The sequence below is a fragment of the Reichenbachiella carrageenanivorans genome (genome assembly GCF_025639805.1).
In the GTDB taxonomy this organism is placed as follows: domain Bacteria; phylum Bacteroidota; class Bacteroidia; order Cytophagales; family Cyclobacteriaceae; genus Reichenbachiella; species Reichenbachiella carrageenanivorans.
Map to the genome: position 1 here is coordinate 4,461,346 of NZ_CP106735.1, position 230,686 is coordinate 4,692,031.

The following is a 230,686-nucleotide window of genomic DNA, read 5'->3' on the forward strand; positions in this document are numbered from 1 at the left end:
CGTTGATAGCAGTATAGGTACTGCTCTGATCCAAGTTGTAATCTGGAGACTGCAAGTACGACGAATAGGCTGCCATATAAGCGGCTTCTATCGCCCAGTCACTTCTTGAGTAGATCGTAGCAAATTCATTGAAATAGCTTCCACTAAGAATATATTGTCCTTGATGAAAGTAAGAATAAGCTCTATAGAAACTGGCTTTTTCGGCATCTAGTGTCCCCTTGATAATCGGAAGTACCTGATCGAACAAAACGCCAGCTTTGTAATACTCCTCTTCTTCGTAGTAGCGAAGAGCGGCTTCATACTTCATTTGCCAATCTGTACTTTTTTGCAGTCTTTTAAATTCACTACAAGAAACAGCCAAAACTGCTACTAAAACCAGTACAAAATTCCCTAAAACCCTCGTTTTTCGCATAAGCCTGCAAATATAGCTTCTTTAGTTTAAATACAATAAAATATCGAGATGAGATTCATCCAGTCTACGGACGGTCTAACGCTCCTTAAGCAAATGATCTTGAGCGGAATTTAGTTGCTTCATGGCTTCATTTTTATTGCCTTCTTGTAGGATTTTCTTACCTACATCTATTTGATCTTTATTCTCTTCCAGCATTTTTTTCATCTTATCTTTCAATACAGATTTTTTAGTCACCTTATCTCCTGGCTTATAGTATGTAGCTACCTCATAGAGCTCTGGTCGTTCATCATCTCGCCAGTCAAATTCCTCCAAAAACATTTGCTCTTCATCCAATTCATGAGGGGGGATAAATTTAGCTTCTGGTTGGGTATAAAAGGAGATATTGTTTAGCAAATTATCTTTGAAACGCAGCGTCATTTTGCTACAAAAGATCTTATTCATACCAATCATGACGCTATCTCCTTTCAACACAAAGTAATGACTCTCTCCATTGCCATTGATGTCCATCTCTTGTAGATCCCCATATTCGTTGAAATTGCCAATCATCTTACGGCCTTTGATTTGATTGTGTTGCCCTAGTGTATCTATAGAAATGAGAAAGGCTTTTCGTCGCAGCGTCATGGTTTTAAGAATATCATCTTTGAATAGCAAATCGATACTATCAGATTCCATTTGGCTATTTTTATTCCATATCACAGGGTCGTTATACATATGTATGGTAGAGTCAGAAGTAAAGTAGGCCACCGAATCACACTTCCCTTGCATGTTTAGCTTGTACATCAAGATATTGTGAAAAGCCAATATTCGCTCTTTGTCCTTGTCTACATTCTCTATGGATACCAAGGTATCCGAAACCATAAAAAAAGTATCCTGACGCATGATACGCTTCATCAATGGACGGCCATACACGGTACTCACTCCAGCATTTTTATCGTATACGGCCTTATCTCCAAAGATCAGAATATCATCTTTTTTGGATGTCATCACTACATTTCCTTTGGCTGTATAAAATTTCTTCTTCTCATCGAGAAAAATCTCATCCCCTGTCACCACGTAGTTTTTGGTTTCAATCGTACCTTCATCGAAGGTCGTTTGGTCATACGCCGTCTTGAACCTGCCCCCATCTGCATCTACAGTAGTTCCGTCCTTCCGCTCTATATAGGTAGGTCCCTTGGTTACTGCTATTTTTGAAATTGATGAATATTCTAAGGTATCGGCCTTGAGGTTGAAATCTGGCGAAACAAGTAACACTTTCTTGTAAAAGAAGGCTTGACTGCTCTTAGAATGATAGACCCCATATGTACTGGTCAGTGTATTTTGTTCATCCACCAGCTTACCATGCTCTTTAAACTCCCCCACTTCGGTAAGTAAATTGTAATCCAAAATATCTGTATAAAGCACCTTACGACCTTTTCGATAGACTACGTCTTCTCTAAGCAAAGCCATGCCTTCGTTTCCTTTATAAATCAACTTTTTGGATGTGATGGTTACAGAATCGTCCACGATCCGCACTCGCCCAAATGCCTCCATCTCGTTGGTCTTGGAATAAAAATAAGCGGAATCACAATAGACAGTAGTCGATTTTTGAGTGAATACCACATTGTGCAGTAGCTTTTTATAACGCACATTGCCTTGGCGTGAATTGGTGAGCCGATCGGCCTTGTATTTGATTTTGTCGCCTTTTTGAGCCATTGCACCCGACGATAATGTCACAGCACAAATCAACCAAAACAGAAAAGTATTTCGCATAGTGTAAAAATATGAGGCAAAGCTACATGGAATCCTTGAGATAAGTAAACAACTAAAACAGAGATCAAATGAGTCACGTTCGTTCGTATCCCTAACGAAAAAAAACTAAGTTTGGTCAAAATTTCTTCAGATTGAATACACTTCAAAAATCTTTCGAAAAGTTCATTAATAAAGAACAACTCTTCGCCCCTTCGGATCGGCTACTGGTAGCATTGAGTGGCGGCGTAGACTCCATCGTTCTTGTGCATTTGCTTCACACTGCTGGATATCAACTAGCAATAGCACATTGCAACTTCCAACTGCGAGGCCAAGCCTCTAACGAGGATGCCGATTTTGTAACCGGTTTTGCTAATGAATACGGCCTAGTGCTACACTTGAAGGCTTTCGACACCCAAGCATTTGCCGCCGAAAAAAAACTTTCCACGCAAGTGGCAGCGAGAGCATTGCGCTACGAGTGGTTCGATAAACTGATGCAAGAGCATGGCTACACACACCTCCTCACCGCGCACCATGCCAATGACCAAGTAGAGACTATGCTCTACAACCTCTCCAAGGGCACGGGCATCGCTGGACTGAGAGGCATCCCGCTCAAGCATGATTCGCTGCGCCGCCCTTTGCTAGGTACCGAAAGAAAAGATATAGAAGCGTATGCCAAATCACACCAGCTCACTTGGCGAGAAGATGCCTCCAACCTTGAGCGCAAATACAGTCGCAACAGATTGAGGCTGCATGTGATTCCAGAATTAAAACAAATCAACCCTGGCTTAGAGCAAACCATGCTACAAAACAGTCGAAGGTTTGAAGCCCTGGAAAAACTACTCCAACATACCGTACAATCAATCAACTCACAATATCTCTCAGAAGCAAACGACTGCCATACGCTTGCGCTAAACTGGTATGAAGAGACGCAAGGGGGCATAGCAATACTGATCGAAATTCTTAAACCTTTTGGTTTCAATGCAAATCAATGCTTTTCTATAAGTGAATCCATCGCAACTCGATCTATAGGCAAACAATACCTCTCAGCAAAATACACACTCGCCTTGGATCGTAATGGTCTACTCATTGCCCCACAAGAGGATACCTTGTTTAACGAAAGCGTAACTATTGAAAACCCAAAAGTCTCTACTCCATATGCGAATTTCACATTGACTACAGTCGAAGTGAGTAACAATTGGCCAAAAGATAAAAATACAGCTTGCCTAGATGCAGACCTCGTTCAGTTTCCTTTAAAAATCAGAAATTGGAAACAAGGCGACAGCTTTTATCCGCTAGGCATGAAGGGCAAAAAAAAGCTAAGCGATTTTATGATTGATGAGAAAATTCCCGTAAACTTGAAATTGCGTGTGGCACTATTCGAATCGGGAAACGACATCATCTGGGTGGCCGGACACCGGATCGACGAACGCTACAAAATCACATCAAAAACCAAACGCATATTGATCATCAAAATGACCAGCCATGTTTAATCCATTCAAGAAAAAATACAGCGAAGAAGAACTTGATCTTATTGCGTTTTTGGCACAAACTAGACATTTCGAAAAGCTCACCGAAGAAGAGTTGGCGCTCTTTCTGCCCAGCATGTACTTGCGTACGTACCAGCAAGACGAAGTAGTGTTTTTCTCTGGCGACCCCAGCCATGCTTTGTATATAGTAAAACGAGGATCGGTATCACTATCAGTAGATGTAAACAACAAATTCGAGCAATTAGCTGAAGCCCACAGGGGCAATATATTTGGTGACAACAGCCTACTAGATGATGCAAAAAGAATATACACGACCGTAGTCACTTCTGAAAAGGCGCAACTGTATGTTATCCCCCAAATCAACTTGATGGAAATCCTCCAAGATCACCCTGACGTACGCGCCAAAGTCATGACTGTTTTTGCTGAATTGTACAACGAATACACGACCCAGCTATTCAAAGTGTACAAATCCCACTTTGGCTTTTTCGAACTAAGTAAGGTCTATCAAGGCAAGATCTAAATACGCCTATAAGAACAGCAACCTTACGATAGTGCTTTCCTACCAAGAAATCACTCGATTATGGCAATTAAGCATGAAATTTGGCTATTTTTGCGCCAGAAATAGATCCCTAATTTAGAAATATAAAAACACAAACAAGATGAAAGTAACCGTAGTAGGTGCCGGAAACGTAGGCGCCAGCGTAGCTGAGTACGTAGCCATGAAAGAATTGGCTGATGAAGTGGTAATCCTTGATATCAAGGAAGGTTTTGCAGAAGGCAAAGCAATGGATCTCAACCAATGCGCAACCCTTAATGGGTTCAACGCTAATGTCATTGGTACTACGGGAGACTACAGCAAAACTGCAGGATCTAAAGTAGTAGTGATCACTTCTGGTATTCCAAGAAAACCAGGCATGACTAGAGAAGAACTGATCGGCACCAATGCTGGTATTGTGAAGTCTGTGACTGAAAACTTGATCAAGCATTCTCCTGATGCTATCCTAGTGGTAATCTCTAACCCTATGGACACGATGACTTACCTATCTGCTAAAAGCAGCGGATTGCCAAAAAACAGAGTCATCGGTATGGGTGGCACTTTGGACAGTGCAAGATTCAGATACAGACTAGCAGAGGCACTAGCGTGCAACCCTAACGATGTACAAGGTGTAGTAATCGGTGGACACGGCGACACCACTATGATTCCTTTGACAAGGTTAGCTACTTACAACTCTACGCCTGTATCTAACTATCTATCTGAAGAAAAATTAGAAGAAGTAGCTAAAGCGACTATGGTAGGTGGTGCTACTTTGACTGGCTTGCTTGGTACTTCTGCATGGTATGCACCTGGTGCGGCTGGTGCAGCTGTGGTAGAAGCCATCGTAAGAGACCAGAAAAAATTGATGTCTGCTTCTGTATACCTAGAAGGTGAATACGGACAGAAAGACATCTGTGTAGGTGTACCAGTAATCGTCGGCAAAGACGGATGGGAAGAAGTGGTAGACTTCAAACTAAACGACGATGAAAAGGCTAAATTCGAAGCCAGCGCTGCTGCTGTTCGCAAAATGAACGACGCACTTGAGTTGTAAGACTTAAAGTTAAAATACCGGCTCATAGCCGAATTCCCAAAAAGCTCCCCTCTGATTCTCAGACGGGAGCTTTTTTTTGTAAAACAAAGTTTCTCCAAGACAAACAAACGTGGTACTTTTGTCGTTTTAAAACAAAAATATATCTAACTAAAACTGCGCTCCTAAGGTTTTAGTATGATGAAATTGATTCACCAGCTTATAGCAGGTTCTTTTATTGGTATTTCATTCTGTTTAGCTCTGTACATTATATGGGTAGAAGAGTTTCAGTATTATCTACCCATTCCCCCATCAAAATCATTTTCGGCAACCGAAAAAATTGATTTCCATTTTTTAGAAAGCGCCCCACAGAAACCTATTTTTCTTCACTTCTTTAATCGGGATTGTCGATCGGCAAGAATTAATCTCGAACACATCCCGAGGTTTATGAAAAACTATCAAGAGGATTTTGATTTTTATATCATTGATCAAGATTCAAATCATACAATAGACCTACCTCATTACATCAAAACAATAAAAGATCCTCAAGGTGAGTTATTCAACTATTTCAGAGTAATGTCTACCCCCCACGCCATGCTAATAGAAACTGATGGCACTGTATTCTTCAGTGGAAATTATAACAACAAAAACGGCCTATGTGGACCCACCGACATTCAATGGTCGGCACCTGCCATCGCCTTAAAATTCTTATACAACCAATCTGACCCGCCTATTTTTCCAGCCTACCAACTATTACCTACAGGATGTGAATTAAGCAAATTATAATTATGTCAGAGCAAGTAAGTTTATTAAAGTATAAAAAGCACATGGCCGAAGTCCTTCGGCAATCAGACCATACCATCTCGTATATGGTCATTGGGCTGTGGCTATTCGGTGTGCTTATTTCTTTTCATTATAATACCTGGACACTGGGACTCGGAATGGGTACACTGTTGTTCTCTATGAACCTAGTAGCCGTACGATTTTTCGGTACTAGACTCTTCTCTCGGATGATCGGCGCTTCTGTGATGGCACTGTACATGATTCAGTATCTAATACAATTGCACGGGTTATACGAAATGCACTTTTGGTTTTTCATTATGCCTATATTCTTGATCATATACCAAGACTGGCGAGTGTACATTCCTTTTGCAGCAATCATTGTAATTCACCATGTATCAATTTACATTCTAATTAATCAAGGGCATCCAGAATATCTTCGCTATTTCATTAACATGAGCGAGCTCACCGACATGACATTTGCTTATCACATGGGGCTAGCAGTAGTAGGTGTGATCACAGCAGCTTGGGTAGCCTATCGACTCAACCAACAAACGAAGAATAGATATTTGGGAGCCGCACAATTGGAGGCACAATTGGACGAAATGAATGCACTGGCTCTAAATGTAGAAGAGGTTGCTTCGAGAATTACCAACAAAAGCTCTCAGGACAAAAAACATCAATCTATTAATATGGCTCTGGTTTCATTGGGCGAAGAATTCACCAATATCATTGACAATATTATCGTAGAAACCAACCAAGTAGTAAATAGCGCCAGCCGGGACGGAAATTTGAAAGCCCGAATGCTGACTAAAGACAAGCATGGCGTATGGAAAGATTTATCTAGCTCTATCAATAGCCTTTTGGAGTCTATAGCTGTACCTGTCTATCGAATCAATGATGTAGCGCAAAACATGTCTCGTGGCATACTGACCGACAGGCTCTCTACCGATTCGAAAGGAGACATACAAGATATGTTCGAAAACCTGAATAGTGCACTTGGAAGCTTGAGAGAACTTACACTCAAAGTAGATAATGGAATTAAAAGAATAGAACTCGCTACTGAAGAAATGCTAACCTCTGGTCATGAAATGGACATCAGTACCAATGAAATTGCTAACGCAATAGCAAAAATGAGTGCAGGTGCTCAAAATCAATTAAAAGATATTGAAAAGACCTCCAACATAATAGAGCAAGTAGTAGACGCTGCTAAGACAATGGACTCTTTTGTAGAAGAAATAAATGGCTCAGCTAAAAAAGGGGTTCAAAATAGTGAAGAAGGTAAAAATGTGGTCGAAACAGTGGTAAGCGACATTGAGAACATTGCTAATTATTCTGACAAAACCATGGAATCTATCCAGGTGCTTTCTACAAGATCAAATGAAATATCAGGGATCTTAAACGTAATATCTGAAATAGCCACACAAACCAACCTACTGGCATTGAATGCTGCCATTGAAGCGGCAAAAGCGGGTGAGGACGGAAAGGGTTTTGCCGTAGTAGCTGAAAACATCAGAAACTTAGCAGAAGGCGCCAAGCGATCTACTGGAGAAATCAGCCTATTAGTAAAAGCAGTACAAGAAGACACTGACATGGCAGCTAACCTAATGAAACACATGAATGAAAACATTAAAAGTGGTGTCAATTCCACTAAAAAAACCCATAAAATACTTCATGTGATTTCAGAATCTTCTAAACAAACACTAGAGCTCTCTAATAAAGTAAAGGACATCACTGATTCGCAAACCAAACGCATATCAGACGTATTTAATGCAATAGAATCAGTTGTTTTAATATCGGAGCAATTTGCCACTGGCTCTGAAGAGGTGGCCAGTTCAGCCAATGAATTATCAAATGGAATGAAAGACTTCAACAACAATTCCCAAGTACTAAACACCATGGGCAAAGAATTGAAAACATCCATGAAGCAGTTTACTTTGAACTAACTACCATAGCTGGTTTGTCGGTTCGGTTTTCAAAGTTTATTTCGTTCATACTGGTGACCTACTTTGCTTTCCCTACCCATCCACCACACATACAAACACCTACCTACTTATAAAAAAATCCCGACTGGCACATAACCAGTCGGGATTTTTTACACCTTGTTTCTTCTTGAGTGGCTTAGTTACCGAATAGGTATCTAAAGCCTAATTGCATTCTCCAAATAGAAGCACTGTTGTTGACTGTCCAGGCTTCATCTCTGTCTGAGTAGTTATAGACAGGTCTACCAGTGGCCGCATCAAATCCCTCCAACTGTAGCAAGTTGTACGTGTTGAAGTTTACAGCATATTGTCTTCCCCAATCGCTCTTCAGTAAGTTGGCTACGTTTTCGATATCTAATGAAATCTGTAGTCTATTGACTTTGTTTCCTGATTTGAGTTTAAACTCTTGCATTATTCTCATATCAATCACACCAGTCCAAGGAGTTCTAGCACCGTTTCTTTCAGCTATCTCACCTCTATGCTCGCTTAAGTAAGCATCTCTTTCGATAAACGCATCTAACTGATTCCACATAGCTGCTTGATCTGCCGCACTAGCAGGCACTCCGTTTTCTCCGAAAATAATCTCACTTTGATCAGCAGGAATATAAGCCTGATCATTACCGTAAGAACCATCATTGTTCAAATCACCATTAACCATATATGAGAATGGAGATCCAGATTGTGAACTAATGAATACACCTACTGACGTAGAAGCATAATCTGAGTAATCGAACAAGTAGTTGAAATTAGCTACTATTCTATGTCTCAAATCCCATACAGCATAACTCACGATCGCTTCATTAGGGCTACCTGGCGTTGGGTTAAATTCCCACCCTGAGTTGGCAGTCGTGTTTGTACCTCCGTTCACGTCCTTAGACACTCCGTAGTTATAAGCAATCATGGCAGACAGGTTTTTGGTTGTCTTGCTCAACTGGCCTGTAAAGCTGTATTGGTACCCTTTGTTTGTATTGGTCAAAAGGAACACATCACTGAAATTTGGACTCACAGATTCACTAGGAAATGTAGGTCTATTGTCTTCTACTGGAATGGTTCCGTCTGCATCTTTAACCTGTAGGTTTTGATACTGAATACCATTGATCACCTTTGAGTAGATCGCTTCAAATGTACCTGTCATCCCAAATGGAAGCTTGGCATCAACCGCTAAATTAGCCCTTAAATTTTGAGGCATTTTAAACTCCGAATCCAAAGCATCGATTTGCGACGTAGGAGCGTTGGCTTGTCTTGCCTCTATCTCAGCTCTTACAGCTGGATCATCTACACCTACATTCAGTACATCCGCTATATAATATTCGTATGTACGGTTTCCATCAGGGTAAAGTGGCACATTAGCAGAACTAGCTCTTACATCCGCCAAAGAGGTAGTAGCTCCTGAGTTTGAATAGGCATTTGATATCCAAACAAATGGCACTCTACCAGTGAAGATACCCACTCCCCCACGAAGCTGCACTGATTCATCTCCTTTGAGGTCATAATTGAACCCTACTCTAGGAGACCATAGCAATTGTCCACTTGGCATATCTTGTGTATCAATTCCAAACTCTTGCTCAAACTGAGGATTGGCATTAGGCTCATCTAAGAAGAATGGAACATCTAACCTTAATCCACCTGTCAACTTAAGTTTATCAGTAGCTTCCCATTCATCCTGAATGTAGAATCCACTCTGCAAGAATCTAAGATCTACTGGCTGAAATCTATCATTGTAATAATCTAACGAGTACCTTACTCTAAATCGACCATTAGTCCCTAGTTGATCATTCAAGAAATTATCTAACCCATCATACTCATAGTGCCCTGGGTATCGGTTTACAAACGAATTGTAGATCTTGAAAAACTCATTATGAGTACCCAGAGTGATCACATGTCTGTTTTTGAAAATAGTAAAGTTGTTGGTAAACTGACCAATACCCTGACGAAGTTCATTGCCTACTGAGCTTCTCTGTGTACCTGCGATGATTGTTGTTCCATCATCTGTATCGATTTCCACTTGAGGAAACATATCACCATAGTCATCTAAGTTTCTTTTCCTGTTAAGACTAGTATATCCCACGATCATGTTGTTAGACATGTTATCTCCAATTCGACTTCTAAGCTCAATAATTGAAGAGTTGCTTTCCACATCATTCAAATAACCATTATTTGAAAATTGCAGAAAGTTTTGATTTCTACTGATATTCTCATCCGTCGCCTTTAAATAACTATGTCTAAAAGTAATTTGATGATTGTCATTGATATTCCAATCGATTTTTCCAAAAAGCTTAGTGTTTTTAGTTTGAGGAGCGAGTGCCCCATAGGTACCTGCGTCATAACCGTAATTAGTCATCAGATAATCCTTCACTGATTGTGCTGTTTCTGTACTGATGTTAGCCACATTAGAAGGTACTGTACTGTAGCTATCGAGTGTAGATTGACTCACCAATCCAATTTGGTTAGGTGTTTCGGCTACTTGATGCTCTGCACTTGCAAAGAAGAACAGTTTGTCTTTAATGATCGGCCCACCTACTCTAGCTCCATACTGTCTATTAAAAAATGGTGATTGTCTCTCAGGTTCATCGCTCAAGGTTTTTCCAGCTATTTTCTCACTACGCGTGTAGTAATAAACCGAACCATCAACTTCATTGGTACCGCTTCTTGTGACAGCATTGATACCTCCTCCAGTAAATGAACCTTTAGTCACATCATAAGGAGCTACCAATATTGAAATTTCTTCGATTGCATCTAAACTGATAGGCTCAGAACCTGAACTGCTACCAGGCATACCGTCCGCATTGAGACCAAAAGCATCATTATTAATGGCTCCATCTACTGTTACGTTGTTGTATCTACTGTTGCTTCCTGCTATAGACACACCACCATTGCCTACACCTGATGCCGCCTGTGGCGATAGCCTTACGAAATCTTCGATCGAACGGTTCACTGATGGGTTAGTGTTCAAAGTTTCTGTACTAACGTTGGTTGCTGCTCCAGTCCTACCAGAGTTGATCACATCGTCAGTAGCAGCAGTAATCACTACTTCTTCCAATTCATCTGTTTGACTTGAAATAGTAAAATCAATATTTCGCTTTTCACCTAGTGCAAGATTTATTCCCTCTACTGTCTGGGTTTCAAACCCGATATAAGTAACTGTAACCTTATAAGGGCCACCTACACGAATACTTGAGAAATAATAATAACCATCCATATTGGTAACAGAACCGTACTTAGTACCAGTCGGTTGGTGTATGGCGATTACAGTAGCTCCTATTAAGGCTTCTGAATTTTCGTCTACCACTTTTCCGTTCATTCCAGAGGTGGTTACTCCTTGTGCTATTGCTGTCAGACCGCCAAGAAGCAATCCGATAGTCATGAGTATGCTAGAAAGTGTAATTTTCTGCTTCATAATGAGTATAATTAGTTAATAATGGGTTTGAATGAGTCTTGTATTACTCTTTTAAAAATAGTTTAATTAATCAAGCAATTGGATTAATAGCAAAACTATATTGGAAATCCGACTAGATCAAATTGCTTTCTCACTGCAATTTTAAATAATGCACACTCCTTCCTCTTTCTGATTTTATTATCAAATCATTACCTTTCAATTAATGATAATCCTACCTACTTTTGTGTATAACTTGTTAACAACACACATTGGATAAGGTCATCAACCAGACATCATTTCTTCAAAGTTTCGATAAGGATAAAAATATCCTCCTCAAAACGGCTCAGGATCAAATTTTCACAGATCTAGCTCAGCGTCTAGTTAGTATCACTATTCAAAAGTACAGCATCCACTTCAACCCACTTGGACTAGTAGACGATACCTACCAACAAATCTTAGATTACCAATTTGAGAACATTGAAGAACTGGAAGGTATATATGAAAACTTGTGTGTTGCCTACCGATACAAATATGGTGACAATCAGCTTGAGATCATCTGGGATGGCAAGTCTCACGAAGAGAAATACAAGGAAGAATGGGGTGAAACCTTCGACCGATGGGCACATGATCTCACTGAAAATCCTAGTGTCATAAAAGGTATTCTCCAACTCACTATCTTCAACGAAAGCAAGAGGAACCTTACGTTTGTAAGAAACGCGGTAAAAGGTCTAATCAATGAATATTTTGAAATCAAAATCCTCAAACGCAACGGTGTGAAGCGAGTAATTCTCAAAGAAAAAATGCTAAGAAAGGCCTCTTAATACAGAACCATAAATAGCCCCCCTTTTCTAAAAGGCACTTCTTCTACTTCTACCTTCGATACTTTGGCCAAGGGAGATCCTTGCCAGCACCATGCGATCAATTGATCTATATCGGGTTTCTCTCCAAACACTTCTATCATCACCTCTCCTGTTGGCAAGTTTTTTACCCAACCTTCGAGTCCTAACTTGCTAGCTTCATCTGCCGTAGATGCCCGGTAGAATACGCCTTGTACCTTGCCCGACACGAGTATCGATCGCCCAATCAATTCTTTATTCATAGGCTTTCATGATTTGTACGCCTGCAGAAGTACCTATTCGATCTGCACCCGCATTCACCAGTGCTTCCAACTGCTCACGCGACTTGATCCCTCCTGAAGCTTTGATTCCTACATGGGGAGCTACATTTGCTTTCATGATTTCGATGTCGTCTATACTAGCTCCGCGTGAAGCAAACCCTGTAGAAGTCTTGATATAATCGGCGCCAGCATCGGAAACGATCTTCGACACCTGTGCTATTTCTTCCTTAGTAAGCAAAGCGGTTTCTACGATTATTTTTAAGATCTTTTGCTGCTGATGTGCCAACTGAGCAGCTTTAGCCATTTCTATTTTCGACCAATTCATTCCTGACTTGAAAGCAGACACATTCATCACCAGATCCAATTCGTCGGCGCCATCTGCGATAGCCATTTCTATCTCATGTAATTTAGAGGCTGTTTGCTGGTAACCAAGGGGAAAGCCTATCACAGTCACTAGCTGGATGGTTGAATTTTCTAACTCACGACTGACTTTCTTTACCCAAAACGGAGGAATACAAACACCAATAAACTGATAGCGTTTTGCTTCTGATATCAACTGATCCACCTCTCGATCAGTCAGATCTATTTTCAGCAAGGTATGTTCTATATAGGTATTAGGATGCTCAATCACTAATGAAAGATAAACAAGCTAGTGAACGATCCCACACTCCTCACAAAATTTGCGTTTTTTGAGTGGACGTTTTTTAGGTTTCTTTTTATGACCGAAATAGCTCGGATCAGAATACTGAGGTTTCTTCATTCCCTTTTCTCTTTTCCTATATTTTTTCTTATTGGCCTTCATCAATGCCTCATACTCCTTGATTCCTTGATCGTTTTTCTTATTATACGATTTTTTAGAGGCCTTTTTCTTAGATTGAAAAATCTGAGACTGGCTAGACGCAGGGTTCGCCTCAGACTCACGAGAAGTCTGTGCTAAAGATTCGTTGGATAGTAGGATGAAAAATATTCCGAAACAGAATAAAAATAGAAATCGCATAGACACTTTGTAATTTCACAAAATAACGAAAACAAAATCTATTATTGCACAACTCTCCTTTTGTTTTTTGGTTTAAATAACCAATCACTTTCTTAAAATATAGCACATGAAAATAAGATACTTCCTCCTAACAATTACTTTAGGTTTTTCTATTTTGGCGCACGCCCAAACCATGGACTTTGAATCCTACAACCCTCCCTCCACACTTGTGGTTACCGAACATCAGGTCACCAAAGCTAAATACCCCTTTATAGACGTACACAACCATCAATTTGGCATGAATACACAAGATCTCAGACCGCTCCTTCATGACATGGACGACCTCAATATGGCCGTAATGGTAAACTTGAGCGGACGTGGGCGAGGCAGTGACGAACATTTCGAGGGTGTAATGCAAAACGTAAAGAAAAATGCACCCAACCGGTTTATCATTTTCACCAATCTATCCTTCGACAACATAGATGATAAAAATTGGACCATAAACACCGTAGACCAACTCTCGCGCGACGTAAAAGCAGGTGCTAATGGACTGAAAATATACAAAAGCCTCGGCCTCCGCCATACAGATCAAGACGGCAAGCGCATAGCAGTAGATGACCCAAGACTAGACCCTATATGGGCCAAATGTGGCGAATTGGGTATTCCTGTTCTGATACATTCCGCAGATCCAAAACCATTCTGGGATGATCACGACGAAAACAACGAACGCTGGCTAGAACTAAAAACCAAACCTGGGCGCAAACGAGGCCCTAATGATCCCGCTCCCTGGGAGCAGATCATCGCCGAACAACATCATGTATTTGAGAAACACCCAAACACCAAATTTATCAATGCGCACTTGGGCTGGTATGCCAATGATTTGACCACTCTAGGCCAGCTCATGGACAAATACCCTAACATGTATTCCGAGATTGGTGCCGTGATAGCCGAACTCGGCCGGCAACCCAGAGCAGCCAACGCCTTTCTGACCAAGTATCAAGACCGAGTTATGTTTGGCAAAGATGCCTATAACAAAGAGCAATACTACACTTACTTTCGTGTATTAGAGACCGCAGATGAATACTTCCCTTACTACAAGAAATATCATGCCTATTGGAAGATGTATGGCTTAGACTTGAGTGATGAAGTACTGAAGAAATTGTATTACAAAAATGCAGTTCAAGTGATTCCAAATATCGACAGTTCATTATTTCCCGAGTAATATTATCTTGCAAGCCATTAGCTAATCCAATACACTAATAAATTTATAATGAAACCTACTTTACTCATACTGGCTGCTGGACGCGGGAGCCGATTTGGCGGAGCCAAACAAGTAGCCCCCATGGGTCCTCATGGTGAAACAATCATGGAATACAGCATCTACGACGCACTCAACAATGGCTTTAACCAAGTCGTACTCGTGATCAACAAAGACGTGGAACAAGACACCTTCGAACTAGTCGATAAAATGACCACTGTGAAAAATAAAATCTCCTATGCTTACCAAGATCTATACACTGAAATGATCCCTGCCGATATTCAGGCCGCAAGATTAAAACCCTGGGGAACAGCACACGCCATCATGAGTGCCTGTGACCAAATAGACGGGAGTTTTGCTATGATCAATGCGGATGACTACTACGGCAAGGATGCTTTCAGCACTATGGCCAGCTATCTCCAATCTCATACCGCCCCCAACAACTACAGCATGATCGGCTATGATTTGGCTAACACCCTATCTGCCAATGGCACCGTATCTCGTGGCATCTCCATCAGTGATACCAATGGCTTTTTAGCCTCCATCGTAGAAACACACGGTATCCATGCACAAGGCGACAAAATCATAGCTGATGGAAATCAAGAAATCACCGAAGGATTAGCATCTATGAACTTCTGGGGCTTCCAAAACAACCTGTTTAGCGAACTAAAAACTCAGTTCAAAGATTTTCTCAACACAGCAAAAGACCTCACTAAAGACGAATATCAAATCCCTACCGTGATCGACCAAATGATCAAAAAAGGAATGATCGAAGTCTCCGTTTTGCACTCTGGCGCAAAGTGGTTTGGCGTCACATATAAAGAAGATGCAAGCTACGCTGCTAAAGCCATCCAAGGCTATGTGGCTTCTGGCAAATATCCTAGTCCACTTTGGGTATGATTTCTCGTTAGTATTTATTAGATTTTGGGTTTAAAATTTTTCCTCAAATGAAACTGAAAAAAGGAGATCAAATTCCAGATATCACTTTGAGCGACCAAGATGGTGCTCGCATAAACTTGAGAAGGTTCGTTGATCAAGCATTGATAATTTTCTTCTACCCAAAAGACAATACACCAGTCTGTACAGCCGAAGCTTGTCTTTTCGAAGCTCACTACAAAGAGCTGAAAGAGGCAGGAGCTGAAGTCATCGGTATCAGCAGTGATCCCGTCTCTTCTCACAAGAAGTTTGCGACACGCTACCACTTGGACTACCGACTACTGAGTGATGTCGATGGGGAGGCCGAAAAACTATTTGGCATAAAACGCAAACTATTTGGGCTTATCAAAGAGCGAGTAACTTTTGTCTTTAATAAAGAAGGCAAATTAGTTCACATCATTCAGTCTCAATACAATGGCAAGCGACACGTAAAAGAAGCCATAGCTGCACTCAATACAGACTAAACTGACTTATCACTCTGCCCAATACAGCAATTAAAACAAGAGTTTTTAAAACTTTAAAAAATAATTGACAGATGTCTGGCATTCGGTGAAAATCGTTCTAATTTTGCGTTGGCAAATCGATACGACCAGCTCCTATCGAACTCCCCCAGGTCCGGAAGGAAGCAAGGGTAGATAGTTGTAGCGGTGCGATATAGGTTTGCCATTTTTATTCCCCTCTTCCCTTTTTAGTCACTCATTTACGTTACTTCATCCATTAGCTCAGCTTCCACCTAAACAGCAATTGTTTCTCCTTCCCTTTGACAGGATCACTCGGTCATTTGCAAAAGGGAGGTCTATCGGCACGCAATATGACTCATTAGACTAGGGCTACCAGTTCATTGAGCTCAACGAAATAAACAGTATCGTAAAGAGCAATGAAAACACACTGCAAGAATTCATTCGTCTACTCGGAGTGCGTAGAGCCTGTCAGTATTATTCGCAAAATTCTCCTACGAATGAAAGGACGAACTACCTAGTTGGTGAATAAGGTTGATCAAAAGCATCTACCACGACCAAAAGAACCCAAAAAAAGGGTCCACATTGCTGCAGACCCTTCATCGCCATAGCTGATATGCGATCCTGTTAGTCGTTTACGGCCACTACCAGATATTTGGAAATTCTCCAAAATTCATCTGGATTGGTTATTTTCAAAAATTTGGCTTTATCCCCTTCCTTCACTATCTCGTAAGAATCCGACGGATGCTCAGTCACTAGATCTACCTCTTCTGAGTCTACTAATAGGTTTTGGGTGGTTCGGATATCGATTTCGCTAAACTTCTCCTTGGGCACATCTTTTTCGAGAGCAGACGTTTTACCAAACCACAGGACACCGCCTTCTTTCACGATCAAACCTTCTTCTTCTAGCGCCTTCTTTGTACCAATGGCATAGTAAGCCTCATTCAATTTTTTCTCCTGCTCATCGATTTTCGCTACTTGTACATTGATTTTCTCCTCTTGTACTACGCTTTTGTATTCGAGCATTTTCAAATCAGTAGACAGATCTGCGATCATTACATTTTTGCTGGCCAAATCTTCTCGCAATCCATCTACAGAAGCTTTTCTTTCTTTTAATTCATCAGAAAGTTCTGCTATTCTGCTTTTAAACGTGTTCATATTCACGTTGGCAGTTTCTAGCTTAGACATCAATCGAGACACTTTCCCATTGGTCTCAATGATCAAACTATCGATCAAATCCATGTCCTCTACTAACTGTCTTTTGTTGGACTTGGTCAAATCACCAGAAGAAATTTTATTAACCAAGTTCTCTCTGTCTTTGATTTGTCCCACTTGCGATTCTAAGCTATACATGATATCAATGATTTCATTATAAGCAGAATCTCTGGTATAAAGCTCCTGCTCTAGCTGTATAGACTTCAAGCTGAGCTGTTCTTTTTCATCCTCTATAGTAAAATAAAGAGCGGTCAAACTCACCACCACGGCCAAGGTAGCCGCAATGAACAATGTCAATTTTGCTGATTTACTTTTCATAATACTTATTGTTTTAAGGTTCTTATTTTAAAGTTTAATTAATTATCTCAATCCCTTTGATCAGGACTTATCAGTCTGAATAAGACTGGTCATTTTCTTTGATAAACAGCTATATTTTCCATCATAGCTCAATCATGATATCTAAAAGCATAATTCACTCTGCAACTACCTATCTAGAATGTAACTTTGATACCTAGACCTGGGTCGAGTGCCAAAAAGGCGTCTCCATCGGTAGCTACTTCGAAGAAGGGTTTAAAATCGAAGCTTAGTGCGATAGGCACTTCTCGTATCTTATATTCAATACCAAAAATACCGTCGACACCTAAGCCAAAGGCCGACGATTCTCTCCGGTAGATTCCTTCGCTCTGCACTACATCTGACTGGCTAGCCACATGCCCGCCAATACCATAGTACCACCGAAGCCCTTGCACATCGAATGCAGATTCGTATCGCTCCACGAGTACCGTAGCCGAAAATGCATTAGGATAAAACCCTACTATACCCTCTATGGCTAATGCTGGTTTGGTAAAATGTTTGACTGATATTCCTGACGTGCCCAGTCCTCTGACACCTACCGCCGTTTGGTAGGTAGTGCCAGACTTGAGTCGTTGCGCTTGTGAAATACCCACATGTAGCATACACCCAATAGTCAAAATGATCGCAATGAATTTCATAGTCAATTGTCTTTGACCTTTCATTACCAATCGGCATACCATCTAATTAAGATGCTTATTACCAGCCTGTTACATATATAACTTCATGTGAAATTTTCTCATATCGAGAAAACGTGTGCAATTTTAAGAGATCGGGTGCTCTTTAAGGAGCCTGTAGATGGTAGACTGGCCAATATCCAACCGATCAGCAACCTGCTTGATATCATCGTTGTATCTTTTGAGATAGAGTCTGATGATTTTGAGTTGATAGTCTTTCATGGTCAGCTCTTCTGACAACACCTCAGGCATCAGGTCTCGTTGGGAAAAAGTAATATCCTCTGGCGTTATCTCTTGCTCATCAGCCATCACTACTGCCAACTCTATGATAGATTTTAGCTCACGGATATTGCCTGGGTATGAATAGCTCAGCAGCTTGTGCATGGCATCTTTTGTTAGTTTTTTAGCTGGTTGATCATTTTCGTGAGCGAATGCTTCTGTAAAATACTTAGCCAGCAACACTACATCTTTGTCTCTACTACGCAAAGGTGGCAACTCCAGTGGCAAGCCCAACAACCTATAATATAAATCCTCCCGAAAACGCCCAGCTTTCATCTCTTCTAGCAGGTCTCTATGCGTAGCGACTATGATACGGCAGTCTACTTTTACTACGCCAGTGCCTCCTACTCTCGTAATTTCCTTTTCTTGCAAAGCCCGAAGCAGCTTGGCCTGCAAAGCCACATCCATTTCACCTATCTCATCGAGAAAGAGCGTACCGCCATGCGCCTGCTCAAATTTGCCCAAGTGCTTTTCGGTAGCACCTGTAAAAGCACCCTTTTCATGCCCAAACAATTCGCTTTCAGCCAATTCCTTTGGAATGGCACTCATGTTTACGGGTACAAACGGCTTCTTCTTCAACTTGCTATTGTAGTGAATCGCCTTGGCGACTACTTCCTTGCCCGTGCCCGTTTCGCCAGAGATCATCACACTGATATTGGTGGTAGTCGCTTTTTCGATGAGCCTAAAAACTTTCTTAATCCCATCACTTTGACCAATGATAGTAGATGGATAATCGTACTTCTTTTCCACCTCTTCTTGGAGCGTTTCTACTTTTTGAGTGAGCTTTCTGTGCTTGCCCAACTGATTCAAAACATGTACCAGTCTATCCCGTATATCGTCGGTTTTGGTGAGGTAATCATACGCACCCTTTTTCAACAAATCTACCGCTGTCTCTATATCCTGCTGCTCCGAAATGACTACCACTTCAATAGCAGGGTCATAAGATTTGATCTTATCAAACAAATCAGAGCCTAAATAGTCTGGCAAACGAAAATCTAAGGTAATCAGATCAGGCTGCTGCGATAAGTCGGCCAGCATAGAAGCACCATCCTTATAAGTATGAACCGTGTGATCTGGATTGAGGCTAAGTGTATGTGACAACAGTTTGCTATACCACTCATCGTCTTCTACCACAAAAATTTTAAATGCTTCCTTTTTCATTTAGATTCTCTTTGTTCCAAATATACCTGTAGAGCAGCAGTAAGTGCCAATACTTGCTGTTTGATTTCTTCTATTTGATCCTCTCCGATTGCCATTCCCTTTCGGGTAATGATTTCATTTTCTTTTAATAGAACTACCAGCTCATCTGCTTTAAAATGTCTGACAGGCGCAACAATCCGATGCAACACATCTGCCACCTCCATCCACTTCCCACTTTCTTTGGCTATAGCCAAAGCACTTAAGTTCTCTTGCGCACTAGCAATGAATAATCCCACCATCTCAATCACAAATGCATCATCTCCCATTTTGCTCAAGCCTTCGAGACTATACACTGGCGGAGACATCTCCGCAGGCTTTTCAATATCAGCAGTCAGTTCCGCAATCAATGACAGCAACTCTTCCGCATCAAAAGGTTTATGAATGACGTGACAAATCCCTGCTTCTTTGGCTTTTTTCAACTCCTTTTCGGATACGGTAGCCGTCAGGCCTATGATAGGTATTTGTGCATTCAAACCATCACCTGCTCTTACTTTTTTTGCCAATTCGATACCATCCAAATTGGGCATTCTAAAATCTAAAAGCAAAAGGTCAAAAGGTTTTTCCCTCAATAGTTGATCTGCTACCACACCATCGGACGCTTCACTCACCTTTGCTCCTAGTTCGCCTAAAGTCTCCTGCAAAAGTCGGCGATTGAATGGTTCATCATCTGCAAGGAGTAGGTGCAAACCAGGTCTGCGCATGTGCATCTGATGATCCTCCTGAACGGGCCATTCACTAGCCTCCTCATACGGTAGCTCCACCCTAAAAGTAGACCCTTCCCCAAGTGTACTTTCCAATCGGAGCAACCCCTGATGCATAGCTACCAGCCTCTGGGTTATAGACAATCCCAATCCAGCCCCCTTTTCCTGATCGGATCCATTGGCCTGTTCGTATGCTTCGAAGATCCTCTTTTGCTTATCAGGGGCGATTCCTATACCCGTATCTTTTACCGACAGGTTTAATTTAACCTTCCCTTCATCCAACACTTGACTAACGAACACCTCTACCTTGCCCCGCTCCGTAAACTTGATGCTATTGTAAATCAAATTCAATAAAATTTGTTTCAAACGATAGGGATCCCCCCACACGCCCGATAGTTTCTCTTCATATTTACCTTGTAGCCAAAGCCCCTTCTCCTCTGCTTTTGGTCGAAGCAGTAGGATCGTCTGGCTCACTACCTCAACGGGATCAAAAGCGATGCGCTGCAAGACTATTTTGCCTGATTGCAACTTAGCCATGTCCAGCACATCGTCCAGCAAATGCACCAAATGATCTGACGACTGTGCTATAATCTGAAGTTTTTCTCGTTGTTCTTCCTGCAATGGAGACTTCAAGAGCAAGCGAGAAAATCCCATAATGGCATTCATGGGTGTCCTGATTTCATGGCTCATATTAGCCAAAAAGGCTTCCTTTTCACGAGCCAAGCGAAGTGCGTTTTTTCGCGAAGACGACAATACTCGCTGATAATTTTTGGTGCGTGATACATAGATGATCAGTACCAGCAAGGTGAGTAACAAACTAGCCGGTGCTATAATGCTAAAAATAGTAATGTATCTATTGGTATACTTGGCGCGGTTTTGCGCTCTGGCGGCCACATGCCTGATACGGTCGATCTGCATAGCGTTCATCTCAGCTATCAATTCATTGATTTTCAGATCGATGGTCTGATGGTCTCGGTGCAAAGTAAATTCACGTATCTTCTGGTCGTATATCTTTTTCTCTGCTCTCCTCACTATCGAATCCAACAGCTCATTGGTCTGATCTGGCTTTTCGGGAGCAGGTGATATTTCGGGCTCTTTTTTCCCAAACACTTTTTCTAAAAAAGAACGTTTTCGCTGAATAACAGTATCGACAGGTGGACTCGATGACTGACTTAGATTCAGTCGCTCTTGTACTCCTGCAAAGGTTTCTTGAAGACCTTGATGATCCAGTTTGGAAACTTGCGTCAATATGGTGACTTTATCGAGAATTAAGCTTTCGAGTGAATCTGTATAAACCACAAAGCTCGTATCTGCATTTCTTTGTTTCAATTGCGAAAGAGAAGTTAAAGCCTTGCCTACTCGCTCATCGAATTCGCGGATATAAACAGAATCTTCACTCAATACATAGGCACGAATGGCATTCTCCAAATCTTCAAGCGCCAGCTTCATGTCACTGAGTAGAATCAAATCTACATTAGGCTTCACCTCATCCTCTAGCGTGCCAATGATTTGATTTAGACTTTTGTAAGTGAAATAGCCCACAATAGCCACTCCTACTGTGAGTACCAAAAGTGCTCCGCTCAATAAGTATGGAAATAAAGTTTTTTTCAATGCAAGAAGCTGTAGATGACCAATTTGCCCATAGATACGAAAAAAGGGCTAAAAAGCCCTTTTTATATTCTAATTTTTTATCGCAAAAATCCTATTCAACCACCTCTACCACACATCTAAATCCTGTATGATTGAAACCTGAGTCTTTGGTAGAGCTCATTCGACGAGACACGCGATAGCCGCTACAATAATCGTCGTTGCACAGAAAAGAACCACCCCTGATCACATGCTTGGGCGAATATGGATCTCTTGGGTCATTATATTTCCCAGACCCTGAAGGATCCATCACTGTTCCTTGTTGCGCATCATTCTGGTAGGCGTTTACATCATATTTATCTACACACCATTCCCACACATTACCTGCCATATCGTAGAGCCCAAAACCATTAGGGCTAAATGACTTTACGGGAGCTGTCCCCTCAAATCCGTCGAGGACATAGTTTTGATAAGGGAACTTTCCTTGCCAAAAATTAGCCTTATCTATCGCTGTCTCTACAGACTCATTGCCCCAAGGATACTTGGCTTTGGTATCACCACCCATCGATGCCCACTCCCACTCTGCCTCTGTAGGCAATCGCTTACCCGCCCAAGTGGCGTATGCCTGCGCGTCGTCCCATGCAATGTGTACCACAGGGTGATCCATACGATCCTTTATATTGCTGCCTGGTCCTTCTGGCTGTCGCCAATTAGCACCCACCATCCACTCCCACCACTGAGAGTAATCCTCTAGTGACACAGGACTGTCGGTTTGCTTAAACACCATCGAGCCCGCTCTCAGCACTGAATCGGCTGGCTTGGGTGTATTAGGCGGTAGCTGTTTGAGCATTTCATCCCAATCAATGTCACGTTCTGCAATAGTGATATAGTTTGTTGCTTTTACAAAAGCTTCAAATTGGGCGTTGGTTACTTCTGTTTCATCCATATAAAAAGAAGAAACGGATACCTCATGGCGAGGAAATTCGTCTTCACTCGCTTGATCTGACTTGCCTCCCATAGTAAAATACCCAGCAGGTATCAACACCATTCCTGAGCGATCTGCATTCTTTTTCACAATCTCTTGTTGCTCTTCTGTCGGTGGAGTTTGGGTCGTTTCTTTTGCTTTATTGGTGCAGGCGGCTATTGTGACTAGTGCCCATAGTATATATATAGTTTGTCTCATGCGTAATCTTAATGAAGGAATGATGTGTCTTTTCACTGACGCAAACATAACAAGTTGCGTTTAGATCTCAGGGCACTTTTTTATCTAAAGGAAGATAATTCGTATTTATGAAAGGCTGCTCATATTGGTCTTCAAACCAATATGAGAAAACAAGCTTTTGCTTTTCATTTGATTTTGTGATGATAAAATAAGTGTAGACCACCATTCCTTTCAAAAAAGGACAAAAAATTAGCCAGATCAACGTTTTGATCTGGCTAAAGAATAATGAAGCAAATTTGTTAGTTAGGCAACCTTCTTTACTTAAAAGGGATAATAAAAAGGTTAGGTTGGTTACTCCTTCATCAATAAACGAGTTGCCTTGTCTATTAATACCTCAAAAGTACGACGAGCTATTTTGGATTGAAATAGGTACAGATACTGCAATTCAAAGTAGGTACTACTACCTAGTAGAAATATTCCGATAGAATTTGCTAAATTTCGCGCCGCTTAGTATGAGCATCCTATGATTAACAAAAGAAATTCCTTCTTAGCCCTCGCTCTCGCAGTGATACTCCTTGGTCTTCTGGCAAATCAGCTGCCCAATCTCCGATTCGATTACGAGTTAGAAAATTTCTTTCCTACACAAGACCCCGATCTCATCTATTATCAAGAGTTTACAGAGACATTTGGGCACGACAATGATTACTTACTCATAGGCTTTGAAGCCCAGCCTTCACTTTTTGACATTGATTTTCTTGGTCATATAGATGAAGGACTAAAGGCAGTAGGCAACTTGGCGGCCTCTCAACGAGTAATCTCTCCTACCTCTTTGAGGTTTGGTATTAAAACCCCTATGGGGCAAATACCTATTCCTTTATTACATCTTGAAGACCGTTCAAAACTCCTAAATGACAGCGTAAAACTCTACAAACATCCGCTGTTTCGGGAGATGTTTATAGCCAAATCTGGCAAAAGCATGAAAGCCATTGTCCTACATAAACGATTTGCTAGTAAAGAAAAAGCAGATGAATATGTAGATGAGATCAGAGGTGTTTTTGAAAAGCAAAACCTACCCGTAAGAATAGCAGGAAAGGCCGTAGCTCAAACGGCGTTCGTCAATGCCGTAAAAGATGACTTTTCCAAATTCATAATCATAGCATTGGTTTTGATTTTTCTCATGCTCCTATTCTTCATGAGAAACCTCCTTCTTATCACGATGTCCTTGCTAATTGCAGGTTTGTCTGTGGTAGCCACTATTGGGTTTATGGCACTGACTGGCAAAGATATAGACGTACTCTCATCACTCATCCCTACTATATTACTCGTCGTGTCTATGTCGGATATTATACATTTATATGCACACATACAGCAAGAATACAACGAGTCCAAAAACCTAAAAGCATCCATCAACCAAGCGGTCCGAAAAGTGGGAATTGCTACACTTCTTACCTCTTTCACTACAGCTATCGGCTTTCTTACACTCGTTACTATCCAAGTAAAACCAATCATTGACCTGGGGTTATATGCTGCAGCAGGGATCGCTTTTGCATTCATCATCACCTACTTGCTTTTTCCTACACTGGCATGCCTGACCCAGCCCACTATCTCCCAGCCATCTTCAGGCTTTATGCAAAACTGCCTAAAGAGCATCTACAAAATGGTGTCGACACGAGGCAAAAGTATTGGACTGGCTGCTATGCTTGTTTTAGTTGTGAGCCTGATTGGGCTCAAGCAAGTGGAGGTAGATGCATACTTAGTGAACGACCTTCCGAAACATGACCCCGTTAAAACTGATTTCATTTTTTTTGACGAAGAATTTTCTGGTTCCAAGCCATTCACTTTGAGCCTCTGGATCAAGGACGACACGAAACCCATCTATAGTCAGGAGGTAATTACCCAAATGGAGAAAATCGAGCACCTGATACGAAAACATACAGGCGCTGGCGACTTGATCTCTCCAGTATCCTTTGTGAAGTTTGCCAACCAAAGCCTACATCAGGCTGCTCCAGAGTCGTATCAACTACCAGAGTCTTCCAGAGATTGGCAAAAAGTCTTTCAACAGATAAGAAAGACCCACCCAGAAAGAAAATCCACCAAAGTGAGCACCGAAGCGCTGGCACAAATCACTGGGTATTTTCAGGACTTAGGCTCGAAAGACGCCACCATCAAATACGAAAAACTCATCCACGCATTAGACGAGCAAGTAGATCACCAGATCTTGGGCTATCGCCTTACAGGCACGACTTTGCTTATTGACAAAAGTCATGAATTGCTTTCGATGAATCTGATCAAAGGACTGTTGTTGGCGATGCTTATCGTAGGACTCATCGCTGGAGTCATGTTTCGATCTTGGCGCATGGTGCTCATCACCCTCCTACCCAATCTATTTCCTATTCTGGTCGTGGCCGCAATTATGGGTTATTTTTCCATTCCTCTCAACTTGAGTACTTCGGTCATTTTTGCTATTTCTTTTGGCATCGTGGTAGACGATACGCTACACTTTTTGAGCCAATTCAAACAAGAATACCAACCTGGCATACAGATAGAACAAGCTATCGAAAGATCCATATTAGCCACTGGCCGACCGATCCTAATTACAACTATATTACTCACTTCGGGGTTCATCGTTTTTTGCTTCTCTAATTTCAGTGCCACCTTTTTTATGGGGCTGTTTGTGAGCATCTCGTTTGTAACGGCTCTACTGACAGACCTATACCTTCTACCTGTATTGCTGATCTGGTTTTTACCTAAAAAAACCAAAGACCTATGAAGATTAAATGGCTTGGGTTAGTTTTGATATTGGCCTGTAGTGCACAGCAAGACAAATCGAAAACAAAAATCAACGGTTTGTGTCTAGTAGCTCCTCCTTACGAAATAAGTGCTACTGACTATACACCTATCCTACAAGTACATGCCAACTGGGTAGCTGTAATCCCTTATGCCTTTTGTAGCCCCGATCAGCCAAAAGTCCAATTCAACTCCCCTAGACAATGGATTGGAGAAACGACTGCTGGTATCACACAGGCCATCTCACTGGCTCACGACGCTGGGCTACAAGTCATGCTCAAACCTCACCTGTGGGTGAAAGGCCAAGGCTGGGCTGGCGATCTAGACTTTGAGACAGAAGAACAAGTAGCCATTTGGATGGAAAGCTATACAGCCTATTTGCTCCACTTTGTGCAAGTGGCTACCGACCAACAGGTCGAAATGATATCCATAGGTACAGAAATTCGACAGTTAGCAAACAAGTATCCTAACTACTGGAAAGATCTTATCGTCCAAGTCAGATCCATTTATCCTGGTGTGATCACTTACTCGGCCAATTGGGACAATTATCAGCATATCAAATTTTGGAAAGATTTAGATTACATCGGGATAGATGCTTATTTCCCGTCTTCCAAATCCAAAACACCAACCACATCAGAATGGATCGAAGCCAATCAAAACACCAAAGAGCAGCTAAAACAATTAGCAAAATCGTATGACAAGCAAGTGCTATTTACAGAGTTTGGTTTCGAAAGTATAGACTACTGTGCTCGTGGACATTGGGAACCTAACAAAAAGGATAAAGAAATAAACGAACAAGGACAAGCCAATGCTTATGAAGGACTACTTCATAGCTACTGGACAGAAGATTGGTTGGCAGGTGGTTTTGCATGGAAATGGCACTACAAACATGCCGAAGCTGGTGGAGCTAATCATTCAGCATTTACACCTCAAAACAAAATGGCAGAAAAAATACTCAGAAACGAGTATTTCAAACACTCCCGCCACTAACTAAATTGCCTGCGATATAACAGGATGTTTACTGTAGATTTTTCTCATTTGCTTATTGTTTTATATGCAAATTGTACAATATTGCATCTGTTATTTATCGACTTGGAGCTTTCTCAATAACTCCATATTAATCTTTAAACTTAAAATATAAATTATGAAAACTAAATTACTCGCACTAGCCCTAGTAAGTCTATTTGCAATCAATGGTGCTATGGCACAAGAACAAGGTGAAATCAGAGCAGGATTAGGCCTTGTACTAGGTACAAAAGCAGGAGTAAGTGACACTGGCGAATCAAAAATCGGATTTGGTCTATCTCCATCTGTAGAATATCTAATCACAGACGTAATTAGTGGTAATGCATCATACGATTTTTACTTCAAATCTTCTGTTGGTGGTGTTGATTACAAACTAAGCTATTTAAATATCGAAGGTAAATACTACTTCATGACTGATGATCTGCAGGTTTATGGACTAGCAGGAATCGGAGTTGGTTTTGCGAAAGCAGAAGCTAATGGAGTTTCTGCATCTACCTCAGAAACTGGTCTAAACATTGGTGGAGGTGTGTGCTTGCCACTTACTGACGTATTAGGATTCAACGGTGAGTTGAAATACCAAACTGCAGGTGACGGCCAATTGGCTATCAAAGCAGGTGTATTCTACACTTTCGGTAACTAAGACGTACCAAAAAAACATAAAAAAGTCCCGCTTCGATATGGAGCGGGACTTTTTTATGCCTTAGGTTTTAAGGTCTGTATCAATAGACTAATCAAAAGGACTCCCGTACACCCTATCACATTGAACCAGAGATAGCCAATATCTGTGGAGAGAAACAAACCAATCACTAATAGCTGAGAAACTATCGCTGCCCAAAACACGGCCGTGCCTTGCACAAATTTCACAAAGAAAGCCACGAGAAATATCCCTAGGATATTGCCATAAAATAACGATCCGAGAATGTTGACCATCTCGATCAGGTTTTCTGACTGATGCGCCATAAAGGCAAAACCAATCGCCAGTATCCCCCATCCCGCCGTCATCAGTTTGGACACTAGCATATATCTGTTTTCGGAGGCATCTGGATTGATCAGGTTTTTATAAAAATCGATCACCGTAGTAGACGCCAATGCATTCAGCTCACCAGAAGTGGAAGACATGGCTGCTGAAAAAATCACAGCAATCAGTAGCCCAATGATGCCTTGAGGTAAATAGTTAAGAATAAAAGTAAGGAATACGTAATCCGAATCTTTGATCTTCATGGCCGCATCGGTAGAAGCGATCAGCTCTTTCATTTCCGTTCGTGAGTCATTTACCCGTTCGGCTGTCTGTTGAAGTTTTTGCTTGGCTTGTACCTGCGCTTCGATAGACCCACCAGTCAATGCTTCTGCATAATTTAGTGCTGATTCCTTTCGCTGTTGCACCCAAAAGTCATGATCTGTAGTGATCCGATCAATATTTTCAATTCCTACTTGTTGCTCTACAGAGGTTATGTTTTGAGCATTGAAATGAACTGGCGGCTGATAGAATATATAAAACACATACAATAAAGCACCAGTAAGCAGGATGAAAAATTGCATAGGAATTTTCAATATGGCATTAAACATCAACCCCATGCGGCTCTCCACGGTATTCTTACCCCCAAGATAGCGCTGTACTTGCGACTGATCTGTCCCAAAATACGACAGTGCCAAAAACAATCCTCCTAAAATACCCGACCATACTGTGTACCTTTTTTCAAAATCAAAAGAGAAATCAACGGCATTGAGCTTGTCCAAACTGCCAGCAATGTGCAGTGCCTCGGGAAAAGTAACAAAGTCCGATAGGTAATGCACAATATAGCCAAACGCAATAGCCATTCCGATAAGGATCACCGTCATCTGATGTTTTTGAGTGAGACTCACTGCCTTGGTACCGCCACTCACCGTGTAGATGATCACCAGCACGCCCACCAGCAAGATGGTCCAAGTGAGGCTCCATCCTAGTATAGTAGACAGGATAATGGCTGGTGCATATATCGTAATACCAGCAGCCAAACCACGCTGTACCAAAAACAAAAAAGCACCAAGCAAACGAGTTTTTTTGTCAAATCGTTTTTCGAGATATTCGTAGGCCGTATATACCTTTAGTTTGTAATAGATAGGGATAAACACAAAAGCCACTATAATCAATGCTATAGGCAATCCAAAATAGTTCTGAACAAAAGCCATCCCACTCTCATAGCCTTGGCCTGGTGTAGAAATAAAAGTGATGGCACTCGCTTGTGTGGCCATCACAGACAACCCAATCGTGCCCCATTTCATACTGTTGCCACCACGCAGATAGTTGTCAATCGTGTTTGTACCGTAGGTTTTGTATACGCCATAGCCCACAATGAGCCCCAAAGTACCAAATAACACCAATAGATCTAATATGCTCATCGGAAGGAAACGCTAAACCAATACAACAAAAGAATAACTGCGGCCAGATTGGCCAATACAAACCAGTACATGGCTTTCCAAGTTTTAAAAAAAGGTGGTTTATCCAATGAATCCAAATTTGAAATTTTTTAAAGGTAAATCAATCTTATTTGCCAATTGAGATCATATTGGTAAAGATACGATAGGCTCCTGGTACGCCTGCAGGCAATTCTCTAAACCAAGAATATCCACTATAGATATAGTACCCTTTTCCATATTTAGCCACTAGCAATCCTCCATTTCTAGGATCTTCTCCTGGGTCGTTGGACGAAAGTATGGCCTCATATTGCTCATCCCATTCGTTAGGGAAATAAAGCCCGCGCTCCTGCACCCAGTCTTCAAAATCAGCCTCCGTTATTGTGTTTGGTGTATTCATCACTGGGTGATCGGGTTTCAATATTCTAACCTCAGCTTCTTCTACCGTTACTCTATCTCTCGACAACTGCAGTGGATAAGGCCCTAGGTCTTTAGTCACCAACTGGTGTGCGGTGTTGTACTGCACGATCATAGTACCGCCGTTTTTTACATATTCCATCAATTCTTCTTGATAAAACTTCAAACGATCGTTGGTATTGTAGGCTCTGATCCCTAGGATTACTGCATCATACATCTGTAGCTTTTCAGCCGTGATGTCTCCATTAGACAGCTCTGTTACCTCATAGCCTATTTGCGCCAAGCTAGCTGGGATTTCATCTCCTGAACCCACGATATAACCCACGTTTGTTCCTCTTTTTTCTAGCTCCACCTTCACTACTTTAGCTGACGACACAGGAAACAAAGCTTGCTTTGGGATGTGGTCATATTCGATTCTCACCAAGCTATTGTTGTATGTTTTGTCCTCGATTTTGGCGACAGCCTGTATCTCCCCACTGTGAGCAACAGGAGGAGGAAATAGCTCAAAGCTAAATACTGCCTCGGCACCTTTGTCAGACAAATCAAAGGAGTAACTCTCAGGTTTGACCTTCCAACCTTCTGGCAAATTCAGCGACAAATCTCCTTGAATCTCTGCCTGTCCGGCCAATACTTTCACCTCTATAGATTTCGAATCGCCATTACCAAATACATATACCTTCTCGGAAATATTGAGAAAAACAGGCGGTGTCACTTCCAAAGGTCTATATGTCTCACCTGCCACAGGATCATTTTCTTTGTAAATCACTGGCAACTCATATTCGATAGCCGTACCGTTGATTTCGATCGTAGCCCTCCACGAAAGTGCAGGAGCATTCTCTGGCGTACCGATCAACTTTGGGTCTATCACTTCATACATGCCCAAAGTCCCTGGAGCTTTGAGCCAATACGGGTCAGAATAGCTGGTTTGAGTATCTAGCACGTAGTTCATATCCGAGTTGAATGGACGATTGTTGAATAGCTTTTGATTGACATGAAAAGCTGATCTATCTCCTAGCCTTATCGACACCAATTTCATATCCACATCAGAACGATTGATAGCCTCCATGCTAAGGGTTAGCGAATCGCCTGGCGTATAAGAATACTGATCTGCCTTCACTTCCATATACAATCCCGTACACGCTTTGATCAGTGCTTTAACTTCTTCTTGTTTTACTTTTTTCCAATAGGGGTCTTTCACTTTGTCCAATGCGTTGTATGCCAAAACCAAGTCATTCACAATAATCCACGGCTGAGCAGGATCATAGTACATGAGTGCATTGTCTACATGATAGCCTACTTTGCCTCCACCCTTCACTCGGTTCCAACTAGTATCAAATCCGGCAAACATATCCGTGGCTCGCTCCCCTGCCGTATGCTCAAAGTATTCGATCTGTGTCCCTCTGGTACCAGTAGACCCAAAACCCTGGCTCTTGTGCATGCTTCTACTCAGGGAGGCGATTTCAGGATAAGACTTGCCTAGCAGTGGGTTGTAGGTACCCAAGTCTAAGGTAATCATGGCAGCGGTGTCCATTTCTATCCCTGCACGTTGGTAAAAAAACGGATGGGTATTGAAAAGTATTCTTTTGGGTTGCCACACGCCATATTCAGCAGCCGACGTTGGGAAATATTTTTTATCGGCCGCCATTTCGAAGGCCTCCTTGGCCAAAATAGCTGAAGCGGTATGATGACCATGCCCCCCCATACCATTACCTGGAAAGCGAGTGATCACCACATCAGGCTTGTGTTTTCTAAAGACTCTTACAAAGTCTGCCAGCACTTCCTCTCTATTCCATATTTCAAATGTCTCTTCCGCATTTTTAGAATAGCCAAAGTCATTGGCTCGGCTAAAATACTGCTGTCCGCCATCCGTACGGCGAGCAGCCAGCAGCTCTTGTGTTCGGATCAGGCCGAGCAATTCTCGAATTTCCGAACCAATCAAATTTTGTCCGCCGTCGCCTCTAGTTGCAGACAGGTAGGCGGTATTGAATTTTTTCTCATTCGCCATATAGGCGATTACTTTGGTGTTTTCATCATCAGGATGGGCGGCCACATACAGCACGGAACCAAGTACATTGAGCTTTTCGAGCATCAATTGAATATCTGCGGCATTTGGTTTTTTAGGTTGCTGGGCTTGTATGGGTAATGAAATGGATAAAGTAAAAAGGAATGATAACAATCGCAGTAGTCGCATATTTAAATTTTAATTTTCAAACAATATTAATCGGCTCGTCATTAAGAAAAAAACAATAATGGCTAAACGGTAATATTCCTTTGGAGTTATGCTTTATCCTAAATGAAAAAAGGTCTACCCAATTGGGTAGACCTCATACCTGTTTTTCAATCTCTTGGTTTTGAGATTAATCTTTTTTCGGCGGTCTTATTCTCTTTCCCCGAGGTTCTACTTTGACTTCTCTCGACTCGCCATCTTGCGTGATCGTAACCCATTGATCACAAGTTCCATCACCAAAGTCAATCGTTTTTTCGATCTTAGATTCAATATTCACTGTGAGTATACCAGACACATGCGGCAAAAAACCACCTTCTCTACACTCCATTTTAGATACCAAAGGTGTCGTTTCTTCGATCATGGTTTCATACGTTATTCCCAGCCTGTTGGTACCACTAGCCGTGCCAAATCGAGCCACTTGGGTTTTCAATCCGTCCTCATCGAAAGTGGCAATCACTGTCCGTGATGAAGACCTAGTAAGGATAAATCCATCAGGCATGGTTATTTTTCCATTGGTCAGAGTTGCTTCATATTTCTTTTCGGTACCCGTACCCGACAGATAAATCAGTACACGCACACCTTCTACTTGAATTGTATCTACTGAAAACCCTTCAAAAGTCACCGTTCGTTTAAATCCTGCCTCATTTCTTTCTCCCTCATGGGCAATAAGTATTTTACCTTTGCGTACTCGCCCATCAATACCTACACAACCCTCTTCTCCAAAGTCAACAGTTCTAATTGAGGTTGCTTCATCATTCGTTACGGTCACGCAGTCATTGAATTTCTTCCATCTTTCTCCCAAAGATCTCCCTTCCTTTTCATCAAAATAAGTAGTAGCAAAATCTGCAGCATCATCTATCTCTTCCACAAGGTCGGAAGTATTAATTTCCAAATTCACATCTGCGATAGCCAAGTCCTCCCCTACTAATTCATCCGTAGATTCGTCAATATCCGTCGTACAAGCATGCAAGATCAATGCAGAAGTAGTTAGTAAAATCCCAAATAGTCTTTTCATAGTTTTAGTATTTACTGATTGTTTTTATTAATGTTTTCTTGGGTCTTTGACGCTTCCATTAGGTCAAAGTTTAATCTCCAATGAAAAAGTTTTTAACCAGTTTATATTACTTTGGTAAAATCAGTGATCTCTACACCTGCTATAACGACAAGCCTAGCCTCATCCCTACCCTAAGTGTAGCACAAATTAAATTGCGAAAATCTCAACAAATTCTCAATTATTTATAATAATCCCAATAATTCAATTCAAGAGTTACGAATCTACATTGTCTTATACTCATTCGGTGATATTTTGAATCAAATGCATATCTTTGCCAGCCTTAATAATCACATTTATTAATCATCTGAAGTTTCGAGAATGACTACGACTTCAGAGCACTAAAAACACACTAAGAAATGAAATTCAAATCAGGGGTTCTCACTGGAGACGAAGTAAGCGAATTATTGAAGTATGCGAATGAGAATCAATTCGCGCTACCAGCAGCAAACGTAATAGGTAGCAGCTCTATCAATGCAGTGCTAGAAACTGCAAAAGAATTGAACTCACCAGTTATGGTGCAGTTTTCTAATGGAGGTGCGGCATTCAATGCTGGCAAAGGCCTGTCTAACGATGGACAAAAAGCAGCTATAGCTGGTGCTGTAGCTGGTGCACACCATGTACACATGATGGCTGAGGTTTACGGTGTAACCGTAATCTTAAACACAGACCACTGTGCTAAGAAATTGTTGCCATGGATCGACGGTATGTTGGACGCTGGTGAGGAGTTTTTCGCGAGAACGGGCAAATCGCTATTCTCTTCTCACATGATCGACCTATCTGAAGAACCTATCGAAGAAAACATTGAGACATGTAAGAAATACCTAGAGCGTATGTCTAAAATGGGCATGACACTCGAAATCGAATTGGGTATCACTGGAGGAGAAGAAGATGGTGTAGACAACTCTGACGTAGATGAGTCTAGACTATATACACAGCCTGAAGAAGTAGCATATGCTTACGAAGAGTTGGGTAAAATCAGTGACAAATTTACTATTGCTGCTGCATTTGGTAATGTACACGGCGTGTACAAGCCAGGCAATGTGAAGTTGACACCGAAAATCTTGAAAAACTCTCAGGACTACATCCAAGAAAAATACGGCACAGGTCACAACCCTGTAAACTTCGTATTCCACGGTGGATCTGGGTCTACAAGAGAGGAAATCAGAGAAGCCATTTCTTACGGAGCTATCAAAATGAACATCGATACAGACTTGCAGTGGGCATACTGGGACGGTGTGAAAAATTACTACCAAAAGAACGAAGGCTATCTACAAGGTCAGATCGGCAACCCAGAAGGTGACGACAGTCCTAACAAGAAATTCTACGATCCAAGAGTATGGACTAGAGAGGCTGAAAAATCGTTCGTGGCTCGTTTGAAAGATGCTTTCGAAGATTTGAACAACATCAATAGAAACGCTTAAGTCAAACTTAGACTTTGCAATAGATCTAAAAAGAACCGTCTGTTAGGCGGTTCTTTTTTTGTTTCATCTAAATCTTATTTCTTAAATCAATTCATTTTGAACCCTGCACATTTAATCACATTTTTGTTGGCACGTTAAACAAACATTTCAAACCCAAATGCAATCGAAATGAAGAATATTTCAGTCATCGGATCAGGCACCATGGGCAATGGTATCGCCCATGTATTTGCCCAAACAGGATATACGGTCAACCTCATAGACCTCTCCCAAGAAGCGCTTGACAAAGCCATGAGTACCATCAGTAAAAACCTCGACAGACTGATCAACAAAGAAAAAATAACCGAAGCCGACAAAACCTCCACACTCGACCGCATCACCACACACACAGATCTTGCCACGGGCGTAAAAGAAGCAGACCTAGTAGTAGAAGCAGCCACCGAAAACATGGTCATCAAGCTGGATCTATTCAAGCAAATAGATACGCTCACCAAGCCTAATTGTATATTGGCATCGAATACCTCGTCGATTTCCATCACCAAAATAGGGTCTGCTACAAACAGAAAAGACAAAGTAATAGGCATGCACTTTATGAACCCAGTGCCTGTCATGAAACTAGTAGAAGTAATCAGAGGCTATAGCACCAGTGATACAACTACGGCTATCATCATGGAGCTTTCAAAAAAACTATCCAAAGTCCCTGTAGAGGTCAACGACTACCCTGGCTTCGTAGCCAACAGAATACTGATGCCAATGATCAACGAGGCTATCTACACCCTCTACGAAGGCGTGGCTGGTGTCGAAGAAATAGACACCGTAATGAAACTCGGCATGGCACACCCAATGGGACCTTTGCAATTGGCCGATTTTATCGGTTTAGATATCTGCCTGTCTATCATGCGTGTACTACACGATGGCTTTGGCAACCCAAAGTATGCACCCTGCCCCCTATTGGTCAATATGGTAGAAGCTGGCGTACTCGGTTCCAAATCTGGCGAAGGATTTTATCAATATACACCAGGATCTAAAGATCTGGTAGTTTCCACTCAATTTCAAAAATAAGTAATGGCGAAGGCAAGGAAAGCAAAATCTTCAAAGAGCAATAGTAAAGGATCAGGATCGGGTGTCAATGGGTCGGCCATTGTCCTTATTATTGGCATTATTGTAATGGTAGGTCTCTACTGGATCAATCAAAACCCAGATTGGAGTGGGGAGCTCAAGAAAATCACAAATGGGATTGAGCTAGAGCAAAAAAAGGATTCAGAAAAAAAGACCGCCCCCTTGCCCACCAGCCAGCCCAAAAAACCTGATCCCAAACAAAAAACAACAGCGTCTGCAAAACCCGCTCAGAAAAAGTTTGAGGAAAATAAAATCGACGCACTGAATGGTGCAAAAGAAACTGTACAGACCAATGAAAATTTACCTGTTTACAGCAAAGACGATAACTACTACTACTCCTCTAGTTTCGACTTCACCTGGCCTGCATACACGCAAGAAGACGCCATTATAGAACATGCGCATTACACCCTAAGGTACAATGAAAAAACCGAGCAGGCCGATTGGGTAGCCTACACTTTGAAAAAGGTAAATCTGGACAACTCCAAATTTAGCCGTACCGACAATTTCCGAGAAGACCCAGATGTGAAGACTAAATCTGCAGCACTGGCTGATTATAAGGGTTCTGGCTACGACAGAGGTCACCTAGCTCCCGCAGCTGATTTTGGCTGGACCAAAGAAGGCATGAGCGAATCTTTCTACATGAGCAATATGAGTCCACAAGAGCCTAGTTTCAACCGTGGAATATGGAAAAAGCTAGAAGAGCGAGTCAGAGACTGGGCTAAAAGCAACGAGGAAATCTATGTAGTAACTGGGCCAATTTATTTCGGGAAAGGAGAAAAAATAGGTAAAAACAAAGTAGTGGTACCCGATCAATACTACAAAGTAGTATTAGAACTCAATGGCAAAGAAGTAAAAGGTATAGGATTTATCCTCGACAACGAAAAATCTTCAAAAGACCTCAGTGTCTATGCCATGAGCATAGACGAAGTGGAAAAAGCCACTGGACTCGACTTCTTTCCATCTATTCCCGATCAGCTAGAAAATCAAATCGAGCAAACGTACAATTATACACTATGGAAATAAAAAGAAGTATTACTTACAATACTTCTTTTCTGCAGCGCTGGCTTCTTTTACTCCCAAGTCTTTGGCTGACTTGAAATCCGCACAAGCACTTTTGTTTCGGCTGCTTTGCATTTTGATAGCTCCACGATATAGATAGGCTTCGCCGAGCTCTCTGTCCAGGTTGATGGCATTGTTATACGCTGTTAGTGCTTCTGCAAACATGCCTAGCTGGTGTCTGGATCTGCCCAACCAAAAATGAGCCTGTGCCAGATTGACATTTTCTTTCACTGCTAACTCTGCGTAATATTTAGCTTTCTCGAATTTTTGATCTCTATAGTAGTACTTGGCCAAGCTCAAAAGTGCCGAAGTATTTTTCTTATCTATTTCTAATACCGCTTCAAAATCTTCAAACGCTTTCTGAAACTTACCTAACTCCTCGTAAGACCTACCTCTATTATAGATAGATTTTACATGAGTAGGATGCAATCCGATATACTCATCATATGCTTTGATCGCCTCTGAGTACTTGCCTTCATTATACAGTTCATCCCCCTTAGATCGTTCTTCATTCTCACACGCAAATAGCACCACTGCGAGTACTAAGATCATCAATTGTTTCATTTTATGATTTTTTCTGCAAACTTATAGTGAATACTTAAAAAAGGAGAAGATATCGAATCAATTTGACGAAAGAATTGAAGCCTTTATAGACACAACTTGCATAGGATCTTTGGGGTCATTCGAGTAGATCGTAATTGATTTATTTTGATTACCCTTTCTACCTGTGGCATCAAAAGTTCCTTTCAGCGTCACAGACTTCCCAGGTTTTATTTCGGTTTTAGGCAAGTCAGCCACAAAGCAAGCACAGTTAGATTTTACTTTTCTGATTTCCAAAGCAGACTGGCCATGGTTAGTCAATACAAATTCGGCTATCGTTTTCGATCCCTCGCTTACTCTACCCAAGTCTTGCAATCTGTCCGTAATGGCCATCTTAGGGGCTTTCGCCAATTCAGCATCTGACAATGGGGCAAAATACTCACTGATCGTAGCAATCACGTTAATCTTTTTCGCAGCAGCATTAGCCTCGTTGGTATAAAACTGTATACCATGATTGTTATATCCTAGGTTGTCTTTATACACAGGGTTATAATCTATCACGACCTTTCCCACTTGCTTGGGTGCCAATACCTGCGGTTCAAATGTCAATTTGATGAAATCAGGTGCGTCATACGACTCTAAAATGACTAACGAATCCTTACTATCGTTATAGATATCAAAAGACTTTTCCACAGGTTTCTCCGTAGTAATTCTCCCCATATTGACTGACCTATTCTTAAACCTGGCATTTCCCACCTTTACCGTCATTTGCTCTTCTAGCGACTTCACTTTCGGAATTACTTTGCCTTGAATAAAGGCATTGACTACCGCAGGGTCTCCATTGGTAGTTATAGTCAATGATTTCCTGAAATTGCCTGGGCGGTTTCTTGGGTTATACTGAGCTTTCACAAATCCTCTTTCACCTGGCATTACTGGTTCTTTAGACCAGCCTGGCGTGGTACATCCACAAGAAGCGCGTACATTACTAATCACCAAGGGTGCAGTCCCTTTATTTTCGAATTCAAATTCATGAATAGCCAGTCCATCTTCTTCTTGGATTTCTCCAAAATCATATTCTCTTTCGAGAAATTCCAACCTACCTTTTTCTTGTGCAAGAAGCAGGTTGACACTAAAAAGAAAGAGAGAAAAAAACGTGTATTTTATAATGTAGGACATGGTATTTTATGAATTATTCATTGCAAATAAACAATAATGTCTTAACGTAGCAAAGGGAAATAATTTTATTAATTTGCGCAAAAATTAACTATGGCAAGAGTATTAACAGGAATTCAAAGTTCGGGCAGACCACACCTTGGCAACCTACTAGGTGCCATCATACCTGCCATCGAACTAGCAAAAAGTGAGAATCAAGAATCGTTACTTTTCATTGCAGATCTACACTCTTTTACTACCATCAAAGACCCTGCAACAAGAAAAGAAAATGTAATGTCTATCGCCGCTTCTTGGCTGGCTTGCGGACTAGACACCTCCAAGTCCATTTTCTATAGGCAATCTAAAATCCCCGAAGTATGCGAGCTCACTTGGTACCTCAATTGTATCACCCCTTACCCAATGCTCGCCAATGCACATTCATTTAAGGACAAATCTGACCGCCTATCAGACGTAAATGCAGGCCTATTCGACTACCCTGTGCTCATGGCAGCAGACATCCTCATGTATGATGCCGAACTAGTGCCCGTAGGCAAAGACCAACGGCAACATATAGAAATGACTCGCGACATTGCCAAGGCATTCAATCATCAATTTGGCGAAATTTTCGTCTTGCCTGAAGCTCGAATAGGAGCCGAAATCATGACCATACCTGGCACGGATGGACAGAAGATGAGCAAATCATATGGCAATATCATTGACCTTTTTCAACCTGAGAAAAAACTCAAGAAAAACGTCATGTCTATCATCACAGACAGCACACCGATGGAAGAGCCTAAAAATCCCGACGTATGCAACGTGTATAACATCTTCAAAACCATAGCCTCAGAAGAGCAAAAAGCAGAAATGAGACGTAACTATGAAGGCGGAAACTATGGCTATGGACATGCAAAAACAGCCTTATTCGAGCTCTTACTCGAAAGATTCGCTGAAGAAAGAAAATTGTTCGATCATTACATGGCCAATGAATCGGCGATAGAACAACACCTACAAGAAGGAGAAGAAAAAGCAAGAGCCATTGCGCATGACGTATTGGCCAGAGTAAAAAACACCATAGGATTCTAAAACATCATGGAAGAGAATATCAAAAAAACCATCGATACTTGGCTAAACAGTAGTATCGACGAAGCCGACAAAACAGCACTCAAAGCACTAGTAGATAGTGGCAATGAAACCGAACTCACTGATTGCTTTTACAAGGAATTAGAATTCGGAACTGGGGGTCTCCGAGGCGTCATGGGATTGGGTAGCAATCGCATGAACAAGTACACCGTAGGCAGCGCCACCCAAGGCCTGGCCAATTACATCAATGCGCAATTCCCAAACGAAGAAGCATCCATCGCCATCGCACACGATAGCCGCAATAACAGTGATGTATTTGCTCAAATCGTAGCCGACATCTGCTCAGCCAATGGCATCAAGGTATATTTATTCGAAGCACTACGCCCCACTCCCGAACTTTCGTTTGCGATCCGCTCTCTGGGTTGCAAAAGCGGAATCGTAGTCACCGCGTCTCACAACCCAAAAGAATACAACGGCTACAAAGTATACTGGGAAGATGGCGCGCAAATCATCGCTCCTCACGACACTAAAATAATCGAAGAAGTAAGAAAGATCACAAGTTTTGATCAAATCAATTTCGACGCTAACCCAGCACTTATTGAAAAAACTGGGAAGGATATAGATGAAAAGTACTTGACGGAAATGCTCAAACTGAGCCTTTCTCCAGAAGCAATCAAAAACCAATCGGATCTTTCAATTGTCTTCTCTCCTATCCACGGCACAGGTATCACACTCGTACCACAGGCACTAGAGCGCTTTGGCTTCACCAATGTTACTATTATCGAGGAACAAGCCACCCCTGATGGTAACTTCCCAACTGTGGTATACCCTAACCCAGAAGAAAAAGAAGCATTGACTTTGGCTCTAGCCAAAGCCAAAGAAATTGATGCAGAGCTTGTGCTAGCCACCGATCCGGATGCTGACCGAGTGGGCATCGCTATTCGAACCGAAACTGGCGATTTCGAACTACTCAACGGCAACCAAACTGGTGCACTATTGATCTACTACCTATGCCTCAAATGGAAAGCTAACAACAAGCTAGACGGAAAGCAGTACGTAGTCAAAACAGTAGTAACCACCGAACTAATCAAAGACATTGCAACTCATTTTGGTGTAGAGTGCTTTGATACATTGACGGGATTCAAACACATCGCAGGGCTCATCAAAGACTTGGAAGGCAAAAAGACCTTTATTGGTGGTGGAGAAGAAAGCTACGGCTACCTGATAGGTGACTTTGTAAGAGACAAAGATGCCATTGCCTCATGTGCAATGATCGCTGAAATGGCAGCTTGGGCCAAAGACAATGGCAAATCATTAGGAGACTTACTTGAGGAAGTATACTCACAATTTGGCATGTACCTAGAGGATTTAGTTTCATTGACCAAAAAAGGCAAATCAGGCGCTGAAGAAATTCAGGAAATGATGCACCAATTCCGAACCAATACACCATCTACTTTGGCTGGTTCGGAAATCGAATGGCTTATTGACTACCAAAATTCTACCTCCACAAATTTATTAACAAGCCAAAAAGAGAAAATCGATTTTCCTTCATCAAATGTCTTGCAATTTATCACCAAAGACGGATCCAAAATATCCATGCGCCCATCTGGCACAGAACCAAAGATTAAATTCTATATGAGCGTAAGATCTGATTCAGATTCAGACAGAAGTTTTGAAGATGAGAAATTGGTGCTTCGTGCCAAAACAGACAAAATTAAAGAAGAGCTTGGTTTGCTATAAGCAACCAGCTCATTTCCTGATATTTATGACAAATAAGAATATTACTTAGAAGTAATATCTATGAAAAAAAATGTTTTGAATATATTGCAATGAAATAGTGTGATAAAATTAGAAAAGTAGCTGAGTAAAAGAAAGAACAAGACACCTTCTTTATTCATCGAAAAGTTGATTAAAATATTCTGAATATATTTATATTTCAATTCTAATGTATTTCACCACCTAAACATAAAATTATTCAAATATGGTATTGCCCTTTTTGCTCATCATTGTCGGTTTCGTTATGCTTATTAAAGGCGCCGATTTTTTAGTGAACGGAGCTTCATCTCTTGCCAAGAGATATAACGTATCGGACATTGCTATCGGTCTTACAGTAGTAGCCATGGGCACTTCTGCTCCCGAGTTGGTAGTCAACATCATATCAGGGGCATCTGGAGAAAATGATGATATCGTATTTGGAAATATTATTGGGTCTAATATCTTCAACTTATTTTTAATCTTGGGTATTGCTGCGGTGATCTACCCTCTAACTGTGCAGAAAAATGCACTCTGGAAAGAAGTCCCCTATTCATTACTAGCGACCATCGTTCTTTTCGTATTGATCAATGATCAAATGTTCTTTGGAGCAGAAGAAAACACAATGAGCTCTACGGATGGCATCATCCTTTTAGTCATGTTTATTGGCTTCTTAGCCTATGTTTTTCAAAACATGAAGCGCACTGGCGACATGGGGGGAGATATAGATGAAATTGAAATGTATGGTAGTCTCAAAACTACCATGATGATTATTTTTGGCATAGCAGGTTTAGCTATTGGAGGACAGGTTATTGTGGACAATGCCATTACCATAGCAGAATACTTCAATATTAGCCAAAAAGTCATTGGACTGACTATATTAGCAGCAGGCACATCACTACCAGAATTAGCCACTACAGCAGTAGCTGCTTTCCATAAAAAATCTGATCTCGCAGTAGGAAATATAGTAGGTTCAAATATTTTCAACCTACTCTTAGTACTTGGAGCTACAGCCACGCTCAGTGCCCCTATTTCATACGACATGGACCTTAACTTAGACCTCTATATCGTAATGATTGGCACCTTCATGCTGTTTATATTCATGTTTACACTACAGAAATACAAATTGGATAGGGCCGAAGGAGCTATTTATTTAATTGGCTTTGTAGCTTACTCCGTGTTCATCTACATGAATCGTCTGTAAGCAGACGAACAACAACCTTTCTTTCTTGGTTAACACTTGTTAACACCTTTTAACAAGCCATTAACGGCTCGATGTTTGTATTAGGCATATTTTGCAACTGCATTTCTGCAAAAGCAACCTTTTTTAATTGGCACGCATTGAATAACCAAGGATACATTTCTAATCAAGATCAAATTTTGGAAGACAGTCAATTGACAGACTTGTGTAAAGCCAAGGATGAGTGGGCTCAAAAAGCGCTGTATGACAAATACGCGAATAAAATGATGCGCACCTGTCTAAGATATTTGAATGATGAAATGGAAGCAGAAGATGCCATGATCGATGGTTTCATGAAGGTATTTACAAAAATAGACTCCTTCGACTATCGTGGTAAAGGCAGCTTAGAAGGCTGGATAAAGAGAATAATGGTCAATGAGTCTCTGATGTTGCTCCGAAAAAGAAAAATGGATCAGGTAGAACTAGATAAGATCTACGATCTGTCTTGCGACAAAGCAACAGTAGATTCTCAACTCATGGAAGAGACCATTGTCAACCTTATTCAAAAACTACCAAAAGGTTATCGGACAGTATTCAATATGTATGTTATAGAAGGTTACTCCCACAAAGAAATTGGAGAGAAACTCAACATCAGTGAAAACACATCGAAGTCACAACTCAGTAAAGCCAGAGCTTCACTATCCAAATCGCTAAAACAAATAGGTGCGCTATGAAAGTCAACGAAAATCAAATAAACGGGTCTGAATCTAAAGCAAAAGCTACAGATGAGCTAAGCAAAAAGGCAGTTGAAAAAATAGATGGCATTCCCGTCAAGCATTTTGACTTGAATGAAACATGGCTGAAGTTGTCTAACCGTCTCGGGCACGTAGACAAGCGATTTGTAACTTGGGGATTGGCTATGGCAGCTTCTTTCTCTCTACTGGTAGCAGCCAATACCGAAATTTTTAATTGGGGAAAACTAGACACCAAACCCAAAGAAACAATTACTCACAGCCCCTCTGTAACTAAAGAAAAGGTAGTGCTCCCCCAAAAACTACCAGCTTCAACAGCTGTGTTAGAGAAAATCACACCTCTTCCTGTAAAGGAAAAGCGAAATAAACCAGTTATAAAACCTCCAACCACAGACACGCAACAATCCATAGTTAAGCTCGATAGAAATGCTCAAAAGCATATCGAAATGCCCCGACTATCTAATCCATTCGTGTCAGTTTTTGCAAAGGTTAATTTGCAAACAGAAGGAATCACCCCTGAACTGGGCATAGATTTTAAACTCATGGAAAACTATACTGCTAAACGAAGAGAAATTTACAAGCTCGGAGCATCTTCTCAACTCAATTTCAGAACAAATGAAGCTGGTGACAGAAAAATGCATCCTCACACGTTTGTAAACCTAGAGTATAGCACATTAAACAAGCATACCAATAAAGGCTGGACTACACGCGCTGGATATTTACTAAACCCTGATGGCTATCTTTATCAAGACACAACAATCAAAGTATCCTTATTTAGAAATATCGGCAAACACCTAAAAATAGGACCCGAGGTAATATTTACGGATAATTTAAAGCAAGCCTATCCTAGCCTTTCGTTGGTCTTAGGCTAAGGTCAAGCAAACTGAAATTTCATATATTTGATATTCTCCCCCTGATCATAGAATAGCTTTTCGTATTTGGTCTTTACGCCAAAATGCTCATCCATATACTCAGAGTTATAAAGATCATGTGTGTAAATCAAGTTTTTCACCTTCAACATACCTTCATTGATCAACTCCAATGTATAATCAAACAAAAAAGTATTATCCGTCTTAAACTTGAGCCAGCCATTCTCTTTCAGTAATTTCCGGTAGACATCCATATGCCTTGGAGCAGTCAAACGTTTTTTTTCATCTTTGTCTTTCGGACGTGGATCTGGAAAAGTCACCCATATTTCATCTATTTCGTGAGCTCCAAAATGCTTGTCGAGCAATTCGATTTGTGTACGCAAGAAAGCCACATTTTCTAAGCCATTAGCTATCGCATACGAACTACCTACCCATATACGTGACCCTTTGATATCTACCCCTACAAAGTTGGTATCTAGCATCTTCTCCCCTAGCCCTACGGTATATTCGCCTCTTCCACAGCCCAACTCTACGACAAGATCATTATCATTTTTAAAATGTTCTTCTCTCCATTTCCCAATCAAATGGCCGAAATTGGACTTACCATCTTGCACGACATTGTACCGTTCGGCATTGTCTTTAAATCGCTCTAATTTTTTTCTACTCACTTATAAATCATTTAATTCCGCTACTACAAAGGTGCTACCTCCAATAAAAACCAAATCCTTAGGATTTGCATTCGCTAAAGCAGCATGGTAGGCCTCATCTACAGAACCATATACTTGGCCTTTCAATCCATAATTGACTGCCTGCTCAGCCAACACCTCAGCACTCATAGCCCGAGGCACATGAGCAGCACAAAAATAATACTCACATTCTTTAATGAGCAATGGAAATATCTTATCCAACGATTTATCTGCAACAGCACCCCAAACAATATGTAATTTCTCATAATCAATAGTGGCAACCTGTTCCATCAACCAAACCACAGCCTCTTCATTATGACCTACATCACAGATAACCCGAGGTACTGAACGAAGGGTCTGCCATCTGCCTTTTAGTCCTGTCTGAGCCACTACATGATTCACCCCTGAGGCAAAGGCCGATTCATCAACTTGAATCCCACGGCTTCTAAGCTGATCTATCGCTCTAGACACCGTCCCCAGATTCAACCGTAACACGGGCAAAGATAAGTCTGACGGCATATCAGGCACTTGACCTACTACAGGTTCATCTAAAACGGATTGTTTTTGTACTACAACTAATTTGATCTCATGCAGTGCCTCTGGGGGCAAATGCCCAACAACTACAGGCACACCATCTTTGATAATTCCTGCTTTCTCCCTAGCGATCTCTTCGATAGTATGTCCCAACATGTCCTGATGATCTAGGCTTATCGATGTGATCACCGACAATTCAGGCGTAATAATATTGGTAGAATCTAGTCGCCCACCAAGCCCTGTTTCCACCACTGCGAAATCTACTTCTCGCTCAGCAAAATAAGCATATGCCATCACTACCGTAATCTCAAAAAAAGACGGAGCTATTTTTTCAATGGCTGATTGATGCTTATTTACAAATTCAGAAATAAACGACTCGGTAATTTCCTCTCCGTTCACACGTATACGCTCTCTGAACGAACGCAAATGCGGTGAAGTATAAAGTCCTACCTTATAACCTGCAGATTGCAATACAGAAGCAATTAAATGGGAGGTAGAGCCTTTACCATTAGTACCTGCTACATGTATACTCTTGAATCGTTGATGTGGATTATTTAATACCTCTGCCAAACGGAGTGTATTGGTCAAATCCTTTTTAAAAGCCACCTTCCCCACTCGCTGATACATTGGCAGCTGAGTGTATAAGAAGTCGAGGACTTCTTGATAGTTCATAATTTTAATTGGATTGGATAATAAATGTAATCTTTCCAGTAGAGGTCGCGGCAGCGGCACGGCCGTCCGACACTTTACTAAAGGTAAGCTCCATAACCGCATCTCGATAGACTTTTTCCACTACTGGCGACACTGTTTTTTCTAGGGTCTTAATGCCAATAATTTCTCCTTCTTCATCAATAATGATTTGAAAAACAATCATGCCATTTTCAGAAGATTTGTCATTAGGCTGTGGTTTAAAATCCCAATCCCAGCCAGCCAAATCTAAACTTGAACCTTTGTTGCCTGACCCTGAACCATTATCTACTTTTTTAAAAATGGCACGATCATCGATTTTGGGCTTTTCTACTTTCTTCTTTTCTTCTACTTTTTCCTCTGTTTTTTTAGGTGCTTCTACTGTTTTGGCATCAGACCCTGTATCTGTTTTTTCTACTTTCTGAGTTTTAGTTTCTTCCTTCTTGATAGTTTTCTCTACTACATCTGGACTGTTCAAGTCTTCTGTTTCTGTAGCAGTTTCAGCCACATCACTTTCCACTGTTTCGATATCCTCTCCATCTGCCTCTTCTGCTGCGGTTTGTTCAGACTGTTCTTGGGTTTCAACTTGTTCCTCCACCTCTTCTGAAACTTCTTCTACTTCATCTATTACCTCTTCAGATACAGCTTCCTCACTCTGATTTTCGCTCACTATACTTGCACCAAGATTGAACTCAATACCATATTCTGGTATCGGAGGATCGGGCTCAGTCCATGCCAACATCACAAAAAAGAGCACAAAAAGCACTGCATGTAGCCCTACAGACACATACATACTGATCGCTCTATTTTTTCTCTCCTGCTTATCCAAAATTAATCTGGTTTTGTAGCCAAAGATATTTTCGACCCTAGCTTGGTGGCGACACTAGCCACATTTACTAAATGCTCTACTGGCACTGACTTATCGCAATGCAGCACAACTACTCCTTCTTTGTCTTTAAGCTCGGTCTTCAACGCACGTTCCAAACCACTCAACTCCACTTTTTGATCATTTACGAAATATTGTAAATCAGGTGTAATCGTGACACTGATCTTTTGCATTACAATGGTAGAACTTTTGCTTGTTGGTAAATTCACAGGCAGGCCCGAAGGTGTAATAAAAGATGAAGTCAGCATGAAAAATATCAACAAGAGAAATATCACATCTGTCATTGATGACATTGAAAATGAAGACTCTATTTTGTGTTTAGAACCAAGTTTCATTTTTTCTGGGGTTCTTGTAGTAAATCAATGAAATCAATTGAAGTGTACTCCATACCATGGATCAACTTACCTACTTTGGTCACCAAATAATTGTATGCCAAATAAGTCAAAATACCTACAAACAAACCTGCAGCTGTCGTAATCATAGCTTCATATATTCCACTAGAGAGCAATTTAGGACTCACTGCACCTTCTTCTTGAGCAATCGAAATAAAGGCTTGAATCATCCCTGTTACTGTACCTAAGAAACCAATCATAGGCGCTGCTCCTGAAATAGTAGCTAACAAACTCAGGTTCTTTTCCAATTTATAAATTTCTATTTTCCCTACATTTTCTATAGATGCTTCTATACTTTTCAGCGGGCTGCCTATTCTAGAGATACCCTTCTCTACCATTCGAGCGATTGGTGTAGCTGTAGATTGACACAAGGTTTTAGCTTCTGAAATACCTCCATTCAATACCATGCTTTTGATATCCGACATAAAAGCATCTGGCGTTTTAGATGCGTCTTTTATTGTAAGAAGTCTTTCTACAAAAACATATATACCCAAAATAGAGAGCAATAATATGGGTACCATCATATACCCTCCTTTCAATAACAAATCCAACACGGAAACTTGTTCGACCACTTGTTCTACTACTTCATCTACTGGAATTTCCTGAGCTAGAGAAGCTAAAATTGTATTTAGTATTAGCATAATTTCATTTAAACAAAAAAAAGGCCAAGATGACCTTTTTATATTTTAATACAGTTTTAAAATCAACGCGTATGGTTAAATCAATATTGTAATGCCCAGACGTCATCTCCATATTGACCTTTGAAGTCTCCTAATTGACTGGCTGCATCGCCATAGCTGGCAAAATCAGCCACCGATACTCTGTATCGTTTAGACTTACCATATGGATGAATTATCTTCACTCCATTCCCCTCGTTACTCAATTCTGTTGCATAGTCCATGGCCAAATCTTGATCTACAAAGCTTGCAATCACGACATATGACCTTGAAGTACGAGCCGTTACCTGAACGATCTCTCCAGGGTTAGCAGTAGCTGCGGTAGGCGCAGGAGTATTCACTACTGGCTTTTCTTCTTTAACCACTGGCTCTTCTTCGACTTTAACTTCTTCAACAGGCTTAGCCACTGGTTTCTTTACCGTTTTCTTCGGCACTTCTTTTTTAGCTACTTTTTTTGGACCATCCTCTAATGAGAAATAGTAAAAAGCTCCTCCAATAATAGAGATAATTAAAACACCAATGACGATTACTTTAGTAAACCCTCCTGAACTCTCTTCATATGAGTAAGGTTTGTATGTAGGAGGTAATGAAGGAGTATCCGTTTCTTCAAAGTCAGACTTCTCATCATCGAACGACATACCGTCTGTATCGAAAATAGAATCATCTTCTTCGGAGGAAGAATCAGCCGCAAAAAGAGAATCCCCTTCTCCACTAGAATCTCCTAAAGAGGTATCATCTTGATCGTCTTCGTCCAAAATACCTAAAGCAGCTAACTGATCAGGACTATCAATATTAGCCAACAAATCATCGGTATCGTTTAGATCATCGGAAGAAAGATCTAATCCCATATCTTCAATAGACGAAACATCATCACTACCTGCATCTACGTCTTCTCCGATAAGGTCGTCATAGTTGATGTCCGCACTAAAATCAGGAGAGAGTGGGTCTTCATCGTCATCTCCCAAGCGATCTGAGATTAATTGAGCACTGTCCAACACATCCTCTACTTCTTCTATACCTTCATCAAGCACAGAACCTTCGGGAGGATCAAGATCCCCTGGTTGTAGACCGTCAGCACTCTCAGATGATTCAGGAACATCAATATCATCCAGAACACTCATGTCAATGCCTTCTGGCTCTGGTAGTGTTCCTTCATTATCGGACTCATCGTCATCCGAATCATCCAAATTAAAATCTAATTCTTGCAATTCATCAAACTCCAAATCTGGTAAACCAAAATCCTCGTCTGACTGATTTGATTTGTTTTCTTCTTCCGAACCTTCGTTGAGTTTATCGTCGGCCATATCTAAGCAATTACCTTATTATTAATATAAACTTATTAAATCACACCTTAAATGTATAGAATTATTTTGAAATAACAACTTTATGGTGTCCTTTGTATTTTCCTATAAAATTATCACTAATTCAATCAAAATATTACTTTAATCCAATATATCTGGCATGAGTACTTTTATAAAATCATTTTCTATGGCAAGGTTACTACATCGTTTTCCATTTCACACATTATCAAATGGAAACATTGAGTTCCAAATGCCAATTGTACTTATCCTATTTAGCTTAGCTACACTTTCGTGCCAGTCCAAAACCACTTCTTTCGACTCTTTCAACTCGCCGCAATGGAAAGCTGAAACAACAAACTGTAAAGGTTATAGGGGTACTGTAATTGAAAACATGGAAACTGAATTCGACAAATTCATAGGCCTGAGTGAACGCGAACTCATCGAAATACTGGGTGCCCCAACGAAAACACATCTATACACCCGTGGTCAAAAATTCTTTAGTTATCAAATCAATTGCCTAGACAGCACCAATTCTAAATCACTTAGAATCAGATTCAGTGCGTTAGACTATGTCAATGAGGTATTGATTTTAGAATAAAGTAAGTTTCCCATTCAAATTATTTATTGCTTTGACAAATCATAGCGTCTACAGAAAGGCTAAATACATCATATACAAAAGAACTGTCGTCAGGCCCACTGACTTAATTTGGTCCTTTATTGGCGGATTCATCGGCATTGGACTGATTGGCTATATACAAAGTTTATCTTTCAATCAATTAGAAAACACTTTCCTAGTAGGGTCATTTGGTGCTTCTGCTGTACTGCTATATGGCGCTACCAATAGCCCTCTTTCTCAACCAAGAAACCTAGTCGGGGGTCACTTAGTAAGCGCTACAGTAGGTGTCTCTATAGCCTATTGCATCTCGTCTCCTGAACTACACTGGTTGGCTTGTGCTCTAGCTGTAGGGTTAGCCATAGTGGGTATGCTCATTACTAAAACTGTACACCCTCCTGGCGGAGCTACTGCATTAATTGCCAATATAGGAAGTGAGAAAATCAAGAGTTTGGGTTATATGTACGTTCTTAACCCTATTTTAACAGGCACAATCATCCTATTGGTAGTCGCCTTGATATTCAATAACCTACCCAAAAACAGGAGCTATCCATACAAATGGAAAAAGAAATCAGGTCATTTACCCACTTGAATAGTAGCTACAGCCGAAGCGCCAAAGTAACCTAATACAAGCTCATTGTCATTATTAGGATTTGACATATTTCCTTTGATAATCCCTGGCTGTATACGAGGAGTCAAGGCAGAGCTACTGGTTTGTTCTTTTATATTGATATAATATTCGAATGCCCCTTTAGACAAAGACATATGCTGAATTTGAGCTTGATCTGCTGCTGTAAAAAGCACATTGCTAGCATCATATTTAAATTTATTACCATTGGTAAACTGATCATCAAAGAGAACCAATTCTTCTGGTTTATTCCTAAGCTCATTATTCACATAAACTTTCCAGCGGTAGTAATTTTCTAATATCACATCGTCTTCTACAAAAGCCGAAACGAAGAAGTTTTCATCCTCTGGCTTTACATTAAAATCCGCTGGATCTGCCACAAAATCAACAAATACATCCTGTACTGGACTGAGTGGAGGCAGTTCTTCTTTTGCAGATTGATAGATCGATTGACCGTGATGTATCGTAAGTTGATAAATCCCCCCTGGCTGACCGACAAACACTGACGGGTCTGACTGATAACGTCCAGAGGTAGCTATCTCTACAAAATCATATTGCGTACCCGATTGATCTGTCACATACACTTTTGCCTCAGACACAGGCAAATAACCTGACTGGTCAGAATACCCATTACTCCATGAGAGTTTGATTTCGTAAGGCACGGCTTCGTCAGTAATCCAGCCAAAAACGACCACATTAGATTGTCCTGCTTCCAGTTCTAAATTGATCTGATCAACACAAGCACAAAGGGCTAAGCCAATACAAGACAGTACAATATGATATAGATGACTTTTCAAAATTTGAAATTATATGTAACAGAAGGAATCATCGTTCCTAACACTGACAATTTCTCAACTACAGACACTCCTTGTTGCTTTTCGCTTTCTCGAAAATAGTAGGCTTGAGCATTGCGACGTGCATATACATTATAAATAGAAAACACCCAGCTGCTTTCGGCTCTGCGTTTCTTCCCATTTTTTCTAAACTCTTTTAGATTAAGTGTAGCTGCGATGTCTAACCGGTGATAATCAGACAACCGATCTAGATTTCGATTGGGAAAATGAGGAACTAGCAGCCCATCTATCTGATACTTGGAAGAAGGAAATGAATACGGCCTACCCGTGTAATACACAAAACTTGAAGACAAGGAAAGGTAGGGTGTCAGTTGGTAGATTCCTGTAATGGCGATGTCGTGTGTCCGATCATAGTTGGTGGGAAAATATGCTCCGCCGTTTATTTTTTCTTCTTCTAAATCTCCATTGACCTGACGTTCTGATTTAGAAAGTGTATATCCTAACCAGCCAGTAAGCTTCCCAAATTTTTTCCTTAAGAATACTTCCATTCCATAGGCCCGCTCATTTCCATTCAATATTTCCGTTTCTATAGACTCATTGAAAAGCAAATTCGCTCCATTTTTATAATCTACCACGTTTTGGATTTTTCTATAATAAACCTCTAGAGACAAATCCATATCGAACTTTTTCACATATTGATATAGACCAATCGTGGTCTGGAGCATCGTAGTCGGCAACAAATACTCTCCACTAATCTGCCACAAATCTGATGAAGCAGGCGACTGTGTATTGGACAGCAAGTGCATATACTGTACTGATCCAAAGTGTCCAACTTTCAACGACATGTTGGGGTTGAGCTGGTACTTCATTGACAAGCGAGGCAAAACCGTCTGATAAAAGGTCTTTGCATTATCCTCTCCAGCAGATACGGTGTCGATTCGAGTATTTAATGACTTCACCTGATTAGGCTGGTAAGTATACATATCCGAACGCCCAGAATTCACAAAATTAGAATACCTCGCTCCTAATGAAACCGAAAGGTCTCCGAAATGCCTTTCATTAGACAAGTATATCGACGACTCTATCCCTAATTCATTATCCAATCGAACTGCATTTTCTGCAGAACCCGGCCCTGGTATTCGCTCTCCAGGATTCAGAAAATGAGTTACTATTTCTCCCCCATATTCAAATATATTTTTGGGACTATAGTACGATGTCATATCGAATTTGGCTGCTATATCTGTAATGCTGGACGAACCCACATAATCCGCCGCTTCGCGTTCTTCTTCCACACGATATTCGTACTGACTAAAATAGGATGTAAGATTCATGAAATGTTTGGACTTATGAATCTTATTCCATCTAACAGACATGACTCTATTGCCCCATTTCTGAATGGCATCAATCCCAAATTGATTAGCATCTGCACCAAAGTACCCTGAGAAATAAATCTTATTCTTGCTATTCAAATCAAATTTGACCTTAGTATTAATATCCTGAAAACTCACTCTGGTATTGGCCAACGTTGGGCTTTTTGTATTTCTCAAAATCAAATCCCAAAACGTACTCCGAGCAGACAACAAATAGTTAGCATTGCCTTTCATGATAGGGCCTTCGATCATCAGTCTACTGGTGATCAACCCCAAACCTCCTGACAAGTGAAACTCACTATCATTCCCTTCCTTTTGACGAATGTGCATAACGGATGAAGTTCTCCCTCCATATTTTGCAGGCAAGTCTCCTTTCAGAATTTCCACATCCTTAACTGCATCAGGGTTAAAAACTGAAACCAGTCCAAAGAAATGGTTAGAATTGTAAATCACGGCTTCATCCAGCATGATTAGATTGGCATCTGCAGCACTACCCCTTACATTTACACCAGACACGCCCTCTCCTACATTGGAGATCCCGGGAAGCAGCATAGAGCTTTGAAAAACATCTACCTCGGCAATGTAAGGAATCTGACTAGCCATGTCCATATCGAGCTTATTAGAGCTAAGTAAGATGTTTTGAGCTTTCACGTCAAACAGCTCCTGTTCCTCTACTACCACATTATCCAACTCTACAGAGTTTTCAACCAATTGAAAATTAAATTGAAAATCCTTATTGAGCTCGATAGCGTAGTTGACTGTATGGTACCCTATAAATGACACCAACAGATCATATTTACCTTTCGGCAAGGAGAATGCGTAAAACCCATAACCGTTAGTAGCCAGTCCTGTCTCTATGTTTTTAATATACACCGTAGCACCAATGAGGGCTTCACCTGAGGCGGCATCCTCCACCAAACCACTGATCGCATACTTATACTCTCTTTCTGGGCGATCGTAATAACGAATCATAAGCTGCCCTTCGTAATTGATATAATCTAGGTTTTCGTTATGACAAATCCTCGACAAGATCTCTTTGACCGTTGTCTCCTTGATTTTCCCAAATTCAATTTCCTTCTTGAGTGGTATGATATTGTCGTGATATGCCACATTGACCCCTTGCTGAGGCAACAGGTTTTCCAGTATATCTTGTGTCTTGTATTTTTTTTTATAGAGAATCACTGTCCGCTCTAGGACATTCTCTTGTGCGCGCATTTCTGATGTAAAAATCAGAAGGGCAAACAAAGGCAAGAAATATTTTCTAACAACGACGAGATCCAATCTATCCTATACGATAAGTGCAATTTGAACCAAATTTAGACATTGCATTTTAAGGTATGAATAGAATCTACAAAAAAACCACGCCAATGGCGTGGTTCGTCCTTTGTAATTCAAGTATTTTATTAACAGCCTGGGCCTGTTAGCCTAATGGCCTTGCCTTTTTTCTCATGCTTTATATTCGCAATGATATCCAGCGTGTTTAAAATTTGATCCAGATTCTTATCTTCAAAAGAAGAAGTGATCAAACAATTTCGTATTGCGTCATCTACTTTAATTTTCACATCAAAATGTTCACTTAGCACATCTACCACCTGCGACAGAGGGGAGCTCTTGAATACAAAATCCTGCGTCATCCATGCAGATGCATTTACATCAAACCCTTCATTTTTAATGATTGTATTACTTTTATACGTAGCTTGATTACCCTTCTCTAATACAACCTTGATTTCATTATTGTCTGTAAGTGCAAATGACACCAAGCCACTCGTTACGTTTACGTTAGCATAATTGGCTTTTGAAATCAAATCGAAAGAGGTACCCAATACCTCCACTGTAGTTTTTTCTCCTAAGATTCTGAAAGGTCTTGCCGCATCCTTGGCTACATCAAAATAGGCTTGACCATCCAAACTCACCATACGTTCATTATCAGCCATCATTTTAGAATAGGTCAATTTCGAATGCTCGTTCAACCAAACTACTGTTCCATCAGTCAGTTCTATTTTCCTCACTTCTTTGTCTCCCGTCATAGCCACTAGTTCGTCGCTATTTTGGTACTTCAATACCAGAAAGCCCAAACCTGCCACTAATGCGATCATAGCAGCCATTCGGTACATGAAAGTGAAGCTGGAAGTTTTGCTTTGCTCTATCGCTAGTGCCACTTTGGCCCAAGCCTTATCTACATTAGGCTGAAAACCCGTAGAGTCATATGCGGCAGAGAGATATATTTTCTCAATCTCCGCAAAAGTTTTTTCATTCGCTGGTGACAGAGCTACCCATTGCTCCACCAGAAGTCGCTCTTTTGCATCGAGCTCATCTTTTAAATAGGCGAGTATTTTAAATTCCAAATTTTGCATTTTAGTCGTCGTTCAATGATATGTCAAGCAAACCATTTCACCCCCCTATAAGTAACCTGAAAAATCCATCAAAAGAAGCAACATTATTTTGTCCCAAATCGGATTGAGCTGCTCTCTCAGTTTTTTGAGCGCTAGTCCCACCTGGTTTTCAACCGTTTTCACAGAAATATCGAGCTCTTCTGCTATCTCTTTATAGGTCATTCCTGCATTTCTACTCAGGTTGAAAATAATCCGGCATTTATTGGGCAATGTTTCTATGGCTGAATGGACATATTCCTTGAGTTCTTCCATGACCAGTTCCTGCTCACGGTTATCCTCTTCCATAAAGCCTATCCCATCCAAATCTACTTTCTTCTGCTCTTTGGGTAATTGTAGTTTCAAATAGTTGAACGACCGGTTTCTAATAGCGGTAAATAAATACGATTTGATAGAGGTTGTGATGGTCAGACTGGCTCTTCGCTCCCATATATTGATAAATACTTCTTGCACCACCTCTTCTGCCACTTGTTCATCACGCACATACTTCATGCAAAATTTGCATAAATCACTGTAGTAGGTTTTGAAAATTTGCTCAAAGGCGCCTCTATCATGATTGGATAGGCGCAGAATTAATTCGTCTTCGTCGGATATATGCACTTATATTGTTTAGGTATTTGCGGCAAATGTACTGCAATTACGAAATCCAACAAGGAGTAGTTGGCTATTGCATAGCCAACAATATATAATCTCTAAAAATAAAGGAAGCTGGAATAGAAAAATCAATGATTTCGTCGCTGCCAGTAATAGCCACTACTAGGTCTAAGTGCGGAACTACATACAATCGTTGATCCCCATTGCCAGTAGCAAAAAAGACATCATTTTCATCAAGCATATAGAGGAAATTATTTCGACTAGCATACTGCCACCACATCCACCCATATTGGTTGATAAAATCCACACTCACTTGAGGTACTACTGATGAGATAGCGTACTCTCGATTTATCAGCTGTTGCCCAAACCAATTTCCTTGATGCAAGTACAAATATCCTATCTTAGCTAGATCCAAAGTAGTCATGGAAATACCCCACGCTGGATTGATGTTACCTCCTTCTATAGCTAATTCTGAGTGAGTCACTCCCATCTGGCTAAGCACCTCCTTCTCCCAAAACACCTGATATCCTGCCTCATACTGACTATCAATAGCCGAGGCTATTAGTATAGCCATTGCGCTATTGTAGGTAAACCTACGACCAGGCAAGACATCCACAGGCTTAGACAGTAGATATTCTACCCAATCTTCACTTATGAGAATTTGTGTAATGTCACTTTGATTTCTATCGAATGTACTTCCTATCTCATTCCAACTGAGTCCAGCTTTCATGGTCATGAGGTTTTCAAACGTGATATTCTTTTTCAATGGAGAATCCTCGAAAAGCTGAACGTATTCAGGGAAGTACTTATATATAGAATCTTGTACAGAATCGATCAACCCCATGTCAATTGCACGCCCTAAAGCAAGATTGACCAAACTACTACTCAGTCCACCCAAGGGAAATAAGGTTCTTCTGTCATAACCGAAATAATAATTTTCGAATACCAAATGTCCATCTTTGATCACCACTACCGAGGTGATTCCTTCAAGGGTATTGCCTTTCAATACAGAATCCATTTGCAATAACAATTCGGACTCCATTTCCATGTGTTCAGGATGGGCTATTGGCCAAACATTCTGATTTGGCGGTATTACGTCATTGTAGTAGCAACTGGTACTGACTAGTGCAATCACAATCGATAGCGTGAGGTTTCGTGTCATTTAAAAAGTCCCACTTTTAAGCCTATACCACAATACAAACCCTTGAAGTCTAAATTGGACAAGCCGTCAATATCAAGATCATTCATCCATCGATATCCTACAAAAGCATTAAACGCCAGAAAATCGACTAGCATATAATCCATTCCGCCTTGCAAATGCAGCATTTGAAACTTATCTGCCATGAAAGCGGTATTTCGCTCTACCTGTAGCCATCTCACTTCGCCAAAGCCCAATTTGGATTCCACATTGAATTCATACTTTTTCTCTAAATGCGTCCGATACCCCAGCAGCACTCCAGCCTGCTTGTAATTCATCTGAAACTTGTTGGGGAAAATGAGTAGCTGTCTGTAGCCATCATCAGTATACTTGCTCCCAAAAAAACCTACCTCCATATGATGCATCAAAATGACTGCTGCCTGCACACCATAACTGTTGGTGTAGCCAGGGGCAACAGGAGCTCGCTCGAAAACACCTGCGACGTAGCCTTTCACTTTTCTAGGCGGCCTTTTCTTGGCGACCTGCAATGAATCTGTCTGCGCATAAATGAGGCTAGCACAACTAAAAATGAAAAACAAAACCAAGACAAAAGCTTTCATGGAGTGAATGTATAGTTCCACAACAACCCAAACAAGGCTATCGCTTACTGAAATATAATTTAAAATATGCGGAAGTAGACCGCAATTCACCTGAGATCGCGATGGGCATTGCAAATTTCTACTTTTCGACATATCATTGAGCAACCAATCTTAAGCAACTCTATGCATATCGGACATATATTAGAAGTCTGCGCCACAATGGTGCTAACCGCCTACTTCCCTATTCTCACTTATTCATTCTTCAAATTCAGGCTAGTTAAGAAAAAAGAAGAGCTCATGTTGCTCATAGAAAGGTTACACCTTATGGGCAATATCAACAGAGACAATTTACAACAGCGAATCACCAAAGAATTTGAACCAGGCGACTATTTCCTACCGCTCTCTTTTCTAACCATGCTCACATTTATTGGCATGTATCTCCTCTTTCTGGCCTGGTCTATATATCCAGACAGCAACTACACCAGTGTTCTTTTTTCTGGTGCTGAGTTTTGGAAAGGACAACCACTAGAAACTGAACGTAGAACCGTGGCAGTGATAGCCTTTGCCATTATGGGAGGCTATGTGAGCGCCTCTCAATATACTTACAGACGATTTTCGACCGTAGACCTTACTCCTGGGAGCTTTTTCTCTGTCAGTCTACGAATCGTATTTGCCACTTTGATCTCATTAATGATCATGTTTACTTTTTCAGAAGTAAAGTTTTTAGACAGCAACCTTATTTTGGTTATAGCATTTCTTACGGGCATATTCCCAGACACTGGATTTCGAGTACTTATGGAAAGGGTCTCCATATTTTCATCCAAAATGGATGATCAGCACATCAATTACCCTTTAGGGAAAATAGAAGGTATTAGTGAAATGCACAAAATCAGACTCAATGAAATAGGGATAGACAATGTGCAGAATCTGGCTCATTACAACTTCTTTATGCTTATCATTAAAACACCATTTGCGGTACGTACGCTGCTCGACTGGGTATCTCAAGCCAAATTACTCGTGGAGTTTCAAGGTCAATTCGACGCCTTGCAGCAAGTAGGCATTCGTAGCGTACTTGACTACCTAGACGCTCTAAAAGACAAACAGGAAAGATACGAAATGATAGCCTCTATCACTGGCATTCAATTACTTGCACTAAAGGTGAATTACGAAAACATTCAAAATGACCAATCAGTTGTCTTACTCAATCATTTCAGAAATTATTTAGAGAATTTTAACTTAAAGCAAGAAGCCTCCAGTACACAGTACTAATAGGATAAAACAAAAAAGACTACTCATGGAGTAGTCTTTTATAGTGAGGTCCCGAGCGGATTCGAACCGCTGTACGAGCTTTTGCAGAGCTCTGCCTAGCCACTCGGCCACAGGACCATTTTTTTTTCGGGACACAAAAATAGAATTAATTAAATCCCTTGCAAACAATTTAGGCTTCAATTACTTAAAAAGTTTACTTTCTTATGTAACGAGTAGAATAAAAAAAGGTACACCGAAGCGTACCTTTTTTTATTTCAGTATATATCTGATTAAGATTCAGCTTCTTCTGAAGCATCAGCTTTGTCATCTGCTTTAGGAGCAACTTCTTTCTTAGGAGCGGCTTTCTTTGCAGGAGCAGGCTTAGCGTTATCTTCCATTTGCTCTTTTAGAGCAGATAGAGCCGCTATATCACCCAATGTAGATTTCTCAGAATCAGCATTTACTTTTTCAACTCCTTTGCTCTTAGCTGGTGCTTTCTTCTTAGGAGCAGCTTTCTCAACTACTTCGTCAGAATAAGTCGCTACGTGAGACAAAGTAATCTTCTTGTCATCTTTAGAGAAGTCTACTACTACGAAGTCTAAGCTATCACCTACCTCAGTCTTAGATCCATCTTCTTTCTTGATGTTCTTTGTTCCAGCAAACCCTTCCAAACCGTAAGGCAATTCCAAAATAGCACCTTTCTCAATGATGTTAGTTACCGTACACTTGTGAGAAGTACCTCTTGCAAATACTGTTTCGAAAGTATCCCAAGGGTTTTCTTCCAATTGCTTGTGACCCAGTGCCAATCTTCTGTTGTCTACGTCAAGCTCAAGCACTCTTACTTCTAGTTCCTCGTTTACAGAGATAAATTCAGAAGGGTGTTTTACTTTCTTAGTCCAAGACAGATCAGATACGTGAACCAAACCGTCGATTCCTTCTTCTAGCTCGATGAACAAACCAAAGTTGGTCAAGTTTCTCACGATACCTTTGTGATCAGTACCTACAGCGTATTTAGTCAATACATCTTGCTTAGTCCAAGGATCCTCAGTCAATTGCTTGATGCCCAAAGACATTTTTCTATCGTCTCTGTCGATAGTCAATACTACAGCTTCTAGCTCATCACCAATTTTGATAAAGTCCTGAGGGTTTCTCAAGTGTTGTGACCAAGACATTTCAGATACATGGATCAAACCTTCAACACCAGGCTGGATTTCTAGGAATGCACCATAATCAGCTACATTCACAATCTTACCTTTTACTTTAGTTCCGATCTCTACTGTTTTGTCTAGTGAATCCCAAGGGTGCTCAGACAACTGCTTCATACCCAATGAAATTCTCTTCTTGTCATCGTCAAAATCAAGAACAACAACATTTACTTTTTCATCCAAGTTTAACACTTCTTCTGGATGATTCACTCTACCCCATGAGATATCGGTAATATGAAGCAGACCATCTACACCACCCAAATCGATGAATACACCGAAGTTGGTCATGTTCTTGATTACTCCTTCTAGTACCTGACCTTTTTCTAGGTTTTCTAGGATACGAGCTTTTTGTTTTTCGAGATCTTTCTCAATCAATATTTTGTGAGAAACAACCACGTTATCGTTAGTGTAGTTGATTTTCACAACTTTCACTTCCATTTTCTTATCTACGAAGATATCAAAGTCTCTGATAGGCTTCACGTCGATTTGAGATCCTGGCAAGAACGCCTCGATTCCATAAATATCTACGATCAAACCACCTTTGGTTCTTCTCTTCACCATACCGTCGATGACCAAATCTTCGTCGGCAGATTTTTGGATTTTTTCCCAAGCACCAACAATCTTTGCTTTCTTTCTTGAAAGCACCAACTGACCGTTGTTGTCTTCTTGCTCCTCGATGTACACCTCTACAGTATCACCAGGTTTCAAGTCAGGAGTATCTCTGAATTCAGAAGCAGAAACCAATCCATCAGATTTGAATCCAATGTTCAAGATTACGTCTCTTGGAGTCATGCTTACTACAATACCTTCTACTACCTGCTTTTCTTCGATAGTATTGAGTGTACCTTCGTAAAGAGCTTCTAGCTCAGCTTTTTTAGCTTTGCTGTAACCTTCGCCGTATCCTTTTGTCTGAACTGCGTCCCAGTCAAAGTCCTCGTCTTCTTCTACCACAGCAGCAACCTTCTTAGGTGCTTCAGCTTTAGGAGCTTCTTCTTTTACTTCAGCAGCAGGTGTAGCAGCAGTCTCCTCAACTACAGTTTCTTTTACCGCTTCGTTTTTTAATTCTTCTTTATTTTCCATTATAATGCGAATCCATTAATTACAGCGTCATTCCGGATTCAAGGAGGTGCGCCATTTTGTTTGTGATTTTCCTGAGCAAACAGGACCCATTCACTCGAATGGAGCGCAAAGATAGGTATTATTCGATTTAATTTTAATATTTAATAGCAAAATACAAGTGCTTTCAATAAATGAGCTATCAAATTGACGCCATACCCTCCTATATTTAGGTCATTTATTTTAATTTACATTAAACCCAAATTCAATGAAAATAATCGAATGCCCAAGAGATGCCATGCAAGGCTTGCATGGATTTGTACCTACAGATTTAAAGATCAAGTACATCAATGAGTTGCTGAAGGTAGGGTTTGATACTATAGACTTTGGGAGCTTTGTTTCTCCCAAGGCCATCCCACAACTAAAAGACACCGCAGAGGTGCTGACTGGGCTGAATCTAGAACATACGAAATCCAAACTACTCGCCATTGTAGCCAATGTACGTGGTGCTCAAGAGGCTTGCAAGCATGAACCGATAAACTATCTAGGATTTCCCCTTTCTCTTTCGGAAACGTTTCAACAACGAAATACTAATAAGAGCATTGCAGAAGCATTCGAGCAACTAAAAATAATACAAGACCTCTGCCAAACGAACGACAAAACATTAGTCACTTACCTATCCATGGGATTTGGCAATCCATATGGCGATCCATACGAAATACCATATGTATCTGAATTCATTTTCAAATTAAAAGCTATGGACATTCAAATCATTTCCCTGGCCGATACCATTGGGGTTTCTAATCCAAATAACATTACCAAGTTATTTGGCAGTATTACTCAAGAATTTGAAAAAATAGAATTTGGTGTACACCTACATTCTGATCTCGATACGGCTGTAGAAAAAATAGATGCCGCTTACAAAGCAGGGTGCCGAAGGTTTGATGGTGCCGTCAATGGATTTGGCGGCTGCCCAATGGCCGAAGACAAACTAGTTGGCAATATTGCCACAGAGACGATTCTCTCCTACTTCGAGCATCACAGCATTGAGATACCTTTTGACCACAAGGTCTTTCAGCACGTATTAAATATAGCACCTGAGGTTTTTCTAGGAAGATAGGCTATTCAGACTCTGACATAGCGTTTGCCAGGCAAGGATTTGACCAGTCCATCAAATTCCAAGGTAAGTAAATGACTCACGGCTTCCTGCACGTTGATTTGCGTTTTCCAACTCAACTCATCCAATTGTAGCCCTGCTTTAAATTCAGTCAGTACCGATATTATTTTCTGCTCAGGTTCACTATACGCACTAAGGTCAATCGCCTGTTTGCTTGGCTTGGCCGATCCTTTTTCCCAACCCAGTAAATATTCCAAATCTTTGATTCCAGTATATATAGTTGCTTTTTGAGATCTAATAAGTGCATTGCAGCCTTCTGAATATTTATGTTCTAAGGTACCAGGTACGGCAAACACCTCTCTATTATACGAATAGGCAATATTGGCTGTAATCAACGCCCCACCTTTATTGGCTGCCTCCACCACGATTAGTGCTTCGGACATCCCCGCGATAATTCTATTTCGTGAAGGGAAGTTATGCGCTTCTGGCTTAGTGCCAGGAGGATACTCACTGACCCACCCTCCCATTTCCAACATATCCTGAGCGGTTCGTTTGTGCACTGATGGATATATGGAGTCTAACCCTCCTGCTAGCACAGCTACAGTAGGAAGGTGGTTTTTCAATGCTGCTCTATGTGCAGCAATATCTACCCCATAAGCCAATCCACTGACCACAACTGCCTCGTGCCCCACTAATCCTTCCACTATCTGCTCCGTCATATGCTTGCCATATTCTGTGGCATTACGTGTACCTACTACACCTACTATTTTTCGATTCAAAAAAGAGGATTCTCCCTTGGTGTAGATCAAAAGTGGGGCATCATTCACCAGCTTGAGTCGCTCTGGATAGTCGGCATGAAAATAAGGCAATACAGCTACACCTATTTTTTCACAATTACGAATAGCTGCTTCAGCCTGATCGAGATAAGTAGAAGCTGTCAACGCTTTTACTGTCTTTTCTCCGATATTTGGAATTTTGAGTAAAGCTCCCTTTTTCTCTTTGAAAATAGCGGATGCAGCTCCACAGTAGCTGATCAGTTGTTTAGCCAAGACATCACCTATGCCTGGCGTCATTTTCAACGCCAATACATAGCTGTTTTGTTCTTCATTCATAGAATGAAAATGATTTAAAAACCCAACAAAAAATTAGCTAATTAATTTCCCTGTATGCTGTCTCGTAGTTCTGTAAGAAAACCTCGAATACCCTTGAGCGATTGTATCATATCAATGCGTTCCATAGCTGCATTCACATCGTTCTTGATAAAATCTCTGGCACCGTGAAGGGTGTACCCCTTCTCTTTTACCAAATGATAAATCATCTTTATTTTCTTAATATCTTCTGGAGTGAATTGGCGATTTCCCTTACGATTTTTCTTAGGACTAATGATATCAAACTCCGTCTCCCAAAAGCGTATGAGTGAAGTAGCTACACCTAAATCATCAGCTACTTCGCCAATGGTGTAATATCTTTTCGTTATTTCCTTTTCCTTGTACGGCACAATTCTAGCGGTTAAGATAGGTAATAAAACCTGAATCGTCAATCAATAAATTACTTTCGGGGAAATCTTTTTTAGTCAATTCCCTGATCACGGCAATCGCTCTTTTTCTAGTATCAATCTTAGGTCCTCCAGCCCCTGGTTGATAGATTGGAATCAGCTGTCCTTTGATAAATTCACCTTCCGAATTAGTGTCAATTTTCACAATAGGTGCGATGCCATTTACTCCTCTAAGATTAAACCTACCATAGGTGCAAAAATTGCCCATACTATAGGTAATAAATCGATTTTTGTACACTTCTACTGCCCTAGACACGTGTGGCCCATGACCAAAAATCACATCAGCTCCATGATCAATCATCAAGTGAGCAAAGGCATACACATTTCCCCTATTCTCTCCATAAAACATCTCTGTTTTTCTGGTCACATGCTCATGCTTTGAGCCTTCGGCTCCTGCATGAAATGACACAATCACCACATCTACCAAGGAGTCTAATTGCTGTACTAGCTCGATGGCTCGCGCTTCATTGTGAATACTCACTGTGCCTATATTGGGAGAAAATGCCACCATCCCATAGCGCATACCATCTACAGTAAATATAGTGGTGGGCACACTTAGCAAACCTGCGTAATTGATCTGCAACGAGTCCAGTGCCTTCATGGTGCTGGCTCTGCCTGGCTCACCAAAATCTCCAGCGTGATTGTTGGCCAAACTCACTACATCAAAACCAGCATCCATCAAATTCACTAAATACGATTCTGGCGTACGAAACAGATAGCAGACCTTCGGATTCTTACAGGTTTTCTGATCGCCTCCTTTGTCTAGGATTACACCCTCTAAGTTACCAAATGTCACATCGGCTTGTCTCAAGGTATCGGATACTTCTTTCCACAAGTCTTTGCCGTCATTCCCTGGCAAGTATCTTTCTTCTGGAAAATTAGTCCCCATCATGATGTCGCCCACACCTATCAAGGTCAATGTGTCCTTGATCACCCTACTGAGCTCTATCTCTACTTCTTCTGTAAGCGAATAAAGTGTGTCCTGATCTGCAGTGATCCAATACGATGGCACCAGAGCAACAGAATCCAATTCAGTCTCTTCTTCTGCGGAAGGCAGCGTAGACACTATTTGCTGTGGCTTACAGGCCATCACCAAAAGCACCAAACATAAAATAGGAACTGAAGATTTGAACATGGCTCAAAATTAGATTCGAACCATCACAACTGTACCAATCTAAACTCGGAAGTTTTCCACAATAGACCCACAGATATAAAAAAAAAGGATTGCAACAATAGTCACAAGCCCTTCGCTACTCTATAATACAGACTACTTCTACTCCACCACCAGCTTGTGTACCCATAGTTGCACATCGTTTTGAACTCGTACCAGATATATTCCTTTCGCAGAGATTTGCGACAAGTCTTGTTGGTATGTTTCATTTACAAATTTGGCCGCTGGGTTATAATACAATAGCTCACCACTTAGACTTAATACTTGGATCTCAGCTACAGGTGTATTTGAGATCGTGATAGACAATTGACTACCCTGCCCCAGTGGATTAGGGTATATGGCAAAGTCTAGCCCACCACCAACCGAGAGTACATCATCAGCAGTCACTGCGACTTTACATTCGGCAGTTTTAGCACCATCAGTCGTGGCAACGGTAATTGTCGCCACCCCCTCAGACATGGCCATGAGTATTCCTGTCAGCTCATCTACATTAGCAATGGCAGGCATCGAACTGGTCCATTTCACACTTTTATCCCCCGCCCCCATAGGAGAAACCGTGCTTGTTAGCGTGAGACTTTCACCCACTTCAAGACTGTTTTTACAATTATCAATAGAGACACCAGTCACACTAATTATTACATTGCTCGTCGAGGCTAGACTTACATTTGAGTAGTATGAGTCCCCAGCATCGTTATAAGCCTTCACTCTATATTTATAATCAGTATCTAAAGACAACCCCATATCCTGATGAGTAGTCACATTCTCACCCACCGTTTTGATTGGCTGATAAGCCGCCTCTCCTTGTGCTCTTTCTATCACAAAGCCGTCCTCATTATCGGAATTGTCAGTCCATAACAGATCTATTTGAGTTGATGATTTGGCTGTCACTTCTAAAGTAGTAGGTTCTTTTGGCGCACCTTGCGCTGGAGTATCTTCACATTTTTCTCTTACAGATACGGCGTCTATCCATACATTGCCAGTACCAGCACCCAAAAAGAAATCTACCCGAGCATCAGGTGTTGAAACATTAGGCACATACTCCATACGAAAATCTTGCATCTCTGTGGTCAGTACCACCGTCTGATCAAGAAACCCTGACCATGGCGGCTTACCTATAAAACTTCTAGCCGTAATATTTCTCCCAACTGACGCCTTCGCTTTAAATTCCAATACATAGGTCACGTTCTTCTCAAGAGTAGTCGTAAACTGCGAATAGAATTGTATTTCGTTGGTTCCTGCCCCACCGCTAGTGATTTTAATAAAAGCAGCATTTGTCCCTGACATACCCGCATCATCTACGATCTTGAATGTAGACGCGGCATCTGTACCGTTATACAAAAGCCATTCTGGGTTGGGTGAATTTTCTGGGTCTTCTGGAATGGCTAAATCAAATTCTCCATTTCTCACGATGGTCGAACTATTGCACGGCTCAGCCTCTAGTGTGGTCTCGCTCTCTTCAGAGGTATATCCCGAGACACCTCCAACATTGTACGCTAGTACTCTATAGGTATATTCGGTCTGTGGATTCAGACCCTCATTGGCATAAGTGGTAACATTTTCGCCTACCGAAGCGATCTCTGCAAACTGCTCTCCGCCTGATTTTCTTTCAATTTTGAATAGTGTTTCATTGTCAGAATTGTCCGACCAAGACAAGTTTATTCTATCACTAGACACAGCCACCGCCGCAAGTCCAGTAGGTGCATCTGGTGCTGGCGGTGGATCCAAAGTAGTCGCTGATTTCTCAGCCGTATATCCCGAATTCCCTCCTTTATTCACCGCATAGATCCTGTAGGTATAGGCGGTCAATGGGACCAGCCCCGCATCAGCGTAACTCACCGCATTAGCATTAGTTGTAGCTACTACTTCAAAATCTCCAGCTCCTGATTTTCGCTCTATTCTGAAACCTGATTCGTTATCAGAATTATCTGTCCAGACAAGATTTACATGATCGTACGACACACTAGTTGCCCCAAATCCGGTGGGCGCGCTTGGCGCTGGCGGTAAAGTCTCCTCCTCTACAGGTCTGCGCCACGAACCAGCACCTGCTGTAGACACATAAAATTGCCTCACCCCATCTGCATCATCGGCAATACGCCCTGAGGTGAAACCACCAAAATGCTGATCGTCTGTCCAGTCCGTCCAGGCGACAGTAGGTACAGCGCTGTTGGTGATGGTGCCTTTGTACACCCCGTAGGTTTTTTGCTGCCTGTGATCGTAGTAGCAGATGATGATTTTATCATCATACCCTACGATTCCGCCCTTGCTGGTAAATCTATAATCCCCTTTCACCTCATCGTACCAACTCGGTGTGTTGATTGCCTTTACATCCGTTTGATCCACGACCTTGGTCCAGTTGTCGCCATTGTCTGTAGACAAGGCTCCTATGAAATTACCTCCATCGTTGCCAGGCTCAGAAGAGGCACCAAAGTAAAACAGATAAACCTGACCATTGTACTCCCAAGTAGTCACTTCAGCATCCCAGCCACTGCCATTGTACACTTTTTGCCACTCCCAATCTCCTATGCCCGGCCCCGTTTTCTCACCTCTATAGACTCCTTGCTGACCATTGGCGCCATTAAAGAAAACCATATCTGGATCTGTGGGGTGAGGGGCTATTTTTTTAACATTTGTAGCTCCACCACTCGCATTATATATTTTAGTCACATCCTGCGCAATGCCCGCATCCAGTGAAGCTCCTAAGTCGTCGAGTATATACATGCCCTGATCTCTGACGAACATAAACACACGATCTGGCTTAGCTGGCGACACCTCTATATCCCTTAGTTCGCTAGGAATACTCGAAGTAGGCAACCCTCCTTTTCCGGATGCTCCTCCAGCCAAGTAAACCCATTCATCCGTAGGACTATGATTAACTAATTTTTTGGCAAACAAAGTACCTACAGCCGAACCGATGGCGCCACCATATCCTGGAGACATTTGCGCAATGGCTACTGGCACACCATCCGCCGTGCTACCTATGGTCACTGCCTGAGCATCTGACAAATTCTGGCCAGCGATAGCTTGTCCAGTCGATCTATGCCAAACGTTGGACCAAGAAACACCCCCATCCCAGCTTTCCATTACACCATTGTCTCCTTCACCTTGGATTACATAGTTTTCGTGCACTGCGATATCGTAGGAATAGGTACTCTCTGTACCTCTACTGCTATAGCAAGGCCACATAGAAGCACCCCACCCTGGAGCCATAATTTCATAATTAGGTTCACTGTATTTGTTGTTCCAGACAAAACCAGTTCCATTATAGGAATTGTCCGCTTCAGTATCGTATACTCCTTCAAAGATGGTTTGATTCGTGGTAGACCAAAGGGCTCTATTGGGCCAAGTCGTAGGTGTGTAATGTACAAACCTAGGGTTTGGCGACGCAATGTCCCAACCTGTATCATACCCATCAGTCCCGTTCCATACGATATCCCATGAATGGCTATTAAGCGTATTTTCTGTCCAGTTGAAAGTCGCTTCATGCAGACCTGATCTACTTCTTCTTAAACTTACAATGACTTTGTGCGTATCTCCCGTAGACCTTGGATCTACTTCTGGGTACCAAAAATCAAGCGCACCTATCCCCGAATTGGCTTTGATCCAAGATCCTGATGAAATGGATGAAGTAAGCGTGGCATATAAATAGCCATTGGTATAGGCAGCGTATAGTTTTTCACCATCAGGACTCAGCGCGACCCCTTGGTTAGTTCCTGCGCCTGATGGACTGGCGATAGCAGACCAAGTTGCACCACCATCAGTACTTTTAAACAGCCCCTGACCAGTCCCCATATATACAAGGTCTTCCGTGTTTTTATCATACAATATGGTGAACACATTCCGATCATTGGTAGTTGTATTGTTGAATATGACTTCAGACCAGTTATTCCCACCATCCGTAGATCGGAATACAGTACCTTTCCCTGCAGTCCCCATGCCAAATTGATTGGCAAAATCATAATCATCTCGCCAGCCTATACCTGCAAGTATATTATTTTCATCGTTTGGATCTTCGGCGATGGCTCCAATTGATTTCTTTTTGGTGATCTCTACGAGTGCAGAGGTTTCACCCCCATCATCAGACACCGACAGCCCATAGACTGTACCTATATAAAGTCTTGTGGAGCCTACTTTAGGTGAAAACGCCACTGAGTACACACGGTTTTGTGGTAAACTACCCTTTATATGCCAAGAGTCGCCATTGTCCACACTTTCATAAATACCTTCCATGTCTGAGGCCAAGATCAAATGATCTGGTGTATTTGGATCTGGAACTACATCCTGCACTTGACCTCCAGCACCAGGATTGATAGATACCCACTGAGCAGTCCCTACCCAAGCGATACATAAAAAGTAAATTATCAATAAGATTTTTTTCATAATTAATTTATTTGTCATAACAAGAGCCTACATATACAAGTGCTCCACTTACTTTATGAAAGTTATCTATTGACGGCATGTGTGTACTGTTGATTTGCAAATACACAGTGAATCAACTCCTCATGATAAATTGAAAAGTTTAAAAACATTTTCAAAAACCCTACATTCATGATCACAAAAAAACCTGACCGATTGGTCAGGTTTTAGAATTTTCTTTGGAAATAAAACTGGCTACTTAATAAGATCCCAATGCTTGGTTTTCTATAGAAGCTAATCGTAAAATTTCCTCATACTCTGAAGAATTCAGATCTTGATAGAAATAGTGAACTGGATTTATTTTTTTACCATCTTTATGTACTTCGTAATGCAAATGTGGAGCAGTAGATTTTCCCGAATTTCCTACATATCCAATACACTCACCTCTTTTTACTTTTTGTCCTTTTTTCACACTGTACATTTCCATGTGAGCATACTTAGTGACATAACCGTAGCCATGATCCACTTCTACTTGTCGACCATATCCCCCCAGACTAGAACGAACCATCTTAACTGTACCATCGCCTGTAGCATAAATCGGTGTCCCTTTAGGTGCTGAAAAATCCACTCCAGTATGCAACTTCTTCGTTTTTAAAATCGGGTCAATTCTAATCCCAAACCCTGAAGACAATCGCTTCAACTCCTCATTCGATACTGGCTGAATAGCTGGCATAGCTGCAAAAAATTTCTCCTTGTTGGTAGCCATATCCAACAGCTCATCGTAAGACTTTGTCTGGATATACATCTGCTTTTTGAGCTTATCCAACTTTTCATGTACATCTACAACCAAGTCCGCTCTTTCCAGTCCTTTGTTGGTAAGTTCTCTATAACGATTCACGCCTCCTACTCCAGCATCTCTAATAGATGACGGAATGGGCTCTGCTTCGAAAATCACTCGATATACATTATCATCGCGTTCTTGCAAAGAGGTCAGCATGCTAGCAGCCTCTGTCATTTCTTCTTGCAAGAGCTCATAATAGTATTTCAATTCTTCGTTTTCTTTCTCCAATCGCGCCTCTACAGGAGATTGGAAATACAAGTTATAGGTATAAAATATACCTATCGCAAGAATTAAAGATAAAGACAGAAATCCAAGAGAATTAAGTACGATGTCCCATGAGGATACTTTAACGCGTTCGTACTTGCAAGATTCAGTATCGTAATAGTATTTTATTCTAGCCATATGTAATCAGAATATCCTAACTTTGTGCTTCGTTTTTCGGGTGGTAGCTAATATTTCTATTTTTACGGCTTGTTAGCATTACTGCAATGCCCGCAATTTAATACATTTTTTTAAATAACAAATAAATTCAATTACAAGTAATTGAATATCAATAGATTAGATGGAATCGAAAGAAATAAGAAAACGGTTTTTAGCGTTCTTTGAGAAAAAGCAACACGAAATAGTAGCTTCTGCACCAATGGTCATACAAAATGACCCCACGCTGATGTTTACCAATGCAGGGATGAACCAATTCAAAGATTTCTTTTTGGGCAACGCTGAACCTTCCTCTAATCGAATTGCTGACACTCAAAAATGCTTGAGAGTATCTGGCAAACACAATGACTTGGAAGAAGTAGGCATGGACACCTACCACCACACCATGTTTGAAATGCTGGGCAACTGGTCATTTGGCGATTACTTCAAAAAAGAAGCTATCCAATGGGCTTGGGAATTATTGACTGTTGAGTTCGAACTTCCTGCGGATAGAATGTATGCTTCTGTATTTGGTGGTGACGAAGCCGATGGCCTTGAGATGGATCAAGAAGCTTATGATTTTTGGGCTGCTATTATTCCTGAAGACAGAATCATCAACGGATCGAAGAAAGACAACTTCTGGGAAATGGGAGATACTGGACCTTGTGGCCCATGCTCAGAAATACACATTGATTTAAGATCTGATGAAGAAGTAGCCCAAACCCCTGGCAAGGACTTGGTCAATATGGATCACCCACAGGTAGTAGAAGTATGGAACTTGGTTTTCATGCAATTCAACAGGCTCTCTAATGGCTCCTTGCAAAACCTGCCTGCACAGCACGTGGACACAGGTATGGGCTTCGAGCGATTGGCCATGGCAGTACAAGGCAAGCAATCCAACTATGACACGGACGTTTTCACTCCTCTTATCAATTTCCTTGCAGACGCTGCAAATGTAAAATATGGCGAAGATGAAAAAGCAGATATCGCCCTTCGCGTAATCGCCGACCACGTTCGTGCCATTTCGTTTGCCATTGCTGATGGTCAGCTACCTTCTAATAATAAAGCAGGGTATGTCATTCGAAGAATATTGCGTAGAGCAGTACGGTACGGCTATACCTTTCTGGATTTCAAAGCGCCATTTATTCACACACTCGTCCCGCTATTGGCAGAGCAATTCGATGGTGTATTCCCTGAGTTGATTGCTCAGAAGGACTTTATCACTAAAGTAATCATGGAAGAAGAATCCTCCTTCCTCAGAACACTGGACAAAGGTCTATCCAAGCTAGAGGTGATTACCGCCGAAGTAAAAAAAGGCACTAAAATCATAGATGGCAAGACGGTATTCGAATTATACGACACCTATGGATTCCCTTTTGATTTGACTTCGCTCATCGCTCGTGAAAATAATTTAAGCGTAGACGAAGAGGGTTTTAAAAAGGAAATGGAAATTCAGAAAAACCGCTCCAAAAAAGCAGCTGAAACTTCAGCTGGCGATTGGGTAGAACTCAAGCCTATCGAAGAAGTTCAATTCTTAGGATACGAATCATTGGCCTCTAAAGCTCAAATAGTAAAGTACCAAGCCATTGAAGAAAAAGGGAAGAAATTATTCAAAATCGTATTGGATCAAACCCCTTTCTATGCTGAAAGCGGTGGACAGGTAGGAGACACTGGTTATATAGCTGATGGAGATAAAAAAATCAGTATCCTAGATACGAAGAAAGAAAACAATTTGATCATTCACTTTACCAACGAACTGCCAGCAAATCTAGAGGCCGAATTCGACGCAGTAGTGAATGGGAAAAGAAGAAAACTAACAGAAAACAACCACAGTGCTACTCACCTACTCCATGCAGCACTGCGACAAGTACTCGGTACGCATGTACAGCAGAAAGGCTCACTGGTCAATGAAAAATCGCTTCGGTTCGACTTTTCTCACTTCTCAAAAATGACTGATGAAGAGATTGCTCAGGTAGAGAAAATCGTGAATCAAAAAATCAGAGAAAACATTGCGCTCGACGAAAAGAGAAATGTACCAATCGCCGACGCACAAGCACTTGGCGCTATGGCACTCTTCGGGGAGAAATACGGGGATTTTGTTCGAGTAATTACTTTTGACAAAGATTACTCTGTAGAATTATGTGGGGGCACTCACGTACCTGCTACAGGTACGATAGGACTTTTGAAGATTGTGTCTGAAGGGTCTGTAGCTGCTGGTGTACGGCGAATCGAGGCCATCACCGCAGACAAAGCCGAAGAATATTACAACAAACAAAATGAGTTGATCACTCAAGTAAACGAGCTGCTCAACAATCCTAAAGACCCTTTGAAAGCGATAGAAGCCTTGGTGAAAGAAAAACAAGAACTAGCTAAAGTGATTGAATCTATCAACCAAGAAAAGGCTGGCGCACAAAAAGCAATATTACAAAAAGCCATTCAATCAGTCAATGGATACAATGTATTGATCTCTGAAGCACAATTACCCGACACTGACGGTTTGAAAAAGCTGTCATTCGAGCTCAAAAACGAAGTAGATAACCTAATAATGATAGTGGCAGCTGACATCGCTGGGAAACCACAAATTTCCATAATGATTGCTGAAGGTTTGGTGAAATCGCTAGATCTTCATGCAGGCCAATTAATTAAAGAATTAGCCAAAGAAATCAAAGGAGGCGGAGGCGGCCAACCATTCTACGCAACTGCTGGAGGACAAGATCTCAGCGGATTGCCGAATGTGATCACTAAAGCCAAAGCAATAATAGACGGAATCACAAATCATTAATTTAGGTTTTGAAAAACATTTTAGATAAATACGATCTGGTTGTAGGACTAGAAATTCACGTACAGTTAAATACTGAAAGCAAACTCTTTGCGGCCGACAAAAACAGCTTTGGCGATACGCCCAATAGCAATGTCAGCCCGATCACGCTGGCACATCCAGGCACCTTACCCAAACCTAATCGATCTGCCATTAGCCACGCCATCAAAATGGGGCTAGCATGCAACTGTGAGATCGCTTCCTACACCACCTTTGATAGAAAAAACTACTTCTACCCTGATCTACCGAAAGGCTATCAGACTACCCAAGATCAGCACCCCATCTGTGTAGGCGGCTATCTGGATGTGAAAAGTGGAGACGACATCAAGCGTATTCCATTCAACAGGATTCACATTGAAGAAGATGCAGGCAAATCATCACATGATGCCGAGCACGAAGGTTCTCTCCTAGACTACAACCGTGCGGGGACTCCACTCATAGAGATGGTAACCGAACCGGAAATAAGCAGCGCTGAGGAAGCAGGTAACCTACTCACCGAAATCAGGAAAATCGTACGATACATTAATGTAGGAGATGGCAACATGGAGCAAGGGTCTCTCCGCTGCGATGCCAATATCTCACTAAAACTAAAAGGCTCTAGCGAACTAGGCAAGCGTGTAGAGATCAAAAACATGAACTCTATCCGCAACGTACAGCGAGCTATTGCTCATGAAGTAGAGCGCCAAGCTGCCTTACTCGACGCAGGGAAAACCGTTCTACAAGAGACACGTGGATTCAACGACGATACTGGGAAAACCACTGGACAGCGAACCAAAGAGGAGGCCAACGACTACAGGTACTTCCCCTGCCCTGACCTTTTGCCCATTCATGTGTCCAAAGAATGGGTCGAAGAAATCAGAGCCACTCTACCCAAATTACCGCATGAAGTATTAGCTGATTTGCAGGAAAATTATGAGTTTAATGCCTACGATGCTGAAATTATTGCAGACAACAAGGAGCTGGCGGACTATTTCTATGAAACCAGTAAGCTTTGTAAGCACTATAAGCGAATTGCGAACTGGCTAATTGGACCTATCAAGAGCTACCTCAATGATTCAAACATTGAGATACAGGATTCTGTAATTCAGCCAAAACTCTTAGCAGAAATCATCGAATTGGTAGCGGCTGATAAAGTGAGCTTTTCTATGGCTTCTACCCGCGTATTGCCAGCTTTGATCAAAGACCCTAATCAGTCTGCTCTCGATGCCGCCAAACAATTACAATTGCTTCAAAGCGATGACCAAGACGAACTGATCAAAACCATCGAAGCGGTGATCGCCAGTATGCCCGACAAGGCTGAAGCCTATCGAAAAGGCAAGAAAGGGTTGCTCGGCATGTTTATGGGCGAGGTGATGAAAAAATCGGGAGGTAAAGCCAATCCGAAAGTCGCCAACAAACTGATTGCCGAAATTTTAGAAAAATAAACTTCAAAGCCATTTTCCCGTTGGGAAAGGCTATTGAGAAAAATAAAATTATGAAGATGACAAAGCACTTAGGTTTATTATTCACATGCGCGCTTTTAGTAGGAGCTTGCGCCAAAAAAGAAGGTGTGACCATATCAGGTACTTATGAAAACCCAGAGGAAAATCAATGGGTTAAAATCGAATTGATCATGGACAACCAATTGACCGTCATTGACTCCTTTCAATTAGCACCTAGTGGCGTATATAGCCGAACGATAAAAGTAACCGAACCTAGCTTCTACCGTCTCAACTTCTACAATCGGCATGTTACCAACATGATATTGGACAAATCTGACATCCAACTGGTAAAAGATAAAAACGACCCTCGAAATGGATATAAGGTTTCGGGATCTATAGATATGGATTACATCTATCAACTCTCTACCTTAAAACAAGACTTTGAAAAACAATCTCAAGCATTGAATGGTGAGTTTATGGAGGCTCGAAACAATGGCAACATGGCTGCGCTAGAAGACATTAGAAGCCGTTTCATGAAAATGAAAACAGCCAACGATAAACAAATCAAGTCAGCAATCATGAAGATGGATGGATCTATCGCAGGTATTTTGGCTACCTCATTTATAGACGAAGAAGCTGAATTTGCCTTCATGGATAGCTTGGCTCAAAAGTACAAAAAAGAACTCCCCAACTCTAGCTATACCAAACAGCTAGTAGACAAAGTGGAAGCCTATAGAAAGCTCGCCATAGGCTCTCCTGCTCCAGAGATCTCACTTCCTAATCCAGAAGGAAAGATTGTAACGCTCAGTTCATTCAAAGGCAAGTATGTAATGATCGATTTTTGGGCTGCATGGTGCAGACCATGCCGAATGGAAAACCCGAATGTTGTACGTATGTATCAAGCCTATAACGACAAAGGGTTTGAAATTTTGGGTGTTTCTTTAGACCGAAAAAAAGAATCATGGGTAGAGGCCATTGCCCAAGATCAGCTCACATGGGCACAAGTATCAGACTTGAAATACTTCGAATCAGAAGCAGCTCAGATATATCAAATCAATTCTATCCCTGCCACTTATTTGATCGGACCCGATGGAAAAATTGTAGCCAAAAACCTAAGAGGGCCAGAATTAGAAGCCAAGCTAAAAGAGATATTTGGATAAACCTAAATGAGCAGTTGCCCGGCAATGGCTCGGGCAATCTTATTTAAAGACCTGCTGCAGTACACCCCAAAGCTTTAAACGAAGATCTTTCGAAACTGAAATATTATTGAGGGCATCAGCTACAATAAGCTGTGCATCTCCCAACTTCACACTAACATACTGCTGTGTGCTCACTGATACTGGTAATTGGTGATTGGGGGTGAAGGCGATCACATAAGCATAGCCCGACACACTAGGTGCATGCTTTGCCACATTCAAAAAATCCACTTTTTCGGTGGAAAGACCGATCGCGCCTAATATTTTCTCTAAATACGCCATGTCCACAGCAGGCAATGTCTCTGCGATCGGATTATCAAATAGAATAATCACCTCGTGCTTTGGCTTAGTTGGCTTAGCTGGTATGATTATCTTGGCCGCCACAGGTGCTTCTATGGCCTTTTCAGCCTCTACCACTACAGGAGCCTCTTTAGCCTCAACAACTGGAGGTTCCTCATTCTGGCCATCGATGACGTAGATATCCTCGTTGATCAGAAATTTCAAAAAATCATTTGACTCACTCATTGATAAAAATTGATTTGAGTTCTGTTGCGTCTTCTGGTTTCATTTTTTTGGCTAAGACCAAACGCAACTGCCGGCGCCTTAAAGCCCCTGCATAAAGCTCTTTTTCTTCTTCGGTCTCAGGTACGATATCAGGCACATCTATGGGGCTGCCACTTTGATCTACCGCCACAAAGGTATAAAAAGCCTGATTACTACTTATTTTCTTCCCGCCAGGGATATCTTCGGCCGACACATCGATAAACACTTCCATAGATGAATTAAACGAACGCGTCACCTTAGCCGTCAGTGTGATCACATTGCCAAGAGCTATAGGCGCTGAGAAAGACACATTGTCTACTGATGCCGTCACCACGATGCGGTTGGAGTGGCGCTGTGCAGCTATCGCCGAGGCTATATCCATCCAGTGCAACAGCTTTCCTCCCATCAGGTTGTTCAGCGTATTGGTGTCATTGGGCAACACCAGTTCGGTCATAATGGCCAGCGACTCTGAAGGCGTTTTTTGTTTCTTTCTACTCATATTTTTCACTTTCTCCAGCCATCGTCCCCAAGCAAGGGCACAAAACTGAAATTACTATATTCTTCCTTGGTAATATTACCATTAGGCTGTTTGGTCAAACGCAGCATTTTCTGCTGGTCTCTATTTCCTACTGGAATCACCAAATGCCCCCCTACTTTCAATTGATCTATCAATGCCTTAGGAACAGTGGGTGCTCCTGCTGTCACGATGATTCCATCGTAAGGCGCAAACTTATCATATCCTAGTGAACCATCTCCAATAATAAAACGAGGACTGTATCCCATGTATTTAAGCATCTGCTGCGCTAAAAGAGATAATTTTTCTTTGTACTCGATGGTCACCAGATCTACCCCATTCTCTACCAAAACACACGCTTGATAACCTGAACCTGTTCCAATCTCCAAAATCTTTTTACCCGGTTTGACTTCCAATAGGTCGGTCTGAAATGCTACGGTATAGGGCTGAGAAATCGTTTGCCCTTCTGCAATAGGAAAGGCTTTATCCTGATAAGCATGACTTTCGAAAATTTCATCAAAAAACCAATGTCTTGGAATTTTACCAATGGCATCCAGCACCCGTTCGTTAGTGATTCCCTTTTCTCGCAACTTCCTTACGAGCGACCTTCTCATTCCTTTGTGTTTGTAACTATCCGTCAATTCCATGGGTAGCCAAAATTAGAAGATAAATTAATTATTGATCATTTCAAGCCATCTATATTTTAGCTAATCTTACATTAAATTCTAACACCACAGTCAGAACGCATGTTTACAGGAATAATAGAAAGTATTGGCACTATAAAAGCCATAGAAAAATCAGGCACTAATCTAGATTTCACCATTCAAAGCCCCATTAGCCATGAGCTAAAAATAGATCAAAGTGTGGCACATAATGGCGTATGCCTCACCGTGACCAAACTAGAAAACGACTGGCACCAAGTGACTGCCGTAGAGGAAACACTCCTCAAGACCAATTTGAACAATTTGAAAGAAGGCAGTATCCTCAACCTAGAACGGTGTATGATTGCCAACGGGCGTTTCGATGGGCATATCGTGCAAGGACATGTAGATCAGACTGGTACTTGTGTAAATAAAGAAACTAAAGATGGAAGCTGGATTTTTGATTTTGAATATGATCCAATTTCTGGAAATGTAACGGTCGAAAAAGGCTCCATTTGCATCAATGGCATTAGCCTCACCTGCTTCAACTCTGGTGATGGTAAGTTTTCAGTGACTATTATCCCATATACGATGGAGCATACTAGTTTTAAAACCTTGGAAGTGGGAGACACGATCAATCTTGAATTTGATATTATTGGGAAATATGTTTCTAAACTTTTAAATAAAAAGTAAATTAACAGATTAATCGTAACTAATCAGACTTAGACTATGGCGTTGAAATGCATGGTGGTGGATGACGATGAGCTGGCCAGGCTCATGATAAGAAAATACGTTGAGAAGACTGACTTTCTGGAAATGACACATGAGATGTCGAGCGGAATAGAGGCCTCCAATATTCTACTTCAAAAGGACAATCCTGATGTTGATATCATATTCCTAGATATAGAAATGCCAGAAATGTCTGGCATAGAACTCATGGAATCGTTGACTGCAGACTATCAAGTGATCATGATTACCTCAGCAGAAAAGTATGCTGTTCGGGCGTTTGAAAAGAACGTAACGGATTATTTAGTAAAACCCTTTAGCTACGGACGATTTTTAAAAGCAGCCGTAAAGGCCAATGAAACTTTAGAAAACATTCGCAAAAAAGCGGAAAGTTTTCATGAGTTATATGTGAAATCTGACTCTAGAATTTACAAAATCATATTAGACAATATCCTGTTTATTGAAGCCATGGCAGACTATGTGATCTTCAATACAATCAAAGGTAAGCACATCGTACACCACACCATGAAGGGTATAGAAAAGAAGCTCCCTGCCAGCACCTTCGGGCGCGTGCATCGCTCTTATATCATCAATTACGACAAGATTCACTACTTCGAAGACATGAACGTAGTGATCAATGAAAAGTACATTCCTGTAGGAGTCTCTTATAGAGAGAAAGTCTTTGAGCGACTAAATATGCTCTAAGAGTTTCTTTAGAAAATCACATAAAAAAAGCCCCGCTTGAAATATTCAAGCGGGGCTTTTTTGTGAGTAGAGATGACACCACTATTAGTGGGTCACCATCAGTTTCTTAAATTCATAATCAGATTTCTCTCCCCTGATAGACATATAGTACAACCCGCTTGGAAATCTAGTTGTTTCCAAACTAAAGCCCTCTTTGCCAGCTCTAATCTCACCTTGGTCAAATACTCTTCCTGATTGATCAAATACCGTCCATCTCATATCTTCTTGGATCAAATGATCGAAGAGAATAAACACTTCATGATCTGTTGGATTTGGATACATACTAAAATCCTTGGGTGTGAGTAGTTCCTCTGCATCAGTAATAATCGACGAGTTCTTAGTACCTACAAAGGTATGCGTATTGTCAACCTTCACCGACTGATAGATTTCTTTGGTCTGACTGTTTTGGATAAAAATGATAGCGGACAACTCTGCGTCATCACTGATATTAGCCAAATCCCATGAAACTGGCAACTCGCTCACTTCTCCAAAAACCAATGACTCGCCTTTGGATAGTTCCTCTGTCAGTTTCACATACTTACCCGACCCTGATGGAAGCAACTTTCTCATCACATTACCAAATCCTGCTACACCACCAACAGATCTAACAACAGTATCTTCCATAATCACTGCATAAGCTCTAAACTCCGTGCCTGCTGCAAAGTCTTGATTAGCCTTAAATGCTATCGTTCCTTTCACTTGTGTAGCTGTAGCTGAAGGATCAGCAGTCAATACAATTTCAAAACCTGGATCCCTTAATGCCCTCAAGTTCAAATCATTCTCTGTCCAAGTCAGATCCCCAGACTTAGCTGATACACTTGTTCCTCCCAGCTGACCATCCAAAATGGAAGTCACCTGATCTACATTATAGTATATTGATCTAGCACTCGGCCCTGAAGGGTTTACCGAATTAAAAGGATCCAATACACCAAAATCTGAGTGATAAGCAAGTACAACTTCATCTCGACTTGCTACACCGCTAGAAGGGAGTATACTTTGTATAGCACTCTTAAGGCTAGCAGTAGCAGCATTCAGTGCCGCTCCATCTGCTTCATCTGACACACTTACAAATTGTTCGATCATTACGTTTTTGGATCTATCAAGGATTGCAAAATCATCCAAAGCAAACCCGAAGTATCCATCTTTGGCTTGTTCTGTACCCGAGATAGCAAACCTAAATCTAACATGATCTCGTTCAGCAACAGGAATATTATCCAATCTATGTCTTGCGCTTACCCATTCAGGGTTAGACACGGAACCTGACCAGCCCATGGCAGTCAATGCTCCATATGAAGAAGATTGCTGTCCTGGATCAGACTGTACGTTGTCAAAATTATACCATTCTAATCCTGTTGTGATTCCATTATCTGTACTATAAGACCCTAACGGCACCCAAGATTCTCCTTCATCTAGGGAGTATTGGAAAACTACCCCATCTTGATTCACAGCAAAATCATAAATCATATTGAATTGAACCATTGGTTTACTCAATCCACTAAGATCAAATGCAGGTGTATACAACCATGAATCTTCACCTGAGAGGTAATGATAATTGAGAGAATCGTAAGTTGGGTTGGTACTGATATCATCAAATCGAGTGGTAGACCAAGCCCCTAAAGCAGATGATGCCAAATCACCTGTACTCTGTCCATCTGTTAGACCAAGCCCTTCTAGATCCAAACCTCCCCATACCCAACTATGATCTCTCACAGTAAGTGTACCTACTTCTGCAAATTCCACAATTGATAGTGCATCATCTTTCAATCTTTCGACATACCATCCATCAGTATCTGGATTAAAATCCCCTACATCGAATGATTCTTCATATTTAGCCTCAGGCAATGAAGCTACATCAATCAATGGAATAATATTTACCTCATGAAACAACGTATCGTAACATATATTGGTAGACTCTAAAGTCAAAGCGACATCGTATCTACCTGCTGTAGGAAATGTGTGGGTAAACGGATCGAACACATCTAAACCATCTTCTTTCAGTCCACTTTGTGCTACAGGTGTAAGTGGCGTATAAACTGCCCCACTATCATAAGAAACAGCATATCGAGATATCTGTGCAAGGCTCAACAATGTTTCTCTGAAAATAAATTCAGTTGATTCACCTGCTGTCACTCCTTTCCATTTAAAAGAAATACTAGGATCAATCAATATACTTACCTTTTTCTGAGTGTACAGTTCATCAACTTCTGACTCACAACCTAATTCAGTACGGGCTGTGAGAATAGCAGCAAAGGTACCTGTCTCCTCTCCTTGAAGGTCAAAAGTTTCATCTACATCCTCACCAAAATCAGTAGTTGATCCATATGGATCTGACAGGTTGGGTACTCCTGCAGCATTCGCATAATAGTACCTCCAGCTTAATGCCAAATTGTTGCCTGTAGCTACCGCATCATCACTTAAAACATATGGAGAAGTAGCTGGAAATCTCAACTCGGCATGGAACTGTACATCTGGGTCAATACACCCTCCATCTACTTCAAACTGAACTTCTGGAAGCACATCCACCGTAACTGTTTTTATTATAGAATTAACACAACCTCCTGTAGTAGTAGTGAATTCATATTCAATATCAAAAGCATGATTTAGTAATGTATTATCTGCCAATTCGATAGCCTCCCCTAATTCTCCTGGAAAGATAGTCGTAGAAGCACCTGATCCGATAGGCCCTGCACTAATTGCTCCTACAATACTGTAAGAACCCGTCCCCCCTATTCCACCAGCAACTACGCCATTTATTAAGAAATCATCTTCGCTTTCACAAATTTGTATTGCTCCATCAGCAGATAATGTATGATCATTAGCATCTACTAAAGTACTATTGGTAATATCTACATATGGCAATCCATGCACAGTGATCGTCTTTGTAATCTCACTAGAACAAGCGATAGGCGCATAAGTGTCTACTGGTGTATAAGTATGTGTATAAGTGTAAGTAATATCATGAGTGGTGGCTGTTCCATATACACCTTGCCCAGCGGCAAGAGCTGCTGCATTAGGATCAAACTGCCCCAAATCAGCACTTTCGGTAAGCCCTCCTGTACTAATCAGCCATGAATCATTTCCTCCAGTGTAGTTCACACCTCCCTCCTTACCTTGAAGTTGTACCACTCCATTGTCATTACAATACTGTGCAGTAAAATCACTTACAGTTCCAAAATCCACAAAGTCAACTACAGGAACTTCGTTCACTATAATATCTATTGGATAGGATGGGCTTTCGCAAAGACCATCGGTAACCTGAGTGATATAGATTCTAGTTGAATCAGCAACATTAATATCAGCATCTGACCTGTTGGCTATTTCACTAAAATTGAATACATCACTGAATACCATTGCAGGGGTTGTTGAATTGGATGATTGCAAAAATGGAGTCAACGTCAGTCCGTTAGGGTTGGTTGAATACCATCTAAATTGAGTGATACTATCTGTACTCGTTGTATAAGTATCTAACTGAATCGTTTCTAACGATACATCTTGACTTCTACAATAACTGAATACACCCTTTCCATTGGCGTTAACGCCATCATTAACTTCATTTATTGTAATTGCACTTGGCTGCGGATAAACAGTAATTTCTACTGGTGTCCAGCCTGCAGTAGGACAACCTACAAAACCAGATTCCTCATTAGTCCCTGTATACCCACGAACATGGAAGAGCTGCACATCTTTGCCTGTACCTCCCCAGCCAGCACTTGGATAAACCAATTCTGCTTTAGTTGCACGGCTACCATCAGGTACTGCTGTAGGTATAACCACGCCAGGAGTACCGACATTATCCTCTGCCCATTCATAGATGATATCTTGCAAATTAGGAGTCTCAATTTGTGGTAACTCTGCACCAACACAGAACTTATAAGTATCATCATTGCCAATACCCGCAAAGTCCGAAATAATAGGGTCTGCAGGTATACTATGCAACACAAACGAAACCTCTGTGGTATCGCTATAGGTACCTGCAAATTGTGCAGCAGGATCTAAGAACGTACTGTCATTTTGAACATGCACAATATAGAAGGTAATATCAGTATCCAATGCACCTGCATAACCAAACATGGCAGGTGTAATCGTATTAACAGTCACGTCCGATCTAGTATCTTGAGCTTCATTCAACAAGAAGAAATAAGACCGTGTATCACTGATATTATTAGTCAATACTACATTATCTAGTGTTTCTCCTTCACAATACTCATAGATATACCTATTGCCACTGAGTTTTGTAGTTGCAGTCAAAGCACTGGCATCAATGATCGGTGCTGCAGCAGAATTATACACCTTCATGTTGACTATTCTCACATTGGATTGACAACCTGCAAAACCAGAGCTATTGATGTCTACATCCTGCGTACGTGTGAAGTAGAAATTCTTGTTGATTCCACCATTTGGCGTAGAGGTATTGAATAAAGTAAGTGAATCCAATATAGATCCATTCGTTCCTTCGCTAATAAACTCTCCAGATTTATCGGCATTGTTGTACCACCTTACTACTTCCGAACCTGCCTGCTCTGCAGTCAAATCAGGAATGGTGTCTCCTTCATTAAATTCGAGGGCATAATTATCAGGGAACCCATGACCATAATCGAGTCCTCCAATACCACTCAAATCCGTAAGTAATAAAGGAGCTGTAGGTTTCGCCAAAATTTCAAAAACAGCCGTATCTAATACCGCACAGCCTGGAGAACCTATCACTGGATCATCTGATACCTTAGAGGATGCGATCAACCTATAATTCCCTAAACCATGCGCGTTGAAAATTTCTGAAATTTCTAATAGATTGTCTGCTTCGACTCCATTATCATAAGGATTGGCTCCTTGTAGATTCCAATTGACTCCGTCAAATTTCTCAATATAATAGTTGTCTACGGTTCGACCTGCAACACCATTCACTGAAGCTGCTATAGTTATGTCGCTACCATCTGCGCAGGCATATTCTGGCACGTTGGTGATTTCAAATGTAGGCAAAGGATAAACAGTAAATACCTGCGTACCTAATACGGTGAAATTACTTGGCCCTGCCTCAGCCACTTGCCTCTGAAGTGTCACTTTCACAGCCCCATTAGTCTCCTTATCTATATCTGTGATTCCAAACACAGCATTCGCGTCAAAATCCCAACCTGTATTATTCCCCAATCCTGGCGTACCATCAATCACATCTGCAGTGATGTCTGTCACGATGCCATTTACATAAGCAGTAGCCAAAACTTGATACACTTGCTGTGTACCACTCATTCCTCCTGTTTCCATCACTAATGCTATATCACTTGCATCTTCACAATGATCAGGAGTAGGACTATTACTAAAAATAGCTACCGCTTGGTTCACTACAATATCAAATGAAGTAGTATCTGAACACCCTGTAGTATTGTCTTTCAAGATATATCTAATAGGGAAAGTACCATCTCCTGCCAAACTCGGATTGAATTCGATAGTTGCTGGATCACCTGAATAATCTCCATTACTCAGAGCGGTACCTGCAAATAATGGCGTAAAACCTGTTACATTTCCATGACCTTGGAATTCCTTGCCATCAGTATCGTTATCTGTAAAAGCCAATCCATTGACTGCCGTCATGGAAACATCTATTCGTGGGTCAATTCTTACATTCACAGCCCCTTGTACTAATGACTCACATTGATTATTATCTATTACATCTAGGGTATATGGGTAGTTTTCTACTCCAAATCCAACATCGTCTGTATTTTGTGGCGCATTAAATTTCGGATTAGGTGATGATACAGGAACATTAGTACCTGCCCAAATAAATGTATAACCTGTCAAACCAGCATTACCTGGTTTACCCAATTCAATTTGTTCAAAGCTACATACGTTGCCTAAGCCTCCAATTTCTTCATCTAAATTACTACCTGCTAGCACTTGAGCATCTGGTGCAGGAAGGATAGTCACCGTGACTGGAGTCAACTGGCTCTCACATCCTGTGGCATTGATCGTTTGAGACACATATACTGTCTGTGTACCTGCCACACCACTTGCAAATCCTAATTCTGCAAAAGTAGGTGCATTAATGTCTGTGAAAGTCAACATCTCACCTGTATAGTCTCCATTGGCATACCAGTGTGTGGTATGACTAGCTGCTGGTGTGATGGCTACATCAAAATCCACTTCTTTATTTCCCGAAGCAGCTGTACCATTATCCCCTTCACAAATCGTCACGTTGGTCTGTAAAACACCTGGCAGCTCAACTTTATCGCTTTGCATATTGATATGCACCTGTCCGTGATAGACCTCGTTACCAAACTGAACTGCTGTACCACCAGACCTGTACATAGGCATATTTGTAGCAAATTCTGAAGTACCTGTAATGCCTATTGATAAGCCTGCAATTTCAATTTGATCTATAGCAGTAACCCCATCTACAGTATAAGTCAATCGCAACGTTTGGTCACTATTGATATAAGCATGAGATATTGCTGAGATATCACCTGCAACTGTACCTCCAAAGGTTGGAGTTACCGTATTGTCAAAGTAGAACCCATTGGTCAAACTGACTTCGTAAGTTACATCCGTACCTATTCCAAAATCATCAACATTACTCTCATCAATCAATATACTTGAACCTAGTACAACTGGGTCTTGCCCCACACAAGCGGTAATAGTACCTGTCACGGCAGTAACTTCCACTCCACTTTGTGTAGTAAATTGCCAGTCACCCGCCACAGCACCCTCGAAGAAAAGATTAGACCCATCTCTAAATGCATCTGATGAAATCAACACTGTATGTAGATCATCTGTATCTAAATCTTGAGGAATATCAATCGTAATCACATTGGTACCAGATCCAGATACTAAAGATCCATTGTTGACATTGATTACTTGAGTCCTACTCCCATCAAAGTTCTGTACAGTTACTGTACCTGCTCCTGTAGTAACTGGTTCATCAAAAGTCAATACCAAATCTGTATCAATGGCATAAGTAGTAGGTGTCACTTTTTGAGTAATTCCGTCAATCGTAGCATTGGCACCACTAGTAGCACCAATGATTGAATTGCTGACGATAAAATTAGCCACTTGATAAGTATAAGAAACGGTAAGTACAGCACCTGAATTGGCTATCACAGTACCTATAGCACCATTGGATGTTACTGCTTCTCCTATAACAAAACTTCCAGTCAAACCTGAATAGGCAATATCATATTCTGCTACTGCTGGCGACAAATCCACTAAGTTTGGATTGTTTTCAGGAGAATTTGGTTCCGCTGTGGTTTTGAAATTCCAAGTTGTACTATTCACAATACCTGCAAATAGATTTCCATCCGCATCTACAAACGCGTTAGGATCAATCAATAAATGATAAGCAGTATTACCCGAAAGGGCTACTGTATAAGTTACTCTAGATCCATTTAATCCAGGCACCATGTTATTTATCGTGCCTGAGTTAGCTGGGATCGTAGTCACCACTTCGTTGGTAGCAGTTACTACAATCTGAATACTTTCAATACCTGCTGACGCGGTCACCCTTTCAGTAAAATCAATTTGCAATGAATTAGTAGTATAGTCAACTAACAAATCATCATCTGCAGGTGTTTTAGAGAAAATAGTCGGTGCGATGGCATCTCCTGTAGTGATGATGTTCCAGGTTGTATTATCCCCATACAATGCGTTACCCAATGGGGCTCCATCTTCATCAAGGAAAGCATTAGCTTCAAGAGTGAAATAATACTCTACTCCTCCTGTCAGTTCTTTTCCTACTAAATCAGAAATATCATAAGTAAAAGTCGTGTTTCCTGAGACTACAACTGGGGTTGCACTATTTACTGCTATCGCATGTGCCAAGTGATCATTGTCTAAATAATAAATATTGATATACTTCCCTGCTTGTGGCGAAACCAGTTCGTCAAACACTAAGAATATTTCATCATTTGACCCTGTTACATCGATCGGTGAAACCGGAGTAGCTGCATCGTCTGCTGGCAATATAAGTCCTGTCAAAAGTGATGGGTTAATCAAATCATCATTGGTTGTGAATTTCCATCTTCCAGAAACGGGAGACTGTGCGTATCCTTCAAAAGCATTATCAACCGCAGTCGTAACATCAGTAATCGCACCATTATCTACTGTAATGTAATATCCCGTACCTCCAGAAGGCAAATCCAACTCAAAGCTGAGACTGCTTGCAGATATATAATTAAAATCATCAACGACAACATTGAACGTTCCATTACCATTGCTTTTTACGATTAGATAACCGTCCATAGCTTCTGTCATGACTTCGCTAAATGTAGCATATGTAGTACTGCTTGTATTAACTGCCGTGCCCAACTGAGTAGTCAAAGCCACACCATCTGTAGAGTACCATACTTCAAACTCACAAGCGCCAACTCCTGCAGAACGATAGGATAACTCAACACCCGTGATGTCTTTTATAAATGGCGTCACCAAGTTATTATTATTGGCAGAGCCAATACTAATGGCATTTCCTACTCCACCTACAGCCAAAGTGGATCCAGCTAGTGCTGCACTATTAGCCGTCCAAGAGCCTGTTACGAAATCTAACCCGCCATCATTAATATCAAAATCTTCTGGCACATGGTTTACAGAATTGACCTGTGTAGTCACATCTAAAGTAGCAATCGGTGCTACATCTGCATCCGTATAGTACAATTTAACTGCGCCAGCACCCCATTGTACAGGTTCGTCAAACGACATAACAAATGTTCTGGCATCCTGCGCATCCACTGCAGTGTTAAGTGGCACATTCAATACAACGACCTCAGGTACTTTGGTATCCAATAAGGTAGTAAACTCCCATACACCCGCTCCTCCTATGGGACTAAGCGTAGGGTTGCCCGAGTTATCCTCAATGGCTCCTGCAGGGATTTCCACATAATAAGTGGTGTTATAATCAAATGTTACATTATTGATTTCAATGGTTTTTCCTAGATAATCTATAGAGAAGTCTGTAGCATCCAGCACCAAGAACTCTTCGTTATTAGTAACATCATAGATCGTAATACTTTGTCCGTCTACTCCATTGACAGGCTCTGTCATTTTGAAGCTAATATTTGGAGTCAAAGTAAGAGTGGTAGATCCATCATTAGGCAAGAAATAATCAGTAGCTGCCAAGTCCAATTCTGGAAAGGTAGCAACCGCTTCCGCCCCTGTGGTGAAATTCCACTGATTAGCAGTAAGTATTCCTGCAAAGTCATTGCCTGAAAAATCTTCCAGTGCTCCTGCTGATATACGGACATTATATCCTGTCAAACCTGACAAAGCATTGGTACGATTGAGTCTCAATAAATTTCCAGACAGCGTCAAAGTACCTGCTGGGTAAGTCATATCTGTGTGATCAGGGTCAAGGTCTGTAGTCACGTCCCATTGCTCTACGATCTCACCCGAAGCAGATAAATACAAAGTAACCGTACCAGATGGCCCAAATACTACAGGCTCATTGAAGCGAATACCAATATTCACATCTGTACTCACATCACTTGAATTATCTGCAGGCTGTCTTTCAGCAATTCCAGGAGGGGTTAATTCATTTTGCGTGGTAAATGCATAAGTAGCACTTCCTGTAAAACCGTTTGTTGGATTACCCAATAAGTCTTCTACAGCTCCAGGCTGAATTTCAAGATAATACTCCACTTGTCCTGACAAGTCTCCTACTGCTGAAATGTCAATTTCTAATTGATCCCCGTTATAGGTAAGTTTAGGACTGTTTGCTCCAAATGATAAGATCTGGATATCTGGGTTCGTCACTGCATTCAGTCTGATATTGCCACTACCTGCTTGAATAGGCTCGTCAAATTTAATAATGAGTGTACCTACCCCTAGCAATACATCCGTTTCGCCATTGTATGGAGATGAATTTCCTACTGTCAAATCAGGCACTGGTCCTATCACATCTGTAGTGGTCACAGTAGTAAAAGAGATTACTTCATTACCTACATCTGTAAAATCATCACCATCTGCATCGAAGGCTTCTCCATTATCTACAGCTGTCAAAGCCGTTTCTGGAATAGTTACAGTAATTGTTTCATTAGAATCAAAACTTCCTTGTGGATTGATCACAATCGTATTGGTACCATACCCTGATACAACTAGGTTGCTACCTCCGTCTTCGCCTGATGTAGCATCAATGGTTATATTGGTAGAACCATCTCCTACTAGTGTAATGCTTCCCGTTCCGTAAGTCACCTCTTCATCAAAAACAATAGTAATATTAGAATTTCTTGACACTGAACCTACTCCTGTAGCGGGTGTAGTAGTAGCTACTACTGGCTTACCATCTTTGGTCGTAAAACTCCAAGTACCTGCTCCTGAAATTCCTGCAAACTTATTTCCACCTGCATCTTGGAAGGCAGTATTGTCTATCGTTACAAAATAGGTTTTGTTTTTATCCAAAAGACTAGCCAAAGATACTGTGACGGTATTTTTATCCACCCCTACTTTGAGGACGTTGCTGACACTGATAGTTTCAATGGTAGTGGATATATCATTGAGATCATAAATCTTGATATTGCCTACACTAGCTGTTATATTTTCTGAAAACACCATTTTGAGTTCATCTACTGCCAAAGCAGCCGATTCCCCATTAGATGGACTTAGGTTGTTTACAAAATCAGAGTCTTTGATAATCGGCTTACGTGTGTCTATGACTGTAGCTGTCTGTGTGACAAATTGAGCAGAGAGTACTCCTGGCTCTGTCTCTGTGACCGTCACATCATAAGCGCCAGGGGCTCTCATAATAATATTTGTGGTGTAATACCCACCAACCAAAGAAGCTGTGATATCCCCTGATTCTATAGTACCTACATCTGTACTGATAGTCAAATTAGATGCAGCTGCATAATCTGTATCAATATTGCCAAATTGATCTGCTGCACCTACAGTAACTTCAATACCATCTTCGCGCTGTGAAATATAAGCTGTAGGGTCGCCAATTGCCACTAATTGCGTGACCGCTCCCGCTTGTAGATTGACCAACGGACTGGTTATGGTATTAACAACAAAACCACTATTACCTGGTACTGCATTGAAACTAGTTTCAGAAATTACAAATTCTAAATCTTCGTTGTCGATCACAAGGCTATCAGCAAGCATATCTGTACGAAGATAGATTGACAACGTAAAAGTCTTTGTATCCCCTTCGTCTACTCTACCCAATGCATTGTTGCCCGTTCCTATCGAACTAAACACAAGACTATTCGCAGAAACTGTGCCTGCCAAAGCTGAGGCAGGGCCTGAAGCATTGTCGTCATCCAATTCTGCATAGGCAATGATTTCATCCCAATTGGAAATGCCGCTACCGTTAGCAATGGTCAACCCATCAAACTTGGTATCCAACCCATCGTCTCCTGCATCAGTAATAACAAAATCCCAAACACCTAGCAAAGTGGTATTTACATCATTATGGTTATCTGCATCTACTACGATACCTGTCAATACACCATTAGATATGGTAGTGGTAGTCCCAGGGTTTACTACAGCTAAAGAGGCTGTAGTATAGGAGCCATCCGCATCGCTCATTAAATCACTAGTCAACAATGCGCCATCATCTACTACGGCCAAATCTAAAGTACCATGGGTTGCATTATATTCTAAATCTGCAAAAGTGAACGTACCATTAATTAAAGTTCTACTTAATCCTCCTGCAGAAGATAAAGTACCAGTTGCCACTGAGTTTTCAGAAATAGTGACATCAGATACGTCATCAGTATCTATGTTGCCATATGCATCCTGAGCCTCTACTGTGAGGCTAAATGCTGCGTCTATTCCTACCGTAGATGCAGGTCCATTTGTAAACTCTAGTCGATCGGCCACTACATCAAGTGCTTGTTCTCCACCTGATACATCAATAAAAGTAGCACCCGGAGTGATCGTTGCAAATCCAGAGCCTGTGTTCACTGCAGATGCAGAAGTAAGAGACACACCCACATTCAAGGATTGGTCGGTATACGGTGCTATATCATTGAACACTGCATACACTCTAAATGTAATCGAGGTCGCATTATTTACAGCAGTAATGTTTTCAGCGGACAACCCTGTAAACACGGCTTCATTATTGCCAGCGCCAGACAAAGTAACTTCGGCGTACTCTGTATCACCAGCAGCGTTATACAAGGCCACAGAGGCTATTTCCATACTGGTAAGATTTTCTATTTGTAAAGTGATGTCTTCTAAGGTAGTGCCAAGAGCATCTCCATCGTCTGAGCCTCCACCATCTCTGATGGTAAATTCACCAATAAGTGCTCCTATACCCAATCCTTCTGGATCATCTACATCAGTACCCACGTTGTCACTATAGTTTACCGCAGCAGGTGCTGTATAATTAGTCACAATATCAGAGGATTGCGCTGCAGTAAATGCAATAGTCATAGATTTAGCATCAGATAAATCTATGTCCTCAAAAGTAGCAATACCTCCTGCTATAGTAGTAGCCGCTATCTCGGTGGCGCTGACCCAAATTATATCATCATCTGATAATAAAAGCACATAATTACTTGCCGCTGCTGCAGGCCAGTTATTCGTCGCCGTCAGGTCTACTTTAATGTCCACATCCGTGATGTCTCCGACACGTTCTTGCACTTGGTATATTCTAGCCATACGTGCTATTTGACCAGAAGGCCCATTAGTAATTACACTATTGGCATAGGTCATATCAGCCCCATTGTGTCCCATTATAAGAAAAGACTGATCTGCAAGCGAAGCAAGGTTTGCAGTATTGCTTGCGGCAATTTCTTCCGCACCGATTTCAAAGAGTTTCCCTTCTCCTACATTGTAATTTTGTTTGACATTAAGGTTTGATGCATCGTCTCGGCCAATTGCGATGATGCCGTTGTCATACCCCAAACCAGATTGCCAGATTTGTGTACCTGCAGCAGACACATAGTCTCCATTGGTATAGGTAATACCATATTTCAAAGCAAGGTAGGATTCTACTTTTTGTAATTCTGTACTATTCAGTACTCGGTTATATATAATTACCTCAGCAACTTCTCCAGTCAGTAAGTTTGAAGACAAATAAGCACCTATCTGTGACGGACCTCCGTCTGTATAACTATTAGTAGACCCTGTATTAGAAGCTTCTAATGTACCATTGATGTATAACCAAGAGTCATCATCATCTCCTAGATTATCCCCTTGATATATACCAGACATCACAAGGGCATTTCCAGCTTCATCGGTTCCAGAAGAAAGAACATTATCAAAATGCCAGAAACTAGGTTCACCTGTAGCTTCATAGTATAATGCATGATTACTGCTAATCCCTGAACTCAAAACATTACTAATAGCGCCGCTAGCAGTCAATCTTGAAACTACAATTTTAGTGTAACTTCCTCCTCCTAGAATAGAACTATTATCTGACTCTAAATATTCAGTTCCTGTAAATACAAGACCTGTTTGATACCCAATAGCAGTAGATGAAACAGTTGGATCTACAACAGAAGTAAAATCCTGGCCTGTACCACTATAATCTGGCCATCCGCTACCATCTGTATAGGCATCCTCACCTCTCAGCCAAGCGACTATACCATCGCTAATACCCGCTGGACCGTTCAAACTAGTTCCTTCAACAATAAATGTAAAAGTGGGATTGTCTGGATCATTGGTATCAAAGGAAATCAATTCCGTTTGAGTACCAGCAGCAGATGGAGTAAAATCAACTGTCACGGTCGTAGAGGCTCCAGGTGCCAACGAAGCACTTCCTATGGTTACATTGTTTATTTCCACACCACCAGTACTCGGGTTACTCAATGTTAGATTTTGTAGTTCCCCACTGGTATTAAATACGTTCAGCGTCAAGGTAGTCGTTTGACCTATCGCTCCTGACATTGATATGACATTCGCTACATCGGTAGATGAATAAACTGCAGTAGCGTCTGCTGCATTCTCTACATGAATCTGTGGAGAAATAGCCCCTGAGTACACCCAGTTGGAGGTGTTGCCAAAGTTATCTGTAATGTCATTTGGCACACCCATGTCAAAACCATTGGCTGTACCATTATGATTTCCAGTTTTGTCTGCTACATTATCTATACCTGTATTGTCTGCTAAAGGTGTAGCAGCTGCATTATCAAAAGAATAATAAGCCACCAAACCTGATTCTGTACCTATCAAGGCGGTATTATCTTCATAATGAGAGAGAATAGTCCCTGCATCTAATTCTTCATTCCAAATTCGGACTTCATCCATTTGGCCATGAAACGGTTGCAACCCAGCATCCATACCCAATTCTAGCGCACTTGCGGTATTACTCATTGCAGTATATACACTTGCGTCAGGCGTTGATGCCATATTAGCACCATCAAGATAAATCACAATGTTATTGGCATCAGATGATCCGTCATAAGTAAATGCGACATGATACCACTGATTTGTATTTAATGCGACGACACCTGTTTGTGCTTCTAGGTATCCTCCCGAGCCCTCGTCAAAGAATAATACTTCAAGTTCATTTAAAGAGGTAAGTGCCAATCTATACTCACGATTCACTCCAGCACCTCTTTTATTTACAATAGATTGATAGACATCTAAACTCTTGAAATTAACCCACGCTTCAACTGAAAAAGCTTTATCAACCGAACCATCTCCAAAGCTGAGTACATCATTATCTGAAACACTCACATAATCATCCACACCATCAAAATCGAGTGCCAAATCTTGCACTGAAGCACCTGATACACCGAATACAAATGGTTGAGCAGTCGCTTCAGCAGTATTAGCTATGGTGATAGTGGTGCCTTCCGTTGCAGGTGACACACTCGGATTGTAAACAATATCAAACTGTTCAAATCCTAAACTTGCTGGAAAAGTGGGTTGGTTTTCAATATCGAAGATAGCATTCCCGGTGATCCCAGATACCGTTAGGTTATTGATCCCGAGATTTCCCATATAGAATGTTTGGCGAGCCGTTCTGGTTTCTGCCACATTACCAAACAAGGTACCAAAATCACTATCAGCCACGTCGTTATGTTCAATCACATCGACTGCTCCATCTACAAATACACTTAATTCACTTTGCGCTGCATCTAGGGCGGAAGAGGACACCCAATCCGTACCGTCCAGATCAAAGGCTGCGTCTAACGTTCCATCTAGCCCATTACCCGTAATATCTTTTAATATATTAGTTGTTCCTGCATTGTCAAAATCATAGGAAAGCACTAAACCTTCAGCTTCTCTGATGGTAATACCTGCTTCTGCTGCTATTGCCATCTCAGATTTTGCATAATCCCATAAGCGCAACTGATCCATTTGACCGTTGAAGTTATTATTCCATGAAGCTACACCGAGTCCGAGATTTAATTCATTATCTGACGCAGGTTGAAAATCTCCAACAGCAACTGCAGTACCATCTTCAACGCCATTTACATATAATCTAATATTCTGAGAAACTTCTCCTGTAACGGCCACATGATACCACTGACCCGGACTAATTACTGTGTTTCCTGTCAATGTTTTACCAGCTCCATCCCATATATAATGTTCAAATACACCGCCTGTGGTAATCGCCAATACTTGAGTAAATGCACCTCCTTCATTACCATTTTCCGTTGAATAAAATATAGTCCTATCAGAAGCTAGATCTGATACATTGATCCAAGCCTCCATAGTGTATGCTGTGACTCCAGAATTGTCATAAGGGATCTCGACATGATCACCAGTCCCATCAAAATCGAGTGCGTTTTCTACTACACCAGTAATGGCAGTATTTATTTCAAAAGAAGCATCATTGTTTGCTATGATAAATTTCTGTGTCAGGTTTGTACCTGCCAATGCCTCAAAAGTCATATCATTTCCAGCAGAGAGAACTGTTGGTAAAGTTTCTGATGTATTAACTACAGTCCAATCGCCATCGGGGGTAATAGCTGTAATCGAAAGATCGGCAAGACCTGTATTTCTAATTGTAAAGGTTTTTGCAAAACCAGCGGCTCCTATATACCCATAGTCTGTATCATTCGCTATTACTGCTTGATTAGAAGTAAGTGTTGTGGAAAGAGGGGATTCCACAGTGATTTCTGGTGTAGCACTTAAACTTACTGTAGAAGCTACCCAGTTGGATGTATTTCCTCCACCAACTGAACCATCAACGGCGAATGCATTGAGTGTTCCGTTCAAGCCATTTGAAGTGATGTCTGATAAAGTAACAGTTCCAGTATTATCTCCTCCAGGGTTAGGTCCTTCATTAAAATCGTAAGATGCGATCAGATCAGCATCTGAACCCAAACTAAAGTTTGTCATGTTGGCGGCAATTTCCGTTTGATCTCTTTGCACACTCCAAATCCGAAGTTCATCCATCGAACCATTCCAATATCTATCGGCAACTGGCCCAGATACTCCATCAAGAGCTGTCCCTAAAACCATGTCGTTTAGGTTAGTTGGCCATGCCATCACATTCGAAACATTAAAACTTTCTACACCATTTACATAGCCAATAACATTGTTACTTGAGACATCCCATGTAATAGCAATATGGTACCAAGTCGCTATTGACATAACACCGCTAAACAATTGCTCCACTTGTCCTGCATCATCATCGGCTACAAACTGCAGACCAGGGCCTGTGGTATTAGCTTCTAATCTAAACCCAGCTCCATTTATATCAGTATCTAAAACTCCTTTATTCGTCGTCAAGTCTGAAGCATTCAGCCACAACTCTATGGTTCCTTTGGGAGGCAAAGCACCTAAGCTACCTATGCTTACATAATCATCCGTACCTCCAAAATTCAATGCATTGTTCTCTACACCATTACCCGTCACACCAAAGGTATAAGCTGTGTTGTAATCGTTATTGATATTCACCTGATCGGTATATGGGTTGGCGTTGGATGGTGGTGTGAAGGTGACTGAAAAATTGGCTGACTCTCCTGGCTGCAGCGTGGTCGGAGCTAACGGACTGAGGGTATAATTAGCTCCACCAGTCATAAATGATCCAGCCGTAATTCCTAAAGGCCCTACTCCATCATTTCTGATTTCATAGATTTTGATTTTGCTATCTGAGCCAAAGGCTACATTGCCAAAATCACGACCATCGAGTGTGCTCGCGGGCACTGCCGTAGCATGATCAATGTCTTCGTCCTGATTGTTTCCTCCAGCGATGATCATCACTGGCATGGCATTATCAAATGCATCAGAGATCACCCAACTGGCCGTAGGGTCTGTAGGGAAGTTTTGAAGTGCGCCATCATTAGATCCTCTTGAATCCTTGGCGACATCAGTGTTTCCCGTTTCATTCAGTTTATAGTAGGCAAATAAACCTGATTCGGCCAAGGGATCAAGAATTTCTTTAGCTGCAAATTGTCTAATTTGATCATCCGCCTTTTTTTCAGTCCATAGTCTTACTTCATCAATCTCTCCATCAAAAAAACCAGAACTAGCACCTGCATCCCCTTGGGCTCCTATTTTTAGAACTACAGTGTTCGTGGCGAAAGCCGTACTTTCTGCAGTTTCATTTTGAAGCGCTCCATTCACATACATGCTCACTCCTGAGCCTGCGTCATTTACAATGGCTACATGATACCAAGAGCCATCGGCTACCATTGTCACAGAAGAGATGATTTTTTCTCCTGCATTATACCATATTACTTTACCTGATTTTGTAGTTAGTAGGGGTTGGTTTCCTGTACTATGTTTAGATATAATACCGCCATATGTGCCTGGTAAGGAGTTGGGTTTAATCCAAGCTTCCCAAGTAAAGTCTACTGCATTATTAAAATCAAAAGTATTCCCAATCTCTATATCATTGGCTACACCATCAAAAATTAAAGCATTTCCATCGTCACTATAAGTTAATGAAACCTGCCCTGTAGCAGGGAAATCATATTGTAGATTCCACCCTTCAGGAATATTGGTAGTGGTATAACCGCTTACAATTGTATTGGCATCGATGAAAATAATCTGATCATTATCCGCTGGTGTGTAGCTAGGGTCTATAGTGACTTGCAGTGTACCAGCAGACAAGTCGGCATCTCCTACTATTATGATTTGATCATATCCAGTACCTGATGCACAAGTCGCATCTGTACCAAATATTTCGATAATGTCTGTACCAGAAGATACATAGGCACCACCAATATTGGTACACTCAGGAGAGAACCCTGGAGAGAAGGTGCCATTGTTGGTGAAATCACCAGAGCAGGCAAACTGACCGCCAAGAAATCCGTCGTTTGTAAATATGGTTGGATTAATCAGGGTGGTGTTATTGAAATAGAGCGTACCATTATTGGTGAATGTAGCTCCTCCTGTCAACTGCAATTCATTACCTCCCAAGTCGATGGTGGCTGCACCAGTGCTAGTGACCATGAATTGATTACCATTCAATACCAAGTCTTCTGACAGCGTAAACTGGCTCTCACCATCTACTGTAATGTTGTCAGTAATACCTGTTCCAGGTGAGCCTATATTGAAAGTGTTGGATACTGTCAGCCCATTGTCTGAATTTGTATATTCCTCTTCTATACCAAAATTATCATCTGAATCTGGCAAGTCGAGCCCAAAAGTACCTACACTAGCGGTAGCGGCCACATCTGCGGTGACATACCAATATACATCTGTATCTGTATAGATACTGGCAAAATAAACACCTATAGAGCCATCAGGAATGTTTTCATCTCCAGAAAAGAGTGGGTTTGAACCTAAGAGACTCGCCGATCCAAAATCATCACTTCCTACCGATTCATAAAAATGAAAATTAGTAAAGTCTGACGGAGAAAAGGTGCCATTAGGAGTGAAGAACATACCAATCATGGTCGCCGAACCGTTGGATAAGTTGGCTTTAACCTTATAGATTAGGTTATTGGTCGATCCAGGAATCAAACCTTGAGTGGATACACTTTCCGTCTCTACGGCTAGGTGTACAGGTGCTGGTGCGGTAGTAACCGTCAATGGTTGTACACTAGAAATATTTCCAGAAAGATCTTCCGCTACAAAATACACATCGTATGTTGTACTGGCAACCAAAGAAGATATATCTATTGTATAAAAACCGTTTATTCCTGAATAAAAATTAGAATAGATGGCTGGATTATCATCACCATCCGTACCCGCTTGTATTTGTGTACCATTAGGAATGGTAGCACCTGAAGGCAGCATTACATAATTAACACTTGCTTCTTCATCTGTATATATATCAAAATTAAGATAATCATGTTTGGTCTCTAGCAAACTTACTGTCAAGGTAGGAGACGTCACGTCTACAGCTATAGTAGTTACTGTTTTTACGGTAGGTGAGGCCAATAAATTTCCTGTCAGGTCTTCTCCTACAAAATACAAATCATAAGAAAGTCCAGTAGCTAACCCACTCACCATAGTTCCACTTCCTGAGCCATTGTCTACAAGATGCCCTGCGGCCAATTGCCCTGTACCGCTACTACCAGTGCCTGCTCTTACTTCTGCAGAAGATGGTACTGCAGCACCACTGGCTAGCACTACGTAGTAAGTAGTCCCGTTCTCGGTAAGATCTGAAAAAACATCAAACCCATCTGCCACAATGTTATCGACGAGTGGGAATGTGGTCTCATAGCCAGGTTCGGTCACATCCAAAGCTTGCGCTTCGAGCAAAGAAGCACCTGTACCAAAAGTTGGTGCTCCATTCAACGTTCCTCCAAATCCATTGCCACTATCATCTGTAGCATCGCTCGCATTAAAGGTATAGTAGGCTAATAGTCCAGGATGATTAGGTTGTAGTTCTTTGTCGTAGAATGCAGCAATTTGTTGTGGCGTTTTTAGCTGATTCCATACTCTTACTTCATCAATTTCTCCATCAAAATATTGATTCAAACTTGTATTCTCTCCTATTTGCAAATCATTCGAACCAGGCGATTGACCACCATAGGTAAATGCCGCACCTGCAGCTACTCCGTCTACATACAATTGTGAACCGTTTGGCACATCATGATCAAATGAAAGAGCCACGTGATGCCAAGCTCCATCTGCTACGCTTACACCTGAGCTAAGGTATGATCCTGACCAGGTTTTTAAAACTCCATTATCCACCCACATGCCATACAAGTTGTCTTTGCCCATGATGGCATTATCTCCTGTAGCCGCATCTGAAGTTCGGATCCAAGCTTCTATGGTACCGCTTGTAATCTCAAGACTTGCATTGTCGAGGACGTTCACATATTGACTTGTACCATTCAGCGTGATGGCATTATTGGTTGTTACTGATATGGGTTGTGGCACTTCTGATGCTACGAAATTAGACGTAGCACCACCTGCAAGCCCAAAGCTATTCAAAGTGCCATTGTTATTCCCGGTTTCATCATAAAGAGTGGTCAATCCAGTATTGGTCCCATTGGCTTCTCCCTGATCGAATTTGTAGTAGGCTCTTAATGACGGGTCGCCAATCGGCGCACCTACTTCGGCATCTAATGCGATCTCGCCTTGAGATCTGACTGTAGAAAAAACGGCCATTTCATCAATTACTCCACCAAAATCTTGTTGAGTAATGTTATGATTTCCAACAATTAAAATATCACCAGCACTCCAAAGTGTACCAATGTTAGCCGAGGCAGCTTCCTCTACACCATTTACATACAAACGCATGGGTGTCCCATTGGACGCAGTAATCGCCACGTGATACCAAGTACCTGGAGTAATAACTGTTGAGCCTGTGATGGTCATAGCAGCAGATTGAGCTACATAATGATAGAATTGACCTGAGGGATTTATACCCAATTTATTGGAATGATCAGATCTCGCACTTGATTTAGAATATTCTATTACGGTTTGTTCGGCACCTATACTGGCTGGCTTTATCCAAGCTTGCATGGTATAAGTAGCACCAAAAGTCATCGGTATTTCTATATATTCATTAACCCCACTAAAATCTAAGCCATTGTTTTGTGCAGGCAATAAGGATGGGGCAGTAAGTGAAAACCCATCAGAAGCATTATCAATTCCATTATGGTCTCCTCCTGCCAAATCGATTAAATCACCACTCATAGGCAAATAGACCTCCAAGCCTGGTTCTGTACCGAAAAGCTCTCTATCTTTATAATTTGTAATTTGGGAAGCTGTTCTCGCTACATTCCAAATTCTAAAATCATCATACAAAGCATTTGCATTAGTAGCTAAATCAGCTCTATCTCCAATTTGTATCGTACCTATATTTCCTAAGCTAGCAGACCCAATACTAACATTTGCTTCAAATACTCCATCAATATATAATGTAGCTTGGCTACCATTATAGGAAACCGCAACATGGTACCACTGACCTGACACTAGGTTAGTAGTTGAGTTTCCACTCGCGACAACACTATTATTACCCATTAACACTGAAATAGGGCCTGTTCCGCTTGTGGTTAAGGCATACACATCTATTGGTGCGGGTAGATTAGTACTAGTTTTCGCAAAAATAGAATGCCCTTGATCAAGTGACAAGTCATTAAAATAGACCCATGATTCAATCGTAAATTCAGATAGATTCAAATCATATGTAACGTCTACACTGTTTGAAATACTTGATAAGTCAAGTGATTGGTTTTGAGCATCCAACTTTCCTGACCCAAACAGAAAAACAATAAGACATAAGAATAGCGTACGCAGTCCGCGTGAAGGTAAATTCTTAAACATAGCTTGAGATGTTAACATTACAAAAATCCAATTTCCAATCAGTAAATTACGGGTGTAATTTTTTCTATACGGGTTTGAACTTTTCGAATAACACCTTTTCATCATTGCACTTTCCCAATTTGCAATAGTATTAATGAAATAATTCACGCCCATTTTACCCAAATTCAAAATCAATATAGTTACTTACCAAATGTTATTCAAAGAAATTATTTAAGCCTCTGAATAGTTATATTTTTAGTTTCTTAGAAACTCACCTTTACGATTCGTCTTCATCAGTGACATCATGGTGGCACTTCCTCCAAAATGTACTGTAGCACCAATCACCATACTACCATCCTCTTTCAAAAGTATCGCATTGCCTACATCATTCTGTACGCTGCCATATTCTTGCACCTTAGATTCATAAACTTCACCTATTCCGTCGGTAGGCAGCAGCAAGATTTCATCCTCTCTAGGATCGTTGTTTTCGTCTGTAAATGAGAGTACTTTTCCTACCACGAAGAATTCACCATTCGTTTTTTGAACCAAATCATAGCCTTGTGTATTCCACAAATCGCCCGAACTGTTTTTAGGATAAGAAAGTGTCCTCAACTGTGCACTTCCTAAATTGGAATCTACTCGTAGTATAAAAGCATATTGAGAAGAGCCTGATCCCGTAGTACCTACAACGGCAATACCAGGGTTAGTAAAAATAATATTGGCAGGTTCATCATTATCAGCTGTACCATAGTCCATCTGATTATCTTCATTTCCACTGACTACGTCAAACTCAGAAATCAAAACATCTACTCCCCCATTGCCAACTCCCGAAGATGTGGTCACAGCAGCCATATAGTAATATCTCCCATTGGCATTCAATAGGCTTTTTCCAATTTCATCATTACCAAACCCCGTTTTTCGCTCCCAATCCTTATTTTGAAAATCGCTAGACAATCGCATGAGTAGTATACTTTTGTCATCCAAAGTAGGATCATTTGAACCAGAAGATACAGTAGCCAGCACCAACAATTCTTCTTCTCCCTCTACTCCCAAAATATCTACTCCATTGGTAGGATAATAAGTGGTAACGCCTGATAAGACTTCGCTATAGCGATAAACTAATGTATCTATAACCGAGTAACCTGTAGGTGATATAGATAGACTAGCTAAAAACAAATGATCTACGGGTACTTTGTCAAGATTATCATCTGCTCGATCGAATGAAGAAGTACCTGCAATGTATAATCGAGGGTCAGCGGCATTACTCTCATCGAGATACATCTTAGATGGTATATCAACGCTACCCACCGTATCATGATTGATCACTCCTTCCCACAAGCGATTGCCAGCAGAGTCAGTTCTTACTAAATAATAGTCGGCATTGTCTACATCTGTCCTAGAGCCTAAAAGCAGGAACCCATCGGAGAGTGGTAACATATCGATCACCTGCTCTTCGGATTCAGATCCGTAGTATTTAATGAATACCTCTGAAGGATCCAAGCTATGTGAATCCTCACTCATACAGCCTAACAGCCATACCCCAGATATTACACAAAGAATAGGTAAGTAAAATTTTCTATTCATCTAATTTTCGTTTCTTTTTCCCTGAAAGCTTCTCCAGCTTCTTATTCGAATACTTTTTAGGCTTATAAATAGACCAGATATACCCCACAGACAAACTCAGATTATTCAAAATCTTATCATCGTCGACGTGAGCCATATCAAAAAGCAACTTCTCGTTGTTATATCGATATTTGGTTCGAACTGTATTAGACCCTCCCATATTGTAGCGAGCTTCTATCAATACAAAATTTGTTTTGGTTTTGAGTTTCATCCCCATCCCTCCAAAGTATGACCAGTTCAGTTTTTTTCTCATATCATCCTCCAACAAAGACAAACTAGTCAGTTGTCTTGTGGCGGTTCCTGATCGACTACCGCTAATCTTGCTCACTAACAAATAATCTACAGACAAACCCGCAGTCACATAAGGCATTATATTCTTAATAGGATATCCATACCTCAAAATCAACGGTGCTTTAAGTTGATTTTGGGTTTCAGTGAGCGTGACCTTAAAATCAGTCGAAGTAGGATATTCTTCGCCTAATGAGGTGATGCTATTGTAGCTGATTTCATAGCTATTGAGTCCCCACCCGATTCCACTTATTATTTCCAAATTATCGATCAAAGTATACTCAAAGGTCAATTCTGCTTGCAGTCCCACTCCTGGCTTAAACTCCTTGGAGACTTCGTTTATGTTGGAGTACGAACCATACTCTCCGATCGACTTTACATAGGTCTGATTGGCACCAGCTTTAATCCCTATTCTGAAAATAGGGTCTGATCGATACTTATCAAACAAGTATTTGAGTTCTATAGGGTCATCTGGGCTCAATGGGTGCTCTGGATCTGCAATGAGTAAATTGATCACTGCATCTTCTGCCTCTGGTCCATTATCATTAAATAAATGCACCAAGGCTAATAATCGATAAGCTCGAATTTTTTCCTCTTTAGAGAACCCATTTTTACCGAAACATTTGCCTCTACTACTATTTAATAAATCTGGAATTTCGCTCAGATTTCCCGCATCAAACATATCTTCTGCTTGATTCAATTTTTGGGTACAATTCAACTGACGATCTTGAGCAAGCACTTCTGTACCACTCCAACACATCAAAATTCCAAAAATGAAAACTGTCGATTTTAATCTATTCATCATTGATTATCCTCTCGTTTTGGTTTGCCTTCACAGGTCTCTTTATAATCGATGTCCTCTCCTACATATGCATTCCAAGAGTTTACACTCAAATTATGCTCTATTTTAGGATTACCGCAGATTTCCAGTGCCATCTCGTCTGGATGTGTAGGCCAATAGCGGATCACACCATCGCCAGCACCTGTCATCAGCGTTTGACCATCAGGAGAAAATGCTGCTGACCACACCCATTTTTTACTTCCCCTACCTGTACCATGATCATCCAAGACGATCGGTAGGTCATTCAAGAATTCCATTACCCAAATACGAGCTGTTCCATCAAAACTTGTGGAAGCCAATAAAGTATTGTCTTTACTAAATTCTAGGTCAGTCACCTTAGCATCATGTCCAGTAAGCCTTCTGATTTGCTTACTTTCTTGCAGATCCCATAGGATCACATCCCCTTCATCATCACCAATAGCTAGGATTTTACCATCTCGGTTGAATGAGATTGCATGAACGGCAGAGCCTCCTTTGATATATAATGACTTTTCTTCGTAGTTGTTTTCCAAATCCCATAGATACACGCTACCTGATTCGCTACCTCCTGCTAAGAATCTACCATCAGGGCTTAACGCCAATGCTTTGACACGAGAAGCTACTCTGGCTATTTCTGTACTGGTTTTATAGTCGTTCTTGCGAATGACTTTGTCTCCAGAAGAAGAGATAAACCCTTCGTCTCCTTTTAAGAATACCAAATCAAACACTGTCCCCGAATGACCAGTCAATTCTTTAGGCTCTTGTCCACTATTTTTAAGGTCATACAATAGGATTCTGTCATCGTCACTACCTACTGCCAACCATCTTTCTTCTGGACTCAAGTCAACCACTCTATTCACAAAGTTGTTGTCTATCAACACTTTGCTCTTTTTACGGTCATTAGTCATGTCCCAAGAAAGCAATTTACCATCACTACCAGCAGAGAACATACTCTTACCATCAGCGGCAAAACGAACTGAACGTACGGCATTGCCTGTAATATGGCCTTTGTACTGATTGAAAATGTCTGTGGAGTCTGTAAATAATAGATCTCTATAAGCATAATACACCCCAGAATACACATCCGCATTGTATTCTTTCACGCCATATTCTTTATCAAACTTCCAAGCTTGACGTGCGATCAAAGCTTTTTGCTCTACATCGTCGTCAATCCCTTTAGACTTGATCGCCATCGAATTGGCAATAGCCTGATATCTCAGTTTCAAAGCTGCCGCTTCTGCCAACCTTGCTTGCTCGGCACTTTCTACTGCCTCAGCTTGTGCTATACGCGCTTGTTCGGCCGCTTCTTCGGCCTTCTTCTGATTGGCTTGCGCTTCGGCTTGTGCCAATAGTGCTCGCTGCCTCTGTACATCGGCTCGTTGCTTTTCTATCTCGGCTTGTTGCAGGGCTTTTTCTGCATCTGCCCGGGCTTCGTTTGCTTTGCGCTCTTCTATTCTCGCTTTTGCAGCAGCTTCTACCGCTTTTTGCTCTTCTTCTTTTGCTTTAGCTGCATTTTCCTCAGCCTGTCTCAAGTTGATCTCTGCCTCGATCGTTTTCTTATCTGCTTCATCCGCTTTGATCTGGGATAAAACCACAAAGAATATACTTACCAACATGGCAAAGGCCAAGACAATCGCAACGATCCTAGAACGCTGTAGTGCACGTTTTTGGAGTAATTCTTTGTTTCGTTGTTCGGTTTCGTAGGCTTTCTTACTTGTTTCGAGAAATACTAATGTACGTTCAAATGCAGGGTCATATCGCTGCCCCCATACAAGCGTGGGCTTATTCTCTTCTTGCCAGTTCAGTGCAAGCTGCAGATCTGGCATCTTCCATAAGCCAGCACGTCCTAACTGAAATCTCTCGGCAGATTCTGCTAATTTCAAATACATTTCTGCTGAACGTGATTCTTCATCGAGCCAAGACTTGAGCCTTGTCCAGATTCTCATCAAACTTTCGTGAGAAATATCTACTACCGTTTCCGAATCAATTTTCACCCCATGTGGTGGCATGAGCAAAGTTCTTCCTGGCTCTCTAAATTTATCTACGACACGCGTTACTTCTTCTTCATTTACACCTGAGATAGCTGCTATAGTCGCCAGTTTAGTTGGGCGTCTAATTCCAGAGGTTTCTGTACCTCTTTCTGTCAATGCCTTAAACATTGACTCACAAATTTGCTGTTCTCTTTTCGATAGTGAATCAAAAGCTTCGTTTGCATGCTGGGAAAGTGCTTCTCGGAGTGTACCTATTGCATTGTAATGCTTAAGGTCCATCGGTTCGCCTTCTCTTCTATATTCTTTCCAAAACTGCCAAGTACGCATCAATGCGTGCTGTAGAATAGGTAATTGATCGGGATTGTCTCCTACATCATTGAGCAGCTGCTGTGTGAGACGTGGAGCAATTTTACCTCCTCCTACTGCTACAGGTCCTTCTATTGCCAATCGCTTCTGATCACGCGTCATTTGAGGAATCAAATAGTGACTATCGTTGATCATCTGTGTCAGGTCTGGGAAAGCTGCACAATCACCAATAAAGTCAGAACGCATGGTAAGCGCTACATAAATTGGTGCATCATATTGATGAACAGCTTCTAGTAAGAGATTGACAAATGCAGAAGATTCATCCAGATCTGATGATAGGGTTTCTAATTTTTTATATCTAAAAAGCTCTTCAAACTGATCCACAAGAATCAACACATTCTCTTGGTCAGAAGATTTGAGCTGCTTTACCGCTTCGATCAAACCGAGCGAACTACTTCGAAGTACTGTAGAGGTGATCGTTTTACGAATGAGCTGTTCTTCGTCGTCTAACTCATTATAGATTTGGTCTTTACTCAGTAATGCTTCCGCTAAATTATCTATCGGTCCACCTCCTGGTCGAGTCACCACAATCCGCCAGTTAGAACCAGCTTGCGTCATGAATCCTCCATAGAGTGTGGGAATCAAACCACAATACATCAGAGAAGACTTACCACTACCTGATGCCCCCAGTATACCCACAAACTTATTTTCAGCGAGCTTCATGAGTACTTCGTCACTTTGGCCTTCGCGGCCAAAGAATAGATGACTTTCCTCTATTCCAAAAGGCCTTAGCCCCGGAAATGGATCAACAAACTGAGATATATCAGCTTGTTGCTCTTGTCCGATATGTAATTCTTTTTCGCTCATTAGTCTTGTAGTTTAGCTAAAAAGGGTTCGATTTTCTTCTGTTCGAATTGGCCATCGCCAAGCACCATGGTACCCGAATGATTGACCAGATTACTCACCTTATCTTTATCTTCAGTAAAGATTGCTGTTGCTTTCATCGGCTTGGTTCTCCCAAAGCCTGGCGCCTTTAGCAAATCTTGCATTTTGGTTCGTATCCACTCTGGAGATGATTTCCCAAAATAGATCAATGAGGCATCACATCTTCTCAGGTTTTCTTGGTGGAGATATCTCAAATCCATCAAATCACCTTCAAACATGGAGGTAACTACCCCAAAACCTCTCTCTTTCAAACAATCCATGACTGGCTTCACCGATTCGGCATCTAATTGATCGCATATCAGATAAACCAGATTACCGTCTTCTGGTAATTGATTGTCTTCTTCTACTTTTTTGGCCTTAAATCGACCGCCTGTCACTAATTCTTCTCTAATAATAGACTTTAACTCCTGCAGTGGAATCTGTAGCACTTCTGCTTCGTCGAGCGTAGCTGCATCACTCTTCAAGTCTTCAATAAATATTTTCTGTCGCTCACTTACATTTTTCAGATCTGGTGAAAGCCAGATCAAACGGCTAAACTTCTCGCTTCCGTCATTCTTCAAATTATAATCATGGATGTCTCTGGTATGCTTTGAAGCAATTTGGTTTTGAATATCCACCACAGACAAATCTGAACCTGTAGGTTTATAGCCATAATCCTCTCCTATCAGGTGTATAGATAAACAGCAGCGCTCTAAGTCTTGACGAATGATGGGTTCTAGTGCATGGACATCTTTTGGCAAAGACTGATCTGGTAACACACGATAACCGTGACGAATCAATTCTCGTTTTACTGTATCTCTTTGAATGATCATATCTACACCAGAATTGGCCAAGTAGATCGTCTTATCTTTTCCTACTTCTTTTTGATCTTTCTTTTTGGTTCCTATTTCCACCAATTTGGTCTGAATCTGATAAATATCATAAGACATATCTACCATTTTCATCCAATAACTTCTCTCTGCTTCGTTCCCGAAAAATCTTTTAAACTCTTGTGGTTCGCCAGAAAGCGGGTCTATATGGAAGAAATCATACGAAAGGATATCCGAATACTCTGGTAAAAATTCATCTACATCAATAGGAAACTTAATGACTTTGAATAATCTAGAGAGCCCAGCTAATGACAGGCTCTGGCTTTCTTTGGCGCTCGTGGCAAACAAATTCACCCCATTAGTAAGTGTCGGGTTATTCAAAAATTCTTTTGAAAGAATCGCCACCAAAACGCCACTAGAAGCATATAGATCTACATGGCTATCGTTTTCAGAAACCATACGAATATTTGGCTTCTCTCCCGACACCTGCTCCAATAGCGTAGACAGAAACTTATAAAAGTTAGTCACCCAACCTTTGCTAGATCCTCCTCCAATTGGCTGATCATCTGCAGTATGATAGGCAAGCAATATTTCCTGTTCGATATTCATTCGCTCAATTATTTAGTAGCTGGTTTAATGGAATATAGATTCAACCTCTTCCTCAATTTCCGCTTCATTGATGATGGTTAATATTCCATCTACCATTTCAATGTTTTTAGAGACTGCATCATAGAGTTCTCCTTTTTCAATAGTAAGTAACAAACACTCCGTATCAGTGACCAATGAATATGTACACACATCAGATGACAACAAGAGTTTATGGCCTACTATGTTTCTTTCTTCTAATTTTTTAACATCCCCATTTTCGAATGTCATGGTCAGCTGACCGCTGATGACGATATATATTGGTGCATCTCCCGAATCCCCTTGCTCCATGATCGTCACGTTTGGTTCAACCATGATTTCATCAAACCTCTTCGCAAGATCAAGCAAGATCACTCCTGGTATATCCATGAAAGATGGGATTTGTTTCAACAAAACAGCTCTTTCTATAACCAACAGTTTCTGGTGGTATTTTTCGTCTTTATTCTTGAAAACTGCTGGTACAATAGCCTTGTCTAGCTTTTTCTTAGTTGTACTCTTTAGCCTTTTGGTGTGATACTGATATTGATCTGAATCAAGTTTGTACAACACGGCAGCTGCGGTCTGAACCATTGTCTCGTCTGGGTTGAACAAATTAGCAATCAAGTCATTTGTCACTTTTTGACCTCTTATCAATGTCAGCTTATACATCGCCAAACATTTCGTCCATTTATTGATGTTGTTGTAATCTCTATTTACAATCTGCAGTAAAAGATCTGAATAGTCTTCAAAACTCTCTGGAGGATAAAAATCATGCAGTTTATCCAACTTAGCCTTTGGCTCATCATCATCTAATACTGCCGTTAGTTTCGGTCTTAGAATCTCATCCACAAAAATTCCAAGCATTTCTATACCAAAAGACACACTATCTGTAGTCCCTACTTCAATGTTGTCTCGAACGAGTTTGATACTTTGAGCGTCATATATCATCGACATGAGCATAAACAAATGCTCGTGATTTTTCTTATTCTCTTCCTCGAAGGCTTGCACGATCAAACGGTCAAAAAAGTCATCTCTAGGTATTTCTAACAGCGCTTTTATATTCCAAGTCAAATCACTAATCGTACTTTCAATAGCCAGTTTGATTCTAGCTGCATGAAAATCCTTTGCTTCAAACCCGATATAACTCAAAGAAAGTAATAGTTCTGAGATGATGTTTTTGTCAGGGAAATCGATTTTTTTCCAAAGCATCTCAGTGGCTTGTCGCCCTCCCACTTTACCAAAAATCTGCATGATACGGATCATTGTGTCCACCTCTTGTCCCGTCTTATAAAAAGCAGAATCAATAGCATGAAACATGGTTTCTCCAGACGAAATCAAGGCTGAGTCTGCCGTATTACTATAAGTAGGCAAGTGTAAGTTTTCGATTAGAATAGACCAAAATTCAGGTCGTTTCAATTTACCTGCACTCACCATGGCAGCTTGTCTTACCTGTGGGTTAATGTCGCGAAGCAGCTCCACCAAAAAAGGAACAAACTTATCATCTTCTAATTTTGCTAAAACGCGAGCAGCATAGACTCTATCCTCAGTATCTGTAGAACGAACCAGTTTCTTGATCCCTACTTCTGTGAGTTCATAATCCACCATTTCTTTCAAAGCCTTAATGGTCTCTATTCCAATGCGTTTTACATCATCATCTTCTTCTTTCCTTATTTCTCTGGCAAGAATTTCTAAGGTATTGAAGCTCTTTAAATACCCCAATCTTTGATAGGCATAAATTCTGATATGCTTGTGCTCTGATCGTATAAAATCCAACAAGGAAAAATCGAGCATGATAGGCTCCATTCGTTCCAATAGTTTCAAAGCATTTAGCACCAATACTGGATTTCTTTTTCTCAGTTCATTTTTGATCACATTCACTGTATTGTGATCGTTTCTGGTGCCAGACCCCTTCAGTTTGTTTTTCTGATCTTCTAGTGTTTTTTTGAGCTGAATCTTATATTCATTAAATAATTTACCTGCGTAAAACATAATCAACGCTGCCAATACCACTATAAAATAGGCATAGTGAATCAGCTTAAAAAAGGTCAATGTACCTAATGCAATCTGCAAGGCTCCTGCTACCAATACGGCTATTTCGTTTACTACACCTTCGATTCTAGATTGAATATCAAAACGTATTTTAACATCGAATGGAAGGAAAAATAGTTTAAAAGCAGGATTTTCAAGAGCGTCTTTCAACGAAGAGGTAAATACCTTACCTACAACAAGAAAAATAAAGAAGAATAAGAAATCATCCGTCTTAATGTCATACACAAATAAATGCCCCGAAAAAATCGCACCCAAAGTAAATAGAGCCAACACCAATGGCATGACCATAAGAGATACTCTCAAGCCATACTTACCAATAATGATATCATTAATGAAACTCTGAATAAAGAAACTAAGTACCATCACCGTACCGTTCGTAAACGACAAGAAAGTTCTTAGCTCTTTCTCATCTGGATACATAATCTCAGTCGCTGATAGATAAACGAAGTTGGCAAATACAGCAGAGGCCATCGAAAACACCATAAATACGCAAAGCATTCTCAAATACTTATCCTTGAACAAGTCTAAGTAAGTGATTTTCCGAACCCTAGCATCTGAGGGTCTTATTTTAGTAGCAGAGTCGAGGTTGAAATTTTTTACGATGATAAGTGCAAACACCATGATACCAAAAGCTGCTATCGTAGATAACAGTAGTAAATCATGTGTTTCATTGATAATATTGATAGCTGACAGCAGTGGAATGGAGAAAAAAGCAATCATCGTAGCCACTAGCTGCCCTGTATCGATTCCTCCAATAATTCTTTTGGCTTGCTTCAAATCCCATATCCGACCAAATACTCCCCAAAAAGAAAGCACTGTAATTGAAATCACAGGTCCCATCATCACAAATAAAATGAAGGGCAAATAATGAAACCCTAAATGCTCTGTTTGATAATCTGTATACCAAAACGCTCCTCGAATACCTGCAATGAATAAAAAGACAAGAAAGGTTATCGTTAGGAGTAAGGTGGAGAAATTAATTTTCTTTTGAAACTGAACATACGCACCCGCACTGATAATTCCCATTACCCCAGAAAGGAAAATAGCTCTAGCCAAGTAATGTTCTCCCACGGTAGATACAAACAAAGTCTCTGCTCCGACCGTATAAGTAGCAATAAGTACTCCCATGAAGAATCCCTGCCCTAATAGTAGGAGCATTGGCTTTTCTTCCCCAGGCTCGCCTCCAAGAAACGCTAGAAATGATTGTAGCAAAGTTCCGAGTTCGTTTAAGTTTATTTAATTTTTTAAATTAATTTGAATACTAGCTTAATCCAAAGAAAATTAGACTTTTCCAAGAATTGACTACTACCAAACTTTATTTTTTTAAGTTTTAACAAGGTACTCATTCGCCTCTGTAAAAACCCTTCCTTGATCCCGAGCTACTAATTAAAAATCAAACATAATTAAAATAAACCGTACTATGCAAGGAGTTTTAAGTGTATGCCGTAAAAGAAATCTCCTATTCAATAGGTATTTTTACCTATCCTACGATACATTCAATTTTTCCCTTCTATTATCCTATTTTTAATTTGCATTTTCCGTCGGAAAGCTCTCTTGTTACTTTCATTTTTTTGGCATTTAGAAATCGCTTAATTTCGCATGTATATAGTTAACCCCAAAACTGATTAAACATGCATCAATACGGATTGATACCTACGACCAATGGTATCGAAACTTCTGGCATTAAAAATGCCAAAAACGTTTATTGGAATCTTACCCCAGCAGAGCTCGTAGAAGAAGCCATCAAAAACAGCGAAGGACGTATCACAGATACAGGTGCTTTGATGTGCGACACTGGCAAGTTCACTGGTAGGTCACCCAAAGATCGCTTCATTGTAAAAGACGCCAAAACCGAAAATACGGTATGGTGGGGCAATGTAAACATCCCTTTCTCAGAAGAGCAATTTGACAAACTGCATCAAAAAATGCTCGCTTTTCTTGAAAACAAGGATCTTTACATTAGAGACGCTTATGCGGGAGCTGATAAGACGTATAGACTCAACTTGAGGGTGATCAATACACTCGCTTGGCAAAACCTATTTTGCAACAATATGTTCCTCAGGCCAGAGCAGTATAAGTTGAAAGAGTTTGACCCAAATTTCACTATTATCTGTGCGCCAGAATTTGAAGCTGATCCCGAAGTGGATGGCACCAGACAAAGCAACTTTGCCATCATCAATCTGACCAAACGGGTCATCTTGATCGGCGGAACTGCCTACGCAGGAGAAATGAAAAAAGGCATATTCTCTGTATTGAACTACATTCTCCCTCAAGAAGAAGGTGTCCTATCGATGCATTGCTCTGCCAACATTGGTAAAAAAAATCACGATACAGCCATTTTCTTTGGGCTATCTGGCACAGGCAAAACAACTTTATCGGCCGATCCAAACAGAGGCTTGATCGGTGACGACGAACATGGCTGGACAGCAGACAACGTATTCAACTTTGAAGGCGGATGTTATGCAAAGGTCATTGACCTAACCAGAGAAAAAGAACCAGAAATATACGACGCCATCAAATTTGGCGCTATCGTAGAAAACACAAGGTTTCAAGAAGGCACAACAACCGTAGACTATGCTAATGTATCGGTCACAGAAAACACAAGAACTGCCTACCCGATCAATCACATTTCTAATGCTGTGGTGCCTTCTATCGGAGGCACCCCAAAAAACATTTTCTTCCTTACATGTGATGCATTTGGGGTGATTCCTCCAATTTCTAAAATGACCAAGGGGCAGGCAATGTATCATTTCATATCAGGTTACACCGCCAAAGTAGCTGGTACAGAAGCAGGAATTACAGAACCCCAGACTGTATTCAGTGCTTGTTTCGGCTCACCGTTTCTTCCTCTTCACCCGACTAAGTATGCGGAAATGCTAGGCGAAAAAATGGAAAAATCCGAAGTAAATGTATGGCTAATTAATACTGGATGGACTGGTGGACCTTATGGCGTAGGCTCTAGAATGAAACTAAAGTACACTCGTGCTATGATTACGGCCGCTCTCAATGGTACATTGGACAATGTAGGCTTTAGAACACATTCTATATTTGGCATACAAATTCCATTGACGTGTCCAGAAGTACCTTCTGAGGTATTGAGTCCAAGAGAAACTTGGAAAAATGATCAAGGGTATTACAAAAAAGCAAATGAACTAGCCAGACAGTTTGTAGAAAACTTCAAGAAGTATAGTGACTTTGCAAACGAGGAGATCATGGCTGGTCAGCCAATACCCAATCCGAAATATGATTGACCCTGAAAGTAAAAATTAAGTATTCTAAGCCCTCCCACATTTTGGTTGGGCTTTTTTTTTGCACCCTTATTAGATCAGCATGCCTACGATAGTCGCAGACATCAATGACGCTAAAGTACCCCCCAACAATGCCCGTAAACCTAACTGAGACAGTAAAACTCTCTGAGTAGGTGCCAGTCCTCCTATGCCTCCTATTTGAATTCCTATAGAAGCAAAATTGGCAAAACCACAAAGCATATAAGTGGACATAATAATAGAGCGAGAACTTGCAAATGCACCCTCACCCTTAAGTCTAGCGAGACTTTCGTATCCTACAAATTCACTAGCGATCAACTTCTCACCTAGTAGACTTCCTACGAGAGTCACATCTTCTGCTGCCACACCTATGAGCCACATGACTGGCGCAAACGTATATCCCAATATAAATTCAAAACTCAATACCGTATAATGACCATGAGTAAAAGAGGCTATTACTTCATTAAGCCCTACTAGTGCACCTATTTTACCCAAACCAAAATTAATCATGGCCAAAAAAGCAAAAAACACCAAAAGCATCGCTCCTATATTCAAGGCCAGTTTGAGTCCTTCGGTCGTGCCATTAGACAAGGCATCGAGCAAATTGCTCCCTACATTCAAGTCTGTGACTTCTACTTTTTGCTCTATATCTTCTGTTTGTGGAATCAATACTTTGGAAATCACTACCGCGCCTGGCGCAGCCATGATAGACGCAGCCAACAGATGTTTTGCAAAAATCAATCGCTGCACAGGATCGTCGCCTCCTAAAAAACCAATATAAGCTGCCAAAACTCCACCAGCTACAGTTGCCATTCCACCTGTCATCACAAGCAACATTTCAGACTTATTCATTTTGTCGAGATAGGCTTTGATCATCAAAGGCGCTTCCGTCTGCCCCAAAAATATATTGCCTGCTACGCTCAAACTCTCCGCCCCACTCAGCTTCATCGCTTTGGTCATCAGCCAAGCCAAGGCGTAAACGACCTTCTGAATAATCCCTAAATAAAATAGTACACTGGTGATGGCCGAAAAGAAAATAACGGTAGGCAAAATCTGAAGCGCAAATATGAATCCATAGGTATCGATGTCCATAAAGCCTCGGAAAAGAAATTCACTCCCTACTTTTGTAAAATCAAGGATTTTGGTAAAAATACGGCCTACCACTTCGAAAAGTGCTCGTACAAATGGTACATGCAGGATAGACAAAGCAAGTGTCAGCTGAATAAAAAGACCTATACCTACCACTTTCCATGAGATGGCTTTTCGATCTGAACTGAACACCCAAGCTATAAAAACAAGCACCGCCATGCCCAGCAGTCCACGGGCAACTGTCCAGACGCTAGCAGATGAACCTTGATCTCCGTCGGATGAGAGCAAATTAGACTTTGCGGCTTTTGAAGTAGTCTCTGCAGAACTTAACGCTGCGTCCGAAGCAGCACTTATCTCCACTGAATCTACGACTATTGAGACAGGTTCTGGAGTCGTTTCCGATTGCGCTTGTACACTTCCAAACAAGCAAAATAACAAACAAAGTAATCTAAGGGTTCTCTTCATCTTGGGCACAAAAAAATTCCAGCCGAGCATGACTGGAATTGCAATATAATAATTTATAAGGCTTATTTAATATTAATTCTAATGAAGCACAATACACCCTTTGCCTGACAAATGATATTCGTTTTCAGCTACTTTCGACAACTGCATATCAAATGTCCTACTCAAGATTTCCAATACTGCTTCAACTGGTTGCTGATCAAATTTTGCAGACATCAAACAATTGTAAATATTTTCATCAGACACTGTGATTTTCACCTGATACACATCACTGATTGTGGTGATTACCGATTTTAAATTCACCTTTCTAAACTCCATCAATTTGGTTTTCCATGCTAAATAATTAAGGTCCTCTAGGTTTGACTTTTCGAATACAGGAGCCTCTGCTCTCAATCTTCCTACTTCACCTGCGACCAACTCTACAGCATTCCGTTCCCCTCTTTCTCGCTTGCTCACAGCCACCCTTCCGGTCTTTACTACCACTTCAGTACTGGCATTAACACCTGCAGTATTCACTAAAAACGAAGTACCCAACACTTCGATCTTAGACTGATCTGTCTCTACAATAAATGGCCTTGATTCATCTCTCTTAATATCAAAAAAAGCCTTACCCGAAAGGGTCACCTGTCTAGTCTTATCATCAAAAGCAGACGCGTAAGTCAAAGTAGCATGACTACTCAATGTTACGACCGAACCGTCTGGCAATGCTATAATTTCCAGGTTTTCTTTGGCTACAACCGTTTCCTGATCAGGCTGCCCTCCTACCAAAGCGATAGCCCCAAAGGCTACTCCAATAGCAAACACTGCAATAGCTGCATATTTTAAATAGACCAAAAACGACTTGTGCTGAGCCCTATTTACAGTTTCCTCTTTGGCGTCGATTTTACTCATTACAGCACGCAGTGCTGATCCTGTATTTTCTTTTGGGACTTGTGCCAACTTCCAAGCTCGATGACACTCCAAAAACTCCGAAGCATTCTCATCACTTTCTCTCCTCCACGTTTCAATTTTTCGCACCTCTTCTGGTGAAAGGTTGCCAGAAAAATATTTCACTAACTGCTCTTCCATATTTACGGTTTATATCGCCTAGTTAACAAGTCATAAAAAAACAACCCTTATCGCAAGCATCAACAAATTTATACATCAAGGTTCATATTCAAAAGGCATGTATTCTGCCACACGCTCCCACGACCAGTATCCATATGTTGTAACGGCCAATGGCTCGTTAAAAAAGCCTTTCGAGTTGATAGTGACCACTGGTAAGTTTAATTTAATAAATGACATTTGGCCGACATTTCGCCCTGTGGCAGCCACCGTGTTATTGAATGTAGCCACATTCGTATTGGCCAGCTGTAGCTGATCAAACACATACGCTGCACTCTCATATTCTTTGGTATAGATCACCAAAAGGTATTTGCTAAACTTCAAGGTATTGTCAAAAGCAAACTGATCTCTTCCGGCATGAAGCTTAGCTGGCAATTCGAAATAAGAGTTATTGATCGTGCTGGGCAGCTCGTCTACTTCGTCGATTACAAAGCCCTCTTTTTTCAACTTATCATTGGTCAATGAACGCAAGAAATGCGTCATCGAACCTTGATAACTCTTCTCTCTGTTTTTGATGATGCGCTTTCGTTCGACATTGCTACTGACGGGGAGCTCTTCGAAGTTAGAAATACCCAAAAGCCGTGTCACAGTCGGTGTATGTTCAAAAAACTCCAAGATATAATTGATCCGGTAGCCCAGAGCTAAATTTTCTATAATTAGTGGCAACTCGGCCGTGGCTTTAAGCACCCCCGATTCTCGATCATAATCGATGTCTAATACTTCCGCATTGAGAATCGAACACTTGTCTGCATTCTGGGTATTTCCAAAAAACTCTTTTTCAAACACTTTCAGTCCTCTATCCCAGTTTTTCTGTGCTTCGCTATCAGCGATAATCTCTACATTCTCCAACTGGGTCGTCTTTGCTTCCAGTTTGACTGGAATATGAACATACTGCTGGTCTCCTTGTACCGTTACTGTGGCGTGTGCCAAATTGTAAACGATATGTGAAAAAACAATTTCGTATGGACCTGGCGTCAGCCCTTTAAGTTCAAAATTACCATTGATGTCCGTAGCGCTACCCTTGAGCGTACCTGCCACATAGACATTGATACCAGGTATGGGCGCATTGCTCTCTGCGTCTCGTACATTGCCTCGTATGTTTACTTTCTCGAAAAAATATTGCGTAATGGCTGGCTGAGCACTTTTAAACAGGATGATTTGCCCATTAATAATGGTATATTCTACCCCTGTACCGAGCAACAATTGATGTAGAACTTGCTCCAAATTAGAATCATCATAGGCAATTGTAAACCGCTGACGCTCATCGATAATGTCAGAACTGTATGAAAAAAAGACGTTGGTTTTGTAGCTAATGTAGTTGAGTGCACTATCGATAGTGACTTCTCGAAGATCGATCTGAAGTTTTTTGGCTAGTACCTTCTTTTGTGCCAATGCTGGCTGCGACCACATACAAATACCAACCACCAATAGCAGTACACAGCTGTACATATTTGCCACGCGTTTGATCATTATTTATGGGTCCTATCGTCTGAATTCCTTCAGGCTTTCGCGAAGTACACGCAAGGCCTTGCCCATCTGCACCTCTATGGTTTTGATGGATAACCCCATGTGGTCGGCGATCTCCTGATACTTTAATCCCTCAAATCTACTTAGTTTAAATATTTTTCCGCACTGAGGAGGCAAATCATCGATGGCTTTGTAGATTTCGGCTTGCAGGTTTTTCTCCCCCTCTTTTTCATACTCGTCATCTTCGACATGTGCCATTTGCTCGATGACAAATTGCCTATAGGAGTCTCGTACTTTAAGGTGTTTGAGGTAATTGAGGCAAGTATTATGAACGGATCTATAGAGATAGGATTTGAGCGAGGAATCTTGTGCAATAGTGTCACATTTTTCCCAAAATTTCACAAACACATCTTGGACGATTTCTTCGGCTTCTTCGTATTCATCTACAAATCTATAAGCGTAATTACAAAGCGCTTTGTAGTATTCGTTGAAAACAATTTCAAAGGCCGATTTGTCCTTATTAATAATCCTCTGGACGAGTAAGTTGACCTGATTATCTAACATTCTGATTTTTTCCCAAACCCGATAAGTCCGTATGTATGTTGTATTTTCAAACATAATACATTCTATACTGATATAAAATTATCAAGATTGGTAATGGTTTTTTTTTGATCTTTGACGCAATTAACAATAGTCTTTACTACTGCCTCATGATGAAAATAGTTTTTCAAGGGTCTGAATACCAACTGGACACGCTCGATGATCTTCGACAACGCTATCCTGAAGCATCCAAATTGCTTGATTTTATTCAAGATTGGCAGCAGGGCAAACCTTCCTATGAGTTCCAAACATCTGGATCTACCAGTTCCCCTAAAGTCATTGATGTAAATCGCGAACAAATAGTTGCAAGTGCGCGTGCTACCGGACAATTTTTAGAATTAAAAAAATCTGATCAGGTCTTATGCTGTCTAGATCCTCAGTTTGTCGCCTCACTCATGATGGCAGCTCGATGCCTCATTTGGAATATGGATTTGGCTTTAGAAAAGCCAAGCGCCAACCCCATGACCGCTATAAAAAATCAAATTGATTTTGCTTCATTTGTCCCTTTTCAGGTCTATCAAATGATTGCTGATAACAACCTGCACCAGTTAGAAAACATTCGGAACGTTCTGATTGGAGGTGCTCCATTGACTCCAGCCGCCTTTGGTACACTTGCCCAGCTCAACACCAACATATATGCTACCTACGGCATGACTGAAACAGTGAGCCACATTGCACTAATGCCTGTCAAAGGGAAATACTCACAGGCTTATTATCACCTTTTACCAAACATAGTGATCGGACAAGACGACGAGCAATGCCTGAAAGTCTCTGGCGCGGTCACTAATCATAATACACTCCAAACTAATGATATTGTTGAAATAACTGGTCGTACTTTTAGGTGGCTTGGACGAAGAGATCATGTGATCAACTCTGGGGGAATTAAAATCCATCCAGAACAGCTTGAAAGAAAAATTGCCAACCTACTCTCAAGTGATTTTTTTATTAGTTGGCAAGCCAATGAAAAATTAGGAAATGAATGTATTCTAATTACTAAAGGGGCACCCATGGCTATTGAGAAATTGGAAGAAATACAAAAGGTCGTCACTGAAGCTTTCTCTAAGCATCACGCACCCAAACGAGCAGTGAATGTTGACACTTTCGAACATACTGCTTCTGGAAAAATAAAAAGAGAAGAAACTCGGATAAAAGCGTTGAAACTAGGCCAACTTGGATAGCATCGCGCGCAACCCATCTAGGGTTAGGTTGACATCCATCTCATCGAAAAGATCGTGCAACGGCTCAAAAATAAAAGACAACCCTCCCGTAGCGATCACTTTGGGTTGTCCTCCCATTTCTGCTTTGACTTGAGCTACCATATGCCGTACTAGCCCTACATAGCCTTGCATTATCCCTGCCTGCATAGCTTCTACGGTATTATTACCCAAAGCCTTGGCTGGAATTTTCAAAGGAATTTCGGGAAGTTTAGCGGTATTTGACGACAATGATTTCATCGCTGTTTGCACTCCTGGTGCAATGGCTACACCTACTATTTCTCCCTGATTATTAACACTGGTAAAAGTAAGAGCCGTGCCAAAATCTACCACAATGGCACTTTGTTGACACATCGTAAAAACTCCTACGGCATTCGCTGCCAGATCAGCACCAAGCTCGTATGGGTTGATACGTCCAAGCGACAACTTTTGGAGTAACTCACCGTCTACCAAGACCATTTGCCCTTCCTTGAACTGATCAAATACTTCTAGTATAACTGGCGTAAGGTCTGGCACCACACTACCAAGAATCACTTTTTCTATCTCAAACAATTCTATACCTTCCTCCAATAGAAATACCCGCAACCGCTTCTCATATTCAGAAGCATCCATCTCCAAGTTGCTAGGCATCCGAAGGATATGCCTCCACTCCTCCTTTTCATAAAATCCGATAACCACATCGGTATTGCCTATATCTATCGCTATGATCATGCTTTAGTTTTTACCACCACTTTGCCTGTAGACTTTCCACTCTGAAAGAGCTTGATGGCGTCGTGTATTTGATCAAAATCAAACACTTGACCAACCATAGGTTTACCCAAATCAAGCTGACTCATTTCTTGAAGGATGTCATCCATCACATCCACTTTTTCATACAGCCAGATCAGATTGAACCCCATCACCGAGCGATTTTCTTGGATCATCTGTTGTGGATCTATTTTAGGTCTGGTTAGAAACTTCCAAAGCAGCTTGATATAATTAGGCTTAGTGCCTGGAGAAGCAAACTGAGACGCGCCAACTACAACCATTCTCCCCTGAGGAGCGAGTAAATTATAACCAGCCTTGAAAATCTCACCTCCAATGGTCTCTACAATCAAATTCAGCTCTCGGCCATCGAGTACCTTTTCTAAATCTTGTCCAAAATTCTTACTTCTCACAATTTTGCCGTCGAAGCCTTCTGCTTCTAGCACATTCATTTTTTTGTTGCTCCCGATCGTTCCTATAGTGAAAGCATCATAGCACTTGGCAATGCGATTGGCCATGATCCCTACACCGCCAGCACCACTATGAATGAGTACGTTATGTTGTTTTTGTAATCCGCCTAAAAATACCAAAGCGTAATACGCCGTCATACCTTGCACAAGGTAGGAGGCACCTTCTTCAAACGACCAATCGTCAGCCAGTGGCACGATATGACGATCATCGATATTGAGGTGGCTAGCATAGCCGCCAAATCGGGTAACTCCCATGATTCGGTCCCCAACTTTAAAATTGGCAATGTCTTTACCTATTTTGGAAATAACACCTGAAAACTCCAATCCAGGCACAAAACTCCCCTTGGGAGTAGCACTATATAGGCCATGAATAGCAAAGACATCTGCAAAGTTGAGCCCGATGGCATGTACCTCCACTTGCACCTCATGTCCTTGTGGATCATCCAAGGGTTCAGTTACTAATTTCAGATTCGAAGTAGAACCCACTTTATCAATTCGGTACGCCTGTCTTTGCATTTCCATAAGTCTTAATTTGAAGCATCAAAGATTGGAAAATTATATGAAGCTAAAATATTTGAATGACATTAATTTCTAAAAAGTAGAAATTCAAACTTGATACCAGTCCACGCTTTAATTGCCCGAAGCCACCTGTAGCAAGACACCACACAGGTATGCAGCATACGTACCCAGCGTATACCCCAAAACAGCCAAAAGTACGCCCACAGGCGCTAGCGACGGATGAAATGCCGCTGCCACTACGGGCGCAGAAGCGGCTCCACCTACATTGGCCTGACTGCCTACCGCCACAAAAAAGAACGGGGCCTTAATCAACTTGGCTACTACCAAGAGTAGCACCACATGAACCATCATCCAAATAATACCCACTAAGAACAAGCCTGGTGATTCGAAAATAGCCATCACATCCATATGCATCCCAATAGTAGCAATAATGATATAGATAAAAGCACTCCCTACACGCGTAGATCCTACACCTTCCAGGTCTTTGTATTTGGTAAATGAAAGGCTCAAGCCAATGGCTGTAGCAATCACCACAATCCAGAAAAACCCACTGGTCAGGCTATACTTTTCTAACCCGGGATAGTTGGTAGCTAAAAACGGGGCTATAATATCACTGAGCAAATGAGCAAAACCCGTAGCGCCTGCACCAATGGCTAAAATCATCATTAGATCAGAAAGTGTGGGCATTTTAGCGATACTGGCACTATAGGTTTCTATACGATTTTTGACTTCATCGATCGCAGACGAATCCGCTTTAAAAATAGCATCTACCTTCTTGGACTGCCCTGCGCCAATGAGCAAAATAGCCATCCATACATTGGCCACCAAGATGTCTACGGTAACCATCTTAGAGAAAATCACATCCCCTACTTCGAAGACCTCTTTCATGGCAGCCTGATTAGCACTACCACCGATCCAACTGCCCGCTACCGTAGTCATGCCTCGCCAGACCTCATCACTAGTGGCTCCGATCACATCTGGTGCGACCCAACCGATAACTAATAGCGCAATAGGGCCACCAATCACAATCCCTACCGTACCAGTCAAAAACATAATGATAGCCTTAGACCCCAGTTTTCTTATTTCCTTAAAATCAGTACTAAGTGTAAGCAATACCAATGCTGCTGGTAGCATATATCTAGAAGCGACAAAGTACAATTTAGAGCTATTGCCATCGATAATACCCAGCGAATTGAACACCGAAGGGAGAAAATAACACACCAATACCGATGGAAAAATGGCGTAAAATTTCTTCCAAAAAGGATGGGTTGAGGCATTGGTTTTGAATACCAATCCAAGCAATACCATTAAGAGTCCAAAGACTACCGCATCATTAGTAATTAGCGCTGTAGATTCATTCATTTTTGATTATTTATGTTGTTAATAATTGTTGCAAACTCACTAAGGATCATCGCCGTAGCTCCCCATACGATCTTGTCCTTTATGTCAAAGTAGGGCACGTCCACTTTGACCCCACTATAAAAAGTCATTTGCTTTTGTTTTCGTTTGGATGGATCGTTCAGTACCTCTAGGTCTGTAACGACCAATTCCTCCACTTCCTTTTCTTCTAATATAAATTGAGGTGTTTGGGAGATGACTCCTACCACAGGAAGAATATTGAAATTGCTCGGCGGCACGTACAGTTCAGAAAGCTGACCTAGCACTTTTACGTCTTCCATAGACACACCAATCTCCTCCTGCATTTCGCGAAGTGCCGTATGAATAAGGTCTCGATCAGACTCCTCGTACTTGCCTCCAGGCAGAGCTACTTGCCCGCTATGCACACCTGGGTATTGGGGGCGTAGAATCAGCGGAAACTGGATTCTTCCGTCGATAGGATAGAGCAGAATCATCACCGCACTCTGTCGGGCTTTTTTGGCACTTTCTCTATCAAATCGCTGAGAAATGTCTGGCAATGGCGCCATCTCTTTTTGAGCCTCCACACCAGCTGGATCTGCCCGAAGGGCTAATTGAAGCGCTTGAGTGAAATTTTTCCAGTAGTTATTATCAGTCAATTTTCAGGTATTTATCCAATTCAAAAAACAAATGAGGACTGACAAACATATCAAGATAATTATTAACTTAGTTCCACATCATTAAAAACCTTATGAGTGATCTACCCTCCTACGTCAGCGGCGTATTCTTAGCCACTGTAGCTGCTACTTTTGGGTTCCTCTATTACGGAATCAAACTAGCCCAAAGAAAAAAAAGTAACACCCACGCCATTGCGGTATCTACTTTTATGATGGTCTGGTTGTTTCTTATTGCTGCGCTTTCGCTCAATGATTTTTTCTTAGCTTTTGAAGCGATGCCCCCTAGGTTTGTGTTTGTTTTACTTCCACCAATGATTAGCATTTTTCTGATTCTTGCGATCAAGCGGTCACGAGATTTTGTACGTCGTATGCCTATTACCACACTTACTTACCTGCACATTGTACGAGTACCCGTGGAGATTGTGCTCTGGTGGCTCGCCATCCACCAGTGGGTTCCCAAATTACTCACTTTCGAAGGCATCAATTACGACATCCTTTCGGGTGTATCTGCGCCATTTGCAGCCATATTTATGGTAAGCCTCCGTAGCAAAAGTCGTATAGGTGCCATCCTGTGGAACTGCATTACCTTGGCACTACTCGTCAATATCGTAGGGCATGCTCTACTAGCAGCTCCCTCACCCTTTCAGCAATTTGCTTTTGATCAGCCCAATGTGGCTGTGTTTCACTTCCCATTTATTTGGCTACCTGGTTTTATCGTACCTGCAGTATTGTTTGCCCATTTGGTCAGTTTGATGAAGTTATTTGATACAGAAACCGAATTGGTTTAAATCAACCCAACACTTCTTTTATATTTTCTGCATCAAAAATCAACTCATATAGCGGCAGAGACTGAATTTTCTGCTTATTTTGATGTCTCATTATGGCATTAAACAAGGAATACGTTAAACTCATCTTTGGAATTAAGCTGCGGCAATTGCGGCAAAATCATGAATTATCCCTTCAGCAACTTTCGAAGCTCTCGGGTATTTCTATTTCTTATCTTAATGAAATAGAAAAAGGGAAAAAATACCCCAAATCCGAAAAATTAATTGCTCTGGCGGATGCGCTCAAAGTAAAACCCACCGAACTCAAATCTGAGATACTCAACAAGCAACTAGCACCTGTGTCGCAATTGCTGCATTCTGGCATATTGTCCGAGCTCCCACTAGAATTATTTGGATTAGAATTATCAAAATTGCTGGATCTCCTAACTAATGCACCTTCGAAACTCAACGCCTTCATAGGTACACTGCTAGAGGTGAGTAGAAACTACGACGTGCGTGTAGAAACTTTCTACTTTTCAGTGCTTCGCTCTTATCAAGAAATTCATGAAAATTTCTTTCCTAGTATAGAAGAGGCTGCAGAGCGATTTTCCAACGAAATACGCCTACTCGCTGGCAAGTACATCCCTGAATCTGAGTTTGAAAACTATCTAACCGAGCAGTATAACTACAAACTGGTAAACAATGACTTTACTGAGCATGCTTCATTGCAAGATCTGAGAAGTGTGATGGTACAGGAAACTCGCAGGAAAAAATTAGTCCTGCATAGTGAACTCAGTCCACGCCAGCGTGCTTTTTATCTAGCTAAAGAAGTGGGGTACAATTACCTCAAATTCAAACAAAGGAATACGGCGACCCCTTGGGTAAAAATCGACAACTTCGATCAGGTGCTCAACGATTTTAAAGCCTCATATTTTGCTTCTGCCGTATTGATCAATCAGAAAAATTTCCTGAAAGATTTACAAGATTTTTTCTCCAATGATCAATGGAATCAAAACATCTTGATCGATACCATGCGCCACTACAATACCACTCCGGAGATGATCCTACAGCGCATGACCAATTTGCTCCCAGAACATTTCGGGTTTCACGAACTGTTCTTTTTCAAATTCAACCACCAAGTAGGGACGGATCATTATCACTTGAGTAAGGAGATGCACCTCTCTAGAATGAACCAACCACGAGGCACTACTCTACAGGAACATTTTTGCCGAAGATGGAAATTTATCACTATGCTAAATGAATTGGAGGAAATTCATAAAACCAAGCCTGGGGAAATCATAGGTGGTGCTCAAATCGCCCGATATATCGATACTAACGAGGAGTTTTTACTATTGTCTCTAGCGAAGCCCTTTTCTCCAACCAAGGGAGTAAACAACAGTCTAGCACTAGGTATCAAACTAAATGACAAAGTAAGAAATACCATTAAGTTTCTCAGCGACACCGCTATCAAAACCCAACTGGTTAATGACACTTGCGAACGATGCATGGCACAAAATTGCAAAGTGCGTGCTTCCCCTCCATATATCTATGAGCGACTAAAAAAGGAAGAAGAACGGAAAAAGATACTAAAAACCTTCAACCCCAAATAACTTAAGTTCTAGACAACTTGCCCTTCTTCTCAGGCACAGAATCTGGGGCATCTAGCACCCCAAACAAACCTACCTCAGTCGGCTGTAGTTTAAACTTCCCTACTTCTTCGTTGAGGACACTGGCTACCGAAGAGAGCTGGCCAGATTTAGATCTGAAAACTTCCATCCCCGACCGAAGTTCTGTAGCCGAAGCCGCCATTTCTTCGGTACCTGCAGCACTTTGTTCGGCAATGACTACAATGCTTTCTGTGATTTTGGCGATCTCTTTGATTTCGTACTTGCGATTACTAGTAGCTGTCAATATTTCCTCCGACAACTTCAAGGTATCGTGCGAGGACTCTGCCATTTGTTCGAATACCGCTCTGACTTTGAATGACGTACTTTCACCCGCTGACACGCTCACATTCATTTCATCTATGGCATGAGAAGCAGCTAAGGTGCCATTTTGAACATCTTTGATTAGTTTTTCTATCTCGCGCACAGACGACCGGGATCGGTCAGCCAGCTTTCTAATTTCTTCCGCCACTACGGCAAATCCCCGTCCTGCATCTCCAGCCTGAGCGGCCTCTATACTAGCGTTGAGTGCGAGCAAGTTGGTTTGTGTCGCTATCTCGTTGATCAAGCCTAGTACGCTGGAAATCTCTTGCGACCTCTCCTTCAGTACTTTTACCGTTTCGGAAGTTCTACTCGTGAGTTGGATAATCGTGGTCATATTTTCTTCAACATGCTTAACCATTTCCACGCCCTTATTGCTATTATCCACTCCGTGTCGTGCCGACAGATGAATGCGCTCAGATCGATGTCCCATATCGTCTATCGAATTCAGAATACTGTTTACCAAAGAAGAGGATTCATCCACTTTCACTACTTGGTTTTGTGCCCCTTGGCTCATTTGACTAGTAGCCGTCGCAATTTCGTTCATACTCAGGTTCATTTCTCCTGAGCTTTTATTCATCTCCGAAGTAGAATCGTCCATAATCTCGGCATTGAGTGATATTTTTGCCAAAAAGTTATTCAGATTATCCAAAGCTTGGTTCATGTTTTCTGCCAGCACCTTGATTTCACCCCTTGCTTCTTGCTCATACCGTAGCGTAAGATCTCCTTGAGACATCGCATTCACTATGCGGTCAACGGCTCGGAGTGGCGTAGAAAAAGTCTCTAAAAGTTGATTGATCGATTCGCTGAGTGCTCGCCAAAACCCTTCCTTATTAGTCAGATTAATGCGTCCGTTTAGCTCTCCTCGCTCACTGGCCGAAGCCACCACAGCATTGATTTGACTAACTACAGCTGATAGATTGTGGCTCATGTGCATGAGACTTTTTCCTAAAATATCTGTATCACCTAAAAGCTCCAGTTGTGCATCGAAGCGGCCTTCTCCTATCGCTTTAGCAAACTCAGTTTTGGATTTCAATCCTGCAGTCAGCACATTCAATGCCTCATGTGCCTGTCCAAGCTCATCTCTAGTATTCACTTTTTGTTTTTTAGGAAATTCGCCTTTGGCTAGGGTAAGGGTGTTCGTTTTTATCAAATTGATGTTACGGGTGATTTTATTGATGTGATAAGTAAGTACAACAGTGCCAGTGGCTACTATCAATACAAACAACACGACGAGTGCCCATGAGCTTTTGGTGATTTCTGCAGCTATCTGTTTGTTGTTGGATGCCACTATCTCGTCTACATAAGGAGAAAACTGATGGATAGCCTCTCGTAATTTGCCATGCAGACCATCATTTGCATCCAATCCGATAACCTTTTGAATGGCCACCACCCTCCTAAAGCCCGCTTCATAAGCTTCCAAATTGCGTAGAATTTCTTGTTTTTTTTGAGCATTGCCACCAAGAGTCAAAAGATGGTCTCTAAATTCCGACACTCCCGCTTCAAACTTGTCGAGGTATTTCATATCCTTTCTCAAGAAAAAATCCTTCTCGTGCCTACGCAACATGAGCATATAGTACTTGTCGTACTCAAAATCAGAGTCCTCTACATCATGTATCGCTTGACGCAATTGGCCTTCCAGTCCATGGTCTTTAAAACCTTTCTCACGAATCATATTGGCTAATGAATTGAACGCAAAGACGTAATTGTGCAATAGCAATTGCATACTGTCTATTCTCACTTCTGCTATTCTATGGTTGGCTTTTAGACTATCGGTACGCTGCTGTAGAGCATCTACTATTTCATTAAGCGCTGATAAATACTTGCTTTTGCCTTGGGTGATAAAAGCTATGTTTTTATAATCTCTAGCAAGAAAGTCTTTCTCATGCTTTCTAATTTCTAATACCTCTAACTGGATGGTTTGAAGTAATCCCTTAGCCTCATGCAGCGATTTGATATTTTGAAATGTAACATAAGTCCATATACCAAAAATCAACGTCAACGCATAGGGTATTAGGAATTTACCAGAGAGTCCTCTAAATAGATCCATAGCTTTTTCTCATACAGAATGTTAATACCTCTAAATTAGACCTTGGATACTATCAACATGTTATTCCAATGTTATGTTTTCTTTGTATCGAAACGAGCGGATATAACTACTTCTAAATTCTCGTATCAAGTCCTCTACTATTGACAAGAAGAGGGCATAAAATCGCAACCCTCTCTTTCTGCAATTTGTGCCTCACATACAAAATACTGTAGATCAGACACATACTTCCGCAGATCATCCCACATCCGTAGGAATACTGATTATTATACATTAACATACACGGTAAAATTCACCAAATCACAAACAAAAAAATCAATCCTTTTATCCCTATGAAAAATACCAAAACATTTTTGTTAGCTGTATTAGGTCTCAGCCTTGCAGTACCACTAGCAGCTCAAGATATGAAGTTATCGAAAGGTACACTAACCACTCCGCTACCCTATTTTGATGACTACGAACAAGGGTATGTTGTCCTGAGAGACGGCAACAAAATCGAAGGTACTGTCTCTATCAAACAGTATGAGAAACAAAACAAAATGGACGTGACAGATGCTTCGGGCACTAAGTATAAGTTCAATGTCCGATCACTAAAGGAATGGGGGCTTAGCATCAATATTCCAGAAAACAAATCTCCATTGTCTTACTACGATTGGAAAAACGACAAACGAAAACAAAATTCAGAGCCTGAAAGAGGTTTTGTTCAATTAAACAGTGGAGAGACGCTAGAAGGCAAAATTCTAATAGAAGGAGAATCGTCTGACAGTCCATTGGCAGGCAATAATTTTTTCGCCATCGAAAGCTTGACCTTTGTAGACGAATCTGGCATTGAAAAAGAATACCTACGCAAAGACATCAAAGCCTTTGGTAGAATTTTGCCTTGGGACCTTGCTCCTAAACACCTCATTATGTCTGGCAGTGCCGAAATAATGGGTAAAACCAAAACAAAGAAAACTCCTGGATTTGTCATCACCAACGAAGGCGAAAGAATCGAAGGCGACATCCAACTGGTCGTAAAAAATTCTATGAAAGTAGACTCTAAAATCAAAAGCGACTTGATAGATGAAATATACATAGATGTAGATGGATCTACTCAAAAGCTAGGCCTAGACGACATCTATGCCTATGGGCTCACCGATCTCACCATCAATAAGATCACCAACAATCAAGACATCAAATACACAATCGAGGAGATGAATTTTCATCCGGGCACATTGAAAACCAAAGATGGAAACACAAAAAAAGGATACCTAGCGTACTTCCCTACCCCAGGCAACTACTATGGCGTTTACTTTGCAGAAAACTTAAATGCGCAAGTAGACATAGTACCATTCAGTGAAATCGCTGATGCCACACAGGAAATCAGCTTGATAGAAGCATTTTCAGGATATGGCATGGATATGCCTACATCAAAAAACACCAACACAAACGGATACATCGTAGACCTCTCTGGACGCAAATACAACGGCACCATAAGCCTAGTCAACGACAATGACTGGTGGGCTAAATCTATCAACTTCGTGGATGAAGACAATAACAAAATCAGCTACGGAGGCAACGAAGCTCAGCCTATCACATATTTTGTATTAGATGGCACCATGTACGTACAAAACAAAGACGTATTTGTAAAAACAGAAGGAACGCAATCTCCTTTGACCTTGCTAAACAACCCCTATGTAGACAATTCCAACAAACTGGGCAATATGGCCATGGGTATGGTAGCCGATCAAGTAGCCAGCAATATAGGAGACGCTGTAGCTTCTCAGACGGTAGCTTTCCAAATGTCAACTGGTATTGACTTGAGTAAACTTGATGACAACGGCAACAACGGTCTGAGCACGGCCTACAATATAGGTAATGCAGCTACCAGTGGATTAAGCTTCCTAGCCAATCAGGCCATCAACGGGACAGGAAAGGAGCCCAAACTCGCTAAAAAAGGGAAAGACTACAATGTGTTCAACTCCGTCACTGGTGAACTCTCACATGCAGACGGTACCAACTGGGAATATCTTTTAGAAGGCTGTTTGGTCTATCTAAAAGCAGGAAAAAACGAACAAAAAGAGATCAAAGATTATGATGATGTAAAAATGCAATCGTACCTCAATACGTGCTACAAGTAATTCAAAATAATTTAAGTACTTTGAGAGGACTGCCAGACAACTGACAGTCCTTTTTTTAAATACCAGCCATGAGATCTATTCTATTCATTCTATGCTACGTCGCCTCTTTGCAATGCGTGCATGCACAAACCATGACCTACAACAAAGGTGAGGCTACGCAACAGAAATATGCCATCACGTTCGCAGATCAAACACAGATCCTATACGATGGAATGGATATCAAAAAAATCCACCAAGATTTCTTCTTGTCTGGCGATCGGGCATATTATACTGGCCATTATCTAAATGCCAGTGGTAGATATATGTTTGAATTGAAAAGGTATTTAGACGAGTCAGACATGAAATTTTCTGATACCTTCAAAATGTCGCCATATGGAATGGCCAACTTGGTACTTGCAGATCAGCTCGACAATGATGACCTCAGGCGTTTTACAGCACTTGTCAATGCCTCTGCCCTACTCTACCAAACCAGAGGCAAGTTTGTAAAAGCCGAAGAACTCATGATGCTAGGCCTACAACTACGTGGCGATAGACTGGGACGTACCAGCCCAGAATTTATCAACAGTCTGCACAACCTAGCGGTTTTAAAGAAAAATCTCGGTGACTACGCTGAGTCCGAACGCATATTTGACTATCTCCTACCCACCATAAAAACGCTCTATACCGAACAATCTCAACGATATGTGGTAGCGCTGAACAATCAGTCTATGCTCTTCGCAGAGCTGGGTCGTACCCAGAAAGCTATCGAAGGATTAGACCTAGCCATTTCTAAATCTGAAGGCTCTCTCTATGAGAATTTTATAGATGCAGAGCGAATCAAAACCAACCGTGCTATACTCGCTCAAGAACAAGGAGATTTCAAACTTGCAGATCAAATGTACCTCGAAGCCATGTCTGGCATGCAGCAAAAAGGGTTTGAAAATCATCCCGATTACAACAACCTACTCATCTACTATGGTGCCTTGCGAGTCAATAGAAATGATTCGAATGTCCTTCCTTTTTTAACAGAAACTATTGATGGCATTCAAAAAAAATACGGAAGCAAACATCCGTTATTGGCCAAAGCAATTTTGAACCAGGCCAACTACTACCTAAACCAAGAAAACTTTGCTGCTGCCAAAGCAGCCTACACAGAAGCTTTAACTATTCTCCAAGCCGCTTTCGGAGACCACCACAGAGAAGTACTCGATACACTCAACAAAATTGGCCTTTGCGACTGGCAGTTGGGACTCACCGCATCGGCAAAAGCCAATATGAATCAATCCATCCAAGGCTACCTCCAGCAGTTAGATCAATTGTTTGTCACGATGAGTGAATCCGAAAAAACACAATTTTGGCAGTCGCTCAAACCCAACATAGACAACTATATGGCTTTTGCCATAGACATTGCCAACGAATACCCCGCAGTGTTGGTTTCTGCCTACGAACTGCAAATTCACACCAAAGGTATATTGATCAATTCGACTACGAGGACTCGTCAGCACATCCTCGCTAGCGGCAATACGGAACTGATAGACCTTTTCAAAGCATACAAGCAAACCAAAGACCTACTCGCCATCTATTATTCCTCGACCAAGGAAGACATTGCAGAAGACGACATAGACCTCACCGCACTTGAAGCAAAAGCCAACGAACTAGAAAAATCGCTCACGAAAATGTCAAATGAATTTGGTCAGACGCGTATAGCACCTACTACTTTCGCTGCAGCTAAGGCCATGCTAAAGCCTGATGAAGCTGCCATAGAAATCGTTCGTATCCCGATCAAATATGGAGCAAACAAGGGGCAGGTTCATTATACTGCTTTGGTCATTCATCCTCAACTGGATCAACCCAAATTGGCAAGTTTGAATAATGGGCTTGAACTAGAAACTAAATACCTGAAATCCTACAAAAACCTCATCCGGCTAAAAGTAGAAGACGACCAATCCTACCTTAATTACTGGGCACCCATCGAGGAACTATTGACTGGCATGTCTAAAGTATATGTGTCTGTTGACGGCATTTATAATAGCATCAATATCAACAGCTTGCTTGACGAAAATGGGATGTACCTAATAGACAAAAGAGAATATGCCATGGTACCCAATACAAAACATATCGAAGAAATCAGAAATGAAAATCTTGTGATAGACCCCAACAAAATGGCCGTATTAATCGGCTATCCAGACTATGGCAATGACGAGATATTTGCACCACTGCCTGGTACCCAAGAAGAACTAAACGCCATCAACCAAACCCTCAATCAAGAAGGTGTGAAAACCCGATTGTATATGCAAGATGAAGCAACAAAATATAATATTACCCAAATCAACAACCCAGAGATATTACATATTGCTACACACGGTTTTTTCTTACCAGACATCTCTGAAGAAAAAGGAATGGTAATGGGCGTACAAGTATCCAAAGCACAAAACAATCCATTGCTACGGTCGGGGCTACTCTTTACTGGGGCAGCAAACATATACAACGAAGAACTAAGTCTAAACAACAAAGACAATGGTATCCTGAATGCCTACGAAGTGATGAACATGGATCTAAACCAGACAGAATTGGTGATCATGTCTGCGTGTGAAACTGGCACAGGAGAAATCATCAATGGAGAAGGAGTCTATGGACTGTCTCGTTCGTTTCAGGTAGCCGGATCCAACAAAATTATCATGAGTCTATGGAAAGTAAACGACGAAGCCACCCAAAAACTGATGACTTCATTCTATAGTTACTGGATGTCTTTAGGCAACTCGCAAGCAGCCTTTAGAAAAGCGCAACAAAAAGTAAAGGAAGAATTCTCTGACCCTTATTTCTGGGGTGCGTTTATTATGATGAATTAAGCGCTAAATAGACTTAAAAAGCCTTGCAGCAGGCAAATCAAGCCACTTGACCTAGTTTGTTCAAAAACCTAAAATGACTCTTGATGGCACAAAAGAAAGTACGATGTTCGTTGTACACAAGATTGAAGTCTAATGCTGTCTTTTTCACAATATCAGATATGGCATCATAATGAACATGACAAATATTGGGAAAAAGATGATGTTCTACTTGAAAATTGAGACCTCCAATTAGCCATGAAAACAGCTTACCTTTCTTTGCGAAATTAGCCGTAGTATTCAGTTGGTGAATGGCCCAGCAATTATCCACAGTACCTTCTTCGTCGGCCATAAAAAAATCTGTATTATCCAATACATGAGCCGATTGAAAAATCAGTGCCAAAATAAGTCCGCAAATCAAATGCATTGCAATAAAGCCTATCAACACCTGCCACCATACGATATTCAAAACGATCATTGGCAGCGCCAATGTAACACCCAAATAAAGTACTTTGTTAATAGAAATTTGTAACACCGCTTTCCCTAGCGTCAGCCCTTGCCCTTTCAATAATTTCTTTTTATTAAACCTTGATATTTGCTCAAAATCCTTGCTAAATGTTTTGTACAATGAAAGCAAACCATACAAAAAAGGAGCATAATAGGCTTGATATTTATTGATCTTCTTACGCTTTTGATTTGGGGAAAAACGTAAAATTTGATTATTAAGATCTTCATCAAATTCATGTACATTAGTAGACGAATGATGCAAAACATTGTGCTGAATTTTCCATGTCACATGATAAGAACCTATTACATTCAAAAGATAACCCATCAGATTGTTCACCACTTTTCGCTTTGAATAAGCGCCATGATTGGCATCATGCATAACTGCCAGCCCAATCCCACACATACCCAATCCCATCCAACACCAGAGTATAAACATGACTCCAAAAGACTGAACAACTCCCGAAATCAGAAGAACAAATGGAATAAAATACATGGCTAGCATAAATGCAGACTTCAGCTGCATATTAGTATTACCAAACTTTGAAATATTATTATCTGTGAAATGTTTATTCACACGGTTGTGTAGCTCATTAACAAAATCAGTGCTATGCCTCCGATTGAATCTTACCACTGGTGATGTCTTCATTCTTCTCTTCTTTGCTTCTTAAATAAGCATGGAAGATACGCTATGTAGAATGAAGTCTACCACTATACTCAGCATTCTACAGATTCAACATGAAATAGTACCAATAGAAACCCTAGTATTGCAAGTTTTTTTTTGAATAGCTCTATACCAAGGTAGGAAATTTAAAATAAAGGAAAACCAAATAACTATTACCAATAGTACAAAGTACCCCCCTCAGCATCATCACATAAACATACATTTTGTCAGGCTCTTCCCTCAATCACCCTTCATTCTGTCAGCTATTGAAGCTCAATTTTCATTTTGTCTAAAAAAATAATATTTTAAAATACACAAAAAGACAATCCTCCTACCCTACAGAAACTTGTATTTTCAAGCCATTGCTTTTCAATCACTTAGCTACTAAAAAACTTGCCCTTTATTCAACTAACTCACTACAATCAGCCTACTCCACATTCACTTCAAAAAACACCATACAGTTATGCAACTGTACTTTTAATGGAGAAAATACAGATTAAAACATCATATAAAGACACTTCTAAAGCACTCTCCATTCAACATCTTTTTTCTCAAAAAAAGAAACATAAAAATGAATAAAACAGTCCATACAAAATAAACAAAATGACAGATATCCTCCCTGACATTGGATTAAAACAAGAATTTATATTTTTTAATATCTGCAAAAAATGACAATAAGGTACGTTTTTTGCATTGGCGAGCAAAATGAATTGGACAAAACCCAGATATTAAGAAAAATCGGGTTATATTCCATAAGGAAACTATTAACCAACAATTAACGTTGGCTAATTACGTAAACTAGAATATTAAGCGATGGAGCAAAAGCAAAAAGGAAGACCGGCAACTAAACCAGTAGCGCTAAAAGAAGGGTATTATATTGAATTGAGAACTAAAGGTTCTAGCTCAGCAATTAAACTTCGCAGAAATAGCATGGCGGAAATAGAATTTGCTACCAAACAATACGAAAAAAGTAAAATCGTAAACTATCTAGGCCAAGTAAAAGATGGCAAATGGATAGATGGTAAAAACAAAGGAAAAAAGACTTCTAACTAATTCCTCTTACTAGAGATATTTAGTCACATCCACGACTTTCATACCAGCTGCTACAGCTGCTTGCATGCCAGGTTTCCCATCTTCAAAAACCACGCAGTCCTCAGGCTGAATACCAATCATTTCAGCGCATTTAATAAATGTCTCTGGGTGAGGTTTAAAATGGGTCACCTCTGTAGCAGTTACCACATGTGATATATAGTCTCCCAATCGAAATCTTTCGAACATTTCAGTGACTACTTTCCGGTTGCTACCTGTACCTACCGCCATAGGTAATACGCCATGGTAAGCCTTGACAATATCAAAAACAGGGAGGATCAATTGTATTCTTTCTAAATTACTTTCCACAAAAGTACGCTTCGTCTCCAAAGCTTGATCTACATCGAAATTTTTAATTTCAAAATCTTCAGCGATCATCAGCAACGTATCACGAGTAGGAATACCCCCACGACTGTGAAACACATCCTCTGGATAATGTACTCCATACGCAGCCAAGGCATGATTATAACCATCATAGTGTAATGGCATAGAATCCAAAATAGTACCATCAAGATCAAAAATAAGACCCTTTACTCCTTCTGGTATTGGTATAGCAATTGTCCGCATGTATGTATTTTTGCGGCAAACCTAGTGGGATATCCAGCAATTATCAATCCTTTTGTCATTAGATTATTATTAAGTTATAAGCCATTATCACTCATGATCGACCTGAGAATAACATCTACCCTGAAAGAAGAGCTTGTATGGCAAGCACAACTCAAAGAATGGTGTGCCGCGCACCAAGTCACAGTAGATACTACATTAGCCGAACCTGAAATATATGAGGGCAAAAAAAAGGCCATAGGCATAGCCGCCATCGAGGCCTTCTTAAAGGAATATAAGACTTTTATGGACGATTGGTATGACTGCAGATGTAATAAATGGCAAGAGGAATAAGCCTAACAGCATTGAAAAACACCTCTCCTCTCTATCTCTAGATTTTAATCAAAGCTCTTTATAATCTTAGCTTCCCGTAGTAAGTTAGTAATACATGCTTCCAAAAGACTGGGTAATAAAAAAACTAGCAATATGAAAAAACTAAAATGGATATTATTGGCATTTATTTTTTGCGGACTTTTTGCTGCCATACTCACTTATTACCCCAAGCTCGTGATCATGTCGGGCTATACTGCCAAGATGGCCTGCTCTTGTACGTTTGTAGCTGGGCTAGATGAAGAAACCATCTACAACAAGGAACTGAATTTCAAACCCTTAAAATGGATGAAATTCAAAATTGACAGAGAAAAACAAACAGCCACTGCTTCCGTTTTTGGTTTAAATTCTAAAACCGCGATCTACAGGAAGGGACTCGGCTGTGCCCTCGTCACTGACATCAAACCTAAAGAAGCCTACCAAGCCAATTTCGAAATACATCACAGCAAACACGACAGTCTATCAAACTGGTTTGCTGCTCGAACCGTGGCTACGAGCCCATCCCTGAAAGAAGCCATAGCGGCAGCTTTTGAAGAAAAAGACCCTGACGCACCTACAAAAAACACAAGAGCTGTAGTCGTACTACACAAAGGGCAGTTAATTGGCGAAAAATATGCATCCGAAATCACCCCCAACACACCTCTCCTCGGCTGGTCGATGACCAAAAGCCTAACTTCTACCCTTGTAGGAATGATGGCCGACCGAAACTATCTTGATATCTCTACTACTACGGAAATCCCAGAATGGGCTAATGATAACAGGAAAGAGATCACCTGGAAACAGCTATTACAAATGAACAGTGGGCTCCGTTGGAAAGAAGACTATGCAGACTTAAGTGATGCTGTCACCATGTTATTCAACAGTGATGCCATTGGGAAATATGCAAAAAGTGTCCCACTAGCCTCTACCCCTGGCACTACTTGGATATACTCTTCTGGCACAAGCAATATACTAGCCAGCGAGATCAGCCGCTTTTTCAACTCCCAAGAGGACTATATCAAATTTCCTTATGACAGCCTGTTTGATCGATTGGGCATGTATAGCATGGTGATAGAAGCAGACGCAACAGGCGAGTTTGTAGGCTCTTCATACGCTTGGGCCACAGCTAGAGACTGGGCAAAAATGGGGCAACTCTACCTACAAAACGGAAGATGGCAAGGAGAACGTATCCTATCAGAAGATTGGATTTCGTTTGTACAAGAGCCAGCCAAAGGATCTGAACAACTCTATGGTGGGCACTTCTGGGTCAATAGTGGCGGGCACTTTCCCAACGTTCCGCTAGACGGATATAGCATGAATGGCTTTCACAGTCAGCGCATCATGATCATCCCTTCCAAACAGTTAGTAATCGTTCGTTTGGGCATCACTTACAAGCGCGAAGATTTTGATTTTAATGATTGGTACGGACAAATCATCAAAGCAGTAGAACAGGATTATCAATCCTCACAAACGAGTGCATCGTATGCCTCAGAACGATAAGCCTCGGAAAAGAGTTTTTCACCAAAAGTGTCATAATAAACTACCACATACATATCGGCCTCAGGCACGGCTGTTTCTGTAAAATACAACTGCATAGAGTCATTACCGATGTTCATTACGTCATGAAAAACTGGAGGAATAATGACACCCATATCACTATGATACACACCATAGCCGTCTTCTTTCCTGATGAGTAGTATTTTCTCTTTGGAATTGTTTAATATAAACTCATAATAAAGCACATCCGTCAGCACTACAGTACCGTCATTCATATTAATCAACTGCCAAATGCCATCCTGAAGTCCCAAAAATGTAGTGTCCGACCAATACTCGATTTGCTCATAGGCAGGCGTAACTTGCAGGGTATTGTATCTATCCAAAAGCCCATAAACTCCTCCTTCATTAACTATAAATAGCTCATGATTGTACGGCTTTATCTTCTCTTGGTAATCCATCCTGAGCAATATCCGATCTCGAAAATTATATGCTCCAAATTTGCCATTGAATAATACAGGAGCCACCTCATCTTCTGCGGCACTGATGGCATCGTACCTTACTCTCATAATCAATCGGCCATCCAAGCCTACCGCACCATATTCTCCATTTTTCTTTATAAAAAAAGCACTATCCGAGATATAGCCCAACTCATCACAAGTCAATCGAAACTGTTCTACGCCATCTTTGTACAAGACATTTTCCCCATCCTTTTTGATTACCAAAAAATGTGTGTCAGTTTGTACTTTTGGGCCGATTGATTTGAGATACTGGTCTTCTACTATGTCTACTACTTTTTTGTTTGGAAATATGGCCATCCCGCTTTTCCCTCTAAACACAATAGCAATATCCTCTCCCAATAGCTTCAAAGAATCTACGCCTATGATTGGCTCATCATAAATATTTTTGTTGTACACAAACCATTTTCCATTTCTGGTTAATCCCAACCATTCTGTATTCTGAAGTACACCTTGATAGACATTGGACGAGAGCTGACCCAATTCAGGGTCGAAAGTGGTATAGCCATCCGCTAATTCTATGACCCAGGTTTCATTTTTAGTATTTATCCGCTTAGTAACTGGAGGAGTTATGACTTCCAACTGAGTATTAATCAATACTTCTGTCTCCTCCTCAAAGCCTATCACATAGTGATCATTGATCCATTCTACCTCCTCAAAGGGGAGATCCAAAACAAAGCTTTTGTCCTTTGCAGACTGTATATTTTCTAAATTTGACACACCAAACAAACCACCCTTTTCAAAAATCCAAAATTGACCTTTGGTATAAATAGAATCATATTTTGGCTTGACATAAGATCTACCCGTAGTGGTCATGAGACCTATTTTACCCTTTTCTTCATAAGCAAGCAAACTACCATTCAATAGCTTCAAATTCTCATATTCAGCTTCTAGCAGTCTAAAACCAGACTTATGAACTACGCCAAACTTACCGTCTTCTTCTACTGCCAAAAGCCCATTACCCAAAGGCAAAACGGAACCTGAAAAACCTTCATATATAACTGCCCCTTTCTTATTGATCAATTGGCGCACCCCTTCCGACTCCACCACCAACAGATCCTCCTGCACATTACCACATCGGTAGCTTTCATCAATATTTTGATAAGATTTATTTAAAAAAGGTTTTCCCGTCAGGGTTAGAAATTCATACTTTCCATGCCGCTGAGTTACTACAAGAGGCTGTGCATTGAACCAAGCCAATTGGCTTAGCGAATCTGTATATTGTCTACTTACTTTTATTTCACCAGTCAAGGAAGAAAAATCAAACCCATCCAAGTAATACAACACATTTAGTGCTTTTCTGGTAAGTGCGTCATTTTTATACTTCCGTAAAAAATCAACCAATCGATCAGAATTCAACTCTCCTATGTAATCTTCAAATATTTTGTACTCTATTGCATGACGGTAAGGTGTATTAGGTTCGTCCGATAAAAATTTTTCTAGCTCTGCTACTTTTCCATACTTCGCTTTGTCTTCGTATACCAATCTATCATATTGGATTTTGGCTTTTTCTACCTCGATTGCATCTGGATATTTTTCAATAAAATCCTGATAAGATTGCCATGTATGCTCTGCCTCTACTGCCAGGTACACCAGATGATTTCGTGTAGCAACAGCCTGATCATATTCAGCTGCGTCTTGATACCTACTAATGAAATGGTTGTAAGCACCTACTTCATGTACAGTTGTTGCATGAGCAAAGGCCATGCTATCGATCGTGATTTTCCGATTTCTCAAGTCATTCTCTGACAAATCAGCATCGTCGAGTTCATCGAGGTGATCTTCGTTTTGAAGTTTAATATGCTTGCAGGCAGATTGAATAAAAAAATGAGCCGTATCCAAATGATATTTAGCATATGAATCGGTAGAATAAAGTAAAGCCCATACATATTCCGTCGCAGGATTGAGACTGTCTTGAGCCATAGATTTGATTAAAACATCTTCGACTTTCTCATAATCACCCTTTGCATAGGCACGCAAAGCCTGTTTGGTTTTCTCCGCTTTGAGTGGAAAAACCAATAAAATCCCAAGGAATAGTGAAGTAAAGAAAAGGTGGGCTTTTTTCATACTGTCGCTAAATTAATAAATTCGCCATCATTACCTCAACAACGCCAAATTCAGCAAATGACTACACAGCAGCTCAATAAATTTTTAGGCAATATAGATTTGTATCTACTGGATCAAGTATTAAAAAATAAAATTTCGCAAGACGCAAAAGTGCTTGACGCTGGTTGTGGCGAAGGACGAAACCTGATATACTTTCTCAACAATCAATTTGAGGTATATGGTATCGATCAAAATGAAGACGCAATCCGTATGCTGCAATTCATCGTTGGGTCAGGCTATCCTCTGTGTCCAAAAGATCATTTCCAAATAGGTGAGCTGTCTGCACTCCCCTTTCAGACAAATCAATTTGATTATGTGATTTGCTCTGCTGTCTTGCATTTCGCTCAATCCACCCATCACTTTTGGCAAATGTTTACCGAGTTGGATCGGGTACTCACTCCAAACGGAACTCTATTCATAAGAATGACTTCCGACATCGGATTAAACGGACATGAAACTCTCGAAGACGGCAGGTACCATTTACCAGATGGTAGTCAAAGATTTTTACTCACCGAAGAGATGATTCAAACTATCTTAAATGACTATGGCTATAGCAAATCAGAAGCTATTAAAACTGTAATTGTAGCTAACCAAAGGTGTATGACCACCTTGGTTTTAAAAAAGAACTAGAAAGAGAATTTCAACAATTATCACATAATGCCGCGCTCTGTCCGTTATCTTTTCATCGATTACATTAAATTTACTGCATTGCATAGGCGTATATGTTCAAAAAAATAATTCTACTCTTTGTATGCGTGCTTTTCTCTACTTGGGGATTCGCACAAAGCTTTCTAGGCTGGCAGCTGCACGATCGATATTTTTCGATCTATGCAGGCACAGGCTGGACTGGCTATATGGGGGATCTCACCAATGGCAACCCCATGACCGACGGACTTTCTCACTTTAATGTAGGCGTAGAAGCTCGGCTACTCACACGCATAGCCGCTCGAGTACAATTTGCTCAATATAAATTAGAAGGCTCTGACAAAAACGCTACTGACAGCTCATACAACAGGCAACGAAACCTATCTTTTCATTCCAAAAACTATGAATGGCAAGTAGAAGGTGTGTACTACTTCTTGAAATACCGTGGCAAATATCACAAAAGGAGAACCTACGAGCCTTACATTGCGGCTGGTATCGGCCAGACCTTTTACAATCCAAAGGCAGATCATACAGACATCAATGAGGTGACCAACACCTATGATTTGCGCTCAATGAATACTGAAACTGAAACCTATGGCTCATCTGCTTGGATCATCCCTGTAAACTTCGGTGTAAAAGCTGCCCTCAACGAATTCCTAAACCTATCACTAGATCTTGGCTACCGATTTGCTTTTACTGGACATTTGGATGACGTATATGGCCACTACGCAGGCCCATACCCTGATGGCTCTATCGAGGCTTCATTGAGCAACCGGAAAGATGAAGTCCCTGAAATAAACCAAGAAGCCTACGACGCGCTCGTGCCAGGTGCTCAACGTGGCAATGGTAAGAATGACGGCTACTTTCTAGTCAATATTAATTTAGAACTATACCTCCCACAAGATCTCTTCAAAAGCAAAAATGGCCGTAGAAGAAAAGAAAAGATCCTTGGTAAACCCTCTGCATACGATTAAAGTAAAATAGGGTTTTAATAAAGGAAAAAATACCTTTATTCTGAATAAGAATAACTATCTTCGAGTGTGGGAGAAAATAAAAAAACATATGACACACCAAAAGATCTGCCTCTAATAGTATCTGAGCCAGAGATTTTGTATGCCGTAAGACAACAAAACATCAACTCCACACACATCACCTTACTAAAAGACTTATCTGGTCTAAAAGACGACTTACTCTCCGCCACCCTCAACATGAACACCAAGACCTTTAGGTCTTATAAGTTAGCGCCTGCACCCATCAAACCACATGTACAAGAGCATGTATTGGCTTTACTATCGTTATTCAAGCATGGGATTGCCATATTTGGTACCAGTGCAAAGTTTAATCAATGGCTCAGCAAAGTGAACTTCTACTTCGACAATGATGCCCCGATCAATTTCCTTAATACTATCAGTGGCATTCTTCACGTAGATTACAGGTTGAGTGCCATCGAATACGGCGACAATGTATGATTGTCTACCGAATTTGTCATGAGAAATTTGCCAATCAACTGAATAGCTCGGGTCGACCCAACCGGTGGAACACACATGCTCAGCATGTCATATACACCTCAGGTAGTATTTCACTTTGTGCTTTGGAACTGCTAGCTCACACGAGTGGCATCCGTCCAGCTGGCACTTTTCGAATCATGCATATCGCTGTAGATGACAAAGCTGAAATGATGGAAATCTCTGAACAGATTCTACCTACAGATTGGCAAGGGTTGGCTACCTATCCCATCACTCAGCAGCTAGGCAGTACTTGGTATCAGTCTAAAAAATCATTGATTTTGAAGATCCCTTCTGCTATTATACCGCAAGAGTCTAACTACATACTTAATACTGATCACCCAGATTTTCTTTCTCATGTCAGGATCGACAAAGTCACAGATTTCATATGGGATCATAGGTTTCCAGAAAATTAAAGCCCTAATATAGCTCGCAATCGGTGGATCACACGAGCTTGCTGCTCATCTGTCAGTCCACATCCAGAAGGCAGGCACAGGCCACAGCGATACAGTGCTGAAGACACAGCTCCTCCTATTACTTTTTCATTTTCGAATACTGGTTGCCTATGCATCGGCTTCCAAAGTGGCCTTACTTCAATATTCCATTCATTCATCTGAGAAACAATGACAGATATATCTATCATTAGATCGGGATTAAACAAAACACACGTCAGCCATCGATCTGACTCCGCTCCGACTTGTCCCTCTTGAAAACCAAAACCTAAGGGTGCCAATGCCTGCTGATACGTATCAAAAATCCGCTGCTTACGAGCTACCCGATCTGCCAAAGTGCTGATTTGTGCTACGCCTAAGGCAGCGAGCACATTACTCATGCGGTAATTGTAACCGATCGCTTCGTGATGATATTCTAAAACAGGAGACTTAGCCTGAGTAGCCAAATACAAAGCCTGTTCAGCTTCTTCTTTGTGATTAGTCACAAATGCACCTCCGCCAGAAGTCGTAATCAGCTTATTACCATTGAACGAGTATACGCCTCGCTCTACGAGTGCGCCTAGTGTTTTCCCATCCACTTTCCCTGCCAAGCATTCTGCCAAATCGTGCAAAATGGGCACTTGATATTGCTTACCTAATGTTTCTATGCGTTTCACATCAGCAGGCATACCATACAAATGAGTAGGCAGTATAGCTTTCACATTTGTTGGCTGTAAATCCAAATATTGCTCTACCTGATCCACATTTATATTCCAAGTGGTGTAATCTGAATCTATATAAACAGGCATAGCTCCACAGTAGCGAATAGGAGAAACACCTCCTACGAAAGTCATCGTACTCGCTAAAACTGCATCGCCAGACTCTACACCTAACACTTTCATTCCTAAGTGAATAGCTGCTGTACCTGATGATGTAGCTACTGCATATTTGAATCCCGTAGCTTTGCATATTTCTGCTTCGAATCGTTCAAGACCTGGCCCTACTGGGGCTAGCCAATTGCTATCCAACACTTGGCGAAAAGCCTCCAATTCATGACCCGACTGATAAGGTGGCGAGAGATATATGCGTTCGTTTATCAAGGCTAATGGGTCTGGTTTTGATATCCTGCAAATTTGGTGTCTGGCAGGTCTTTCTTCCGCCCTTTCGCCAGTAGGCCAAGCGTTTTACAGAAGATTTTGAAATCTAGCCAAAAACTCAAATGCTCTACATAATAGGCATCCAGATCTAACTTTCGCTCCCATTCCAATTCGTTTCCGCCATGCACTTGCGCCCACCCTGTGAGGCCTGGCAAGACCCAATGTCGTTTTTTATGAAAATCAGAATATAAGGGCAAATATTCTATAAGATATGGTCTGGGGCCAATCAAACTCATTTCTCCTTTAAGCACGTTCCACAATTGAGGCCACTCATCCAATGATAATTTTCTCATCCATCTACCTAGCGGAGTAATCCTCAAATGATCCGCTTCATGGCCCTCTTTCATCGTTTGGAATTTCAATAATCGAAAAGGTACTTCGAGCAAACCAGGTCGCTCTTGCGAAAACAGAACAGCCCCCGTATCCCAAAAAGCAAGTAAACTGAGCATTAAGAGCATGGGCAATAAAATCACCAACAGCACTAAAGCCAATATCTTATCCAGAATCAACTTGACAGACTTATAGCAGGGTATCATTGTGCCAAATTATAAAGAAAAACTTTCCGTCGAATGAGGTCATATCTCAAGCAAATATATTACGTTTATCCTTCAATTATGTCAAAGTATCTAATCCTCCCGCTCGCACTATTTATTTCGCTTCATTCGCATGGGCAAGACAGAATCCAACTGGCCAAGCTCAAATATGACGGTGGTGGCGATTGGTATGCAAACAAAACAGCACTGCCTAACTTGGCTTCGTTTTGCAACAGATACCTGAGCATGGATCTCAACAAAGCAGATGAAGTAGTAGAAGTAGGCAGCCCTGACATTTTTCTCTACCCATACGTCTATCTCACAGGACATGGCAATGTAGTATTTAACTCGCGTCAAGCCGAAAATCTAAGAAAATACCTATTAGCTGGTGGTTTTCTGCACATAGACGACAACTACGGCATGGATCAATTTATTCGTTTGGAAATGAAAAAAGTATTTCCTGAGCTCGAGTTTGTAGAGTTACCCTTCGATCATCCGATCTATCATCAAAAATTCAAATTCAAAAATGGTTTACCTAAAATCCATGAGCATGATGGCAAACCCGCTCAAGGATTAGGCCTTATTTATGAAGGGAGATTGATCTGCTTTTATTCGTATGAATCAGATCTAGGCAATGGCTGGGAGGACCAATCGATCTATAATGATCCCGAAAGTAAAAGACAAGAAGCGCTAAGAATGGGTGCTAATATTTTATCGTATGCCTTCATGAATTTTTAATCCACTCGAATATTAAACACATCCAATAAGCCAATCAAACCTTCTTTCGAGAATCTGGCTTTGGCTACTTTGTTTGTATGAGGATTGATAGAGAAATGGTGAGCCGTCCTGAAATCAGCCTTCTCTAGGTTCGTTCTATCAAACTGCGCCTTGGTCAGGTTACATTCCAGAAATTTGGCTTCTGTCAAATCTGTTTCTACAAAATCTACTTCTTCTAAACTGCAATTTTTGAAGGTTGTCCCTTTCAATTTCAATTGATAGAATGAGGTGAGATTCATCAAGCATTGATCAAAATGCATCTCAAGCAAAAACTTATTGCAAGAAGTAAAATCTACGCCCATCAGTTTACAGCCTGAAAATTTTACGTTTTTAAATGCTGTATCTCCAATTTTCACCCCAGAGAAATCACAATCAACAAACACACAATCCATAAAGATTCGATGTGACACATTCACTCCCGTAAACAGGCAGTTTTTAAAGCTACAACTTTCAAATTCTCCATTTGGAAAACCTTTTTCAGTGTAATCTATATTTTCAAATGTCTGGTCGTAATAGCTCTCCATCATGGCTTGCAATATTGCCATGAAATTTCAGTACGAACAAATTAGTTTACTTATTAAACATGATCGAAAAGTCAGATTGATCTTACTTCCTATACCTTTGGTTTTTACCTAACTTTCATATTATGAACACAAGAAAGGTATCTATCGTCCCTCCTGAGGAATTTGCCAAGCTCAAAATCACCAATCCCAAAGAAATAGCTGTAGGCATTCCTGCCGTCATTTCTACCTTCCAACACATCAGTGAAGAAATGGGCGTCATCGATGGACTCAAAGTATTACAAAAAATGAATCAAACGAGTGGCTTCGACTGCCCAGGTTGCGCATGGCCAGACCCAGATCATCATCGCTCCAAGCTTGGCGAATATTGTGAAAACGGTGCCAAAGCCATTGCAGAAGAAGCGACTAAAAAGCGAGTAGATACTGCTTTCTTTGAGCAGCACAGCGTAGAAGAATTGAGCCAGTGGTCTGACTATCTCATAGGAAAAGCAGGCAGAATCACCGAGCCTTTTTATCTAGCCAAAGACAGCTCGTACTATGTGCCTATCACATGGAAAGAGGCATTCGACAAGATTGGAGACAAACTACAGTCATTGTCCAGCCCGGACGAAGCCACCTTCTACACCTCTGGCCGTACGAGCAATGAGGCCGCTTTCATGTATCAGCTTTTTGTAAGAGAATATGGTACCAACAACCTCCCCGACTGCTCCAATATGTGCCACGAATCTAGCGGCACAGGCCTAAGCAAGACCCTGGGCATCGGCAAAGGATCTGTGACACTGGAGGATATTTACGAATCTGAACTCGTGATAGTAATTGGGCAAAACCCTGGCACCAATCACCCTCGAATGCTCGCCGCACTAGAAAAGTGCAAGAAGAACGGCGGAACGATCGTGAGTATCAACCCAATCAAAGAAGCGGGTACCAATGTATTTGTAGACCCTCAAAACCCACTCAAAGTACTCACAGGTGGCACAGCACTCGAAGACCTCTACCTACAGGTGAGGATAAATGGAGATGTGGCCATACTCAAAGCCGCAATGATCCTCATGCTCAAGGCCGAAGAAGACCGTCCTGGCTCAGTATTCGATCATGCATTCATTGAAAAAAACTGTGAGGATTATCCTGCGCTGTTGCGTCACTTGCGTGAATCCGACTTTGGTACATGTGTACGTGCCAGCGGAGTATCCGAAGAAGAAATTCGAAAATTCGCAGATCTTTTAATTTCCAAAAAGAAAATCATCTTCTGCTGGGCAATGGGTATCACTCAGCACGAAAATGGAGTACACAATGTGCAGGAGATCGTAAACATACTCCTACTCAAGGGAAGTATCGGCAAGCCTGGCGCAGGCACTTGTCCAGTACGCGGCCATAGCAATGTGCAAGGCGATCGCACCATGGGTATTTGGGAAAAACCACCCAGTAGCCTATTGGATGCCCTCGATAAAAGGTTTCAATTTAAAAGCCCAAGAGCACACGGGCACGATGTGGTAGATACGATTAAAGCCATGAACAAAGGCGAAATCAAAGTATTCGTAAGCATGGGAGGCAATTTCATTTCGGCTACGCCTGACAGTGAATTTACGGGGGAGGCTATGAAAAAATGCGACCTAACGGTACAAGTCTCCACCAAGCTCAACCGCTCCCATTTGATAACCGGCGAAGAAGCCATTATACTCCCTTGTTTATCTCGGTCGGAGACAGACAAGCAAAACGACAACGTGCAATTTGTAACTACCGAAAACTCCATGGGCGTAGTGCAAAAAAGCCAGGGCAGTTTTGAACCTGCTTCAGCTGACCTGAAAAGTGAGCCTGCCATCATCGCTGAGTTGGCGAAAGTCACCTTGCCCGATTCCAAAACCAATTGGGATGAAATGATATCCGATTATGATGTGATTAGAAACCATATCGAAGCCGTGATTCCGGGATTCGGTGCTTACAACGAGCGGGTGAGAGCGAAAGGAGGCTTCTATTTGCCAAATGGTGCCAGAGATGGCGAGTTCAACACGGCTTCTCAGCAAGCTTTATTCACAGTCAACCCCTTGCCAAAAAATGAAATTGATCCCAATCATTTCATTTTGATGACCATCCGATCTCACGACCAATTCAACACCACCATCTATGGCATGCACGACCGGTACAGAGGCATACACAACGAGCGGCGCGTGGTATTAATGCACCCAGACGACATGAAAGCCCATGGCCTGGTAAAAGAACAAGTGATTCATCTGACGGGGCACTATGGCGACGAAACCCGAGAGGCTAGACATTTCAAAATAGTACCGTACCCGATAGCCAAAGGGTGTTTGGGTGCTTACTTTCCTGAGACCAACGTACTGGTGCCAATCCATCATGTAGCCAAAGAGAGCAATACTCCTGCTTCGAAGTTTGTGGAAGTGTCGGTAAACAAGGCTTAAATCTACTTTATGCAGGTTAAATAATAATTCATACCCCGTGTACTTTCCTCTTTTGAGAAAGCGTAAGATTTGTTGGGTTTCCATGCACTGAGCAAAAATATTTTTCTGACTTTTGCGTTCGATAAACCAGCGTATGAGTAGCAAGAAAAGAAAGCCCAGCCAGAAAAAAAAGCAATCCAAAACGAGCCCAATCACTCATTTGATTCAGTGGTCACTGCGTTTCGCAGTATTGGGACTTGTCCTGTTTATCGGCTTTTTCAGTGCCGTACATTTGGGCGTATTTGGCCCTATGCCTACCAATGAGGATTTAGAAAATTTAATCAACTCGCAAGCCTCCGAAGTCTATGGCAGTGATGGTGAATTGATCGGACGATATTTTCTTGAAAACCGGTCAGAAGTTAAATTGGCCGACATTTCTCCAGACATCGGGCATGCTCTTGTGGCCACCGAAGATTCCCGATTTTATGAGCATCAAGGTGTAGACCATCAAGGTCTGCTGCGTGTATTAATCAAATCTGTCATCCTTGGCCAAAACGCTGGTGGAGGCAGCACCATCAGCCAGCAGTTGGCTAAAAATGTATTTGGGAGAAAAAACCATGGCTGGCTTACTATGCCCGCTGTAAAAGCAAGAGAGGCCACCATTGCCAACAGGTTCAATGAAGTCTATACCAAAGATGAAATTCTTGAATTGTATCTGAATACCGTTTCGTTTGGTGAAGACACCTACGGGATCAAAACCGCCTGCGAACGATTCTTTTCAGTATCGCCAGCGGAGATCAAAACCGAGCAAGCTGCCGTACTCATCGGCATGCTCAAATCCCCTACGGCATACAATCCCAGGCTCAATCCAGAGCGATCTCTGACCCGTCGCAATGTAGTGTTGAACCAAATGGAAAAAGCGGGCTATCTATCCTCTGATCAGGCCAAAGAACTCAAAGCATTGCCATTGGAACTAGACTACCATCGCAACATCAGCGAGGCCTCCTCTGCTCAGCATCTCACCCAACACCTACGAAAACAAATAGACACTTGGCTAGCCGACCACCCAAATGAAGACGGCGAACCCTACAACCTAGAAACCGATGGGCTAAAAATCTACACAACGATAGACACTCGCATGCAGCAGTACGCACAAGAAGCCGTCGTTGCCCATTTAGATCAATTGCAAAAAGCTTTTGATTCAGACTTGAAACGCCAAGGCAAATGGGCAGCAGAAATAGATGCGACCTTGCAGGCAGGCTTTTTAGTCTCTGATCCCAAAAATGGTCATGTACTGGCTTGGGTAGGTGGTCGAGACTACAAACAATCACAATATGATCACATCTTGTCCGAGCGTCAAGTGGGTTCTGTTTTCAAACCAGTAGTCTACGCCAAAGCATTGGAAGATGGGTATGAACCTTGTGATTTCATTTCAAACAGACAAGTACAATATACCCAATACGACGGCTGGACACCACAAAACACCAACAATGTATACGATGGTAGTTTTTCACTCTTGGGTGGCCTGACCAATTCTATCAATACCATCAGCGTGAAACTTTTAATGGAATCTGGCATTGAGGATGTCATCGCTTTCGCTAAAAACTTGGGTGCTACAAGCAAACTACCCGAAGTACCATCGATCGCACTAGGAGTAGCCAATATGTCGGTTCAGGAGATATCGAAAATGTATATCCCTTTTGCCAATGACGGCTGGCAACATGAACAAATAATCATCAGCAGAATAGAAGATGCCAACGGCCAAGTGCTTTTCACTCATCTAGCGGAAACACCCAAACAAGTAATCTCCTCAAAGGCGGCTCATGATATCACCAATATGATGCGATCCGTAGCAGACAAAGGCACTGCTCAAAGGCTACGAAGCTGGTATCACATCCAAGAACCCATCGCCGCCAAAACTGGCACAACACAGAACCATGCCGATGGCTGGTTTGTAGGCTATACGCCCAATTGGCTAGGAGTGGTATGGGTAGGAGCAGACGATCCTAGCTTGCATTTCAGCGCTATCAAAGACGGGCAAGGAGCAAACATGGCCTTGCCTATCTGGTCGAAATTTTACCAAAAAGTAAAGGCCGATACCGAGCTACAAAAAGTGATGCGTACTTCCTTCCCATTCGCTAATAATCTGGCAGACTGTGAGCTGTATCGCGAAGACAATTTTTTAGTAAAAACATTCAAAAAGAAAACGAAAAAAAATAAAGACAGCGGGCTAGAAAATGAAGAAGTAGAAGAACCTCAAAAGAAAAAGAGGTTCTGGGATCTTTTTAAACGTAAGAAATAACGAAAAACTAGCCAAGCCTTTTTCTCTTCCAAATCGACACATAACTCCCATCGACTATCACTCACAAAACCGCTTTAAATCGCCTAAAACTCCCTTTTAAAGGTCATTCATACGACTAATAACAACCTAGCGATTGTGAAGAGAATCAACCTTTCTCACGACAGAGGCACGCACATACCAACGACAATCACTTCAAAAGTCAGCTTGCATAATTTTGATTTGATAATTTTATTTGAACGTAAAGAACGCATATCATTGCAGCGATGCTGTTTAACAAACTTAATATTGGCAATAAGTTAGCACTGATTATGATCGGGCTTTCCTTGGTAGTTACGGCGCTACTATCCTACTTATTCTATGTCCAATTTGATACCGCACTCAAAGAACGAGTACTGCTTCAGCTTTCCTCTGTGAAACAGCTGAAAATCGTAAAGATTCGAAAGGAATTGAATGACAGATTTGAGGCTTTTTCACTCCGACTCGAAAATCCAAACAAAACAGAACCATCTGAACTTTTTTTCCACGAAGGCATCTATGCTACGATACCAGATACACTTTTGGACTACTACCCCATCGCTTCCAAAGTGCAACCTGAAAATATCACAGATCAAATTACACTATTTGACATGACACACCACAACCCTTCTAGTCAAATCACAGTAGGGTTTATTTCTAAAACTGAGGGGGGCTACCTCATTGCCATCACTGAAGAACCTGAGATTCAAGGTATTCTATTGGAACGTACAGGGCTCGGACAGACAGGCGAATCCTACATCGTTGGGGCAGACTTTAAACTACGTACGAGATCTCGATTTCTTAAAAGAAGCCCAAAAAATATAACAGTAAAATCAGAGGGCGTGGTACGTGCCTTCAACAATCAACCAGGAGAAGATTTGATCAACGATTATCGAGGCACTCAAGTATTTAGTAGCTATGAGAAGTTTGAACTTAATGGATTGAAATGGGCGATTTTAACCGAAATAAACCGACAAGAAGCACTTTTTCCATTAGAAGAGTTGAAAAACAACCTCATGGTCATGCTACTCTTTATCATTCTCTTCGTATTAATTGGTTCTTATTATTTATCAAAAAAAATGGTGCGTCCTATTGTAGAAATGGAGCAAAAGCTCACCGACATGTCTAAAGGAATTCTAAATCCATACGACTTTCCTCAGACCAGCCATGACGAAATTGGCTATATGATCAATGCACTCAACAAACTAGTGAATGCACTCAATCAAACCATCGTCTTTGCAGGTGAAATCGGTGCAGGAAACTTTCAAGCTACTTACGAACTATTAAGCGATGAGGACAAGCTAGGGCAAGCCCTAAAACAAATGAAGGAAAAACTTCAAGAGTATCAGAAAAATGAACAACGACTGCTACTAGAAAACCAACGCTCTATACTCAACGGAGAAGAAGGTGAAAGAGCAAGACTGTCCAAAGAAATGCATGATGGTTTGGGTCCCATGCTCACTACATTGAAAATGAAAATTCAGTCAGCAGAACTGCTTGAAAGCACTAAAAAAAGTATTCTAAATCAGATAGATGAAACAATCCAAGAGGTCAGAAGAATGTCCAACAATCTGATGCCTAGCGTCTTGGTTGATTTCGGTGCAGGAGAGGCTATTGGCAACTTGGTAAAGCAGATCAACGAAAGTGGTGATATTCAGATCAGGTATAAAAATGACATGCCTAGCGAAACCCAAATCGATGATTCTATCCAAATCACGCTCTATCGCATCGCACAAGAATCTATCAACAACGCCCTCAAACACTCGAAAGCAAAAGAAATTAAATTATCTATTACAGCATTTGACAACCATGTGAGTTTCTTTGTGTCAGACGATGGTGTGGGATTCAACCCCAACCAACATACCAATGGCAATGGCCTTCGCAATATGAAAGAACGTGTAAAGCTTGTCAACGGCACTTTAGAATTAGAAAGTCAACCTACCGGTACCACTTTAGAAATTGAAATACCAATCGAATGAGCAAGATCAAAATCATAGTAGCAGACGACCACCAATTATTTCGCGAGGGTATTATCTCTCTATTGTCAAAAAACAATTCGTTGGACATCATAGGAGAAGCAGCTTCTGCAGAGGAGCTATTTAAACTGATGGATTAGGCGGCCCCTCACGTTGTTCTTATGGACATTTCCATGCCTGGAACCAACGGTCTAGATGCGATCAAACAAGCTAGAGACAAAAATCCTGAAACGAAATTTATCGTACTGACCATGCATGCTGAAGGCCAATATGTAGTAAAAGCCGTCCGCAATGGCGCTTATGGCTACTTGATAAAAAATGCTGACGAAAATGAATTGATCGCCGCCATAGAGGCCGTAGCTCTGGGCAAAAAGTATTTCAATAGTGAAATATCTCAACTCATGATTGGCAACATGGCACTAGAAGGCGAATCACACAAAAAGCTATCGGATAGAGAGATGGAGGTATTAGAGTTGGTGTCCGAAGGAAGAACCACCAAAGAAATAGCTGATCAACTCTTCGTAAGTGCCCGTACCGTAGATACGCACAGAGTAAATATGATGAAAAAACTCAACGTGCAAAACACCGCAGAACTCATTAAAAAAGCCGCTCATTTGAAGCTGATTTGACGCTCAGTAAAAATACTGAGCTCAGAATACCAGTTTATGCAGAGTCTAGCATTGCCTAGAGGAACCTAACTTAGTCATCTGAAAAAATGCACCCATTGCATTTTCATTTAAAGTTAGAGCTATGCAAATATTCGACATCATTGCGGTATTGATCTTTTTTTCGGGATTATTTATTTTCCTTAATACCTTCTACCTCAAACTTCCATCCTCTATAGGGTTGAGTATTTTAGCCTTATTACTTTCCTTTTTGGTACTCATATTTGGTCTGGCATTTCCCCAGTTTCATTTGGCCGAACATGTGAAAGCCTATGATATGGAAGATGTACTGATCAGGTTTGTCCTCAGTGTTATGCTATTTGCAGGTGCGCTCAATATAGATTTTGGGAAACTCGGCAAACAGCTTGTGCCTGTAATTGTCTTAGCATTCTTTGGAGTACTCATTTCCACTTTTGTCATCGGTACATTCGTTTATTACATGCTTGATTTTATGAATATCGAGCTCAGCTACCTTGGCGCATTGATCTTTGGGGCACTGATTTCTTCTACAGACCCAGTAGCTGTAACCAAAATGATCCAAAGACACCAACTTTCCAATGAATTAGAAAACAAAATATCAGGTGAATCCTTACTCAATGGAGGAATTGCCATTGTACTTGCCCTAGTTCTGATGAGTCTGTACAAAGAGCAAGCTATCACTGGCGCACTAAGCTTAGGAGGTTCTATTTGGGTATTTTTGAGAGATTTAGGTGGCGGTTTGATCGTAGGTCTCTTCTTCGGATGGCTGGGCTATCAAGCACTCAAATATATCGACAATGACGAAGCACAAGTAGAAGTGTTGATTACCATGGCTCTCGTGATGGTAGGCTCCTACGTAGCCAACTATCTCAATGTATCTTCGATGCTAGTAGCCGTCTTGTCTGGTTTGGTTATTAGAAATTCCGAAAAATCTAGTGATGGAGAAAGTGCCGTAGGTGCGTACGTTTTTAAGTTTTGGCAACTGATGGAAGAGTCTATGGCTGCCATGCTCTTCGTACTCATAGGTTTTGAAATGCTCGTGATTCCGCTGAGATTAGACTACTTCGCCGCAGGATTTTTTGCTCTTAACATTGTGCTATTTGCTCGGTGGATCAGTGTGTTTCTCCCTATCAAATTTTTGGCTAACACTCATGCCTTTGACAAAGGAACGGTTTCCGTATTATCATGGGGGGCCTTACGTGGTGGGCTACCCGTAGCCGTTTCACTTTCACTCACAGGATTTCCCGGTCAAGAAATCATTGTCACCATGACCTATGTTGTGGTCGTTTGCTCAGTACTCTATCAAGGCCTGACTTTGGGCAAGCTGGTTCGCTCCTATCAGGCACAGCAGTATCCTAGTCATCAAATGAAAGTATAAAAAAATTAAGACCTGTTTCAATAACAGCCTTCAGACTTCCAGTGTAATGTGTTTTCCTACACCCTAAAATCTGATAACAATTTATTTTGGTGGTTTTTTGAATGGCAAGACGGAGACTCTTACGAGTCTCCGTTTTTATTTCTCATATTGGTCTACTTCGTTCTACACGATCTCCCGTTTTTCAATTCTTCTTCAACCTGATTGAGGTTGCCAGTCACCGAGGAAATAATAACGTTGAACGACTATAATTATACCGCCTACTGAAATGATTTAGTATTGTTTCAGGATAGATTGGTTAAACCTGCTAGGCGCTTCGGCAAATAGCAGGTTTCTTTTTTCCATCTATTCAATCCACTGGCGCAGAGGCTTTATACAAAGTAGCCGTACTCTTGGTGGTGATTTGATAATTGGCTCCAGCCAAAACAAAAGCTGCTTCCCCTCTCCCTAAGGTCAATACCTTTCCATCTTCTTTTACCTCTGCTTCTCCATCTAACACGATCAATATTTCGGCCGTTTGTCCCGTCATTTGATAAATATCATTAGAACCTAGGTCTATTTTACTCAATTGAAAATCTGGCGCTGGGCTGACATATATTCTCTCCAAACCATCGGCCTGTAGTTCGCCAGACAATAGCTGAGGGTGTGTAGCCTTGAACTCCACATGCTTGAGCAACTCAGGTACATCTACATGCTTAGGTGTGAGTCCTCCACGAAGCACATTGTCAGAATTCGCCATCAACTCCATGTTTTGCCCCTCTAAATAAGCATGAGGAATACCCGCGCCCTGAAATACTGCCTGACCTTGCTCTGCCTTTACGATATTGAAAAAGTATATCGAATAAATTCCTCGATCCAGCGCACCTACTTCTGTAGCAGTATCTACAGCCTTGGCTGCCCAATAATCTGGAGACGACTTATCCAACTCTCCTGCTCGATACAACGGCAAAATACGATCGACCAATGGCTGTAGCATCGTATTGCTCTCATCGTCGCTAAGCTCCATCACATGCTGATAGAGTGCCCGATACCCTCCAGTAGCAAATACTCCCTCCAAGCCTTCAAAGGCGGGCGTATTCTGTAGCACAGCCACCAACTGATCCTCTGGCAAGAAACCATGCAACAACCAAAACTCACTCAACGCCACCATGATTTCGGGCTTGTGATTGTCATCTTTGTAGTTTCTATGTGGTGCATTGAGCGGTATACCCTGCTCATTCTCTCGAGCAAAGCCCTTTTCTGCTTCTACCTTGGTAGGATGCACCTGTATGGACAACATGTCTTTTACGTCTAGTACTTTGAATAGGAACGACAATCGGCCAAACTTAGAAGCGATCGCACTACCCAAACTACCCATCAAATCCTTAGCAATCAAGCCATCCAATGTCTCTTCTCCTTCGCTACCAGAGACCAAAGCAGGTGCATTTACATGTGCACCCATCCAGTATTCGGCGTAAGGTTTGTCTTCTGCAGTGATATTTAATAATTGGGGGATGTATTCCTGCCCGCCCCAAGCATAATTCTGAATTTTCCCTTTGAGTGAATAAATTTTAGACATCGATATTAGTGTGTATGTGTGTTGTTGATACTAATTTTAGTTTCATGCTGTGTCGGCATGCAAGTTAATATGGATCGTTAAAAGAAAGTATGGATTCATACATCCGAAGAAATATTAAAAACAGAAAACCTCTAAGACAGTAAATGCCCTAGAGGTTTTGTTTCACATACTTCAATCTCTGACCTTAATTCAAGACCTGTTTTGATGCTGCATAGTCTTTTTTCAAAAACAATCGAATAGCTGCATGTGCCATATCTATACTTATAGAAGCGTCTTTCTCTGCCTGATACATCGCCTGCTGAATCGCAACTGCTACTTCATATTTCAAATGATCATCTACAGCAATTTCTCCTTTTAGCTTGCTGATCTGTTTTTCTGTTTGGATTAAGTTTTGAAATCCATTTTCCACACTCGGTTCTATCTCCGTTCCTTCGTTCCAGTCGTTCCAGGTCTCAATCATCACATACTTCATGGGTATCTCTCCGTGATACTTGTGGATGTACATCCAGGTAGAATCATAGATAGCTCCACCGCCACGAGATATGAGTCTATTGCCTCCCCATGAAGTATTTTTCCTATCGTCAAACCCAGCCCATACGCCCCCTCCTACAAATGGATAAACTTTATTTTCAAATGTATTTACTTGGTCATAAAAGTAATCTAGATAAGGTTTACCCCAATTTGAGCCATCTGCCATCCAAGCTCCTCCTGGCTGTACCCAAGGATAAAAAGCATCCACATAATCCTGTGTATTTTCCCCTTCTCCAAAAGTATTCCAAATGAGCAGTGCTTGATCTTTTCCAAAAACAGAATCAAGAGATTGGCGGAGTTGCTCAGCTGTGAGGTACTTGTTTGGATAATCAAAAGAATAAAAAACAGGCTTTTGGTCATACCTCAGATAGTGTGGATTGTGATCAACATAGCTTGTTTTGAACTGCTCCAACTTAAACAAAGTGGTGTCCAATGGTGCTGCCAGATCAAACCCTTGGTCGTCGAAACTGATCGAAAATTTGAAATCAAACCCATTATCAGACAAGCTATCCAGCTCCTGAATCGCTTCCAAGACCAAACCCATTCCGACACGATCATATTCATCTTTCACATTCACCACTACTCCATCGATCCCCGCACTCCAAGCCAATAATAGGTGATAAAACAAAGTTGATTTACGATGAGAATCGTAAGTACCGATCAGTGGTTGATTGGCGTGTCCAAACTGCCAATGCCGCAAAGAGTCCTCTCCTGCATCTTGATCACCATACCAACTCATGTAGTGAATGATTACATCTGGGGTTTCTTTTATCACTTGCTGATCAGGTTGGCAGGCCGAAAAACACCCCCACACGCTCATAAAAAGGACCCAACTATATCTATACATATTTATCATTTTTTGAAAAAACTACTTAGGTCAATCTAAATTATGTTTGTCCTTGCGACCTAAAGACTTTGAGCTAAAAAACGCCCTATTAATCGTCAAATCATTGTTGTTGTGAATAGGCCTAGTACTTCCATCTTCTTGTTCATATTCACTCTAGTAATCAATTATATCCCATAATTATCACTCAAACCCAAAACTGTAAATTCAAAACTAGAAGCCCTAAATCAAACCTAAGTAGTTAACCCTTTTTATTTAATAATCAACTTTCTGTGTGTTATACCTGTATTGGTTTCCATTTGAATAATAAACAAACCGGTTTGCCCTTTTGCATTCCAATTGAACTCGTGTGTACCAGCCTGCAAGGTCTCTCTGACTATTTGATCGACTAGCTCACCTCCAGTACCATACACTTTGATAGACACAGGTTGTGGTTGTGCAAGGTTTAATGAGAAATTAGTCTCACTTGTAGCAGGGTTAGGATAGATGTTGAATTCTAGTGCTAAAGCTTCAGGAATGCCACCCAGTACACTACCGTTGTTGATGATCTCATTAGAGAGTGCGATAGATCCTGTCGCATCTTTTTCTACAAATTTGGCAATAGCCTGCTCCAACTTAGGGTAGAAGGTATCATAATCTCTCGTCTCCGATTCTATAAGTTGTGCGGCTTGATAGATCTTTGTAGAGGCTGAATAAAGATCGTCGTTTACTGTTATTTCTACATCCTTGAATGTGGCTATATTTTCTGCTGTCTTGGTCATGTAAGTAAATCCATGCTCCTTACTTGGCTCTATTTCAGTTCCCTCATTCCAATCATTCCAAGTTTCTAAAATGATCCAGTTCAAAGGTACATCGTCACTATAGTCATGTACCAAATCCCATGTTTCCTGATAAGTCTCCCCGTTTTTTCTATCTATCCAACGGTCTTGTCCCCAGCTCGCCTTGCGATCATCAAACCCTGGCCATACTGCGCCAGTAGCAAACGTGATCTCTTCTCTGATTTTCAATGTACGATAATACCAATCTAGATAATCGGCACCCCAGATGGTTCCTTTATCATCAAACCCCTGCACCCAAGGATAATAAGAATCTATGGCCTCGTTGCTAGCTTCAAAATCTATTTCATTTCGCAGTAAAATTGGTTTTTCTTCGCCAAACACATTGGATACTGCATCCCTATAATCATCTGAGGTAAGAAATCCATCGTAGTTCCATACAAAAATCACTGGTTCGCCATTTTTATACAAATAATTGTCTGTCTCGGCTATGATGTCATTTTTGAGGGTGGTCAATTCAGTCTCTACCGACGTCTTCGTCATGTCTTGATCGTCGTAGCTTACGGCTACTTTATAATCAAAGGAAGGTTTCACGTCCACTATTCTTTGCAGAGACGGGATCACTTTTTTCAAAGTTTCTTCGTCATACTCGGTTCTTACATTGACTACCATTCCGTCTACACCTACAGCAGATGATAGCAAAATGTGATACAAATGCGTCGCCCAACTTTGTGAATTATATTGCCCAATGATTGGCTCCTGAGCAGCCCCGTCCTTCCAATGGTTTCCATCTTCACCTTCGCTAAACCAGCCCAAATAATGCATATAGACTCGCTTGGTCTCATCATTTTCTTCTGGTTCTACAGGCTCTTCGGCCAACTCATCGTCAATAATCTGATCCAAAAATTCAATAGCCGCAACGCCGTCTTTGTTGATAAACTCTTGAATAGCATCTTCTAAAACTGGATAGTAAAGTTCGTAGTCTCTATCATCCGCTTCGATAAGCGTAGCAGCTTCATATACCTTGGTAGAGGCAGATAGCAAGTCTGCATCTAGTGTAGCTGTCTCGCCCTTAAATTCGGCAATATTCGCAGCTGTTTTGTTTACATATGTAAAACCATGCGCTACACTTGGTTCGATCTCAGTACCTTCATTCCAATCGTTCCAAGTTTCGATAATCACCCATTCTACGGATTTGGCATGTACAATATCCCAAATGCTCTCATAAGTAGCCCCTTCGTTTCTATCGATCCATCGATTTTGCCCCCAACTGGCATCTCTATCGTCGAACCCAGGCCATACTGCACCTGTCGAAAAATCTACATCGCCAGCTGTGATCTTATCATTGATGGTATTATAATACCAATTGAGATATCCCTCTCCCCAGTTGGTTCCATCTTCGGCGTAGCCTTGTACCCAAGGGTAGTAAGAGTTAATGGGATTGGGATCACTTTCTGAATCCTCGATCTCATTTCTCAACAAAATGGGACTGTCTTCTGTAAATACATTTGACACGGCAGTCCTATAGTTGTCTGTAGTCAGAAATCCACTATAATCCCAAATGAAAATCACTGGTTCGCCATCTTTATACAGGTAATTATCTGTAGCTGTGAGAATATCATCCTTGAGGGTCGTCAATTCTGTTTCTACAGCCACCTGAGTCATATCTTGATCATCATAGCTCACTGCTACTGAGTAGTCAAAAGTGGCATCTATGTCTGTGATACGCTTGAGCGAAGGCAGTACTGCCTTGAGGCTATTTTCATCATACTCGGTACGTACATTGACCACCATACCATCCACTCCACACGCAGATGACAGTAAGATTTGGTATAAGTGAGTAGCCCATGACTGGGAATCATAATAGCCAATCAAAGGCTCACGCGGTGCTCCATCTTTCCAATGGTTTCCTTCTTCTGTCGCTCCAAACCAGCCCATATAGTGCATATAAACTTTTTTGTTGATTGTTTCTTCTGGCTCTGGTTCGCTGGCCTGAACCGAATGGAAACAAAAAGCGAGCGATAATAAAACTAGACTAGTGTGTAGTGCTTTTTTCATGCTTTTTCATGTTTAGATTCTTGTATAATTGTTTTTGCTAGTGGGATAGAAAGCATCTGTATGATGCCTATCACCACTAATGAATATCGAATCGCAAATGATTCGGAGATGTAATAGTCGAGTACGATAAACAAGGAAAGGCCTAGGAATCTTCCCACATAAAGTCCGAACTCATGATTGACGATATAGGAGAACTCGCTCCGTTTCGTCAATTCACTCAAGTAGTTGATCACTTTCATCTGAATCGGGAAATAAGCGATATCATGTAGGGGCTGATATAGCACCTTACACATGACAAAAACGATAACGCCGAAGGATGAAAATAAAAGGCTGTGCGTCAGAGCTCCTACAAAAAAGATGACATAGCCCAATGAAAATATATAAATACGATGCTGTGGTTTGCTTATTCTGCCAAGTACATAAAGTACAATGGCCGTCACAATACCACTAATGCTCTGAACAGAGGAGAGTGTACTTTCGTCTCCTACAAGTCTTAAAATCAAAATGGCTGGCACAGTCACCAGATAGCCTTGAGTCATGCCCTTGAGTGAGGCTAATACCAGCAGTTTTCGCCACAGCTTATCGAATCGAAAGTAAATAATACGATCTACTTTTGGGTTTTTGAAAGACCCGCGATGTATCACTATACTCGAAAGCACAGTAAGCAAAAACACCGCAATCGTGATGACACGATAAACAGCCGTAGCATCTCCATCGAATAAGTTGTAACTAGACGTGAGGACGAATAAAAAACCAATAACGGCTGGCACCGCAATCCCCGTGATGGTATAGAAAAAAGTCTCTAACCCATAGTAGTAATTCCGATTGTTGTCTTCTGTGGTTTCAATCGCTAGAAAATCACGGTTAGACCAGAAAAAACCATAGGATATTCCCATCAACAACCCTGAAATACCTACTTCTACAAAAGTGATGTCCTTGAGAAACATCATTACTGAAATAGAAATGCCACTGAGAATCATGCCCAGACTGTACAATCCCTTCACACTAAACTTGCGCAACAAGAAACCATTGAGCACGAAAGTGATTGGAATACCCGTAAACACAGTAATCTGATATAGAATCACCGCACTAGAGCTATTGAGACTGCGCATGATATAAGCACTCACAAAAATCTCTATGATGGGAAGCACAAGTGCATATATCATATTGGTCATCAACAAAATGCGCATGTCCCGTGGCATTTCATTAAAAAAGCGTATTTCGCCCTGTATTTTCTTAATCATAGTTTTTCTCGTTTCTGCTCAACAACGACAAGCTAAAGATGCCTCTCTAGCTTATCGTTCATCGTAATTTTAGTTATCAAATAGATGGTCTACCAGATCTTCTACTTTGACTGTGGCCAAACCAATACTGGTATCACAGCACCCGTAGTAGATATAGCCTATGCCGTCTTTTTCCACAATGCTGGTAGGAAACACGACATTGGGTATCACCAACCCACATTTTTCATAATACTCAGTAGGCTCCATAATATGATTGATACTTCTAGCGATCACCTTGGTAGGGTCTTCTAAATCCAGCATCATCCCTCCCACTCGATAAATGATATTTTCATCTACACCGTGATATAGCACGAGCCACCCTCTGCTTGTTTTTATGGGGTTGCAAGCTGCGCCAATTTTACCTCCTTCCCAAGCTTCTTGCGCCGTGGCTAACAACTGAGGTTTGCTCCAATCGTGCAAATCTTCAGAAAATGTAATCCACATACCAGGCTGAGTAGTGCCATATTCTTCTCCCACAAAATCCATTGGTCGTCTCAAAAGGCAAAATTTACCGTTGATCTTTTCTGGAAACAAAGCATGGTCTCTATCATCTATTTCCTCTGGTGAGGTAAAACACAGCTGCTCCCAGTTTATCCCGTCTTGGGACGTTGCTATACCAGATCTGGTAATCATCGGGTATTCACATTTAGCCCAATCAGTATATTTTGATGTGTCATAAAATGGCACCCCTTCTCCTGTAGGAAAACAATCAAAACCATAGGGCTGAAAAGCATAGTTCATATAGAAAGTTCCATCGATCTTGACCACTCTGGCGTCTTGTACACTTCCCTCAGGATATCCCAACATCTCTGAGGTAAATACTGGCTGATCCCCTACTGGTGTGAAGTTTTTACCGTCAGTGCTTTCAAACAAACCAATGGCTGTACGAAATGGACTCAAAGTTGCTGCCGCTCGGTCGTAAAGCAAAAACTTCCCATCATCGAAAACAGCTCCTGGGTTGAAGGTAACTACTTTTCGAAAGTCTTCCCCACCAGGAAATATGATGGGATTTTTCTCGTATTTTTTTATCATTAATGACATATCTTAAAATCAATTTTTTAAAAATGGGTACTATTCACCCAATGAGCCTCACATTCAGGCACATACAAATAGGCTCAGGATGGATTAAAAGGTTATTTCGCTAGATTTGGATTTTTCAAGACTTCGGCCTCTGGTATAGGCGCATAAAAATTGTCTGGCGTGATAGCTCCTGTGATTTTCACTGGTTCATCAGGATGACGTTTATCTATTACCTCCTGTACCTTTTCGGTTCTCAGCAAGTCGTACCAGCGCTGGCCTTCGCCTGCTAGTTCCCATCCTCTTTCCTCTATGACGGCATTTACAAAATCAGCTTTGCTCAAACCAACAGTCAGGTCAGGCAAACCAGCCCGATTTCTTACTTCATTGATCGCGTCATAAGCTTGAGTATCTACTCCTGTAGCTTGTGCGGTTGCTTCTGCAAAAATCAACAGTACATCTGCATATCGGATCAGCGCATAAGCTGCTGCTGTATGAAAATTGTTTACCCATGGCTGAGCCTCATCTACTGCGCCATCTCTAAACTTGGCGTAATATGGGTGACGCGCATCACTGTCTTCGAAGTTTACCACACCACCATCAGAGGTATAAAATACCGTGTAGAATGTGGCATCTTTTCTCGGACCAGCCGGAAATTCATTGTAAAAAGTAAGCTCACAAAAGAAGTCTTCCCAACCGTTTTCTTCCTTAGGCATCGATGCCGTACCAATCAGGTGATTAGCATGTGCGCCGTCTCCTGTATTTCTGTCATATTGGATTGAAAATACAGATTCTGAACTATTGTCATTGGCTCTCTTCCAGATCATATCAAAGCTTGGTAACAAATCGAATCCCCATCGTCCCTTTTGGGTAATGACCTCGCCAGCCTTGCTGGCTGCTAATGCATAGGCAGACTCATCCTTAAGCGGCCATCCTGCTTTGGTCAGGTACACCTTTGCAAGTAGTGCCATGGCAGCTCCCTTTTTGGGTCTACCGACCTCACTCTGCGTATCGGGCAATAAGGCTTCTGCTTCTTTCAAGTCTGCTATGATCTGCTCATAGACTACACTCACTTCAGACAATCCCAGATCTATGGGAGCATCTGGCGTGGTGTACATTGGGATTTCTCCCCAACTCCTGACTAAATAGAAGTAGCTCAATGCTCGAATAAAATGTGCCTGGCCAACCAAGTTGTCAATAGCTGATTGTTCATCTTGTGTGTATTTCGAATACTCAATTACAGCATTAGCATTGAGTATGGCTCGGTAGCACCCTTTATACAAATTCGACATCCAAATATTGCTTGGCGATTTACTAAACTCGTCGAACTCTCTGAAAGGCTCTTTGTTACCACCAGCAATGGTGGTTATATCATCCGCACCAAACATCGTCGTCATGTACTGGGTAGTGGCAAATCCCTCTGCCCAACTGCCATCTCCACGTATGGCCGCGTACATCGCAATCGAAACAGCATTAAGATTTGAAATGTCTTGGAAAGCCACTTCAGGATCGTTGAGTCGTCCTTTTGGGTTTTCGTCCAATTCAGTACAAGACCATACCGAAAAGCATGCTGCAATTGATAAGGTATATTTGATCAATAATCGTGTGTAATTTTTCATATCTACTGAATTTTAAAAAGCAATTTTTAAACCTGCGATAAATGTTTTTGGACTCGGGTATGCTCCTGTATCTATATTCTGATCTACATCAGTATTAGATCCCCCTCCCACGGTATTGCCTGCGGACGAGGCTTCTGGGTCATAGCCTGTATAGTCCGTCCATGTCCAGAGATTGTCTCCACTCACGTAGAGCTGTAGCCTAGACAGGCTAGAAAATATGGGTCCCATTTCAGCGGTAGGCACGTTATAGGCAATGGTTACATTTTTGAGCCTTAGGTAACTGCCATCTTGCAACCACCGACTGCTATTAGAAAACAGCTGAGAAGTTGTGCTAAATGCAGGCACATCAGTCTCTTCGTTGGAGAGCGTCCAGCGTTGATAATGATCTGGACTAGTAAAGGCTTGACTCTGACCAAACAAGCCTACAGACTTTTGATACATTCCGTTGTACACCTGCCCTCCATATACGCCTTGCATCAATACACTCACGTCAAAGTTTTTGATTTTAAATGTATTGCTGACTCCATATAAAAACTTAGGCTGCGCTCTTCCTATGATCTGTAAGTCTTCGGTATCTATGACATGATCTCCATTTAGATCGCTATACTTGGCATCCCCTGGCACATTACCAAAAAGAGCTGCCTCGTCCAGTTCCGAAGACTTCCATACGCCTTCGTACTGATACCCATAAAAAGTACCTAAAGACTCTCCTACTTTGATGATATTGAGTGGCGCATCGGCATCAGCATATCTGGTAGATGGGAAAATCTGTGTCTCTTCACCCAAGTCCATTACCTCGTTTCTATTGACCGACACGTTCATCGACACATCCCATTGAAACCAAGACTGATCTATAGGAGTAGCGATCATCATGAGTTCTACTCCTTTGTTGGTCACTTCCCCTATATTGGAGACGATGGTACCATTGCCTGCATAAAATGGTAGCTGATAATTGAGCAACAAATCACTGGTGGTCTTTTGATAATAGTCCAATTCGAAACGAAGACGATCTGCAAAAAAACCAAGTTCGACCCCTACATCCAGTTGTTTGGTCGTCTCCCATTTCAAGGCAGAGTTGCCAGGTGAGCCTACCCCCAATCCCGTAACGCTAGCTGCTGTCGGCCCTCCAGGCGAATAGTCTACTGTAGGGTTTTGTATAAAATAGGGCAAGGTAGCATAAGAGCCTACGCCTTGATTGCCCGTGAGGCCATAGCTTGCTCTTAGTTTTAATGTACTAAACAGATTTAGGTTTTGTACAAAATTTTCATCTCCTAAATGCCAAGCCAGTGCTGCTGATGGAAATACACTGTATCGATTGTCTCCTACAAACTTTGAAGATCCATCTCTCCTTACTGTAGCTGTCAGGATATATTTACCCGCAAGGGTATAATTCAACCTAAAGGCAATCGAATTTAAATATTCGTCATAGTAATAAGAAGACGCTCTTTGTGTCCCGCTTAGTGCCAGGTTATAATAACCAAGCGTAGGTGAATTGAGATCGCTGGCTTCTGCGTAGGCCCCCTCATCCTTGAAAGAAGTGCCTTCATATATACCTGTTAGGCCGATATTATGCATGCCAAAATCTTTCTTATAATTGGCAACTACACTGTATTGGCTTCTGGTTTTTCTAAAATTATTAACACCTGCTCTGGTAATACCTCCTGGTCCTTCTAGCAAATAATTGTCATTGAAATAGCTATGATTGGTATTTCTAATGTCTAATGCTCCTGCAAATTTGATACTCAAGTCAGGGATCACCTGATAGGTAAGTGCCCCAGATGGAAGGTAATTGTCTACGATAACATCAGAGTTTTGAGTCATCTGTAGCCCTACAGGATTACCTGTTACGGCGCCATAGTTTGGCGTGTTGTTATAAAACTCATCGTTTTCATCCCACACAGGCTCTGTAGCTACCCACTGAGGCATTCGCCCAATAGCACCATACTGTGAACCTACATCATTATTGTTTTTTCCTGTTTGTCTACTGCCAGACACACTCAGATTCAGGTCCCATTTATCAGAAAGTTCAATGTCTATTTTAGACCGAAGATTGAAGCGTTTAAAACCTGTATTGATCAAAATCCCTTCTTGGTCGAGGTAAGAAGAGGATAAATAGTAGGCTACTTTGTCGCTCCCCCCCTGTACAGAGACCTCATAGTTTTGAGCATGAGCAGTACGGAATATTTCGTCTTGCCAATCGGTACCACCACTGATATAAAAATCATCAATTTCTTGATCAGTAAAAGGTGCCTGGTAAGGAAAAGCTGGGTTGTAATAGATCTCACGATCATACTCATTGTACAGCTCAGCAAACTGACCAGCAGATAAGTAATCTATCTTGGTAGGCAGTGTAGACACGCTATAGAAGGAATTGACCTGTACGATCGTACGATCGGCATTCCCTTTTTTGGTCGTGATCATTACTACACCATTGGCTCCTCTAGATCCATAGATAGCCGTCGCTGATGCATCTTTTAGCACCTCCATAGACTGTATATCGCTAGGATTTACCATTTGCATGTCTGCCCCTATCACCCCATCTATAACTATTAAAGGCTGATTGTTTCCAGTGATCGAATTGGCTCCTCTGATTCTGATTTTAATATTCCCTCCCGGAGCACCTGAATTGGCTGCTACTTGTACACCAGCAGCGCGACCGCTCAGTATATTGTCTGCCCTGAGTATGGGCTGATTTTCGAAGTTCTTATTGGATATAGTCGATACCGAGCCTGTAAAGTCTTGTTTCTTTTGTGTTCCATAACCGATCACAATGACCTCATTGAGCAAATCAGAATCTTCTACCAACAAGATGTTATACGCTGTTCTTATATCTGAGCTCACATCTATAGATTGACGTTGAAAACCAATCATAGAAAATGTAACTTCTTTAGCAGAATCAGGCAACGACAACCTGAAAGCTCCGTCTACATCAGTAGCGGTACCCAAAGTAGTACCTGTCACTTGTACATGTACACCTATCAGTGCAGAGCCCTCTTCTGTAACTACCTGACCTTTGATCACTTTATTATCAGATTGACTAAAAGCCACCTTACTGACAAACAGCAAGGACATCAATAAATATCTCTTTTTAAACTGTAGTATTTGTTTCATAAATCATGCTTAATCGTAATTATTACCCTTAGGTTATTTAGGCATTTGACTATTGTAGGTTTACCGGACATCCTACTGTTCTTCGGCCTTGTATATTCTTTACTTAATCGATCGTTTAACAAAACTAAGTGTAATGAAAGCTCTCAATTGATACTTTTACGCCGTAAAATGATACTATAAAGAATCATACGCTACCAAAAACAGGTTATAGCACATCTTTTTATATATTTTTGATCACATTATTTTAATACATTAGTCATACTACATGCCTGCAAAACACGTCTCATATATCTGTATAAAGCCTATTAGCGACCTATTTAAAAACAATGTAAGGCACGTATGGTATGGGTTGGAAGTATCTAGGTATGTGCATGGAGCACATTTTGATCTCTGTTTTATTGGGTTGGATAGTTTCAAAACAGATCAAAGTCTTAAAGTTATCAACTTAAAACTTGTATTAATTGATTACTAGCGTGAAGTTAAGATTGCCATATTCAAAAAGGTAAAAATGTCGTATACATGAAAAGATTTAAGAGAGAGCTTTCTCCAATTGGGGACAATTCCTGTTTTACCATTCAAAATCACTATGATGCTAAATTCGACTACCCTGTGCATCTGCACCCTGAATATGAGATCAATGTAGTGCTTCATACGGATGGTACACGCATTATAGGAGATTCTAAAGAAGGGTTCAGAAAAAACGACATTGCCCTTGTGGGGCCAAATCTATTGCATGCCTGGCGCAGTGAAAAACAACAAGGAGTACGGGTGATTACGATTCAGTTTTCCAAAGAGCTCTTTGAGTTTAACCTTCTCAAGAAAGAAGGTATGCAATCCATTTCCAAGCTACTAGAGGACTCCAAACAAGGAATAATTTTTAAAAAGAGAGATTTTATAGAGATCAAAAACAAGATTCTTGCTTTGATCGACCTGTTTGATTTTAGAGGCTTTATTGCTTTTTTAGAATTGCTACATACCATGTCCAAGTCCGACTATCGCTTGGCATTATCTAGTACACCATACTTGTCCGACTTTGAAGACTCGGTAGACAATAGGATCGAAAAGGTCTGCCATTACATCAGCCAGCACTTTGATAAAAAAATAGCAATAGAAGAGGCTGCTAATATCATCAACTTGTCTCCTTCAGCTTTCAGCCATTATTTCAAACGGTATACATATCGTTCGTTTACTGAATACCTCCTCGATATTAGGCTAAAAAAAGCATGTCAACTGCTCATAGAATCGGATACACCTATTGCTATTATTCATGCCAAATGTGGTTTTACAAATGCCTCCAACTTTAATAGGATTTTCAAAAAAGCAAAAGCACTAACACCTAGAGCATATCGTCAAAAATTTGGTTTGAAGGTCGTGTAAATTACCCAGTGTTTAGCCTCTACGAGCCTTAAACACTGGATATGACTCAGGTGTATGTTTATTGATTTTTCTCTTCTGCGGTCCAGAGCTGCTCCATTTCTTCGAGGGTTTTTCCTTTAGTCTCAGGCACAAGCTTCCATATAAAAATGACAGCGATCAGGCAAAAAACACCATACATCCAAAACGGAAAAGCCCCGTTATACTGCTGATACAGATACCCTTGCTCATCAGCCATCATAGGGAAGGTCTGCGATACGGCATAATTGGCCAACCACTGTGCAAATACGGCAATAGACATAGCCACTCCTCTCACCTTATTAGGGAAAATTTCAGAAAGATAAACCCATACTATAGGTCCTTGAGAAAAAGAGAAGAACGCAATATACAACACCAAAACGGCTAAGTTAGCTACGCTCAATATGCCCATATACATGAGCTGACCAAATACAAAAATCATGACACCCATGCCTGCCGTACCAATCAATATCAATGGCTTTCGGCCAAATTTTTCTACCGTGAAAATAGCGACACAAGTAAATATCATCATCGCCAAGCCTACCACGATCTGATTGATCATAGCGGCATCTGCCCCTGCTCCCATACTAATAAATATGGCATTGCCATAGTACAGAATGGCGTTGATACCTGTGATCTGCTGAAATACAGAAAGCCCCACTCCGATCAATAAAATCAAACCAATCTTAGGATACTTGAGGCTAAAGCTAGAACTATTCGCATTTTTCAAAGAAGCTTCTATGTCTGCTAATTCTTGTGCAGCACTCGATGGATCCACCTTATCCAATATTTGTCGAGCCTCTTCTTCTCTACCTTGTAGCACCAGCCATCTGGGACTTTTGGGTACGAATAGCGCCAAAATAAAAAACAAGCCTGCTGGAACACACTCACTCGCAAACATCCAACGCCAGCCTGTAGTCTGATTCCAAACTACATCTGTAGCATCCTGAATTCCATAGTTGACAAAAAACACCACTACAAAGCCCATCACAATAGCGAGCTGATTGATAGACACCAATTTGCCACGCATGTGTGCTGGTGCCAACTCTGCGATATACACAGGCGCCACTGCAGACGCAAGGCCTACACCTACTCCACCGATCAATCGATAGATGACCAGCTCTGTAGCGGAATCTGGTAATGCAGAACCCAAAGCGGAGATAAAAAACAGTACTCCAGCCAATAGCAATGACCGCTGCCTTCCAATCGCCTTGCTGGTATACCCCGACAAAAGCGATCCTCCCATACACCCGATCAGGGCACTAGCCACCACAAAGCCAAAAAATGCAGGTGACAAGTTGAAAAGCTGCTGGACATATGGTCCCGACCCAGCAATGACTCCTGTGTCATAACCAAATAGAAAACCACCAAGAGTAGCTACCAGCGTAATAGCAGTAATGTAAAGTATGTTTGTTTTTTCCGTTTTCAATGCGTTGTAGTTTTAGTTCATGAGAATTTTAGGAATCTAAAAAAAGTCGACTCATAACGAACCGACTTTCATACTAATCCATGTTTTATATCCTAGATGTACTTGTTTACTAGGTTTTCGAATAGCTCTTGCTGGCCGCTTCTGAGCTTCGGCTCGCCATTCTTAGCGGCCAATTCCGCCAAGGCTGCCAAGTCCAATTTGCCTTCTTCAAACTCTTTACCTTTGAGTGTATTGAACGAACTGTATCGCGCCTTCCTCAAATTTTTGTAAGTAGAATGATCCAATATATTCTGAGCCGTAAGCAAGGCTCTAGCAAACACATCCATACCTCCAATATGTGCGTAGAATATATCCTCCAAATCTGTTGAATTTCTTCTGGTCTTGGCGTCGAAGTTGATCCCGCCCTCGGTAATACCCCCAGCTTCCAAGATCACAAGCATGGCCTCTGTGACTTCGTACAAATCCACTGGAAACTGATCCGTATCCCAGCCATTTTGATAATCGCCCCTGTTGGCATCTATGCTACCGAGCAAGCCAGCATCTGCGGCTACTTGTAGTTCGTGAGCGAATGTATGCTGTGCCAGTGTGGCATGGTTTACTTCTAGGTTTAGTTTAAAATCGTCCAACAAGTCGTATTGTCTCAAGAACCCAATCACAGTAGCGGCATCAAAATCATACTGGTGCTTAGACGGCTCCATAGGCTTCGGTTCGATAAAAAATGTACCTTTAAACCCTTGCGTTCGCGCATAATCTTTGGCCATATGTAGAAACCGAGCCATGTGCTCCTGCTCCTTTTTCATGTTGGTATTGAGCAAAGACATATAACCTTCTCTTCCTCCCCAAAACACATAATTTTCACCGCCTAGCTTGATGGTCGCATCCAAGGCATTTTTCACCTGTGCACCAGCATAAGCCACAATATCAAAATCAGGATTGGTAGCTGCTCCATTCATATAGCGCGGATTCGAGAAGCAATTGGCTGTACCCCAAAGCAACTTGACACCCGATTCGGCTTGCTTTTGCTTGGCATAATCCGTAATGGCATTCAACCTCTCGCCCGATTCTGCAAGTGTGCTTCCTTCATCTATCAAATCAAAATCATGGAAACAGTAGTAAGGCACGCCCAGTTTAGTGATAAACTCAAAAGCTGCATCCATTTTGTCTTTGGCTCTGCCTAGAACATCTGAAGAAGTAGACCAAGGAAACTCTTTAGTACCTGGTCCAAATGGATCTCCTCCTGTACCGCATAGTGTATGCCAATAAGCAACTGCAAACCTGAAATGTTCCTTCATGGTTTTACCCGCTACGACTTTATTTTCATCATAAAATTTGAAAGCCAACGGGTTATCCGACTCACGACCTTCATATTTTATCTTTCCTATTTCTTTGAAATATTCCTTATCTCCTGTCACAATTTTCACATCTTCCATCTTACTAATTCTTAATTTTTAGCTAATATTTTTTCTAAATCTGTTTTCCAAAGTTTGTACCCAGCCTGATACGCTGCCCTGTCTTGCCCATTTTCATACACTTTTACAGGTACTACTTTTTCAAAGGCTTCGCCGAGCGATTGGTAAAAACCAATACCGACACCCGAAGCCTTGGCTGCACCTACTGCCCCAGTAGCATCGAGCATTTCGATCTTACACCCCAATACATTAGAAATGGTATTGGAAAAAATAGCCGACTGAAACAAGTTATCGTTGCCTACTTTGATCACGCTGACCTCCATACCGATGTGCTGCATGATCTCTACGCCGTAGATAAAAGAATAAGCAATGCCTTCTAAGGCTGCTCGGTACAAATGCGCCTTTTTGTGCGTATTGAAATGTAAATTGATCACCTGCGATCCTACATTTTCATTTTCTAGGATTCTTTCTGCTCCATTGCCAAAGGGGATAACCCTGAGCCCATCCGAATTGACTGGTGCAGTGGCTGCTAGACGTTCTATTTCTTCGTACGTCGTACCTTCACTGGCCAGCATCTGCTTCATCCAGCTGTATTGGATACCTGCTCCATTCACACAAAGCAGAATACCTATGCGAGGATCTGAACTGGTGTGATTGACGTGTATGAAAGGATTGACGCGTGTTTTTGGGTCTACTTGCGGCTTGTCCACAATACCGTACACCACGCCAGAAGTGCCTCCTGTGGCTGCAATTTCGCCAGGATTAAGCACGTTGAGAGACATGGCATTGTTGGGCTGATCGCCTGCTCGATAGCTCACCTGAGTGCCTACTGCCAAGCCTAAAAAATCCGCAGCCGCCTGAGTCAAAGTCCCTTGATCTCCCACAGTATTCACGATCTCTGGAATCAGACTTTCGTTAATACCATAATTCTCCAATAAAAAACTGGCTACATTTTCGTTTTTGAAATCCCAAAGCATGGCTTCCGACAAGCCAGATACGGTCGTACAGGCACGATCCGTCATTCTGAGTGCAATAAAGTCACCTGGCAATAGCATTTTGTGAATGCGTGCATACACTTCAGGTTCATGATCTTTGACCCACTTCACTTTCGAAGCGGTAAAATTGCCTGGGGAGTTGAGCAAATGCGTCAAGCACTTCTCTGCACCTATTTCCTCAAAGGCCCGATTGCCAACCTCTACCGCTCGACTGTCGCACCAGATGATCGACGGGCGCAAGACCTGATAATCTTTGTCGACCAGTACCATGCCATGCATCTGGTAAGAGATGCCGATGCTTTTGATATCTGCTGGATTTACTTTGGTTTCTTCGAGCAACCGTTCGGTGGCTATTTTCACATTATCCCACCATACTTCTGGTTGCTGTTCGGCCCAACCAGTTTGCTTAGAGATGATTTCCATCTCAGATTCCGGATATTGTTTAATAGACAAAGTCTTGCCCGTCGAAGCCTCCACTAGCGCAGCCTTGATCGACGAGCTCCCTATGTCATATCCTATTAAATACATTCGTTTCTTTTATAGTTGATTAGAAAAGTAGATTACACACTTTCAGTATATCAACAAAGAAACAAGGAATCGGAATTGAAGCCGTTTTTTATACTACTTCATCAAAACTTCAAAAAAATTCAATGATACGTCAAATACTACTTCTTAGTCGCAGCCTGCTTATATGCTTTAGATAATGCTTGAAAGCCAATTTCCACACCTTCTTGCATTTGCTGATAAAGCGCTGGTTTTTCCTTTTTCACCCATTCGAGTAGCTCTACTGCATTGGGGGTTATGGGTTCGTAGACCTGACTTATGGGCGCGTACGCTTCTTCGTATGCGCCTAGCTCGTTACGCAAATTGGCCACGATGGTGGTATACTCTGGATTTAGTGCTAGGTTATGCTCCTCATAAGGGTCTTTTTCTAGGTCATACAGCTCTTCGGTAGGTTTTTCATCTTGAAAAAAGAACGACTGACTTGCGTTGAGTTTTCCCTCTGTTTTCAACGTACGCATCACATGTACAGCTGGTCGATAAAACTCTAAATACCCCTGATGTGCATCGAAAGGTACTTCTGGCTTGTCATTTCTGATATATTTCCATTTCTGGGTGGTGACAGACCTAGATTGCTCTTCTACTTCGTCCCATAAATCGCGCGCACTATAGACTGTACTTCTTTCGAATTTTTCATCAAATATGGGTCTGCCTGTCATATAATCAGGGATGTCCACTCCCGCATACGACAAGACTGTAGCAGTGATGTCGGTCGCACTGATCACATCATCTCGCACTTGCCCGCTCAGCCCGTTGGGGTCATAGACCAGTAGAGGAATACGCAACCCTGGGTCGTGCAGATACCCTTTGCCTCGAATGTTGCACCGGCCGTTGTCGCCTACAAAAATGACGATAGTATTGTCGGCCAGCCCTTTTTCTTCCAATTCTTTGAATATCATCCCCACTTCTGCATCCATATATTCCAATTGGTCGAGGTACTTGGCCCAGTCCAATCTAATGACCGGATGATCTGCCATATACGGAGGCAATTCTACCGAATCAGGATTTACAGGATGTGCTGATTGATTGCGAATCTCGTCCCACCAATCTCCACGGTGCGTCACCTTCAATTGAATCTGTGCAAAAAATGGTTGATCAGCTACAGTGAATGTATCGTACTTATCAAAGAGACCAAATTTTGTCTGACCGTCCCAGTCCCCGAGTGGTTCGTGCTTGAAGTTGACATCTATTTTTCTTCCCTTACCCATCACCCCATGATGCCCCAAAATAGTGGTATAGCCAGCCTTTCGAAGGTGATAGGTAAATGGATAATATCCTTCTGCAAGGGGCACTTGCCTATTGCTCCTGTGGTGTTGGGCGTTTATTTTGTTTTGGTGGACACCTACTAACATGGCCGAGCGGCTAGGCGAACAGATCGAATTAGTGACAAAGCAGTTTTGGAATTTGACACCTTGAGCAGCCATTTTGTTTAAATATGGTGTTTTGACTGCGGGCATGCCATAGCACTCTAGATCCACACTGATGTCTTCAGACATTAGCCATATGATATTAGGGGGTGTGTTGGTCTGCGATTTTTGCTCAGAATCTGGGCGACTACAGCCTACAAGCCCCAAAACTACGACTATAGACAAGCTGAATATGAGCTCTTTGATGGCATGGATATACATTTTCATAACGAATTATTTTTTGAATTTGGCGCAAGCCAATCTACTCTATGATTACTTTTTTGACCGTAGTCGTACCATTGATTTGAATATGCATCAAATATACTCCCGTTTGCAAATGGGCGGTAGAATATTTTAGTTCTGAAATATTAGCGAAATGAGCGATTACTCTCCCATCCAGACTTGTCATGCTTATCGTACCTGATGCTGGCATCAGCACGGTCATGGTAGCAGAAACAGGATTAGGAAAAACCTGAATAACAGTCTCTGGATCAATCTCCAATACGGGTTTATCCTCTTCCTCTGGAATTTCTTCCAAAAAAGTAAATGTTAAATCATCTACATAAACGGCTCCCGTACCTCCACCTGTACTGACATGATCAGACGTTTGAAACCTGAGTTTGGAATATGACACCGAACTGTAGATGTTCACTTTGGCAGTGAGTTTTATCCATTGATTGGTAGCACTGTTAGAAATATCCCATGGTACTGTCACCCAGGGGTCGGTCAAATAAGTTTGAATTTTTGAAATAGTAGTCCCCGTGGTTTTAAACACCTGTAAGGTCACTTGATACACTCCTCGCCTCAAATCCATCTCAACAAAATCTTGGGTCTGGATATAATTCAACGTAGGAGCCTCTTCCAATTGATCTACTGCTGCCACAGTAAATTCATTACCGTCAGCCTTAGTAGGCAAAGAAAGAACCAAACCAATACCTAGTAACAGGCTGGACAGGTTTCGTTTACTCTTTTTTGTCTTTTTGTCTGAATTGATCATATTCTGAATTGACTTTTGCATCACGAAATCTTGGGCGATCTTTCCACAGGTCGTAGGTCGCTTTTAGTTGGGCGACTGCTTCGGGGTATTGGCCTTGATCGCCAGTATCTACTATCCACTGCTCCAGCACCTGTCGGTGTTTGATGAGCGCGTCGCTATACTTGGCATCTAGTGCCAAATTATTCATCTGATGAGGATCCGCAGACAAATCGTACAGTTCCTCCTCTGGCCTTTGGCCAAACCAATGCGCTGCCTGATAGGTCGTAAGTTTTCCCTCTTCATATAGGCGCTTCATGTCTTTCACTATGGGCTTATTGTCACGATAACCTGGCTGCATCATAGGACGCTCTGGGAAATAATTGCGGATATAGCGATACTGCTCCGACCGCACCGTTCTGATCCTATCGATGGTATAGTCACACCTATCTCTGGCTCCAAACACATACTCAGGGGCTTCATATGTTTTATCAAAAAGATCCTGACCATCGAGATAATCGGGTAACTCTATCCCCCCCATGGCCAATGTGGTCGCCGTGACATCGAGCAACGAAACCAGCTCATTTCTGATCGTTCCTGCTTGTAGACTGGGGTGATTGCCTTTGATCATTAGCGGCACGAGCATGCCTCCTTCGTAGCAAAACTGCTTGTGTCTCAAAGAAGTATTGCTTCCATGATCTGAGAAGAAAAACACAATGGTATTGTCCATTTCTCCATCGGAAGCTAGTTGCGCAAGTATAGCTTCTACTCTGGCATCTGCCCCTCTATTGGCATTGTAATGATCCGTCCAAGCTTTCCGCTGAGACAATACATCTGGAAAATACGGAGGCAGTGGCACATCATAGGTATCTAACAACTCTCCCTCTCTAACATGTTTAGCTCCAGCCTTGCCTCCCATGATTTCTATCTGACCAAACCATGGTTGATTTTTGTCTGGGCGCGCCCCCCATGTGTCCTCAGTTATCGACAAACTATGTGCTGCTTTATTGCCCTGCCAGCCATTCATTCCAGGTTGATAATCTGGAGCATTGCCCACATTATATAATGCCCCTCGGTCGTAGTGAAAATTATAATCGTCTTTGCCACTATTGAAGGTAAAGTAACCTGCTTCCTGCATCAATTCGGGCAGTGTCTTGATGCTGTCTGCCAAGTAAATCCGTAATTCCTCTGGCACGATTTGCCCATCTACGGTTCTGCTCGACCGATGGTTGTGTGTGCCTGTGGTAGTCTGCATCATCCCCGTGATGATGGCCGATCGGCTAGCTGAGCAAACAGGAGCAGTAGCATATGCTTTGGTAAACAAAACGCCCTCTGAAGCCAATTGGTCTATCACTGGCGTATGTCCTTCATTGATCGTGTCGCCATAGCAGCCCATAAATGGTGACAGGTCTTCTGAAAAAATCCATAGAATATTGGGTCTAGTGGATGTACTTACCTCACTGGTGGTGAGTGCTGCTGGCGAACATGCTACTACTAGAATCGTAATCATCCAGAGGCACAAAACCGATTTCCATTTATTCATTTTCATACTTATAATTCACTACTCAATTCAATATCAATAAAACGAAACAACCCGCATGGCACTTCTACTTTCACCTCACTAGGATCGTTTATATTATAAGAAGTGCCGTCTAGGATATCCTTCATTTTCACAGGAGTGATCGTATTGAAAGTAACCACGGCCTGTCTGTCATCTGGATTTAGATAACCATTGTCGATGATGGTGAGGCGCAAGTGCTTAGGAGAAGTCTGAGCGACCACCCATGCTACATCCCCTGTCACGGTAACGGGTATTTTGGTAGCTCCATCAATAATGTCTTGTTTGACCTGTGCGGCATGTGTACCCGCGTCGTATTGCTCGCCCGTAGAAGAATAATAATGTCTGCCGTCGGTTACATATTCTTTGGTAATGTTCTTATATAACGGGTGTAGGTGATCTGTAAGTGCACCCCTTGACACGCCTGTTTTAGCATATACCCCTTCTTGTGGAGGAGTGATCAGTACTAAGCCGTTGGGATAATTGGGAAGGAAATTTTGCCTGCGATCCTTCACCCCAGAAGCAAAGCTAGAAAAGTCCCAATCGTTTACTTTGGCAGCCATCCATGTGGCATTTTGTCTACTAAAGACAAATTTGTTTTCTGCTTCAAACTCCTCATTGTAGAAAGTAGACCACTTTAGGCTACTGCCTTCATTGAGATAATGTTCGTCTGGTGATCGCATACCCAAATGAACGGGAGAGAAACTTACGATTTCTTCAGACTTAGGTACATACAAAGCGCCTTTGGCCAAAAGCTCCCATATAAAACTCATGTAATCTTGATCCACCGAGAAGTTGTTGATATACTGGGCTCCATAAGACAAATGGTAAACAATGTGCCTCATAAAATGGTTGGGCAATCTCTGATGACTAAACTGTCGTGAACGATCAAAACTAGGATTGTCTGGCACACTGCGCGTACCCCAACTATCGAAAGCTCCACTAGCCCAAACACCTACCCGTCCTGCTACACTGATATCCATCGCCTTGTCGGAGGTTTCTTCCATAGAGGGTACAAATACCTGTGAATATGAACCGTCCAAAACTTGCTCCCACATGGGCAAGTATATATTTGCTTGCCAGAAATTGTGTTTCGTTCGAACGAAAATATTAGTATTTCGAGTACTTGCATAGTCTGCCAATGGATAAAATAAGTCATCCATTACCCATGCAAAATCTGCAGAATGGTCTTCTAATTCGGGGTAGATCAAGATCGTTTTTTTGCCCCCAGCAAAATCTATAATTTGCTCGGTGGTAGATCGTTGAAACATGTATGGGTCGTTGCCATGACCACCCCAGTATGCAATACCTGGTTCGCCAGCGTACCAAGCCGTAATATGATCAATAGCTTGCTGCTGGGTATATATATAGCTTCTTCTGGCGTCTCTTCTATTCTTATACTTTTCATTAGCCATTGTAGATCTGTCCCAGTTTTCGGCCTGTCCCATATGCGATCCTCCTAAAAATATGGGAGAAGTATAATTGGCTCTGATGTTGTTGGCTACCTCTTTGGCTAGACCATTATCGGTATCTTCGGTCATGAGGTATACAGGCAGCGGTTCTCTTTCGCTAGCAGGTTTAGTATAGGCTGCCAAATGGTTTCGATAAGTGGCTGTATTATTTATAATTTTCTGAATTTTCCCCGAAGGATTAAGATTGATATATGCCTCTTTCCAATCAGGATGACTGGTATCTAGGATATGAATATTGCTTCCTCCGCTTTGCGCACTAGCCAAGATGATCTTGCTATTGTCTTTCCACATATCGTTGTAGGCATATTGGCTCTCGAGTTTTTCCTCTCCGGTATCAGAAAAATCAGCATTGACTAGTACGATGTGATTTCCAACCAAGAATAAATATTTATCCTTTCCTCCGTCTTTGATCAGCTCAGGTTGGAGAACAGAATACCCAAAGCCTAAACCCTTGATATCATATTCTTCCCAATCGTCTTTAGTCATACCCGAAGTCAGATCGAGACGTACAGCATGGGTTGAGTTTTGATGCCCAGAAAAGCCCATCACTATTTCCTGACGACCATTACCATCGGCATCCGAGATTCTAAATTCGCCTAAAGGTGTTTTTGCTTTGACTGCCACTTTCGTGAATGGCAAATCGGCCATCACATCGAATAAATAGATGGATCCACTACCCTGCATGTTGTTTTGACTACCATGTACGACGAGCATTTCTGTACCATCAGCTTTCAGCATGGGACGCAGAAAATTTGCGAAGTGCAAGTTTTTTGGTGGAAGGTAGTCTTTGCCCCAAGGCTTTTCTATGCTATAGGTAGACGACGCGATATTTTTCAATGGTTCCCCTTGAGCAGACAAATAATAGATGTTAAGGTCAAATCCGCCACAAACCACATAAGTCTCGTCGTTTTTATGCACTACAGTAACGGCGTACATCGGTACTTCACTCGGCTGAAATGTCCACAATACCAAACCTCGAGAATCAAGACAGTATATCGTTCCATCGGCATTGGCTACAATCACCTCATCGTTTCCATCTCCAGTTACGTCCGCACACCAAATATCATGAATCATAAAGCCTGACAGCTTGTTTTTCCATTGGATAAACCCATCTTGAGAAATAGCCAATAGTGCGCCTTCATAACTCGCACCAATCACCACCGTCTCCTTGTTCCACTTGGCAGTCCGTACTTTTTGTATTGTATGATCTGTTTCTATACTGATCAACGCAGGGCTTTTTTTCAGTTGATCTTCGGTGATGCTCAATTTCAGACTGCGAGTCCCACTAGATGCTTTTTCAGTGGTAACTGCCCATAGCGATTGGTCAATGCTCCACTGGTTGCTAGTTTCGAAATCTATCGCTTGTGATTGTGAATAAGCGACATGACCAGTACTGTAAAAACAGGACATGACCAGTACTGTAAGTATTTGTTTAGTATCCATAGTAGTTTTAAATATCAAAGGAAAATTAGGCCTTCACCCTGCTTGGAATGTATGCGATGGTAAAATCTATGTATCCAAGCGTACTCTTTGCGTTTGCTCACTTGTAGTTTTTCAAAGCTTTACTCCTGTTCCTTGCATCAGAGGATCATGGTCCCATAAGATATACCAAGGGTCTTTTGTTTTCCTTTGAAAGTCTTTCAATTTTGTCTTCATCTCTTCCAATAGCGTCGCATGTACTTCGCTTAATGCTAGGTTATTTACTTCATCTGGATCTGAGGCCAGATCGTACAACTCGAATTCGGCACGATGCAGATAGTCATCTACAGTTCGCTTTCCAAAAAACTTAACATCCTCTCTATAGATTCCCTGCCAAGTAGACGAGGCCCACAGATCAGAAGCAAAAGGATATGGCAACTGATAGGTCGCATTCCAGATCAATTTGTAATCTCCACTGCGAACTGCACGCATCGGATAGTACATCGTGATTTCATGAAAAGTATGCGAAGCGTATATATTTCGTTTCATTTCATCTTTTTCTTTCGTCAAAATTTTATCGAAAGATCGGCCATGAAACTGTTCTTTGTCATATTCTACCTTAGCCATATCCAAGATAGTTGGCGTCAGGTCTACCCAAGAAATCATCGACTGATTTACGATCCCTTTTTGAGATCTAGTAGGGTCTTTGACTATACACGGCAACTTGATACCAGGCTCATATAGGGTGGTTTTGGCGCCAGGAAAGGCGATTCCATTATCGGAGATGTAAATGATGATGGTATCATCTGCTTTGCCTTCCTCCTCAAGCAATTGCATGAGTTTGCCTAGCCCTTGATCGATTCTGGAGACGCTCTGGTAGTATTGTGCAAGCTCTGCACGAGACTCTTTGGTATCTGGCAAAAAAGGTGGTACAATAACCTCATCAGGACTATATACTTCTTCCAAAACACCTGGATACCCCTCGCTTCTGTTTCCGAAATTATTAGGATCACTCCATACGTCAGGAGTGAACGGGTTGCCTCTATGCGGATCGCCCGTACAGAAATAGAGGAAAAAAGGATCTTCACCACTAATTACACTTTTGCATTTTTCTGCCATAGCTACTGCACTCCTTTCATCTTCTTCCAACACCGTCCCAAATCGATATACCGACTCTGGCGCCAAGTGATATTTACCAATTCGTGCAGTCTGGTAGCCTGCCACCTGTAGCATGACTGGCAAAGACTGCACCTGATCGAAAGTACTAAAATGATGATAGTCGTGCGTATGGCCATAAGATCCAGATGCATGCCCATACAAACCCGTAAGAATCACCGACCTACTTGCCGCACAACTGGCACTGGTACAATAGGCTCGATCGAAACGAACACCTTCTCTGGCTAGTCGATCCATATTAGGTGTTTTTATTACTGCATTGCCATAGGCACCTATGGCGTCCGTACCATGATCATCTGCTACAAACAGGATAATATTAGGCCTGGCAAGGTCAGCCGTAGTGGTATGGGATGTTTTCTTGTTAGAACATGCCACACTGAAGATGATTAAGAATAAATACAGATTCGATTTTATTAAATGCATACGAGGCCTGTTTTAGTATCAAAAACGATTAGAAGGAGTAACTGTAGCGTTCAATTCGCCCTGAGGGCAAAGTCATTGCACCTTTGAGAGGGCTATATCATCAACATAAAAGGTTCCTGCACCTCCCCATTTAGGATTGGATGATACTGTAATAACCATCTTAGTCGCTGTATTCTCTTTGATTTCAATCTCTTGGCTCAGTGTTACCCATTTCGATTTTTCTAGTCCTTTAAACGACCACTTAATCGGTGTAAATGGCTTGGCTAAATTGGTTCCAAACCCTACTGGTGCTTTTTCTTCCAACCATACCTTGAGAGTCATGTTGTACTTGCCGGGCTTCAACTTCACTTGGATAAATTCAGGGCTTGGTTTTCCCGAAACACCTTGGACAGATACCGAATTGCCAGTCGCTTTACTAAAATCCTCACAGCTAAATTTAAGCGACCGCTCTCCTGTTGCTGATTTCTCGTCGGAAACAGACCAAAAATCACGGTGCTGCACAAACCACTTTTGATCTCCTTCGAAGGAATAATAGTCCGTATCTAACAGGTTGGTTTGTGCCCAAGTAGACGTAGCTACTACCAATAGTATAAGTAAGGAAAGAGTTATTTTTTGCAACTTCATAAGTTCAATTTTTAATGTAAATGTGTTTGACTAACACCATATGAAGTATTTACAAGCGTCCCTCCATATCGTGTTCGTGCAATAAATAAAAGAACAGGAAAAGTAGTGTATCCATCAATACATAACGTGTATCTACCCGTAACAATAAGGGGAAAGCAATTCAAAAAGCTGAGGAAATTAGGTTGTTTTGAGCTTTTTTATCGGCTGCTAAAACGTCCCTTATTCTGCAAAAGAAGCTAACTAAAAAAAGTCGCTCAACACAGGGAACGTTGAGCGACTTTACACACTAAGTATATGAACGAAAATATTTTTAACCCTCTTCTACAAATCTAGTTTTTAGCAAAACGAATGACAGAAGAATGATCACTAGACTTGACTACGAGCAAATAAACCCCTGCATGAAGCGGGCTGATATCGATGGTGCTGACTCCATTTTTTGCCTGACGAGGCAGCTTTGCCCTGACCTGCTCTACGCCTAGCAAGTTGTACACTACAAACTGAGCGTCTGGTGCTATCTCCCCTCTAATGGAAAGTTGATTCGTAGCAGGGTTAGGAAAAACAGCTAATCCTGTACTCGGCTCGCCAGACACATCCAATACAAGATCCGTCACATTGATATCTTTGATCTCCTCCATGGTCACGGTAGTACCGCCCCCGATGGTACTCGTGGTCTCTGCAAGCAGCACATAGCTGTGCCCACTTGGCAGCTTACTGGTAAGCAAGATATCATCTGGTAATGCCAACGTGACCGACGACTCCCCTGCTACTCTGCCTGCAATGCTGGCATCTATCGTTTTGTATTCTTTGATCATGGCTCCACTAGCATCTTGCTGCTGGAGTCTCAGCACCAGTCCTTCTGCATCAGAAGGGATCTCATAGCCGCTGCCTGCATCATAGGCATAATCAAATATGATAGGAAAACTAGGTGAGTACTCCTTCTTGGCAATTTTGTCTCTATCGACTACTATCTGCGCAGGAGCCTCCCATACCCTCACGTAGTCACAATACATCTCTGTAGGAAATCCTACTGGGCTCGTTGGTGTCTCTATCACTGTTCTGACGCCATTAATATACTTTTCGTATGGGTTTCTCAAACCCATAGACACCGTGACATTCATTGGCAAATGCCAGTAAAGGTTGGCTTTTCGGCCACGTTCTACACCATCTACATACCAGATAATAGAATCCTTTCGGTTCATTACCCCATAGGTATGATAATCGTCTCTTGGATCCCATGGCGCTTCCCAGGTATTTCTAGTCATCTCCTCATACCCTTGTCCAGGACGAATCCAAGTTAATTCCCCATCCTTAATAATTCTGGTATGTAGGTTCATCTCAATCGTTTTGAGTTCTCCTACAATTTGGAATATTTCTACTGCATCAATTTCACTATACTGGACACCCCCTTCCTCTGTGGGGGTAGGCTCTCCTTGGCTATAAAGCCAAAAGGCGGGTGCTTCTCCAGGCCAGTTTTGACAGGCTTTTATTTTGGCTTCGAAATACCCGTAGGTGATTTTTTTAGTGATTTGAACGATGCCTGATGTAAAATAATAGTTGACCCCTCCTCGCTGGTGAGGGTCATGCTTCATCTGCAAGGCCAAGACGGTGTCTTTAACATAGGCATTTTCTGGTTCCCAGGACCACGTACCCCAGTCGCCTACATTGTTGTTCCATTTGGCAGCATCCAATGTACCCGTATTGAATTCATCTGAGTAATCACTCAGGTAATCCCACGCCATATCTGTATGTGCCTCTGGCTTTTGAGCCTGTAGGCTATAGCCCTGAAGTAGGGTCAGTATTATCACAAAACTAATTTCCCTCATCTCTTTCTTTTTTTAAACCTATTCTGTCCAATATTTGAAATGGTTAAGCTGTCCTATTTTTAATTTTTCAAATAAACATCAAAGCACGTTAGATATATAAATGCCTTTTATCTTCAATCAGCACGAATTTATCTCATTGAATATTTCACACTAAATACACCTAACTTCTCCTCTAGTTGTTTGTTTTCCATCCTGCTTTTAAGCCAAAAGCTTTCCTCTGCTTGTCAGAAGCAAAGGAAAGCTTAGTCAATATTAGTTTTCAATTTTATGGTCTAGGGTTCCATACTTCTAGTACCATGTCGTCGAGATAGAAAACCAAGTCCGTTGCTCCTGAATTGACAGGCGAAATGATCATGGTAGGCACTCCTTCTGATGCAGTGATATTAGCCGTGAATATTTGTTCGATCTGTACCCATTCTCCTATAGGCAAAGCAGTAGCAAATCCTCCAGACCCATCAGTAAAAGCACACATAGGTGTCTGCTGTCCCCATGGGAACTGATAAGCAGCCATCCGCAACCTCATGAGACAGTTGCCCCCAGCTGGTGCACTCTCCACATACACCCATGCAGATTGACGTACCTGGATTTCATTGTCTGTAGTAAAAGTATGCACAGAACCATCTGATGCATTTTTAGGCATTATACCTGTCGGTCCGTTGCCTGCATCTACTGTGATTTTCATACTCACCGTCCCTTCATGCACCTGTGTGGTACTGGTGACTGCCGTAAAATTATCATTGGCAGCAAGCCAACCATAAACATCTTGATCCACCCAATCTACAGCAGTAGTTTGCTCGAAACCATAATCCCAGTTACTATCCGCAAATAGGTTAGCGCCTTGATGTTCCAAATCTTGATCGGTAAAAGCATCTGCCGCTTTGATATCAGCAGACATCAAAGTACCCGCTTTGAAAGAGACCGTCACCTCATCATCTGAGTACACTTCGTCATCTTTGAGCGTAAGCAGTACTACAGCTCCATTGTCTGGGTCTAAAGCCGCTCCTGAAACGACAGGGGTGATCACAGGCCCTGCTTTGGTGGCAATTTCTGCTGTAAAATCTGATGCACTCACTGAAGAAGACAATAAATCTCTAGAGTATTCTACAGCTATTTTCCCTTCTTTATCATAGATACTAATCAAACTCACTGGATCTGGAGAACTGATCGTTTTGATGAAGTTGGTATAAGCAACAGTATCTGTACTCACTGGTTGTTCTCTTTTGAAGAAAACGGTCAGATCATAAGTATCCAACCCTCCAAATTTGACATCAAAAGTATGGTTAACAACGTCTGCGTTAGACAAAGCTCCCCCATCAATGACTCCTGTGATATCTGTAGGATCTCCTATGGCTTCATAAGAAAAACGTAAAGTAGAACCTGCAAATATCTCAGTTTGCGATTCACTTTCGAGTTTCACATCAGCACCGAGGGAGCCGTCTCTATTCAGCAATTTGGCTGATAATTTTGTCACGTCTACCAATGGCAAAACAGTTACATTCAGCACCGTGTCCAAGACCATTCCTAATTTATCCACCCCTCTTTCGGCGTATGCAGAGTCACTAAACTCTTGGTGCAAACCCACTTGAAAGCTACCTGCTTCGGTAAAAAAAGCTGATACTTGTGCATCTGTGGTGGTTCCCTCCAGCTCTGCAGACTCTGGAAAACTCCATTCCCTCGAAGTCACTCCTTGAGATACATCTGCAAAGTCTATCCTGCCACCTACATTGACGGTATTGTCATTGGTAGCCTGATTGGTATAAAATACACGGTGACTTGGGTTTGTTCCCTTGGGTTCTATGTCTTCCTCACAACTACCAGCCACGAGCACCATCAGGCCTAACGTGAGGAGCTTGAGGTGTTTATCTACTCTATTATTGATATATTTTTTCATGTCGCTTTCTGTTATAGTCCGTTGTTCAACTGAATTTCCAAAGTAGGAATAGGCAAGTAATCGTGGGTAGCTGAATTATATGCTTCCACGTTATTCACATAGTCTAGTCTGAATGTCCCTCTGATGAAAAGTGGTGCCGCATTGTCTCCACTGCCTCCATTAGTAGCAAAACGAGCCACTCGGATATCCTCCACCTTCTTTTGCTCATCTAGCATCTCTCTTACAATACCCCATCTTACGAGGTCGTTCCACCTAGACCCTTCGAAACAAAGCTCTATTGGTCGCTCCACCATTCTGAGGTGAGTCAGTACATTGGCTGCGGTAGGCGTCACTTCTGGTCTGCTACCATAAGCCTCTCTACTCACATGCAACTGCGGTATCGTGCCGTTGGCATCGATATAATCATGAAGTGTAACCACGCCCGCTCTTTTGCGCACATTGTCGATATACACTATAGCTGTAGCCACATCTGGAGTGGCCTGCGACAATAAGGCTTCTGCGTACATCAAATACACATCTGCCAATCTAATCATGCGGTAATTGATAGATGATCTGCCCTGTCCGCCTTCATTTTCTTGCCAGTTCCAATTGGTGTACTTCTTGATATAAGCGGTTTCGCCAAAGGACCACGGTTTGGTAGGATAATCAGCGCTCGTTTTATTATAATATAATCCCTCGAAATTTGAAGGAGCAATAGAAGCGTTGATTCTAGATGAGTGATCCGTAGATCCAGAAATAGAATCTGATAAAATCACCTCATGTGCAAAATAAGTAGGAAGCAGCGTTCTGTACCCTCCCAATGCTTCTGGCACATAGAATCTAGTGATGTTCACGGTTTCTGTGCCTGATCCTCCAGCTGTATTATCTACCTGAAAAGCCAAGTTGTTTGGTGTACCACCATTATACTCTGCATTGAAGGGAACTTCAAAAATAGACTCTGCATTGAACTCTGTGTCTTGCTTGAAATTGTCCAATGGGTCTGGTACCAATGAATAGAGTCCCTCTGCTAGCAACTCCTCAAACTCTTTGGCAGCTTTTTCAAATTCCTTGTTGTACAAATACGTCTTTCCTAACATGGCTTTGGCAGCCCCCCAAGTGGCACGACCTAAGTTTTCACCTTCCCATTTCTTAGGCAAGTTTGCTACAGCAAATTCTAAATCTGGAATAATCACACTATCCGTGACCTGCTGTATAGTAGAAAAAGGCAAATGAATGTCTTCTTTCAAACCTGACGCACTGGTAGTCAAAACGGCACCTCCAAAATCGTTCGTTGTCTTGAAGTAATACACCGCCCTCAAGAATTTTGCTTGTGCCATGATTGCATTTTTGTCCTCCTCATCGAAGTTAGGATCATCAATATCTGGCAGGTTATTGATCAACTGATTGGCTCTAAAAATTCCGATATAAGGCTCCGCATAGATTTGTCCGATAAGAGCATGATTGTCGCTGATATTTAAATCATTCCATGACACCCAAGGGGTAAAAGTATTGGTAGCGTACATGTCGCTTCTCAAATTGCTAAAGCCCAAACCAGCCCCACTGATCGTATAGAACTGAAGTGCTCCATATACTGTAGTCAACGCGGCCTCTGCATCTCCTTGATTTTCCCAAAAGATATCAGCTGATATCGCATTGGGGTTCACTTCGTGCAAAAACGCATCCTCATCGCATGAAGTAGCTATAAAGCCTACAACTGCGAGTAGATATATTATATTTTTAATGTTTTTCATTGTCAATTCGTTTTCTTAATTAAAAACTTAACTCCATACCTATCATAAACTGACGCGTGATCGGGTAACTACCGACATCTACTCCTCTAGTAGTTAATCCATTACCCCCTACTTCAGGATCGTATCCTTCGTACTTCGTGAACGTGAATGGATTCAATGAATTGAAATAAACCCTTAGGTTTTGGATTCCAATGTTTTGTAATGATTTGATATTGTAACCCAGAGAGAGCGTCCTGATTCTAAAATAAGTACCATCTTCTAAGAACTGATCTGACTGTGCTCTCACGTTGGGGTGAGAAAATGTTCTGTATACTGGTATATCTGAATCTGGGTTTTGAGGACTCCACATATTGACCTGATCGAGATGTCTACCTCTGGCATATGCCGTCAACTTAGCCCCATTGTACACTTTGGCTCCGTATGAAAAATAACCTTGCACAGCAAAATCGAAGTTTTTGTAGCCCAAGTTAATGTTGATACCACTTTCGAATTTTGGCATTCCAGAACCCATATATACACGATCGTCTGAGTTGATCTCACTATTGGTCGTGTCTGTGTTTACATACCTCAAGTCACCCATTCTGGCATTCGGGTCGATCAAGAGGTATTCGTCTAGCTCTTCTTGGGTTTTGATTACCCCATCTGTAGGCACCAGAAAAAATGCACCTGCTGGATAGCCTACTGCGAAGAAAGTCGTGTTATCTACGTTGCCAAGTGTCTGAGCTGGCTGTCCGTCAGGGTAGCCTATGGTTACTCCTTCGCTCAATCGAGTGATCTCGTTTTTGTTGGTAGTAAATGTACCCGTGATCGAATAGGTCAGCCCAAAGCTTGTTTGGTTCTTGTAAGACACAGCCAATTCAAAGCCCCTGTTCGTCATGTTACCCACATTGACGGTTCGTTCTGAAAGCGCGGTCCAACCTGGGGCATGTGTACCTGATGATAATGGCAACTGCTCAGACAACAACATATCCTCTTTGTCATTGATATAATAATCTGCTGTAACCTGCAACCTGTTGTTCAAAATGGCAAGATCAAGTCCTACGTTTCTAGAAACCTGTGTTTCCCACCTAACGGTAGGGTCTACATATGACCTTTGGATCAGCCCACTGTATAACGCCTCCTCAGCTCCGAACAAATAGTTGACTCCTGACTGGATGGTAGGCACGGCCTGATAAGGAGGAATGTTGTTGTTGCCCACGGTACCATAACTTGCTCTAAACCTTAAATCGTCCAAGAACCCACCGTTCATAAAGGCCTCTTCTGCGACATTCCACCCGACAGAAACAGAAGGGAAAAAGTCTTTGTTGAATCCCTCTAAGAAGTTGGATGTTCCGTCATAACGGAAGTTAGCAGAAATCAAGTACCTATCGTCGTAGTCATATTGTACTCTTACCATTTTACCAGACATGGTACTGGTGCTATTGTTACTTACTGGATTACTCGTAGATGCCGCATTGCCTACTGTCTGAATCGAATTTCTAGAATCTGGCGACATCACCACGGCGACACCTACTGACTCCACATTGTATTTTTCATAAGACAGTACGCCTGTGAAACCAAGGGTATGCTTGCCAAAATCCTTATTGTAAGACAAAACATTTTCCCATACTCTGTTGGTATTCCACACATAATCTTCTCTTAAGGAAGCCGCCGAACGACCTGCTCCTTCATTCAGATTACCATCTCTGTCGTATACTAAATACTTAGGCTCAAATCTTTTTCTTTTACTAGTCAATGTATTTTGCCCAAGTCTAACTTCGTATGTCAATCCTTTCACTATTTCGTAGCTACCTCGAAGGGCAATATTGACTCTACTTGATTTTGTTTCGTCCGTATTAGACAGACGTGCTGACAACTGGCTATAGTTGAATTCGTTACCTTCTGGCACCAAAACTCCGTCTCCAAATACTGGAAGGTCTAAAATAGGCGTACTCCAGGGTGCGTTTCTAATTGCGTTTTCGTAGAGACCGTATGGCTCGCGCTGACGAGTATCTTGTGTCACCCCAATACTGGAAAACAATTTAAATTTCCCTGAAGTATAATTGCCTGTCAGGCGAGTAGATAGTCTATCATAGCCCGAATTGATCAACACTCCGTCTTGATTGAAGTAGTTGATGTTCGTATTAAAAGTCAGGTTTTCTTTACCTCCAGACACATTCAAATCATAGTTGCTGATGCTGGCGTTGTCATTTTGCACATCAGCTACAAAATCTGTATTGTTTTGTAATGCCTGCGGGTTTTGTCCTAGTACAGAAGGGTATCTGTTGTCTGCTGCTGTTCTGATTTCGTCTGCATAAAATTGCTGATGTGCGTCCATAAGCGGCGTACCTGATGTAATGTTCTGAATACCAGTGTAAGCATTGAAATTTACCCGCATCTGACCTGGCTTACCACCCTTGGTCGTAATGATGATTACCCCATTAGACCCACGCACACCATATACTGCAGCCGACGCACCATCTTTCAATACATCGATCGTAGCGATCTGGCTCGGTGCAATGTTTGGGTTCTCTCTATAAGGAATACCGTCCACCACGTACAAGGGGCCGAGAGCGTTAGCATTCAATGATCCCACACCTCTAATCTGAATATTGGCTCCTGCGCCTGGTGCTCCACTGGATGCTTGTACATTGACCCCTGCGATTTGTCCCTGAAGGGCATTGCCTAAATCAGGCGTTGGTACAGAGGCTATACGCTCTCCGCTCAACTGAGTCACTGCTCCTGTTACTTCTTTTTTCTTCTGCGTACCGTACCCTACGATAACCACCTCTTCTAAGGCCTGTATATCTGGCTCTAGCGATACATCGATCTGGGTTCTGCTGCCCACAGGCACTTCAGAAGACTTAAACCCTATATAACTATAGACCAGCACATCCTTTGCGGTGGCTTCTATCTTATAGTTACCATCTACATCGGAGATCACTCCTACGGTACCATTCTTGATCCGTACGTTCACGCCAGGCAATTCTTCGCCTTCCCCAGACACTTTACCTGATACGGTAAAAGTTTGTGCCTGCACTACTCCCAAGCTCATTATCAGCAGAATAGCTGACAAGTAACCCCTGAGTCTTGCTTGTTTTCTAACAAGTAGTTTTAGATTCATATTTCATTTGTTTTTGTGTAGTGACAATTCGAATGGTTCTGTTTTGAACGGCCGATCATTCGATTCTAAAATGTTCAAAACAACCCCTTTCATTTGCGCTACAGCGCTATAACACTGTAACTCTAGCTATCAAACAAATGTAGTATAGCGGTCTGCGAAGCTTTTTAATAGATTTACCCTTCGCTCTTACAAATTTACCCCAGACATAGGCTGGCTATACATTTAGGAATATGGGGCTAGGCAACTCACCAATCACCAGAATAAAAATCTGATTATTAATATAAAAAAACAAGTTATACCTAGCGTAGGGCAACTGAATAGGCCTAAAAAAACAATCAGTGTGCTGAAAAACCTGAACGGTTTTTCAGCACACTGATTGTTAAAACTATAATATGATGTGTTTTATTACTGAGGTAATCCAGTCGTAGTTATTCCCATACGACGGGTACAAATACTGACATTTCTGTATTTGAACCTCTGTTGCTCCATGAGTAATAGGGGATAAACTGAGTTTTATAAGTAGTCCATTCTGGCTTACTCACCGTATGATACATTTTGTCGTCGTTGGTGTCTTTTCTGATCAGCAAATCACCTTGAATGGTAGTAACCCCTCCTAAGAAATCTGCCTTGTACTCAGCGACCAATGGCTTGCTACTTGGCAGGTACACATCTACAATGCTAGCATCCTTTGGCAAGTCTGGTGATTCGATACAATATACCACTGGGCCTCTTTTCACTGCTACTTGGTTTCTTACTTCTTCGATTTTAGGATTGCCCTCTACTAGGCTTACATTCATCGGCATATCTATAGTAACTACGTCACCTTTGGCCCACTTTCTTTCGATTTTGGCAAACTGACCTGCAACTACTTCTACTCCAGCATCTTTGCCGTTTACCAGCACTTTGGTGCCAGTAGCCCAATCAGGGATTCTCAACAGCATTTCGAAAGGAGCTTTTTTCGCAGATTCTACTGTGATGGCTACTGCACCTTCCCATGGATACATGGTCTCTTGTTTCAGTTTCAATGTAGATCCGTCAAGCAATTTAGTATCCAGTTTGTTTCCTCCATAGAGGTTTACTGCAATTCCTTTTTCTGTCAAACTATAGGCCCACCCAGACATTTTAGCAATAGTTCTCACCAAGTTTGGTGGGCAACAAAAACATTCCAAATAAGGCTGACGTTCAGGGAATTCCGTATTCATTTTGGCATAATCTCTAGCGCCATCTATGGTACGTAGAGGATTGGCATAGTAGTACTTATCTCCTTCGAGATTGATACCAGAGAGTGCACTATTGAATAGCACCAACTCCATGATGTCTGCATATTTAGACTCGCCATGCAAGCCTAGCATTCGAAAACTAAACATAGAGTTACACACGTTGGCACAAGTTTCATTGTAAGCCGTCAGGTTAGGCATCATGTATTTGTCTATAAAACCTTCTTCGATTTTGTCTCTATTGGTAGATGCGCCGTAGTGTGTCTGACCCAAAGCGCCAGTCACATACATTTTTTGCTCGGTGACATTGAACCACAAACGATCCAACGCATCGATCAAAGCTTGCTCTCCAGTCTCGGCATATACATCTGCAGCACCCGCATAGTAATACAAAGCCAAAACGGCATGACCTACGGCTTCGTTAGATTTACGCAATGGTGTTCTCTCTTGCACCATATCCCCGATAGGGTATCCTTTAGTCGGCGGAGTATCCTCTACAGAGTACTTACCTCTGTTGTTGATGAATTTCTCAGCCAGTTTCAAATATTTCTTGTCTCCAGTGGTGCGATACAACTCTACCAACCCCATAATTTGCGTTTGGTTAAATCCAAAACGACCATAGTACTTAGACTCGGGCATAAAAACTGAATACATTTGATCGGCATGCTTTACTGCGATGTCTAGGAAATTGCGCTGTCCTGAAATTCGGTAATGAATACATGCGCTAGTAAGCAAGTGGCCTGAATTGTACATCTCATGGTACTTACGGTTTTCGAAACGATCCACCTTAGGGTTCAGCTGTATTTGCGTCTGCAAGTAGCCATCTTCTTCCTGTGCCTGACCTATAATGTCTATATATCCATCTATTTCTTCTAGAATTTTCTTATCTCCATTTTGAGAATATACATACATCGCGGCTTCCATGTATTTGTAAAAATCGCCATCATGCCATCTCATCCCTTTGTGCACACCTTCTTTGAGACCTGCAGCTATTTTAAAATTGTTGAGTGCGTGACCTGTATCTCCTGTGAGCAACTCGCCCATATACGGCACCATCGACTGCTCTGCTATCTTGAACTTGTCGGCCCAAAACCCCTCTGTCCATTTGCAATCGCCAAGGTTTATAGATTTATGCTTCACATATGGGCTTTTGCTATTGTCGATAATAGCTTTCTCTTGGGCTGTGCTAGTATGAACTATCACTAAGCCACAAATGATCATCATCCAGTTTTTCATTCTTTGTTTATTTATTGTATCTGTACTCATTTATTAAATTTGGATAGAGGCATTTGGCCTTCACTTCCTTCGTAGGGTCGCTCCTATCCAGTCAACCTACCTTACAAAGTAAAGAGGTATCCTATCAGTTGATCTTATTTGATTTACCCCAAGTCAACAATATTTTACCCAGTTATATAAATACCTAGGAGGCTATATCACTTTAGTCTACTGGCCCTATGGTGAATTCGAAACTATAAGCCCCTGCTGGCAGGATATATTTCGGATAGGTCTCAGACAGTGTGCCCCCCACTCCCGTCTGAATCAAGTCGATATTGACCGTATAAAATCCCTGTCTCTTCAAATCAAACGGATGTTTGGCCTTGGCCAAATGATCCGCAGCATATGGCCAAGCAGAAAAACTAATCAATGGTTTTCCAACCACTGCAAGACCTTCTTTCTTGCTCTTGGTAGTGAAGTTGACCCACCGAGTGTCTGTATGATTGCCATTCTCCTGAGGAAACACATAGTTGTAAAACAGATCGTCTGTGGCTAATGCATACTCATCTATCTCTGCAGATCGCTTGCGATCGATGTAATTTTCCCAAGGCCCGTTGCCGTAATATTGTGTCTGGCTATAGTCCGCAGGCATCCCAAATGTCATCCCATACCTGATCAGGTCTGGTAGAGACTTATCAGCCTCCAGATCCATTTTGATTGCTATTTTGCCATTGGCATATACCCGATACTCTATACCCAACGTGGCTTTCTGCTTTGAGTGCTCGTACGCTACTGCTATCACAGCAAGTCCTTGTTTTTCTTCTACCCGAAGAGATTTCACTTCCAATTCCTTGGTGAAATCATTCCAAACTTTACGTGATTGCGCCAGTCGCTTGGCACTTTCTCCACGGATGTCGTTGTCGATGACAGGGCGTGTAAAATGGGGCATGAGCGGAGACATGAGCTGCTCCTTACCATTCCACACATACGAAACCAAATAACCTTGCTCACGAGATACGCTAGCCGTAAATGATTTTCCCGATACTGTCACTCCATCGCTATTGTCCACTACAGCAACCGATCCTGTATTTGTACGTGTGTCATCAGTCGCTCTTTTAGCTTGTAAAAGCAGCTGATCTTTGGCCAATTCAAAGCCTTTTTCGTTCCATAGCGTCGCTGACTTTGCGTGTAGACTTACTCGCAACCAATAATCAACTGATGGTTGCTTTTTAAAACTCTTGAAGGGGACTTGCACTACTGCATGGCTGCCTGCAGCTATACTTTGTGCGGGTAGTATTCCGCGTTGGGTTTCTTTACCGTTTGCTGATAGTGTCCATCGTATTTCATATTTTTCCAGATTGGTAAAAGAAAATCGATTGGTAATTCTGATCCGGCCTTTTGATGCGTCCACTACTTCAAAATTGGCAGGCTGAAACACATATTTACATTCCCAAGCATGAGGGTGAGGTGAAAGATCCGCTGCAAACACCCCATTGATGCAGAAATTGCGATCGTTGGGCATGTCGCCAAAATCACCACCATAAGCATAGTACTTCATTCCACTTTCGTGGGTTTGCTCGATCCCCTGATCCACCATATCCCAAATAAAACCTCCGATCAGATTTGGCCTAGAGCGAATAACATCCCAAAACTCACCCAAGCCACCCACCGAATTGCCCATGGCGTGCATGTATTCGCACATGATAATGGGACGATTAAGGTACGGACTCTTTGACATATTGAGCATTTGATTCTGATCTGGGTACATCCGGCTGATCACATCCACATATTCGGGATCATCTGGGTTGGCTGGTACAGGCCACTTTTGCGATTCGTAGCCCACAGTGGTGCGCTCTATATAGTCTGGATGATGGGGATTGCCCTGTGCTCCTTCGTAGTGAATGAACCTGCTTCTATCAAACTCTCTAACCCAATTAGCTGCTGCCGCGAATATTGGGCCTGTGCCAGATTCGTTGCCCAACGACCATGAAATCACACAGGGGTGATTTTTGTCGCGCTCTACCATACGGTAGACCCTGCTCATCATAGCACCTGACCAACTCGGCATATTGGGAATATAGCTTCCCAAGTGGTGGCATTCGATGTTGGCTTCGTCCATCACATAGAGCCCGTATTCGTTGCAGAGTTCGAGCAAGTAAGGATCGTTAGGGTAATGTGACGTGCGAATGGCGTTGAAGTTGAACTGCTTGAGTAAGGCCACGTCTTTGCGCATGTCTTCTCTGGTGAGTGCTTTGCCTCGGATAGGGTTATGATCGTGGCGGTTGACGCCCATGATTTTAACCTCTTGTCCATTAATCAATAACTCTTGCTTGCTACCGAATGCTACTTTTCTAAATCCGATTTTCTGACTACGACTCTCTGCCACCTCACCTGCAGGATCGATCACGGAGAAAACCAAGGTGTACAAGTAAGGGTCTTCTACAGACCACTTTCTAGGCATGCGAATGTTGGCTTCCATAAAAGCAAATTTGGGCATGTCACGTGGTGGCCATCGTTCTTCAAAGACATCTTTCATTGAGGCGGTCATTTCTTTGCTAAGCACTGGTTGCTTATCCGCATCGTAAAGCTGTGCCGTGAGTTGCCAGTTGGCCAACTCAGATGCGTCTGTACCCAACCATACTTTGGGTCTGATTGCTATCGTGGCGTCTTCTAGATTTTCGTCAAATGTAGTCCTAACATGAAAGTCGTTGAGTGCTATTTTGGGTTGAGCCAGCAGCAACACTTCGCGATGAATTCCACTTAGGCGCCACATGTCTTGATCTTCGAGGTAGCTGCCGTCGCTCCATCGGAAGACCTGTACGGCTACTCGGTTTTTACCAGATTGGAGATATTTGGTCACGTCAAATTCTGCTGCGATACGACTGCCTTGGCTATAGCCTACTTTTTCGCCATTAACCCAGACATAAAATGCTGAAGATACTCCTCCAAAATGGAGTATAATAGAGTGGTCTTCCCAATCACTAGGCACTTCAAAATCTCTATAATAACTCCCTACAGGATTGTCTCTATAGATTTTAGGAGGTTTAGGGGGCATCGGGCCTTTCCAGCCGAAGCTGAGGTTGGGGTCTAATATATTAGGCGTAAAAGGATAGGTGATGTTGGTATAGATAGGTTGCCCGTAGCCTTTGAGTTCCCAGTTGGAGGGCACTTCAATGGGCTGCCAATTTTGCCCTTTAAAATCACTGTCCATAAAATCTAAAGGACGATCTTCAGATTTTTCCACAAAGTGAAATTGCCAGACACCATTTAGTGATACCATCCTAGACTTTTCTCGATCCGAAGCCAGTGCATCAGCAGCCGACGAATACGAATAACTAGCCACTCGACCAGGTAGTTTATTTTGCTCAAACATGAGTTCGTTTTCCCAATCATTTTGCGCTTGCACCACGAAAGAGATCAACAGTAACATGATACTGTATCGAACACTTCTATTTTTTAGTAACACCCTCATTTTCATTCTCTATTATTCACCTAAAACTAAACGATCCAATACATACTTCTTACCATCTTGGGCTTTGACATGTATCGCTACCGAATGTGCCTTCTTATGTTTTTTAAAATTATCTCTCACCTCGAATATAGAAAGAAGATCTACACTTCCCAGGACTGTCTCATTCAGCGGTTTGCCCTCTTTATTATACACCGTCAGCAATGCTTCTCCAGCATGAAAAACACCATATTGGCCTTTCAACTTGTTTTGATCTGTCTGCCATTGGAGTTTTTGCGTAATGATACCCGCCATATTCACATCCAAAACAGGACCTGCGCCTATCTGAGCAGCACCATGTATTTCAAGGTAATCAAACGACTGCCCCGGCGCAAGGGTATAGATGGGTGTGCGTACCTCTGTTTCTATATATCCCGTTTCCAAGCCACTACAAAACACCGACACATTGATTCCTTCGTCGTAATCCAATGATGGGTCGAATGGTTCTATGATTTTGGCGAAAGCCGTTTGATTGATTTTGTCCACATAGCAAATCCACGACTTAGAAGAAATGATGTGCAACCCACTCATGAGGTAATAATCATACTCCACCTCATAGATACCTGGCGCCACTTCCCCGTTCCAGTTGGTGCCATGGTTGTAGTATTTGGCTACATGCTCAGGGTTATTTTTGTCTAGTGGCATTCGATTTCTATTGATGTATCTCCATCTGGAATCTGCATCTCCTGTGATTTCGAATGGTTTACCATTGGGCAATTTGTATTTAGGATCAAACGGTACATAAGCCACATAATTTTCCCCATCAGTGAGCTCAGGTGCACTGCGAGACACGTGCTGACTGGAGGTCATGATTCCTCTTTGTACAGGATTGCTGCCTCGGTTGATCAAGGTATGTTTGATGTACACCAGACTCGATGCAGATTCTATATACAATCGACGTTTGTATTGTAACTCTTCTTCTACCTGCTCTGGCCTCATAAAGCTTTTGGAGGCACCGTTCCATTTGGGCACTGGAAGCTCCTGTATCCCAGAGCTCACATCGAGGTACTGCTGACCAGATTCGCTAGAGATAGCAGCCGTATAAGGCGCGTCACCTATCACTACTGGTGGCGGCCATCTTTGAGCCCTATTGCCATTTTTGTCGATCGAGCAGTTGTCGAACGGCATAGGTACGAGCCTGTATCCTCCAAAATTCCTCCATTCATGCTGTTTGACCAAATCACTTGTGCTATAGGATTCACCTAGCAATTTGGGATTGACCCAAAGTGAGGGCACCTCGCCTAAGTTGTATTCCAGAATTCGTCCAGCTGCCTGTGGCACTACAGCTAAACTGATGTAGTCGTTTTTGGCCACAAACACGCTGTCCCACTTCCAGTTTTTGTAATTGTCTACGATAGAAATGGCGTTTTGAGCATGTACCGCTGTAGTCAAAAGCATGGCCCAAACCACTGATAGAATTCTTGATTTGATCATACTATTTTTTATTCTTTGATCTCCATAAACTCGACTGGTGCGCCATTGTGAACGATGAACGCTACTCGCACCCCATCGCCTGGGGAAAAAGTCTCTACTAGTAGCTCTTTCCCTTCCAAGGCTTCTTCCATATTGTCTACATAATAAGCCACGTGAGGCATGGTTTGCATCATCTCTGGCATGGGACTATCCACATCGAATTTGACCCATTCGATCAAGTATTCGTCTTTGTCAAACTCCGTAAAGTGAATTTTACCCGCTTCGTAAAAGCCGTCCCAATTTTTCTCTTCGGTAGTTGGTATGCCTATGTGGCTAAACTTGTAGTCCATCGTTTTATTAGTTTTTTTGTGTGTTGATTCGCTGTTCTTACTACAACAGCCTAATGGGCTTTTTCCTTTTCTGAATAGCACTCAAAACTACACGGAAGGCGTGGGTGAAATTGGCTTCATATTATCCTCTGCTAAACCTATATTATCTCGCAGAGGCATTTAACATCGAGAAGGTGCTACACCAGCTTTTATTTGAAGCTCATATAGCACCTTTGATCAATCTCACATCAGCAATACTTAAACCGCACACCTATAATCTGACGGTGTCCTACCCATGATTTGTTTAAACTGCTTATTGAAATTGGTGATTGTATTAAAACCCACCATATAGCACACTTCAGATACAGGCACATTTTCTTGTACCAGTAGTCTCGATGCGTTTTTGATTCTCACCTCGTTCAAAAATCTGGTGAAAGACTTATTGGTCATTCGCTTGAAGAATCGGCAGAATGAATTGGTAGTCATACAAGCAATATCTGCAACATCATCTAGGCAAATATCACTGACGTAATTGTCCGAGATGTATTTGAGCACCGTATCTATGCGGTGCGAATTGTCAGTGGTCATTTGTCGCATGTCTGAAGTGGAGAGTAAAGTCTTGTCGTTTTCAAGGGCCAGACTGTCCAACATACTCAGCAGTTTGATCGATTGCTGTACTGGAGATAAATTGGGCATATTGAGTAAATCTTCGTGATAAGCAGCGCTGATGGTACTATCAAAATATACACCATACTTAGACATCTGAAGTAGCTGATTGATCTTGACAAACTCCGAACGGTCGAAGGTGCCGTTGCCAATAAAATCTCTAGTGAATTTGAGTACGATTGTTTTCACGCCATCGCTAGCTCCGTCTTGTGTATAAGACGCATCGTTTCTCCAAAGGTGAGGTAAATTAGGTCCTACCAAGACCAATTCTCCTGGAACTGAAGAGAGATACACTATCCCCAACGAATCGAGTACCATAACTTTGAGATATGTAGATCAACTCATACTGAGAATGATAGTGCCAAACGGAATCCAAGCAAGGCACTTCTCTCTTAATGACACGCAGTGGCGAACCTGCAATACTTTCTGAATTATTCGGTAGTAGTTTCATATCATATCGTATCTTTTTGTGTAATGTAAAGATTGATATTTGCTACTGTTTAAAGGATTTTTTGCGTGTCAAGAGCGTCACTTTCTGTGTCAAAAAACAGTGTAAATCATGCAAAAACACATGCGTCATGCAGAGTTATGTTTGAGCTGGTTGTTGCTAGATACAAGTAGGTGTCTGAATAATACCAAGAGATAAAATCCCTCTTAACTGCCCGTGTATTTGCTAGGGTTTACTCCAAATTGCTCCTTAAACACTTTCGTGAAATATGCACGATTTTTAAAACCTGTCTTATAACAAACTTGCTGTACCGTATGCACGCCAGCAGCCAGTAGTTCGGCAGCTTTTTTCAATCTATACGATCTGATTAGTTCTTGCGGCGTGTGATTGGTAATGGCTTTCACTTTTCTAAAGAGCTGACTGCGACTCATGTACAACTCTCGTGAAAATGCTTCTAGATCCATACTCTCATTGTCTAGGTTATCTTCCATCAATCGATAGATACGCTCGATGAAAATTTTATCGTTTTGGTTGTATTGTTTTTTCTCTAGCGACAAAGGATAGCCCAACTTGAATCGCTCCCTAATCTTCTGACGGTTTTGAAGAATGCTCTGAACCGTGGCTATCAAATGTCGCATTTCGAAAGGCTTTACGATATAAGCATCTGCACCCATCTCTAGACCTTCTATTTTGTCGTCGGTAGTAGATCGGGACGTCAGCAGGACGACTGGAATATGGCTGGTTCGTATGTCTACTTTCACATGCTTACATAGTTCTAGCCCGTTCATTTCGGGCATGAGTATATCGCTGATGATGAGATCAGGCCATTCGGAATCCATGGCTTCCACACATTTTTTTCCATTGTCGAACGAAGTCACATTGAAATACTCTGACAAGACCCCTTCCACAAACGTGCGCAGGTCGTAATTGTCCTCCACATAATAGATACTAACCGAAGACATAGACTCATCCACCACCAAGTCCGACAGATCCAATTTGTCTTGATTCACTCGCTGTTTGTCTTCATGACTCTCATTAGCCAAAATCTCTTCCATTCGTTTATTCCTAAAGGCGTCTTCTTTGCTGACCTTGACTGGTAGACTCACAAAAAAATTAGCTCCTTTGCCATACTCGCTTGTCACCTGTATTTCACCAAAGTGCAATTCAACAAGCATTTTAGACAATTCTAAGCCGATGCCAGACCCTACAGAAAAACCATCTTCTTTGCTGGTCTGATAAAACCGCTCAAACAAATGTGCTAAATCTTCGGCTCGAATACCTCTACCTGTATCACTGACTTCGATATAAAACCCCTCCTCTCGGATACCATAAGCAATACATATCGTATCCCCTTCTTTGGTAAATTTGAAGGCATTGTTAAGCAGGTTATTAACGACTACTTCTAGCTTTTGCTTATCGGCAATCACGAACAACTGGTTGGCCTCCCCTTTCAAAATCAGCTTTTTATTACTATCCTGAGCCAGTTCTTCGAAGTCGTGCTTGACCTCCGAGATAAAATCTGTAAAATCAAAGCTTTGCATATGAAGCTTGAGCAAATTTTGCTCTCCCTTTCTCAAGTCATGCACTTGCTCCACCAGTTGAAGCATTTTTTTTGACTGTCGCTGCACCAAGTCTATGTGTTGAAAAGCATCTTGGTTGTTTTTAAACATGTTTTTCAGTACAGCAATTGGCCCTGATATAAGGGTGAGTGGTGTCCTAAATTCATGTGAAATATTCATAAACAACTTGATCCTAGCAGCGTCTATTTCCACCACGCGATCCTTTTCCATTTGCTCCACTTTGAGTCTATGATGCAGCGAACTCATCCTAATCAGAGTCCGCATGATCAAAAACACAATGACTCCTGTCACGATCACATACAGTAGATATGCCCACCCTGTTTTCCACAAGGGCGGATGTATGATGATTTGAATTCTTCTAGGGCTCGACCATTCATTCTTGCTATTCGATACTGCCGCTTCAAACGTGTATTTGCCCGTAGGCAAAAGGCTGAAATTTGCCAATTTGTTGTTGGAAGAACTGACAAACCACTTCTCATTCAGGGGAAGTAATCGATAGCGAATCTGATGACTTTCTGTGTTAGAAAAATGCATAGAAATGAGCTCTAGCGAAATGCTACTTTGATCATAGTCTAGCTCCAGCTTCTTGGTATCATTGAGTGGTTGGGTCAAAACCACGTGCGTACCTACCTTGCTATCCACACTCACCAATTGGTTATGAATTTTCAATTGTCCAAAAAGCAACTTGGGTAAAAAAGTCTCTCTAGGAACTTCCTTTGGGTCGAAATAGCACACGCCATTGTTGCCACCAAAAACCATCAAGCCATTGTCGAGCCAGACGGAATTCACCTCGAAGCTGGCAGGTACCAAACCATCTTCAGGCGTGTAATTTCTAAATGTTTCTGTATCAATATTCAATTCATTGATTCCTTGATTAGTAGCGATCCATATATTGCCTTCTTCGTCGCACTGAAAAGTCATCACATCATTGTCATCGAGGCCATCTGTTTCTTTATATGACTTAAATTTTGGTTCTTCTCCATCTTCTATCAGCTTACTAATTCCTCCTTCTAATGTACCCATCCAAAGCCCTTGATTAGGCAGTCTTTTGATGGAGGTAACATAATAACCTGGAAACGAGTTTTCATCTGAGGGATCAGGTATAAAATTGGTAGCCACTATCTCAGTCAATGGCTTTTCATTATCATAATTCACCTTGATCAGTCCGTCGTTGACTGTTCCTATCCAAATCACATCGGTCAATGGATCTGCATCAATTACATTGATTTTCAAAGCCTCACTAAACGTCAGGTCGCCAAACGTGTGCATGGACTCATAGGCTCGTATTTCTCCTTTCGATCCGATGGTCAGTCGATGCAACCCTCTGAAATCAGCAATCCAAAATTTACCATGACGGTCTTCGGCAAACGAACGAACGGTGAGCTCCTCTAACTGCGGGATGTCTGGGTGGCTAAGCAGCTCCCAAGTAGATTTTCCTTGAAACTGACGATAAATACCTGGGGATCGACTCCCCAACCAAATGGTGTTTCGAGTGTCTTTATATACCCTTGTAAAAAATCTGTCGAGTTCTTCCGAGGGGCCAATGTCTGAGGTTTTTCCAGTTTTGGTATCGAATACCTTACATGTATTTACATTGATCGTAAGCAATACCCTAGTAGAATCTAGTCCGATCATATTGATAATCTGGCTCGATTTATTTTTATCGTCTTCCTCTTTTACTTTGAGGTTAGAATATTTGAAAATACGTTCATTCGTTCTGAATCGAAACAACCCTTGATTATAACTCCCTATCCACCCTCCACTGGCCGTATTGATCACAATACAACTGATACGGGTAAACTCATCTTTGAAAGTATAATTGATCCATTCATAGTTATTGTTCAGCAGGCGATATGGACGTTCAATCATACTGATCACATTGTTGTGCCTTCTCATCCATAGACGACCTTCATTATCCATGCCTAGCTGTGCATAGCCCTGCCCTCCCAGTCTGGATTTGAGCAACGTAAACTTTGGCACTCCTCTATCAAAATCTACCGAGATCACATACAGTTCCCAGGTAGACAGCACATAGATGTATCCTTCCTTACCATGCACCACATCCAAGCATCGTCTCACTTCATTGGGCAATACCCGTTCAAACGCTTTTTTCTGCGTATCAAAACTCATGAGACCTATATTGGTCGTCATCAAAAAGTATCTATCCGTAAGTACATCGGCTCCGTGTATCTTGAGCCTAGCAAGATCTACTCCTTCAGGCATGTATTGTCCCACAAAATCATAATTGTTTTTATTAAAAAGGAGTACGCCTTCAGATTCGGTAATACAGACTATAAATTGATTTGTTTGGTCGATTTGATTGATGATAGGACCAGCCAGTTTCACGTCCTTTTTACTATTGGAGTATAACTCCACAAACTTCTCTTTGTCGTAATCATATAACGTCAGTCCTTTTTCGGTTCCAATAAGGATATTGCCATTCGAATCTTGAAGTAACGACTGAATGCGACTGCTCGTGAGCGAACCTATCTCACTATCAGCATAAAAAGTCTTAAACTCATAGCCATCGTAGATATTGAGTCCTTTGAACGTGCCCACCCATATGAGTCCATTGTGGTCTTCTATCACCGTTGTGACTCCAAAGTGCGACAGACCATCCTCTGTCGTCAGGTGCTTGGATATATCTATTTCTACGTCAGTACTTTGAGCCATAATCTGGCTCAATGCAGTGCATAAAAAAAACGATAACAGTATCAGTCTAAATCGACTCATTTTTTTGTTGGTTTATATCATCGAGTGCCGAGAGGTCGAACCATCATCCTCAAAAATATACAGATCAAACGTCAAAAGTTGCAGTTTTTTTGACGTATCCATTTCATCGAGCACACAGTTAACACAGTACCGATGCTGGATAAAATTGGCGAATACACTAGCGATATGAGCACCGATCTTTGGCGATCAATCAACACCTGTTGCCATTGATGTAATTGGTCTTCTGACTACAACCAAATATTAAAAATCCATGAACTCGTATCTCCATGTACCCAAGCCTTTGGCCAAGAAGGAGAAGAGAGGCGTAAAGAAAAACCACACCTTTTACCATATCCATTCCATATGAAAATAATAAAAATAGAACCATATATCATCTGCCACCAACTTGACACACCTTTCCACTTCTCACAATGGCAATATGACACTCGCAAAATATGCATCGTCAAAATCACTCTCGAAGATGGTACCTATGGCTGGGGAGAAGGCTATGGGCCTGCGAATGTAGTAAAGGCAGCCATCGAGTTTTTTGCTCCCTTTATCATGGGTAGAAATGCCCTCGAAAACGAAACCATCTGGCAGGAAATGTACTTACGATCTATGGACTATGCCCGTAGTGGGACTTTTACCGCTGGCATGAGTGCCATCGACGTGGCGCTCTGGGATCTGAAAGGCAAAATACTAAACCAACCCGTATCTGTGCTGCTAGGTGGTATAAAAAACCCATTGATAGAACCATACGCTACAGGTCTTTATTTCGAACGTGTGAAAAATCTAGAAAAGAAACTAGTAGACGAAGCGCTGTTTTATAAAGAACAAGGATTTAGATCTACTAAAATGAAAGTGGGACTAGGCATAGAACAAGACGTACAACTGGTCAGTGCCATTCGAAAAGCTATTGGTCCTGACATGGGACTGATGATCGACTCAAATCATGCCTATTCCTACAAAGAAGCCTTGGAACTTTGTCATCAATTAGAGCCATTAGACATTGGATGGTTCGAAGAACCCGTATCTCCAGAAGACTACAAGGGATACAACCAGCTGAGAGCAAACACCTCGATACCTATAGCAGGTGGTGAGTGTGAGTATCTCAAGCATGGATTCAAAAGACTCCTCGAACAGGAATGTGTGGACATCGTACAGCCAGATATTTGTGCTGCAGGTGGGCTCACAGAAGCCAAAAGAATAGCCGTTTTGGCTCAGGCTCATCACAAGGATGTAGTCCCACACACATGGGGTACTTGGATTGCGATCAGTGCCGCCGTGCATTTAGTAGCTAATCTAGACAAAAATCCAGGGCGAATGTATGGCTCTAGGCCCACTATGGAACTAGACCGAACCGAAAATGCACTGCGAGATGAAGTGACTACACATCAAATAGAAATCATAGAAGGGCAATTGTTTGTACCTACTAAACCTGGCTTGGGTGTAGAAGTATGTGAAGAGGCTTTAGCCAAATACATGATGGAGGAGCCTGTCGCTCTTCAGGCCTAACAAATAAAATAGTACACCCTGCTCTTTATTGGGTTATTTTTCCTTTTGCCCCTGCGGGGGAAAGGAAAAACCTGATCCTCCACATATACATGTCGCCAATAGTACCGCCTTTTTTTTTGTAAAAGAATGAAACACTTCCGCAGTAAATCATAACGACTACTTAGGCCTCATCATTTCTAAGAGAGGTGGCCCTAGCAAAGCCCTAAATGCTAAAAACATGTACGAGTTTTCAAAAAAAAGAATCATCAACACTATAGCAGTCTTCGAATAGTATCGCTCTAGTTCGCGATTATTACTTTACGAAAAAACACTTCATCAACCTGATCTATTTTGACCGTATAGTGTCCATGCTTAATGTCTGCACCTAAGTCTAGCCTACCTACTCCTTCTATCATGGGAAGTACTTTTTGATAACGTACCATTTGTCCAGATATGTCATATACACTCACTGTAATGGCTGCTGATTTATTGGTTACTTTAATAGTTAGCCATCTTTGTGTAGGATTAGGATATAAGATCGCTCTATCTTCCATTTCCTGAAAGGGAGTTCCTAAAATTTCTCCTCCATTGTTTTCCTCCTCTATATTTCCATCATTGTCATCGACGACTAAAGACCCAAAACAGAGATCTACTGTTACCGTCTCTTTAGGTTTCAAGGCGATAGGCTCTCCAAAAGTATAGTCAAACCGAGGCATTCCATTGGCAGTCCAAGAATCAGATGCGGCCTGCGCATGAAACCACAAAGGCTCTACGTGACTGTCGCTCCATTTTTTTGTCTCTGCGATTAGGGTATCCATCAGCTTAGGGTACTGACTGCTTAGGTCTGTTTTCTCCGAAATGTCCTGATCGATATTATATAACTTCCACGACTGGGTATTGAACCTGTGCAGTTTCCACGGTCCTCTTCGTGCTCCCACCTCATTAGCTGATCCGTTGTGCCTGAGTGCGAAAATCGGCTCGGTAGGTCTAGGGTCTCGATCTGCTAAGATATCTTCCCAGATGTCTTTGCCATCTATGAGTTGGTCGTCGGCTATACAGCCTTTGCTCAAATGTGCGAAAGTAGGATACAGGTCTAACGCTGATACTGGATGCGCATATTTCTCTCCTGCCGATATCGCGTTGGGCCAGTGCATAAACATAGGCACTCGAAAACCACCTTCCAGCGTATTCCCTTTTGCACCAGATAGTGGCGTATTGGTAGCTCCTTTATCTACTCGCCCACCATTGTCACTCATGAATACAATCAATGTATTGTCATACTGATCATTTTCTTTCAAGGCAGCCACCATCTCACCCACTCCTCTATCCACGGCATACACCATGGCGGCATAGGTTTTTCTATCTGCATCCGCAATGTCGGCAATCACATCTACGGCCATGTCCTCAGTCTTAGCCCGCAAAGGGGTATGAGGGGCATTGTAAGACATGAATAAGAAAAATGGTTTATCATCATTGGCGGCCTCTTGAATAAATTTCACTCCATGATTGGAGAGTTCATCTGTCAGATATTCATCGTCGTCCACTACAGTGGTACCATTGTGTTCTAGCGGTTGCAGGTAGCTCCAATTGCTCGAAGCTGCTTCTGCTTTGTAATAGTCTGGGAAGTACTCGTGCCCTCCTCCCAAAAATCCATAAAAATCATCAAAACCTCGTTGGTTTGGATGATACTGAGGCTCAGTACCTAAATGCCACTTGCCTACCAAACCTGTGTAATACCCCGCCTCTTGGAGCATAGTACCCAAAAGTCTTTCACTGACAGGAATACCCAGCTCACTGCCCGTGCCTGATTCGGGCAGGTTGTACTGCCCGCCAAAGGTGTGCGCATATCTACCAGTGAGCAAGCCCATTCGACTAGGACCACAAAAGGGATGCACAGAATACGCAGACGAAAAAATAGTACCTCCTTCGGCCAACTTGTCAAGTTCAGGTGTGGGGATATCTGTAGCTCCATTGAATCCTACATCTCCATATCCCAAATCATCCAATAAGATGACTATAATATTGGGACGCGTATCGTCGGCTCCAAAGGCTAAATTTTGACAAGACAAAACTAATGTCAATACAGTAGTCAGGTATTGAAGTAAGTATTTATTCATACAATAAGTGTTTTAAAATTGGTGTAAAGTCCAGCACCGGTGAGGATGATTGCCCTAAGAAAGTCGAAGCTACTGGTCTATATCGAATACTCCGTTGAACTTGGCCATGTCCTTTTCTACCCAATCTTCTCTAAGAGATTCGGGATCGAACCAACGAGGCTCTGCATGCTCTTCGCTCCATTTTTTAGCTCGAAGTACCAAGTCTTGTACCTTATCTGGGTAGGTCTCGCTCAAGTCATTTTGCTCAGCCATATCGGTGTCTACATTATAGAGCTGCCAAGGTTTATTGTCTTGCTTTAGCACCTTCCATTCATTCATTCTGGCACCTACATCGCTATAGCCTGGCCAATGCCTCATGGCAAAAATCATTTGTCCGTCTCTTGGGTTTTTTCCTGCGAGGAAATCTTCCCAAATATTTACACCATCTAGCTGCTTGCCTGCAGGTAGCTTAGCGCCTCCCAACCCAGCGAATGTAGGATAGAAATCGATCGCAGTGACTGGATAGGCATACTTTTGCCCCGCAGGTACGTGATCAGGCCAGTGAAAAAACATAGGCACTCGATACCCCCCTTCACTTATACTGCCTTTTCCGTTTTGAAGGGGGTAGTTGTTGGCTCCGAGCACTACTTTGCCTCCATTGTCGCTTAGAAAAACGATCAGTGTATTGTCGTATTCGCCAGTTGCTTTGAGTGATTCCACCAATTTGCTCACCCCTCGATCTACAGCATACACCATAGCCGCATATTTTTTTCTTTTGGGATCCTCGATGTGATCAAACATAGCAAGATCTTCTTCTTTAGCCTGCAACGGCGAATGCGGTGCATTGTAGGCTAGGTACAAGAAAAATGGCTGATTCTTCTGGGCTGCATCTTCTACAAACCTTACCGCTTCTCTGGAAAGAGCATCTGTGATGTATTCGGTTTCTTTTACTTGCTCGCCGTTATGTTCTAGAGGCTGGAGATAGTCGTGTATCACTGCTCTGCCAGCTTCCTTTTGCTTTTGGTACTTGGCCTGATAGACCGCTGGAAAATACTCATGACCTCCACCTAAGAAGCCATAAAAATCGTCGAACCCTCTCTGGTTAGGATGAAATGCGGCACCACCACCCAAATGCCATTTGCCAATGGCGCCTGTGTAATAACCCGCCGATTGTAGCATCTTGCTCATGAAAGTCTCCGTAACCGGAATGCCATAACCAGGACGATCCCCACTATTGGCGGGAATATTGAACTGTGCTCCATACTCATGAGGATACCTTCCTGTCATTAGTCCAGCACGGCTCGGCCCACAGAATGGATGAGCCACATAGCCCGATGTGAAAATCGTACCTCCAGCTGCCAGCTGATCCAAAGTAGGTGTGGTAATATCTGGCGAACCATTAAAGCCTACATCGGCATAACCCAAGTCGTCGCAAATCACCACTACGATATTCGGTTGCTTCGCTTGTTCATTGGCGCAGCCTACCAGCAGACTGCATATCATACTTGCGATAAATAATCTTTTCATATCTAAATAATTAATTGCTGAGATCAGCCAAACTTCCTTCCCATCCCTTGTCTAGTTGCGCTAGCAATTGCGCTACTAATTCGGGGTTCTCCCCTGCTATATTTACCGTCTCGTCTGGATCTTTTACATGATCGTATAGCTCCACAAAAATTGGGGCTTTGGCCAAATCCGTTCTATCTTTCCAGGCTACAAGCCTGTAATTTTCTGTGCGCATGGCATATCCCATCAGGTCATTTTCAAATAGCAATCTGTCCCACTTATCTTGTTGCTGCTCCATGATTCGCGCTTCTACTTTTTCGATCATTGGCCCAAAATAGGTTTCTCTCATGCCTTGAGACAGTGGATTGGCAGCCCACTCACGCAACGCTGGTGTCGGAAACTGACTAAACACTGCCTTTTTCCAATCTTTGTCAGGCTGCTGCAGCAATGGAGCAAAACTCTGCCCTTCCAGATGCTCTGGCAGGTCTAGCCCAGCGAGCTCGGACAAGGTCGGATACATATCTACGAGCTCTACCAGTGCCTCTGTTTGCTTACCTCTATTTTTTTTATCCATGTCAGGCGTCCAGATGATCATAGGTACACGTGTACCCAACTCATAATTGGTCGCTTTGCCCCAGATACCCATATCGCCTAGGTGCCAGCCGTGGTCGCTCCATACGATGATGATGGTATTGTCTCTCACACCAGCTTCTTCTAATGCATCGATCATCATACCGATCTGTGCATCCACATAACTCACACAGGCTAGATAAGCGTGCTTGAGCGTACGTGCCAGTACGGTATCTATTGGTTCTTCTTTCGGTATGCCATAGCGCACCCGTAGTTCGAAGGAGGGGTGTAGCCCCATTTCGGCACCGCCTATTGGTCCTTCCTGTTGGGTGGCCAATGGTATTTTTTCGGGATCATACATGTCCCAATATTTTTTCGGTGCTGTCCAGTTGAGATGTGGTTTTTTAAACCCTAACCCAAGAAAAAACGGCTTCCCATCGTCTTTGGCTACCATGTCTTTGAGCGTGGCTATGGCCAATTGCGTATTGTATCCATCTTCGTATGACACATCCGACACATCTGCATTTTCGTACGCTGGGCCATTGCCCAATCCTCGTTTGGCAGCATCACCATACTTTTCGATCATCGCTGCTTTATTCTTTTTGAAAATTTCCTGATTCTCTTTTAGGGCATAGCCTCCTGGGAATCTTGGTGGCCGGTATTCGCATTTGTCTCTGGCAGGTTCTCTACTCCACGACAACTCTTCGTCCGAATATTCGGCATGATATATTTTGCCACAGTACACGGTCTCATAGCCATTGTTTCGGAAGTGCTGAGGCAGGGTGACTATATCTGGATTGAGGTCTCTGAAATAAGTGTAGTTTTCAATTACGCCAATGGTCTCAGGTCTAGCTCCGGTCATTAGACTGGCTCTAGACGGGCTGCAAATGGCCTGCTGACAATACGCCCGGTTGAACTGCAAACCTTGGCTCGCCAACTCATCTAAATTAGGCGAAAGCGCAATCCTGGAACCATACGAACCCAACTCGGGACGAAGGTCATCTATGGCTATAAATAAAATATTAGGTTGCTGTCTTTCGACGGGAGCGGAGGCACATCCATACATGGCCCACCCTATGGTAATAAGTATAAATAATCTTTTCATATCATTAATATTCGTAAGAAAGGGTGGTCTTCATTGCGCAGAGCTTCTTCTTCTAACCTTACCTCATACGCTACAAAAGAAATACATCTCTCACGATTTAATCATTAATAAATTACCCGTCACTTCCCCATTCTTATCCCTTATCTCTTGTATGTGTATTGAAGATAATGACCTAACACCACTTTTTGATCATGTTTTCGAACAACAATATATGCTTGGCCTGTTGCAAAATCTATCCTAAAAACGAGTAAAAAGACAGGGGCTGCAACAGGCTTCGCATGATGTGATTTAATCAAACTGTCCTTCCTGTTGTTGTGGCTATATCAGCTTGTTTGACTAATTCATATCAAATACTTTCGTTATGAATTTATACACCGTGTAAAGGTGGATGAGTGACTGGAAAAATGATGATCATTACTTAGCCAAAACCTTCACTATTTTACCCAGATGGGAGCATTCAAATACTCATTTTGTACTTACCTGGGGAGACACCATATTTTTCTTTGAAAGCTCTACTAAAATGTGCCATGCTTTTGAACCCACAGCGAACATAAACCTCAGATACCTGCATACGATCTTGAAGCAGCATTTCAGCGGCTTTCTTGAGCCGATACGATTTCAGGAGTTCATAAGGCGTCTCGTTGGTCAAAGCTTTTACTTTTTGAAAAAAGTGAGAACGACTAATACACAATTCTCTAGACAAATAAGTGAGATCAAATTCAGCCTCATTCATATGTTTCTCAATCAAAGCATACAGTTGAGTAATAAAGGTTTTATCATAATCATTACCCTCTGTTTTTATCAATTCTAAAGGAAAAGCGCTTATTTCGTTCTCCTGTGGACTCTCTCCCTCCGATTGCTCTATGGGAAAATAAAGCCGAAGCTTGCTCAGTCTCATTTTGACCCAAATCACCAAGACAACTAAAGCGAACCCTAGCCCACAAAACAACATATAGATCAAAGAAGTTTGGTCAAAAGACTGACTAACCTGGATGTGAAGTTTTTTCCTATTGCCACGCACCATATCGCTATTAGAATCCATCACTTCGAGGGTATACGCTCCTGGTTGTAGATCTTCAGCTGCCTGGCTAAACGACGGAGTAACGACCCAGATAAACCCATCGCTGTCTTCGAAGACCGTGGTCTCGCCATCGTACGACAAGTGCCCAAATACAGATGATTGACGATCTGCTGAAATCTCACAAGTCGTATCCTGACCACTAGCCAAGCGATGAACAAGGCAAAACACCAATATTAAATAGCTATAGCGCAGATTGATCATATAAATATCAGCTATAAAAGGTGAAACCATACAGGCGCTCCTTCAATATAGATTTTACTGATAACAGGCAAAAACAGACTTTCAGGCATGTTTTACAGACGTTAAGTCAAGTTGGTCTGAAGTGCAAAATCTAATTTACAAACTATAAAATATGTCAGTATAGGACTTGTTCAATACTGGCCGATACCAAAACTTTTTTAACACAACTTAAAACGATTATCACATGAACAAAACAATTACTACAATGTGCTTGATGATGGCCATTGCCATTCAGAGTTATGCACAGAAGCCATTGGGAGTACCAGGTAACTGGACCTTACAATCGGACTTTTCGGATGAATTTGATGCAGGATTAAATACCAGCAAATGGGAACACAACCCTAACGACTGGGGGCCTTGGTCTTGGGAACCTAACCGTACCAAAGTGAACAATGGCAAACTCAAACTTACCATGGACTGGGAAAAACATACCAGAGGAAATACACAATTGTACTTTACCTCAGGGATTATCCGAAGCAAAAAGGATATCAAATACGGATATTTCGAAGTGAAAATGAAAGGTGCGGCTAGGCATCCTGGCGTCTGCCCTGCATTTTGGACTTATTCGATTGGCCAGCCTGTGATCAATGGAGTGAAATACAACGAAATCGATTTTCCTGAAATTCAGCAGCGCCAACGCAACGTAAACACGATCGACTGGAACGTCATTCGTGCCGATGCAAACGGCAAACGAACCTCCGTGCGATATACTACTGGCACTGGTACTGGCCCTAGCTTCGACCCTAGAGACGAGTATCATGTATATGGGTGCAACTGGACTGCTGATGTCATTGAGTTTTTTATCGATGGAGTAAAAGTAGCTTCTCACCCTAATGTGTACCAATTTCACAAACAGCACCTTGTGATTTCTATGGGGCTACGCGAGCCGTTCTACGAGTATGTGAATGGAAACCGAGTAGCAATACCTACCAACAGCAGGCCGTCAGGGTTTCCTACTACGATGCAAGTAGAATATGTACGCGTATGGAAAGGTACTGCATCTGGTGGAGGTGGAGGAGGAAACAGCTGCTCTGCTCCTGCATGGAAATCTGGCTCTACCTATAAGCTCAAAGACGAAGTTTCGCACAAAAACAAAATCTGGAGATGGAAATCTCGTACTAATGGCAATTGTACTCCTGGGGATTGTGGTAGATGGAAAGATATGGGTGCTTGTGGTTCATCTTCCAGACTACTTGCCGATGGTGAGATAGAAGAAGAGATAACCACTTCTAACATCCGTGTATTCCCTAACCCTACCAGTAACCAACTAAATTTCACCTTGAACCTCTTGGACGGCCCTACAAACTATCGCCTCACAGACATACAAGGTAGAGTAGTGCTACAAGGCACTTCCTCCGAAACATCTAATTCACTAGATGTGAGTGGACTCAAAAAAGGCATCTACTTGATAAGAATAGAAAATGGTGCAGATGTGCATAGCAGCAAGGTCGTATTGAGATAATACCTAACTTATCCTTATATTATTTAGAGCTTGTCTGGAAACCCTGTTTCTATGGCAAGCTCTTTTTTGGCATTACACGTAAGTAAACCCTATTCCTTCATAACTTTTCTAGTCTACCAACGGTGATTATCTACACCTTATGCCAATAGTGTCTGGAGACTTCCTTTAACCAAAGAGATTACCCCCTTTTCAGACTGAAGAGTCGTCATAGAATAAGCAACTAAAATAGAATGGATTTCTGGCTACCCTTTGGTGCCACTAAAAGAAAACAACCAAGACACTAGGCTACTTTACTGGCATTCGTAAATGCACAAAAAAAGCAGTCCCGCTATCACGAGACTGCTTCATCAACGGTGTTTCACCAATTTATTTCTTGATGAAACGAATTGATTGTTGTTGTGAAACTTTGAGAATATAGACTCCGGGATTCAGATCAGCGATATCTATTCGATCATTCGTCACTCTTCTTACAGATAGATGACCTTGCATATCTATAATGGTGACTTGATCTAGCTTAGAGAAGCTGTCATCGATAACGATGGTATTGCCCGCTGGATTAGGATAAATATTGAATGAGTTTTTCAATTGATTATCACTCACCTGGGTCACGATTGTTTCCAAATAAAAATCAACCGTATAAGTCTTCGTTGTTGTGCCATCTTCGGCAGTAACTACCACAGTGGCTTCTCCGTCCGTTGCTGTAGCTTGAGTAATGACCATATTCGCATTGGCATCCGTAGTAGTCGCGGTGACTTGAGGAATACCTGTAGTCTCTACTGGTACCTCATAGTCATAATCCATTGTACCTGACGTAAAACCTGCAATCGAAGTACCGTCTATTTTCAAACTCGACAAAGTAGCATCTGTAGCTGCTTTAACAGAGAAGTTGACCATGTAACTTTGGGAAGTTGTTCCGTCCTCAGCAGTAACCTCCACCGTAGCTGTACCAGTTACCGCAGTTGCCTGAGTAATAACTAATGGCTGCGCACCTGCATAATTGGCAGTAGCACTTACGACAGAAATGGCCGTCGTACCTGTAGGCAATTGCACATCGTAACTCAAAGTCCCTGCATCAAAGCCCGACACAGTAACCCCGTCAACTTGGAGGTCTGACAAGGTCGCATCTGTAGAAACTGCTGCACGATTGATGGTAATCGAATAATCAGCTGTAGTGGTTCCGTCCTCAGCCGTCACGGTAAATGCAACCGTAGAAGCTGCTGGCCAGTTGTCTGTAATCGTCTGTGAACCTACCATGGCATTAGCATCGGTGGCAGTAGCTACCACTGTAGGCAATCCTGAACTACTAAAAGGAGCATCATAAGTAAATGGCGAGCCTCCAGCCATATCTATTGCCTCTCCACCTATAGTCAAAGTAGCTAAAGTCGCATCTGTAGCTGGAGCTGCACGGTTGATAGTAATCGAATAATCGGCTGTAGTGGTCCCGTCTTCAGCCGTCACAGTAAATGCAACCGTAGAAGCTGCTGGCCAGTTGTCCGTCACCGTCTGACTACCAATAGTAGCTCCATCGTCTGTAGTAGTAGCTACTACAGGTGGTAGTCCAGAACTGCTATAAGGCGCGTCATAAGTAAATGGTGAACCTCCAGAAATATCAACAGTTTCATCTCCCACTTTCAAAGTAGCCAAAGTGGCATCGCTAGAAGGAGCCACTACTTCTGATATTTCAAAATCATCGACATACAGCACACTAGCAGCGTCATCTGTAGGTGTCTTGAGTAATCTAAACTGAATGCCAGTCATGTCTTGGTCTGGAGTAAATTCCATTTCTACCTCAGTCCATGTGTTAATTACTCCTGTAAATTTAGAAGGAGACTCAAACAATCTAATGGGCTGACTACTAGCATCGTAGATTCTAAAATTGATCAGCCCTGGAGAAGCAGATGCATCTACTTGTTTAAGTGTCACCTTCCAAACATAGGTTTTAGAAGCTAAAAACATCCCCTCATTAGGGTACACTACAGTGGTATTGAGCTGGGTATTTGTATTTCTTGGTGCTGTACTCACAAAATTATTGCTTCCTCCGGCGCCTTCGCCTGAAGTAGTCACCAAAAGGGCAGTGTAGCCATTACCTTTCATTTCTCCCGTATCATCACCAGTTCTAGATTCTAAATCTTCCTCATATATCACCTGAGACCAGCTCTGAAAACCAGTGCTCAGAAGAATGATGATCATCGTTAATTGTATTAGTTTTTTCATGCTATACTTTGTTTTGTATTATGTAGATATTTTATGCATGAAACTGTGTCGCACCACTGGTCTTTTAAGGGAATTGCATATGACGTGACCAAGGCCATATCTGAAGGATAGGATGCAACACGAGCATCACAACATTTTATTTGATAGCAAGCTAGAAAAGATGTTGAGCGGAAAATACTTCGTTTTTAACCCTCAATTCGTCAATATTACCTATCTCCGACAAAGCGATTTACAACTATGACACTTCTGTAGAAGTGTGCTAAAACACTTACTTTTTGAAAAGAAAATACAAGGGCTGATCAAGAAAAAAGAAAACATCTAACCGTAATAAAAAGGCAAAAAACAGAGCACTTCAGAAGCTGTGCTCTACTCTATTTTTACAAAATCATATAGGCTAAAAACACTTTACTCACTCACCAAGACAACACCACATGGTGCTTAGGTGTGTCAAGGAGGTTTAAATTCTCTATCTCCTTCCTACTTTGTAACCTTGGTCACCTCAAGATATTGCTTGGCCAGTCTTCTGCCCAGTTCCCGTTGAGATTCGGAATCCATATGAGTGCCGTCGCCCTTGTGAGTGAGTCCTTCGGAATTGGCTACGGATATATTGGCATCTCGATCAGCTACGCTATTGATTTGAAGATTCAGAGCATCCCATCTGGCCTGCTTGTCTTCTGGCTCAGTGTAGCGTCCCAGTTCACCTATAACTACTGGCAGTTCATCGTTACCCACTGTCTCCCTGAATATGGCAATCAATGAATCCAATTGTTGAGCATACATAGGAATTCGTTCTGCCTTGGCATTGCTCTCTCCTTGATGCCAAAGGATACCTTTGATCGTTCCGTAATTTTTTGCAAAAGCGACTTTGCTTTTGAAATTACTAAGCAATGCTACGCCACGGTGATTCTGGTTGGACAACCATTTGTTGATACTACTCCCTCCTACTGCACAAGGAATCATCGCAATAGATACTCCCTCTGGCAAAGAATCGAGCAGGGATTGGCCAAAAGCCATCCCACAGTCTAGCCCAGTCATTTTAGGCTCATAAAAGTGTAAGGGTTCTTTGGCATAGACCCAATTCATGGATGCGTCTATCGTCAATATTCTTTTGTTTGGGATCGTGTCTTGAGGCTCTACAAACCCCCTCCCTGCCATATTGGATTGGCCAGCCATGAAAAATATAAACAGACTGTCAGAACTAGGCATTTGCTCACAATACTCCACCTGTTTAGGGAAATTGATGCGCCAGCCTTGATCCGCTTTTTCAGTACGCTTCCCATTGACTCCTGGTTCTGTAGCTGAAGTCAGCCCCATTAAGAAACATAGGAGAAGTATTGAATTTTTATACTTTTTTATCATGACCATTTTTTGTACTGTGTGTGGTATTCATTTGGGATGAAGTTGGTCTCACACTATGGCGTGAGACTCAACCTTCCCTGTTCTTGTTTAACCTGAGTGATTCAGAATAACCACTATTGGAGTCTTTCTACTGACTCCTGTTTTTTTTAGTCTACAGCTACCGTCAGCGGATTAGCCAACTGCTGTGCATATTGGCTTAAGTAGTCATACCATTGCTCCACACTGTCGAAATGATTGCTCTTTTCCCAGAAAAAACCAGTGTAGTAAATGGCTTTTCCGTCATTCACAGACAAATGTGCATAGACATTGCTTAGATCTTTGACGTCTGTCACCACCTTTTCATAACCCAAGAAAGTGCCTGGGCTAGCCACTATGGCTGTAGCCAACCGACTGTTTCTACCATGAGGCTGCCAGTAAGTAATCCACCCTCCCAAAGAGTCTACTTTCACTTCTCCATCGTTTTGATGCAGGGTAAGACCAGCGCTGATCACATCGCTACCAGCTACGCTCACCTCTACTCTACTGAGATGACTCCCTTTATCTAACGAAATCAACTTAGACGTCTTTACGTTTTTACCCTCGGCAATCTCCCATGGAGCATAGTCCAACACAAATGAGGTAGACATTGGGCCAGTGGCTAATGTTTCATATGCCGTAAAGTTTTTTGAAGTCTTATACTCGTCACCATTTTTGATGGCAATGCCTCCACAGCCACGACTCGCTCCTACATGGAAGTTGTCCAACCCCTCTCCCGTATCTCGGTGATAGCTTCCTGTCTTTTCTGTGTATTTTTTATACCATTTATTGATCACAGGGTACTCTACCCTTTTAAGCCAACAATCCATCCCACTGGTCAAGGTTCCGCCTTTCACACTGTCTTCTACCATCTGCTGTGCAGTAGGCCCGTAGGTACGAAAAGCTACCTTATCGTTTTCCCAAGCATAATCATCTGTGCGCTCAGGCACAAATCTAGAATAGCATTCATTTTCACTGGTAGGAAGCGTATCATCTTCATTTAATTTTAGGAGAGTATAAACAGCCTTTGCATTTGCGGGTACGCTGGGCTGGAAAAGCACTCGATCGGCGATACCATCCTTGTTGTCATCCACATATTGGATCAGCTCCAATACTCCCTTATCGTTGGCAATGCCAAAATCGGTCAAGACTTGACCGTCATGTAGACCTACAGATTCCGCAGATATCGAAACTACTTCACCCGATCTGGCAAAAGACTGGTTATTCGAAACCGTAATTTTCTTGTCTGAATCATGCTCACCACATCCTACCAAATGGACGGTGGCTAGCATTACTAGCAAATACTTTTTCATTCGTAATATATTTTTTAAAACGTGTATTATAATAATCATCTAGACTCTCCAACTATGACCATGTCTTTGATCAAACAGCCCGCCTTAAAACCTGCGGTACCTCTGAGTCTAAGCGCGATATGACCAGCTGCCAAAGGAGTTTTGTCCTCAGTTTCAAAAATGAGTTCGTTATCAATTTTCAACCACAGCTTTCCCTTCTTCTTTCCTATTTCTATGTCATAGTAGACACCTGCTATCATCTTGTTTTCACTTGCTGCGATAAGTGCACCCGTAGAATTAGGGGACTTCTGAACAAAGGGCGTATTATTATGAGGAGCATTTTTGAAAGCGAAGAAATAGTTTTCTGTCTCCTCTGTGATCAGGTTTATTCCACCATCGTAGTCGTTAGGGATCGTGAGGGCCGAAGCATCTCCCGGATCTGACACAGCTAGTAAGGTAACCATCACGGTGGCGGGCGTGAGTGCCATCGTCTTGTATCGCAGGATTACGTCATTGCCATATATATTAGGACTGACGAGTAATATGCCTTTGGTCTCATCTGCTTCTTGGAGCGACGTCTGATTGCCCCATGTAGCTATGGCTCCTTGACCCCACAGTGCCCAAGTGTTCAGTTCTGTTGGACTGATGCTGTACTCCTTGGCCTGACCATAGAGCTGACCTGTACTTATACAAAGTAACATTACGATCGCAGATACCTTTCTCTTACTTCTCTGTTTCATATTCAAAGACATTAATGTCTATTGTTAATTTTGGTAAGTAATCATTTTCAAACTAGAAGGAGAATTAACCTGAATTTCTGTAGCTGTTTGGGTCAACAGCCCTGTATTGGTATCTCTTTTAAAGACCACTAGGTTTCCTGAATTTTGATTGGCTGATATCAAAAACTGACCTGAGGGATCTATCACAAAGCTTCTAGGGTGTTTTCCTCCCACAGGCTGAGTAGTCAGCAGAGAGAGTGTGCCGTTGGTTTGATCTATCTTGAAAATAGAAATATTATTTAGCTCTGCTCGGTTAGACGCATAGAGAAACAGCCCATCTGGCGAAATATGAATATCTGCGGACGCATAATCGTCTGCTGGACTGAGCTGTGTCAGATCTGAGTCGATCTCCTTCCATTGGCCATTGGCATACCGAAACGTGCTTACCGTTCCGCTCAATTCTTCTACACAATAGGCAAACCGCCCATCAGGACTAAAGGTAAAATGCCTTGGGCCACTACCAGGCTTGTTGGCTACTGTGAAGTGATCGGCGGCTTGCAAGCTACCATCTGCCGCAAAGGAGAATGCACGAATCTGGTCTGTGCCCAAATCGGGTGCAAAAAGGTACTGATTAGTAGGGTCGAATCCAGCGGAATGTAGATGAGACCCCTCTTGCCTACCTGACACTATGCTCTTGCCACTGAAAGTCATTCTTTGGGTATAGGGAGGTAGGCTACCGTCCGTATTTGGTCGAAAAATCGTGAGGCTGGTTTCACTATAATTGGAACTGACGACGTATTTATTGTCGCGATCCACAGTCACATGAACTGGGTTTCTTGCGTCTGTGGTTTGTTTGTTGATATACTTGAGCTTTCCACTCCGTGTATCTATGCTAAAAGCAGAAATAGAACCGCTGGTTTTTAGCTTGGTATCGGTACAGGCGTATAGGTATTGGCCATTAGGGGCTATGGTGATAAAGGACGGGTTGACCAACCCTCCTTCTCTATGTACTTCGGTCAACTCACCAGTAGCCGAATCGAATTGATAAACATAAATACCATCTGCAGCTACACCTCCAGTATATGACCCCACCATCAGATAGGTAGTGGGCTGGCAAAGTCCATGACTCATCATCCCTACTAAAAGCACGAGGCCGATCGACAGCCATGATTTGACACTGATAAATTTTGTGGTCATATGTCTAAAACTGATATTTTCTATTGAAAGAATCCTTGTTTCTGTTTCACCACTTTAGGTGCCCATATTTTTATATTGTCAAACTGCCCCGTATCATCAAAAGAGCCTACACCTATGCGTCCAGCTGCAAAATGTTGATCTTGAGCCTCCATGACAGGGTGCTGCATATTATCAAAATATATTTGGATGATCCCTTCTTTCACCTTTCGTACGATTCTGACTTTGTGCCAAGAGTTGGTATCAGCCCAATCTACGCCAGCAGTGGTTTTAGATGCAATTTTAATTCTTGGTTCATCATTAACCAAAAAGATGTTATTCGCATGATCATCGGCAATACTTGCCAAATGTACATAGTAGAAATTGGTGGCATTTTGGAACCCAAAAAACAGGCACAGATCCCTGTGCCCGTATTCTTTTCCTGTCTGATTGAGGTCTATGTCCATTACAAAGTCCTCCACGATTATCTCTTTTAGAATGGTAATATTAAATGGAGACCTGACCGCTCCTCGGTAGTTGCTTTTTCCGAAAAGGGCCATCGTCTGACCCGTTGCTCCGCTGCCCATTTTCCAGGCAGAAGCATCAGTAGCCTCAAAATCACTCATGGACTGTGGCGATTCGAAATCCTGAGAATATACCAGACGATAATCGTCTGGTATATCTGACTGAGCAAATAGCGGCAACGAACCTATCATCACCATCAGGTACATCACCCAATATTTCGTTTTACTAAAAGTCATATTCATTCAAAACAGGTCGTTAGAATTTTGTATGCCTTACTTACCTCCGTAAAGTTTAAAAACCTCTGACCCTGCACTTAAAAATGCACCAGCACCGTATACTTCGGTCTTGTCTGGAGACGCATTGCCTGGTGCTGCACCAATCGGCTGTACGTATCCGAGCATGCCCTCTTCATTCACATAGCTCACCATGGCATTCCATCCTTTTTCTACTGCAGGACCGTAAGTAGCCTTGTCTAGAACTCCGTTGTTGATACCCCAGGCAAAACCATAGATATAAAATGAAGACCCACTAGTCTCTGGCGTAGGATAAAACTCCTGGCCTAATAGACTCATAGCCCAATGCCCTTGTGGTGTCTGAAGCTCAAGGAGTCTCTCTGCCATTGTTTTGTATAATTTCAAAAAGTACTTGTACTCCTTGCTCTCTGGATCGAGTTCGTTCATGATATTGACCAAACCGGCAAATACCCAGCCATTGCCACGGCTCCAGAAAACCTTCGTTCCGTTGTCTTCCTGAGTCATGTATCTTTGATCTCTATAGTATAGACTTTCCTTTTTATCGAACAAGAAATCTGTAGTTGCTTTAAACTCCTTCATCATAAAATCTAGGTATTTTTCATCCCCTGTGATGTTGTAGAGTTGTGCCCAAACGGGTGGAGACATGAACAAGGCATCACACCAGTTCCATCTGCTCTGGTGAAATGGGCTTTTCCAATCCATTGAAGTAGTGGCTTGGTGATAAAGCATAAAATCAAACTGTTTAGTGGTAGGCTTGATCATCTCTTCATCTCCGTACTTGCGATACAGATTTACATACATTTGACCTACGGTATGGTCATCAGCATGATACATACGCTTGTAAAGCTCCCAATCTTTTTCTTTACCGATATTCTTCATCCAATTGTAATACCGATCATCGTCAGCCATCTCTGCCCACTTTACCAAGCCCACATAGAATGCACCATTGGTCCAGTCTAATGGGTGGTGTGCTCGTTCTCGTCCGCTATAGGTATCCTTAAAATGGATGATCTGCCAATCAGCTACCTTTTGCATCACTTCTTTTACTTCTGCGGGTTTGATATCCTGTGCTTGGACACTACCTACATGAGCCAATATGGCTGCTATCATTAATAATCTTAATATTTTCATGTTTACTAATTTTATACTTTATAAAAAATCTTCACGAATAGGGTTAAATACATCGATCAATGTGCCGGCCGATTTGCACACCACACCATGTACTGCGTGGGGAGGAGCAAAAAAGCAATCTCCCTGCTGTAACAGTTCTGTATTGCCGTCTACTGTTACCTCAAAGGCACCGCTGGCGATATAGGTAGACTGGCTATGTACATGGCTATGAGGCTCGCCGACCCCACCTTCTTCAAACTTGACCAATACCATCATCAGGTCGTCATTATATCCGGTGATCTTGCGACTGATACCTGGGCCAACTTCTTCCCACTCTTGTTCAGAGCTTTTAATCAATGCGTCTGTTGTGTATTTCATATTTATAATTATTTCATTTTTTCCTGAACTTGATCAAACCTGACTTGAAGCGGACTATTGTACTCCAATTTGGTTTTTTCCATGTATTTCATAAAATCCTTTTTGTTGTTGTATACCACTCCTTCGCTCCATGCCGAAGCCAGTAGCAATTCAAAAGAATTGTCTATTGATTTATTGATTCTGAAAGCATGGTTGCCTTTATAATCTTCGACAAATTGATACTCGGGCTGATATTCTTCTCGCACGATCAACCCAGTGCCTACAAAATCAACTTTATACTCTTTTCTGTCATCGATATTTTCAGGGTCTTTGATAATCTCAGGGCCGCCAGAGACTACCATTCCGTCTTTTTGTTCAAAAAGTTCTTCTTCTTTTTTCTTGCGAAAACCGTAGCCCATTTTGACATCTGTGGCATGAGGCAATAATGTGGTGTACACAATCTTGGAGGTGCAATAACTCTGCTTGGCATACACAGTATAATATTGTTCATATTCGTAAAATCCGTTTCCAGTATCCCAATTAAAAGCTTTGATCTTAATAATCGAACGAATGGGGCCATTGGCTACTACTTCATAGGCGTATCGGGTATCGCTGACCTGACCTGCATTCCAATAAGACTTGGGCACAGCGGCGAGCTTAGTAGGTGTATAGCGAGGCATAGACACGGAATCTGGCTGGTCAGGAAACTCAAACAAACAGTTGGCACCGCCTCCGAAGGAATTGGCCACACTTTGAATGTCAGACCCCCAGTCATGATTATGCGCTGATACGGCATAGCCGTCTAGGTTTTCCATATACAGCTGATTCGACATCAGTACAGGTTTTCTTTTAGCATAGACATCTATACTATTGGCAAACCATATCTTCCAGCCAATATTCTCGCTTTCCCAGAATGGCATTTGATGTCTACAATAGCTCCCAATATTGGCATGGGTATAGTGTTTGTTCCACCCTCTGATATTTTCTCCTAGATAGATGAAAATACGTTTTTCAGAATTGGCAGGAATATCTACCTGAAAAAACAACTCATCCCAAATCCCATCTTTGTCCAAATCGTCCATCTGATGGTAAATGGCGTGTCCGTTGGTTTCGGCTCGCAACTGGTGTCCTCCTTGCAAGCGTAGTAGTTCTTCAGATGGCCCTTCGAAGGGCGGCAAGTCTGGGTCTACTACGGTCACCCACATTTCATGCAAATCGATCATCGGAAACTGCTCCCGTGTAATAGTCACAGGGCAGTTTTCGCGATCAAAATTTAGACTATTGGAGATAGTAAATTCAATTCTAGCTTTTGGTTTAAAATTACCCTGGGTATACCACGACTCACTCTCTTGGGCATATAACTGTCCAAAACTCAACAATAAAAGGATAATATATTTAATCATATTCTTATGGGTTCATTGGCACTTGATCAGGCCACATGATCTTAATTACCTCCGTTGCCTTTGAGACTTGGATATCCTTGCGATTGCTCACTTCCCTGATCTGATTTACTTTTGATTTCATCGCATTTGTTTCTTTCTTCTTGGCTGTGGTTCCGATCTGAGGTTTATCTCTGAATGAATTGCCCATTAGTACATTTCCTGATATTTCATTGCCAGTGGTTTCGCCTAGTTTCATAAACTGCTCGGCTCCTTCATTGTAGAAGATATTGTCTTTGATCACGGTTTTGTCTGGCCATATTTCACCCCATTCCTTGTACCACATCATCACGTCGTTGAGCTCTGAAGTGGTCACGAATAGATTGCTTGAGATTTCTGTATTGGTGATATTTCCAGAAAAACGAATCATGTGGTGTTTTTCATCTTGAAAAATATTGTTTCGCACGATGGTGCCGTCGTTGAAGGAGTTGGTCACTTGCCCCCATGAGCAAACCAGCAAACCGCCCCAGTCGTTGTGATGGCTGTAGTTGTATTGGATGATCGTGTTTTTGCACAGGTAGTCGCTATCAAACCCACTTGCATCTACGTCGCCCTCGTTGTAGACGGTGTAGCAGGCCTCGTTGAACTGCCATAGGGCATCGTCGCAATTGTAAGGGTAGGATGCATTGCCGGTGGTTTTGGTGCTATTTCGGATAAACAGGTTGTTTTGTACCACGGGCGCAGCCACCACGCGTGTGACCAATCCATTACCACCAATTTCTTCAAATTTGCACTTTTCGATCAATAGGTTCAGACTTGGGTACCAATTGTTCAATTTATTGTTTGCGCTCATTTCACCAAATTTCGAATCGAAATCTCGGTTTCTCCAATACGATTGGTTTAGAAACCCTCCTCTGTCTACATTGTAGATATGACAGTCTACCATGTAGATGCCGTCGAAGTTGGTCGGTACTCTTTTGTCTGGGTCTTCGTCGGCGATCACGCTAAAGAAGACGCCACCATTTTCTCGTGTTTTCAAGGAGCCGTTTACGTCGGCGATTCTCACGTTTTCAAACTTGAATCCATGCAGCGTACCGATGTCTTTGGCCAAAACGAAGATCCCTGCCTTTTTTATAGGCTTTGCTGGATCTCCCTTTTCGAAGTTTCTGATTTCGATGTCTCTAATTTCAAAATATTCTTGATTGTAAAGGATGAGGCCGGCAGACATAGTATCAGTTTCCTCTTTCTTGCCTTCGCCGTCGATACTCGGCCGTGCGCCTTCGCCATATGCTCCTATCACGATGGGGGCTTTTTCAGTGCCGCTTCCTTGTGGTTTTAGCGTACCCGACCACTTGTGGCCTCGCTTGAAAAGCACCTGATCCCCTGCTTGGAGTTTCAATTCATTGATTTTTGATAAACTACGAAATGCTTGGCTCTGCTCATCCCCTCTGTTGCTATCGTCGCCAGCGGTGGCGTCGACATAATAGGTGATGGCTTCCTTTTGATCGGCGTCCGAAAACTCCACAGGTGACGACAAACTCATCAACATAAAAACAGAGGGTACAGCTAACCATACTTTGAAATTGAAACACAGGCTTACCCAGCGGCTCATGTGTACTCTTCTATTTTTTACATTCATCTCGTTCGTTTTATTTTGTTAACAATTTTCGTCATTTCACGACAGCTGCAAGCCTCAGGCAGGTTGCATTCTCACATGATACATGTTGCATTCTGCGATAATAAGTAACCCATTCGCATGGTAGATGTTACAAACGCCTGCTTATCGTCTGTATTCCCTGATTGATAATTATCGAAAAGCAGTCCATGTATCTGGAAATTAATTCCTAAGAGATTCGAAGACTATTGACAAGAGTCGTATCGAATAGGCGGCTTAAATAGCAGGTTTTATTTTTTGTCAATATGAAGATCGTATGTCCAATTGCGAGGTGTAGGCTTCCTGTACGCATCATAAAGTTTCAACATTTCCGTACCCATCAAAAAGAGGGCACCATACAAATGCGTACTCGTCTCATCGATCGAATTATGATTATCTCAGCCAGTCAGGCGTCGAGTCGTCGGTCTCCCAATCCTGCACTCTTCGATCGAGCGCATCGGGCTTCCATTCGGTATCTCCTGCAGGTAGCGCGTCGTTTGTCGGTAGCCATTTTTTATGCTCGGCGATCACCTCCGCATACTGCGGGTCTGAGGCCAGGTTGACATGCTCTTTAGGGTCTGTTTGGTGATTGTACAGCTCCTCAGATCCATCTCGGTATCGGATGTATCGCCAGTCATCGCTCCTCACAGCATGGTTTTTATACCTCCAGGTAGTCAAGACGGGTCGGCCTCTCTTGGCCTCTACGTCCTGTAGTATGGGTACTAGACTTTCGCCTTGCAAACTCGGCACTGGCGGCGTGTCACACAGCTCTACAAGCGTAGGATACAGATCCAGCAGACTCACGGCTTGTTTATTCTTCAGTCCGGCGTTGTCGATCCCGGGCACTTTGAAAAACAGCGGCACTCTGGTGGCTTCTTCCCACAGGTCTTGCTTTCTCCAAGTTTTTTTCTCTCCCAAGTGCTGACCATGATCCGACCACAGCACCACGATGGTATTGTCTGCGTATTTGCTATTGTCTAAGGCTTCTATCACTTTGCCCACCTGATCGTCAACAAAAGAGACACAAGCCAAATAACCATAAATCAATTCCTTCCAATAGGTATCGCTTAGATTGACCACGGCAAAATGATCTCCAGTCTTGATCGTACCATAAGCCATGGCTTTGCCCAAGTTGGGGATATCCGACATCTCATCCTCTGGCACCTCTGGTATTTCGATATCATCGAGATTGTACAGGTCAAAATATTTCTTTGGCGCTGTATAAGGCACGTGAGGTCTCACAAATCCGACTGCCATAAAAAATGGCTTTTCATGGTCCTCCTCTAGCTGATCCACTGCCCATTCGGCGATGAGTTCGTCAAACATCTTTCCGCCAGGGATGTCTTCTGGCTCTAGAGCCCCATAGCACAGCGAGTGACCATTTCTGAATCCTTCTCCATAGTGATTGATGATCTGGCTTCCTTCTTTGGGAAAGGGGTAAAAATGCGATCCGCCATAGCCATCCCCTCGCTCTTTCAGGTTTTCTGGCACTTGGTAGCGCGGTGCGGTCTCGTCCCAAAACAAGTCCGTCTTGTCTCTATAGTCGCTCACACCACTGTGAAAGATCTTGCCTGCGGCTAGGGTTTTGTACCCGTTGTCCTTGAAGTATTGCGGGAGCATGGTATGATCGGTCATCACCTGATCATACGTTTTGCGCATGGCAGCAGTAGATCCGTACCAGCCAGAAGAAGAAGGGTGTATGCCGCTCAAGAGCGAATTGCGAGAAGCTGTACACACCGCCTGAGAAGCGTGTGCATTGGTAAACAATAGCCCCGACTCGAATAGCTTATCCATATGGGGTGTAATGGCCTGTGAGTTTCCTCCCATGCTGCCTTCCCAATCATTGAGATCGTCTACAGAGATAAATAAGACATTCTTCTTGGGAGATTGATTTTGCCCTATACAAACTTCGCTGGCAAATGGCCAACACAATATCAATAGCGCTAGTACCGTATTTTTCATCTTGATTTTTTTAAAAAATTTGATTCTCTGACCCATGGCCTTTAGTCCTTGTATGTCATTCGTACCATACCGATGGCATCTTCTCCACGGCCGCTGTAAAACAGGTAGAGCGATCCGTCCTTATCTTCAAACACATAGGGATCACGAAGCTGGTTGACGTCTTCTGGCGCGGAGCTCGTTTTCGAACGAACCAGTTCCAAATCTCCGCCTTCCCAGCCAGGACTCGGCTTTAATACTTCTACAGGTGGGTAGGTAGCATCCCAATTAAGCCAATCGCCTACGCTCAAGTCTATGGTGGACATCATTACTCTTTCCTGCATTTCTCCACGCCTCGTGTAAAAAACATGCAACTCGTCCCCTACTACTCTCACGGCAGTATGGCGGATTCTTAATTCTTTGAATGACTTGCCTTCTATGTCTTCAATGTCTTTCTGAAATGGATTTTCAGGATGCTTGTTCCACAGGTTATTCGTATAGTCGAATCCTTCGGGTGCCGTCCATGGATCGGCTGCGTCTAAGGCTTGATAAGGGTTAGCTCCATTATCAAGTGCATATAACTGGTCTTTGTATGAGAATACTCTAAAATAAGAGGGTCCTAAAAACACAGGCTGTATGCCGTTATAAAATTCCAACCCATCAGTAGACGTGGATACATAAGTGAGCTGCTTTCTCACTCTTACCCCATTGACATAAGTGGATGCTCCGCTATGAAAATACATGATGATCCGCTTATTGTCATGATCTACATGGACATCTGGCGAGGCCAAATGATTGTTGGGGATCACCACACCATTGGCTAGGTTTATCACTGTATCACCCAGATCCAACACACCGCGATCTCCCATAGGTACTTCGTCTCCGATTTGGTACAAATGCCACGGGCCATCAATCTTTTCTGCCCAAGCCATTCGAATATAATCCCCTGCATGATGTGCAAAGTACATGTAATACTGTGCTTTAGCATGGATTCTGTTTTTCTTTTTAACCCACTTCGGTATTCGTATCACACTTGGGCCATTTATATTTTCCCCCTGACTGGCTACACCTGCCTCAGCAAACATAGCTTGGGTAATAGCTGGCTTACTTTCCCCCTCTCTTATGATTTCATACTTGCTTTGGGCTTGGGTTTGTCCCCAACTGACTCCCACTAAAAGCACTGATAATATCCCAATTTGTAATTTCATCCTCATATGATTTGATCATACTCTTAAACCATAGCCAATCCTTCAAAACAGAAAGAAAGTTCTGCATTGGTCATCGAACATTTATTTTATGGGTACAATATCTCTATTTCTCGTGCAATGAAAACCATAGGCAAGTTGCAAGCTCACCTGCAACAGGTTGCATATTCAAATAAGGAGTTACAGATACACCATATAAATGTTACAATTTCAAATTGAAAAAGAGTAATCGTCTAAAACAAACACAATTGGAAAACGAGTAACAAAACCTAAAGACAGAGTAAATGCATCCTCTAAATATTAAAGCATATCACTGATGGACAAATCAAAAAGTTCCCAAAATATAATATCTAGTATTTAAAAAAATCTGAGTACATGTAAAACTCATAAGGACAATTCATTTCGATACTCATCAAGCATTTACAAATGCTGATATGACCCCAAAATCATTTCGCATAAAACAACTCACAATCAAAACATAATCGCCAAACCCGTAACATTCATCGGGGCACATTGATACATGCTACAACTCATTGTATCAACAGCGTGGTATAAATACAACATACACCTGCATCTAGTTGAGCCATTCCCCATTAACATGCTACTATGGAAACCAACCCTAATCGACACCCTTCCATTAGAGCTATTCTCAACAGTACCAGACACTTACAAGTGCTAGGAGAATCAGCTTTTCTAGCTACACCCTATACAGACAAGGCTCCTCTATGCTTTTTCTCTACCCAACAAATGATATCGAACAGGTGCTTTACCCACAAAGACATTGATATTTTAATAATTACTAACTCTAAATCATTTTACAATGAAAACAATTACTACTACGATGGTGGCGCTCATTGCGTCACTCACTTTTGCACTGGCCCAATCTGGCTCTCCCTATGAGATCGTCAGGTTAAACAACAGTCAACCGATTATCACACAGCAAATGTTTACAGATGTGGGAGCTACAGTTGAGGGGGAAAATATAAACGGCCCATCCCTCATCCGTATACCTAGCTGGATTGCTCCAGCCAATCGCGCGCACACTACGGCACAGTACTACTTATATTTCGCACATCATTCGGACGACTATATACGTATGGCTTGGGCCGCCAATATCGAAGGTCCTTGGCACCTTTATCAAACAGGTACAGGTGTAGCCATTGGCGACAGAGGTGTGCTAGACCACGGGGGTAGCTATATCTACTTAGACAATGACATCTCTATCGAAGACAATCACTTGGCCTCGCCAGATGTCCATGTAGATGACGTGAACCAACAAATCATCATGTATTTCCATACTGGATCTTCCACTTTCGTAGATGGTGTAGAAGTAAACAAGCAACTAACCTATGTCTCTACTTCGCCTTATGGGTTGGAGTTTTATGACAACATAGAACCTGTATTTCTTGGCAGCTCTTATTTCAGAGTGTTTGAGTACGATGGCGAAATATATGCCTTAGACAATGGTGCTAAAATATACAGAGCGCTAGATGCATCCGATCCATGGGCACCGCCTGTAGGGTTTGATTTTACTGATGGACTTTGGGACATAAGCCCCAACCATCCTTTTCAAGAAGACATTCTAAACATTGATGGGTTGTCGTCTAGTGTGCTACGTGTCAGGCATACGGGCGTCAGGGTAGTGGGTGACGAACTACAGATATTTTATTCGCGTAGAGGAGAAGAAGGCGAAAGAATACAAATGTCTACGATCGACATGAGTGCTGATGATTGGGAAGACTGGGATTCTTCGTACCCTCCGATCGAACTCATGGCAGCTAACCCTGGCTGGGAAGGCGGTCAGTATGAGTTGCTCAACTCTGAAACCTCCAACGCACCAGAAAATGTGAATCAAATGCGAGATCCTGATGTATTTGAAGATACAGATGGCAAATTATACCTCGTATATACAGGCCAAGGTGAAGATGCCCTCGGCATCGCTCGACTATACGAAGCTCCTACACCTAATCTAACGCTGACTCCGATTATGGATGCACATGTGAAAGGTGGCTCCTCTAGCAATGTGAACTATGGAACAGCTGTAGAATTAGAAGTCAAACAAAATAATGATGAAGATTTCTTTAGAAAAATCTACATGAAGTTTGATTTGAGCAGTGTAACTGCTGTAGAGCATGCTGTGGTAAGGCTATATACCAACTCTACAGCCTCTCGACCCGTCACGGTCTACGAAACCGACAACACCTGGACAGAATCTGGAGTCACATGGAGCAATGCTCCTGCTATCGGAGAAGCTATCACTACTACTCAGATAGGAAGCAGCAATCAGTACTACGAATGGAACATATCTGAGTATGCTCAAAGCAAGGTGGGCGATAGCGTAAGTCTGGTATTCTATATGGAGTCTATAAACAATTCTACTATGAAATTCAGTAGCAGTGAAGGAGCCAATACTCCACAACTGGAATTGGTAACAGTAGCAGCTTCAGTACCCGATGCACCTACTGGCCTTAGTGCCTTTGTGATTGGATCCGACGAAATCGAATTGAGCTGG

General features: G+C 41.8%; 153 protein-coding genes, 1 tRNA gene, 1 other RNA gene and 1 pseudogene (2 of these 156 running past the window's edge). 55 read left to right on the forward strand and 101 right to left on the reverse strand.

What is annotated here, in order from left to right:
• Both N7E81_RS18010 and N7E81_RS18015 read right to left on the reverse strand, forming a co-directional pair.
• A protein-coding gene (locus N7E81_RS18010) for an outer membrane protein assembly factor BamD (RefSeq protein WP_263050995.1) crosses the window boundary here: on the reverse strand, positions 1 to 412 show its 5' portion. It extends 404 nt beyond the left edge of the window; 412 of the gene's 816 nt are visible here — the first part of the coding sequence; the start codon lies at positions 410 to 412; its stop codon lies beyond the left edge, outside the window.
• A gap of 75 nt (positions 413 to 487) precedes the next feature.
• Positions 488 to 2,161 carry an OstA-like protein gene (locus N7E81_RS18015; protein ID WP_263050996.1) on the reverse strand — a complete coding sequence of 558 codons (1,674 nt, stop codon included), beginning with the start codon at positions 2,159 to 2,161 and terminating at the stop codon, positions 488 to 490.
• A gap of 131 nt (positions 2,162 to 2,292) precedes the next feature.
• Here N7E81_RS18015 and tilS point away from each other — a divergent pair, with 131 nt between their 5' ends.
• From tilS to N7E81_RS18040, 5 genes are all read left to right on the forward strand, one after another.
• A complete protein-coding gene (gene tilS / locus N7E81_RS18020) occupies positions 2,293 to 3,630 on the forward strand; it encodes a tRNA lysidine(34) synthetase TilS (protein WP_263050997.1) in 1,338 nt (445 codons plus the stop codon).
• Positions 3,623 to 4,147 (forward strand): Crp/Fnr family transcriptional regulator, encoded by a 525-nt coding sequence (locus N7E81_RS18025; RefSeq protein ID WP_263050998.1) that lies wholly within the window; start codon positions 3,623 to 3,625, stop codon positions 4,145 to 4,147. Before tilS ends, N7E81_RS18025 begins: the two co-directional genes overlap by 8 nt.
• A gap of 139 nt (positions 4,148 to 4,286) precedes the next feature.
• Positions 4,287 to 5,213, forward strand: a complete 927-nt coding sequence (locus N7E81_RS18030; RefSeq protein WP_263050999.1) for a malate dehydrogenase — start codon at positions 4,287 to 4,289, stop codon at positions 5,211 to 5,213.
• Between the two features lie 423 nt (positions 5,214 to 5,636).
• Complete coding sequence (locus tag N7E81_RS18035) at positions 5,637 to 5,975, forward strand: hypothetical protein (protein WP_263051000.1); 339 nt, start codon at positions 5,637 to 5,639, stop codon at positions 5,973 to 5,975.
• 2 nt (positions 5,976 to 5,977) lie between these two features.
• Positions 5,978 to 7,915 carry a methyl-accepting chemotaxis protein gene (locus N7E81_RS18040; RefSeq protein ID WP_263051001.1) on the forward strand — a complete coding sequence of 646 codons (1,938 nt, stop codon included), beginning with the start codon at positions 5,978 to 5,980 and terminating at the stop codon, positions 7,913 to 7,915.
• 175 nt (positions 7,916 to 8,090) lie between these two features.
• Here the strand turns inward: N7E81_RS18040 and N7E81_RS18045 are convergent, their stop codons facing one another.
• A complete protein-coding gene (locus tag N7E81_RS18045; RefSeq protein ID WP_263051002.1) occupies positions 8,091 to 11,348 on the reverse strand; it encodes a TonB-dependent receptor in 3,258 nt (1,085 codons plus the stop codon).
• Between the two features lie 248 nt (positions 11,349 to 11,596).
• Here N7E81_RS18045 and N7E81_RS18050 point away from each other — a divergent pair, with 248 nt between their 5' ends.
• The gene (locus N7E81_RS18050; protein ID WP_263051003.1) at positions 11,597 to 12,148 is read left to right on the forward strand and encodes a hypothetical protein; all 552 of its coding nucleotides are present in this window, start codon (positions 11,597 to 11,599) and stop codon (positions 12,146 to 12,148) included.
• Here the strand turns inward: N7E81_RS18050 and N7E81_RS18055 are convergent.
• The 3 genes from N7E81_RS18055 to N7E81_RS18065 are packed head-to-tail and all read right to left on the reverse strand — an operon-like array spanning position 12,145 to position 13,441.
• Positions 12,145 to 12,426: an acylphosphatase gene (locus N7E81_RS18055; RefSeq protein WP_263051004.1), complete on the reverse strand. Its 282-nt coding sequence runs from the start codon at positions 12,424 to 12,426 to the stop codon at positions 12,145 to 12,147. The two genes, N7E81_RS18050 and N7E81_RS18055, sit on opposite strands and share 4 nt — an antisense overlap.
• The gene (gene deoC, locus N7E81_RS18060) at positions 12,419 to 13,075 is read right to left on the reverse strand and encodes a deoxyribose-phosphate aldolase (RefSeq protein ID WP_317624055.1); all 657 of its coding nucleotides are present in this window, start codon (positions 13,073 to 13,075) and stop codon (positions 12,419 to 12,421) included. Before deoC ends, N7E81_RS18055 begins: the two co-directional genes overlap by 8 nt.
• A gap of 18 nt (positions 13,076 to 13,093) precedes the next feature.
• Positions 13,094 to 13,441, reverse strand: a complete 348-nt coding sequence (locus N7E81_RS18065; RefSeq protein ID WP_263051005.1) for a hypothetical protein — start codon at positions 13,439 to 13,441, stop codon at positions 13,094 to 13,096.
• A gap of 106 nt (positions 13,442 to 13,547) precedes the next feature.
• Here N7E81_RS18065 and N7E81_RS18070 point away from each other — a divergent pair, with 106 nt between their 5' ends.
• From N7E81_RS18070 to ffs, 4 genes are all read left to right on the forward strand, one after another.
• Complete coding sequence (locus N7E81_RS18070) at positions 13,548 to 14,642, forward strand: amidohydrolase family protein (RefSeq protein ID WP_263051006.1); 1,095 nt, start codon at positions 13,548 to 13,550, stop codon at positions 14,640 to 14,642.
• 48 nt (positions 14,643 to 14,690) lie between these two features.
• Positions 14,691 to 15,578 (forward strand): nucleotidyltransferase family protein, encoded by an 888-nt coding sequence (locus N7E81_RS18075; RefSeq protein ID WP_263051007.1) that lies wholly within the window; start codon positions 14,691 to 14,693, stop codon positions 15,576 to 15,578.
• A gap of 47 nt (positions 15,579 to 15,625) precedes the next feature.
• Complete coding sequence (locus tag N7E81_RS18080) at positions 15,626 to 16,078, forward strand: peroxiredoxin (RefSeq protein ID WP_263051008.1); 453 nt, start codon at positions 15,626 to 15,628, stop codon at positions 16,076 to 16,078.
• Between the two features lie 106 nt (positions 16,079 to 16,184).
• An RNA gene (gene ffs, locus N7E81_RS18085) (signal recognition particle sRNA small type) lies at positions 16,185 to 16,286 on the forward strand.
• Positions 16,287 to 16,699: 413 nt separating this feature from the next.
• Here ffs and N7E81_RS18090 read toward each other — a convergent pair.
• The 5 genes from N7E81_RS18090 to N7E81_RS18110 all read right to left on the reverse strand — a co-directional run bounded on the left by N7E81_RS18090 (position 16,700) and on the right by N7E81_RS18110 (position 23,265).
• On the reverse strand, positions 16,700 to 17,605 hold the full coding sequence (locus N7E81_RS18090; RefSeq protein WP_263051009.1) for a Cbp1 family collagen-binding glycoprotein adhesin: 906 nt from the start codon (positions 17,603 to 17,605) through the stop codon (positions 16,700 to 16,702).
• Positions 17,606 to 17,778: 173 nt separating this feature from the next.
• Complete coding sequence (locus N7E81_RS18095; RefSeq protein ID WP_263051010.1) at positions 17,779 to 18,279, reverse strand: hypothetical protein; 501 nt, start codon at positions 18,277 to 18,279, stop codon at positions 17,779 to 17,781.
• Between the two features lie 123 nt (positions 18,280 to 18,402).
• Positions 18,403 to 19,755, reverse strand: a complete 1,353-nt coding sequence (locus N7E81_RS18100; RefSeq protein ID WP_263051011.1) for a sigma-54-dependent transcriptional regulator — start codon at positions 19,753 to 19,755, stop codon at positions 18,403 to 18,405.
• Positions 19,752 to 22,106, reverse strand: coding sequence for a hybrid sensor histidine kinase/response regulator (locus N7E81_RS18105; protein WP_263051012.1), 2,355 nt, complete (start codon positions 22,104 to 22,106; stop codon positions 19,752 to 19,754). The genes N7E81_RS18100 and N7E81_RS18105 overlap by 4 nt, the downstream gene beginning before the upstream one ends.
• A 91-nt stretch (positions 22,107 to 22,197) precedes the next feature.
• On the reverse strand, positions 22,198 to 23,265 hold the full coding sequence (locus tag N7E81_RS18110) for a formylglycine-generating enzyme family protein (RefSeq protein WP_263051013.1): 1,068 nt from the start codon (positions 23,263 to 23,265) through the stop codon (positions 22,198 to 22,200).
• Between the two features lie 502 nt (positions 23,266 to 23,767).
• On the opposite strand from N7E81_RS18110, the gene N7E81_RS18115 reads away from it, so the two are divergent.
• The 3 genes from N7E81_RS18115 to N7E81_RS18125 all read left to right on the forward strand — a co-directional run bounded on the left by N7E81_RS18115 (position 23,768) and on the right by N7E81_RS18125 (position 27,697).
• Positions 23,768 to 26,014, forward strand: coding sequence for an efflux RND transporter permease subunit (locus N7E81_RS18115; RefSeq protein ID WP_263051014.1), 2,247 nt, complete (start codon positions 23,768 to 23,770; stop codon positions 26,012 to 26,014).
• Positions 26,011 to 27,021 (forward strand): glycoside hydrolase family 113, encoded by a 1,011-nt coding sequence (locus N7E81_RS18120; protein ID WP_263051015.1) that lies wholly within the window; start codon positions 26,011 to 26,013, stop codon positions 27,019 to 27,021. The genes N7E81_RS18115 and N7E81_RS18120 overlap by 4 nt, the downstream gene beginning before the upstream one ends.
• Before the next feature lie 154 nt (positions 27,022 to 27,175).
• The gene (locus tag N7E81_RS18125; protein WP_263051016.1) at positions 27,176 to 27,697 is read left to right on the forward strand and encodes a porin family protein; all 522 of its coding nucleotides are present in this window, start codon (positions 27,176 to 27,178) and stop codon (positions 27,695 to 27,697) included.
• Between the two features lie 53 nt (positions 27,698 to 27,750).
• Here the strand turns inward: N7E81_RS18125 and N7E81_RS18130 are convergent, their stop codons facing one another.
• From N7E81_RS18130 to N7E81_RS18140, 3 genes are all read right to left on the reverse strand, one after another.
• Positions 27,751 to 29,436, reverse strand: coding sequence for a sodium:solute symporter (locus N7E81_RS18130; RefSeq protein WP_263051017.1), 1,686 nt, complete (start codon positions 29,434 to 29,436; stop codon positions 27,751 to 27,753).
• Positions 29,437 to 29,581: 145 nt separating this feature from the next.
• Complete coding sequence (locus N7E81_RS18135; RefSeq protein WP_263051018.1) at positions 29,582 to 32,059, reverse strand: PIG-L family deacetylase; 2,478 nt, start codon at positions 32,057 to 32,059, stop codon at positions 29,582 to 29,584.
• Between the two features lie 166 nt (positions 32,060 to 32,225).
• The gene (locus tag N7E81_RS18140; protein WP_263051019.1) at positions 32,226 to 33,110 is read right to left on the reverse strand and encodes a hypothetical protein; all 885 of its coding nucleotides are present in this window, start codon (positions 33,108 to 33,110) and stop codon (positions 32,226 to 32,228) included.
• Between the two features lie 395 nt (positions 33,111 to 33,505).
• On the opposite strand from N7E81_RS18140, the gene fbaA reads away from it, so the two are divergent.
• The 3 genes from fbaA to N7E81_RS18155 all read left to right on the forward strand — a co-directional run bounded on the left by fbaA (position 33,506) and on the right by N7E81_RS18155 (position 36,709).
• A complete protein-coding gene (fbaA, locus tag N7E81_RS18145; RefSeq protein WP_263051020.1) occupies positions 33,506 to 34,570 on the forward strand; it encodes a class II fructose-bisphosphate aldolase in 1,065 nt (354 codons plus the stop codon).
• Positions 34,571 to 34,738: 168 nt separating this feature from the next.
• Entirely contained in the window at positions 34,739 to 35,629 is an 891-nt protein-coding gene (locus tag N7E81_RS18150) for a 3-hydroxybutyryl-CoA dehydrogenase (protein WP_263051021.1), read from the forward strand.
• Between the two features lie 3 nt (positions 35,630 to 35,632).
• Positions 35,633 to 36,709: a DNA/RNA non-specific endonuclease gene (locus tag N7E81_RS18155; protein ID WP_263051022.1), complete on the forward strand. Its 1,077-nt coding sequence runs from the start codon at positions 35,633 to 35,635 to the stop codon at positions 36,707 to 36,709.
• A gap of 9 nt (positions 36,710 to 36,718) precedes the next feature.
• Here N7E81_RS18155 and N7E81_RS18160 read toward each other — a convergent pair whose 3' ends face one another.
• Positions 36,719 to 37,297: a tetratricopeptide repeat protein gene (locus N7E81_RS18160; RefSeq protein ID WP_263051023.1), complete on the reverse strand. Its 579-nt coding sequence runs from the start codon at positions 37,295 to 37,297 to the stop codon at positions 36,719 to 36,721.
• A 69-nt stretch (positions 37,298 to 37,366) separates the two neighbouring features.
• A complete protein-coding gene (locus tag N7E81_RS18165) occupies positions 37,367 to 38,461 on the reverse strand; it encodes a DUF1573 domain-containing protein (RefSeq protein WP_263051024.1) in 1,095 nt (364 codons plus the stop codon).
• 90 nt (positions 38,462 to 38,551) lie between these two features.
• Here N7E81_RS18165 and trpS point away from each other — a divergent pair, with 90 nt between their 5' ends.
• From trpS to N7E81_RS18190, 5 genes are all read left to right on the forward strand, one after another.
• Positions 38,552 to 39,520, forward strand: coding sequence for a tryptophan--tRNA ligase (trpS, locus tag N7E81_RS18170; protein ID WP_263051025.1), 969 nt, complete (start codon positions 38,552 to 38,554; stop codon positions 39,518 to 39,520).
• Between the two features lie 6 nt (positions 39,521 to 39,526).
• A complete protein-coding gene (locus N7E81_RS18175) occupies positions 39,527 to 41,257 on the forward strand; it encodes a phospho-sugar mutase (RefSeq protein WP_263051026.1) in 1,731 nt (576 codons plus the stop codon).
• Between the two features lie 241 nt (positions 41,258 to 41,498).
• A complete protein-coding gene (locus N7E81_RS18180) occupies positions 41,499 to 42,473 on the forward strand; it encodes a calcium/sodium antiporter (protein WP_263051027.1) in 975 nt (324 codons plus the stop codon).
• 137 nt (positions 42,474 to 42,610) lie between these two features.
• Positions 42,611 to 43,183, forward strand: a complete 573-nt coding sequence (locus tag N7E81_RS18185) for an RNA polymerase sigma factor (RefSeq protein ID WP_263051028.1) — start codon at positions 42,611 to 42,613, stop codon at positions 43,181 to 43,183.
• On the forward strand, positions 43,180 to 44,073 hold the full coding sequence (locus N7E81_RS18190) for a hypothetical protein (RefSeq protein ID WP_263051029.1): 894 nt from the start codon (positions 43,180 to 43,182) through the stop codon (positions 44,071 to 44,073). Before N7E81_RS18185 ends, N7E81_RS18190 begins: the two co-directional genes overlap by 4 nt.
• A 2-nt stretch (positions 44,074 to 44,075) precedes the next feature.
• Here N7E81_RS18190 and trmB read toward each other — a convergent pair whose 3' ends face one another.
• From trmB to N7E81_RS18220, 6 genes are all read right to left on the reverse strand, one after another.
• Positions 44,076 to 44,738 carry a tRNA (guanosine(46)-N7)-methyltransferase TrmB gene (gene trmB, locus N7E81_RS18195; RefSeq protein WP_263051030.1) on the reverse strand — a complete coding sequence of 221 codons (663 nt, stop codon included), beginning with the start codon at positions 44,736 to 44,738 and terminating at the stop codon, positions 44,076 to 44,078.
• Entirely contained in the window at positions 44,739 to 45,962 is a 1,224-nt protein-coding gene (locus N7E81_RS18200; protein WP_263051031.1) for a bifunctional folylpolyglutamate synthase/dihydrofolate synthase, read from the reverse strand.
• Between the two features lie 4 nt (positions 45,963 to 45,966).
• The gene (locus tag N7E81_RS18205; protein WP_263051032.1) at positions 45,967 to 46,806 is read right to left on the reverse strand and encodes a hypothetical protein; all 840 of its coding nucleotides are present in this window, start codon (positions 46,804 to 46,806) and stop codon (positions 45,967 to 45,969) included.
• 2 nt (positions 46,807 to 46,808) lie between these two features.
• Complete coding sequence (locus N7E81_RS18210; RefSeq protein WP_263051033.1) at positions 46,809 to 47,198, reverse strand: ExbD/TolR family protein; 390 nt, start codon at positions 47,196 to 47,198, stop codon at positions 46,809 to 46,811.
• Complete coding sequence (locus N7E81_RS18215; protein WP_263051034.1) at positions 47,195 to 47,896, reverse strand: MotA/TolQ/ExbB proton channel family protein; 702 nt, start codon at positions 47,894 to 47,896, stop codon at positions 47,195 to 47,197. The genes N7E81_RS18210 and N7E81_RS18215 overlap by 4 nt, the downstream gene beginning before the upstream one ends.
• 80 nt (positions 47,897 to 47,976) lie before the next feature.
• A complete protein-coding gene (locus N7E81_RS18220) occupies positions 47,977 to 49,236 on the reverse strand; it encodes an SPOR domain-containing protein (RefSeq protein WP_263051035.1) in 1,260 nt (419 codons plus the stop codon).
• Positions 49,237 to 49,483: 247 nt separating this feature from the next.
• Here N7E81_RS18220 and N7E81_RS18225 point away from each other — a divergent pair, with 247 nt between their 5' ends.
• Both N7E81_RS18225 and N7E81_RS18230 read left to right on the forward strand, forming a co-directional pair.
• Positions 49,484 to 49,831 (forward strand): hypothetical protein, encoded by a 348-nt coding sequence (locus tag N7E81_RS18225; RefSeq protein WP_263051036.1) that lies wholly within the window; start codon positions 49,484 to 49,486, stop codon positions 49,829 to 49,831.
• A gap of 31 nt (positions 49,832 to 49,862) precedes the next feature.
• On the forward strand, positions 49,863 to 50,438 hold the full coding sequence (locus N7E81_RS18230; RefSeq protein WP_263051037.1) for an HPP family protein: 576 nt from the start codon (positions 49,863 to 49,865) through the stop codon (positions 50,436 to 50,438).
• On the opposite strand, the gene N7E81_RS18235 is transcribed toward N7E81_RS18230, so the two are convergent.
• From N7E81_RS18235 to N7E81_RS18260, 6 genes are all read right to left on the reverse strand, one after another.
• The gene (locus N7E81_RS18235) at positions 50,423 to 51,271 is read right to left on the reverse strand and encodes a DUF4249 domain-containing protein (RefSeq protein WP_263051038.1); all 849 of its coding nucleotides are present in this window, start codon (positions 51,269 to 51,271) and stop codon (positions 50,423 to 50,425) included. The genes N7E81_RS18230 and N7E81_RS18235 overlap by 16 nt on opposite strands.
• Positions 51,268 to 53,853, reverse strand: a complete 2,586-nt coding sequence (locus tag N7E81_RS18240) for a TonB-dependent receptor (RefSeq protein ID WP_263051039.1) — start codon at positions 53,851 to 53,853, stop codon at positions 51,268 to 51,270. Before N7E81_RS18240 ends, N7E81_RS18235 begins: the two co-directional genes overlap by 4 nt.
• A 188-nt stretch (positions 53,854 to 54,041) precedes the next feature.
• Positions 54,042 to 54,992, reverse strand: a complete 951-nt coding sequence (locus N7E81_RS18245) for a FecR family protein (protein WP_263051040.1) — start codon at positions 54,990 to 54,992, stop codon at positions 54,042 to 54,044.
• 45 nt (positions 54,993 to 55,037) lie between these two features.
• Entirely contained in the window at positions 55,038 to 55,628 is a 591-nt protein-coding gene (locus N7E81_RS18250; protein ID WP_263051041.1) for an RNA polymerase sigma-70 factor, read from the reverse strand.
• A 64-nt stretch (positions 55,629 to 55,692) separates the two neighbouring features.
• Entirely contained in the window at positions 55,693 to 56,784 is a 1,092-nt protein-coding gene (locus N7E81_RS18255) for a serine hydrolase domain-containing protein (protein ID WP_263051042.1), read from the reverse strand.
• A complete protein-coding gene (locus N7E81_RS18260) occupies positions 56,781 to 57,380 on the reverse strand; it encodes a hypothetical protein (protein ID WP_263051043.1) in 600 nt (199 codons plus the stop codon). The genes N7E81_RS18255 and N7E81_RS18260 overlap by 4 nt, the downstream gene beginning before the upstream one ends.
• Before the next feature lie 162 nt (positions 57,381 to 57,542).
• Here N7E81_RS18260 and N7E81_RS18265 point away from each other — a divergent pair, with 162 nt between their 5' ends.
• On the forward strand, positions 57,543 to 58,628 hold the full coding sequence (locus N7E81_RS18265; protein ID WP_263051044.1) for a hypothetical protein: 1,086 nt from the start codon (positions 57,543 to 57,545) through the stop codon (positions 58,626 to 58,628).
• Between the two features lie 46 nt (positions 58,629 to 58,674).
• Here the strand turns inward: N7E81_RS18265 and N7E81_RS18270 are convergent.
• Together N7E81_RS18270 and rpsA are read right to left on the reverse strand one after the other, a co-directional pair.
• Positions 58,675 to 58,745, reverse strand: a tRNA-Cys gene (locus N7E81_RS18270).
• 152 nt (positions 58,746 to 58,897) lie between these two features.
• Positions 58,898 to 60,892: a 30S ribosomal protein S1 gene (gene rpsA, locus N7E81_RS18275; protein ID WP_263051045.1), complete on the reverse strand. Its 1,995-nt coding sequence runs from the start codon at positions 60,890 to 60,892 to the stop codon at positions 58,898 to 58,900.
• 244 nt (positions 60,893 to 61,136) lie between these two features.
• Between rpsA and N7E81_RS18280 the strand changes: the two genes are divergently transcribed.
• Positions 61,137 to 61,988, forward strand: coding sequence for a hydroxymethylglutaryl-CoA lyase (locus N7E81_RS18280; protein WP_263051046.1), 852 nt, complete (start codon positions 61,137 to 61,139; stop codon positions 61,986 to 61,988).
• Positions 61,989 to 61,993: 5 nt separating this feature from the next.
• Here N7E81_RS18280 and dprA read toward each other — a convergent pair whose 3' ends face one another.
• The 5 genes from dprA to N7E81_RS18305 all read right to left on the reverse strand — a co-directional run bounded on the left by dprA (position 61,994) and on the right by N7E81_RS18305 (position 70,307).
• On the reverse strand, positions 61,994 to 63,097 hold the full coding sequence (dprA, locus tag N7E81_RS18285) for a DNA-processing protein DprA (protein ID WP_263051047.1): 1,104 nt from the start codon (positions 63,095 to 63,097) through the stop codon (positions 61,994 to 61,996).
• A gap of 41 nt (positions 63,098 to 63,138) precedes the next feature.
• Positions 63,139 to 63,483 (reverse strand): MerR family transcriptional regulator, encoded by a 345-nt coding sequence (locus N7E81_RS18290; RefSeq protein WP_263051048.1) that lies wholly within the window; start codon positions 63,481 to 63,483, stop codon positions 63,139 to 63,141.
• Positions 63,484 to 63,487: 4 nt separating this feature from the next.
• The gene (locus tag N7E81_RS18295) at positions 63,488 to 64,675 is read right to left on the reverse strand and encodes a CapA family protein (RefSeq protein ID WP_263051049.1); all 1,188 of its coding nucleotides are present in this window, start codon (positions 64,673 to 64,675) and stop codon (positions 63,488 to 63,490) included.
• Positions 64,676 to 64,813: 138 nt separating this feature from the next.
• Positions 64,814 to 69,088 carry a fibronectin type III domain-containing protein gene (locus N7E81_RS18300; protein WP_263051050.1) on the reverse strand — a complete coding sequence of 1,425 codons (4,275 nt, stop codon included), beginning with the start codon at positions 69,086 to 69,088 and terminating at the stop codon, positions 64,814 to 64,816.
• Between the two features lie 235 nt (positions 69,089 to 69,323).
• Positions 69,324 to 70,307 (reverse strand): M23 family metallopeptidase, encoded by a 984-nt coding sequence (locus tag N7E81_RS18305; protein WP_263051051.1) that lies wholly within the window; start codon positions 70,305 to 70,307, stop codon positions 69,324 to 69,326.
• A 160-nt stretch (positions 70,308 to 70,467) separates the two neighbouring features.
• Here N7E81_RS18305 and alaS point away from each other — a divergent pair, with 160 nt between their 5' ends.
• From alaS to N7E81_RS18320, 3 genes are read left to right on the forward strand one after another with little or no spacing between them, the layout of a single operon-like run.
• The gene (alaS, locus tag N7E81_RS18310; RefSeq protein WP_263051052.1) at positions 70,468 to 73,104 is read left to right on the forward strand and encodes an alanine--tRNA ligase; all 2,637 of its coding nucleotides are present in this window, start codon (positions 70,468 to 70,470) and stop codon (positions 73,102 to 73,104) included.
• Positions 73,105 to 73,112: 8 nt separating this feature from the next.
• Positions 73,113 to 74,564 (forward strand): Asp-tRNA(Asn)/Glu-tRNA(Gln) amidotransferase subunit GatB, encoded by a 1,452-nt coding sequence (gatB, locus tag N7E81_RS18315; RefSeq protein ID WP_263051053.1) that lies wholly within the window; start codon positions 73,113 to 73,115, stop codon positions 74,562 to 74,564.
• A 56-nt stretch (positions 74,565 to 74,620) separates the two neighbouring features.
• The gene (locus N7E81_RS18320) at positions 74,621 to 75,721 is read left to right on the forward strand and encodes a peroxiredoxin family protein (protein ID WP_263051054.1); all 1,101 of its coding nucleotides are present in this window, start codon (positions 74,621 to 74,623) and stop codon (positions 75,719 to 75,721) included.
• 39 nt (positions 75,722 to 75,760) lie between these two features.
• Here the strand turns inward: N7E81_RS18320 and N7E81_RS18325 are convergent, their stop codons facing one another.
• Genes N7E81_RS18325 through N7E81_RS18335 form a run of 3 tightly spaced genes read right to left on the reverse strand, consistent with a single transcriptional unit; the run spans position 75,761 to position 77,461 of the window.
• A complete protein-coding gene (locus N7E81_RS18325) occupies positions 75,761 to 76,282 on the reverse strand; it encodes a hypothetical protein (RefSeq protein WP_263051055.1) in 522 nt (173 codons plus the stop codon).
• Positions 76,275 to 76,799, reverse strand: a complete 525-nt coding sequence (locus N7E81_RS18330) for an acyl-CoA thioesterase (protein ID WP_263051056.1) — start codon at positions 76,797 to 76,799, stop codon at positions 76,275 to 76,277. The genes N7E81_RS18325 and N7E81_RS18330 overlap by 8 nt, the downstream gene beginning before the upstream one ends.
• A gap of 5 nt (positions 76,800 to 76,804) precedes the next feature.
• The gene (locus N7E81_RS18335; RefSeq protein WP_263051057.1) at positions 76,805 to 77,461 is read right to left on the reverse strand and encodes a protein-L-isoaspartate(D-aspartate) O-methyltransferase; all 657 of its coding nucleotides are present in this window, start codon (positions 77,459 to 77,461) and stop codon (positions 76,805 to 76,807) included.
• A 99-nt stretch (positions 77,462 to 77,560) separates the two neighbouring features.
• On the opposite strand from N7E81_RS18335, the gene N7E81_RS18340 reads away from it, so the two are divergent.
• Positions 77,561 to 78,148 (forward strand): riboflavin synthase, encoded by a 588-nt coding sequence (locus tag N7E81_RS18340; protein ID WP_263051058.1) that lies wholly within the window; start codon positions 77,561 to 77,563, stop codon positions 78,146 to 78,148.
• A 36-nt stretch (positions 78,149 to 78,184) separates the two neighbouring features.
• Positions 78,185 to 78,886, forward strand: coding sequence for a LytR/AlgR family response regulator transcription factor (locus tag N7E81_RS18345; protein ID WP_263051059.1), 702 nt, complete (start codon positions 78,185 to 78,187; stop codon positions 78,884 to 78,886).
• 84 nt (positions 78,887 to 78,970) lie between these two features.
• Here the strand turns inward: N7E81_RS18345 and N7E81_RS18350 are convergent, their stop codons facing one another.
• From N7E81_RS18350 to N7E81_RS18375, 6 genes are all read right to left on the reverse strand, one after another.
• A complete protein-coding gene (locus N7E81_RS18350; protein ID WP_263051060.1) occupies positions 78,971 to 100,471 on the reverse strand; it encodes a LamG-like jellyroll fold domain-containing protein in 21,501 nt (7,166 codons plus the stop codon).
• 234 nt (positions 100,472 to 100,705) lie between these two features.
• A complete protein-coding gene (locus N7E81_RS18355) occupies positions 100,706 to 102,034 on the reverse strand; it encodes a hypothetical protein (protein ID WP_263051061.1) in 1,329 nt (442 codons plus the stop codon).
• Entirely contained in the window at positions 102,027 to 103,166 is a 1,140-nt protein-coding gene (locus tag N7E81_RS18360; RefSeq protein WP_263051062.1) for a porin family protein, read from the reverse strand. Before N7E81_RS18360 ends, N7E81_RS18355 begins: the two co-directional genes overlap by 8 nt.
• Entirely contained in the window at positions 103,163 to 106,345 is a 3,183-nt protein-coding gene (locus tag N7E81_RS18365; RefSeq protein ID WP_263051063.1) for an nSTAND1 domain-containing NTPase, read from the reverse strand. The genes N7E81_RS18360 and N7E81_RS18365 overlap by 4 nt, the downstream gene beginning before the upstream one ends.
• Positions 106,345 to 107,841, reverse strand: a complete 1,497-nt coding sequence (locus N7E81_RS18370; protein ID WP_263051064.1) for a hypothetical protein — start codon at positions 107,839 to 107,841, stop codon at positions 106,345 to 106,347. The genes N7E81_RS18365 and N7E81_RS18370 overlap by 1 nt, the downstream gene beginning before the upstream one ends.
• A gap of 24 nt (positions 107,842 to 107,865) precedes the next feature.
• Complete coding sequence (locus N7E81_RS18375; protein ID WP_263051065.1) at positions 107,866 to 111,063, reverse strand: cyclic nucleotide-binding domain-containing protein; 3,198 nt, start codon at positions 111,061 to 111,063, stop codon at positions 107,866 to 107,868.
• Positions 111,064 to 111,536: 473 nt separating this feature from the next.
• Here N7E81_RS18375 and pckA point away from each other — a divergent pair, with 473 nt between their 5' ends.
• Positions 111,537 to 113,156 (forward strand): phosphoenolpyruvate carboxykinase (ATP), encoded by a 1,620-nt coding sequence (gene pckA, locus N7E81_RS18380; protein WP_263051066.1) that lies wholly within the window; start codon positions 111,537 to 111,539, stop codon positions 113,154 to 113,156.
• Positions 113,157 to 113,225: 69 nt separating this feature from the next.
• Here the strand turns inward: pckA and N7E81_RS18385 are convergent, their stop codons facing one another.
• The 4 genes from N7E81_RS18385 to N7E81_RS18400 all read right to left on the reverse strand — a co-directional run bounded on the left by N7E81_RS18385 (position 113,226) and on the right by N7E81_RS18400 (position 117,857).
• Positions 113,226 to 114,725, reverse strand: a complete 1,500-nt coding sequence (locus tag N7E81_RS18385) for a NupC/NupG family nucleoside CNT transporter (RefSeq protein WP_263051067.1) — start codon at positions 114,723 to 114,725, stop codon at positions 113,226 to 113,228.
• A gap of 78 nt (positions 114,726 to 114,803) precedes the next feature.
• On the reverse strand, positions 114,804 to 115,790 hold the full coding sequence (locus tag N7E81_RS18390) for a FecR family protein (RefSeq protein ID WP_263051068.1): 987 nt from the start codon (positions 115,788 to 115,790) through the stop codon (positions 114,804 to 114,806).
• A gap of 75 nt (positions 115,791 to 115,865) precedes the next feature.
• The gene (locus tag N7E81_RS18395) at positions 115,866 to 117,275 is read right to left on the reverse strand and encodes a carboxypeptidase-like regulatory domain-containing protein (RefSeq protein WP_263051069.1); all 1,410 of its coding nucleotides are present in this window, start codon (positions 117,273 to 117,275) and stop codon (positions 115,866 to 115,868) included.
• 33 nt (positions 117,276 to 117,308) lie between these two features.
• A complete protein-coding gene (locus tag N7E81_RS18400) occupies positions 117,309 to 117,857 on the reverse strand; it encodes an RNA polymerase sigma-70 factor (RefSeq protein ID WP_263051070.1) in 549 nt (182 codons plus the stop codon).
• Between the two features lie 146 nt (positions 117,858 to 118,003).
• On the opposite strand from N7E81_RS18400, the gene N7E81_RS18405 reads away from it, so the two are divergent.
• Complete coding sequence (locus N7E81_RS18405; protein ID WP_263051071.1) at positions 118,004 to 119,071, forward strand: AMP-binding protein; 1,068 nt, start codon at positions 118,004 to 118,006, stop codon at positions 119,069 to 119,071.
• Here the strand turns inward: N7E81_RS18405 and N7E81_RS18410 are convergent.
• The 4 genes from N7E81_RS18410 to N7E81_RS18425 all read right to left on the reverse strand — a co-directional run bounded on the left by N7E81_RS18410 (position 119,054) and on the right by N7E81_RS18425 (position 122,855).
• Positions 119,054 to 119,818, reverse strand: a complete 765-nt coding sequence (locus N7E81_RS18410) for a type III pantothenate kinase (RefSeq protein WP_263051072.1) — start codon at positions 119,816 to 119,818, stop codon at positions 119,054 to 119,056. The two genes, N7E81_RS18405 and N7E81_RS18410, sit on opposite strands and share 18 nt — an antisense overlap.
• Complete coding sequence (locus N7E81_RS18415; protein WP_263051073.1) at positions 119,815 to 120,843, reverse strand: zinc-binding dehydrogenase; 1,029 nt, start codon at positions 120,841 to 120,843, stop codon at positions 119,815 to 119,817. Before N7E81_RS18415 ends, N7E81_RS18410 begins: the two co-directional genes overlap by 4 nt.
• A 108-nt stretch (positions 120,844 to 120,951) precedes the next feature.
• On the reverse strand, positions 120,952 to 122,202 hold the full coding sequence (locus N7E81_RS18420) for a DUF819 family protein (RefSeq protein WP_263051074.1): 1,251 nt from the start codon (positions 122,200 to 122,202) through the stop codon (positions 120,952 to 120,954).
• Entirely contained in the window at positions 122,199 to 122,855 is a 657-nt protein-coding gene (locus tag N7E81_RS18425; RefSeq protein WP_263051075.1) for an NUDIX hydrolase, read from the reverse strand. Before N7E81_RS18425 ends, N7E81_RS18420 begins: the two co-directional genes overlap by 4 nt.
• 92 nt (positions 122,856 to 122,947) lie before the next feature.
• On the opposite strand from N7E81_RS18425, the gene N7E81_RS18430 reads away from it, so the two are divergent.
• A complete protein-coding gene (locus N7E81_RS18430; RefSeq protein ID WP_263051076.1) occupies positions 122,948 to 123,661 on the forward strand; it encodes a hypothetical protein in 714 nt (237 codons plus the stop codon).
• A gap of 92 nt (positions 123,662 to 123,753) precedes the next feature.
• Positions 123,754 to 125,247 (forward strand): helix-turn-helix transcriptional regulator, encoded by a 1,494-nt coding sequence (locus tag N7E81_RS18435; protein WP_263051077.1) that lies wholly within the window; start codon positions 123,754 to 123,756, stop codon positions 125,245 to 125,247.
• Position 125,248: 1 nt separating this feature from the next.
• Here the strand turns inward: N7E81_RS18435 and N7E81_RS18440 are convergent, their stop codons facing one another.
• Positions 125,249 to 127,672 carry a methyl-accepting chemotaxis protein gene (locus N7E81_RS18440; RefSeq protein ID WP_263051078.1) on the reverse strand — a complete coding sequence of 808 codons (2,424 nt, stop codon included), beginning with the start codon at positions 127,670 to 127,672 and terminating at the stop codon, positions 125,249 to 125,251.
• Positions 127,673 to 128,001: 329 nt separating this feature from the next.
• Between N7E81_RS18440 and N7E81_RS18445 the strand changes: the two genes are divergently transcribed.
• Both N7E81_RS18445 and N7E81_RS18450 read left to right on the forward strand, forming a co-directional pair.
• Positions 128,002 to 129,789, forward strand: coding sequence for a hypothetical protein (locus N7E81_RS18445; protein ID WP_263051079.1), 1,788 nt, complete (start codon positions 128,002 to 128,004; stop codon positions 129,787 to 129,789).
• Positions 129,790 to 129,857: 68 nt separating this feature from the next.
• The gene (locus N7E81_RS18450) at positions 129,858 to 132,617 is read left to right on the forward strand and encodes a CHAT domain-containing tetratricopeptide repeat protein (protein WP_263051080.1); all 2,760 of its coding nucleotides are present in this window, start codon (positions 129,858 to 129,860) and stop codon (positions 132,615 to 132,617) included.
• A 37-nt stretch (positions 132,618 to 132,654) separates the two neighbouring features.
• On the opposite strand, the gene N7E81_RS18455 is transcribed toward N7E81_RS18450, so the two are convergent.
• Positions 132,655 to 133,746 carry a fatty acid desaturase family protein gene (locus tag N7E81_RS18455; protein WP_263051081.1) on the reverse strand — a complete coding sequence of 364 codons (1,092 nt, stop codon included), beginning with the start codon at positions 133,744 to 133,746 and terminating at the stop codon, positions 132,655 to 132,657.
• Positions 133,747 to 134,574: 828 nt separating this feature from the next.
• Here N7E81_RS18455 and N7E81_RS18460 point away from each other — a divergent pair.
• Positions 134,575 to 134,814, forward strand: a complete 240-nt coding sequence (locus N7E81_RS18460; RefSeq protein ID WP_263051082.1) for a hypothetical protein — start codon at positions 134,575 to 134,577, stop codon at positions 134,812 to 134,814.
• Positions 134,815 to 134,823: 9 nt separating this feature from the next.
• On the opposite strand, the gene N7E81_RS18465 is transcribed toward N7E81_RS18460, so the two are convergent.
• A complete protein-coding gene (locus tag N7E81_RS18465; protein WP_263051083.1) occupies positions 134,824 to 135,417 on the reverse strand; it encodes an HAD family hydrolase in 594 nt (197 codons plus the stop codon).
• 93 nt (positions 135,418 to 135,510) lie between these two features.
• On the opposite strand from N7E81_RS18465, the gene N7E81_RS18470 reads away from it, so the two are divergent.
• The gene (locus N7E81_RS18470; RefSeq protein ID WP_263051084.1) at positions 135,511 to 135,747 is read left to right on the forward strand and encodes a hypothetical protein; all 237 of its coding nucleotides are present in this window, start codon (positions 135,511 to 135,513) and stop codon (positions 135,745 to 135,747) included.
• Positions 135,748 to 135,879: 132 nt separating this feature from the next.
• The gene (locus tag N7E81_RS18475) at positions 135,880 to 137,262 is read left to right on the forward strand and encodes a serine hydrolase domain-containing protein (RefSeq protein WP_263051085.1); all 1,383 of its coding nucleotides are present in this window, start codon (positions 135,880 to 135,882) and stop codon (positions 137,260 to 137,262) included.
• Here N7E81_RS18475 and N7E81_RS18480 read toward each other — a convergent pair.
• Positions 137,220 to 139,841, reverse strand: a complete 2,622-nt coding sequence (locus tag N7E81_RS18480; RefSeq protein ID WP_263051086.1) for a hypothetical protein — start codon at positions 139,839 to 139,841, stop codon at positions 137,220 to 137,222. The genes N7E81_RS18475 and N7E81_RS18480 overlap by 43 nt on opposite strands.
• A gap of 57 nt (positions 139,842 to 139,898) precedes the next feature.
• On the opposite strand from N7E81_RS18480, the gene N7E81_RS18485 reads away from it, so the two are divergent.
• The 4 genes from N7E81_RS18485 to N7E81_RS18500 all read left to right on the forward strand — a co-directional run bounded on the left by N7E81_RS18485 (position 139,899) and on the right by N7E81_RS18500 (position 142,446).
• Positions 139,899 to 140,510, forward strand: coding sequence for a class I SAM-dependent methyltransferase (locus N7E81_RS18485; RefSeq protein ID WP_263051087.1), 612 nt, complete (start codon positions 139,899 to 139,901; stop codon positions 140,508 to 140,510).
• Positions 140,511 to 140,602: 92 nt separating this feature from the next.
• On the forward strand, positions 140,603 to 141,499 hold the full coding sequence (locus tag N7E81_RS18490; RefSeq protein ID WP_263051088.1) for a DUF6089 family protein: 897 nt from the start codon (positions 140,603 to 140,605) through the stop codon (positions 141,497 to 141,499).
• Positions 141,500 to 141,565: 66 nt separating this feature from the next.
• Positions 141,566 to 141,994, forward strand: a complete 429-nt coding sequence (locus tag N7E81_RS18495; RefSeq protein WP_263051089.1) for an MbcA/ParS/Xre antitoxin family protein — start codon at positions 141,566 to 141,568, stop codon at positions 141,992 to 141,994.
• Positions 141,991 to 142,446, forward strand: coding sequence for an RES family NAD+ phosphorylase (locus N7E81_RS18500; RefSeq protein WP_263051090.1), 456 nt, complete (start codon positions 141,991 to 141,993; stop codon positions 142,444 to 142,446). Before N7E81_RS18495 ends, N7E81_RS18500 begins: the two co-directional genes overlap by 4 nt.
• On the opposite strand, the gene N7E81_RS18505 is transcribed toward N7E81_RS18500, so the two are convergent.
• Together N7E81_RS18505 and N7E81_RS18510 are read right to left on the reverse strand one after the other, a co-directional pair.
• On the reverse strand, positions 142,443 to 143,561 hold the full coding sequence (locus N7E81_RS18505; protein ID WP_263051091.1) for an aminotransferase class I/II-fold pyridoxal phosphate-dependent enzyme: 1,119 nt from the start codon (positions 143,559 to 143,561) through the stop codon (positions 142,443 to 142,445). The genes N7E81_RS18500 and N7E81_RS18505 overlap by 4 nt on opposite strands.
• Before the next feature lie 2 nt (positions 143,562 to 143,563).
• A complete protein-coding gene (locus tag N7E81_RS18510; RefSeq protein WP_263051092.1) occupies positions 143,564 to 144,154 on the reverse strand; it encodes a sugar transferase in 591 nt (196 codons plus the stop codon).
• A gap of 78 nt (positions 144,155 to 144,232) precedes the next feature.
• Between N7E81_RS18510 and N7E81_RS18515 the strand changes: the two genes are divergently transcribed.
• Positions 144,233 to 144,889, forward strand: a complete 657-nt coding sequence (locus N7E81_RS18515; RefSeq protein WP_263051093.1) for a DUF4159 domain-containing protein — start codon at positions 144,233 to 144,235, stop codon at positions 144,887 to 144,889.
• On the opposite strand, the gene N7E81_RS18520 is transcribed toward N7E81_RS18515, so the two are convergent.
• Positions 144,886 to 145,473 (reverse strand): pentapeptide repeat-containing protein, encoded by a 588-nt coding sequence (locus N7E81_RS18520; RefSeq protein WP_263051094.1) that lies wholly within the window; start codon positions 145,471 to 145,473, stop codon positions 144,886 to 144,888. The genes N7E81_RS18515 and N7E81_RS18520 overlap by 4 nt on opposite strands.
• Positions 145,474 to 145,574: 101 nt before the next feature.
• On the opposite strand from N7E81_RS18520, the gene N7E81_RS18525 reads away from it, so the two are divergent.
• The 7 genes and pseudogenes from N7E81_RS18525 to N7E81_RS18555 all read left to right on the forward strand — a co-directional run bounded on the left by N7E81_RS18525 (position 145,575) and on the right by N7E81_RS18555 (position 154,160).
• The gene (locus N7E81_RS18525; protein WP_263051095.1) at positions 145,575 to 147,866 is read left to right on the forward strand and encodes an FdhF/YdeP family oxidoreductase; all 2,292 of its coding nucleotides are present in this window, start codon (positions 145,575 to 145,577) and stop codon (positions 147,864 to 147,866) included.
• A gap of 133 nt (positions 147,867 to 147,999) precedes the next feature.
• Positions 148,000 to 150,147 carry a transglycosylase domain-containing protein gene (locus N7E81_RS18530; protein WP_263051096.1) on the forward strand — a complete coding sequence of 716 codons (2,148 nt, stop codon included), beginning with the start codon at positions 148,000 to 148,002 and terminating at the stop codon, positions 150,145 to 150,147.
• 263 nt (positions 150,148 to 150,410) lie between these two features.
• The gene (locus N7E81_RS18535) at positions 150,411 to 152,141 is read left to right on the forward strand and encodes a sensor histidine kinase (protein ID WP_263051097.1); all 1,731 of its coding nucleotides are present in this window, start codon (positions 150,411 to 150,413) and stop codon (positions 152,139 to 152,141) included.
• Positions 152,138 to 152,278 (forward strand): response regulator, encoded by a 141-nt coding sequence (locus tag N7E81_RS18540; RefSeq protein WP_263051098.1) that lies wholly within the window; start codon positions 152,138 to 152,140, stop codon positions 152,276 to 152,278. The genes N7E81_RS18535 and N7E81_RS18540 overlap by 4 nt, the downstream gene beginning before the upstream one ends.
• Before the next feature lie 18 nt (positions 152,279 to 152,296).
• Positions 152,297 to 152,479 (forward strand): annotated as a pseudogene (locus N7E81_RS18545) (response regulator); the annotation flags it as partial.
• A 72-nt stretch (positions 152,480 to 152,551) separates the two neighbouring features.
• Positions 152,552 to 152,767: a response regulator transcription factor gene (locus N7E81_RS18550; RefSeq protein ID WP_263053103.1), complete on the forward strand. Its 216-nt coding sequence runs from the start codon at positions 152,552 to 152,554 to the stop codon at positions 152,765 to 152,767.
• 121 nt (positions 152,768 to 152,888) lie between these two features.
• Positions 152,889 to 154,160, forward strand: a complete 1,272-nt coding sequence (locus N7E81_RS18555) for a cation:proton antiporter (protein WP_263051099.1) — start codon at positions 152,889 to 152,891, stop codon at positions 154,158 to 154,160.
• A 346-nt stretch (positions 154,161 to 154,506) separates the two neighbouring features.
• On the opposite strand, the gene manA is transcribed toward N7E81_RS18555, so the two are convergent.
• From manA to N7E81_RS18590, 7 genes are all read right to left on the reverse strand, one after another.
• Positions 154,507 to 155,715 (reverse strand): mannose-6-phosphate isomerase, class I, encoded by a 1,209-nt coding sequence (manA, locus tag N7E81_RS18560; protein ID WP_263051100.1) that lies wholly within the window; start codon positions 155,713 to 155,715, stop codon positions 154,507 to 154,509.
• A gap of 184 nt (positions 155,716 to 155,899) precedes the next feature.
• Positions 155,900 to 157,093, reverse strand: coding sequence for an endo-1,3-alpha-glucanase family glycosylhydrolase (locus N7E81_RS18565; RefSeq protein WP_263051101.1), 1,194 nt, complete (start codon positions 157,091 to 157,093; stop codon positions 155,900 to 155,902).
• Between the two features lie 248 nt (positions 157,094 to 157,341).
• Complete coding sequence (locus tag N7E81_RS18570; protein ID WP_263051102.1) at positions 157,342 to 159,924, reverse strand: T9SS type A sorting domain-containing protein; 2,583 nt, start codon at positions 159,922 to 159,924, stop codon at positions 157,342 to 157,344.
• On the reverse strand, positions 159,921 to 161,168 hold the full coding sequence (locus tag N7E81_RS18575) for an MFS transporter (RefSeq protein WP_263051103.1): 1,248 nt from the start codon (positions 161,166 to 161,168) through the stop codon (positions 159,921 to 159,923). The genes N7E81_RS18570 and N7E81_RS18575 overlap by 4 nt, the downstream gene beginning before the upstream one ends.
• 69 nt (positions 161,169 to 161,237) lie before the next feature.
• Positions 161,238 to 162,239 (reverse strand): glycoside hydrolase family 130 protein, encoded by a 1,002-nt coding sequence (locus tag N7E81_RS18580; protein ID WP_263051104.1) that lies wholly within the window; start codon positions 162,237 to 162,239, stop codon positions 161,238 to 161,240.
• A gap of 101 nt (positions 162,240 to 162,340) precedes the next feature.
• Positions 162,341 to 163,843, reverse strand: a complete 1,503-nt coding sequence (locus N7E81_RS18585) for a RagB/SusD family nutrient uptake outer membrane protein (RefSeq protein WP_263051105.1) — start codon at positions 163,841 to 163,843, stop codon at positions 162,341 to 162,343.
• A gap of 12 nt (positions 163,844 to 163,855) precedes the next feature.
• A complete protein-coding gene (locus tag N7E81_RS18590) occupies positions 163,856 to 166,954 on the reverse strand; it encodes a SusC/RagA family TonB-linked outer membrane protein (protein WP_263051106.1) in 3,099 nt (1,032 codons plus the stop codon).
• 519 nt (positions 166,955 to 167,473) lie between these two features.
• On the opposite strand from N7E81_RS18590, the gene N7E81_RS18595 reads away from it, so the two are divergent.
• On the forward strand, positions 167,474 to 168,331 hold the full coding sequence (locus tag N7E81_RS18595; protein WP_263051107.1) for a helix-turn-helix domain-containing protein: 858 nt from the start codon (positions 167,474 to 167,476) through the stop codon (positions 168,329 to 168,331).
• A 58-nt stretch (positions 168,332 to 168,389) separates the two neighbouring features.
• On the opposite strand, the gene N7E81_RS18600 is transcribed toward N7E81_RS18595, so the two are convergent.
• The 19 genes from N7E81_RS18600 to N7E81_RS18690 form a co-directional block, all read right to left on the reverse strand.
• A complete protein-coding gene (locus N7E81_RS18600) occupies positions 168,390 to 169,775 on the reverse strand; it encodes a sugar porter family MFS transporter (RefSeq protein ID WP_263051108.1) in 1,386 nt (461 codons plus the stop codon).
• Positions 169,776 to 169,867: 92 nt separating this feature from the next.
• Positions 169,868 to 171,205, reverse strand: a complete 1,338-nt coding sequence (gene xylA, locus N7E81_RS18605; RefSeq protein ID WP_263051109.1) for a xylose isomerase — start codon at positions 171,203 to 171,205, stop codon at positions 169,868 to 169,870.
• An 11-nt stretch (positions 171,206 to 171,216) separates the two neighbouring features.
• Positions 171,217 to 172,707, reverse strand: a complete 1,491-nt coding sequence (locus tag N7E81_RS18610; RefSeq protein WP_263051110.1) for a xylulokinase — start codon at positions 172,705 to 172,707, stop codon at positions 171,217 to 171,219.
• A 137-nt stretch (positions 172,708 to 172,844) separates the two neighbouring features.
• A complete protein-coding gene (locus N7E81_RS18615; RefSeq protein WP_263051111.1) occupies positions 172,845 to 174,374 on the reverse strand; it encodes a sulfatase family protein in 1,530 nt (509 codons plus the stop codon).
• Positions 174,375 to 174,408: 34 nt separating this feature from the next.
• Complete coding sequence (locus tag N7E81_RS18620) at positions 174,409 to 175,143, reverse strand: T9SS type A sorting domain-containing protein (protein ID WP_263051112.1); 735 nt, start codon at positions 175,141 to 175,143, stop codon at positions 174,409 to 174,411.
• Positions 175,109 to 176,662, reverse strand: coding sequence for a sulfatase family protein (locus tag N7E81_RS18625; protein ID WP_263051113.1), 1,554 nt, complete (start codon positions 176,660 to 176,662; stop codon positions 175,109 to 175,111). Before N7E81_RS18625 ends, N7E81_RS18620 begins: the two co-directional genes overlap by 35 nt.
• Before the next feature lie 8 nt (positions 176,663 to 176,670).
• The gene (locus tag N7E81_RS18630; RefSeq protein WP_263051114.1) at positions 176,671 to 179,592 is read right to left on the reverse strand and encodes a hypothetical protein; all 2,922 of its coding nucleotides are present in this window, start codon (positions 179,590 to 179,592) and stop codon (positions 176,671 to 176,673) included.
• 111 nt (positions 179,593 to 179,703) lie between these two features.
• Entirely contained in the window at positions 179,704 to 181,167 is a 1,464-nt protein-coding gene (locus N7E81_RS18635; protein WP_263051115.1) for a sulfatase family protein, read from the reverse strand.
• A 72-nt stretch (positions 181,168 to 181,239) separates the two neighbouring features.
• Positions 181,240 to 181,791 (reverse strand): hypothetical protein, encoded by a 552-nt coding sequence (locus N7E81_RS18640; RefSeq protein WP_263051116.1) that lies wholly within the window; start codon positions 181,789 to 181,791, stop codon positions 181,240 to 181,242.
• Between the two features lie 329 nt (positions 181,792 to 182,120).
• Positions 182,121 to 183,614, reverse strand: a complete 1,494-nt coding sequence (locus tag N7E81_RS18645; protein WP_263051117.1) for a family 16 glycosylhydrolase — start codon at positions 183,612 to 183,614, stop codon at positions 182,121 to 182,123.
• A gap of 265 nt (positions 183,615 to 183,879) precedes the next feature.
• Positions 183,880 to 185,505 (reverse strand): hypothetical protein, encoded by a 1,626-nt coding sequence (locus N7E81_RS18650; protein ID WP_263051118.1) that lies wholly within the window; start codon positions 185,503 to 185,505, stop codon positions 183,880 to 183,882.
• 11 nt (positions 185,506 to 185,516) lie between these two features.
• The gene (locus N7E81_RS18655; protein WP_263051119.1) at positions 185,517 to 187,235 is read right to left on the reverse strand and encodes a RagB/SusD family nutrient uptake outer membrane protein; all 1,719 of its coding nucleotides are present in this window, start codon (positions 187,233 to 187,235) and stop codon (positions 185,517 to 185,519) included.
• Positions 187,236 to 187,254: 19 nt separating this feature from the next.
• Positions 187,255 to 190,338 (reverse strand): SusC/RagA family TonB-linked outer membrane protein, encoded by a 3,084-nt coding sequence (locus tag N7E81_RS18660; RefSeq protein ID WP_263051120.1) that lies wholly within the window; start codon positions 190,336 to 190,338, stop codon positions 187,255 to 187,257.
• A gap of 428 nt (positions 190,339 to 190,766) precedes the next feature.
• Positions 190,767 to 192,791, reverse strand: a complete 2,025-nt coding sequence (locus N7E81_RS18665; protein WP_263051121.1) for a glycoside hydrolase family 127 protein — start codon at positions 192,789 to 192,791, stop codon at positions 190,767 to 190,769.
• A 202-nt stretch (positions 192,792 to 192,993) separates the two neighbouring features.
• Positions 192,994 to 196,200 (reverse strand): glycoside hydrolase family 2 TIM barrel-domain containing protein, encoded by a 3,207-nt coding sequence (locus N7E81_RS18670; RefSeq protein WP_263051122.1) that lies wholly within the window; start codon positions 196,198 to 196,200, stop codon positions 192,994 to 192,996.
• 54 nt (positions 196,201 to 196,254) lie between these two features.
• The gene (locus tag N7E81_RS18675; RefSeq protein ID WP_263051123.1) at positions 196,255 to 197,712 is read right to left on the reverse strand and encodes a hypothetical protein; all 1,458 of its coding nucleotides are present in this window, start codon (positions 197,710 to 197,712) and stop codon (positions 196,255 to 196,257) included.
• Positions 197,713 to 197,720: 8 nt separating this feature from the next.
• On the reverse strand, positions 197,721 to 198,041 hold the full coding sequence (locus N7E81_RS18680; protein WP_263051124.1) for a VOC family protein: 321 nt from the start codon (positions 198,039 to 198,041) through the stop codon (positions 197,721 to 197,723).
• A 237-nt stretch (positions 198,042 to 198,278) separates the two neighbouring features.
• Positions 198,279 to 199,004, reverse strand: a complete 726-nt coding sequence (locus N7E81_RS18685) for an AraC family transcriptional regulator (RefSeq protein ID WP_263051125.1) — start codon at positions 199,002 to 199,004, stop codon at positions 198,279 to 198,281.
• Positions 199,005 to 199,340: 336 nt separating this feature from the next.
• Positions 199,341 to 203,387 carry a hybrid sensor histidine kinase/response regulator transcription factor gene (locus tag N7E81_RS18690; protein ID WP_263051126.1) on the reverse strand — a complete coding sequence of 1,349 codons (4,047 nt, stop codon included), beginning with the start codon at positions 203,385 to 203,387 and terminating at the stop codon, positions 199,341 to 199,343.
• A gap of 402 nt (positions 203,388 to 203,789) precedes the next feature.
• Between N7E81_RS18690 and N7E81_RS18695 the strand changes: the two genes are divergently transcribed.
• A complete protein-coding gene (locus N7E81_RS18695) occupies positions 203,790 to 204,941 on the forward strand; it encodes a mandelate racemase/muconate lactonizing enzyme family protein (protein ID WP_263051127.1) in 1,152 nt (383 codons plus the stop codon).
• A gap of 278 nt (positions 204,942 to 205,219) precedes the next feature.
• On the opposite strand, the gene N7E81_RS18700 is transcribed toward N7E81_RS18695, so the two are convergent.
• The 4 genes from N7E81_RS18700 to N7E81_RS18715 form a co-directional block, all read right to left on the reverse strand.
• Positions 205,220 to 207,037 (reverse strand): sulfatase-like hydrolase/transferase, encoded by a 1,818-nt coding sequence (locus tag N7E81_RS18700; protein WP_263051128.1) that lies wholly within the window; start codon positions 207,035 to 207,037, stop codon positions 205,220 to 205,222.
• 69 nt (positions 207,038 to 207,106) lie between these two features.
• Entirely contained in the window at positions 207,107 to 208,543 is a 1,437-nt protein-coding gene (locus tag N7E81_RS18705; RefSeq protein ID WP_263051129.1) for a sulfatase-like hydrolase/transferase, read from the reverse strand.
• Between the two features lie 10 nt (positions 208,544 to 208,553).
• On the reverse strand, positions 208,554 to 210,197 hold the full coding sequence (locus N7E81_RS18710; protein ID WP_263051130.1) for a sulfatase: 1,644 nt from the start codon (positions 210,195 to 210,197) through the stop codon (positions 208,554 to 208,556).
• A gap of 457 nt (positions 210,198 to 210,654) precedes the next feature.
• Entirely contained in the window at positions 210,655 to 211,479 is an 825-nt protein-coding gene (locus tag N7E81_RS18715; protein ID WP_263051131.1) for a helix-turn-helix domain-containing protein, read from the reverse strand.
• 223 nt (positions 211,480 to 211,702) lie between these two features.
• On the opposite strand from N7E81_RS18715, the gene N7E81_RS18720 reads away from it, so the two are divergent.
• Entirely contained in the window at positions 211,703 to 212,980 is a 1,278-nt protein-coding gene (locus N7E81_RS18720) for a family 16 glycosylhydrolase (protein WP_263051132.1), read from the forward strand.
• Between the two features lie 366 nt (positions 212,981 to 213,346).
• Here the strand turns inward: N7E81_RS18720 and N7E81_RS18725 are convergent, their stop codons facing one another.
• The 12 genes from N7E81_RS18725 to N7E81_RS18780 all read right to left on the reverse strand — a co-directional run bounded on the left by N7E81_RS18725 (position 213,347) and on the right by N7E81_RS18780 (position 228,177).
• Positions 213,347 to 215,194, reverse strand: a complete 1,848-nt coding sequence (locus tag N7E81_RS18725) for a T9SS type A sorting domain-containing protein (protein WP_263051133.1) — start codon at positions 215,192 to 215,194, stop codon at positions 213,347 to 213,349.
• A 477-nt stretch (positions 215,195 to 215,671) separates the two neighbouring features.
• Positions 215,672 to 216,553 carry a sialate O-acetylesterase gene (locus N7E81_RS18730; protein ID WP_263051134.1) on the reverse strand — a complete coding sequence of 294 codons (882 nt, stop codon included), beginning with the start codon at positions 216,551 to 216,553 and terminating at the stop codon, positions 215,672 to 215,674.
• Positions 216,554 to 216,699: 146 nt separating this feature from the next.
• The gene (locus tag N7E81_RS18735) at positions 216,700 to 217,881 is read right to left on the reverse strand and encodes a DUF4861 domain-containing protein (RefSeq protein WP_263051135.1); all 1,182 of its coding nucleotides are present in this window, start codon (positions 217,879 to 217,881) and stop codon (positions 216,700 to 216,702) included.
• Between the two features lie 35 nt (positions 217,882 to 217,916).
• Positions 217,917 to 218,600: a hypothetical protein gene (locus N7E81_RS18740; protein ID WP_263051136.1), complete on the reverse strand. Its 684-nt coding sequence runs from the start codon at positions 218,598 to 218,600 to the stop codon at positions 217,917 to 217,919.
• A gap of 24 nt (positions 218,601 to 218,624) precedes the next feature.
• On the reverse strand, positions 218,625 to 219,776 hold the full coding sequence (locus N7E81_RS18745; protein ID WP_263051137.1) for a lactonase family protein: 1,152 nt from the start codon (positions 219,774 to 219,776) through the stop codon (positions 218,625 to 218,627).
• A 20-nt stretch (positions 219,777 to 219,796) separates the two neighbouring features.
• On the reverse strand, positions 219,797 to 220,519 hold the full coding sequence (locus tag N7E81_RS18750; RefSeq protein WP_263051138.1) for a hypothetical protein: 723 nt from the start codon (positions 220,517 to 220,519) through the stop codon (positions 219,797 to 219,799).
• A gap of 30 nt (positions 220,520 to 220,549) precedes the next feature.
• On the reverse strand, positions 220,550 to 221,662 hold the full coding sequence (locus N7E81_RS18755) for a glycoside hydrolase family 88/105 protein (RefSeq protein ID WP_263051139.1): 1,113 nt from the start codon (positions 221,660 to 221,662) through the stop codon (positions 220,550 to 220,552).
• An 18-nt stretch (positions 221,663 to 221,680) separates the two neighbouring features.
• The gene (locus N7E81_RS18760; RefSeq protein ID WP_263051140.1) at positions 221,681 to 221,998 is read right to left on the reverse strand and encodes a cupin domain-containing protein; all 318 of its coding nucleotides are present in this window, start codon (positions 221,996 to 221,998) and stop codon (positions 221,681 to 221,683) included.
• Between the two features lie 29 nt (positions 221,999 to 222,027).
• Positions 222,028 to 223,401 carry a DUF4861 domain-containing protein gene (locus N7E81_RS18765; RefSeq protein WP_263051141.1) on the reverse strand — a complete coding sequence of 458 codons (1,374 nt, stop codon included), beginning with the start codon at positions 223,399 to 223,401 and terminating at the stop codon, positions 222,028 to 222,030.
• 4 nt (positions 223,402 to 223,405) lie between these two features.
• Complete coding sequence (locus N7E81_RS18770) at positions 223,406 to 225,016, reverse strand: right-handed parallel beta-helix repeat-containing protein (RefSeq protein ID WP_263051142.1); 1,611 nt, start codon at positions 225,014 to 225,016, stop codon at positions 223,406 to 223,408.
• Between the two features lie 408 nt (positions 225,017 to 225,424).
• A complete protein-coding gene (locus N7E81_RS18775) occupies positions 225,425 to 226,993 on the reverse strand; it encodes a sulfatase (protein WP_263051143.1) in 1,569 nt (522 codons plus the stop codon).
• Between the two features lie 41 nt (positions 226,994 to 227,034).
• On the reverse strand, positions 227,035 to 228,177 hold the full coding sequence (locus tag N7E81_RS18780) for a glycoside hydrolase family protein (protein ID WP_263051144.1): 1,143 nt from the start codon (positions 228,175 to 228,177) through the stop codon (positions 227,035 to 227,037).
• Positions 228,178 to 228,994: 817 nt separating this feature from the next.
• On the opposite strand from N7E81_RS18780, the gene N7E81_RS18785 reads away from it, so the two are divergent.
• Positions 228,995 to 230,686: the 5' portion of a CBM96 family carbohydrate-binding protein gene (locus N7E81_RS18785; protein WP_263051145.1), read on the forward strand. It continues 1,002 nt past the right edge of the window; 1,692 of the gene's 2,694 nt are visible here — the first part of the coding sequence; it begins with the start codon at positions 228,995 to 228,997; its stop codon lies off the right edge, out of view.

Excerpts from the sequence above, each read along its gene's own strand:
- N7E81_RS18365 (WP_263051063.1), bottom strand. The coding sequence starts at position 106,345 with ATGAGCGAAAAAGAATTACATATCGGACAAGAGCAACAAGCTGATATA.
- N7E81_RS18225 (WP_263051036.1), top strand. The coding sequence starts at position 49,484 with ATGCCAATTGTACTTATCCTATTTAGCTTAGCTACACTTTCGTGCCAG.
- N7E81_RS18520 (WP_263051094.1), bottom strand. The coding sequence starts at position 145,473 with ATGGCAATATTGCAAGCCATGATGGAGAGCTATTACGACCAGACATTT.
- N7E81_RS18390 (WP_263051068.1), bottom strand. The coding sequence starts at position 115,790 with ATGGAAGAGCAGTTAGTGAAATATTTTTCTGGCAACCTTTCACCAGAA.
- N7E81_RS18370 (WP_263051064.1), bottom strand. The coding sequence starts at position 107,841 with ATGAATATCGAACAGGAAATATTGCTTGCCTATCATACTGCAGATGAT.
- N7E81_RS18465 (WP_263051083.1), bottom strand. The coding sequence starts at position 135,417 with ATGCGGACAATTGCTATACCAATACCAGAAGGAGTAAAGGGTCTTATT.
- N7E81_RS18770 (WP_263051142.1), bottom strand. The coding sequence starts at position 225,016 with ATGAATGTAAAAAATAGAAGAGTACACATGAGCCGCTGGGTAAGCCTG.
- N7E81_RS18500 (WP_263051090.1), top strand. The coding sequence starts at position 141,991 with ATGATTGTCTACCGAATTTGTCATGAGAAATTTGCCAATCAACTGAAT.
- N7E81_RS18400 (WP_263051070.1), bottom strand. The coding sequence starts at position 117,857 with ATGTTAGATAATCAGGTCAACTTACTCGTCCAGAGGATTATTAATAAG.
- N7E81_RS18670 (WP_263051122.1), bottom strand. The coding sequence starts at position 196,200 with ATGTTACTGTTGATCTCTTTCGTGGTGCAAGCGCAAAATGATTGGGAA.
- N7E81_RS18440 (WP_263051078.1), bottom strand. The coding sequence starts at position 127,672 with ATGGATCTATTTAGAGGACTCTCTGGTAAATTCCTAATACCCTATGCG.
- N7E81_RS18710 (WP_263051130.1), bottom strand. The coding sequence starts at position 210,197 with ATGAAAAGATTATTTATACTTATTACCATAGGGTGGGCCATGTATGGA.
- N7E81_RS18190 (WP_263051029.1), top strand. The coding sequence starts at position 43,180 with ATGAAAGTCAACGAAAATCAAATAAACGGGTCTGAATCTAAAGCAAAA.
- N7E81_RS18395 (WP_263051069.1), bottom strand. The coding sequence starts at position 117,275 with ATGTACAGCTGTGTACTGCTATTGGTGGTTGGTATTTGTATGTGGTCG.
- N7E81_RS18100 (WP_263051011.1), bottom strand. The coding sequence starts at position 19,755 with ATGAAAAAGGAAGCATTTAAAATTTTTGTGGTAGAAGACGATGAGTGG.
- N7E81_RS18350 (WP_263051060.1), bottom strand. The coding sequence starts at position 100,471 with ATGTTTAAGAATTTACCTTCACGCGGACTGCGTACGCTATTCTTATGT.
- N7E81_RS18090 (WP_263051009.1), bottom strand. The coding sequence starts at position 17,605 with ATGAAAAGTAAATCAGCAAAATTGACATTGTTCATTGCGGCTACCTTG.
- N7E81_RS18200 (WP_263051031.1), bottom strand. The coding sequence starts at position 45,962 with ATGAACTATCAAGAAGTCCTCGACTTCTTATACACTCAGCTGCCAATG.
- N7E81_RS18265 (WP_263051044.1), top strand. The coding sequence starts at position 57,543 with ATGCATATCGGACATATATTAGAAGTCTGCGCCACAATGGTGCTAACC.
- N7E81_RS18360 (WP_263051062.1), bottom strand. The coding sequence starts at position 103,166 with ATGATGAATAGATTAAAATCGACAGTTTTCATTTTTGGAATTTTGATG.
- N7E81_RS18175 (WP_263051026.1), top strand. The coding sequence starts at position 39,527 with ATGGAAGAGAATATCAAAAAAACCATCGATACTTGGCTAAACAGTAGT.
- N7E81_RS18725 (WP_263051133.1), bottom strand. The coding sequence starts at position 215,194 with ATGAAAAAACTAATACAATTAACGATGATCATCATTCTTCTGAGCACT.
- N7E81_RS18590 (WP_263051106.1), bottom strand. The coding sequence starts at position 166,954 with ATGAAACAAATACTACAGTTTAAAAAGAGATATTTATTGATGTCCTTG.
- N7E81_RS18650 (WP_263051118.1), bottom strand. The coding sequence starts at position 185,505 with ATGAAAAAATATATCAATAATAGAGTAGATAAACACCTCAAGCTCCTC.
- N7E81_RS18580 (WP_263051104.1), bottom strand. The coding sequence starts at position 162,239 with ATGATAAAAAAATACGAGAAAAATCCCATCATATTTCCTGGTGGGGAA.
- N7E81_RS18655 (WP_263051119.1), bottom strand. The coding sequence starts at position 187,235 with ATGAAAAACATTAAAAATATAATATATCTACTCGCAGTTGTAGGCTTT.
- N7E81_RS18745 (WP_263051137.1), bottom strand. The coding sequence starts at position 219,776 with ATGACCACAAAATTTATCAGTGTCAAATCATGGCTGTCGATCGGCCTC.
- rpsA (WP_263051045.1), bottom strand. The coding sequence starts at position 60,892 with ATGGAAAATAAAGAAGAATTAAAAAACGAAGCGGTAAAAGAAACTGTA.
- N7E81_RS18625 (WP_263051113.1), bottom strand. The coding sequence starts at position 176,662 with ATGAATAAATGGAAATCGGTTTTGTGCCTCTGGATGATTACGATTCTA.
- N7E81_RS18715 (WP_263051131.1), bottom strand. The coding sequence starts at position 211,479 with ATGATCAATCTGCGCTATAGCTATTTAATATTGGTGTTTTGCCTTGTT.
- N7E81_RS18595 (WP_263051107.1), top strand. The coding sequence starts at position 167,474 with ATGAAAAGATTTAAGAGAGAGCTTTCTCCAATTGGGGACAATTCCTGT.
- N7E81_RS18245 (WP_263051040.1), bottom strand. The coding sequence starts at position 54,992 with ATGCAAAATTTGGAATTTAAAATACTCGCCTATTTAAAAGATGAGCTC.
- N7E81_RS18645 (WP_263051117.1), bottom strand. The coding sequence starts at position 183,614 with ATGAGGGAAATTAGTTTTGTGATAATACTGACCCTACTTCAGGGCTAT.
- N7E81_RS18335 (WP_263051057.1), bottom strand. The coding sequence starts at position 77,461 with ATGGAATTGACGGATAGTTACAAACACAAAGGAATGAGAAGGTCGCTC.
- N7E81_RS18300 (WP_263051050.1), bottom strand. The coding sequence starts at position 69,088 with ATGAAAAAAATCTTATTGATAATTTACTTTTTATGTATCGCTTGGGTA.
- N7E81_RS18115 (WP_263051014.1), top strand. The coding sequence starts at position 23,768 with ATGATTAACAAAAGAAATTCCTTCTTAGCCCTCGCTCTCGCAGTGATA.
- N7E81_RS18705 (WP_263051129.1), bottom strand. The coding sequence starts at position 208,543 with ATGAAAAGATTATTTATCGCAAGTATGATATGCAGTCTGCTGGTAGGC.
- N7E81_RS18435 (WP_263051077.1), top strand. The coding sequence starts at position 123,754 with ATGGCATTAAACAAGGAATACGTTAAACTCATCTTTGGAATTAAGCTG.
- N7E81_RS18525 (WP_263051095.1), top strand. The coding sequence starts at position 145,575 with ATGAACACAAGAAAGGTATCTATCGTCCCTCCTGAGGAATTTGCCAAG.
- N7E81_RS18515 (WP_263051093.1), top strand. The coding sequence starts at position 144,233 with ATGTCAAAGTATCTAATCCTCCCGCTCGCACTATTTATTTCGCTTCAT.
- N7E81_RS18775 (WP_263051143.1), bottom strand. The coding sequence starts at position 226,993 with ATGAAAAATACGGTACTAGCGCTATTGATATTGTGTTGGCCATTTGCC.
- N7E81_RS18305 (WP_263051051.1), bottom strand. The coding sequence starts at position 70,307 with ATGGCTAGAATAAAATACTATTACGATACTGAATCTTGCAAGTACGAA.
- N7E81_RS18280 (WP_263051046.1), top strand. The coding sequence starts at position 61,137 with ATGAAAATAATCGAATGCCCAAGAGATGCCATGCAAGGCTTGCATGGA.
- N7E81_RS18150 (WP_263051021.1), top strand. The coding sequence starts at position 34,739 with ATGAAGAATATTTCAGTCATCGGATCAGGCACCATGGGCAATGGTATC.
- N7E81_RS18035 (WP_263051000.1), top strand. The coding sequence starts at position 5,637 with ATGAAAAACTATCAAGAGGATTTTGATTTTTATATCATTGATCAAGAT.
- N7E81_RS18730 (WP_263051134.1), bottom strand. The coding sequence starts at position 216,553 with ATGATAAAAAAGTATAAAAATTCAATACTTCTCCTATGTTTCTTAATG.
- N7E81_RS18455 (WP_263051081.1), bottom strand. The coding sequence starts at position 133,746 with ATGAAGACATCACCAGTGGTAAGATTCAATCGGAGGCATAGCACTGAT.
- N7E81_RS18125 (WP_263051016.1), top strand. The coding sequence starts at position 27,176 with ATGAAAACTAAATTACTCGCACTAGCCCTAGTAAGTCTATTTGCAATC.
- N7E81_RS18030 (WP_263050999.1), top strand. The coding sequence starts at position 4,287 with ATGAAAGTAACCGTAGTAGGTGCCGGAAACGTAGGCGCCAGCGTAGCT.
- N7E81_RS18635 (WP_263051115.1), bottom strand. The coding sequence starts at position 181,167 with ATGCATTTAATAAAATCGAATCTGTATTTATTCTTAATCATCTTCAGT.
- N7E81_RS18740 (WP_263051136.1), bottom strand. The coding sequence starts at position 218,600 with ATGAAACAGAGAAGTAAGAGAAAGGTATCTGCGATCGTAATGTTACTT.
- N7E81_RS18025 (WP_263050998.1), top strand. The coding sequence starts at position 3,623 with ATGTTTAATCCATTCAAGAAAAAATACAGCGAAGAAGAACTTGATCTT.
- N7E81_RS18480 (WP_263051086.1), bottom strand. The coding sequence starts at position 139,841 with ATGAAAAAAGCCCACCTTTTCTTTACTTCACTATTCCTTGGGATTTTA.
- N7E81_RS18610 (WP_263051110.1), bottom strand. The coding sequence starts at position 172,707 with ATGTATTTAATAGGATATGACATAGGGAGCTCGTCGATCAAGGCTGCG.
- N7E81_RS18535 (WP_263051097.1), top strand. The coding sequence starts at position 150,411 with ATGCTGTTTAACAAACTTAATATTGGCAATAAGTTAGCACTGATTATG.
- N7E81_RS18445 (WP_263051079.1), top strand. The coding sequence starts at position 128,002 with ATGAAAAATACCAAAACATTTTTGTTAGCTGTATTAGGTCTCAGCCTT.
- N7E81_RS18405 (WP_263051071.1), top strand. The coding sequence starts at position 118,004 with ATGATGAAAATAGTTTTTCAAGGGTCTGAATACCAACTGGACACGCTC.
- xylA (WP_263051109.1), bottom strand. The coding sequence starts at position 171,205 with ATGGAAGATGTGAAAATTGTGACAGGAGATAAGGAATATTTCAAAGAA.
- N7E81_RS18080 (WP_263051008.1), top strand. The coding sequence starts at position 15,626 with ATGAAACTGAAAAAAGGAGATCAAATTCCAGATATCACTTTGAGCGAC.
- N7E81_RS18630 (WP_263051114.1), bottom strand. The coding sequence starts at position 179,592 with ATGGATACTAAACAAATACTTACAGTACTGGTCATGTCCTGTTTTTAC.
- N7E81_RS18210 (WP_263051033.1), bottom strand. The coding sequence starts at position 47,198 with ATGAAACTTGGTTCTAAACACAAAATAGAGTCTTCATTTTCAATGTCA.
- N7E81_RS18460 (WP_263051082.1), top strand. The coding sequence starts at position 134,575 with ATGGAGCAAAAGCAAAAAGGAAGACCGGCAACTAAACCAGTAGCGCTA.
- N7E81_RS18320 (WP_263051054.1), top strand. The coding sequence starts at position 74,621 with ATGACAAAGCACTTAGGTTTATTATTCACATGCGCGCTTTTAGTAGGA.
- N7E81_RS18675 (WP_263051123.1), bottom strand. The coding sequence starts at position 197,712 with ATGATCAAATCAAGAATTCTATCAGTGGTTTGGGCCATGCTTTTGACT.
- N7E81_RS18550 (WP_263053103.1), top strand. The coding sequence starts at position 152,552 with ATGGCACTAGAAGGCGAATCACACAAAAAGCTATCGGATAGAGAGATG.
- N7E81_RS18330 (WP_263051056.1), bottom strand. The coding sequence starts at position 76,799 with ATGAGTAGAAAGAAACAAAAAACGCCTTCAGAGTCGCTGGCCATTATG.
- N7E81_RS18070 (WP_263051006.1), top strand. The coding sequence starts at position 13,548 with ATGAAAATAAGATACTTCCTCCTAACAATTACTTTAGGTTTTTCTATT.
- N7E81_RS18135 (WP_263051018.1), bottom strand. The coding sequence starts at position 32,059 with ATGCGACTACTGCGATTGTTATCATTCCTTTTTACTTTATCCATTTCA.
- N7E81_RS18220 (WP_263051035.1), bottom strand. The coding sequence starts at position 49,236 with ATGGCCGACGATAAACTCAACGAAGGTTCGGAAGAAGAAAACAAATCA.
- N7E81_RS18750 (WP_263051138.1), bottom strand. The coding sequence starts at position 220,519 with ATGAATATGACTTTTAGTAAAACGAAATATTGGGTGATGTACCTGATG.
- N7E81_RS18555 (WP_263051099.1), top strand. The coding sequence starts at position 152,889 with ATGCAAATATTCGACATCATTGCGGTATTGATCTTTTTTTCGGGATTA.
- N7E81_RS18385 (WP_263051067.1), bottom strand. The coding sequence starts at position 114,725 with ATGAAGAGAACCCTTAGATTACTTTGTTTGTTATTTTGCTTGTTTGGA.
- N7E81_RS18345 (WP_263051059.1), top strand. The coding sequence starts at position 78,185 with ATGGCGTTGAAATGCATGGTGGTGGATGACGATGAGCTGGCCAGGCTC.
- N7E81_RS18575 (WP_263051103.1), bottom strand. The coding sequence starts at position 161,168 with ATGATTAAGAAAATACAGGGCGAAATACGCTTTTTTAATGAAATGCCA.
- N7E81_RS18530 (WP_263051096.1), top strand. The coding sequence starts at position 148,000 with ATGAGTAGCAAGAAAAGAAAGCCCAGCCAGAAAAAAAAGCAATCCAAA.
- dprA (WP_263051047.1), bottom strand. The coding sequence starts at position 63,097 with ATGAATGAAGAACAAAACAGCTATGTATTGGCGTTGAAAATGACGCCA.
- N7E81_RS18040 (WP_263051001.1), top strand. The coding sequence starts at position 5,978 with ATGTCAGAGCAAGTAAGTTTATTAAAGTATAAAAAGCACATGGCCGAA.
- N7E81_RS18780 (WP_263051144.1), bottom strand. The coding sequence starts at position 228,177 with ATGAAATTACAAATTGGGATATTATCAGTGCTTTTAGTGGGAGTCAGT.
- N7E81_RS18015 (WP_263050996.1), bottom strand. The coding sequence starts at position 2,161 with ATGCGAAATACTTTTCTGTTTTGGTTGATTTGTGCTGTGACATTATCG.
- N7E81_RS18585 (WP_263051105.1), bottom strand. The coding sequence starts at position 163,843 with ATGAAAAATTACACACGATTATTGATCAAATATACCTTATCAATTGCA.
- N7E81_RS18095 (WP_263051010.1), bottom strand. The coding sequence starts at position 18,279 with ATGAAATTCATTGCGATCATTTTGACTATTGGGTGTATGCTACATGTG.
- N7E81_RS18660 (WP_263051120.1), bottom strand. The coding sequence starts at position 190,338 with ATGAATCTAAAACTACTTGTTAGAAAACAAGCAAGACTCAGGGGTTAC.
- N7E81_RS18620 (WP_263051112.1), bottom strand. The coding sequence starts at position 175,143 with ATGATCAATTCAGACAAAAAGACAAAAAAGAGTAAACGAAACCTGTCC.
- N7E81_RS18120 (WP_263051015.1), top strand. The coding sequence starts at position 26,011 with ATGAAGATTAAATGGCTTGGGTTAGTTTTGATATTGGCCTGTAGTGCA.
- N7E81_RS18615 (WP_263051111.1), bottom strand. The coding sequence starts at position 174,374 with ATGAAAATGTATATCCATGCCATCAAAGAGCTCATATTCAGCTTGTCT.
- N7E81_RS18685 (WP_263051125.1), bottom strand. The coding sequence starts at position 199,004 with ATGGTACTCGATTCGTTGGGGATAGTGTATCTCTCTTCAGTTCCAGGA.
- N7E81_RS18255 (WP_263051042.1), bottom strand. The coding sequence starts at position 56,784 with ATGACACGAAACCTCACGCTATCGATTGTGATTGCACTAGTCAGTACC.
- N7E81_RS18075 (WP_263051007.1), top strand. The coding sequence starts at position 14,691 with ATGAAACCTACTTTACTCATACTGGCTGCTGGACGCGGGAGCCGATTT.
- manA (WP_263051100.1), bottom strand. The coding sequence starts at position 155,715 with ATGTCTAAAATTTATTCACTCAAAGGGAAAATTCAGAATTATGCTTGG.
- N7E81_RS18720 (WP_263051132.1), top strand. The coding sequence starts at position 211,703 with ATGAACAAAACAATTACTACAATGTGCTTGATGATGGCCATTGCCATT.
- N7E81_RS18140 (WP_263051019.1), bottom strand. The coding sequence starts at position 33,110 with ATGAAAAGACTATTTGGGATTTTACTAACTACTTCTGCATTGATCTTG.
- N7E81_RS18065 (WP_263051005.1), bottom strand. The coding sequence starts at position 13,441 with ATGCGATTTCTATTTTTATTCTGTTTCGGAATATTTTTCATCCTACTA.
- N7E81_RS18355 (WP_263051061.1), bottom strand. The coding sequence starts at position 102,034 with ATGAATAGAAAATTTTACTTACCTATTCTTTGTGTAATATCTGGGGTA.
- N7E81_RS18130 (WP_263051017.1), bottom strand. The coding sequence starts at position 29,436 with ATGAGCATATTAGATCTATTGGTGTTATTTGGTACTTTGGGGCTCATT.
- N7E81_RS18565 (WP_263051101.1), bottom strand. The coding sequence starts at position 157,093 with ATGTATAGATATAGTTGGGTCCTTTTTATGAGCGTGTGGGGGTGTTTT.
- N7E81_RS18450 (WP_263051080.1), top strand. The coding sequence starts at position 129,858 with ATGAGATCTATTCTATTCATTCTATGCTACGTCGCCTCTTTGCAATGC.
- N7E81_RS18155 (WP_263051022.1), top strand. The coding sequence starts at position 35,633 with ATGGCGAAGGCAAGGAAAGCAAAATCTTCAAAGAGCAATAGTAAAGGA.
- N7E81_RS18570 (WP_263051102.1), bottom strand. The coding sequence starts at position 159,924 with ATGAAAAAAGCACTACACACTAGTCTAGTTTTATTATCGCTCGCTTTT.
- N7E81_RS18640 (WP_263051116.1), bottom strand. The coding sequence starts at position 181,791 with ATGAAGTTGCAAAAAATAACTCTTTCCTTACTTATACTATTGGTAGTA.
- N7E81_RS18045 (WP_263051002.1), bottom strand. The coding sequence starts at position 11,348 with ATGAAGCAGAAAATTACACTTTCTAGCATACTCATGACTATCGGATTG.
- N7E81_RS18260 (WP_263051043.1), bottom strand. The coding sequence starts at position 57,380 with ATGAAAGCTTTTGTCTTGGTTTTGTTTTTCATTTTTAGTTGTGCTAGC.
- N7E81_RS18765 (WP_263051141.1), bottom strand. The coding sequence starts at position 223,401 with ATGATTAAATATATTATCCTTTTATTGTTGAGTTTTGGACAGTTATAT.
- N7E81_RS18735 (WP_263051135.1), bottom strand. The coding sequence starts at position 217,881 with ATGAAAAAGTATTTGCTAGTAATGCTAGCCACCGTCCATTTGGTAGGA.
- N7E81_RS18165 (WP_263051024.1), bottom strand. The coding sequence starts at position 38,461 with ATGTCCTACATTATAAAATACACGTTTTTTTCTCTCTTTCTTTTTAGT.
- N7E81_RS18240 (WP_263051039.1), bottom strand. The coding sequence starts at position 53,853 with ATGCGCGCACAAGAGAATGTCCTAGAGCGGACAGTGATTCTCTATAAA.
- N7E81_RS18490 (WP_263051088.1), top strand. The coding sequence starts at position 140,603 with ATGTTCAAAAAAATAATTCTACTCTTTGTATGCGTGCTTTTCTCTACT.
- alaS (WP_263051052.1), top strand. The coding sequence starts at position 70,468 with ATGGAATCGAAAGAAATAAGAAAACGGTTTTTAGCGTTCTTTGAGAAA.
- N7E81_RS18055 (WP_263051004.1), bottom strand. The coding sequence starts at position 12,426 with ATGAATAAAGAATTGATTGGGCGATCGATACTCGTGTCGGGCAAGGTA.
- N7E81_RS18415 (WP_263051073.1), bottom strand. The coding sequence starts at position 120,843 with ATGGAAATGCAAAGACAGGCGTACCGAATTGATAAAGTGGGTTCTACT.
- N7E81_RS18665 (WP_263051121.1), bottom strand. The coding sequence starts at position 192,791 with ATGAAAAACTGGATGATGATCATTTGTGGCTTAGTGATAGTTCATACT.
- fbaA (WP_263051020.1), top strand. The coding sequence starts at position 33,506 with ATGAAATTCAAATCAGGGGTTCTCACTGGAGACGAAGTAAGCGAATTA.
- N7E81_RS18755 (WP_263051139.1), bottom strand. The coding sequence starts at position 221,662 with ATGAAAATATTAAGATTATTAATGATAGCAGCCATATTGGCTCATGTA.
- N7E81_RS18470 (WP_263051084.1), top strand. The coding sequence starts at position 135,511 with ATGATCGACCTGAGAATAACATCTACCCTGAAAGAAGAGCTTGTATGG.
- N7E81_RS18375 (WP_263051065.1), bottom strand. The coding sequence starts at position 111,063 with ATGCTCCTACTATTAGGGCAGGGATTCTTCATGGGAGTACTTATTGCT.
- N7E81_RS18700 (WP_263051128.1), bottom strand. The coding sequence starts at position 207,037 with ATGAATAAATACTTACTTCAATACCTGACTACTGTATTGACATTAGTT.
- N7E81_RS18215 (WP_263051034.1), bottom strand. The coding sequence starts at position 47,896 with ATGCTAATACTAAATACAATTTTAGCTTCTCTAGCTCAGGAAATTCCA.
- N7E81_RS18695 (WP_263051127.1), top strand. The coding sequence starts at position 203,790 with ATGAAAATAATAAAAATAGAACCATATATCATCTGCCACCAACTTGAC.
- pckA (WP_263051066.1), top strand. The coding sequence starts at position 111,537 with ATGCATCAATACGGATTGATACCTACGACCAATGGTATCGAAACTTCT.
- N7E81_RS18180 (WP_263051027.1), top strand. The coding sequence starts at position 41,499 with ATGGTATTGCCCTTTTTGCTCATCATTGTCGGTTTCGTTATGCTTATT.
- N7E81_RS18325 (WP_263051055.1), bottom strand. The coding sequence starts at position 76,282 with ATGAGTGAGTCAAATGATTTTTTGAAATTTCTGATCAACGAGGATATC.
- N7E81_RS18340 (WP_263051058.1), top strand. The coding sequence starts at position 77,561 with ATGTTTACAGGAATAATAGAAAGTATTGGCACTATAAAAGCCATAGAA.
- N7E81_RS18430 (WP_263051076.1), top strand. The coding sequence starts at position 122,948 with ATGAGTGATCTACCCTCCTACGTCAGCGGCGTATTCTTAGCCACTGTA.
- N7E81_RS18540 (WP_263051098.1), top strand. The coding sequence starts at position 152,138 with ATGAGCAAGATCAAAATCATAGTAGCAGACGACCACCAATTATTTCGC.
- N7E81_RS18110 (WP_263051013.1), bottom strand. The coding sequence starts at position 23,265 with ATGAGACAAACTATATATATACTATGGGCACTAGTCACAATAGCCGCC.
- N7E81_RS18680 (WP_263051124.1), bottom strand. The coding sequence starts at position 198,041 with ATGGACTACAAGTTTAGCCACATAGGCATACCAACTACCGAAGAGAAA.
- N7E81_RS18690 (WP_263051126.1), bottom strand. The coding sequence starts at position 203,387 with ATGGCTCAAAGTACTGACGTAGAAATAGATATATCCAAGCACCTGACG.
- N7E81_RS18295 (WP_263051049.1), bottom strand. The coding sequence starts at position 64,675 with ATGTTCAAATCTTCAGTTCCTATTTTATGTTTGGTGCTTTTGGTGATG.
- N7E81_RS18410 (WP_263051072.1), bottom strand. The coding sequence starts at position 119,818 with ATGATCATAGCGATAGATATAGGCAATACCGATGTGGTTATCGGATTT.
- N7E81_RS18475 (WP_263051085.1), top strand. The coding sequence starts at position 135,880 with ATGAAAAAACTAAAATGGATATTATTGGCATTTATTTTTTGCGGACTT.
- N7E81_RS18485 (WP_263051087.1), top strand. The coding sequence starts at position 139,899 with ATGACTACACAGCAGCTCAATAAATTTTTAGGCAATATAGATTTGTAT.
- N7E81_RS18420 (WP_263051074.1), bottom strand. The coding sequence starts at position 122,202 with ATGAATGAATCTACAGCGCTAATTACTAATGATGCGGTAGTCTTTGGA.
- N7E81_RS18510 (WP_263051092.1), bottom strand. The coding sequence starts at position 144,154 with ATGATACCCTGCTATAAGTCTGTCAAGTTGATTCTGGATAAGATATTG.
- N7E81_RS18160 (WP_263051023.1), bottom strand. The coding sequence starts at position 37,297 with ATGATCTTAGTACTCGCAGTGGTGCTATTTGCGTGTGAGAATGAAGAA.
- trpS (WP_263051025.1), top strand. The coding sequence starts at position 38,552 with ATGGCAAGAGTATTAACAGGAATTCAAAGTTCGGGCAGACCACACCTT.